The 223,017-nt window shown below is 68.0% G+C and carries 217 protein-coding genes, 4 tRNA genes, 2 other RNA genes and 1 pseudogene (2 of these 224 only partly in view); 145 read left to right on the forward strand and 79 right to left on the reverse strand.

Translation table 11 applies throughout. The features are described from left to right. Positions 1-15 (reverse strand) — tRNA-Ala (locus H9656_RS10345) (it extends 161 nt beyond the left edge of the window). Positions 16-148: 133 nt separating this feature from the next. Beyond that, positions 149-610, reverse strand: coding sequence for a TIGR02300 family protein (locus H9656_RS10350; RefSeq protein WP_191744172.1), 462 nt, complete (start codon positions 608-610; stop codon positions 149-151). A 136-nt stretch (positions 611-746) separates the two neighbouring features. Between H9656_RS10350 and aroA the strand changes: the two genes are divergently transcribed. The 5 genes from aroA (at position 747) to mscL (ending at position 5,601) form a co-directional block, all read left to right on the forward strand. Further along, positions 747-2,087 carry a 3-phosphoshikimate 1-carboxyvinyltransferase gene (gene aroA / locus H9656_RS10355; protein WP_318240629.1) on the forward strand — a complete coding sequence of 447 codons (1,341 nt, stop codon included), beginning with the start codon at positions 747-749 and terminating at the stop codon, positions 2,085-2,087. Then, positions 2,084-2,728, forward strand: coding sequence for a (d)CMP kinase (cmk, locus tag H9656_RS10360; RefSeq protein ID WP_191744173.1), 645 nt, complete (start codon positions 2,084-2,086; stop codon positions 2,726-2,728). Before aroA ends, cmk begins: the two co-directional genes overlap by 4 nt. A gap of 184 nt (positions 2,729-2,912) precedes the next feature. Then, positions 2,913-4,610 (forward strand): 30S ribosomal protein S1, encoded by a 1,698-nt coding sequence (gene rpsA, locus H9656_RS10365; protein ID WP_404821562.1) that lies wholly within the window; start codon positions 2,913-2,915, stop codon positions 4,608-4,610. Positions 4,611-4,874: 264 nt separating this feature from the next. Continuing rightward, on the forward strand, positions 4,875-5,165 hold the full coding sequence (locus H9656_RS10370; RefSeq protein WP_191744175.1) for an integration host factor subunit beta: 291 nt from the start codon (positions 4,875-4,877) through the stop codon (positions 5,163-5,165). 22 nt (positions 5,166-5,187) lie between these two features. Then, positions 5,188-5,601, forward strand: coding sequence for a large-conductance mechanosensitive channel protein MscL (gene mscL, locus H9656_RS10375; RefSeq protein WP_191744176.1), 414 nt, complete (start codon positions 5,188-5,190; stop codon positions 5,599-5,601). A 39-nt stretch (positions 5,602-5,640) separates the two neighbouring features. Here the strand turns inward: mscL and H9656_RS10380 are convergent, their stop codons facing one another. Further along, positions 5,641-6,807 (reverse strand): N-acetyltransferase, encoded by a 1,167-nt coding sequence (locus tag H9656_RS10380; RefSeq protein ID WP_191744177.1) that lies wholly within the window; start codon positions 6,805-6,807, stop codon positions 5,641-5,643. A gap of 350 nt (positions 6,808-7,157) precedes the next feature. Here H9656_RS10380 and H9656_RS10385 point away from each other — a divergent pair, with 350 nt between their 5' ends. Further along, the gene (locus tag H9656_RS10385; protein ID WP_191744178.1) at positions 7,158-9,008 is read left to right on the forward strand and encodes a peptide MFS transporter; all 1,851 of its coding nucleotides are present in this window, start codon (positions 7,158-7,160) and stop codon (positions 9,006-9,008) included. A gap of 115 nt (positions 9,009-9,123) precedes the next feature. Here the strand turns inward: H9656_RS10385 and H9656_RS10390 are convergent, their stop codons facing one another. After that, positions 9,124-11,172, reverse strand: coding sequence for a TonB-dependent receptor plug domain-containing protein (locus tag H9656_RS10390; protein WP_191744179.1), 2,049 nt, complete (start codon positions 11,170-11,172; stop codon positions 9,124-9,126). A 143-nt stretch (positions 11,173-11,315) separates the two neighbouring features. Between H9656_RS10390 and H9656_RS10395 the strand changes: the two genes are divergently transcribed. Then, positions 11,316-12,317 carry a TraB/GumN family protein gene (locus H9656_RS10395; protein WP_191744180.1) on the forward strand — a complete coding sequence of 334 codons (1,002 nt, stop codon included), beginning with the start codon at positions 11,316-11,318 and terminating at the stop codon, positions 12,315-12,317. Here the strand turns inward: H9656_RS10395 and tldD are convergent. From tldD to H9656_RS10415, 4 genes are all read right to left on the reverse strand, one after another. After that, a complete protein-coding gene (gene tldD, locus H9656_RS10400; protein WP_191744181.1) occupies positions 12,314-13,744 on the reverse strand; it encodes a metalloprotease TldD in 1,431 nt (476 codons plus the stop codon). The genes H9656_RS10395 and tldD overlap by 4 nt on opposite strands. Before the next feature lie 106 nt (positions 13,745-13,850). Next, positions 13,851-14,630, reverse strand: coding sequence for a GIN domain-containing protein (locus tag H9656_RS10405; RefSeq protein WP_191744182.1), 780 nt, complete (start codon positions 14,628-14,630; stop codon positions 13,851-13,853). A 22-nt stretch (positions 14,631-14,652) separates the two neighbouring features. Next, entirely contained in the window at positions 14,653-15,219 is a 567-nt protein-coding gene (locus H9656_RS10410; protein ID WP_191744183.1) for a DUF1700 domain-containing protein, read from the reverse strand. Further along, positions 15,216-15,647, reverse strand: a complete 432-nt coding sequence (locus tag H9656_RS10415; protein WP_191744184.1) for a PadR family transcriptional regulator — start codon at positions 15,645-15,647, stop codon at positions 15,216-15,218. Before H9656_RS10415 ends, H9656_RS10410 begins: the two co-directional genes overlap by 4 nt. 276 nt (positions 15,648-15,923) lie before the next feature. Between H9656_RS10415 and coxB the strand changes: the two genes are divergently transcribed. From coxB to H9656_RS10470, 11 genes are all read left to right on the forward strand, one after another. Then, positions 15,924-16,886 (forward strand): cytochrome c oxidase subunit II, encoded by a 963-nt coding sequence (coxB, locus tag H9656_RS10420; protein WP_191744400.1) that lies wholly within the window; start codon positions 15,924-15,926, stop codon positions 16,884-16,886. A gap of 23 nt (positions 16,887-16,909) precedes the next feature. Next, the gene (gene ctaD / locus H9656_RS10425) at positions 16,910-18,556 is read left to right on the forward strand and encodes a cytochrome c oxidase subunit I (RefSeq protein ID WP_191744185.1); all 1,647 of its coding nucleotides are present in this window, start codon (positions 16,910-16,912) and stop codon (positions 18,554-18,556) included. Between the two features lie 63 nt (positions 18,557-18,619). After that, complete coding sequence (gene cyoE, locus H9656_RS10430) at positions 18,620-19,597, forward strand: heme o synthase (RefSeq protein WP_191744186.1); 978 nt, start codon at positions 18,620-18,622, stop codon at positions 19,595-19,597. A 6-nt stretch (positions 19,598-19,603) separates the two neighbouring features. After that, positions 19,604-19,861 carry a hypothetical protein gene (locus H9656_RS10435; RefSeq protein ID WP_191744187.1) on the forward strand — a complete coding sequence of 86 codons (258 nt, stop codon included), beginning with the start codon at positions 19,604-19,606 and terminating at the stop codon, positions 19,859-19,861. Then, positions 19,858-20,421 carry a cytochrome c oxidase assembly protein gene (locus H9656_RS10440; RefSeq protein ID WP_191744188.1) on the forward strand — a complete coding sequence of 188 codons (564 nt, stop codon included), beginning with the start codon at positions 19,858-19,860 and terminating at the stop codon, positions 20,419-20,421. The genes H9656_RS10435 and H9656_RS10440 overlap by 4 nt, the downstream gene beginning before the upstream one ends. A gap of 54 nt (positions 20,422-20,475) precedes the next feature. Continuing rightward, positions 20,476-21,354, forward strand: coding sequence for a cytochrome c oxidase subunit 3 (locus tag H9656_RS10445; RefSeq protein ID WP_191744189.1), 879 nt, complete (start codon positions 20,476-20,478; stop codon positions 21,352-21,354). Further along, complete coding sequence (locus tag H9656_RS10450; RefSeq protein ID WP_225212437.1) at positions 21,351-21,779, forward strand: DUF983 domain-containing protein; 429 nt, start codon at positions 21,351-21,353, stop codon at positions 21,777-21,779. The genes H9656_RS10445 and H9656_RS10450 overlap by 4 nt, the downstream gene beginning before the upstream one ends. After that, on the forward strand, positions 21,776-22,486 hold the full coding sequence (locus H9656_RS10455; RefSeq protein WP_191744190.1) for an SURF1 family protein: 711 nt from the start codon (positions 21,776-21,778) through the stop codon (positions 22,484-22,486). The genes H9656_RS10450 and H9656_RS10455 overlap by 4 nt, the downstream gene beginning before the upstream one ends. Before the next feature lie 64 nt (positions 22,487-22,550). After that, a complete protein-coding gene (locus tag H9656_RS10460) occupies positions 22,551-23,771 on the forward strand; it encodes a M16 family metallopeptidase (protein WP_191744402.1) in 1,221 nt (406 codons plus the stop codon). Between the two features lie 56 nt (positions 23,772-23,827). Further along, entirely contained in the window at positions 23,828-24,430 is a 603-nt protein-coding gene (locus tag H9656_RS10465; protein WP_191744191.1) for a GNAT family N-acetyltransferase, read from the forward strand. A gap of 10 nt (positions 24,431-24,440) precedes the next feature. Next, positions 24,441-26,108 (forward strand): putative bifunctional diguanylate cyclase/phosphodiesterase, encoded by a 1,668-nt coding sequence (locus H9656_RS10470; protein WP_191744192.1) that lies wholly within the window; start codon positions 24,441-24,443, stop codon positions 26,106-26,108. A 32-nt stretch (positions 26,109-26,140) separates the two neighbouring features. Here H9656_RS10470 and H9656_RS10475 read toward each other — a convergent pair whose 3' ends face one another. Further along, the gene (locus H9656_RS10475; protein ID WP_191744403.1) at positions 26,141-26,722 is read right to left on the reverse strand and encodes a YqgE/AlgH family protein; all 582 of its coding nucleotides are present in this window, start codon (positions 26,720-26,722) and stop codon (positions 26,141-26,143) included. Between the two features lie 133 nt (positions 26,723-26,855). Between H9656_RS10475 and H9656_RS10480 the strand changes: the two genes are divergently transcribed. Next, the gene (locus tag H9656_RS10480; protein ID WP_025977911.1) at positions 26,856-27,344 is read left to right on the forward strand and encodes a peroxiredoxin; all 489 of its coding nucleotides are present in this window, start codon (positions 26,856-26,858) and stop codon (positions 27,342-27,344) included. A gap of 66 nt (positions 27,345-27,410) precedes the next feature. Then, positions 27,411-27,830: a very short patch repair endonuclease gene (locus H9656_RS10485; RefSeq protein ID WP_191744193.1), complete on the forward strand. Its 420-nt coding sequence runs from the start codon at positions 27,411-27,413 to the stop codon at positions 27,828-27,830. Here the strand turns inward: H9656_RS10485 and H9656_RS10490 are convergent. From H9656_RS10490 to H9656_RS10510, 5 genes are all read right to left on the reverse strand, one after another. Further along, on the reverse strand, positions 27,827-29,740 hold the full coding sequence (locus tag H9656_RS10490) for an ATP-binding protein (protein WP_191744194.1): 1,914 nt from the start codon (positions 29,738-29,740) through the stop codon (positions 27,827-27,829). The genes H9656_RS10485 and H9656_RS10490 overlap by 4 nt on opposite strands. Positions 29,741-29,804: 64 nt before the next feature. After that, entirely contained in the window at positions 29,805-30,842 is a 1,038-nt protein-coding gene (locus tag H9656_RS10495) for a quinone-dependent dihydroorotate dehydrogenase (RefSeq protein WP_191744195.1), read from the reverse strand. A 14-nt stretch (positions 30,843-30,856) separates the two neighbouring features. Then, on the reverse strand, positions 30,857-31,210 hold the full coding sequence (locus H9656_RS10500; protein WP_191744196.1) for a DUF952 domain-containing protein: 354 nt from the start codon (positions 31,208-31,210) through the stop codon (positions 30,857-30,859). Positions 31,211-31,213: 3 nt separating this feature from the next. After that, positions 31,214-31,705, reverse strand: a complete 492-nt coding sequence (locus tag H9656_RS10505) for a SixA phosphatase family protein (protein WP_191744197.1) — start codon at positions 31,703-31,705, stop codon at positions 31,214-31,216. A gap of 10 nt (positions 31,706-31,715) precedes the next feature. Beyond that, on the reverse strand, positions 31,716-32,486 hold the full coding sequence (locus H9656_RS10510) for a class I SAM-dependent methyltransferase (protein ID WP_191744198.1): 771 nt from the start codon (positions 32,484-32,486) through the stop codon (positions 31,716-31,718). A 75-nt stretch (positions 32,487-32,561) separates the two neighbouring features. Here H9656_RS10510 and gloB point away from each other — a divergent pair, with 75 nt between their 5' ends. Continuing rightward, entirely contained in the window at positions 32,562-33,293 is a 732-nt protein-coding gene (gloB, locus tag H9656_RS10515) for a hydroxyacylglutathione hydrolase (RefSeq protein ID WP_191744199.1), read from the forward strand. 6 nt (positions 33,294-33,299) lie between these two features. On the opposite strand, the gene H9656_RS10520 is transcribed toward gloB, so the two are convergent. Beyond that, positions 33,300-34,742, reverse strand: coding sequence for an aldehyde dehydrogenase family protein (locus H9656_RS10520; RefSeq protein WP_191744404.1), 1,443 nt, complete (start codon positions 34,740-34,742; stop codon positions 33,300-33,302). A gap of 222 nt (positions 34,743-34,964) precedes the next feature. Between H9656_RS10520 and H9656_RS10525 the strand changes: the two genes are divergently transcribed. From H9656_RS10525 to H9656_RS10555, 7 genes are all read left to right on the forward strand, one after another. Further along, complete coding sequence (locus H9656_RS10525; RefSeq protein WP_225212438.1) at positions 34,965-35,840, forward strand: CsgG/HfaB family protein; 876 nt, start codon at positions 34,965-34,967, stop codon at positions 35,838-35,840. Next, positions 35,837-36,145 carry a hypothetical protein gene (locus H9656_RS10530; RefSeq protein ID WP_191744201.1) on the forward strand — a complete coding sequence of 103 codons (309 nt, stop codon included), beginning with the start codon at positions 35,837-35,839 and terminating at the stop codon, positions 36,143-36,145. Before H9656_RS10525 ends, H9656_RS10530 begins: the two co-directional genes overlap by 4 nt. 8 nt (positions 36,146-36,153) lie before the next feature. Next, positions 36,154-36,513 carry a DUF4810 domain-containing protein gene (locus tag H9656_RS10535; protein ID WP_191744202.1) on the forward strand — a complete coding sequence of 120 codons (360 nt, stop codon included), beginning with the start codon at positions 36,154-36,156 and terminating at the stop codon, positions 36,511-36,513. Then, complete coding sequence (locus H9656_RS10540) at positions 36,510-37,190, forward strand: GNA1162 family protein (RefSeq protein ID WP_191744203.1); 681 nt, start codon at positions 36,510-36,512, stop codon at positions 37,188-37,190. The genes H9656_RS10535 and H9656_RS10540 overlap by 4 nt, the downstream gene beginning before the upstream one ends. 128 nt (positions 37,191-37,318) lie before the next feature. Beyond that, the gene (gene cysK, locus H9656_RS10545) at positions 37,319-38,311 is read left to right on the forward strand and encodes a cysteine synthase A (protein ID WP_191744204.1); all 993 of its coding nucleotides are present in this window, start codon (positions 37,319-37,321) and stop codon (positions 38,309-38,311) included. Between the two features lie 34 nt (positions 38,312-38,345). Next, positions 38,346-39,560, forward strand: a complete 1,215-nt coding sequence (locus H9656_RS10550) for a DUF2336 domain-containing protein (protein WP_191744205.1) — start codon at positions 38,346-38,348, stop codon at positions 39,558-39,560. Positions 39,561-39,725: 165 nt separating this feature from the next. Then, on the forward strand, positions 39,726-40,148 hold the full coding sequence (locus H9656_RS10555) for a MucR family transcriptional regulator (protein WP_025977896.1): 423 nt from the start codon (positions 39,726-39,728) through the stop codon (positions 40,146-40,148). A 78-nt stretch (positions 40,149-40,226) separates the two neighbouring features. Here the strand turns inward: H9656_RS10555 and H9656_RS10560 are convergent, their stop codons facing one another. The 4 genes from H9656_RS10560 to H9656_RS10575 all read right to left on the reverse strand — a co-directional run bounded on the left by H9656_RS10560 (position 40,227) and on the right by H9656_RS10575 (position 46,104). After that, a complete protein-coding gene (locus tag H9656_RS10560; RefSeq protein ID WP_191744206.1) occupies positions 40,227-41,345 on the reverse strand; it encodes a DUF2336 domain-containing protein in 1,119 nt (372 codons plus the stop codon). Further along, positions 41,342-42,478, reverse strand: coding sequence for a hypothetical protein (locus tag H9656_RS10565; RefSeq protein WP_191744207.1), 1,137 nt, complete (start codon positions 42,476-42,478; stop codon positions 41,342-41,344). The genes H9656_RS10560 and H9656_RS10565 overlap by 4 nt, the downstream gene beginning before the upstream one ends. Positions 42,479-42,556: 78 nt before the next feature. Then, positions 42,557-43,585, reverse strand: coding sequence for an ABC transporter substrate-binding protein (locus H9656_RS10570; protein WP_225212439.1), 1,029 nt, complete (start codon positions 43,583-43,585; stop codon positions 42,557-42,559). A 701-nt stretch (positions 43,586-44,286) separates the two neighbouring features. Beyond that, positions 44,287-46,104 carry an ABC-F family ATP-binding cassette domain-containing protein gene (locus H9656_RS10575; protein ID WP_191744208.1) on the reverse strand — a complete coding sequence of 606 codons (1,818 nt, stop codon included), beginning with the start codon at positions 46,102-46,104 and terminating at the stop codon, positions 44,287-44,289. 95 nt (positions 46,105-46,199) lie between these two features. Here H9656_RS10575 and H9656_RS10580 point away from each other — a divergent pair, with 95 nt between their 5' ends. From H9656_RS10580 to H9656_RS10625, 10 genes are all read left to right on the forward strand, one after another. After that, positions 46,200-46,793, forward strand: coding sequence for a hypothetical protein (locus tag H9656_RS10580; protein WP_191744209.1), 594 nt, complete (start codon positions 46,200-46,202; stop codon positions 46,791-46,793). A 47-nt stretch (positions 46,794-46,840) separates the two neighbouring features. Beyond that, positions 46,841-47,431, forward strand: coding sequence for a TetR/AcrR family transcriptional regulator (locus tag H9656_RS10585; protein WP_191744210.1), 591 nt, complete (start codon positions 46,841-46,843; stop codon positions 47,429-47,431). After that, positions 47,428-47,766: a DMT family transporter gene (locus H9656_RS10590; protein WP_318240630.1), complete on the forward strand. Its 339-nt coding sequence runs from the start codon at positions 47,428-47,430 to the stop codon at positions 47,764-47,766. Before H9656_RS10585 ends, H9656_RS10590 begins: the two co-directional genes overlap by 4 nt. A gap of 61 nt (positions 47,767-47,827) precedes the next feature. Continuing rightward, on the forward strand, positions 47,828-48,313 hold the full coding sequence (locus H9656_RS10595) for a YcgN family cysteine cluster protein (protein WP_191744211.1): 486 nt from the start codon (positions 47,828-47,830) through the stop codon (positions 48,311-48,313). Between the two features lie 67 nt (positions 48,314-48,380). Beyond that, the gene (locus H9656_RS10600) at positions 48,381-50,798 is read left to right on the forward strand and encodes a hybrid sensor histidine kinase/response regulator (RefSeq protein ID WP_191744212.1); all 2,418 of its coding nucleotides are present in this window, start codon (positions 48,381-48,383) and stop codon (positions 50,796-50,798) included. 109 nt (positions 50,799-50,907) lie between these two features. Beyond that, positions 50,908-51,372 carry a hypothetical protein gene (locus tag H9656_RS10605; RefSeq protein WP_191744213.1) on the forward strand — a complete coding sequence of 155 codons (465 nt, stop codon included), beginning with the start codon at positions 50,908-50,910 and terminating at the stop codon, positions 51,370-51,372. 16 nt (positions 51,373-51,388) lie between these two features. Beyond that, a complete protein-coding gene (locus H9656_RS10610; protein WP_191744407.1) occupies positions 51,389-52,513 on the forward strand; it encodes a DNA-packaging protein in 1,125 nt (374 codons plus the stop codon). A 38-nt stretch (positions 52,514-52,551) separates the two neighbouring features. Further along, positions 52,552-53,730 carry a phage portal protein gene (locus H9656_RS10615; RefSeq protein ID WP_191744214.1) on the forward strand — a complete coding sequence of 393 codons (1,179 nt, stop codon included), beginning with the start codon at positions 52,552-52,554 and terminating at the stop codon, positions 53,728-53,730. Continuing rightward, complete coding sequence (locus tag H9656_RS10620) at positions 53,730-53,954, forward strand: hypothetical protein (protein ID WP_191744408.1); 225 nt, start codon at positions 53,730-53,732, stop codon at positions 53,952-53,954. Before H9656_RS10615 ends, H9656_RS10620 begins: the two co-directional genes overlap by 1 nt. After that, entirely contained in the window at positions 53,951-54,409 is a 459-nt protein-coding gene (locus tag H9656_RS10625) for an HK97 family phage prohead protease (protein ID WP_191744215.1), read from the forward strand. Before H9656_RS10620 ends, H9656_RS10625 begins: the two co-directional genes overlap by 4 nt. Here H9656_RS10625 and H9656_RS10630 read toward each other — a convergent pair. Both H9656_RS10630 and H9656_RS10635 read right to left on the reverse strand, forming a co-directional pair. Next, positions 54,369-55,019 (reverse strand): hypothetical protein, encoded by a 651-nt coding sequence (locus H9656_RS10630; protein ID WP_191744216.1) that lies wholly within the window; start codon positions 55,017-55,019, stop codon positions 54,369-54,371. The genes H9656_RS10625 and H9656_RS10630 overlap by 41 nt on opposite strands. Further along, positions 55,019-55,447, reverse strand: a complete 429-nt coding sequence (locus H9656_RS10635; RefSeq protein WP_191744217.1) for a hypothetical protein — start codon at positions 55,445-55,447, stop codon at positions 55,019-55,021. The genes H9656_RS10630 and H9656_RS10635 overlap by 1 nt, the downstream gene beginning before the upstream one ends. A gap of 135 nt (positions 55,448-55,582) precedes the next feature. Here H9656_RS10635 and H9656_RS10640 point away from each other — a divergent pair, with 135 nt between their 5' ends. The 8 genes from H9656_RS10640 to H9656_RS10675 all read left to right on the forward strand — a co-directional run bounded on the left by H9656_RS10640 (position 55,583) and on the right by H9656_RS10675 (position 59,367). Next, positions 55,583-56,809 (forward strand): phage major capsid protein, encoded by a 1,227-nt coding sequence (locus H9656_RS10640; protein WP_191744218.1) that lies wholly within the window; start codon positions 55,583-55,585, stop codon positions 56,807-56,809. Positions 56,810-56,972: 163 nt separating this feature from the next. Beyond that, a complete protein-coding gene (locus H9656_RS10645) occupies positions 56,973-57,239 on the forward strand; it encodes a head-tail connector protein (RefSeq protein WP_191744219.1) in 267 nt (88 codons plus the stop codon). Next, positions 57,236-57,550, forward strand: a complete 315-nt coding sequence (locus H9656_RS10650; protein ID WP_318240632.1) for a phage head completion protein — start codon at positions 57,236-57,238, stop codon at positions 57,548-57,550. Before H9656_RS10645 ends, H9656_RS10650 begins: the two co-directional genes overlap by 4 nt. Then, positions 57,547-57,954 carry a DUF3168 domain-containing protein gene (locus H9656_RS10655; protein WP_191744220.1) on the forward strand — a complete coding sequence of 136 codons (408 nt, stop codon included), beginning with the start codon at positions 57,547-57,549 and terminating at the stop codon, positions 57,952-57,954. The genes H9656_RS10650 and H9656_RS10655 overlap by 4 nt, the downstream gene beginning before the upstream one ends. Position 57,955: 1 nt before the next feature. Next, on the forward strand, positions 57,956-58,378 hold the full coding sequence (locus H9656_RS10660; protein WP_191744221.1) for a phage major tail protein, TP901-1 family: 423 nt from the start codon (positions 57,956-57,958) through the stop codon (positions 58,376-58,378). Beyond that, positions 58,378-58,668 carry a GTA-gp10 family protein gene (locus H9656_RS10665; protein WP_191744222.1) on the forward strand — a complete coding sequence of 97 codons (291 nt, stop codon included), beginning with the start codon at positions 58,378-58,380 and terminating at the stop codon, positions 58,666-58,668. The genes H9656_RS10660 and H9656_RS10665 overlap by 1 nt, the downstream gene beginning before the upstream one ends. Then, on the forward strand, positions 58,665-58,844 hold the full coding sequence (locus tag H9656_RS10670) for a phage tail assembly chaperone (RefSeq protein ID WP_318240633.1): 180 nt from the start codon (positions 58,665-58,667) through the stop codon (positions 58,842-58,844). Before H9656_RS10665 ends, H9656_RS10670 begins: the two co-directional genes overlap by 4 nt. Next, on the forward strand, positions 58,834-59,367 hold the full coding sequence (locus H9656_RS10675) for a phage tail tape measure protein (RefSeq protein WP_191744223.1): 534 nt from the start codon (positions 58,834-58,836) through the stop codon (positions 59,365-59,367). The genes H9656_RS10670 and H9656_RS10675 overlap by 11 nt, the downstream gene beginning before the upstream one ends. Before the next feature lie 64 nt (positions 59,368-59,431). Here the strand turns inward: H9656_RS10675 and H9656_RS10680 are convergent, their stop codons facing one another. Next, positions 59,432-60,130 carry a DUF805 domain-containing protein gene (locus tag H9656_RS10680; protein ID WP_191744224.1) on the reverse strand — a complete coding sequence of 233 codons (699 nt, stop codon included), beginning with the start codon at positions 60,128-60,130 and terminating at the stop codon, positions 59,432-59,434. Between the two features lie 160 nt (positions 60,131-60,290). Here H9656_RS10680 and H9656_RS10685 point away from each other — a divergent pair, with 160 nt between their 5' ends. The 8 genes from H9656_RS10685 to H9656_RS10720 all read left to right on the forward strand — a co-directional run bounded on the left by H9656_RS10685 (position 60,291) and on the right by H9656_RS10720 (position 70,238). Beyond that, positions 60,291-60,902: a DUF2460 domain-containing protein gene (locus H9656_RS10685; RefSeq protein ID WP_191744225.1), complete on the forward strand. Its 612-nt coding sequence runs from the start codon at positions 60,291-60,293 to the stop codon at positions 60,900-60,902. Positions 60,903-60,905: 3 nt separating this feature from the next. Continuing rightward, on the forward strand, positions 60,906-61,559 hold the full coding sequence (locus H9656_RS10690) for a baseplate hub domain-containing protein (protein ID WP_191744226.1): 654 nt from the start codon (positions 60,906-60,908) through the stop codon (positions 61,557-61,559). Beyond that, positions 61,556-62,005, forward strand: a complete 450-nt coding sequence (locus H9656_RS10695) for an NlpC/P60 family protein (protein WP_191744227.1) — start codon at positions 61,556-61,558, stop codon at positions 62,003-62,005. Before H9656_RS10690 ends, H9656_RS10695 begins: the two co-directional genes overlap by 4 nt. A gap of 11 nt (positions 62,006-62,016) precedes the next feature. Further along, on the forward strand, positions 62,017-65,694 hold the full coding sequence (locus H9656_RS10700; protein ID WP_191744228.1) for a baseplate multidomain protein megatron: 3,678 nt from the start codon (positions 62,017-62,019) through the stop codon (positions 65,692-65,694). A 116-nt stretch (positions 65,695-65,810) separates the two neighbouring features. Next, a complete protein-coding gene (locus H9656_RS10705) occupies positions 65,811-66,746 on the forward strand; it encodes a DnaJ C-terminal domain-containing protein (protein WP_191744229.1) in 936 nt (311 codons plus the stop codon). Between the two features lie 50 nt (positions 66,747-66,796). Beyond that, positions 66,797-67,969: a phosphoserine transaminase gene (locus H9656_RS10710; RefSeq protein ID WP_191744230.1), complete on the forward strand. Its 1,173-nt coding sequence runs from the start codon at positions 66,797-66,799 to the stop codon at positions 67,967-67,969. Positions 67,970-68,060: 91 nt separating this feature from the next. Further along, complete coding sequence (locus H9656_RS10715; RefSeq protein WP_191744231.1) at positions 68,061-69,356, forward strand: adenylosuccinate synthase; 1,296 nt, start codon at positions 68,061-68,063, stop codon at positions 69,354-69,356. Positions 69,357-69,431: 75 nt separating this feature from the next. After that, the gene (locus H9656_RS10720; protein WP_191744232.1) at positions 69,432-70,238 is read left to right on the forward strand and encodes a response regulator; all 807 of its coding nucleotides are present in this window, start codon (positions 69,432-69,434) and stop codon (positions 70,236-70,238) included. 46 nt (positions 70,239-70,284) lie between these two features. Here H9656_RS10720 and rpoH read toward each other — a convergent pair whose 3' ends face one another. The 3 genes from rpoH to fba form a co-directional block, all read right to left on the reverse strand. Then, on the reverse strand, positions 70,285-71,169 hold the full coding sequence (gene rpoH / locus H9656_RS10725) for an RNA polymerase sigma factor RpoH (RefSeq protein WP_025977864.1): 885 nt from the start codon (positions 71,167-71,169) through the stop codon (positions 70,285-70,287). A gap of 196 nt (positions 71,170-71,365) precedes the next feature. Further along, positions 71,366-72,364 (reverse strand): RluA family pseudouridine synthase, encoded by a 999-nt coding sequence (locus tag H9656_RS10730; protein ID WP_191744233.1) that lies wholly within the window; start codon positions 72,362-72,364, stop codon positions 71,366-71,368. Between the two features lie 99 nt (positions 72,365-72,463). Beyond that, positions 72,464-73,528, reverse strand: a complete 1,065-nt coding sequence (gene fba, locus H9656_RS10735) for a class II fructose-bisphosphate aldolase (protein WP_191744234.1) — start codon at positions 73,526-73,528, stop codon at positions 72,464-72,466. Positions 73,529-73,684: 156 nt separating this feature from the next. On the opposite strand from fba, the gene H9656_RS10740 reads away from it, so the two are divergent. Next, positions 73,685-74,086, forward strand: coding sequence for a hypothetical protein (locus H9656_RS10740; protein WP_191744235.1), 402 nt, complete (start codon positions 73,685-73,687; stop codon positions 74,084-74,086). Positions 74,087-74,137: 51 nt separating this feature from the next. Here H9656_RS10740 and H9656_RS10745 read toward each other — a convergent pair whose 3' ends face one another. From H9656_RS10745 to tkt, 8 genes are all read right to left on the reverse strand, one after another. Beyond that, positions 74,138-75,334: a phosphoglycerate kinase gene (locus tag H9656_RS10745; RefSeq protein WP_191744236.1), complete on the reverse strand. Its 1,197-nt coding sequence runs from the start codon at positions 75,332-75,334 to the stop codon at positions 74,138-74,140. Between the two features lie 91 nt (positions 75,335-75,425). Then, on the reverse strand, positions 75,426-75,779 hold the full coding sequence (locus tag H9656_RS10750) for an endonuclease domain-containing protein (protein ID WP_225212440.1): 354 nt from the start codon (positions 75,777-75,779) through the stop codon (positions 75,426-75,428). Positions 75,780-75,871: 92 nt separating this feature from the next. Continuing rightward, complete coding sequence (gap, locus tag H9656_RS10755) at positions 75,872-76,879, reverse strand: type I glyceraldehyde-3-phosphate dehydrogenase (protein ID WP_191744238.1); 1,008 nt, start codon at positions 76,877-76,879, stop codon at positions 75,872-75,874. 140 nt (positions 76,880-77,019) lie between these two features. Next, positions 77,020-77,271 (reverse strand): YbdD/YjiX family protein, encoded by a 252-nt coding sequence (locus H9656_RS10760; RefSeq protein ID WP_318240634.1) that lies wholly within the window; start codon positions 77,269-77,271, stop codon positions 77,020-77,022. Continuing rightward, positions 77,264-79,351, reverse strand: coding sequence for a carbon starvation CstA family protein (locus H9656_RS10765; protein WP_191744239.1), 2,088 nt, complete (start codon positions 79,349-79,351; stop codon positions 77,264-77,266). Before H9656_RS10765 ends, H9656_RS10760 begins: the two co-directional genes overlap by 8 nt. A gap of 127 nt (positions 79,352-79,478) precedes the next feature. Then, complete coding sequence (gene purT, locus H9656_RS10770; RefSeq protein WP_191744240.1) at positions 79,479-80,672, reverse strand: formate-dependent phosphoribosylglycinamide formyltransferase; 1,194 nt, start codon at positions 80,670-80,672, stop codon at positions 79,479-79,481. 23 nt (positions 80,673-80,695) lie between these two features. Further along, positions 80,696-81,556 (reverse strand): alpha/beta hydrolase, encoded by an 861-nt coding sequence (locus H9656_RS10775; protein WP_191744241.1) that lies wholly within the window; start codon positions 81,554-81,556, stop codon positions 80,696-80,698. A gap of 5 nt (positions 81,557-81,561) precedes the next feature. Then, on the reverse strand, positions 81,562-83,511 hold the full coding sequence (gene tkt, locus H9656_RS10780) for a transketolase (protein WP_225212483.1): 1,950 nt from the start codon (positions 83,509-83,511) through the stop codon (positions 81,562-81,564). A gap of 144 nt (positions 83,512-83,655) precedes the next feature. Between tkt and H9656_RS10785 the strand changes: the two genes are divergently transcribed. From H9656_RS10785 to H9656_RS10805, 5 genes are all read left to right on the forward strand, one after another. Further along, on the forward strand, positions 83,656-83,943 hold the full coding sequence (locus H9656_RS10785) for a hypothetical protein (RefSeq protein ID WP_191744243.1): 288 nt from the start codon (positions 83,656-83,658) through the stop codon (positions 83,941-83,943). Continuing rightward, the gene (locus H9656_RS10790) at positions 83,943-84,284 is read left to right on the forward strand and encodes a cell division protein ZapA (protein ID WP_191744244.1); all 342 of its coding nucleotides are present in this window, start codon (positions 83,943-83,945) and stop codon (positions 84,282-84,284) included. The genes H9656_RS10785 and H9656_RS10790 overlap by 1 nt, the downstream gene beginning before the upstream one ends. A 79-nt stretch (positions 84,285-84,363) precedes the next feature. Continuing rightward, positions 84,364-84,524, forward strand: a non-coding RNA gene (gene ssrS, locus H9656_RS10795) — 6S RNA. A gap of 250 nt (positions 84,525-84,774) precedes the next feature. Continuing rightward, on the forward strand, positions 84,775-85,320 hold the full coding sequence (locus H9656_RS10800) for a 5-formyltetrahydrofolate cyclo-ligase (RefSeq protein WP_191744245.1): 546 nt from the start codon (positions 84,775-84,777) through the stop codon (positions 85,318-85,320). Further along, complete coding sequence (locus tag H9656_RS10805; protein ID WP_191744246.1) at positions 85,317-86,138, forward strand: TIGR00282 family metallophosphoesterase; 822 nt, start codon at positions 85,317-85,319, stop codon at positions 86,136-86,138. The genes H9656_RS10800 and H9656_RS10805 overlap by 4 nt, the downstream gene beginning before the upstream one ends. 9 nt (positions 86,139-86,147) lie before the next feature. Here H9656_RS10805 and H9656_RS10810 read toward each other — a convergent pair whose 3' ends face one another. Genes H9656_RS10810 through H9656_RS10825 form a run of 4 tightly spaced genes read right to left on the reverse strand, consistent with a single transcriptional unit; the run spans position 86,148 to position 91,023 of the window. After that, the gene (locus H9656_RS10810; RefSeq protein WP_191744247.1) at positions 86,148-87,545 is read right to left on the reverse strand and encodes a cytochrome P450; all 1,398 of its coding nucleotides are present in this window, start codon (positions 87,543-87,545) and stop codon (positions 86,148-86,150) included. Positions 87,546-87,600: 55 nt separating this feature from the next. Further along, a complete protein-coding gene (locus H9656_RS10815) occupies positions 87,601-87,978 on the reverse strand; it encodes an indole-3-glycerol-phosphate synthase (RefSeq protein WP_191744248.1) in 378 nt (125 codons plus the stop codon). After that, positions 87,978-90,188 (reverse strand): phosphoribosylformylglycinamidine synthase subunit PurL, encoded by a 2,211-nt coding sequence (gene purL, locus H9656_RS10820; RefSeq protein WP_191744249.1) that lies wholly within the window; start codon positions 90,186-90,188, stop codon positions 87,978-87,980. Before purL ends, H9656_RS10815 begins: the two co-directional genes overlap by 1 nt. 40 nt (positions 90,189-90,228) lie before the next feature. Then, positions 90,229-91,023 carry a hypothetical protein gene (locus H9656_RS10825; protein WP_191744250.1) on the reverse strand — a complete coding sequence of 265 codons (795 nt, stop codon included), beginning with the start codon at positions 91,021-91,023 and terminating at the stop codon, positions 90,229-90,231. Positions 91,024-91,142: 119 nt separating this feature from the next. Here H9656_RS10825 and H9656_RS10830 point away from each other — a divergent pair, with 119 nt between their 5' ends. After that, positions 91,143-91,382: a hypothetical protein gene (locus H9656_RS10830; RefSeq protein ID WP_225212441.1), complete on the forward strand. Its 240-nt coding sequence runs from the start codon at positions 91,143-91,145 to the stop codon at positions 91,380-91,382. Here H9656_RS10830 and purQ read toward each other — a convergent pair. The 5 genes from purQ to H9656_RS10855 form a co-directional block, all read right to left on the reverse strand. Continuing rightward, positions 91,379-92,041, reverse strand: a complete 663-nt coding sequence (gene purQ / locus H9656_RS10835) for a phosphoribosylformylglycinamidine synthase subunit PurQ (RefSeq protein WP_191744251.1) — start codon at positions 92,039-92,041, stop codon at positions 91,379-91,381. The genes H9656_RS10830 and purQ overlap by 4 nt on opposite strands. 104 nt (positions 92,042-92,145) lie before the next feature. Beyond that, complete coding sequence (locus tag H9656_RS10840) at positions 92,146-93,189, reverse strand: IPTL-CTERM sorting domain-containing protein (protein WP_191744252.1); 1,044 nt, start codon at positions 93,187-93,189, stop codon at positions 92,146-92,148. Between the two features lie 158 nt (positions 93,190-93,347). Then, a complete protein-coding gene (locus H9656_RS10845) occupies positions 93,348-94,571 on the reverse strand; it encodes an MFS transporter (protein ID WP_225212442.1) in 1,224 nt (407 codons plus the stop codon). A gap of 102 nt (positions 94,572-94,673) precedes the next feature. Next, on the reverse strand, positions 94,674-95,069 hold the full coding sequence (locus H9656_RS10850; protein WP_191744253.1) for a hypothetical protein: 396 nt from the start codon (positions 95,067-95,069) through the stop codon (positions 94,674-94,676). Between the two features lie 7 nt (positions 95,070-95,076). Then, positions 95,077-95,559 carry a YbhB/YbcL family Raf kinase inhibitor-like protein gene (locus H9656_RS10855; RefSeq protein ID WP_191744254.1) on the reverse strand — a complete coding sequence of 161 codons (483 nt, stop codon included), beginning with the start codon at positions 95,557-95,559 and terminating at the stop codon, positions 95,077-95,079. A gap of 124 nt (positions 95,560-95,683) precedes the next feature. Between H9656_RS10855 and H9656_RS10860 the strand changes: the two genes are divergently transcribed. Then, the gene (locus H9656_RS10860; RefSeq protein ID WP_191744255.1) at positions 95,684-96,853 is read left to right on the forward strand and encodes a class I SAM-dependent methyltransferase; all 1,170 of its coding nucleotides are present in this window, start codon (positions 95,684-95,686) and stop codon (positions 96,851-96,853) included. Between the two features lie 184 nt (positions 96,854-97,037). Here the strand turns inward: H9656_RS10860 and purS are convergent, their stop codons facing one another. Together purS and purC are read right to left on the reverse strand one after the other, a co-directional pair. Next, positions 97,038-97,277 carry a phosphoribosylformylglycinamidine synthase subunit PurS gene (gene purS / locus H9656_RS10865; RefSeq protein ID WP_191744256.1) on the reverse strand — a complete coding sequence of 80 codons (240 nt, stop codon included), beginning with the start codon at positions 97,275-97,277 and terminating at the stop codon, positions 97,038-97,040. Further along, positions 97,277-98,035: a phosphoribosylaminoimidazolesuccinocarboxamide synthase gene (purC, locus tag H9656_RS10870; protein ID WP_191744257.1), complete on the reverse strand. Its 759-nt coding sequence runs from the start codon at positions 98,033-98,035 to the stop codon at positions 97,277-97,279. The genes purS and purC overlap by 1 nt, the downstream gene beginning before the upstream one ends. A 260-nt stretch (positions 98,036-98,295) precedes the next feature. Here purC and H9656_RS10875 point away from each other — a divergent pair, with 260 nt between their 5' ends. From H9656_RS10875 to H9656_RS10885, 3 genes are all read left to right on the forward strand, one after another. Then, positions 98,296-98,619: a DUF1476 domain-containing protein gene (locus H9656_RS10875; protein WP_191744258.1), complete on the forward strand. Its 324-nt coding sequence runs from the start codon at positions 98,296-98,298 to the stop codon at positions 98,617-98,619. 27 nt (positions 98,620-98,646) lie between these two features. Continuing rightward, positions 98,647-99,438 (forward strand): sterol desaturase family protein, encoded by a 792-nt coding sequence (locus H9656_RS10880; RefSeq protein WP_191744259.1) that lies wholly within the window; start codon positions 98,647-98,649, stop codon positions 99,436-99,438. Positions 99,439-99,572: 134 nt separating this feature from the next. Beyond that, complete coding sequence (locus tag H9656_RS10885; protein WP_191744260.1) at positions 99,573-100,109, forward strand: hypothetical protein; 537 nt, start codon at positions 99,573-99,575, stop codon at positions 100,107-100,109. A gap of 80 nt (positions 100,110-100,189) precedes the next feature. Here the strand turns inward: H9656_RS10885 and H9656_RS10890 are convergent, their stop codons facing one another. From H9656_RS10890 to purB, 3 genes are all read right to left on the reverse strand, one after another. After that, on the reverse strand, positions 100,190-100,813 hold the full coding sequence (locus tag H9656_RS10890; protein WP_191744261.1) for a fasciclin domain-containing protein: 624 nt from the start codon (positions 100,811-100,813) through the stop codon (positions 100,190-100,192). A gap of 121 nt (positions 100,814-100,934) precedes the next feature. Further along, positions 100,935-101,444 carry a DNA-deoxyinosine glycosylase gene (locus H9656_RS10895; RefSeq protein WP_191744262.1) on the reverse strand — a complete coding sequence of 170 codons (510 nt, stop codon included), beginning with the start codon at positions 101,442-101,444 and terminating at the stop codon, positions 100,935-100,937. Between the two features lie 4 nt (positions 101,445-101,448). Continuing rightward, complete coding sequence (gene purB, locus H9656_RS10900; protein WP_191744263.1) at positions 101,449-102,750, reverse strand: adenylosuccinate lyase; 1,302 nt, start codon at positions 102,748-102,750, stop codon at positions 101,449-101,451. 216 nt (positions 102,751-102,966) lie between these two features. Between purB and H9656_RS10905 the strand changes: the two genes are divergently transcribed. Beyond that, positions 102,967-103,287, forward strand: coding sequence for a DMT family transporter (locus H9656_RS10905; RefSeq protein WP_191744264.1), 321 nt, complete (start codon positions 102,967-102,969; stop codon positions 103,285-103,287). 29 nt (positions 103,288-103,316) lie between these two features. Next, complete coding sequence (locus H9656_RS10910; RefSeq protein ID WP_191744265.1) at positions 103,317-103,973, forward strand: glutathione S-transferase family protein; 657 nt, start codon at positions 103,317-103,319, stop codon at positions 103,971-103,973. Between the two features lie 188 nt (positions 103,974-104,161). On the opposite strand, the gene H9656_RS10915 is transcribed toward H9656_RS10910, so the two are convergent. Next, on the reverse strand, positions 104,162-105,853 hold the full coding sequence (locus H9656_RS10915) for a lytic transglycosylase domain-containing protein (protein ID WP_191744266.1): 1,692 nt from the start codon (positions 105,851-105,853) through the stop codon (positions 104,162-104,164). 95 nt (positions 105,854-105,948) lie between these two features. Continuing rightward, positions 105,949-106,758: a uracil-DNA glycosylase gene (locus H9656_RS10920; RefSeq protein ID WP_191744267.1), complete on the reverse strand. Its 810-nt coding sequence runs from the start codon at positions 106,756-106,758 to the stop codon at positions 105,949-105,951. Positions 106,759-106,947: 189 nt separating this feature from the next. Between H9656_RS10920 and H9656_RS10925 the strand changes: the two genes are divergently transcribed. From H9656_RS10925 to H9656_RS10945, 5 genes are all read left to right on the forward strand, one after another. Then, entirely contained in the window at positions 106,948-108,603 is a 1,656-nt protein-coding gene (locus H9656_RS10925) for an electron transfer flavoprotein-ubiquinone oxidoreductase (protein WP_225212484.1), read from the forward strand. Positions 108,604-108,685: 82 nt separating this feature from the next. Beyond that, the gene (locus H9656_RS10930) at positions 108,686-110,557 is read left to right on the forward strand and encodes a tetratricopeptide repeat protein (protein ID WP_191744269.1); all 1,872 of its coding nucleotides are present in this window, start codon (positions 108,686-108,688) and stop codon (positions 110,555-110,557) included. A 4-nt stretch (positions 110,558-110,561) separates the two neighbouring features. After that, positions 110,562-111,461 (forward strand): 4-(cytidine 5'-diphospho)-2-C-methyl-D-erythritol kinase, encoded by a 900-nt coding sequence (locus tag H9656_RS10935; protein WP_191744270.1) that lies wholly within the window; start codon positions 110,562-110,564, stop codon positions 111,459-111,461. 35 nt (positions 111,462-111,496) lie between these two features. Next, the gene (locus tag H9656_RS10940; RefSeq protein WP_191744271.1) at positions 111,497-112,390 is read left to right on the forward strand and encodes a hypothetical protein; all 894 of its coding nucleotides are present in this window, start codon (positions 111,497-111,499) and stop codon (positions 112,388-112,390) included. A gap of 333 nt (positions 112,391-112,723) precedes the next feature. Next, positions 112,724-116,032, forward strand: a complete 3,309-nt coding sequence (locus tag H9656_RS10945) for an autotransporter domain-containing protein (protein ID WP_191744272.1) — start codon at positions 112,724-112,726, stop codon at positions 116,030-116,032. Positions 116,033-116,123: 91 nt separating this feature from the next. Here the strand turns inward: H9656_RS10945 and H9656_RS10950 are convergent, their stop codons facing one another. Then, positions 116,124-116,876 (reverse strand): polysaccharide deacetylase family protein, encoded by a 753-nt coding sequence (locus H9656_RS10950; RefSeq protein WP_191744273.1) that lies wholly within the window; start codon positions 116,874-116,876, stop codon positions 116,124-116,126. A 111-nt stretch (positions 116,877-116,987) separates the two neighbouring features. On the opposite strand from H9656_RS10950, the gene H9656_RS10955 reads away from it, so the two are divergent. Further along, positions 116,988-117,887 (forward strand): glycine--tRNA ligase subunit alpha, encoded by a 900-nt coding sequence (locus H9656_RS10955; protein WP_225212443.1) that lies wholly within the window; start codon positions 116,988-116,990, stop codon positions 117,885-117,887. Beyond that, positions 117,887-120,094, forward strand: a complete 2,208-nt coding sequence (gene glyS, locus H9656_RS10960; protein WP_191744274.1) for a glycine--tRNA ligase subunit beta — start codon at positions 117,887-117,889, stop codon at positions 120,092-120,094. Before H9656_RS10955 ends, glyS begins: the two co-directional genes overlap by 1 nt. 64 nt (positions 120,095-120,158) lie before the next feature. Here the strand turns inward: glyS and H9656_RS10965 are convergent, their stop codons facing one another. Further along, positions 120,159-120,704: a hypothetical protein gene (locus tag H9656_RS10965; RefSeq protein ID WP_191744275.1), complete on the reverse strand. Its 546-nt coding sequence runs from the start codon at positions 120,702-120,704 to the stop codon at positions 120,159-120,161. Positions 120,705-121,045: 341 nt separating this feature from the next. Here H9656_RS10965 and H9656_RS10970 point away from each other — a divergent pair, with 341 nt between their 5' ends. Beyond that, complete coding sequence (locus H9656_RS10970) at positions 121,046-121,786, forward strand: helix-turn-helix domain-containing protein (RefSeq protein ID WP_191744276.1); 741 nt, start codon at positions 121,046-121,048, stop codon at positions 121,784-121,786. 109 nt (positions 121,787-121,895) lie between these two features. After that, positions 121,896-123,032, forward strand: a complete 1,137-nt coding sequence (locus tag H9656_RS10975; protein ID WP_191744277.1) for a Fic family protein — start codon at positions 121,896-121,898, stop codon at positions 123,030-123,032. A gap of 108 nt (positions 123,033-123,140) precedes the next feature. Here the strand turns inward: H9656_RS10975 and H9656_RS10980 are convergent, their stop codons facing one another. Both H9656_RS10980 and H9656_RS10985 read right to left on the reverse strand, forming a co-directional pair. Beyond that, positions 123,141-124,592 (reverse strand): flavin-containing monooxygenase, encoded by a 1,452-nt coding sequence (locus tag H9656_RS10980; protein WP_191744278.1) that lies wholly within the window; start codon positions 124,590-124,592, stop codon positions 123,141-123,143. Positions 124,593-126,072: 1,480 nt separating this feature from the next. Next, the gene (locus H9656_RS10985; protein ID WP_191744279.1) at positions 126,073-126,564 is read right to left on the reverse strand and encodes a hypothetical protein; all 492 of its coding nucleotides are present in this window, start codon (positions 126,562-126,564) and stop codon (positions 126,073-126,075) included. Between the two features lie 597 nt (positions 126,565-127,161). Between H9656_RS10985 and H9656_RS10990 the strand changes: the two genes are divergently transcribed. The 6 genes from H9656_RS10990 (at position 127,162) to H9656_RS11015 (ending at position 131,513) form a co-directional block, all read left to right on the forward strand. Continuing rightward, a complete protein-coding gene (locus H9656_RS10990; protein WP_191744280.1) occupies positions 127,162-127,374 on the forward strand; it encodes a cold-shock protein in 213 nt (70 codons plus the stop codon). A 513-nt stretch (positions 127,375-127,887) separates the two neighbouring features. Beyond that, positions 127,888-128,289 carry a hypothetical protein gene (locus H9656_RS10995; protein WP_191744281.1) on the forward strand — a complete coding sequence of 134 codons (402 nt, stop codon included), beginning with the start codon at positions 127,888-127,890 and terminating at the stop codon, positions 128,287-128,289. Further along, positions 128,279-129,013, forward strand: coding sequence for an NYN domain-containing protein (locus H9656_RS11000; protein ID WP_191744282.1), 735 nt, complete (start codon positions 128,279-128,281; stop codon positions 129,011-129,013). The genes H9656_RS10995 and H9656_RS11000 overlap by 11 nt, the downstream gene beginning before the upstream one ends. A 923-nt stretch (positions 129,014-129,936) precedes the next feature. Continuing rightward, entirely contained in the window at positions 129,937-130,269 is a 333-nt protein-coding gene (locus H9656_RS14325) for a transposase (RefSeq protein ID WP_191744413.1), read from the forward strand. 233 nt (positions 130,270-130,502) lie between these two features. Then, positions 130,503-130,853 (forward strand): hypothetical protein, encoded by a 351-nt coding sequence (locus tag H9656_RS11010; protein ID WP_191744283.1) that lies wholly within the window; start codon positions 130,503-130,505, stop codon positions 130,851-130,853. Between the two features lie 9 nt (positions 130,854-130,862). After that, entirely contained in the window at positions 130,863-131,513 is a 651-nt protein-coding gene (locus H9656_RS11015; protein ID WP_191744284.1) for a tyrosine-type recombinase/integrase, read from the forward strand. A 93-nt stretch (positions 131,514-131,606) separates the two neighbouring features. Here the strand turns inward: H9656_RS11015 and H9656_RS11020 are convergent. Beyond that, positions 131,607-131,696: transfer RNA gene (locus tag H9656_RS11020), tRNA-Ser, on the reverse strand. Positions 131,697-131,842: 146 nt separating this feature from the next. Here H9656_RS11020 and msrA point away from each other — a divergent pair. Beyond that, positions 131,843-132,493 carry a peptide-methionine (S)-S-oxide reductase MsrA gene (gene msrA, locus H9656_RS11025; protein WP_191744285.1) on the forward strand — a complete coding sequence of 217 codons (651 nt, stop codon included), beginning with the start codon at positions 131,843-131,845 and terminating at the stop codon, positions 132,491-132,493. Between the two features lie 3 nt (positions 132,494-132,496). Beyond that, a complete protein-coding gene (locus H9656_RS11030) occupies positions 132,497-132,838 on the forward strand; it encodes an MmcQ/YjbR family DNA-binding protein (RefSeq protein ID WP_191744286.1) in 342 nt (113 codons plus the stop codon). Between the two features lie 87 nt (positions 132,839-132,925). On the opposite strand, the gene H9656_RS11035 is transcribed toward H9656_RS11030, so the two are convergent. From H9656_RS11035 to flgF, 7 genes are all read right to left on the reverse strand, one after another. Continuing rightward, positions 132,926-133,345, reverse strand: coding sequence for a hypothetical protein (locus H9656_RS11035; protein ID WP_225212444.1), 420 nt, complete (start codon positions 133,343-133,345; stop codon positions 132,926-132,928). Positions 133,346-133,434: 89 nt separating this feature from the next. Continuing rightward, positions 133,435-133,938 (reverse strand): hypothetical protein, encoded by a 504-nt coding sequence (locus H9656_RS11040; RefSeq protein WP_191744288.1) that lies wholly within the window; start codon positions 133,936-133,938, stop codon positions 133,435-133,437. Positions 133,939-133,975: 37 nt separating this feature from the next. After that, complete coding sequence (locus H9656_RS11045) at positions 133,976-134,452, reverse strand: hypothetical protein (protein WP_191744289.1); 477 nt, start codon at positions 134,450-134,452, stop codon at positions 133,976-133,978. A gap of 124 nt (positions 134,453-134,576) precedes the next feature. Next, positions 134,577-135,299, reverse strand: coding sequence for a flagellar basal body L-ring protein FlgH (gene flgH, locus H9656_RS11050; protein WP_191744290.1), 723 nt, complete (start codon positions 135,297-135,299; stop codon positions 134,577-134,579). Between the two features lie 14 nt (positions 135,300-135,313). Continuing rightward, on the reverse strand, positions 135,314-136,099 hold the full coding sequence (flgA, locus tag H9656_RS11055; RefSeq protein WP_191744291.1) for a flagellar basal body P-ring formation chaperone FlgA: 786 nt from the start codon (positions 136,097-136,099) through the stop codon (positions 135,314-135,316). 3 nt (positions 136,100-136,102) lie between these two features. Next, entirely contained in the window at positions 136,103-136,891 is a 789-nt protein-coding gene (gene flgG / locus H9656_RS11060; RefSeq protein WP_191744292.1) for a flagellar basal-body rod protein FlgG, read from the reverse strand. A 17-nt stretch (positions 136,892-136,908) separates the two neighbouring features. Continuing rightward, a complete protein-coding gene (gene flgF / locus H9656_RS11065) occupies positions 136,909-137,643 on the reverse strand; it encodes a flagellar basal-body rod protein FlgF (RefSeq protein WP_191744293.1) in 735 nt (244 codons plus the stop codon). 179 nt (positions 137,644-137,822) lie between these two features. On the opposite strand from flgF, the gene H9656_RS11070 reads away from it, so the two are divergent. From H9656_RS11070 to H9656_RS11125, 13 genes are all read left to right on the forward strand, one after another. Next, positions 137,823-138,482 (forward strand): flagellar basal body-associated FliL family protein, encoded by a 660-nt coding sequence (locus tag H9656_RS11070; RefSeq protein WP_191744294.1) that lies wholly within the window; start codon positions 137,823-137,825, stop codon positions 138,480-138,482. Then, complete coding sequence (gene fliM / locus H9656_RS11075) at positions 138,482-139,552, forward strand: flagellar motor switch protein FliM (RefSeq protein WP_191744295.1); 1,071 nt, start codon at positions 138,482-138,484, stop codon at positions 139,550-139,552. The genes H9656_RS11070 and fliM overlap by 1 nt, the downstream gene beginning before the upstream one ends. Before the next feature lies 1 nt (position 139,553). Further along, positions 139,554-140,162 carry a DUF6468 domain-containing protein gene (locus H9656_RS11080; RefSeq protein WP_191744296.1) on the forward strand — a complete coding sequence of 203 codons (609 nt, stop codon included), beginning with the start codon at positions 139,554-139,556 and terminating at the stop codon, positions 140,160-140,162. 80 nt (positions 140,163-140,242) lie between these two features. Then, entirely contained in the window at positions 140,243-141,133 is an 891-nt protein-coding gene (locus tag H9656_RS11085; RefSeq protein WP_191744297.1) for a MotE family protein, read from the forward strand. Positions 141,134-141,199: 66 nt separating this feature from the next. Beyond that, positions 141,200-141,439 (forward strand): DUF3297 family protein, encoded by a 240-nt coding sequence (locus tag H9656_RS11090; protein ID WP_191744298.1) that lies wholly within the window; start codon positions 141,200-141,202, stop codon positions 141,437-141,439. A 122-nt stretch (positions 141,440-141,561) separates the two neighbouring features. Beyond that, positions 141,562-142,980 (forward strand): M20/M25/M40 family metallo-hydrolase, encoded by a 1,419-nt coding sequence (locus H9656_RS11095; protein WP_191744414.1) that lies wholly within the window; start codon positions 141,562-141,564, stop codon positions 142,978-142,980. A 10-nt stretch (positions 142,981-142,990) separates the two neighbouring features. Further along, a tRNA-Leu gene (locus tag H9656_RS11100) sits at positions 142,991-143,075 on the forward strand. A 564-nt stretch (positions 143,076-143,639) separates the two neighbouring features. After that, positions 143,640-145,340 (forward strand): sodium:solute symporter family protein, encoded by a 1,701-nt coding sequence (locus tag H9656_RS11105; protein WP_191744299.1) that lies wholly within the window; start codon positions 143,640-143,642, stop codon positions 145,338-145,340. A 12-nt stretch (positions 145,341-145,352) separates the two neighbouring features. Next, a complete protein-coding gene (locus H9656_RS14140) occupies positions 145,353-145,484 on the forward strand; it encodes a putative transporter small subunit (protein ID WP_225212445.1) in 132 nt (43 codons plus the stop codon). Positions 145,485-145,587: 103 nt separating this feature from the next. After that, positions 145,588-147,279 carry an alkaline phosphatase family protein gene (locus H9656_RS11110; RefSeq protein ID WP_191744300.1) on the forward strand — a complete coding sequence of 564 codons (1,692 nt, stop codon included), beginning with the start codon at positions 145,588-145,590 and terminating at the stop codon, positions 147,277-147,279. A 139-nt stretch (positions 147,280-147,418) separates the two neighbouring features. Then, a complete protein-coding gene (gene pyk, locus H9656_RS11115) occupies positions 147,419-148,885 on the forward strand; it encodes a pyruvate kinase (RefSeq protein ID WP_191744301.1) in 1,467 nt (488 codons plus the stop codon). A 9-nt stretch (positions 148,886-148,894) separates the two neighbouring features. Beyond that, positions 148,895-149,935, forward strand: a complete 1,041-nt coding sequence (locus tag H9656_RS11120) for a DNA adenine methylase (protein ID WP_191744302.1) — start codon at positions 148,895-148,897, stop codon at positions 149,933-149,935. Between the two features lie 63 nt (positions 149,936-149,998). Then, positions 149,999-150,244: a hypothetical protein gene (locus H9656_RS11125; protein WP_191744303.1), complete on the forward strand. Its 246-nt coding sequence runs from the start codon at positions 149,999-150,001 to the stop codon at positions 150,242-150,244. A gap of 4 nt (positions 150,245-150,248) precedes the next feature. On the opposite strand, the gene H9656_RS11130 is transcribed toward H9656_RS11125, so the two are convergent. Next, the gene (locus tag H9656_RS11130; protein ID WP_191744304.1) at positions 150,249-150,914 is read right to left on the reverse strand and encodes a ribonuclease HII; all 666 of its coding nucleotides are present in this window, start codon (positions 150,912-150,914) and stop codon (positions 150,249-150,251) included. A gap of 80 nt (positions 150,915-150,994) precedes the next feature. Next, positions 150,995-151,070, reverse strand: a tRNA-Ile gene (locus H9656_RS11135). A gap of 188 nt (positions 151,071-151,258) precedes the next feature. Between H9656_RS11135 and H9656_RS11140 the strand changes: the two genes are divergently transcribed. From H9656_RS11140 to H9656_RS11215, 16 genes are all read left to right on the forward strand, one after another. Further along, complete coding sequence (locus H9656_RS11140; RefSeq protein WP_191744305.1) at positions 151,259-152,017, forward strand: SIMPL domain-containing protein; 759 nt, start codon at positions 151,259-151,261, stop codon at positions 152,015-152,017. A 149-nt stretch (positions 152,018-152,166) separates the two neighbouring features. Then, complete coding sequence (gene sppA / locus H9656_RS11145) at positions 152,167-153,966, forward strand: signal peptide peptidase SppA (protein WP_191744306.1); 1,800 nt, start codon at positions 152,167-152,169, stop codon at positions 153,964-153,966. A 121-nt stretch (positions 153,967-154,087) separates the two neighbouring features. Further along, on the forward strand, positions 154,088-154,411 hold the full coding sequence (locus H9656_RS11150; RefSeq protein WP_225212446.1) for a hypothetical protein: 324 nt from the start codon (positions 154,088-154,090) through the stop codon (positions 154,409-154,411). A gap of 22 nt (positions 154,412-154,433) precedes the next feature. Beyond that, entirely contained in the window at positions 154,434-155,195 is a 762-nt protein-coding gene (locus tag H9656_RS11155; protein WP_191744308.1) for an N-acetylmuramoyl-L-alanine amidase, read from the forward strand. Between the two features lie 32 nt (positions 155,196-155,227). Beyond that, an RNA gene (rnpB, locus tag H9656_RS11160) (RNase P RNA component class A) lies at positions 155,228-155,606 on the forward strand. A gap of 447 nt (positions 155,607-156,053) precedes the next feature. Continuing rightward, positions 156,054-156,542 (forward strand): division/cell wall cluster transcriptional repressor MraZ, encoded by a 489-nt coding sequence (locus H9656_RS11165; protein ID WP_191744309.1) that lies wholly within the window; start codon positions 156,054-156,056, stop codon positions 156,540-156,542. Continuing rightward, positions 156,539-157,501 (forward strand): 16S rRNA (cytosine(1402)-N(4))-methyltransferase RsmH, encoded by a 963-nt coding sequence (rsmH, locus tag H9656_RS11170; RefSeq protein WP_191744310.1) that lies wholly within the window; start codon positions 156,539-156,541, stop codon positions 157,499-157,501. Before H9656_RS11165 ends, rsmH begins: the two co-directional genes overlap by 4 nt. Beyond that, on the forward strand, positions 157,498-157,896 hold the full coding sequence (gene ftsL, locus H9656_RS11175; RefSeq protein WP_191744311.1) for a cell division protein FtsL: 399 nt from the start codon (positions 157,498-157,500) through the stop codon (positions 157,894-157,896). Before rsmH ends, ftsL begins: the two co-directional genes overlap by 4 nt. Continuing rightward, positions 157,893-159,671, forward strand: coding sequence for a peptidoglycan D,D-transpeptidase FtsI family protein (locus H9656_RS11180; RefSeq protein WP_191744312.1), 1,779 nt, complete (start codon positions 157,893-157,895; stop codon positions 159,669-159,671). The genes ftsL and H9656_RS11180 overlap by 4 nt, the downstream gene beginning before the upstream one ends. Then, positions 159,668-161,125: a UDP-N-acetylmuramoyl-L-alanyl-D-glutamate--2,6-diaminopimelate ligase gene (locus H9656_RS11185; RefSeq protein WP_191744313.1), complete on the forward strand. Its 1,458-nt coding sequence runs from the start codon at positions 159,668-159,670 to the stop codon at positions 161,123-161,125. The genes H9656_RS11180 and H9656_RS11185 overlap by 4 nt, the downstream gene beginning before the upstream one ends. Beyond that, on the forward strand, positions 161,118-162,560 hold the full coding sequence (locus tag H9656_RS11190; RefSeq protein ID WP_191744314.1) for a UDP-N-acetylmuramoyl-tripeptide--D-alanyl-D-alanine ligase: 1,443 nt from the start codon (positions 161,118-161,120) through the stop codon (positions 162,558-162,560). The genes H9656_RS11185 and H9656_RS11190 overlap by 8 nt, the downstream gene beginning before the upstream one ends. 12 nt (positions 162,561-162,572) lie before the next feature. Next, on the forward strand, positions 162,573-163,682 hold the full coding sequence (mraY, locus tag H9656_RS11195; protein ID WP_191744315.1) for a phospho-N-acetylmuramoyl-pentapeptide-transferase: 1,110 nt from the start codon (positions 162,573-162,575) through the stop codon (positions 163,680-163,682). Positions 163,683-163,686: 4 nt separating this feature from the next. Then, a complete protein-coding gene (locus H9656_RS11200; protein ID WP_191744316.1) occupies positions 163,687-165,216 on the forward strand; it encodes a Mur ligase family protein in 1,530 nt (509 codons plus the stop codon). Next, positions 165,213-166,394, forward strand: a complete 1,182-nt coding sequence (gene ftsW / locus H9656_RS11205; protein WP_191744317.1) for a putative lipid II flippase FtsW — start codon at positions 165,213-165,215, stop codon at positions 166,392-166,394. Before H9656_RS11200 ends, ftsW begins: the two co-directional genes overlap by 4 nt. A gap of 13 nt (positions 166,395-166,407) precedes the next feature. Beyond that, complete coding sequence (murG, locus tag H9656_RS11210; RefSeq protein WP_191744318.1) at positions 166,408-167,493, forward strand: undecaprenyldiphospho-muramoylpentapeptide beta-N-acetylglucosaminyltransferase; 1,086 nt, start codon at positions 166,408-166,410, stop codon at positions 167,491-167,493. A 68-nt stretch (positions 167,494-167,561) separates the two neighbouring features. Then, complete coding sequence (locus H9656_RS11215) at positions 167,562-168,689, forward strand: mechanosensitive ion channel family protein (protein WP_191744319.1); 1,128 nt, start codon at positions 167,562-167,564, stop codon at positions 168,687-168,689. A gap of 31 nt (positions 168,690-168,720) precedes the next feature. Here the strand turns inward: H9656_RS11215 and H9656_RS11220 are convergent, their stop codons facing one another. Beyond that, positions 168,721-169,167, reverse strand: coding sequence for a hypothetical protein (locus tag H9656_RS11220; protein WP_191744320.1), 447 nt, complete (start codon positions 169,165-169,167; stop codon positions 168,721-168,723). A gap of 85 nt (positions 169,168-169,252) precedes the next feature. On the opposite strand from H9656_RS11220, the gene H9656_RS11225 reads away from it, so the two are divergent. After that, positions 169,253-170,113: a WecB/TagA/CpsF family glycosyltransferase gene (locus H9656_RS11225; protein WP_191744321.1), complete on the forward strand. Its 861-nt coding sequence runs from the start codon at positions 169,253-169,255 to the stop codon at positions 170,111-170,113. 144 nt (positions 170,114-170,257) lie between these two features. Here the strand turns inward: H9656_RS11225 and smc are convergent, their stop codons facing one another. From smc to H9656_RS11245, 4 genes are all read right to left on the reverse strand, one after another. After that, positions 170,258-173,698, reverse strand: a complete 3,441-nt coding sequence (gene smc / locus H9656_RS11230; RefSeq protein ID WP_191744322.1) for a chromosome segregation protein SMC — start codon at positions 173,696-173,698, stop codon at positions 170,258-170,260. Between the two features lie 10 nt (positions 173,699-173,708). After that, a complete protein-coding gene (locus H9656_RS11235; RefSeq protein ID WP_191744323.1) occupies positions 173,709-174,356 on the reverse strand; it encodes a DsbA family protein in 648 nt (215 codons plus the stop codon). A gap of 127 nt (positions 174,357-174,483) precedes the next feature. Next, complete coding sequence (locus H9656_RS11240) at positions 174,484-175,122, reverse strand: thioredoxin domain-containing protein (RefSeq protein WP_191744324.1); 639 nt, start codon at positions 175,120-175,122, stop codon at positions 174,484-174,486. Between the two features lie 104 nt (positions 175,123-175,226). Then, positions 175,227-175,784 (reverse strand): DUF721 domain-containing protein, encoded by a 558-nt coding sequence (locus H9656_RS11245; protein ID WP_191744325.1) that lies wholly within the window; start codon positions 175,782-175,784, stop codon positions 175,227-175,229. Between the two features lie 21 nt (positions 175,785-175,805). Here H9656_RS11245 and mutY point away from each other — a divergent pair, with 21 nt between their 5' ends. Next, positions 175,806-176,831, forward strand: coding sequence for an A/G-specific adenine glycosylase (gene mutY / locus H9656_RS11250; RefSeq protein ID WP_191744326.1), 1,026 nt, complete (start codon positions 175,806-175,808; stop codon positions 176,829-176,831). Here mutY and H9656_RS11255 read toward each other — a convergent pair. The 4 genes from H9656_RS11255 to H9656_RS11270 all read right to left on the reverse strand — a co-directional run bounded on the left by H9656_RS11255 (position 176,828) and on the right by H9656_RS11270 (position 183,587). Next, a complete protein-coding gene (locus tag H9656_RS11255) occupies positions 176,828-178,975 on the reverse strand; it encodes an amylo-alpha-1,6-glucosidase (RefSeq protein WP_191744327.1) in 2,148 nt (715 codons plus the stop codon). The two genes, mutY and H9656_RS11255, sit on opposite strands and share 4 nt — an antisense overlap. 102 nt (positions 178,976-179,077) lie before the next feature. Then, positions 179,078-180,169, reverse strand: coding sequence for a glycosyltransferase family 4 protein (locus H9656_RS11260; RefSeq protein ID WP_191744328.1), 1,092 nt, complete (start codon positions 180,167-180,169; stop codon positions 179,078-179,080). Between the two features lie 132 nt (positions 180,170-180,301). After that, the gene (locus tag H9656_RS11265; protein WP_191744329.1) at positions 180,302-181,381 is read right to left on the reverse strand and encodes a site-specific DNA-methyltransferase; all 1,080 of its coding nucleotides are present in this window, start codon (positions 181,379-181,381) and stop codon (positions 180,302-180,304) included. 124 nt (positions 181,382-181,505) lie between these two features. Next, on the reverse strand, positions 181,506-183,587 hold the full coding sequence (locus H9656_RS11270) for a catalase (RefSeq protein ID WP_191744330.1): 2,082 nt from the start codon (positions 183,585-183,587) through the stop codon (positions 181,506-181,508). A gap of 146 nt (positions 183,588-183,733) precedes the next feature. Between H9656_RS11270 and murC the strand changes: the two genes are divergently transcribed. The 8 genes and pseudogenes from murC to lpxC all read left to right on the forward strand — a co-directional run bounded on the left by murC (position 183,734) and on the right by lpxC (position 196,175). Next, a complete protein-coding gene (murC, locus tag H9656_RS11275; RefSeq protein WP_191744331.1) occupies positions 183,734-185,179 on the forward strand; it encodes a UDP-N-acetylmuramate--L-alanine ligase in 1,446 nt (481 codons plus the stop codon). A 150-nt stretch (positions 185,180-185,329) separates the two neighbouring features. After that, positions 185,330-186,238 (forward strand): UDP-N-acetylmuramate dehydrogenase, encoded by a 909-nt coding sequence (murB, locus tag H9656_RS11280; protein WP_191744332.1) that lies wholly within the window; start codon positions 185,330-185,332, stop codon positions 186,236-186,238. Positions 186,239-186,527: 289 nt separating this feature from the next. Then, positions 186,528-187,524: pseudogene (locus tag H9656_RS11285) on the forward strand (D-alanine--D-alanine ligase). Next, positions 187,454-188,293, forward strand: a complete 840-nt coding sequence (locus tag H9656_RS11290) for a cell division protein FtsQ/DivIB (RefSeq protein WP_191744334.1) — start codon at positions 187,454-187,456, stop codon at positions 188,291-188,293. The pseudogene H9656_RS11285 and the gene H9656_RS11290 overlap by 71 nt, the downstream one beginning before the upstream one ends. Positions 188,294-188,319: 26 nt before the next feature. Next, the gene (gene ftsA / locus H9656_RS11295; RefSeq protein ID WP_024354772.1) at positions 188,320-189,645 is read left to right on the forward strand and encodes a cell division protein FtsA; all 1,326 of its coding nucleotides are present in this window, start codon (positions 188,320-188,322) and stop codon (positions 189,643-189,645) included. A gap of 267 nt (positions 189,646-189,912) precedes the next feature. Beyond that, positions 189,913-193,185 (forward strand): TonB-dependent receptor domain-containing protein, encoded by a 3,273-nt coding sequence (locus H9656_RS11300; RefSeq protein ID WP_191744335.1) that lies wholly within the window; start codon positions 189,913-189,915, stop codon positions 193,183-193,185. Between the two features lie 257 nt (positions 193,186-193,442). After that, entirely contained in the window at positions 193,443-195,047 is a 1,605-nt protein-coding gene (ftsZ, locus tag H9656_RS11305; protein ID WP_191744336.1) for a cell division protein FtsZ, read from the forward strand. 228 nt (positions 195,048-195,275) lie between these two features. Then, positions 195,276-196,175, forward strand: coding sequence for a UDP-3-O-acyl-N-acetylglucosamine deacetylase (gene lpxC, locus H9656_RS11310; RefSeq protein ID WP_191744337.1), 900 nt, complete (start codon positions 195,276-195,278; stop codon positions 196,173-196,175). Positions 196,176-196,202: 27 nt separating this feature from the next. Here the strand turns inward: lpxC and pgeF are convergent, their stop codons facing one another. From pgeF to lgt, 3 genes are read right to left on the reverse strand one after another with little or no spacing between them, the layout of a single operon-like run. Then, entirely contained in the window at positions 196,203-196,973 is a 771-nt protein-coding gene (gene pgeF / locus H9656_RS11315; protein WP_191744338.1) for a peptidoglycan editing factor PgeF, read from the reverse strand. Continuing rightward, positions 196,970-198,049, reverse strand: a complete 1,080-nt coding sequence (locus H9656_RS11320; RefSeq protein ID WP_191744339.1) for a class I SAM-dependent methyltransferase — start codon at positions 198,047-198,049, stop codon at positions 196,970-196,972. Before H9656_RS11320 ends, pgeF begins: the two co-directional genes overlap by 4 nt. A 7-nt stretch (positions 198,050-198,056) precedes the next feature. After that, positions 198,057-198,929, reverse strand: coding sequence for a prolipoprotein diacylglyceryl transferase (gene lgt / locus H9656_RS11325; RefSeq protein ID WP_191744340.1), 873 nt, complete (start codon positions 198,927-198,929; stop codon positions 198,057-198,059). Positions 198,930-199,109: 180 nt separating this feature from the next. On the opposite strand from lgt, the gene H9656_RS11330 reads away from it, so the two are divergent. The 3 genes from H9656_RS11330 to H9656_RS11340 all read left to right on the forward strand — a co-directional run bounded on the left by H9656_RS11330 (position 199,110) and on the right by H9656_RS11340 (position 200,774). Then, positions 199,110-199,397 carry an accessory factor UbiK family protein gene (locus H9656_RS11330; RefSeq protein ID WP_191744341.1) on the forward strand — a complete coding sequence of 96 codons (288 nt, stop codon included), beginning with the start codon at positions 199,110-199,112 and terminating at the stop codon, positions 199,395-199,397. A gap of 79 nt (positions 199,398-199,476) precedes the next feature. Next, positions 199,477-199,980 carry a type III secretion system chaperone family protein gene (locus H9656_RS11335; protein ID WP_191744342.1) on the forward strand — a complete coding sequence of 168 codons (504 nt, stop codon included), beginning with the start codon at positions 199,477-199,479 and terminating at the stop codon, positions 199,978-199,980. After that, a complete protein-coding gene (locus tag H9656_RS11340; RefSeq protein ID WP_191744343.1) occupies positions 199,980-200,774 on the forward strand; it encodes a pyrroline-5-carboxylate reductase family protein in 795 nt (264 codons plus the stop codon). Before H9656_RS11335 ends, H9656_RS11340 begins: the two co-directional genes overlap by 1 nt. Before the next feature lie 12 nt (positions 200,775-200,786). Here H9656_RS11340 and H9656_RS11345 read toward each other — a convergent pair whose 3' ends face one another. From H9656_RS11345 to H9656_RS11355, 3 genes are all read right to left on the reverse strand, one after another. Continuing rightward, positions 200,787-201,275, reverse strand: coding sequence for a hypothetical protein (locus H9656_RS11345; RefSeq protein WP_225212447.1), 489 nt, complete (start codon positions 201,273-201,275; stop codon positions 200,787-200,789). A gap of 88 nt (positions 201,276-201,363) precedes the next feature. After that, on the reverse strand, positions 201,364-202,722 hold the full coding sequence (locus tag H9656_RS11350; protein ID WP_191744345.1) for an ATP-binding protein: 1,359 nt from the start codon (positions 202,720-202,722) through the stop codon (positions 201,364-201,366). Positions 202,723-202,732: 10 nt separating this feature from the next. Next, on the reverse strand, positions 202,733-203,464 hold the full coding sequence (locus tag H9656_RS11355; RefSeq protein ID WP_191744415.1) for a response regulator: 732 nt from the start codon (positions 203,462-203,464) through the stop codon (positions 202,733-202,735). A gap of 88 nt (positions 203,465-203,552) precedes the next feature. Between H9656_RS11355 and H9656_RS11360 the strand changes: the two genes are divergently transcribed. The 4 genes from H9656_RS11360 to H9656_RS11375 all read left to right on the forward strand — a co-directional run bounded on the left by H9656_RS11360 (position 203,553) and on the right by H9656_RS11375 (position 207,117). Then, positions 203,553-204,431, forward strand: coding sequence for a branched-chain amino acid aminotransferase (locus tag H9656_RS11360; protein WP_191744346.1), 879 nt, complete (start codon positions 203,553-203,555; stop codon positions 204,429-204,431). Positions 204,432-204,547: 116 nt separating this feature from the next. Continuing rightward, a complete protein-coding gene (locus H9656_RS11365) occupies positions 204,548-205,819 on the forward strand; it encodes a NupC/NupG family nucleoside CNT transporter (protein WP_191744347.1) in 1,272 nt (423 codons plus the stop codon). Between the two features lie 34 nt (positions 205,820-205,853). After that, entirely contained in the window at positions 205,854-206,471 is a 618-nt protein-coding gene (locus H9656_RS11370) for a glutathione S-transferase family protein (protein ID WP_191744348.1), read from the forward strand. 7 nt (positions 206,472-206,478) lie between these two features. Next, entirely contained in the window at positions 206,479-207,117 is a 639-nt protein-coding gene (locus H9656_RS11375; protein WP_191744349.1) for a YoaK family protein, read from the forward strand. Here H9656_RS11375 and H9656_RS11380 read toward each other — a convergent pair. Continuing rightward, complete coding sequence (locus H9656_RS11380; protein ID WP_191744350.1) at positions 207,101-207,538, reverse strand: PaaI family thioesterase; 438 nt, start codon at positions 207,536-207,538, stop codon at positions 207,101-207,103. The two genes, H9656_RS11375 and H9656_RS11380, sit on opposite strands and share 17 nt — an antisense overlap. Positions 207,539-207,584: 46 nt before the next feature. On the opposite strand from H9656_RS11380, the gene H9656_RS11385 reads away from it, so the two are divergent. From H9656_RS11385 to H9656_RS11455, 15 genes are all read left to right on the forward strand, one after another. Next, positions 207,585-207,905 carry a DUF3253 domain-containing protein gene (locus H9656_RS11385; RefSeq protein ID WP_134581427.1) on the forward strand — a complete coding sequence of 107 codons (321 nt, stop codon included), beginning with the start codon at positions 207,585-207,587 and terminating at the stop codon, positions 207,903-207,905. Continuing rightward, positions 207,889-208,506: a uracil-DNA glycosylase family protein gene (locus tag H9656_RS11390; RefSeq protein ID WP_191744351.1), complete on the forward strand. Its 618-nt coding sequence runs from the start codon at positions 207,889-207,891 to the stop codon at positions 208,504-208,506. Before H9656_RS11385 ends, H9656_RS11390 begins: the two co-directional genes overlap by 17 nt. Positions 208,507-208,685: 179 nt before the next feature. Further along, the gene (locus H9656_RS11395) at positions 208,686-209,696 is read left to right on the forward strand and encodes an alpha/beta fold hydrolase (protein ID WP_318240636.1); all 1,011 of its coding nucleotides are present in this window, start codon (positions 208,686-208,688) and stop codon (positions 209,694-209,696) included. A 136-nt stretch (positions 209,697-209,832) separates the two neighbouring features. Then, positions 209,833-210,927, forward strand: coding sequence for a Glu/Leu/Phe/Val family dehydrogenase (locus H9656_RS11400; protein WP_191744352.1), 1,095 nt, complete (start codon positions 209,833-209,835; stop codon positions 210,925-210,927). A 395-nt stretch (positions 210,928-211,322) separates the two neighbouring features. After that, positions 211,323-212,963, forward strand: a complete 1,641-nt coding sequence (fliF, locus tag H9656_RS11405) for a flagellar basal-body MS-ring/collar protein FliF (RefSeq protein WP_191744353.1) — start codon at positions 211,323-211,325, stop codon at positions 212,961-212,963. After that, a complete protein-coding gene (gene fliG / locus H9656_RS11410) occupies positions 212,963-214,000 on the forward strand; it encodes a flagellar motor switch protein FliG (protein ID WP_191744354.1) in 1,038 nt (345 codons plus the stop codon). The genes fliF and fliG overlap by 1 nt, the downstream gene beginning before the upstream one ends. Position 214,001: 1 nt before the next feature. Continuing rightward, a complete protein-coding gene (locus tag H9656_RS11415) occupies positions 214,002-214,676 on the forward strand; it encodes a FliH/SctL family protein (RefSeq protein ID WP_191744355.1) in 675 nt (224 codons plus the stop codon). Then, complete coding sequence (fliN, locus tag H9656_RS11420; protein WP_191744356.1) at positions 214,676-215,008, forward strand: flagellar motor switch protein FliN; 333 nt, start codon at positions 214,676-214,678, stop codon at positions 215,006-215,008. Before H9656_RS11415 ends, fliN begins: the two co-directional genes overlap by 1 nt. A 41-nt stretch (positions 215,009-215,049) precedes the next feature. Further along, the gene (gene flbD / locus H9656_RS11425; protein WP_191744357.1) at positions 215,050-216,459 is read left to right on the forward strand and encodes a sigma-54-dependent transcriptional regulator FlbD; all 1,410 of its coding nucleotides are present in this window, start codon (positions 215,050-215,052) and stop codon (positions 216,457-216,459) included. Positions 216,460-216,463: 4 nt separating this feature from the next. Continuing rightward, positions 216,464-217,348: a class A beta-lactamase gene (gene bla, locus H9656_RS11430; protein ID WP_191744358.1), complete on the forward strand. Its 885-nt coding sequence runs from the start codon at positions 216,464-216,466 to the stop codon at positions 217,346-217,348. A 47-nt stretch (positions 217,349-217,395) separates the two neighbouring features. Beyond that, positions 217,396-219,495, forward strand: coding sequence for a flagellar biosynthesis protein FlhA (gene flhA, locus H9656_RS11435; protein ID WP_191744359.1), 2,100 nt, complete (start codon positions 217,396-217,398; stop codon positions 219,493-219,495). 55 nt (positions 219,496-219,550) lie between these two features. Beyond that, on the forward strand, positions 219,551-221,086 hold the full coding sequence (locus H9656_RS11440; RefSeq protein WP_225212448.1) for a sensor histidine kinase: 1,536 nt from the start codon (positions 219,551-219,553) through the stop codon (positions 221,084-221,086). Continuing rightward, positions 221,083-221,505, forward strand: coding sequence for a response regulator (locus H9656_RS11445; RefSeq protein WP_004370806.1), 423 nt, complete (start codon positions 221,083-221,085; stop codon positions 221,503-221,505). The genes H9656_RS11440 and H9656_RS11445 overlap by 4 nt, the downstream gene beginning before the upstream one ends. Before the next feature lie 3 nt (positions 221,506-221,508). Beyond that, entirely contained in the window at positions 221,509-222,552 is a 1,044-nt protein-coding gene (locus tag H9656_RS14270) for a sensor histidine kinase (RefSeq protein ID WP_191744361.1), read from the forward strand. Positions 222,553-222,604: 52 nt separating this feature from the next. Beyond that, positions 222,605-223,017 carry the 5' portion of an NUDIX domain-containing protein gene (locus H9656_RS11455; protein ID WP_191744362.1) on the forward strand. It continues 64 nt past the right edge of the window, so only the first 413 of its 477 coding nucleotides appear in the window; its start codon is at positions 222,605-222,607; the stop codon falls past the right edge of the window.

The following is a 223,017-nucleotide window of genomic DNA, read 5'->3' on the forward strand; positions in this document are numbered from 1 at the left end:
CTGAGCTAAAGCCCCGAACCTTTCGGTCGGTCCCGCCGGGGAGTGACAATGTCGCCCCCCGGCGAGGCGCGGAAACTAGGTCAGGCCGTTTTGAAGATCAAGCGGGTCTGACACATTTTTTTCCGCTTATTTTTCCGACCTTTGCTGCTTAGTCGTCGTCGCGCGACGGCTTGGTCAGCTCTTCTTCGAGGTCGTCTTCGTCTTCGTCTTCGATGAAGGGCACGGAATCGTCGTCGTCATCGTCGAGAACGTCGTCGTCGTCGTCGCCGTCGGCCGTGCCCATGCCGGCGTCGTCGGCGCCGGGTTCACCGTCGTCGTCGTCCGGCGTCAGGATCGGCTCGTGGCCTTCCTGGTCGATCTCGGGCGTGGAGCCTTCGGCGTCCTCTTCATCCTCTTCGGCGTCGGCGGACTTGTCGGCGACCTGATCTTCGGCCTCCTCGTCAGCGGCGAAGCCTGCGCCGCGACGCGCGCGGCGGCTGCGGACGGCTTCTTCCATCGGGTCGAACTCGGTGTCGCACTTGGGGCAACGGGCCGGGCGACGGTTCAGATCGTAGAATTTGGCCTGGCAGTTCGGGCAGACCTGCTTTTGGCCCAGTTCGGGATTGGCCACGTGATTAGACCTTCGGCGGGTTTAAGGGGAAAAATCGGAAATAGGGCGGCTCCCTTGCCACTGGCGGGGGCCGCTGTCAAAAGCCTTCTTTTCCGCGCGTTTCGCGGCCCTCCTGACAACCGGAGCCTGCATCAGGGTGAGCACTCCCCAGACCTTCACCGCGTCCCCCGTTTCCGGCGTCAATTCAGGGCTCAAGGGCGTGGTCCGCGCGCCCGGCGACAAGTCGATGTCGCACCGCGCCCTGATCTTCGGCGGCATGGCCGAGGGCGTGACCGAGATCGAGGGGCTTCTGGAGGGCGACGACATTCTGGCCACCGGCCGCGCCATGCAGGCGTTGGGCGCCTCGGTCGAGCGCGTCGGCGAGGGGCGCTGGCGGGTCGAGGGGCGCGGGCCGCTGCGCTCGCCTGAAGCTGTCATCGACTGCGGCAACGCCGGGACGGGCGTGCGCCTGCTGATGGGGGCGGTCGCGGGCTATGAGCTGACGGCGACGTTCGACGGCGACTCTTCTTTGCGCAAACGACCGATGAAGCGGGTCACCGGGCCCCTGGCCGACATGGGCGCGCGCTTCGACTGGAACGCGGCCGAGGACCGGGTGCCGCTGACGCTGCACGGCGGCGGGCTCAAGGGCGTGACCTTCGTCCAGAGCGTCGCCTCGGCCCAGATCAAGTCGGCCATCCTGCTGGCCGGGCTGAACGCGGCGGGCGAGACCGTCGTGGTCGAGCCTGAGAAGAGCCGCGACCACACCGAGCGTATGCTGCGCGCCTTCGGCGCCGAGATCGAGGTGACCGAGGAGGGCGAGGGCTGGCGCATCCGCCTGCCGGGCGGCCAGAAACTTAAGGGAACGCACGTCGCCGTGCCGGGCGACCCATCCTCGGCGGCCTTCCCTTTGGCGGCGGCCCTGATCACGCCGGGCTCGCAGGTGACCGTCGAGGCGGTGATGCTGAACCCGCTGCGAACCGGCCTGTTCCAGACCTGGATCGACATGGGCGCTGACCTGACCATCGCCAACCGCCGCATGGCCGGAGGCGAAGAGGTCGGCGACGTCACCGCCCGTCATTCGGCGCTGAAGGGGATCGTGGTCCCCGAGGACCGCGCCGCCTCCATGATCGACGAATATCCCATCCTGGCGGTGACCGCCGCCTTCGCTGAAGGCGCGACCGTCATGCGCGGCATCGGCGAGATGCGCGTCAAGGAAAGCGACCGCATCGCCCTCATGGCGGCGGGCCTGTCGGCCTGCGGGGTGCAGGTAGAAGAAGAGCCTGAGGGCTTCATCGTCACCGGAGGCCCCGTGAAGGGCGCCGCGACCGTCGACACCGCCCACGACCACCGCATCGCCATGAGCCACCTTGTGCTGGGGCTCGCGGCCGAACAGCCGGTCTCGGTCCGCGACCCCGTGATGATCGCCACAAGCTTCCCCGGCTTCGTCGAGATGATGAACGGGCTGGGCGGTAATATTGTCCAAGGAGGCGCGGCATGAACCTCGTCATCGCCGTCGACGGCCCCGCCGCATCCGGCAAGGGCACCATCGCCGCGCGTCTGGCTGCGCATTACGGCCTGCCGTATCTGGACACCGGCCTGCTGTATCGCGCCGTCGGCCTGGCGGTGCTGGATGCGGGCGGGGATCTGGACGACGCCGAGACGGCGGCCAAGGCCGCGCGGGCGTTGGATCTGGCCAGCCTGAGCGATAATGCGCGCCTGACCGATCGCGGCGCGGGCGAGGCGGCCAGCCGCGTGGCCAGCCATCCGGGCGTGCGCGCGGCGCTGCTGAAGCTGCAGCAGGACTTCGCCGCGCAAGCAGGCGGGGCGGTGCTGGACGGGCGCGATATCGGCACGGTGATCGCGCCGGACGCCCCGGCCAAGCTTTATATCGCCGCCAGTCCCGAGGTGCGGGCCGAGCGCCGCTGGAAGCAGTTGACGGCGCGCGGCGAGGTCATCGCCTTCGCCGACATGCTGGAGGATATCCGCCGTCGCGACGCCCGCGACGCGGGCCGCGACGACGCCCCGATGGTCCAGGCTGACGACGCCGTCTTGCTGGACACGACCGATCTGGGTATAGAGGCCGCCTTCGATGCGGCCCGCCGTATCGTCGAGGCGGCGCGAGCCAGGGCCGGGATCTGATCCCGCCGGGCAAATCCAACGCACCGATATCCTCGACGGCCGCGGGCGTTCTGGCTTTCATTTTCGCGCTTTTCAGGCGCGTGCGGCCTCGCCTCGTGACGACCTGACTTCCCCTTTTCAAACCCATTCGCGCATGTCCGCTCGGTCGTGCGCGTTTCGCCTTTCATCAACCTCAAGAGTTTCCATGACCGAAACCCTCAACCCCACTCGCGACGATTTCGCCGCGCTCCTCGACGAACAACTGCAAGGCCGCGACCTTGGCGAAGGCCAGGTCGTTCACGGCCGCGTCGTCGGCATTGAAAAAGACATCGTCATCATCGACGTCGGTCTGAAGACCGAAGGCCGCATCGCCATGCGCGAGTTCGGCCAGGGCGACGGCGCTGTCCTGCCCAAGGTCGGCGACAACGTCGAAGTCTATCTGGAGCGCGTCGAAAACGCCCTGGGTGAAGCGGTCATCAGCCGCGACAAGGCTCGCCGCGAAGAGGCCTGGACCCGTCTGGAAGCCGTGTTCGCCGAAGGCCAGCCGGTCAACGGCGCCATCGTCGGCCGCGTCAAGGGCGGCTTCACGGTCGACCTGGGCGGCGCCTCGGCCTTCCTGCCCGGCTCGCAAGTCGACATCCGCCCGGTGCGCGACGTCGGCCCGCTGATGGGCAAGGAACAGCCCTTCGCCATCCTGAAAATGGATCGTCCGCGCGGCAACATCGTCGTCTCGCGTCGCGCCATCCTGGAAGAAGCCCGCGCTGAACAGCGCACGGAGCTGGTCGGCCAGCTGCAAGAGGGCGAAGTCCGCGAAGGCGTCGTCAAGAACATCACCGACTACGGCGCGTTCGTCGACCTGGGCGGCATCGACGGCCTGCTGCACGTCACCGACATGTCGTGGAAGCGCGTGTCGCACCCGTCGCAGGTCCTGGCCGTCGGCGACACCGTCAAGGTCCAGATCGTCAAGATCAACCCGGACACCCAGCGCATCTCGCTCGGCATGAAGCAGCTGCAGTCGGATCCGTGGGACGGCGTCGAAGCCAAATACCCGGTCAACGCCAAATACACCGGCCGCGTCACCAACATCACCGACTACGGCGCCTTCGTGGAGCTGGAGCCGGGCGTTGAAGGCCTGGTCCACGTGTCGGAAATGTCCTGGACCAAGAAGAACGTCCACCCGGGCAAGATCGTCTCCACCTCGCAGGAAGTGGACGTGGTCGTCCTGGACGTCGACAGCGCCAAGCGTCGTATCTCGCTGGGCCTGAAGCAAGCTCAGAACAACCCGTGGGAGGCCTTCCTGGAGGCTCACCCGGTCGGTTCGACCGTCGAGGGCGAAGTCAAGAACGCCACCGAGTTCGGCCTGTTCGTCGGCCTGGACAACGACATCGACGGCATGGTCCACCTGTCGGATCTGGACTGGAACGTGTCGGGCGAAGAAGCCATCCAGCGCTACCGCAAGGGCGAGACGATCAAGGCCAAGGTCCTGGACGTCGACATCGACAAGGAACGCGTCTCGCTGGGCGTCAAGCAGCTCGGCGGCGACCCGATGGAAGGCGACGTCTACAAGCGCGGCCAGCAGATCACCGTCACCGTGACGGCGATCGAGACCGGCGGCATCGAGGTCAAGTTCGGTGAAGACGACGCGCCGGTCACGGCCTTCGTCCGCAAGTCGGACCTGTCGCGCGACCGCAACGAGCAGCGCACCGAGCGTTTCGCCGTGGGCGACCGCGTCGACGCCATGATCACCGGCGTCGACAAGGCCACGCGCCGCGTCTCCGTCTCGATCAAGGCGCTGGAGATGAAGGACGAACAGGAAGCCATCGAGCAGTTCGGGTCGTCGGACTCGGGCGCCTCGCTGGGCGACATCCTGGGCGCCGCGCTCAAGAACGCAGCCAAGGAATAAGCTTCCTCGGCTCTCGGGAAATGGGGCGGCCGGAGCGATCCGGCCGCCCTTTTTCTTAGGAGCTATTCTGGTCGGAGAGGGAGGGACGACTTGGCGGACGTCGCTTCCCGCCGCGTTTTTTCTTCCTTGGGCGGCCCTTCAGGGGCGAAACCTGCCACGCTGGAATGCAAGAAACCTTCGCGACGATGCGTTTTGCCCTTTCTTCCTGTGGCGACAGGCGGTTAGGGTGTCTTCCCGGACGGTGAAACCATGGCGGGGGCCTGAATGATCAAGTCTGAACTGATCGAGAAGTTGTCGGCTGAGAACCTGCACCTCACCCATGCCGAGGTGGAGCGGGTCGTAAATGTGATCCTCGGCTGCATGACTGACACCCTGTCCGAAGGCGGACGGGTCGAGCTTCGCGGCTTCGGCGCCTTTTCGGTACGCAGCCGACCGGCGCGGACGGGGCGCAACCCCCGCACCGGCGAAACGGTCGAGGTCCCGGCCAAGGCCGTGCCTTTCTTCAAGAGCGGCAAGGAACTGCGAGAGCGGCTGAACGCCTCCGGCGACGCCTGATATCATCTGAAAGACTGATGCAATGAGCCTGCTGACCGAATTTCGGGAATTCGCCGCCCGCGGCAACGTCGTCGACCTGGCGGTCGGGGTGATCATCGGGGCCTCGTTCGGCAAGATCGTCACCAGCCTGGTCGATCAGGTGGTGATGCCGCCGATCGGGCTGCTGCTGGGCCGGGTGGACTTCTCCAAGCTGGAGTGGGTCCTGGTGCCCGAAGATCCGGCGACCGAAGCGATTGAGAAGGTGACCATTCAATACGGCGCCTTCATCAACACCCTGATCCAGTTCCTGATCGTGGCCTTCGTGGTCTTTCTTGTCGTCAAGGCGATCAACAAGATGCGCCGCGAGCAGCCGGCCGAGCCGGAGGCGCCCGCTGCGCCGACGCCGACCGAGGCCCTGCTGGCCGAGATCCGCGACGAGCTGAAGGCGCGGTCCTAGGAGCGCCGCGCGAGGGCCTTGCCAGGCCCTCGTTTGACGCTATGCGCGTGCTTCCATTGCTTGAGTGCGCAGCGGCGCCGGCGCCAGCTGCAGGGCCGCGCTGGCGCGCGCCGGCAAGGGCCGCAGGCAGAAGGAATAGTCGCCGTCATAGGGCGTGGGCCGCCAGCCTGCGTCGGCCATCCCTTTGTCGAAGGCGATGTGGCAATGGCCCCAACCGCCCTCGCGCCAGGCCTTCTGGCCCAGAGGGCCGAGCGCGGCGAGCAGATCGGGCGACACGACCTGCAGCCGCAGTTTGGCGGCGGCGAGCGCGGGCGCCAGTCGGCGCAGGCCCTCGACAAGCGCCTGGATCGCCGGCGCGTCGTTCTCTAGCGCCACCAGATCGATGATTTCGAGGATCGGCGGCTCCAGCGGCGTCTGCTTGTTCAGCATGGCCACGGCGTAGCCCGTCAGCCGGCCGTCTTGGTGATACGCCAGGCTCAGCGGCGGCACGGTCAGGTCGGGATCCGACAAGCGCCATCGCAGCATGTCCGCGCTGCGGTCGGCGGTCAGCCGCCCCTCGGCGCGCAAGGCGAACCAGAACCCCGCATAGTCGGAGCGTTCCGGCAGGTCGGGGCTGAGGCTGACCCCGGCCGGCAGGCGGCTTTCGGCGCGGCGCACCCGGCCTTGCCCGACAAGGCCGGGCAGAGGCGACAGCTGCTCGCCCAGCAGGCGCGCCAGGGCCGGGGCGCGATCCACGATCTCGCGCAGGCCGCGCCCATATATGCAGGCGGCGCGGTTGATCAGCCATGACAGCTTCAATCTGTGGGTTTCAGGCGGCCAGGGGACCATGCCATGCCGCTGGTACAGCGGGCTGGAGCGGGCGTTGGCGTTCAGCGTGTATCGGGCGAAACAGTTAGGCTGGTCGACGAAGGTGTTGATCAGGGCGCGACTGCGGCCGCGCTGCGCCGGAGGCACGACGATCGAATAGCCGGTCGCGGCGTGCAGACGCTGGTCGTTCCGCCAAAAGCGCTGAATGAAGTTGCCGACGAAGGCTTCCGGCCCCGCGCCATCGTCGATGACCCAGCCATGAGGGGCGCCGATCTCCGCCGACGCCGGGTTCGACATCAGCCAGCGCCACCCCGCCGCCGATCGCTCCGGCCACCACACGCTGCGGTGCAGTTGGTTTACGGCCTCGAAGTCGCTCTCGTTGAACGGGCGCAACGACATGGTTTTGGGGTCTCCCAGGGCCGAGCGGCGGCTGGTCAGGAGCGTGCGCGAGATAGGTGTAGAATCATCTAATCGCGCCCAGAACGCGGAATTTGCGACAAGTTCGCGACCGGCAGGAGCCAAGATTTGGTCGTTAACGCTTGTTTGCAATCCGTGACCGTGCTGTTTCTGCACGCTTACACGCCCGTCGGGGGCGTCAAATGATGGAGCTTGCCGTTGAGCACGACGGACGGAGGGGGCGCGCGACTTACGCGCCGGCCCGGCACTCGGAGGGGCGACGCCCAGGCGATGGCCCACACGGTGACTTTGAATGAGACGAAGTCGGTCATGATCTGCGCGGGGGCCCAGGCATGAACATCGTCATCGCCATTGGTCTGATCATCACCCTGGTCACGGGCGTGCCCGTGCTGATGCAGATCCTGAAAAATCACCCGCGCGGGCTGATCATCCTGTTCTTCGCAGAGATGTGGGAGCGCTTCTCCTACTACGGGATGCGCGGCATCCTGATCTTCTTCCTGACCCAGCACTTCCTGTTCAACGACGCCCAGGCCGGGTCGGCCTACGGCTCGTACACCTCGCTGGTGTATCTGCTGCCGCTGCTGGGCGGCATGATGGCCGACCGCTTCATCGGCACGCGCAAGGCCGTGGCCTTCGGCGCCCTGCTGCTGGTCGCCGGTCACGGCATGATGGCCTTCGAGGGCCGTCCGGCCACCGAAACCCTGACCTATCAGGGCGCGACCTATGAAATCTCGGCCGAGGGCCGCGGCGCCGCGCGCGACGTGGGCCTGATGGTCAACGGCCAGAAGTACGCCTTCGCCCCTGTCGAGAACGGCCTGGCGATCCAGAACCTGCCGCAGGACGCGCCGATCCCGGCCGTGTTGCCGACCGGCGACTACAAGATCGACGTGACCCGCGACATGGCGGGCATCAACGTCTTCTACCTGGCGATCGCCCTGATCATCATGGGCGTGGGCTATCTGAAGCCGAACATCTCCACCATCGTGGGGCAGCTGTATCCTGACGGCGATCCGCGCCGGGATTCGGGCTTCACCCTCTACTACTACGGCATCAACCTGGGGGCCTTCTGGGCCGCGGTGCTGTGCGGCTATCTGGGCCAGACGGTCGGCTGGTGGGCGGGCTTCGGCCTGGCCGGCGTCGGCATGGCGCTGGGCTGGGTCGTCTTCGTTGTCGGCAAGCCGCTGCTGCAGGGCAAGGGCGAGCCGCCCGCCGAGGGCAATCTCAAGAAGCCCTTCCTGGGCCCGTTGAACCGCGAGTGGTCGATCTATCTGCTCAGCATTCTGGGCGTGGGCGTGGTGTGGTTCATGGTTCAGCGCAACGCCCTGGTGGGCTGGGTGCTGGGCGCCGCCACCCTCGCCTCGCTGGCCTTCATCGCCTACATCATCGTCAAGGTCTGCGAGAACCGCATCCAGCGCGAGCGCATGATGCTGGCGGTGGTGCTGATCATCGGCTCGGTGGTCTTCTTCACCCTGTTCGAACAGGCCGGCACCTCGTTGAACCTGTTCGCCGACCGTAACGTCGACCTCAGCCTGACGCCGACGGCGGTGCAGTTCCTGGGCGTCACCATCGGCACCCCGGCTCAGCTGGCGGCGGCGGGCATCACCCCGTCGGGCTTCTGGATCGACGCCACGGTGACGGCGGCGCAGACCCAGTCGTTCAACGCCGGCTTCATCCTGATCTTTGCGCCGATCATGGCGGCCCTGTGGGCCTTCCTGGGCAAGCGCAACATGGATCCGAACCCGGTGCTGAAGTTCGGTCTGGGCCTGCTGCAGGTCGGCCTGGGCTTCATGATCGTGGTGTGGGGCGCTGGCATGGCCGACTCGGCCTTCCAGATGCCGATCCTGCTGCTGGGCCTGCTCTACATGTTCCACACCCTGGGCGAGCTGTTCCTGTCGCCGGTGGGCCTGTCGGAGATCACCAAGCTGTCGCTGGCCAAGGTCGTCAGCTTCATGATGGCCGTGTGGTTCCTGGCCTCGTCCATCGCCCAGTACGTCGGCGGCTGGATCGCCGGTCTGGCCGGGACCGAGACGGTCGGCGGCCAGGTACTGGACCCCGGCGCAGCGCTGCGCACCTCGCTGCAAGTGTTCGAGATGCTGGGCCTGTGGGGCATGGGCATCGGCGTCGGCTTCGTCGTCCTCAGCTTCTTCATCAAGGGCTGGTCGCACGAGAAGGCCGCGCACTAAGCGCACGCGGCTTCGCCGGCTCGGGATCTGATCCGGGGCCGGCGAACCATAAAAGGAAAGGGCGGCGTCTCGCAGGAGGCGCCGCCCTTCTCTTTTGTCTTGTCCTAGGGGGCCGTCAGAACGTCTTGCGCAGGCGGATCTGGTAGAAGGTGCGCGGGTCGATGAAGCGGTTCTCGACGAAGGCGATCGGCCGGGTTTCGCGATCGGCGAAATCGATGCGTTCGACGTTGAAGTCATCCCAGATGTTGACCTGGGCCCGGATCGACAGGGTCGGCGTGGGCTTATACTCGCCCCACAGCTCATAGTAGTCGTGGCCGCGCCAGCCCGAGATCTGGTCCGGGCGATAGTTCTTCTGGCCCAGCAGCGGGATCCAGGCCCCGCCCCATTGCAGCTTCCAGCGCGTGATGTCCTGCTGGAAGGTGATGGTGGCCTGGGTGGGCCGGACGCCCGAGATGGGACGGATTTCGCCGGTGGTCGGATCGGTGACCTCGGTGTGGTTCCAGGTGTTCTTGAAGCCGAACTTGCCGCCCGAAACGCCCAGCTTGTCGGTCGGGATGGTGACGTTCAGCACCAGCTGATCCAGCGTGCCGTCGCCGATGTTGCCGACCGCGGCGTACCCGCCGTCCAGAGGGATGACGTCGATGGCGTCGGTGATCTCGTCGTGGCGCAGGCCGATGCTGACGACGCCTTCGCCCCAGAACCGCTTCTCATAGGTCAGCTCGGCGACCCAGCGCGATTCGGGGTGCAGGTTCACGTTGCCGCCGAAGACGTTCTCATCGGCGAACTCGGCCGAGGCGGCGAAGTCGCTGAAGTCCAACTGGCCGACCGTGCGCTCCAGCCGCAGGCGTAGCTGATTGTTCGCGGCCGGGGTCCAGGTGGCCAGCAGGCGCGGCTTGGCGAAGAAGAAGCTCTTCTCCTGCTCGGCGTCGCCGGATTGGCTGATGGTCGAGGATTCCAGCCGCAAGCCGCCCTCAAAGGTCCACTTCGGATTGAGGCGCCAGGTCGCCTTGCCGAACACCTCGCCGCGCGTCTCCTCGACCTTGACAGAGGCCGAGGGCAGGGGCACCGCGACGCCGCCCACCGAATAGGCCTGATCGACCTCCAGCATGTTGTAAGCGACTTCGGCGCCGCCTTCGAGATCGAGCGATGGCGAGCGCTCATAGCGAACCAGACCGCGCAGGATGGTCTCGGATGCATTGCCGTCGGCATTGAACAGCTGCTCGGCCTCTTCGACCCCGTTCTGCCGGTTGCGCGACCTCGACAGCGAATCGAAGTCGCTGAACTCGTGGATGAAGCGCGTCTCCAGCTTCAGTTTTTCCGACAGCGGACGGGTGTATACCACGCCGAACTCGCCGCTGTGGCCGTCTTCGTCATACAGGCTCTCGCGCAGCACGCCGGGCGCCGTTTGGCGGTTGATGTTGTGCCAGTCGTTGATGCCGTAACGCGCCGTCAGGTCGACCTTGCCGCCCATGAAGGGGCTGGAGAAGTTGCCCCGGATCGAGTTTCCGCCGCCGTAGCCGTCGTTGTAGAAGTCTTCTGAGCGCAGCAGTTCGCCATTCGGGCCGACGCGGCGCAGCGGGCCCGCGCCGTTGGAGTCGCTCATGGAGATGCCGTCGCTCAGGGTCACGCCCCAGGTCCGGTCGCCCTTGCGTTCCGTGAACTGATAGGAGCCGCCGAACAGGTCCTGGCCGCCCTCGAACAGATTGGCGTTGAAGGTGGCGATATGCTCGCGGCTGACCGTGTTTTTCAGGATGACGTTGGCGACGACGGCGTAGCCCTGCATCTCGATGCCCGGCGCCCCGCCGCGGATCAGTTCGATACGCTCGACCTGGCTGGCCACGGTGCGGCTCAGCACGTTGGAGCCGGTGTCGTTCTTGGAGGCCGGGCGCGAGCCGTTGATCAGGACGTTGCCGACCGCGCCTTCAAAGCCGCGCGCCCCGTCGCCGTCGTTGACCGAGAAACCGGGCACCCGGTTGACCATGTCCAGCGCCGTGTTGGGGCGGGCGTCGACGAAGAAGTCAGGGGTGAAGATCAGCACGGCCTGATCGCCGGCGACGGCCGTCTGGCGGGCGGGGGCGTCGGCCCGCTCGGCGGCCAGGGCGGCGGCAGGTGCGGCGGCCAGCAGCAGGGCGGTCGTCGCCAGCAGGGCGCTCTTGGTGTTCATCTGTCCTCTCCCTCGGTGTCGGCCGAGGTGTGGACGGGGCGTGTTACGATCTCCAGTTACAAGCGGGACAGGTGGATTAAATCGCGGACAGCATTACGGAATAGTCACGTGCGACGGCGTCGGCAGACCTTAGGATGCCCGTCATGAAAGCTCGCTTAGCGACCCTCGCCCTGTCCGCTTGTCTGGCCCTGTCCGCCGCCCCCGCCTCGGTTCTCGCCGCCCAGGAACAGGCGGAGGCGCCGACCCGTCTGGAGGAGGTGGTGGTGAGCGCGCGGCGGGCGGGCGCGCCGATGTGGACGGTGCGGCGCGACGGCGAGGGCGTGATGATCCTGGTCGGCGCCATCGAGGAGGCGCCGCGCGGGTTCGATTGGCGGCCACAGGCGCTGGAAGAGGCGGCGGGCCGCGCCGATCGCATCCTGTTTCCGCAGCGGGGGCGCGCCTCGCCCGCCGACGTGCTGCGGCTGATCTGGCGCATCCGGACCATCGGCTGGTTGCCGGAGGGGACGACGACGGCCGACTATCTTTCGTCCCAAGATGAGGCGCGGCTCGAAGCCCTGATGGCGGAGGCCAAGGACGATCAGTGGCGGCGCGAAAGCCTGTTGTTGCTCGCCATCGGTCTGATCAAGGACAAGGCGGGCGAGAAGGACGCCCGGCCGGTCGGAGCCGACGAAGCCGTGCGCCGCGCCGCGCGCAAGGCGCGCGTGCCGATCCGCTCGATCGGCGTGGTGCGCGGCGCCGATCTGGTGGAGAGCCTGATTTCCGCCCCGCCCGAGACGCACCGCGAATGCCTGCGCGCCGCTTTGTCGGCGGCCGAGCTGGGGCCGGACGCCATGCGCCTGCGCGCCGAGGCCTGGCGCGATCTGCACGTGGCCGCGGTGCTGGCCTCGCCCATCGACCAGGCGGTCGATCGCTGCTGGCCGTGGGGCGATCCGCAGATCGGGCCGCAGCTACGCGCCGAATGGACCGAGGCGGTCACCCAGGCGCTCGGCCAGCCAGGCCTGACGCTGGCGGTCGCGCCGCTGCGCCGCCTGGCCGAGCCGGGCGGGGTGCTGGACCTGCTGGAGGCGCAGGGCTTTGAGGTCGACGGCCCTGAATGGAAGCCCATCACGCCTGAAAGTGGGGCGCCTGAGACTGCGGCGCCCTAGACCGCCGTGCCGCCGACCGTCAGGCCGCCCATCTTGAGGCTGGGCTGGCCGATGCCGACGGGGACGCCCTGACCGGCCTTGCCGCAGGTGCCGACGCCGGGGTCGAAGGCGAAGTCGTCGCCGATCATCTGGATCTGGGTCAGGGCCGTGGCCCCGTCGCCGATCAGGGTGGCGCCGCGCACCGGGGCGGTGATCCTGCCGTCCTCGATCAGATAGGCCTCGGTGCACTGGAAGACGAACTTGCCGTTGGTGATGTCCACCTGGCCGCCGCCGAAGTTGGCGGCGTAGAGGCCGCGCTTGGTCGAGGCGATCATGTCGGCTTGGCTGTCCTTGCCGCCTTCCATGAAGGTGTTGGTCATGCGCGGCATGGGCGTGTGGGCGAAGGACTGGCGTCGTCCGTTGCCGGTGGCCTGCGCGCCCAGCTGACGCGCCGACAGCCGGTCGTGCATCAGCCCGACCATGATGCCGTCCTCGATCAGCACGGTGCGCGAGGTCGGGGTGCCCTCGTCGTCGAACGACAGGGAGCCGCGACGTCCGGCGATGGAGCCGTCGTCCACGACCGTCACGCCCGGCGCGGCGACCCGCTTGCCCATCATGCCGGTGAAGACCGACGAGCCCTTGCGGTGGAAGTCGCCCTCGAAGCCGTGCCCGACCGCTTCGTGCAGCAGGACGCCGGGCCAGCCGGCGCCGAGCACCACGTCCATCTCGCCCGCCGGGCAGTCGATGGCGTCCAGATTGACCAGGGCCTGACGCAGAGCCTCGTCGACCTGGGCCTGCCAGCGTTCGGGGGCGACCCATTCCTCGAAGCCAGCGCGGCCGCCCGCGCCGGAGGAGGCGCTTTCGCGGCGGCCGTCCTTTTCGACGGTGACGGAGACGTTCAGCCGGACCAGGGGGCGGATATCGGTCAGCAGCCGCCCGTCGCCGCGCAGGATGTCGATGGCGCGGCGCTCGCCGACCAGAGAGGCCGAGACCTGCACCACGCGCGGATCGCGGGCGCGGGCCCAGGCGTCGATCTCGGCCAGCAGGGCGATCTTGTCCGCGAAGGCCGGGGCCAGCAGCGGATCGACCGGCGCATAGAGGCGCTGGTTGGTGGCGCGCGGCGCCTCGGCGGCGGTTCCGTCGTAGCCGCGCTTGGCCAGGGCGGCGCTGTCGGCGGCGCGGCGGATGGCGGCGGCGGAGATTTCGTTGGCGTGGGCGTAGCCGGCGGTCTCGCCCGCCACCACGCGCAGGCCGAAGCCTTCGACCGCGTCGTAGGAGGCGCCCTTCAGCCGCCCGTCGTCGAAGACCAGGGATTCGCTCTCGGTCTTTTCCAGAAACAGCTCCCCGTCGTCGGCGCCCGCCAGGGCGGTCTGCAGGATCGACAGGGCCTCGTCCGGGGCTACGCCCGCGGCGTCGAGAATGGGGGAGGGGGAGGCGACGGTGCTCATGGGCGCTAGATAGGGGCTGCGAGGCCCGGCGTCACGGCCCGCAAAAGCAATCGGCCCCTCTCGTCGTGCGAAAGGGGCCGATCAGGCGGTCAGTCGGTCGGCGGGATCAGTCCTGCGACACCTCGCCGGAGCCGCTGACCGACTGGCGCAGTTCGGCGGGGCGGCGGGTCAGGCGGACGTCGCCGCTGCCCGAGACGTCGACCTCGGCGTTGCCGTTGGGGCCGACGCGGACCTCGCCCGAACCGCTGACGCGGACCTTGGCGTCGTCGACGATCAGCTCGTCCAGGCGAGCGTCGCCGGCGCCGGAGACGTCCACATTGACGGCGCCGGTCCGGCCCTGGACCCGCACGTCGGACGAGCCGGTCAGGGTCAGGTCCAGCGTCGGCTGGTCATAGCCGCGGATCTTCAGCTCGGTCGGCCCCGACAGGTCGAAGGTCTTCACCGAGGGCGCCTTGATGATGATCTTCAGGGCGTCGGTCTCGCTCCAGCCGTGAATGCCGGTGCGGGTCCAGCGGACATAGCTGCGGTCGCCGCGCGGCGCTTCGTCCAGAGTCAGGCGGCCGTTGGAGAGGCGCACCCGCTCGACCACGCTCTGGGCGCCCGAGATGGTGACGCCTGGCGCGTCGGCCTGCTGGTCGTAGACGACGTCGGCGGGCACGTTGATGGCCAGGCGCTCGTCGCCCGTCCATTCGATGGTGCGGGTGATGGCGGGTGACACCTGGCCGCGCTCGACGGTGAAGCCGCTGTCGCCGGCCTCGTCGTCAGTGATGACCCAGGTCCAGTCGTGGCGGGCCAGGTCGCGGCCGCCCACGGCGAAGGCGCCGCCGAAGCCGACGATAGCCAGGATCAGGCCTGCGCCGGAGATGATGAGCAGATTGCGGATCATGACGTGTTCTCCTCTCTGTCGCTTAGGCCTGGGGTTCCAGGGCGGGTTTGATGACGCGGTAGTGCAGGCGGGCGTACCAGACGGTGGCGTCGATCAGCCACTTGGTCAGCAGGGCCATGGTTCCGATCATGAAGATGCCCATACCCATCAGGCCGACGCCCAGCAGCGCGGCGGCCAGCGCCCCGCCCGGCAACCCCACGAAGGCGCCCGCCACCATGACGAAGCCGCCGGCGATGAAGACTCCGACCCCGCCCAGCAGCAGGGACAGCACCGTACCGAAGACGGGCAGGGCGATCGGCAGCAGGATCAGGATGTCGAGGGCGCCCAGACCGAGGATGCCGAACACGGCCCCGGCGGCGGACGAGGCCGACGGCTCCTGACGCCAGCGCTGGGCGCCGGCTTCGGCCTTCAGCTCGCGCGACAGGCGGTCGGGGTCGCCCAGGGCTTCGGCCACCTCGGCCTCGCTGCGACCGGCGGCGGCGCCGTCGGCGAAGTGGGCTTCATAGTCGGCCACGATCTCATTGGCGGTGGCGGCGGGCAGGCCCACCAGTCCGCGACGCAGGCGCGCCAGAAATTCCGCGCGGTTCATTTGTCCTCTCCCCTGTCAGCTTGGGCGGTCGATTCGGGTTGGGCGCTCTGGTCGAGCAGGGCGGGCGTTTCCGCCGGAGCCTGGGCGACGATGACGGATTCGCCCTCATCGCCCGTGATCAGAGCCTCGACGGCGCGGGCGAAGGCTCTCCACTCGCCGGTCTGGCCGTCCAGGGCGCGGCGGCCCGCATCGGTCAGTCGATAATATTTCCGCGACGGGCCGCTGGATGATTCGACCAGATAGGTCTCGACCAGGCCGTCGGTCTGCATCCGCCGCATCAGCGGATAGATGGTGCCTTCGCCCATGCCGATGGCGTCGGACAGGCGGCTGGCGATCTCATAGGCGTAGCTGTCGCGTCGTGCGAGCAGGGCCAGGACGCATAGGCCCAGCACGCCTTTCTTCAGTTGAATGTCGATGGTGTCGCGCATGGCCACCTCTGTAGGCCTCCCTCTTGGGCATCCCTGTCTGGATGACGAAGAGGTATCGCAAGGTATCTTGTCGTGCAAGGTAGCTGTCGAAACATGACAGCGAATTAATCGGCGGCATTCTGTCTACTTGGCGCCCAAGGTGCGCTTGATCGCTTGGCAAGCACGATCCGAGCCGATAAGGACCGGCCCATGACACGCCGAGGTCCTCTGGGCCCGGCGACGCTTGCGAATTGCTCGCAAACGTCTGCTGCTGAACGGTTTATGAGGACTTCTCTAATGGGGATGGGCATGCGAGCCATGGCGCGGTTGGGAGGCGGTATCGCCGCGACCGCCCTTGCCGCCATTTTCGCCGCGCCGGCGATGGCGCAGGATGTGTTGGGTCAGCCGGTTCCGGCGGGCCTGGGCCTGCAGACGGCCGCCGCGCCGCTGGCGCATGAGGCTCACTTCTTCCACAACGTCGTGCTGATGCCGGTGATCACCGCCATCTGCGTGCTGGTGCTGGTGCTGCTGGTGTGGATCGCGATCCGCTACAACAAGCGCTCGAACCCGAACCCGGCCAAGTGGAGCCACAACACCCTGATCGAAGTGATCTGGACCGTGGTGCCCGTGCTGATCCTGGTGGGCATCTCGCTGTTTTCGTTCCGCCTGCTGTTCGCCTACCACGACTATCCGGATGCGGACGTCACGGTGAAGATCACCGGCAACCAGTGGAACTGGGGCTATGAATATCCGGACCAGGGCGTGGCCGAGTACATCTCGAACATGCTGCCGGAAGATCAGGCGCCCAAGCATCTGTATCGCCTGGCCGCTGATGAGCCGATGGTGGTGCCGGTCGGCGAGAACGTCCGCCTGCTGATCACGGCTTCGGACGTGATCCACGCCGTCGCCGTCCCGGCCTTCGCCATCAAGGTCGACGCCGTTCCGGGTCGTATGAACGAGACCTGGTTCCGCGCCGAAAAGGAAGGCGACTACTACGGCCAGTGCTCCGAGCTGTGCGGCGTCGACCACGCCTTCATGCCGATCCACGTCAAGGTGGTCAGCAAGCAGGCCTTCGCCGAATGGGTCGCTTCCAAGGGCGGCTCGATGACCAAGGCGGCTGACGAAGCCGCCGCTGCGGCCGCGCCCGCCGCCGCCGAAGCGCCCGCCGCTCCGGCCGCTGACGCCGCCGCCGCCCCGACCGACGCCGCGCCTGCGGCCCCCGCAACCGCCGCCGCGCCCGCCGCGCCGGCTGCTCAGTAAGAGAGACGCGAGAGCCCAGACCGATGGCCACCGCAGCTATTCACGATCCGCACGACCACAAGCCGGGTTTCTTCACCCGCTGGTTCCTGTCGACCAACCATAAGGACATCGGGCTTCTGTACCTGATGTTCGCCATCTTCACCGGCCTCATCGGCGGCGCCCTGTCGGGCCTGATCCGTTGGGAGCTGGCGGAGCCGGGCATCCAGATCTTCAAGGAAGGCTCCTTCGTCCAGTATCTGGGCCTGGTTGAAGCCTCCAAGCACGGCTACAACGCCACCGTCACGGCGCACGCCCTGATCATGGTGTTCTTCGTCGTCATGCCGGCGACGATGGGCGGGTTCGGCAACTACTTCATCCCGATCATGATCGGGGCGCCGGACATGGCCTTCCCGCGCCTGAACAACATCTCGTTCTGGCTGATCTTCTTCGCCTTCGTGCTGCTGATCCTGTCGATGTTCGTCGACGGCGGTCCGGGGCGCGGCTTCGGCGGGGGCTGGACCTCTTATCCGCCGCTGTCGACCATGGGTCACGCAGGACCGTCGTTCGACCTGGCGATCTTCTCGCTGCACGTCGCCGGCGCCTCTTCGATCCTCGGCGCGATCAACTTCATCACCACCATCTTCAACATGCGCGCGCCGGGCATGACCCTGCACCGCATGCCGCTGTTCGCCTGGGGCGTGCTGATCACCGCCTTCCTGCTGCTGATTTCGCTGCCGGTTCTGGCGGGCGCCATCACCATGCTGCTGTCGGACCGTAACTTCGGCACGTCGTTCTTCGACCCCGCCGGCGGCGGCGACCCGGTGATGTACCAGCACCTGTTCTGGTTCTTCGGCCACCCCGAAGTGTACATCATGATCCTGCCGGGCTTCGGCATGATCTCGCACATCGTCTCGACCTTCTCGAAGAAGCCGATCTTCGGCTACCTCGCGATGGCCTACGCCATGGTCGCCATCGGCTTCATCGGCTTCATCGTGTGGGCGCACCACATGTACACGGTCGGCATGAGCGTGAACCTGCGCGCCTACTTCGTGGCCGCGACCATGATCATCGCCGTGCCTACGGGCGTGAAGATCTTCAGCTGGATCGCCACCATGTGGGGCGGCTCCATCAGCTTCAAGACGCCGATGCTGTGGGCGATGGGCTTCATCTTCCTGTTCACCGTCGGCGGCGTGACCGGCGTGGTCCTGTCGAACGCCGGCATCGACTACAGCCTGCACGACACCTACTACGTCGTGGCGCACTTCCACTACGTGCTGTCGCTAGGCGCCATCTTCTCGATCTTCGCGGCCTTCTACTACTGGTACGAGAAGATGTTCGGGGTGAAGTACAACGAGTTCCTGGGCCAAGCGCACTTCTGGATCATGTTCATCGGCGTGAACCTGATCTTCTTCCCGCAGCACTTCCTGGGCCTGCAGGGCATGCCGCGTCGCTACGTCGACTATCCGGAAGCCTACACCTACTGGAACTACGTCTCCTCGGTGGGCTACGTGATCACCATCGTCGGCGTCGGCGTCTTCCTGGTGATGCTGCTGGAGTCGGCCATCCGTCGCCGCAAGGCCGAGGCCAACCCGTGGGGCGAAGGCGCCACCACCCTGGAGTGGACCCTGTCCTCGCCGCCGCCGCACCACCAGTTCAACGAACTGCCGGTGGTCAAGGCGGACAACCACTGATCCTTATCGGATAGACTCGGAGAGGCCGCCCTTCCGCAACCGGAAGGGCGGCCTTTGCTCTTTATGACCATGATCGATCATCCAGCCCGCGAGACCCCGCTCGTCACCACCGCCCAGCCGGAAGACTTCTTCCAGCTGCTGAAGCCGCGCGTCATGTCGTTGGTGGTGTTCACCGCGGTCACCGGACTGATCGTCGCGCCGGGTCGGCTGGACTGGATCAACGCCGTCGTCGCCATCCTGTGCATCGCCATGGGGGCGGGGGCCGCCGGCGCGCTGAACATGGCGATCGAGGGCGAGACCGACGCCCTGATGCGCCGCACCCGGGGCCGACCCGTCGCCGCCGGCCGGGTGCGCAAGAACGACGCCATGGCCTTCGGAGCCGTGCTGTCGGTCTTCTCGGTCATGCTGCTGGGCATGACGACCAACTGGCTGGCCGGCGGCCTGCTGGCGATGACCATCGTCTACTACGCCTGGCTCTACACCCTCGTGCTGAAGCGCCGCACGCCCCAGAACATCGTCATCGGCGGGGCGGCGGGCGCCTTTCCGCCGGTGATCGGCTGGGCGGCCGTCACTGGCGATGCGCCGTGGCAGGCCTGGCTGCTGTTTCTGATCATCTTCATCTGGACCCCGCCGCACAGCTGGGCCCTGGCCCTTTATTCTGCAGGCGACTACGCCAAGGCGGGCATTCCCATGATGCCGGTGGCGCGCGGGGCCAAGTCCACCCGGCTGCAGATTCTGCTCTACAGCCTTGTGTTCGTGCCCGTGGCCATCGCGCCGGCCCTGACGGGCCTGGGCGGCCCTATCTATCTGGTGGTTTCGATCGTTGGCGGCGTGGCCTTCCTGGCCCTGGCGCTGCGGCTCTACCGCTCGCGCGCCGGCGACCAGCCCGACAAGGCCGAGGCTGTGGGACGAGAGGCCGCATTGTACGACGTCCGGGTCGAGGCCAAACCCGCCCGGAACCTGTTCGCCTTTTCTATCCTGTATCTTATGGCGCTGTTCTCGGCCTTGCTGGTCGAGCACCTGCCTGGCGTCGGAGGCTAAACCCCCATGTCGCAACTCAAATACGTCAAGCTGACCGATGAGCAGGCCCGCGCGCGCAAGCGCCGCAACGTGGCGATCGCCCTGGGTCTGTTGGCCTTCATCGCCCTGGTCTACTTGGTCACCCTGTCGCGCATGAGCGCCAATAACGAGGCGCGCAAGGCGGCCGAGGCTGAGGCCCTGGCGACGCTGGAGCGCGCCGATCCGGCGCTGCCGCCCCCCGTGCAGCCTGACGCGCCCGCGGCTGCGGAGGTGACCCAGCCGTGACCAAGCAGAACAAGGTCGCGCTGATGTGCGCGGCTCTGGTGCTGGCGATGACCGGTGCGGCGTTCGCCGCGGTGCCGCTTTATCGCATCTTCTGTCAGGTGACGGGCTTCGACGGCACGGTGAAGCGGGCCGAAGCGGCCCCGACGCAGGTCCTGGATCAGGAAGTGCTGATTCGGTTCGACACGAACGTGCGCGACCTGCCGATGACCTTCCGCGCCGAGCAACTGAGCCAGAAGGTTCGGATCGGCGAGACCGGCATGGCCTATTTCGAGGTGACCAACACCACGAACCAGACGCTCCACGCGACCGCCGCCTATAATGTCGTGCCGGAACGGGCGGGGCCTTATTTCCAGAAACTGCAGTGTTTCTGCTTCGAAGGTCAGGAAATCGCGCCGGGCGCGACGGTTTCCTTCCCGATCCAGTACTTCGTGGCGCCCGAACTGGCGACCGACCCCGAGGTGAAGGGCGTGCGCCAGATCACGCTGAGCTACACCTTCTTCCCGACCAAGGGCTTCCAGCAGGCGGCTGCGAACGACTCTGCTGTTGGCAAAGCCGGATAGCGAGGGCTATAGCCCTCTTCAAACATTCTCGCCTTGATTACAGAGACCCCAGGAATGGCCGACGCGCACGCGAAACCGCAACACGACTACCACCTGGTCGACCCGAGCCCGTGGCCGCTGGTCGGCTCCTTCTCCGCCTGCGTCATGTTCGTCGGCGCGGTCGTGTGGATGAAGGGGCTGTTCGGCCTCGAAGCCGGCACCAAGTGGCTGTTCTTCGTCGGCCTGGCCGGCGTTCTGTTCACCATGTTCTCGTGGTGGTCGGACGTGGTGAAGGAAAGCCGCAAGGGCGATCACACCCCCGTCGTGGGCATCGGCCTGCGTTACGGCATGGTGCTGTTCATCGCCTCGGAAGTGATGTTCTTCGTGTCCTTCTTCTGGATGTTCTTCGACATGGCGATCTTCAATGAATCGCGGGCGATCATCCCGGAGATCGGCAACTGGATGGACACCGCCGCCGCCTGGAAGACCTGGCCGCCCACGGGCGTCGAGCTGCTTGATCCGTGGACCCTGCCGCTCATGAACACGGTCATCCTGCTGCTGTCGGGCACGACCCTGACGTGGGCGCACCACGCCATCGTGGCTGGCGACCGCAAGGGCGCCAAGCTGGGCCTGCTGATCACCGTCCTGCTGGGCGTGCTGTTCACCGCCGTCCAGGCTTATGAATATTACCACATCCTGCACGCCCACCTGTTCTTCAGCGAAGAAGCGGCCCAGGCCAAGCTGTACGGCTCGATCTTCTTCATGACGACGGGCTTCCACGGCTTCCACGTCCTTATCGGAACCATCTTCCTGGCCGTCTGCCTGATGCGTATGTACGCCGGCCAGATGTCGCCGCAGAAGCACTTCGGGCTCGAAGCCGCCGCCTGGTACTGGCACTTCGTCGACGTGGTGTGGCTGTTCCTGTTCGTCTTCATGTACGTCGTCTTCGGTTGATCGAACACGACGGACAAGTCGAGCTTTCGTCGGCGCGGGGCCCCAGGTCCCGCGCCGATTTGCTTGTCTGGCCTGCCGTGTGGGCCGGCGTGATGGGGCGCTGTCCGGCCTGCGGTCGCGGGCCGCTGTTCGACGGCTTCCTGAAGCGCCGCACGTCTTGCGAGGCCTGCGGCTTTGACCTGGGCGGGGTCGAGACGGGCGACGGCGCCGCCACCTTCATCATGCAGATCGTCGGCTTTCTCGTCGGCTTCTCGGCGCTGGCCGTCGAGATCGCCTTCAGCCCGCCGATCTGGCTTCACCTGATCATCTGGCTGCCGCTGGTCGCCGGTCTGGCCCTGGCCTTGATGCGGCCGGGAAAGGGGTTGATGACGGCGCTTCAGATGCTGCGCCAGCGCGGCGATGATTCACCCCGAGAGACCCGATGACCGAAGCCGCCCGGCCTCGCTTCCCCTATGTCCTGACTGTCGTGGCGGTGCTGGTGCTGGCCCTGCTGCTGACGCTGGGCGTGTGGCAGGCGCAGCGGCTGCAGTGGAAGCTGGACCTGATCGCCCGGTCCGAGGCGGCGGCCCGTCAGGCCCCGGCGCCTCTTGAAGACGTGCTGGCGCTGGAGGACCCCGAGTTCCTTCAGGCGATCGTGACCTGTCGCGGCCTGAACACGGCTCCCTTCGTCGAGTTGCAGAGCATCGAGGGCGGCGACGCCGGCGTGCGGCTGATCTCGGCGTGTCCGATCGAGGGGCAGGGGACCATTCTGGTCGATCGCGGGTTCGTGCCCGCTGAAGTCGCCGACCGTCCCGACACGCGCGCCGAGACGGCCATGCCGGTCGTGATCGCGGGCGTGGTCCGCCGGGCGCCCGAGCCGAACGCCCTGACGCCGCCGCCGTCGGGCTCGCTCTTCTACGGCCGCGACCGGACAGCCATGGCGCAGGCCCTGGGCGTGACCGGGCCCGTGTCGCCCTACACCGTCTATGCGACCACCTCGGCCAATCCCGAGTTGGCCGCGCTGCGGCCCGTGGCGCCGCCCGCCGCCTTCAGCAACAACCACCTGGGCTACGCGCTGACCTGGTTCGGCCTGGCCGTCGTGCTGGTGGGCTTCTATGCGGCGGTGATGATCCGCCGTTACCGCTCTTCCTGAGGACTTCGACCTGACTGCTCGCCTTCACACCCTGTCCAATGGCGTTCGCGTCGTGTGCGACCCCATGCCCGGCCTGCGCACCATCGCCGTGACCGTGGCGGTCAACGGCGGGGCCCGCATGGAGGACGAGGCGCGGTCCGGCTGGTCGCACCTGCTGGAGCATCTGGTGTTCAAGGGCGCGGGCGAGATGGGCGCCCGCGAGATCGTCGAACGTGTGGAGGCCGAGGGCGGCTCGATCAACGCCGCGACCGGCTATGAGCGCACCAGTTTCGACATCCGCGCCTTGAAGGGCAGTCTGCCGCTGGCCATGCAGGTGCTGTCCGATCTGGTGTTCCGCCCGACCCTGGCGCCCGAAGAGATCGAGCGCGAGAAGGACGTGGTGGCCCAGGAAATCGCCGAGGCGTTCGACACTCCGGACGACCATGTGTTCGAAATGGCCCAGACCCGCGCGTTCGTGGGGCAGGCGCTTGGGCGGCCGATCCTGGGCTCAATCGCCAGCCTGGCGCCGGTCGAGCGCGAGATGATCGGCGATTGGCGCCGGCGCCTCTATTCGCCGGACCGCATGGTGGTGGCCGTCTCCGGCGGCGTGGACGAAGACGAGCTTCTGCCCCTGGCCGAGGCCTGGTTCGGCCACCAGACGGCGACGCCGACTGAGGCGCTGGCTCCGGCTGTCTTCGTCGGCGGCGAGGCGCGGCTGGCGCGCAAGATCGAACAGGCCAACCTGGTCTTTCAGCTGCCGACGATCGGCGCGCGCGACGAGCGCCTTCCGGCCCTTCGGTTGTTTACTGAAATCCTCGGCGGAGGCATGGCCTCGCGCCTGTTCCAGAGCGCGCGCGAGGATCGCGGCCTGGCCTACGCCGTCGACGCCTATCACGAAACCTATGACGATCTGGGTCTGCTGGGCGTCTACGCCGGGGCGGCGGCGGAGCGCTCGCTGGAGCTGGCCGAACTGTGCGCGGCCGAAATCCTGGACCTGGCCGAGCGGGGGCCGACGCCCCAGGAGCTGGCGCGCGCCAAGGCGGTGCTGAACGCCAGCCTGTGGATGGCCGACGAAAGCCCGGCCAGCCGTGCGGGCCGCAACGCAGGCCAGACCCTGGTGTTCGGAGCCCCGGTCTCGTCCGAGACGACGGCCGCCCGCATCGAGGCTCAAAGCGCCGACGACCTGCGCGCCGTGGGACGGGAGATGGCCGCGGCCGGCCGTTCGGCCAGCGCCGTGCTGGGGCCGCGCGCGGCGGGCGACGCGGGCGCCGCCTTCCGCGCCGCCATGTCTGCAGCCAGCGGCTGACGTCATCTTTGTTACCGGCGGCTGACGCCGGGGCTGCGACGGGTTATCCTGATCCCATGGCCCTGTTCGATTGGATGGCCGAGGCGACCGGACCGGTCCTGAACGGGCAGGGGGTCGTGCTGCGTCCGCCCCGCCCTTCTGATTATATGGCGTGGGCCTCCCTGCGCGAGGACTCGCGCGCCTATCTGCAGCCTTGGGAGCCGGCCTGGCCCGAGGACGATCTGAGCCGCGCGGCCTTCCGCCGCCGGCTGGGCGTGTATGCGCGCGAGATGGAGCTGGGCACCGCCTGGCCCCTGTTCATTTTCGATGGCGAGGACGAGGCGCTGCTGGGCGCCGTCACCCTGTCCAACATCCGGCGCGGCGTCGCCGAGACCGGCACCTTGGGCTATTGGGTCGGCCAGCCGCACGCGGGGCGCGGGGTCGGCACCACGGCGGTGCGCGCCATACTGGCTTACGCCTTTGGCCCGTTGAAGCTGCACCGGGTCGAGGCGGCGTGCCTTCCGACCAACTACGCCTCGCGCCGGGTGCTGGAAAAGGCGGGCTTCCGACATGAGGGACTGGCGCGGGCTTATTTGAAAATTAACGGCCGCTGGGCAGATCATCTGCTGTTCGGCGTCCTGAACACCGAGTTCGCGCCCACCCTTCCTCAGTCATGTTAGCGGGTACGCTTTGAGTGCAAGATCCAGAGCGTTGACGTGGGACCCCACCACGGCCATCGAAGCCTTGGCTGCGGCGGACGCCGCGTTGTGGATCTGGACGCCCGCCGAGGATCAGATCCGTTTCACCGGGGCCACCCGTCCGCTGGGGCTGGGGCCGCTGGCGCCGCAGTGTTCGGGCGCGGCCTTCACCGCCCTGACCATGCCGCAGGACCGCACCCTGGCCGACCGTCTGTTGAAGCCGCAGGCCGAGGGGACCGAGATCGCCGTGCGCCTGAGGATGCGCGGGTGCGAGACCTGTCTGTGGCGCGGCGTCTGGCTGGAGGATGGCCTGCGCGCGGCGGGGATCGTCGCCCTGGAGACCAAATTCGCCGGGGCGGATCGGGATACGCTGACCGGGCTGCTGGACCGCCGGACTTTCCGGGTTCGCGTCGCCGAGGCCCTGGCGCAGCCCGGCGAGTATGAGCTGGTCGTCGGCGACCTGGACCGGCTGCGCCGTCTGAATGAGGCCCTGGGCCATGAACGGGCGGACCTGGTGCTGTCGGCCCTGGGATCGCGGCTGTCAGCGGCCTTTTCCGAAAGCTGCGCCCCGGCCCGGATCGGCGAGGATGAGTTCGCCATCCTGGTGAAGCGCGGAGGGACGGGCGGCGGCGCGCGGATGCGCGAGGCGCTGGAGCAGCCCTTGCGCATGGCGGGCTTCGACATCTATCCGACGGTCTCCATCGGGGCGGTGACGGCCGAAGGCGGTCCGGACGCCCCGGACCCGGCCGAACTCCTGCGCCGTGCCGAACTGGCGGTGGAGCAGGCCAAGACCGCCGGGCGCGGCGGGGCCGCCGCCTATGGGCGGGCGCTGGAAAGCGACAGCTTGTCCCGCCTGGCGCTGGAGGCGGACCTACGCAACGCCTTCGTGCGCGGCGAGATCGAGCCTTTCTTCCAGCCGATCGTGAACCTGAAGACCGGCGCCGTCGCCGGGTTCGAGGCGCTGGCGCGCTGGCGCCATCCCCGACGCGGTCTGGTCCCGCCGGACGAGTTCCTGACCCTGGCCGATGAAATGGGCCTGATGAACGAACTGGGCCTGCTGATGATGACCCAGGCGGCGCGTCAGCTGGACGAGTGGCTGACCCGCCACCCAAGCGCGGGGCGGCTGTTCTGCAGCGTCAACCTGTCGGTGGGCGAGATCGAGCGGCCTCATCTGGTCGAGGACGTCGCCCGCATCATCAAGGAGACGGGCCTGCCGCGCGGCGCCCTGAAGCTGGAAGTCACCGAAGGCGACATCATGCGCGACACCGCGCGCGCCGCCGAGGTGCTGAAGGCTCTGCGCGAAGCCGGCGCCAGCCTGGCGCTCGACGACTTCGGCACGGGCTTTTCGTCGCTGTCCTATCTGGCCAAGCTGCCCTTCGACACCCTGAAGATCGACCGCTATTTCGTGCTGACGATGGACAAGGACGAAGGCTCGGCCAAGATCGTCAGATCGGTCGTCAACCTTGGCCGGGATCTGGCGCTGGAAGTCGTCGCCGAAGGGGTCGAGAATGCGGGCCTGGCCCATCTTCTTCTGGCCGACGGCTGCCACTACGGCCAGGGTTTCGGCTATGCGCCCGCCCTGCCGGCGCAGGAGGCCGAGGTCTATCTGAACGAGTCCCTCGCCGACGGCGCCGCGCCGATCAAGGGGCGGTCGGCCTAGAAGCACCACCCTTCTCGGCGGAAGGCGGGGTCCTAGGCCCGGCCGCTCTGGCTGGACAGGCGGGCGGCGTCGACGCCGAGGCCCGCCAGGGCGCGGCTCCATTTGGTGTCGTAGTCGGTGTCGAAGATCAGGGCGTCGTCGGCTTCTGCGGTCAGCCAGACGTTTTCGTTCAGCTCTTCCTCCAACTGACCCTCGCCCCAGCCCGCATAGCCCAGCAGCAGGATCGACCGGCGCGGGCCTTCGGCGTCGGCCATGGCGGTGAGGGCGTCGCGGGTGCCGGTCAGGGCCAGCCCCTCGCCGAAGCTGAGGCTGGTCTCGTCGCTGATCCAGTCGTCGGTGTGCAGGACGAAGCCGCGCTCGCGCTCGACCGGGCCGCCGATCAGGACTTGCCGGTCGCGCAGGCGGTCATCGCTGGGCGTATCCAGCGTCTCCAGCACCTCGGCCAGGGAAACGCCGGGCGCGGGCTGGTCCAGGCGCACGCCCAGGGCGTGGTCATCGTCGTGGGCGCAGATCAGGATGACGGCGTGCCGGAAGCGGTCGTCGTCGATGCCGGGCATGGCGACCAGCAGACGTCCGGTCAGGGAGGAGGCCGCCGGGGAGGAGGAGGTCTTCATCCCCCTATCATCGGGGCGCGGGCCGTCGGGCGCAAGACGGCGGGCGCCGGGGCGCTTGGCGTTCGGGCCGGGGATCTCTATCTGAACCTCATCGCGCTCCGGATCGGCCGGGCCGACATCCGGAGATCCCGACATGACCCTTTCGATCGGCGACCGCATTCCCGAGGCGACCCTGACCACCATGACCGCCGAGGGCCCCAAGCCGGTCACGACGGCCGAGCTGTTCGGCGGCAAGACCGTCGCCCTGTTCGCCGTGCCGGGCGCCTTCACCCCGACCTGCTCGGCGCGCCACCTGCCGGGCTATGTCGACCACCGCGCCGACCTGAAGGCCAAGGGCGTGGACACCGTGGCCTGCGTCTCGGTCAACGACGCCTTCGTCATGGGCGCCTGGGCTCAGGCCAACGACCTGAACGGGACCGACGACATCGTCATGCTGGCCGACGGCAACGGCGACTTCACCCGCGCCGTGGGCCTGGCGCTGGACGCCAAGGGCTTCGGCATGGGCGAGCGCTCGCAGCGCTACTCGATGCTGGTCAAGGACGGGGTGATCGACCAGCTGAACATCGAGCAGGGCGGCGAGTTCAAGGTGTCCTCGGCCGAGCACCTTCTGGCCCAGCTGTGATCCCCGGCGTCGCCCGCCCCCTCCGTCTCGGCAGCCGGCCAGCCCGCCACGCGCGAGGCTGAGGCTGTGGCGGGCGACGTCTTCACGCCTGAACAACGCAGCGCCGTGATGCGGCGCGTCAAGGCCCGCGACACAGGCCCCGAAATGAAGGTCCGGCGCGCCTTGCGGGCTGCGGGCGTCGGCTATCGTCTCGGCGGCTGCGGCCTTCCGGGGCGGCCGGACGTGGTGATGAAGGGGCGCAAGAGCGCCGTCTTCGTCCACGGCTGCTTCTGGCACGGCCACGACTGCCCGCGCGGCGCCCGCAAGCCCAAGGGCAACGCTGAGTACTGGACCTCCAAGATCGATCGCAACCGCGCCCGCGACGCCCGCGTGGCGGATGAACTGACAGCGGCGGGCTGGCGCGTCCTGACCCTGTGGGAATGCGATCTTAAACAGCCGGACTGGGAAGGGCGCTTGCTTACGGCGTTGCGATCGGAGCCGTCTTAGGCGGCGGCCTCGGCGTCGGAGTTCGCCTCGCTTTGGGCGGCGGCGTCCAGGGTTTGGGTCAGGGCGTCCAGCAGGGCGGCGGGCGTCAGGGGCTTGGAGACGAAGGCGTTCATGCCCGAAGCGAGGCAGGCGCGCATGTCTTCCGGCTCGGTGTCGGCGGTCACGGCGATGACCGGGACGCGGGCGTTCGGACCGCCGCCCTTGCGCAGCCGCCGCGTCGTCTCGCGACCGTCCAGTTCCGGCATCCGCACGTCCATGAAGATGACATCGAAGGCCTGGCCCTCACAGGCCTCAAGCGCGGCCAGACCATTCTCGGCCATGACGATCTCACAGTCGAAGGCCTGCAGGATCAGCTGGATGGCGCGCCGATTGATGGCGTGGTCATCGACGACCAGGACGCGCAGGGGCCGGCTATCCGCCGCCTCATCCTCATCTTCCGCCGTGACGCCCTCGGGTGCAGGCGCGGGCTGATGCGGGTAAGCGGCGGCCGCTGGAAGGTCGTCCGGGAGAGGGGCCAGCGGGTCCAGGCGTCCGGGAACGGCCAGCGGCGTGATCAGCTCTTCAGGGATGTCGGCGCCCGCCTCGGGCTGGCCCTGGCTCAGGCTGAGAGCGACGGTGAACTGCGAGCCGCCGCCGGGCTCGCTGCGCACTGTCAGCCGCCCGCCCATCAAGATGATCAGATCGCGGCTGATGGCCAGCCCCAGCCCCGAACCGCCAAAGCGGGCGGCGACGCCGTCCTGGGTCTGATCGAAGGGGGTGAACAAACGCTCCAACTGCTCGGCGCTCATGCCGCGCCCCGTATCAGCGACCTCGATCAGCAGGGCGTAGGAGCCTTCGTCGTTGAGCCAACTGCGGACCCTCAGCGTCACCGTCCCGGCGTTGGTGAATTTCATGGCGTTGGAGATCAGATTGTTCAGCACCTGGCGCAGGCGCATGGCGTCGCCGTGCACCCAGCGCGGGGTCTCGCGCGCGCCCTCCAGACGCAGTTGCAACCCCTGGGCGCGGGCGTGTCCCTGCCACAGCCGAGCGGTCTGGGCCAACATCAGCCGCAGGTCGAAGTCGTGGCTCTCCACGTGCATCCGGCCGGCGTTCAAGCGCGAGTGGTCCAGCAGATCGTCGAGCAGAGCCTTCATCATCAGGCCCGCATCCTCGATCAGGGCGACCTGTTGACGGCCGGCGCTGTTCGGCACGGTGGAACGCAGATAATCGGCGCCGGTCAGGATCGCGCTGATGGGAGTGCGCAGGTCGTGACCGATAGCGGCCATGAAGGCGCTGCGTTCGACCATGGCGGTCTCAACCTGTCGGCGTTCTCTTTCGGCTTCGGCCAAGGCGTGGCGCTCGGCCACCATGGCCTTGCGCAAGCGCGACCGGGTATTGAAGCAGAACAGGGCGTAGAAAATGACTCCGATGGAGACCGCCGTGATCAGGGACTTCTCTGCTCCCCAACGCGCCATGAACATCGGGGTCAACGCCAGATAGCCCAGCTGGGGCAGGACGGTGAAACCAAACACCCGGAGATTGCCGGCCGACATGATCACCGAGTTGACCGTGCCCGCCGACAGCAGCACCGCGGCCGCGAAACCGCCCATAGGGCCGCCGACAAGCCAGAGGGGCACCGAGAGCAGGCCGAAAAAGCTCGCGTTGAGCGCGATCACCGCGTCCAGAGCCGGTCCGCGCCAGCCGCGCGGGGTCTCCAGAAGCCCGCGCATCACGGGTTCGGCCAGCCAGGCTTCGAGAGCTTGGATCACGAAGTAGACGGCGAGCCAGCCCAGACAGGCGGGCAGGCCCAACAGCGGGCTGAAGACAAGCGCGGTCGTTCCGCCCATGACAAGGCGCTGCATCGTCGCCTTGCGACGCTGGCGAATGGCGGGCGCCCAACCCAGGTGGGCGTCGGCGATAGGCTCGGACATACGACGTTCCAAACGGGCGCTCAGCCCATTGGTTCATCATCGACCGAGGGTTGCTAATGCTCCGTCAACGCCGCGCAGCGGTCGCCTCGGCCATGCTGGCGAAGCCTTCGGCGCGCAGGCGGGCGGCCAGGTCGCGCTTGATGCGTCCGATCAGGCCCGGACCTTCATAGATCAGAGCCGAATAGACCTGGACCGCCGAGGCGCCGGCGCGGATGCGGGCGAAGGCGTCCTCGCCGCTGGAGATGCCGCCGACCGCGATCAGGGGCAGGCGTCCGTCCGCGGCTTCGGCCGCCGCCTCCAGGGCCTTCAGCGCGAAGGGCTTCAGCGGGGCGCCGGACAGGCCGCCGCTCTCGCCTGCGAAGTTCGAGCGCAGGGAGGCGGGCCGCTCCAACGTGGTGTTGGACACGATCAGGGCGTCGATGCGGTGGGCGATGGAGGCCTCGACGATCATGCCGATCTCTTCGCCGATCAGGTCGGGCGCGATCTTCAGGTAGACCGGGGCGCCGTCGCCGGGGCGGGCCTCGTTGATGCGGCCCAGCAGGTCGTCCAGCGCCTCGCGCCGCTGCAGCGCCCGCAGGCCCGGCGTGTTGGGCGAGGAGATGTTGACGGTGAAATAGTCGGCTAGGCCCGCCAGCCGCTTCAGCCCCGCGACATAGTCGGCGGCCTTGTCCTCGGTGTCCTTGTTGGCGCCCAGGTTGGCGCCGATGGCGGTGCGGGTCGGACGCCGGGCCAGGCGGGCGGCGAACGGCTCCAGCCCGTCGTTATTGAAGCCCATGCGGTTGATGATCGCCCGGTCTTCCGACAGGCGGAACAGGCGCGGCTTGGGGTTGCCGGCTTGCGCGCGCGGGGTGACCGAGCCGCACTCAACCGCGCCGAAGCCTAGACGCGACAGGCCTTCCAGCGCCTCGCCGTTCTTGTCGAGCCCAGCGGCCAAACCGACGGGGTTGGACATCTCCAGACCGGCGATCGTGGTCTTCAGGATCGGATCGTCGGCGCCGGGCGCGGGCAGGGGCGTCAGTTGCAGGGCGCGGATGGCCAGGCGGTGGGCCGTTTCGGGCTCCATCTGGCGCAGCAGGACGGCGCCCAGATCGGTCAGGCTCATGCTCATGTTCTGGCTCAGGCGGTCTCTTCGATGATCATGCGGCCGTCGGCGCTGACCGCCAGGGCGCGCGCGCCGCGCGTCGCCGCGACGGGCAGGGGGCCGTAGATGTGGGGGAACAGGGCGCCGCCGCGCGACGGCTCCCAGATCAGGGCGTCGCCCAAGGCCGTCAGGTCGACTTCGACCAGCATCAGCTCGCTCTGCCCGGCGTAATGCTTGGCTGCGGTGACCTCCAGCTGATCGGCGGCCGACAGGTGGATGTAGCCGTCGGCCCGGTCCACGGCCGAACCGTCATAGCGGCCCTCGGCCAGGGTCGCCCGCCAGTCAGCGCGGCTCAGGATCTTGAAGGCGACGTCAGGACGATCCGTCATGGCCTAGAACGCCTCCGGGGTCAGCCAGCCCTCATAGGAGGGGCGCCCGGCGACATTGACGGTGAAGACAGCCGCCGCCCCGGTGGGAAAGCCGCCGCTCATCTTGTCGAGCACCGACGGGGAGGCGGCGCTCTCGATCAGATATTCGACGGCCAGTTGATGCACGCCGGGGTTATGAGCGATCAGCAGCAGGCAGCCCGCCTCTTCCTCGGACGCCTCGACGGCGCGGCGCAGCACGTCGGCCGAGGCGTTGTAGAGGTTGTCGGACACGCGCACCTCGACGTCGCCGAAATGGTCGCTGGCCTGATCCCAGGTCTGACGGGTGCGCCGGGCGCCCGACACCAGCGCCATGTCCGGCTTCAGTCCGCGCGCCGCCAGGGCGCGGCCCATGGCGGCGGCGTCGCGCAGACCCCGTTCGCTCAGGGCGCGGTCCACGTCGCCGCCGGGCGCCGAGGCTTCGGCCTTGGCGTGCCGCATCAGGATCAGTCTTTGCATGAGGCTGGCTTTAAGGCTGTTTGCGCGCGGCGCCCATAGGGTGCGACGCGGGCGCGTGATCACGGGCGGCGGGCGAGGGGGTCAGGGCGGGCCGTCCGGCCAACACGGTCTGGGCCAGGCCGCTGGGGCGGACGCGGGCGTAGGCCTGGCGCGTGGCCTCCAGCATGATCAGGCCCGCCGCGCCGGGAAACAGTTTCGGCCCGACCTGCTCCAGCCCGTCGGCCAGGCCCAGCAGCGGCCGCCACGGCGGGACGTACAGGGCCTGGGACCAGGCGACGGGCTCCAGACCCACCTCACGCACCAGCCGCTCCAACTGACTGCGGGTGAAGGGGCGGCCGTGGCCGAAGGGAGTGGCCTCGGCGCGGGCCCACAGGCCGCCGCGCGCCGCCGCCGCCAGGATGACGCGGCCCGACGGCGCCAGGGCGCGCACCGCCTCGGTCAGCAGGGCCTTGGGATCATCGGCTTCTTCCAGGGCATGCACCAGCAGGATCCGGTCGAAGGTCCCGGCGGCGAAAGGCAGGCGGCGGTCGTCGATCAGGACGGTGCGGTTGCGCCCGCCCGCCGTCCACTGTTCCGCGCCCTGTCCGCCCGGCATGGCGGCGATGACGCGGCGCGCGCCGATGAAGGCGTCCAGCCAGGGGGTGGCGTAGCCCAGCCCGAGTACGTCGCAGCCGTTCGCCTCGCCCCAGGCGTCGTCCAGACGCCGCGCCAGCATGCGCCGCGCCAGCGCCCCGGTCGGTTCGCCGTAGAAGGTGCGGAGCTCGTCGATGCTGCGGCGCATGGGAGCAGTATGGCGGATTTCGCGCAGTTTGTCGGGCCATTCTGCTAGGCTGGGGTTTCGATCGGAGACCTCCCCATGACCCTGACCGTCCGCCAGTTCCCCTGCCTGTCCGACAACTACGGCTTCCTGATCCGCGATGAGGCGACGGGGCTGGTAGCGGCCATCGACACGCCGGACGCCGAGGCGATCCTGGATGATCTGGAAGCGTCAGGCTGGGGGCGGCTGGACCTGATCCTGAACACCCACTGGCACCCCGACCACACCGGCGGCAACGAACGGCTGCAGGCCGAGACCGGCTGCGAGATCGCCGGGCCGGAGGAGGTGCGCCGCGCGGCGCCGCTGGACCATGTGCTGGTCGATGGCGAGGCGGTGCGGTTGGGCGAGACGGCCTTCGACGTGGTGCTGTCGCGCGGTCATACGCTGGGCCATGTGGTCTATCACGCGGCGGACGACGGCCTGGCCTTCGTCGGGGACGTCATCTTCGCCCTGGGCTGCGGGCGGTTGTTCGAGGGGACGCCTGAGCAGATGTGGGAGAGCCTGAACCGCATCGGGGCCTGGCCCGAGACGACGACGCTGTACTGCGCCCATGAATATACGGCGTCCAACGCCCGCTTCGCCCTGTCGTTGCCGGACGCCGAGGCGGACATGCAGGCGCACGCCGAGGCCATCTTCGCCGCGCGTGAGCGGGGCGAGGCGACCGTGCCGACCACGGTCGGGGTCGAGCGCCGCTTCAACCCCTTCCTGCGCGCCCGCGACGCCGAAGACTTCGCCCAGCGCCGTGCGGCCAAGGACGCGTTCAAGGGGTAGTCAGTCTCAAGAGGCCGAGTAGCTGGTCTTGATCTGGGTGTAGAAGTCGGCGGCGGCGAAGCCCTGTTCGCGGGGGCCGTAGCTGGACTTCTTCGTGCCGCCGAAGGGGACGTGATAGTCGACCCCGGCGGTGGCCAGGTTGACCATGGTCATGCCCGCCCGCGCCCGACGCTGGAACTCGCGCGCGTGTTTCAGCGACTGGGTGACGATGCCCGCCGACAGGCCGAACTCGACGCCGTTGGCGACGGCCAGGGCTTCCTCGAAATCGGCCACGCGGATGGTCGAGGCGACGGGGCCGAACACTTCCTCGTTGTTGATGCGGGCGTCGGCAAGGGTGTCGACGATCAGGGTCGGCTGGACGTACCAGCCCGGCTTGTCGAGGCTGAGGCGCTGGCCGCCCGCCACGACGCGGCCGCCGCCGGACGCGGCGATGTCGATGTAGTCGTAGGAGACGTCGCGCTGGGCCTCGGTCACGGCCGGGCCCATCTGGGTGGACGGGTCCAGGGCGTCGCCGACCCGCAGGGCCTTCACCTTCTCGGCCAGGGCGGCGACGAAGTGATCGTGGATGCCGTCCTGAACGATCAGGCGGCTGGAGGCGGTGCAGCGCTGGCCGGTGGCGAAGAAGCTGCCGTCCAGGGCGATGTTCACGGCGCGCTCCAGATCGGCGTCGTCCATCACGATCAGCGGGTTCTTGCCGCCCATTTCCAGCTGGACGCGGGCCTGGCGCTTCATCGCCCCTTCGGCCACCCCGGCGCCGACCTTCTGCGAGCCGGTGAAGCTGATGCCGTCCACGTCCGGGTGGGCGACGATGGCGCGGCCGACGTCGCCGTCGCCGATGACCATGTTGACCACGCCCTTGGGCAGGCCCGCCTCATGCAGGATGGCGATCAGGGCCTCGGCCGTGGCCGGGGTCGGGCCGGCGGGCTTGATGACGACCGTATTGCCGAAGGCGATGGCGGGCGCGATCTTCCAGGCCGGGATGGCGATGGGGAAGTTCCACGGGGTGATCAGGCCGAACACGCCGACCGGCTGACGATAGGTCTGGATTTCGACGCCGGGCCGGGTCGAGGCCAGGTTCTGGCCGTGCAGGCGCAGGGCCTCGCCCGCGAAGAATTTCAGGATGCGGGCGGCGCGGGCCGTCTCACCGATGCCTTCGGCCAGGGTCTTGCCCTCTTCGCGCGACAGCAGGCGGCCGATGACTTCGCGCCGCTCCATCAGCAGGGTCCCGGCGCGGTCCAGCACATCCGAACGGACCTCGGGCGAGGCATCGGCCCAGGGGCCGAAGGCGGCGCGGGCGGCCTGGACCGCCTGATCGACCTCGGCGGCCCCGCCCTTGGGGGTACGGGCCACGACGTCGCGCGTGTCGGACGGGTTCAGGCTCTCGCCTGTCCGCGTTCCGGCGACCTTCTCGCCGCCGATCCAGTGCGAAAGCTCAAGCGTGTCGGTCATGCGGATCAGTCCCTTGTTTTCAGTACTGGCTTGCCCGAGGCGGCGACCGCCGACAAGGCGTCGGCGCCGGATCTTCGTTCGGAAATCGCCGCGTTTGGCGAAGGTATTGCGCTGGAAGCCCAGGTCGTGCCATGAGTAGCGCCGATAGTCCGGGGGCGGTTTCATATGGTTTTCCAACGCGTTTGCGTCGCTTTGGCGGCGTTGGCCGTCTGCGGGACGGGCTTGCCGGCGACCGCGTTCGCCGCGTCCGGCGCTGTGCAGGCTGAAGCTGCGGCGCGCGCAGGGCTGAAGCGGCGGATCGCCGTCGGCCGCTTCACCAACAGCACGCCCTACGGTCGCCTGCTGCTGTCGCCGGGACAGGCCGATCCTGTGGCGACCCAGGCGGGCGACATGCTGGTCAACGCCCTGGTGGCGTCCGACCACTTCTTCGTCTTCGAGCGGTCGGACCTTACGGCGCTGAACGCCGAGCGGGTGCTGTCCGAGGCGGACGGCCAGGCGCTGAGCGGGGTCGACGCCCTGCTGTTGGGCTCGATCACCCAGTTGGGTCGCCGCAACGAGGGCAAGCAGGGCTTCCTCAACTCCCAGCGGCGCCACGCGGTCAACGCCACGGTTGAGATCCGCCTGGTCGACGTGCGCACGGGCCGCGTGTTCTTCACCGCCTCGGGCGCCGGCGAGGCGACGACCGAGACCGGCGAGGTGGCGGGTTTCGGCAGTCGCGCGGGCTATGACTCGACCCTGAACGATCGGGCCATTTCGGCGGCCATCGCGGACGCCATGACCAATATCGTCAACCAGTTGCAGCAGCGGGCCTGGTTCACCGACATCCTGCGGGTGTCCGGCCCGACCGTCTATGTCAGCGGCGGTCCCAGCCAGGGTCTGCGCGCCGGCGACCGCTTCCACGTGGAGACGCCGGGCGAGACGGTGATCAGCGGCCAGTCGGGCCTGCCGATCACCCTGCCGGGCAGCCGGGTGGCGCAGATCGAGATCACCGGCTTCTTCGGCGACAGCCCCGAAACCGAGGGCGCGACCGCCCGTGTCATCGCGGGCGAGCTGCCCGCAGAGATAGCCGGCCTGCGGGTCACGGAGATCAGAGAATGAAGACGAAAGCGGTCGTGCTGACCGCCCTGTGCGCCGCGCTGGCGGCCGGGGGGTGCGTCCAAAACTATCCCACGCGCGAGGCGGTGCAGGGCGCGCCCGCCGGGGTCCTGAAGCTCAGCAACGCCCCGGCCGACGCCCGCCTGATCGTGGACGGACGGGATATGGGGCCGGTCAGCGCCCTGGCCAGGGGGGCGGCCCTGACGCCGGGCCGTCATGAGATCGCCGTCACCCAGGGCGGCCGGGTTCTTCATGCCCAGACGGTGATGGTCGCCGCCGGGGCCCAGGCTGTGGTGGTGCTGCCTTGAAACGTCTGATGATGCTCGCCGCGCTCGCGGCCCTGGCCGGCGTCGCCGCCTGCGCCCCCGCCACGCGGTTCGAGTGGGGTGCCTATGAGCCGGCGCTTTACGCCTATGCCCAGAACCCCGAGAACCGCGAGGCCTATCGCACCGCGCTGGAGCGGGCCATCGAGGCGGGGCGCAAGCGCGACGCCGTGGCGCCGGGCCTGCTGGCCGAGCTGGGCTACCTGCATCTGCAGGCGGGCGAAACGGCGCAGGCCCTGACCCTGTTTCAGGAAGAGCGCGCGCGCTTCCCGGAATCGGCCGTGTTCATGGATCGGGTGATCGTCGGCATCGGCGGTCAGACGGCGGTCGCCGCCGCAGGAGAGGCGCAATGATCGTCCGTAAATTGCTCGCCGTCGCCGCCCTGGCGGGCGCCGCCCTGCTGGCCGCCTGCGCCACGGGACCGACGCCCAAGAGCTATGCCGCCCTGCGCGCCGAGAATCCGCGCAGCGTCATGGTGGTTCCGGCGCTCAACTCGACGGTCAATGTGGATGCGGCGGACTATTTCGTCTCGACCATTTCCCGGCCCGTGGCCGAGCGCGGCTACTATGTATTTCCCGCTCATATGGTGAAGGGCGTGCTGGAGGACGAAGGCCTGTCGGACGCCGGGCTGGTGCATCAGGCCGACGCCTCGCGGTTCGGTACCCTGTTCGGCTGCGACACGGTGCTGTTCGTCGAGATCCAGAAGTGGGAGTCGCAATACGTCGTCATCTCCACCTCGACCAATGTGGCGTTTGAATACACGCTGAAAAGCTGCCGGACCGGACAGGTGCTGTGGTCGGACCATCAGGAGATGACCTACAGCCCGCAGGCGTCGAGCTCGGGCAATCTGCTGGCCGACCTGCTGGTTCAGGCCGTCGTCTCGGCGCTGGAGAAGGCCAAGCCGAACTATATGCCGTTGACGCAGCAGGCCAATCTGATCGCGACCCACGCGCTGGGCCAGGGCCTGCCGGCCGGTCCCTATCTGCCGGCTCAGCATCAGCAGGACCGCAAGAGCTTTCCGGACGAATAAGGCCCCGTGCGAGGGGGCGGCGAACGCGGCTAAACACCGAGGCAGAAATGCTGGGGAGCGAGGGGCTTGCCTCGCGCGTATAAGCCTTATCTGTTACGCCGCCCCCCGAACGCACGGAGACCTTCGCCATGTCCGATACTGCTCAAACCCAGGCCTATGACGCTAGCCGCCACAAGAAGGCGGGGCGCGGCCGGATCTATGACAGCATCGTCGACACCATCGGCGACACCCCCCTGGTGCGGTTGCCGAACCTGACGGCGGCGCTGAAGCCCCAGGCGACCGTGCTGGCCAAACTGGAGTTTTTCAACCCGATCGCCTCGGTCAAGGACCGCATCGGCGTGGCCATGGTCGAGGCGCTGGAGCAGCTGGGCCAGATCAAGCCCGGCGCCACCCTGATCGAGCCGACCAGCGGCAACACCGGCATCGCCCTGGCCTTCGTGGCGGCGTCGAAGGGCTACAAGCTGATCCTGGTCATGCCCGAGAGCATGTCGATCGAGCGGCGCAAGATGCTGGCCCTGCTGGGCGCCAAGCTGGAACTGACGCCGGCCGAGAAGGGCATGAAGGGCGCCATCGCGCGGGCTGAGGAGCTGCTGAGGGAGATCCCCGGCTCGGTCAGTCCGGCCCAGTTCGAGAACCTGGCCAACCCCGCCATCCACGAGGTCACCACGGCCGAGGAAATCTGGAACGACACGGCGGGCGCCGTGGACGTCGTCGTGTCCGGCGTCGGCACCGGCGGCACCATCACCGGCGTCGGCCATGCGCTGAAGGCGAAGAAGCCCTCGGTGAAGTTGATCGCGGTCGAGCCGGCGGACTCTCCGGTGCTGTCCGGCGGCGCGCCGGGGCCGCACAAGATCCAGGGCATCGGCGCGGGCTTCATCCCCGCCGTGGTGGACCGCGCCGTCATCGACGGGGTGGAGCAGGTCACCAACGACGACGCCTTCGCCATGGCCCGCCGCGTCGCGCGCGAGGACGGCGTCCCGGTCGGCATCAGTTCGGGCGCAGCCCTGACGGCGGCCTTCCGACTGGCGGCGCAGGACGCCTATGCCGGGCAGACGATCGTGGCCATCATCCCCAGCTTCGCCGAGCGTTATCTGTCGACGGCGCTGTTCGAAGGGCTGTGACGGCCGGTTAACGCGTCGGCGCTAGTCTGCGCTCATGAGCGAACCCGGGGTCAGGGCGGAAGAGGGCGAGGCGCGGCCGTTGCGGGCGCGTCGCGCCCTGCTGCGTCGCCTGGCCGACGTGGTCAGCCTGCCCGCCAGCCGCATCAATGTCTTCGAGCGTTCGGTGGTCGGCGATCTGCTGGTCGTTGTGCTGCGCACGGCCTCGGTGGAGGAGCGTCGGCGGGTGGCCCAGCGGCTGGCGCCCCTCGGCGAACTGCCCGATGCATTGAAGCGCCTGCTGCTGCGGGATGACCCGGGGGTGGCGCGGCCTTTGCTGGAGGACTGCGCCGCCCTGTCGGATGCGGACCTGATCGGCTGCGCGCGGGACGCCGGGCCGGAGCACCGCTTGATGATGGCGGCGCGGCGCGGCCTGACCGAGGCCGTAACCGAAACCCTGCTCAGTTGGGGCGAGGAGGCGGTCATCGCCGCTGTCCTGCGCAACGATTCGGCGCGCATGCCGCAATCGGCAATCGAAGGCGTGATCGCCTTGAGCCGGGGCGCGCCGGGCCTGAGCGCCCTGTTGCTGCGCCGGCTGGAGCTGCGGCCGGCGGGCGCCTACGTCATGTTCTGGTGGTGCGCGGCCGAGGAGCGGCGCACCATCCTGCAACGCTTCGCCGTGTCGCGCGAAGTGATGCAGAGCAGCGTCGAGGACGTCTTCGCCCTGGCGGCGGAGGAGGGGTGGAGCGACCCCGTCGCGCGCAAGGCGCTACAGTTCATCGAGCGGCGCCAGCGCAATCGTGCAGCCGTGGCCAAGAGCCCTTACGCCGATCTGGAGGCCGCCGTGGCGGCGGCGGGCGCTGCGGGGCTGACGCGCGACCTGGTCGCCGAGATTGGCTATCTGTCGGGGATCAAGCCTTTGACTTCGGCCAAGATATTGGCCGACGCAGGGGGCGAGCCGCTGGCTATACTGTGCAAGGCGACGGGGCTGACGCGGCGCGACCTGACCGTATTGTGGCGGGCTATGCGGCGGCCCGAGACCGCCGAGGACGGCGCGGAGCATCCGGACTGGCGCCGGGTGCAGATCATCTATGAAATGCTGGCGGTAGACCGGGCCCAGACTGTGCTGCGTTACTGGAACTGGACTCTGTCTTCGGCGCTGACGCCGACGCTTCTGCGCGCGATCCGCGAAGGGGAAGAGGCGCTGATCGACGAATACTCGGCGCCCGAGAGGGCCGCCCTGTTGGCGCTTGCAGAGAACTTTGGTCGCTAAAAAGTCGGCGCCGTCGTAATTACTGATCAGGGCAGTTGAACTCGCTTATCAGGCGATAAAGCGCCCCTGCATTGCTTTCGACTTCGAACATCCGTATGAAACCAATAGACGGCGGGTCTTCTCAGATCAGTCGATTGGAATTGGGGCGTCAGAAGGCTGGTCCAAATGGAAGAAAAACCCGAACTGCTTGAGATGACGGCGGACATCGTTTCGGCCTACGTCAGCAACAACACCGTATCGGCCGACACTGTGCCGACCCTGATCGCGCAGATCCACGCCGCCCTGTCGGGCGTTTCGGAAGCGCCGGTCGAGGCCGAGCCCGAGCCGCAAGAACCGGCCGTGCCGGTGCGCAAGTCGATCACCCCCGACTTCCTGATCTGTCTGGAAGACGGTCGCAAGTTCAAGTCGCTGAAGCGTCACCTGCGCACCAAATACAATCTGAGCCCGGAAGAGTACCGCGCAAAATGGGGTCTGCCGAAAGACTACCCCATGGTCGCCCCGAACTACGCCAAGGCGCGTTCGGAACTGGCCAAGCAGATGGGCCTGGGCCAGGGCGGCCGTAAGCCGGCCCGCGCGACCCGCAAGTAATAGCGGCGCCGCTCTAAAGACAGACGCCCGCCTTTCCAGCGAAAGGCGGGCGTTTTGCTGTCCGGGACAGGGAGGCGGTCAGGCCGCCTGCATCGCCTTGCGCGCGCGCCAGAAGCGGATCGTCCGCAGGGCCGCTTCGCGGGTCAGCTCCTGATACATCCCCGCATAGGCGCGGGCCTTGCCCATGGCGTTGTCGTCGGTGTTCAGAAGGACGACCGCGTAGGTCAGGAACAAGGCGCGGTCCAGGTCGGCCGCCTTGCAGATCACCGCCAGGGCGTCCAGCTCCCGTCGCTCGATGATCTGGCGGGCGGTGTGGAAGTCGACGTCGGCCAGTTGCGACAGGGCGATCAGGAAGGCGGTCTGGCCGCCTGACCGCAGGAAGCGCGCCAGCACCTGGGGCGTCAGCTGGTTGGCGGCGCGCAGTTCTTCGACATAGGCCAGGCTCTCGGCGTAGTCGGGGGGCAGGGCGCCGTCTTCGGCGGCGACGCGCGTGCGGCCGGCGGCCAGGGCGCTTTCCAGCAAGACCGGATCCATCCGCGCGTTCTGTTCCAGAATGCGCTGGCGCAGCCGGGCCTCGACCTCGAAATACAGGTCGTTCAACAGGTCGGGCGGCAGGCTGGAGCGTTCGACCGTCACCGCGTGCAGGGCCGGATTGGCCCGGGCGCGCTCGACCGCGGCCTCGGAAGCGGCGCGCGACAGGCTGGCCCCTTCGTTACCCAGCAGCACGCCCAGGGTCTCGTCGTCGCCGCGCTCGACAATGGCGTCGGACAGGGCCTCTGACACGGCGGCGCGGCGGCTGACGGCGCGCATATGGCCCTGACCGCAGGAGCGGACCACGCCGATCAGGTCCGCCTCGGTGAGAACGGGCGAGGCGCTGAGGACGGGGGCGGCCACGGTCTCGGCTTCATCATTGGCCAGGCGGCGGATCAACTGGTGCGGAGCGTCCGGCGCGTCGGCGAACCGCTCGGCCAGTTCGGCGCGCACGGCCGTCTCCATGGCGTCGGTTAGGTCAGAAAGGACCGCGCCGTAGAGGGCGGTCTCGGACTCGGTGCGCTGGGCCGCGCCGAAGAAGCAGTCGGTCAGCTCGCGCAGCAGGGCGCGTCGTTTGAGGCTGGAGTCCTCCTGCGCCAGGGCGATCAGCTCAGGCAGGCGCGAGCCGGTCTCGGCGGCGGGGGGCAGGTCGGCGCTGTCGCTCATGGCAGGTCGGGGCCGTCAGTCAGGGGGGCGGCGCGCAGGCGGCCCTGGGCGTCGCGCATGACGGCGGGGGCCTCGGGCGGCTGGGCCAGGTCGTCCGAGGCGATGGGCTGATCCAGTTCGACCGGCAGGGCGTCGAGATAGTTGGGCGCGGGCAGGGGCGTGGCGTCTGGCTGGCGGCCGGCCTGGCGGTGGACGGAATAGTAGCGGGCGCCGCTCTGAGTCGGGGCGTCGCCGCGCGCAGGCTGGGGCGCAGCCTGCGGCGGCTGTTGCGGCGTCGGGGTCTCGGGCGCGGCAGGCGCCGAGGCGGCGGGCGGCTGGGGCGTGTTGCGCTGCAGCTGGAAGATCAGCGCGTCGCGACGCGGGGCCAGCGGGTCCACGGCCGGCTCGGTCGGTGTGGTGGCGGGCTCAGGCTGGGGGGGCGGCGGAGGCGGCGCAGGCTGCGGCTCGGCGATCGCGGCCGGCTGCGCCTGTCGAACCGGCTCAGGCATCGGCTCATGCATTGGCTCAGGCATCGGCGCAGATGGAGGGGGAGGCGAGGGCATGTGCTGGACGACAGGCGCGGGTTGCGGCTGAGCCGCCGGCTGGCTGGGCTCGGGCGCGCGCTCAAACGGCGCAGGAGACGCCTGGGGCGCGGCTTGCGGCGCGTAGGGCTGAGGCTGGCTCTGCGTCGGCTGGCGCGTCCACGGCGGCGGTTGATAGGCCGCCTGATAGGGCACCGGCGGCGTGAAGTCGGGCGCAGGCGTTTCGGCCGGAGCGCTCACATAGGGGCGCCAGACGGCGTCCGGGTGGCTGGTCACCGGGCGGAGTTCGGGCGCGGGCGCCGGCTGGGGCTCGCCGTGGGCTGGCGCGGAACGCCAGGGATAGCCGCCGTGCGGGATGATCGGCGGCCGGGCGGCGTAGGTCGGGCTTTGCGCCATGACCGGCTGCGGCGGGGCGAAGCTGTCCGTCGGGGCGCTGGGCCAGGCGGGCTGGCTGGCCGTAGGGGTGGCGGCGCGGCCGGGCCAGGACAACTGGCGCGCCTGGGGCGCGGGCGCATCGCCGGAGCTTGTCGGAGGCGGGCCGTGCTGCGCCCAGGCGGCCGTGGCCGCGCCGAGCGCGGGCAGAAGGGCGGCGATGGTCAGGGTGCGCGGCAACGGCGCCTCGTGAAAACTGCAGAGGTTCGCAGGACATCCTAGGCGGCGCGGCTTAATCCTCGCCTAACGCCGGGCGCTTTAACCGCGGGTGGGCAGATATTGGCCGGTGAAGGCGTCGCGCCATTCGGGCGCAGTCGGATAGGCGCCCTGCGTCTGATCGGCGAAGGCCTGCCAACGCTCGGGCGTCATGGCGCCAAGGCCGTAAAGGGCTGCGTCGCCGCCGTCGACCATGGCCCGGGCGCGCAAGGCGGCGCGGGCGGCGTCCAGTGCGCGCTGGGGCAGGTCGGGGTTGGCGCGCCGGATCAGGGCGTCGCCCTTGGCCCCCTCGCCGTGGACATAGTCGCGCCAGCCCTCGACCGAGGCGGCGATGAAGTTGCGCAGGGCCTGGGCGTTGTCGCGGGCGAAGGCGTTGGGCGCCAGCACCAGGCCGGAATAGGAGGGGTAGCCGTCCTCGGCGGGGAACAGCACCAGCGGTTCGAAGCCGACCGCACGCGCGACAGCCTCGGGACCGCCGTCGGTCAGGCGGGCGATGAGCACGCTGTCGGGGTCTTCGCGGAAGGCCTTCAGATTGTCCTCGGCCGCGCCGGGGCGGGCCTGATCCGGCGTCAGGTCAAAGCGGGCGCGCAGCCAGGCCCAGAAGGCGTCCTGATCCTTCGGCTCCATCAGGATGCTGCGGCCGCGCAGGACGGTCAGGTCCTCCAGCTGCTGGCCGGGGTGGGCCAGCAGCACGACCGGGTCCTTCTGCAGGAAGGCGGCCACCGCCTTGACCGGCGCGCGCTCGGCGATCAGCCGCAGCGGCAGGAAGCTGTCGCGGCCGATGGCCAGTTCGACCGCGCTGGCGGCCAGAAGGGCGGGAATGTCGGCGCCCGAAGGACCGGCCAGAATCTCGACGTTGAGGCCGCGCCGCTCGTAGGCCCCGGCGGCCAGCGCCTGATAGAAACCGCCGTGCAGGGCGTCGGGCGGCCCCCCGGCGGCGACGCGCAAACGCACGCGCCCGGACTCGTCCGTCTGCGCGGGCGTGCGGCCGCACGCCGACAGCACGCCCAACGCCGTCAGGCCGAGCGCGCTGGCCATCAGGCCGCGTCGATGCAGGAGGGGGCGAGTCATCACGCCTAGGGTGTAGGGGGGCGGGCCGCGCTTGGAAAGGCGGCGGGGCGCCGGCGGGCCGATTTCCAACCGGAAACCCGGCGATTCAGCGCCGGAATTGAGCGAGGGGACGTAACCCTTTGAGCCAGACCGTCGCCGGTCGGATCGCGGATCGCGTCCCCTCGCCAAGTCCGGGTTGGACTTGGCCGTTATCGGGTCGAAACTTCGTTTCTGCGTCGGCGGGCGAACCCGTCGTCGTTCGACAACCGTTTCGTCGGCTCCTGGTCTTCGGCGTTCCGCAAGGCGAACCTCGCGCCGTCCGTCGATCCCGGCCCGGTTCTCCGTGATCCCTGCGCCGAAGCGCTAAAGGATCGGGAGCCTTGGCCCTGCGTCGGTGTTTCCGCGTCCTCCGAAGAGGCTAGGAACCCTGGGTCAGAGAGCCGGACCGGTTCGCTTGATCTCAAGGTCGCCCTCGATTTCCGCGCCTCCGTGTCCCTTCGGCCTGTTGACGTTCCCGCGAAATCCGCTATTGGGCAAGCGCCCAAACCGGCGCGTCTGTGTGGAATCGTCCCGGACCCGGTGGGCAACTCTGTGGATATCTGTGGACGGACGAAATTCGCCGAGGCGGATCAGCGCGTTGTGCTGTCCACAGGAAAAGGGGGCAGGGCGCGGCTCCGCCTCATCGGCGCGCGCCCTCCCTGCCTTGGCGGAATGGCAGGCGGTCAGCCCGCCAGCGCGGCCTTCTTCTCTTCCAGCTCCAGCCAGTCGAGTTCAGCGGCTTCGAGGTCGGCGCGGGCCTTTTCGGCGGCCTTCATGGCGCGGTCAAAGGCGGCGGGGTCGCGCGAATAGAGGTCGGGATCGGCCAGGAGGGCGTCCTGTTTGGCGATCTCGGCCGGAAGGGTCTCCATCAGCTTTTCGACCTCCTCCAGACGGCGGGCGTCCTTGTACGACAGCTTTACGGTCTTCTTGGGGGCGCGGTCAGAAGGCTCCGCCTTCTCGACCCGACGCGCCCCTGAGGGCGCGCTGTCGGCGTGGGTCGGGGGCGGGGCGAGGAAGCCGGGATTCTGGCGCAGGAAGTCCTGCCAGCCGCCGGGGGTCTCGACCACCTCGCCGCGACCGTTCAGGGCGATGGTCGAGGTGGCCAGGCGGTCGACGAAATCACGGTCGTGCGACACCAGGATCAGGGTGCCGTCGTAGGCTTCGAGCAGCTCTTCCAGCTTCTCCAGCGTGTCCATGTCGAGGTCGTTGGTCGGCTCGTCGAGGATCAGCAGATTGGCGGGCTGGGCCAGCGCCCGCGCCAGCAGCAGCCGGTTGCGCTCGCCGCCCGACAGGGTGGAGATGGGCTGCTTCAACTGGGCTTCCTGGAACAGGAAGTCCTTGGCGTAGGCGGCGACGTGCATGGAGCGGCCGCGCACCAGGATGGAGTCGCCCCCGCCTGGCGTCAGGGCGTCCCACAGGGTCATGTCCGACTTCAGCCCCTCGCGCGACTGGTCGAGGTAGAGGGGTTCCAGGTTGGCGCCCATGCGGACCGTGCCTTCGTCCGGGGCCAGTTCGCCCAGCAGCACCTTGACCAGGGTGGTCTTGCCCGCGCCGTTGGGGCCGACGATGGCCAGACGGTCGCCGCGGATGATGCGGGTGGTCAGGTTCTTGAAGATGGTCCGGTCGCCGAACGCCTTGCTGACGCCCTTGATGTCGGCGACCAGCTTGCCCGAGGCGCCCCCGGAATCGACGCCCAGGTTCAACTCGCGCGGCAGGTCCTTGACCCGTTCGGCCCGGTCCAGACGCATCTGTTGCAGGGCGCGGGCGCGGCCCTCGTTGCGGGTGCGCTGGGCGGTGATGGAGCGGTAGAAGGTGTAGGTCTCGGCCTCGATGCGCTTGGTCAGGCGGCGCAGGGACTCGGCCTCCTCCTCCATGACCTTGGCGGCCCAGTCGTCGAACTCGACGAAGCCCTTGTTCAGGGTCCGCACCTTGCGGCCTTCCAGCCAGTGGACGGTGTCGGTGACGCGGTTCAGGAAGGCGCGGTCGTGGCTGACGACCAGCAGGGCGAAACGGGCCTGGATCAGCTCATTCTCGAGCAGTTCGATGGCCAGGATGTCGAGGTGGTTGGTCGGCTCGTCCAGCAGCAGAAGGTCGGGCTCTTCGGCGAAGGCCTTGGCCAGGGCGGCGCGGCGGATCTCGCCGCCTGACAGGCCTTGGGTGGACTTGGCCGGGTTGAGGCCGAAGGTCTCCAGCCAGCTTTCGGCGGTCCAGCGTTCAGCCTCGCCCGAGGCGGCATAGTCGGCCAGGGTCTCGCCGGTGATGACGGGTTCCTGCGGAACATAGGCGAAGCGCGTGCCGGCCTGGAACGAGCGGTCGCCCGAGTCCGGCTCGATCAGGCCCATGACGACCTTCATCAGGGTGGACTTGCCCGCCCCGTTGCGGCCGACCAGGGCGGCGCGGCTGCGCGGCTCCATCGCCATGTCGACGCCGTCGAACAGCGGGCGTTGACCGTCCTGGAGACGGACATCTTTGAGAGCGACGAGGGGAGGTCTGGCAGCCATGGGGGCGCATATAGCGACTGACCGGCGCTTCGGCCATCGGCGTTGACGCTTCCCCGGCGGCGGGCTGTAGTCGGGCCATGACGACGGAGGGTGGAATGACTCTGAACCGTGCAGCCGGAGACGATGGCGGCAGAAGGAAGGGGCCGGGGCAGGTCTGGTACGCGGTGGCGGCGCTGCCCTTGCTCTGCGGTTTTGCAGCCATGGGCATGGTGGTGCTCACGCAAGTGTCGAAGCTGGACGACGGGCTGGAGCAGATCGTCGTGCCGGGCGCGCGCGAGTTGAGTCTGGAGCCCGGCCAGCACACGGTCTTTCTGGAATATCGCAGCGTCGTCGATGGCCGGGTCTATGCGGTCGATCAGGTGCCGGGCCTGGCCGTCCATGTCGAAGCGGCGGACGGCGCGCCGGTGGCGGTGAGCGCGCCCAGGGCAAGCACCACCTATACGCTGGGCGGGCGTCAGGGAGCGGCGATCAATGTGTTCCGCATCGAGCAGGCCGGCGCCTACAGGATCTCGGCCGACTATGACGGTCAGGAGGGGCCGCAGACGGTGATCGCCGTGGGCCAGGGGTTCATGGGGCAGTTGTTCGCCACCGTCTTACTGGCGCTGGGCGCGGCCTTCTCGGGCATGATCCTGACTGCGGCGGCGGTGATCGGAATCTATCTGGCGCGGCGGCGGGCGCGCCGGGCGTGAGAGAGTCTTGACTTGACGCATACCGTCCGGTTGGTATGTAAAGCGTCATGGACACGCAGACGCTCCGCCGCACGCCCGAAGACACCCGGCGCCAGATCATCGACATGGCGATCGAGGTGGCCGCCGACCAGGGGGCCACGGCCGTCACGCTGGATGCGGTGGTGGCGCGCCTGCCGTTCAGCAAAGGCGCCCTGCTGCATCACTTTCCGAGCAAGCTGGCTCTGCTGGAAGGCGTGATCGACCATCTGGCGCTGGAGATGACGACGGCGGTGCTGGCCGAGGCGGCGCGCGACCCGAACCCTTATGGGCGCAATGCGCGGGCCTATCTGAGGACGGTGGTCAATGAGCCGGCGACCGAGCGGGACGTGAGCATCGGGCGGGCCGTCCTGGCCGCCTGCGCAATCGAGGCCAGCCTCATCCCGCGTTGGCGTGAGGCGATCCGCAGCCTGACGGTCGGAGACCCGGAGGATCCGATGGGCCGGGACGACTCCCTGATGCTGCGGCTGATCGCCGACGGCCTGTGGATGAGCGACCTGTTCGGCACCCATGAGGTGTCGTTGGAGCAACGCAAGGCCCTGCTGTCGCTGCTGACGCCGGGCGGCATGCTGACGGACGGCCAGGCCGAGGTCGGCGCATGACTCTGACGACCTGGTTGGCCCTGCTGGGCGCGATCGGCTTCGAGGTCATGGGGACCACCCTGCTGCAGCAGTCGCAGCAGTTCACCCGGCCCTGGCCGACGGCGGGGCTGGCGGTCTGTTACGGCATCGCCTTCTATCTGCTGACCCTGGCTCTCAAGCAGATGCCGGTGGGGCTGGCCTATGCGATCTGGAGCGGGTTGGGGGTGGTGCTGATCTCGGTGATCGGCGTCTTTCTGTTCAAGCAGAAGCTGGACGCTCCGGCGGTTCTCGGCCTGGCCATGATCATCGGCGGCGTGGTGGTGATCAACTTGTTCTCCCGCAGCGTGACGCACTGAAGCCGGACGCGAGCGCAGGCGGAAGGCGACATAGAGGCTTTTGAGGCGTATAGGCGCGCCCATGAGTTCCGCGTCCGCCAAGCCCTTCTGGGAAACCAAGACGCTCGCCGAGATGTCGCCGAGCGAGTGGGAAAGCCTGTGCGACGGCTGCGGCCTGTGCTGCGTCATCCGGTTCGAGGACGAGGACACGGGCCGGATCATTCCGACGCGGGTGCACTGCAAGCTGTTCGACACGGACGCCTGTACCTGCACCGACTACGCTGATCGTCAGGCCGAGGTGCCGGACTGCGTGCAATTGACGCCCGGCAACATCCAGCAACTGAAGTGGATGCCGCTGTCGTGCGCCTATCGGCGTCTGCATGAGGGGCGACCGCTGGCCTGGTGGCACCCGCTGGTCTCGGGTGACCGGGAGACGGTGCATACGGCCGGGGTGTCGGTGCGGCGTCAGACCGTGTGCGAGACGGCGCTGAAGGAACCCGAGGACGCCCTGGAATTCGAGGCGCCGGAGTGGATGGCGGAGCGGGGGACCCAAGATCGGTCCAGCTAACCCAGTTTTGCTAACGAAAAATTTTGGGGTTAGGCGCGATAACGATCAGCCGATCGGGGAGCGCAGCGTGTCATTCACCAAGAGTATCGAGGCCTTGGAAGGTCCCGGAGGACCGTTTCAGCGCCTGGTGGATTTCGCCGCGACCCTGTTCAACTGCCGGGCGGCGGTGGTCACTCTGCTGACCGAGCGGGACGCGGCCATCCGTTCCAGCACGGGGCTGTGCGTGCAGCGTATCCCGCTGGAAGACAGCCTGGCGCCCATCCTGACCGCCATGGGGCCGGGCGCCGTCCTGGTGGCCACAGATCCCAAGGCCGACGGGCGCCTGAAGGATCACCCCCTCGTTCGAAAGACGCCGCACCTGAAGTTCGTGGTCGGGATGACGCTGTGCCATCCCGCGGGGAGGCCGGTCGGCGCCTTCACTATCCTGGACGACCGGGAGCGGCCGGAACCGGACGCGGAGCAGATGGAGCAGCTCGCCAGCCTGGTGGGCATGGCCGAGGATATTATCGCCGGACTGGACGCCGCGCGCATTCGCGACGAGCGGCTGGAGACGCTGCGGCTGGTTGAGCAGATGTCCGGCGTCGGCCACTGGCGTCTGGACCGAGCGACCAGCGTGGTCGAATGGTCGGACGAGGTCTATCGCATTCACGGGGTCACGCGCGAGACTTTCGACCCGAACCTGAACGACGCCCTGGCTTTCTATGTCGACGGCGAGCGCGAACGCCTGAGAGCCATGATCGCGGAGGGGCTGGAGGCGGGCGAGCCGTATATGGCCAAGTTGGCCATCATCCGGGCCGACGGCGAGGAGCGGCGGGTGCTGACCCATGCCGAGACGGAACGCGACGAGAACGGGCGCGTCACGGCCATGTTCGGCGTGTTTCAGGACGTGACCGAACAGGACCGGATGCTGGAGCGCGCGCGCCGCGACGAGAGCCGCTATCGCTTGCTGGCCGAGAACGTGGGCGACGTCATCACCCGCGTGAAGATGGACGGGTCCAGCAAGTACATCTCGCCGGCCATCCAGCAACTGCTGGGGTGGACCTATGAGGAGATGAGCGGCCAGTCCACCGACTACGTCCACCCCGAGGACCGCCGCCTGGTCCTGCAGGCGATCGGCGAGGCGGTGAAGACCGGAACGCCGACACGCCTGGAGCACCGTGCGGTGCACCGCGCTGGCCATACGGTCTGGGTGGAATGCACCTTCAAGGCGCTGAAGGACGAACACGGCCAGGTCGACGACGTGGTGGTGGTGATCCGCGACATGACCAAGCGCAAGCTGCTGGAGCACGAGGTCATCGAAGCCAAGGAGCGCGCCGAGGAGGCGACCCAGGCCAAGAGCGAGTTTCTGGCCAATATGAGCCACGAACTGCGCACCCCCCTGACCAGCGTGATCGGCTTTTCGGGCCTGCTGCAGTCGTCCGAGCATTTGCCGGCGGAAGAGCGCGTTTATGTCGAGCGCATCGCCACGGCTTCGGAGGCCCTGCTGGGCGTCATCAACGACATTCTCGACTACTCCAAGCTGGAGGCCGACGCGATCGAGATGGACCCCGAGCCGTTCGACACGCGCGCCCTGGTGGAAGGTGCGGCGGCGATCATTGAAAGCCAGTGCTCGGCCAAGGGGCTGACGCTCAATGTGGTGGTGGCGGCGGAAACGCCCGACCGCCTGACCGGCGACAAGGGACGGTTGCGGCAGGTGATGCTCAACTTCCTGTCCAATGCGGCCAAGTTCACCGCCAAGGGGACGGTGACCCTGAAGGTCGGCGGTCGGCCCGAGGGAGATGGCGGGTGGCGCATGCGGGTGGAGGTGAGCGACACCGGCATCGGCATTCCGCCCGAGAAGATGAACGAACTGTTCCGACGCTTCACCCAGGCCGACGCCTCGACGACGCGGGTCTATGGCGGGACGGGGCTGGGACTGGCGATCTCGCGGCGGCTGATCGAGCTGATGGGCGGCGAGGTTGGGGTGGACAGCACGCCGGGCGTCGGCTCGACCTTCTGGTTCGAGGCGCCGCTGACGGCGGCGGCGGCGGCGGGCCCGGCCGCCAGAGCCGATGATCGCGCCGAGCAGGCGGGGCTGCGCGGGCGGGTGCTGATGGCCGACGACGCCGCGGCCAACCGCGAGCTGGTCAGCGCCATCCTGAGGAATCTCGGGCTCGAGATCGACACGGTCGCCGACGGCGCCGAGGCGGTGCATGCGGCCCATTCCGGCGGCTATGACCTGGTGCTGATGGACGTGCACATGCCGGTCATGGACGGGCTGACGGCGACGCGGGAAATCCGCCGGATGCAGGCCCACAGCGAGCGCCGCATCCCGATCCTGGCGCTGACCGCCAACGTGCAGGCTGACCAGGTGAAGCGCTGTCTGGACGCCGGCATGGACGGGCATCTGGCCAAGCCGATCCAGATTCCGGAGCTGGCGGCGGCCCTGGCCTGGTGGCTGGGCGAGGGCCAAACGCCCAGCGAAGCGACGCGGTCGGGCGCCTGAGCCCGGCGGGCTTTGCGATAGCGCCCGCCAAGGCCGGGAAATTCCTGCGTTTGATGCAAGCTCGGCGCCCTTTGCACGCCTGAGGACGCTGCTCGGCTATGGTTCAGTCATGGCGGGAAAAGCGGATCAGGGCGGGGCGGCGGGGACGACCGCGGCGTGGCTGGGCGAGGTCTTCGCCAGTCTGAGGACTGCGACAGACCAGGCGATCGCCGTGGTGACGGCGGCCGAGCCGCCCGCCGATGTGGCCGAGGCCGAGAAGCGGGCGCGCGCCATCGGCGTTCTGGCCCGCACGGCCAAGGCGGTGGCGGCGCTGGAAGCCGACCTGATCCGCAAGAGCCGCAGCCCTGAAGAGGATGGAATGAGCGACGACGACCGTGACCTCAGCGACGCCGAACTGGCCGGGCTTCAGGCCGAATTCTTCGCCCGTGTCGATCATCTCGTCGCAGCCATCGAGCGCAAGTCGCTGGCTGCGGGACTGGATCGAGAGCCTGCCGCACGAACAGCGGGGGGCGGCGCTGAGGGCGGCGGTCAAGGCGACGCCGAGGCTGAACGACGACCAGATCGCGCCGCGTGAGGACTGGCGCACCTGGGTGCTGCTGGGCGGGCGCGGGTCGGGCAAGACCTTCGCCGGCGGCTTCTGGATGAACGAACTGGCGCGGGGCGCCGACCGGACCTTCGCCCTGGTCGGAACGGCGCTGCACGACGTGCGCGAGGTGATGGTCGAGGGACCGTCGGGGCTGAAGGCTCAGGCGACGGCGGACAACCGGCCGCGCTGGGAGGCGGGGCGGCGCAGGCTGATCTGGCCCTCGGGCGCGGCGGCCTATGCGTTTTCGGCCGAAGACCCGGACAGCTTGCGGGGACCGCAGTTTCACGCGGCCTGGGCGGATGAGTTCTGCGCCTGGAGGAACATCGAGGCCACGCTGTCGAACCTGAGGTTCGGGCTGCGTCTGGGGGCGGACCCGAAGCTGGCGATCACGACGACGCCCCGGCCGATCCCGGCGCTGAGGCGCCTGTTGGCCGAGCCGGGGGTGGTGAAGGCGCGGCTGGCGACCAAGGACAACGCCGGCAATCTGGCGCCGGGGTTCCTGGGCCATCTGCAGAGCCTCTACGCCGGGACGCGGCTGGAGGCGCAGGAGATGGAAGGGCTGGTGGTCGAGGCCGACGGCGCCCTGTTCCGGGCCGAGGATCTGGCGCGGGCGCGGGGCAGCCGACCGGCGAAGTTTGAGCGGGTGGTGGTGGCGGTCGATCCGCCCGCCAGCGCCCACGGCGACGCCTGCGGGATCGTGGTCGCGGGGCGCAAGGACAAGACGGGCTATGTGCTGGCCGACCGGTCGGCGCGCGGCCTGTCGCCCGCCGGATGGGCGCGGCGCGTGGCTGAGACGGCGCGCGAATTCGACGCCGACCTGGTGCTGGCCGAGGCCAATCAGGGCGGGGAGATGGTGCGGACCCTGCTGGGGCAGGCGGATTGCCCGGCGCAGGTGAAGCTGGTGCACGCCAGCCGGTCGAAGAAGGCGCGGGCCGAGCCGGTGGCGGCGCTCTACGAGCAGGGGCGGGTGGTTCACTGCGGGGCGTTTCCGGCGCTGGAAGAGGAGATGATGGCGCTGGGGAGCGAGACGCCGGGGGGCAAGAGCCCAGACCGGGCGGACGCCCTGGTGTGGGGGCTGACGCACCTGCTGCTGGCCGGGAAGACGCAGCCGAGGTTGCGGGCGCTGTGATCTGATCCTTCTCCCGCAAGAGGCGAAGGGAAAATGACATGGAGATTTCAATGGATTGGCGACGACCGTTCGGTCGGCGGCGCGTTGCTGCGCCCGAAATCAAGGACAGCCGCACCGGGCCGCTGATCGCCCTGACGGGGGCGGGCCGCGCGCGATGGACGCCGCGCGATTACGCGCATCTGGCGGACGAGGGGTTCGGCAAGAACGCCGTGGCCTATCGCTGTGTGCGGATGATCGCGGAGGCGGCCGCCTCGACGCCGCTGATAGTGATGGTCGGGGGCGTGCGCAGCGCGGATCACCCGCTGGCGCGGCTGATCGACAAGCCCAACCCGGAGCAGTCGGGCGGTGAGCTGATGGAGGCGCTCTATGGGGCGCTGCAGACGGCGGGCAACGCCTATGTCGAGGCGACCGGCGACGCCGACGGGGACGGCTCGCCCGATGAACTGTGGGCGTTGAGGCCGGATCGGGTGAAGGTGGTCCCCGGAAGGGCGGGCTGGCCGGAAGCCTATGAGTATGCGGTCGGCGGGCGCGCGGTGCGGATCGGGCGGCATGGCGACGGATGGTCGCCGGTCATGCATCTGAAGCTGTTTCATCCGACGGACGATCACTACGGGTTCTCGCCCCTGGAGGCGGCGGCCTTCGCCATCGACGTGCACAATGCGTCGGGGGCCTGGAACAAGGCGCTGCTGGACAATGCGGCGCGGCCCTCAGGGGCGCTGGTCTATGGGGCCAAGGACGGAGAGCGGCTGACGGCGGACCAGTTCGAGGCGCTGAAGGCGGAGCTGGGCGAGGCCCATGCCGGGGCGCGGAACGCCGGGCGGCCGCTGCTGCTGGAAGGCGGGCTGGACTGGAAGCCGATGAGCCTGACGCCGCACGACATGGACTTCATCGCCGGGAAACACGCGGCGGCGCGAGAGATCGCCCTGGCCTTTGGGGTGCCGCCGCAACTGCTGGGGATACCCGGCGATGCGACCTACGCCAACTATCGCGAGGCGAACGCGGCCTTCTGGCGCGGGACGGTGATCCCGCTGGTGAGGAAGGCGGCGGGGGCGATGACGGGCTGGCTGGGGAGCCGCTTCGTCGACTGCCGGATCGAGCCGGATCTGGATGCAGTTCCGGCCCTTCAGGTCGAGCGGGATGCGCTGTGGGCGCGGCTGAACGCAGCGAGCTTCCTGACGCAGGACGAGCGGCGCCGGATGGTGGGGGTGGGCGAGTGATGGAAGCGATGAAGAAGATGCCCGTGGCCCTGATCGCGGCGCTGCTGGTGCAGACCATCGGCGGTCTGGTGTGGGCCGGAGGGGCGGCGGCGCGGATCGCCACCCTGGAGCAGCGCGTGGATGAACAAAGGCTGGTCGCCGAGCGCCTGGCGCGGCTGGAGGCGCAGGGCGAGGCGACGCGCGCGGCGGTAGAGCGGATCGAGCGGCGGCTGGAGGAGACATGATGGCGGCGATAAGCCGAACAAGGGCGGGGCTGGCCATCGCCGGCTACGCCTCCCTGTGGGGCGTGGCGGACCTGAACGGGGACGTGACGGCGCGCGGCGTTTTCGCCGAGAGCCTGGCGAAGACCGGCGCGGGCGGAGTGCGGATGCTGCATCAGCATGAAAGCCGCGCCGTGGTCGGCGTCTGGGAGCGGATGGTCGAGGACGAACGCGGCCTGTGGGTCGAGGGGCGGATCGAGGACTGGTCCGCTGAGGCCCGCTATGCCGCCGCCCTGACGCGCGCCGGGGCGCTGGACGGGCTGTCGATCGGCTTTCGGGCGACGAAGGCGCGACGCGACGGGCGGCTCAGGGTGTTGAGCGCGGTCGAGCTGTGGGAGGTGTCGCTGGTGACGTTTCCGATGCTGCCGGGCGCGCGGTTCAGGCGCGCAAGGCCGGAAAAGGACGACGGCCGGCATTGAGGCCCTCGGCAACATAATGGTCGTGCATGGCGCGCAGCCAATGCCAGGTCACGAGGAGGAAGCCGATCGCAGTGAAGATGGCGTAGGTGCTCCAGTAGCTGAGAGGCCAGGGTCGACCCAGTCCACGCGTCAGTAGAGCGACAGGATCGTCCAGCAGGGCCAGGGCGGCTAGGGCGACGCTGAACACCAGGCAAAACGGAATAACGAATGGCGCCAGCCAGATCGGAGGTTTGGCGCCGAGGCGGGCGACGGCTGCCTGAAGCAGCGGGGGCAGGGTCGCCAGAGGAGGATGGGAGCCGATGGCCAGAACCTCGTGAAGCGGCTCGTATTCCGGCTCGTCGGAAACCTGGGTCCGCTGGAGGGGTGTCAGGCGGCGATGGCGTTTTCTCTGCGCTTGGCTCTGCAGCCGGCCGATCAGGAATGAGGCGGCGGGCGGGACGAGCATGAGCAGAGGCGCAAACCAGATGAACCCGAGTTGACCATCGCCATGCTTGGCTACGGCGCAGAGGGACAGCGGCAACAGAGGCAGCCAGGCCCAGACAAGTTTCAGAATCCAGGACTGCCGGACGGCGTCAAGAACCTGCGAGGTTGGGCTTGAGACGATGGGCATCAGTCGGTCGTCTTCAATCGCGAACGGTTGGCGGCCGGGCCGTGCAGGCCGGGTTCCTGCTGGCGGTAGCCGCGTAGCAGGCGAGCGCAGGATTCGGGCGTCTGTCGGGCGGCGATATCGCGGCCGCGGGCATGGGCTTGGCGCAGGGCCTCCTGTCGGTCCGGGGCGGCGTAGGGGGCGTGGCGCCGCAGATGGGCCTCGAAGGTCTGGTCGCCATCCGGATCAAGGGCTTCGCAGGCGCCGAGGATCTCGAACAGGCGGGCGTCGAGGGAGACGTCGGTGGATAGGCGGGGCGGAGCGGCAGGCGCTGTCTGGGGCGAACCTTGGGACGAATTCTGGGACATGGTCGGACGCTCAGGGGTTGAGCAGGCCATGAGGGCGATGGCCGACAGCGGAGCCGAGAGGGCGACGCCTACGAGTTTCAACATCCATCCTCCATGTCCTCCGGTTCGATAACGGGAGGGTCGCACGCTTTTGAAGCGCGGCAAAGGATGGGACGGTTCCGGGCCTGGCCCGGTTTGACGGCGCGCCGCAGGACGGTCGCGCATTTTTCTGGAGACATCATGAAAGAGACCAAGACCGTCTCGGGCACGCCCGAGGCGCGCGCCGCCATGCATGAGATGATGGCCGCGTTCGAGGCGTTCAAAGGGGCGAACGACGCCCGTCTGGACGAGATCGAGAAGAAGGCTTCGGCCGATGCGCTGCTGGAGGAGAAGGTGGCGCGCATCGATCAGGCCGTGGCGCAGGCCCAGGCGCGCATGGACCGCGCGCTGAGCGAGAGCCGCAGGCCGATGTTGGGCGCCGAGCTGCCCGCGGTAGTCGCGGCGCCGGAGGCCAAGGCGGCGTGGGATGGCTATATGAAGTCGGGCCAAGCGCATGGTCTGGAACTGAAGGCGGGGCTGTCGTCGGCGTCGAACTCGGCCGGCTATGTCGTGCCGCCGGAGACGGAGCGGGCCATCGAGCGGCGCCTGATGGCGGGGTCGCCGATGCGCGAAATCGCCACGGTGCGCACGGTGGGCTCGGGCGTGTTCAGGAAGCCCGTGTCCACGGCAGGGGTGACGGCGGGCTGGGTGGCCGAGACGGCGGCGCGCCCTGAGACGGATCCGGCGACGCTGGCGCTGCTGGAGTTCTCCTCGGCCGATCTCTACGCCTGTCCGGCGGCGACGCAGAGCCTGCTGGACGACGCCCTGATCGACCTGGACGAGTGGCTGGCGGCCGAGGTCGAGGACGCCTTCGCCGCCCAGGAGACAGCGGCCTTCGTCAGCGGCGACGGGGTCAACAAGCCCAAGGGCTTTCTGGCCTACGCCAACGCGGCCGAGGGGACGCAGACCTGGGGCCAGATCGGCACCGTGGCGTCGGGGGCGGCGGGCGGTTTCGCCACCACGAACCCGGCGGACAAGCTGATCGACCTGATCTATGCGCCCAAGGCCCAGTATCGGCCGAACGGGCGTTTCGTGATGAACCGACGCACGGTCTCGACGGTGCGCAAGTTCAAGGATGCGGACGGCAACTACATCTGGTCGCCGGCGACGCGCCCGGGCGAGACGGCCAGCCTGCTGGGCTATCCGGTCACCGAGATCGAGACCATGCCGGATATCGGCGCCAACAGTCTGTCGATCGCGTTCGGGGACTTTGCGCGCGGCTATCTGATCGTGGATCGGGCGGGGGTGCGGGTGCTGCGCGATCCCTATTCGGCCAAGCCCTATGTGCTGTTCTACACGACCAAGCGCGTGGGCGGCGGAGTGCAGAACTTCGACGCGATCAAGCTGATGAAGTTCGCGGCCTCGTAGGACAGCGCACGAGAGCCCTCTCCCCTTGTGGGAGAGGGAGGGGCCCGCCGCGTGAGCGGTGGGAGGGTGAGGGGTTTCGCGGGCGCAAGACCCCTCATCCGTCCGCCTTCGACGGCCACCTTCTCCCACAAGGGGAGAAGGAAAAGGGACATAGGAGATTTGAATGACGGCACCCGTGAGCCTCGCGGAGGCGAAGCTGTTCCTGCGCGTGGAGCATGAGGCGGAGGACGGGCTGATCCAGACGCTGATCGACGCGGCCAGGGCGCGGGTGGAGGGGGAGGTGGGCCTGAGCCTGACCTCGACCTCGCCGGCGCCGCTGCGGCTGGCGGTGATGATGCTGGTGATGCGCGCCTATGAGCGCGGCGATAGCGAGATGTCGGCGGCGCCGGTCGAGGGGTGGATCGCGCCCTATCGCGTGGTGCGGCTGTGAGCGGCGCGATGAAGGTGGTGGCGTCGCTGGTGCGGCCGGTGGCGGCGCAGACGCCCTATGGCGGTCGGGTCGTCAGCTATGAGCCGGTCGGGTCGCTGTGGCTGGCCTTGGGCGCGCGCAGGCGGCGCGAGCGGACAGAGGCGGGCGTGACGCGCGGCGTGGAGACGCTGAGCGCCACGGTGCGGGCCGATCCGCGGCTGGAGGAGGGGCTGGTGGTGCGCTTCGGCGGCGCGGACTGGGCCGTGGTCGCGATCGAGACTGATCCGAAGGCGGCGGGACGGGTGCGGCTGAATCTGGAGCGGGCGCGATGAAGGATCATGAAGGGGCGCTGGTGAAGGCGCTGATCGCGCATCTGGGCGGCGACGGGGCGCTGAAGGCGCTGCTGGGCGATCCCGTGCGGGTGTGGGATGAGGCGCCGCAGGGAGCGGGGTTTCCGCACCTGTTGATCGGGCGGTGTGAGAGTAGGCCGCTGAACGCCGACGGCGGCGGGGTGGAGCAGCGGCTGACGTTGACCTGCGCCAGTCGGTTCAGGGGGCTGGAAGAGGCGCGGGCGGTGGCGGCGGCGGTGCGGGCGCGGGTCGCCGATGCGCCGCTGGAGGCGGACGGGGTGAAGGCGGTCAACGTGGCGGTGACGTTCACGGACCTGTTCCGCAGTCCGGATCTGAAGCGGGCCTGGGCGGTGATGCGGCTGAGAGCCGTGACGGAGGAAATCTGAGATGAGCGCACAACGCGGCAAGGACATCCTGCTGAAGATCGAGGGCGCGCCCGGTTCAGGGGCGGGCGCCTTCACGACGGTGGCGGGGCTGAGGGCGAGGACGATCTCGCTGAACGCCAGGACGGTGGACGCGACCGACAGCGACAGCGCCGGACGGTGGCGCGAACTGCTGGCGGGGGCGGGCGTGAAGTCGGCGGCGGTGTCGGGGCAGGGGATATTCCGCGATGCGGCGTCGGACGCCCTGATCCGCGAGGCCTTCTTTGAGCAGGCGGCGAAGACGTGGCGGCTGATCGTGCCGGATTTCGGCGTGCTGGAAGGGCCGTTCCTGGTCGCGGCGCTGGAATATGCGGGCGAGCATGAGGGCGAGGCCAGTTTTGCTCTGAGCCTGGCCAGTGCGGGCGAGATCAGCTTCGAGGTGCTGTGATGGCGAACGGCGTGCGGGGCGAGGTGGTCGCGAGGCTGGCGGGGGCGGAGCGGACGCTGTGCCTGACGCTGGGCGCCTTGGCCGAGATCGAGACGGGGCTGGGCGTGGCCGGGATGGCGGCGCTGGCCGAGCGGATGCGCTCGCTGTCGGCGCGGGACCTGCTGGTGGTGCTGGCGGCCCTTTTGCGCGGCGGGGGCGAGGGTTCGCTGGCGGACGGGCTGGCGAACGCGCCGGTCGATCCGCGCGAGGCGGCGGAGGCGGTGGCGAAGGCCTTTGCGGCGGCGGCGTGAGCACGCCGTGGGGAGAGATGATGCAGGCGGCGGCGCGGATGGGCGTGGCGCCGGAAGGCTTCTGGCGGCTGTCGCTCAAGGAGTGGCGGATGCTGACGGCGGGGCCGGCGCAGGCGGCGCCCTTGGGGCGCGGCGAACTGGAGCGGATGCAGGAGAGGTGGCCGGATGAGCGATAGTTTCAGGCCGGATGGCATCGACGCCGTGCCGGTCAAGGCGGCCGAGGCGGCGGCGGCGCTGGAGGCGCTGCGCGAGCCGGCGGAGCGGGCGGCGGCCTCGATCGAGGATGCGTTCGGGCGGGCGGGGGCCAGTCTGACCCGATCGCTGGCGCGGGCGGCGGCGGACGGGCAGGTGACGCTGGCCGAGCTGGCGCGGGCGGTGCTGAACGCGGTCAATGCGGCGGCGGGCGTGCGCGGCGGGGGCCTGTCGGGCGCCATAGCGGCGGCGATGGGCGGCTTCGGCGGCGCGCGGGCGGATGGCGGGCCCGTGCTGGGCGGGGGCGCCTATCTGGTCGGCGAACGCGGGCCGGAGGTGTTTCGTCCGGCGGGCGCAGGGACGGTCGAGCCGATGGGCGGTCATTTTGGTTCGGGGCCGGGGGTGACGGTGAACGTCATGGTGGACGGCGGCGCCGAGGGCCTGTTGCGCTCAGAGACGCAGATTGCGCGAATGCTGGCGCGGGCCACGGCCCTGGGCGTGCGCTGAATGTACCGCGCGCCGAGCGGTAGAGACTAACAAGAAAGGGCGCTCCGAAGAGCGCCCCTTGGACTTACTCGCCCTTGGGATTCGGGCCGTATTTGTTGTCGCCGCGCTGGCTGTCGGCGATGCCGATCCAGAGCCAGAAGCCGATAGCGACCAGCCATGTCAGGCTAAGGATGCCCAGCGCCGGGCCGAAGGTGCTGAGGATGACGGCGGGATCTTCGTTCTCGATGGCTTGAGCGTTCATGAAGACCGACACTCCGATCGACATGAAGGCGAAGACCCAGCCGGCGATCATGACGACATAGGGAATGGCGATGAGCCAGCCAGTCTTGCCCATGTCGTGCAGGCGCTTCACGCCGATGGCGAGGTGCGGCCACAGCAGGACGATGCCTAACATGTTCAGGAACGGGATGAAGTTCAAGACAAGGCCGACGCCGAACAAGATCAGCCAGCTGATCCAGAAGTGCTGGCGACGCAGGCGGCCGTCGAAGGAGAACAAGGCGGTGGCGAAGTCATAGGCTCCGGCCGGCGCAGCGCTGGTGGGTGAGCCGGCGGCCTGGCCGAAGGCGGCGGCGGGCGCGGTGGAGGCGAGGATCATGATCTGGGTCGCCTCCATGCCTTCCGGCACGAAGTCGACGCGGCCGCCGACGGCGATGACGCCGCCCGCCTGGATCGCCGACTGGGCGAAGCCATAGCGGATGCTGTCGTCGCCGCTGATCAGGCCCGTGCCCGAACCTTCGTCGTAGCTGAGAATTTCGCCGCGCACGCGGGTCTCCTGTCGTTGAACGGCTTTGCCGTGGTGTGGCGAAAGCATGGCCGACGCTGGCGGCGCGGACAACCCGCAGCGTGACGCTACGCGCGGATTTTCGCGAAACATTCGCAACCGGTCCCGCGAGGGGACCCCATCATGCAATCGGCGAGGACACATGGCCTTTCATGAGGTGCGCCTGCCGGCGCGGCTGGCGTTCGGCTCGACCGGAGGCGTCGAGCGCAGGACGGAGATCACGACGCTGGCGTCGGGGTTCGAACGGCGCTCGACGCCGTGGGCCGAGGGGCGCAGGCGCTACCTGATCGGGGCGGGCTTGCGGTCGCTGGACGACATGGCGGCGCTGACGAGCTTCTTCGAGGCGCGTCGGGGACGGCTGTATGGGTTCCGGTTTCGCGACTTCGCGGACTTCAGGAGCGGGGCGCCGGGGGCGGCCGTGACGCCGCTGGACCAGGCGATCGGGACGGGCGACGGCGAAACGCGCACGTTCCAGCTGTGCAAGGCCTATGGCGATCATCGGCGGCTCATCGCCAAGCCGGTCGAGGGATCGGTGCGGGTGGCTGTGGCGGGCGTGGAGACGGCGGCCTTCAATCTGGAGGCGACGACGGGGCGGGTGACGCTGGCGACGGCGCCGGCGCAGGGCGCGGTCGTGAGCGCGGGCTTCGCCTTCGACGTGCCGGTGCGCTTCGACGCGGACCGCATGGAGGTGACGCTGGAGAGCTTCGGCGCCGGGCGGATGGTCGCCATGCCGCTGATCGAGGTGCGGGTCTGAGCCATGCGCAATGTTCCCGATGAACTGGCCGCCCGCATCGAGAGGGGGGCGGCGACGCTGTGTCATGTCTGGCTGCTGAGGCGGGCGGACGGGCGGGCGATGGGCTTCACCGACCATGACCGCGATCTGGAGGTCGAAGGCGTGACGTGCCGAGCAGCCAGCGGCTGGACCGGCGGGGCGGGCGAGGGCGAGGTCGGGCTGGCGACGGGGTCGCTGTTGGCCTCGGGCGGGCTGGATGACGCGGCGATCACTGAAGAGGACATAGCGGCGGGGCGGTATGACGCGGCAGCGGTGGAGCTGTGGCGCGTGGACTGGATGCGGCCGGACCTGAAGGTGCGGCTGTGGAGGGGGAGGCTGGCGCGGATACGGCGCGAGGACGGACGGTTCATCGCCGACCTGGACGGGCCGATGGCGGCGCTGGAACGGGTGGTGGGGCGGACCTACGGCCGGGGCTGCGACGCGGTGCTGGGCGATGGGCGCTGCGGGCTGGAGGCGGCGGTGATCGCGGGGCGCAGTTGCGACAAGCGGTGGGCGACCTGTGTGGGCGTCTTCGGCAATGGGGTGAACTTTCAGGGGTTTCCCGATGTGCCGGGCGAGGACTTCCTGACCGCGCGGCCGGTAAGCGGGCGCAATGACGGCGGGAGCCGCAGGCGATGAGGGGCGCGCAGATCGTGGCCGCTGCGCGCGGTTGGCTGGGCACGCCGTATCGGCATCAGTGCAGCTTGAAGGGCGAGGGGGCGGACTGCCTGGGCCTGGTGCGCGGGGTCTGGCGGGAGGTGATGGGCGTGGAGCCGGAGGCGCCGCCGCCCTATCGCCCTGACTGGGCCGAGGTCGGGGGAGAGGAGGCGCTGTGGGCGGCGGCGCGGCGCTGGCTGGTGGAGATACCGCCCGGGCGGGCGGGGCTGGGCGACGTGCTGCTGTTCCGCATGGCGGCGGGGGCGCAGGCCAAACACTGCGCCGTGTTAAGCGCGGTGGAGGGGCCCGAGCGGGGGATGATCCACGCCTATTGGGGCCGCTCGGTTGTCGAAAGCTGGATGGGGCCGTGGTGGCGACGGCGGCTGGTCGCGGTGTTTCGCTGGCCTGAACCCTTGGCGGGAATTTGAAGGAGTAGACGATGGCGCAGGTGCTGCTGGGCGGGCTTGGCGGGATGGCGGGCGTCAGCAGCCTGGGCCTGTTGGCCGGGGGCCTGCTGGGGCGGGCGCTGGACGACCGGCTGGTGGCGGGCCTGTCGCCGGCGCGGCAGGTCGGGCCGAGGCTGGAGGGGCTGAAGCTGCAATCCTCCGCCGAGGGGGCGCCGATGGCCTGCGTTCTCGGGCGGGCGCGGGTGACGGGGCAGGTGATCTGGGCCGCGCGGTTTCTGGAGCGCAAGGAGAAGCGCTCGGCCGGCAAGGCGGGAAAGACGGTCGACTACGCCTATTCGCTGAGTTTCGCCGTAGCCCTGTGCGAGGGGCCGATCGACGGGGTGGGGCGCATCTGGGCCGACGGCCAGCCGATGGACATGGCGGGCGTGGCCATGCGCCTGCATCGCGGGACCGAGGGCCAACTGCCCGACCCGCTGATCGAGGCGGTGGAGGGGCGGGCGCCCGCCTATCGCGGGACGGCCTATGTGGTGTTCGAGGACCTGCCGCTGGACGCCTATGGCGACCGGGCGCCGCAGCTGTCGTTTGAGGTGTTCCGCCGACCGCAGGGCGCCGAAGCGCAGATGGAGGACCGGTTGGAGGGCGTCTGCCTGATCCCCGGCGCGGGCGAGTTCTGCCTGGCGACCGAACCGGTGATGCGGCGCGAGGGGCTGACGAAATCGACGCCCGAGAATGTGCATCTGACGGCGGGGCAGACGGATCTGGAGGCGTCGCTGGATCAGTTGACGGCCCAGGCGCCGAGGCTGAAACGGGTCAGCCTGGTGGTCGGCTGGTTCGGCGATGACATCCGCATGAGCCATTGCCGCATCCGGCCGGGGGTGGAGCGGCGTCAGAAGCCGACCGAGCCTATGGTCTGGCGCGTGGCCGGGGTCGAGCGGGCGGACGCGCATCTGATCTCTCAGGTCGAGGAGGGGCCGGCCTATGGCGGCACGCCCTCGGACGACAGCGTGAGGCAGGCGATCCGGACGCTGAAGGCGCGCGGGCTTGAGGTGACGCTGTATCCCTTCGTCTTCATGGACTGCCCCGGCTATCCGTGGCGGGGGCGGATTACGGCGACGGATGGAGCGGGGGCGACGGCCGAGGTCGCGGCCCTGTTCGGGGCGGCGGACGGCTGGGGCCTTCGTCGGCTGGCGCTGCACTATGCGAAGATCGCGGCCGAGGAGGGGGCGGACGACCTGCTGATCGGGTCGGAGATGCGCGGGCTGACCTGGACGCGCGATGCGGGCGGCGGCTTTCCGGCGGTGGCGCAGTTCCGGACGCTGGCGGCTGAGTGCCGGGCTGTGGTCGGGACGCGGGTGAAGCTGAGCTACGCCGCCGACTGGTCCGAATATTTCGGCTGGCAGAGGGAGGGAGAGGTAAGGTTTCACCTCGATCCGCTGTGGGCTGATCCGAACATCGATTACGTCGCCATCGACTGGTACCCGCCGATGGGCGACTGGCGCGGCGGCGCGGGCGGGGTGGATGCGGCGGACTTCACGGGGCCGTCGGACCCGGCTTACCTGGCGGCGCAGGTCGCGGGGCGCGAGGGGTATGACTGGTTCTACGTCTCCGACGCGGACCGGGCGGCGCAGCGGCGCACGGCGATCGAGGACGGCGCCCACGGCGAGCACTGGATCTGGCGCAACAAGGACCTGAAGGGCTGGTGGTCGAACGCGCACCATGAGCGCGTCGGGGGCGCAAGGCAGGCGGCGCCGACGGCCTGGGTTCCGCAGATGAAGCCGATCCGGCTGACCGAGTTCGGCTGTGCGGCGGTGGATCGCGGGGGCAATGCGCCGAACCTGTTCCAGGATCCGAAGAGCAGCGAGAACGCCCTGCCGCCGCACTCGAGCGGAGCGCGCGACGACCGGATGCAGCGGCGGCTGATCGAGGCGGTGCTGACGCACTATGCGCAGCCGGTGAACAACCCGATTTCGGGCGTCTATGGCGGGCCGATGCTGTTGGGGGCGGACGTCTGGTGCTGGGACGCGCGGCCCTATCCGGCGTTTCCGGCGCTGGGCGAAGTGTGGGCGGATGCGGGCGCCTGGCGCACGGGACACTGGCTGAACGGGCGGATGGGCGGCGATGCGCGGGGGCTGATCGAGGCGATCCTGAAGCGCGGCGGGCTGGCGGAGGCGGACTTTACGGTCGGCGCGGTGGACGGCGCGGTGACGGGCTATGTCATCGACCGGCCGATGGCGACGAAGGATGCGCTGTCGCCGCTGGTGCAGGCGCTGGGGGCGACGGCGGCCGAGCGCGACGGTCGGGTGGCTGTGCTAGGCGAGACGGCGCGGGAGATGGCGCTGGATCTGGCGGCGCTGGCCCTGCCCGACAAGGGCGGGAGCGTGGCGGCGGAGCGGCGGCTGACGCCTCGGCCCAGCGCGGCGCGGCTGCGCTTTATCGATGAGGCGGCGGACTATCAGCTGGGCGCTGTGACGGTGCGCGGCGAGGGCGAGGGCGGCGGCGTGGATGCGGCCCTGCCCGCCGTGGTCGGGGCCGGGCTGGCGACGGCGGCGGCGCAGCGGCTGTTGCAGGGCGAGGCGGCCGAGCGGCTGACGCTCAAGCTGGGGCCGCTGGAGGCGATGAGGCTGGAGCCGGGCGATGTGATGGCGGTGGAGGGGCGTGCGGGCGACTGGCGCGTCGAGCGGCTGGACTGGGATGAGACGCCCAGGGCGGTGCTGGCGCCGGTGGTCGAGGCGGTTGTCGTGGATGCGCCCGAGGACTGGCGCGGCGATGGAGGCGGGGCGACGACGGCGGGGGCGCCGTTCCTGATGCTTCTGGATCTGCCGCCGCTGCCGGGCGAGGAGGCGGACGGGCGGCCGGTGGTCGCGGCGGCGGCCGAGCCCTGGACGACGAGGGGGCTGCATGGTGGCGCCTCGGTCGACAGTCTGACGCCAAGGGCGGTGATGGAGGCGCCCGCGACGGTGGGCACGCTGACGGCGCCTCTGCGGCCCGGCGTGGTCGGGCGCTGGGACGAGACGGGCGTGCTGACCGTGCGGATCGAGGGGCAGGCGCCGCAAAGCCGAGCGGCCGAGGCGGTGCTGTCGGGGGCCAATCTGCTGGCGGTGCGCAGTGCGGGCGGGTGGGAGCTGGTGCAGTTCCGCCGGGCCGAACTGGTCGGCGCCGACGTGTGGCGGTTGAGCGGGCTGCTGCGCGGTCAGCAGGGAACGGAAAACGAGGCGGCGCGCGGGGCGGAAGCGGGGGCGCTGGTCGTCGTGCTGGAGCGGGGCATGGCGCGCGCTGAGGTCGATGCGGTCGAGCGGGGGCTGCCTCGAATCTGGCGGGCGGGGCCGGCGGGCGCGCCGCCGGGCGGGGCGGGAACAACGGAAGTCGGCTTCACCTGGATGAACCGGAACGCGGCGCCGTGGCGACCGGCGCGCGTGCGGGCCGCGCCAGAAGAGGGCGGATGGCGGCTGAGCTGGCTGCCCCGCGTGCGTCTGGGCGGCGATGGCTGGGACGCCGAGCCGGTCGAGGTCGATCCGAGGCGGTTCCGGGTGCGGGTGTTGGACGGCGCTGTCGTGCGACGGGTCTGGGAAGTCGAGGGGCTGGAGGCTGTTCACGGCGCGGCCGAGGTCGCGGGGGACTTCCCGGGCGAGCTCGGAACGGGCGCGCAAGTCGCTGTGGCCCAGTGGAGCCAAGGGTATGGCTGGGGGGCTGAGGCGGTGGTGAGGCTGTGAAATATAAGGCCCTCTCCTGTTGGGAGAGGACGCCGGAGGGCTTTCGCCCCTTTCGGCGGGCGGTTGCATGGCTTAACTGACGCTCTGGTTTGTGTTTATCCGGAGTGGAGCGAAAATTGGCTGGCGATCCCTATCAGGAACTGGGCGTTTCCAAGGGCGCGAGCGCGGACGAGATCAAGAAGGCGTTCCGCAAGCTGGCCAAGGAACTGCACCCCGACAAGAACCCCGGCGACAAGGCGGCCGAAGAGCGGTTCAAACGCATTACCGCCGCCTTCGACCTGCTGGGCGACGCCGAGAAGCGCGCGAAGTATGACCGCGGCGAAATCGACGCCGATGGACGCGAGCAGTTCCGCGGCTTCGGCGGCGCTCAAGGCGGGCGGCCGGGCGGCGGCGGATTCAGCGGTTTCGGCGGCTTTGGCGGGCGCGGCGAAGGCGGCCCCGGCGGGCGGGCGAGCTTTGACGATATCGACCTGGAAGAAATCTTCGGCGCCTTCGGAGGCGGCGGACGCAGCGCCGGGCGCGGCTTTGGCGGCGGGCGCGGGCAGGACGTGCGCGCTACCCTCGACATCAGTCTTGAGGACGCCATCGCCGGGACGACGCGGCGCATCCAGTTCTCGGACGGGCGGATGCTCGATGTGGCCATCCCCAAGGGCGCGTCTGACGGCCAGACGATCCGGCTGAAGGGGCAGGGCGCGCCGGGGCGGGGCGGTCAGGCGGGCGACGCGCTGATCGAACTGCGCATCCAGCCGCACCCGGTGTTCAAGCGCGACGGCGCCGACCTGACGATGGATCTGCCGGTGTCGGTCCCGGATGCGGTGCTGGGCGGCAAGATTCAGGTGCCGACGCCCGAGGGCGCGGTGATGATGACCATCCCCAAGGGCTCGAACTCGGGCAAGGTGCTGCGGCTGAAGGGGCGCGGCGCCTATGCGAACGGCAGGCGCGGCGATCTGATGGCCCGGCTGGTGGTGACGCTGCCGGAGGCGCCGGACGACGAGCTGGTCCGGTTTGCGACCGAATGGCGTGAGCGCCGGCCCTATAAGCCTGGCCGTTGATGGCCTAAGGCTGAAGCTTCCTTCTCCTCCCCGAGACTTCAGAGACCGACATGACGCCCAAGCCCGCCGCCAAGCCCGCTCGCCCCTGGTTCTCGGCGGGGCCGACGGCGAAGCGTCCGGGTTGGGAGCTGGCGAACCTGCCGACGAACCTGATGGGGCGGGGGATCCGCGCGCCGGAGGTGGTCCAGCGGTTCGCGCATGGCTTGCAGCTGACGCGCGAGGTGCTGAGCCCGCCGGACGACTATGTCATGCTCTACACGCCCGGTTCGGACACCGGCGCGGTCGAGGCGGCGCTGTGGGGCATGTTGGGCGAGCGCCCGGTGCAGGTTATCGCCTATGAGAATTTCGGCCTGACCTGGCTGGCGGATGTGAAGACGCATCTGGGGCTGGAGCCCGAGGCTCTGACCGCGCCGTGGGGCGAGCTGCCGGACCTGTCGAAGGTCGATCCCAAGAATGACGTGGTGTTTCCGTGGAACGGCACGACCTCGGGCGTGCGCGTGCCGGACGGCGACTGGATAGCCGATGACCGCGAAGGCCTGACCATCTGCGATGCGACCTCGGCCGCCTTTGCGATGGAACTGCCGTGGGACAGACTGGATGTGACGACGTTCAGCTTCCAGAAGGCGCTGGGCGGCGAGGCGGGCATCGGGGTGATGGTGCTGTCGCCGCGGGCCGTGGCGCGGCTGGACAGCTATCTGCCGGAGCGCTCCATCCCCAAGGTGCTGCGCCTCACCGACAAGACGGGGTTCGATCGGACCCTGGCCGAGGGGGTGGTGATCAACACCTATTCGATCCTCACCATCGAGGACTGGATCGACGCCCTGGACTGGGCGAAGGCCGAAGGCGGCCTGCCTGCCCTGATCGCGCGCACCAACGCCAACTATGCGGCCCTGGCGCAATGGGTGGAGCGGACGGACTGGATCGCCTTCCTGCCGGACCGGCCCGACATCCGTTCGACGACCTCGGTCTGCCTGAAGTTCACCGATCCGCGCGTGGCGGCGCTGGATGAGGCGGGACAGAAGGCCTTTGTGAAGCGGTTCAAGGCGCTGCTGGAAGGCGAGGGGGCGGTCTATGACATGGAGCCGCACCGCAACGCCCCGCCGGGCCTGCGCCTGTGGTGCGGCTGTACGGTCGAGACGGCGGACGTCGTGGCGGCGACGCCGTGGCTGGAATGGGCGTTCCAGACGGCGGTCAGCGAACTGGCTCTGTTGGCCGAAGGATAATTCTGTCGCCCATTAGGGGCCCTTGGGGGCGACTCCGGACGATTCAGGGGTTATAGGCTCCCACCGCATTCTGGATTGCGGAGTATAGGTCTTGGCGAACGTCGCAGTGGTCGGCGCCCAGTGGGGCGACGAGGGCAAGGGCAAGATCGTGGACTGGCTGTCCAATCGCGCCGACATGGTGGTGCGGTTCCAGGGCGGCCACAACGCGGGCCACACCCTGGTCGTCGACGGCAAGGTCTATAAACTTGCATTGCTCCCGAGCGGGGTGGTGCAGGGCAAGCCCTCGATCATCGGCAACGGCGTGGTGGTCGATCCCTGGCATCTGGTCGGCGAGATCGAGAAGATCCAGGCTCAAGGCGTGGCGATCACGCCCGACATCCTGACCATCGCCGACAACGCCTGCCTGATCCTGCCAATCCATCCGGCGCTGGACGTGGCGCGCGAGGCCGCCGCCAGCGCGCCGGGCGCCAAGATCGGCACGACCGGCCGCGGCATCGGCCCGGCCTATGAGGACAAGGTCGGCCGCCGCGCCATCCGCGTCTGCGACCTGGCCAATGAAGACGACCTGAAGATCAAGATCGACCGTCTGCGCTCGCACCACGATCCGCTTCGCGCCGGTCTGGGGCTGGAGCCGATCGAGCCGAAGGCGCTGCTGGCGCAACTGCTGGAGATCGCGCCTAAGATCCTGCCCTACGTCAAGCCGGCGTGGCGCGTGCTGGACGAGGCGCAGAAGGCGGGCAAGCGGGTGCTGTTCGAGGGGGCGCAAGGCGCCTTCCTGGACGTGGACCACGGGACCTATCCCTATGTGACCAGCTCCAACACCGTGGCCGGACAGGCGGCGGCCGGGTCGGGCGTCGGCCCGCGCGGCGTCGGCTATGTGCTGGGCATTGTGAAGGCCTATACGACGCGCGTCGGCGAAGGCCCCTTCGCGTGTGAACTGAACGACGAGGTCGGTCAGCATCTGGCGGTGGTGGGCCGTGAGATCGGGGTGAACACGGGCCGGTCGCGTCGTTGCGGCTGGTTCGACGCGGTGCTGGTGCGCCAGTCGGTGGCGATCAACGGCATCGACGGCATCGCCCTGACCAAGCTGGACGTGCTGGACGGGCTGAAGACGCTGAAGATCTGCGTCGGCTATCGCATCAATGGCGAGGTTTTGGACTATCTGCCCAGCAGCCTGAAGGATCAGGCCTCGGCCGAGCCGGTGTTCGAGGAACTGGAAGGCTGGGACGAGAGCACCGCAGGCGTGCGGACCTTCAAGGACCTGAACGCCCATGCGCTGAAATATGTGCGTCGGATCGAGGAGTTGATCGGGGCGCCGGTGGCCCTGCTGTCGACCAGCCCGGAGCGTGACGACACCATTCTGATGCGCGATCCGTTCCAGGGCTGAACTCACGTTTCGGGTCGAGGCAACGACGCCTTAACCGGTGGGGCATAGGGTGGCGCTCTGAAATGGAGCCCGCCTGTGTTCGCCCTAGACGCCAAGACGATGCAGAGGATCGCGCCGGTCGTTCGGCGCGTGATCATCGTTGATCCCAATCCCGCCGCCGCGCGCCTGTTGCAGGACCTGGTGAAGGGGTTCGGCTCGCGCGAGATCGTGGTCGAAGGCGACGAGACGCGGGTGCTGGATCTGGCGCGCGAAATGGAGCCGGCGCTGATCTTCACCGAACGTGCGGGGCCCAGGCTGGACGGCGAGGCCTTAGTGCGGCGCATCCGGCGTTCGAGCCTGGCTTGCCGTCGCGCGCCGATCATCATGGTGACGGCCGAGGCTACCGCCAGCGCGATCAAGGGCGCGCGGGATTCCGGCGTGCATGAGTTCCTGCGGAAGCCCTTCACCAGCGGCGATCTGCAGCGGCGGATCGAGAATCTGGCGACCAAGCCGCGCGACTGGGTCGAGGCGGTCGGCTATATCGGACCAGACCGGCGGCGCTTCAACTCGGACGACTACGCCGGGCCGCAGAAGCGCAAGGCGGACAAGCCGCGCTCGAGCGCGGAAGCGGCTCTGGCCGTCAAGGATCAGGCGATGCGAATCCTGTTGTCGGCCCTGACCCAGTTCGACAGCGATCCAATGCAGGCCGTCCGCGCCATCAAGCAACAGGCCGAGACGCTGAAGGCGCTGGCCATCAAGACGGGCGATGCGCCGCTGGCGATTGCGGCGGCGGGACTGGACACGGTGCTGGCCGCCGGAGCGCCGACCAAGGCCACGCTGACGGCTCCGGTTGAGGTGGTGCTGAAGCTGGCCTCGCCTGAGAGCTTGGCGCGGGCGGGTTAGGGGCCGCCCCCTCTCCCGCGAAGGAGAAGGGGTAACGACTGCGACCTCAGGCGTCGACCAGATTGCGTTCTTCAGCGGCGGCGCGCATGGCCTTCTGCAGCTTCTCGAAGGCGCGGACCTCGATCTGGCGAACGCGCTCGCGGCTGACGCCGTACTGGCCGGCCAGTTCCTCTAGGGTGACCGGATCGTCCTTGAGGCGGCGCTCGGTCAGGATGTGCTTTTCGCGATCCGTCAGCTCTTCCATGGCTTCCTGCAGCAGGCCCATGCGGATCGATTTTTCCTCGCTCTCGGCCAGCTCGGTTTCCTGACTGACGGCGTTGTCGTCCGCCAGCCAGTCCTGCCATTCGCTTTCACCGTCCGAACGCAGGGGCGCGTTCAGCGAGGCGTCGCCGCCGAGGCGGCGGTTCATGTTGGTGACTTCCTCTTCCGACACACCCAGCTTGGTGGCGATGGCGGCGAGGTGCTCGGGGTGCAGGTCCCCTTCCTCGAAGGCCGAGATCTGGCTCTTGGCCTTGCGCAGGTTGAAGAACAGCTTCTTCTGCGCCGCCGTGGTGCCCATCTTCACGAGCGACCAGGAGCGCAGGATGTATTCCTGAATGGACGCACGGATCCACCACATGGCGTAGGTCGCCAGGCGGAAGCCCTTGTCCGGATCGAATTTCTTGACAGCCTGCATCAGGCCGACGTTGCCCTCGGAGATCACCTCGCCGATCGGCAGGCCGTAGCCGCGATAACCCATGGCGATCTTGGCCACGAGGCGCAGGTGAGAGGTCACGAGACGGTGGGCGGCCTCGGTATCCTGGTGTTCGCTCCACCGCTTGGCGAGCATGAACTCCTCGTCCTTGGTGAGCATGGGAAACTTACGGATTTCCGTAAGATAACGGGACAGCCCCTGTTCAGGCGACATCACCGTCAGCGTTTTATTGGCCATATGGTCCCTCCGGCTTCACGAGCTGGCGCTACGGCTCCGACCACATGACGTGCATCATCACCTCGCCCCTCAACTGACAAGATGGGAATCCGTTGCCCGAAACGGAAGGGGCGGATTGTCCCAATTGAACGGCGAAGCTGCGTCGTCGTTCGATTTCTATCTAGCACAGATGTTGTTGCAAATAAAGCCGGCCCGGTCAGAGGGCCGCGAGGAGGGTTTCGAGACGCTGCATGTCTTCGGGCGGAGGGGTCTCAAAGCGCAGAGCCTCGCCCGTGACGGGGTGGACGAAGCCGAGGATGGCGGCGTGGAGAGCCTGGCGTTTCAGGCCGGCCTCGGCGATCGCGGCGCGGACGGGCGCTGCGGGGCTGCCTGAGCCATAGACGGGGTCGCCGAGCAGGGGCGAGCCCTTCGACGCCATATGGACGCGGATCTGATGGGTGCGGCCGGTCTGCAAGGTGCAGGCGACGCGGGCGGCCAGCGGGGCGTTGGAGGCCTTGGCCGGGCGGCCGAACGTCTGCTGGACGACATAGTCAGTGATGGCCTCTCGCCCGCCGGATTTCAGCACCGCCATCTTCTTGCGGTCGCCGCTGGAGCGGCCGATCTGGGTCTGGATGCGGCCCTTCTCGGGCGAGGGCGCGCCGCGCGTTAGGGCGACATAGGTGCGCTCGATGTCGTGGGCGGCGAACAGGGCGGCCAGCCCCGCGTGGGCGCGATCGGACTTGGCGGCGACCATGACGCCGGAGGTGTCCTTGTCCAGGCGGTGGACGATGCCGGGGCGGTCGAGGTCGCCGAGGGTCGACAGGGCGGCGCAGTGGTGCAGCAGGGCGTGGACCAGGGTGCCGGTCTCGCAGCCCGGTGCGGGATGGACGGCCATGCCCGGCGCCTTGTCGATGACGATCAGGTCGTCGTCCTCGAACAGGATGGTCAGGGGGATGGCTTCAGGGCGCAGTTCGACCGGAGCTGCGGGCGGCAAGATGATCTCATAGTCGCCGGGCGCGGGCTTGGCCTTGGCCCCCACCACGACGCCGTTCAGCGATATGGCCCCTGCCTCCAGCAGCGCCTGGATGCGGGCGCGCGACAGTTCGGGCAGGACGTCGGCCAGGGCGCGGTCCAGCCGGGCGGCGCCGGGCGCGATGCGGGCGGTAAGGACCGTCAGGTCGGATTCGTCGTGGGCTGAGGGCAGGATGTCGGTCACACGGCCGTTTAGCACGGCTGGCGGACGCCATGAAAAAAGGGCGGCCCCCGGGACCGCCCTTCAATCGTTTCAACGGGTTCAGGCCCGCTTCTGCGTCGATCAGCCGATGCGCGGGTCCAGGTCGCCGGCGGCGTAGCGCTTGGCCATCTGGGCGGTGGACAGCGGCTGGATCTTGGACGCCATGCCTTCGCAGCCGAACTGCTGATAGCGCTCCATGCACAGCTTGCGCATGGCTTCCTTGGCGGGCTTCAGATAGGCGCGCGGGTCGAACTCGCCCGGCTTCTCGGCCAGCACCTTACGGATGGCGCCGGTCATGGCCATGCGGTTGTCGGTGTCGATGTTGATCTTGCGCACGCCGTGCTTGATGCCGCGCTGGATCTCTTCGACCGGCACGCCCCAGGTCTGGGGCATCTGGCCGCCGTACTGGTTGATGATGTCCTGCAGGTCCTGCGGCACCGACGACGAGCCGTGCATCACCAGGTGGGTGTTGGGCAGGCGTTTGTGGATTTCCTCGATCACGTTCATGGCCAGGACCGCGCCGTCCGGCTTGCGCGTGAACTTATAGGCGCCGTGGCTGGTGCCCATGGCGATGGCCAGGGCGTCGACCTTGGTGGCCTTGACGAAGTCTACGGCCTGATCGGGGTCGGTCAGCAGGGCCGACTGGTCCAGCTTGCCTTCGAAGCCGTGGCCGTCTTCGGCCTCGCCCATGCCGGTCTCAAGGCTGCCCAGCACGCCCAGCTCGCCCTCGACCGAGACTCCGCACGAGTGGGCCATCTCGGTGACGCGGCGGGTGACGTCGACGTTGTATTCGTAGGAGGCCGGGGTCTTGGCGTCTTCTTCCAGCGAGCCGTCCATCATCACCGAGGTGAAGCCGTACTGGATGGCGGTGGCGCAGGTGGCCGGGCCGTTGCCGTGGTCCTGGTGCATGCAGACCGGGATGTGCGGGTACAGTTCGACCAGGGCGTCGATCAGACGGGCCAGAACCACGTCGTTGGCGTAGGAGCGGGCGCCGCGCGAGGCCTGAATGATGACCGGCGCGTTGACGGCGTCGGCGGCCTCCATGATGGCCAGGCCCTGTTCCATGTTGTTGATGTTGTAGGCGGGCAGGCCGTAGTCGTGCTCAGCCGCGTGGTCGAGCAGTTGTCGCAGCGTGATGCGCGCCATGGGTAGTCTCCTGAACCGATAGTGATTTTGCCCGAGGTCTTAGCCGGTCGGGTGCGGGAAGTCACGCCGACGTGACGGCGCTCGGTCTTGGTGGACTTTACGCGCGCAGGCCCTATTGGGTGCCGGCGCTTCAGCAGCGCCGGATCAGGAGCGACCATGAGCCAGAATGATGAGTTTTCGGACGAAGACGGCGGCGGGTTCGACGTCGACGACTGGTCGCGGCTGACGCCCTTCGCCGGGTCGGTGGCGACGCTGGATGACGTCCAGGCGGGCAAGGCCGTCTTCGCCCTGGGCGATACGGAAGAGGCGCGCGTCATCGACATGGAGCTGCCTCAGCCCGTGATCTGGTGGGAAGAAGATGGCGAGCAGGCAGCGGTGATCGTGCAGGCCGAGGCCCACGTCGGACCCGACGGCGATCTGATGGAAGTGCTGGGGCTGATCCTGCCTGACGGCGGCGGGGCGGTGGCTCTGCTGGATGACGTCGATCTGGTGGACGACACCGATCCGACGTGGCGCGATCTGGTCGCGCGCGCCGTCGACATGGACGGCGAAGGCTAACGCTTCGGGCATCAGGGGCGAGGGCTGCGGGCAGCCCTCGCCTTGACGTTTTTAGGCGGCGCGCAGGGCCTCGACACCCGGCAGAACCTTGCCTTCCATCCATTCCAGGAAGGCGCCGCCGGCGGTGGAGACGAAGGTCATGTCGTCGGCCGTGCCCGCGTGGTTCAGGGCCGCGACCGTGTCGCCGCCGCCCGCCACGGCGACCAGCTTGCCGGCCTTGGCCAGTGCGGCGGCGTGTTTGGCGGCCGCGACCGTGGCCTTGTCGAAGGGCGGGACCTCGAACACGCCCAGCGGGCCGTTCCAGATCAGGGTCTTGGACAGGTCCATGGCGCGGTTCAGGCGGGCGACGGTTTCCGGCCCGGCGTCCAGGATCAGGTCGTCGGCGGCGATGCGGTCCAGGGCGCGCACGCCCGACTCGATGCCCGGCTTGACGCCCTTGGCCACCACCACATCGACCGGCAGCAGCAGTTCACAGCCCTGACGGCGGGCTTCCTCGATGATCTCGCGAGCGGTGTCGGCCAGATCCTTCTCGCACAGCGAGCCGCCGACATCGACGCCCTGGGCGAACAGGAAGGTGTTGGCCATGCCGCCGCCGATGGCCAGGTAGTCCAGCTTGGCGACCAGGTTCTTCAGCAGGTCCAGCTTGGTCGAGACCTTGGCGCCGCCGACGATGCCGATGACCGGCTTCTGCGGCGCGCCCAAGGCGGCGTCGAGGGCCTGAAGCTCGCGCTTCATGGCCTCGCCGGCGTAGGCGGGCAGCAGGCGCGCCAGGCCTTCGGTCGAGGCGTGGGCGCGGTGCGCGGCCGAGAAGGCGTCGTTGACGTAGAGGTCGCCGAGCTCCGCCAGCTGGGCGGCGAAGGCCGGGTCGTTCTTTTCCTCGCCCTTGTGGAAGCGGATGTTCTCCAGCAGCAGCACGCCGCCGGCGTCCAGATCGGCCACGGCGGCCTTGGCCTCATCGCCCACGCAGTCGTCGGTGAAACGGACGGGGCCGTGCAGCAGCAGCTCCAGCGGCTCGACCACGGGGCGCAGGCTCATCGACGGCACGCGCTCGCCCTTGGGCCGGTCGAAGTGGGCCAGCAGCACGACCTTGGCGCCCGCCTCGCGCAGGCGGTGGATGGTCGGCAGGGCGGCCTTCAGCCGGGTGTCGTCGGTGACCTTGCCGTCCTCCATCGGCACGTTGAAGTCCACGCGGACCAGGGCGGCCTTGCCCGAAAGGTCGGAAACGTCGTCGAGGGTGCGGAAGGTCATGGTGCAGTTCCCGATATTCCTTCTCCCTGTGGGAGAAGGTGGCCCGCAGGGCCGGATGAGGGTCGAAGGCGTCCGTCGGCGTAAGCCGTGGCTAGGGCGTGATCAAGCGGGCGTGAGCGCGAACGGCTGCGACGACGCTTTCGGGTTCACTCAAGGCCTGGGCGTTGGTGAAGCGCAGGACGGTCCAGCCCAGGGCTTCCAGATCAGTCTGTCTCAGGTGATCGCGGGTCATGACCTCGTCCCGATCATGGACGCCGCCGTCGATCTCGATCACCAGTCGTAGGCGATCACAGGCGAAGTCCGCGATGTATCGACTGATCGGATGCTGGCGACGGAACTTGTGGCCGTCGATCCGTCCGCTGCGCAGCAAGGCCCAGATGCGTTGCTCGGCCAATCCTGCGTCTTGTCGAAGGGAGCGGGCGAAGGCGGTGCGTTTCAATGTCATCGCGCCGACCCTCACCCTTTCGCGCAGCCAATCGCCTTCGGCTCTTGGGCGCTCAAGCCCTCTCCCAGCGGGAGAGGGCCCTTGCGTTTTCCTTACAGGAACTTGGCCATCACCAGAGCGGTGTCGGCCATGCGGGTCGCGAAGCCCCACTCGTTGTCGTACCAGGTCAGGACGCGAGCCAGCTTGCCGTCGACGACCTGCGTCTGCGGCAGGGCGGCGGTCGAGGAGGCGGCGACGTGGTTCAGGTCGATCGAGACCAGCGGATCGGTGGTCGTGGCCAGGACGCCGCTCATCGGGCCGTTTGCGGCGGCCAGCAGGGCGGCGTTGATTTCCTCGGCGGTGACTTCGCGACCGGCGACGACCTTCAGGTCGACGACCGAGACGTTCGGGGTCGGGACGCGGATCGACGAGCCGTCCAGCTTGCCCTTCAGTTCGGGCAGGACCAGGCCCAGGGCCTTGGCGGCGCCGGTCGAGGTCGGGATCATGGACAGGGCGGCGGCGCGGCCGCGGTACAGGTCCTTGTGCATCGTATCCAGCGTCGGCTGGTCGCCGGTGTAGGCGTGGATGGTGGTCATGTAGCCACGCTCGATGCCGAACAGGTCGTGCAGCACCTTGGCCACCGGGGCCAGGGCGTTGGTCGTGCACGAGCCGTTGGAGACGACGATGTCGTCGGCCGTCAGCGTCTCATGGTTGACCTTGAAGACAATGGTCTTGTCGGCGTTGTCGGCCGGGGCCGAGACCAGCACGCGCTTGGCGCCCGCCTTCAGGTGAGCCGAAGCCTTGTCCTTGGAGGTGAAGATGCCCGTGCATTCCAGGGCGATGTCCACCTTCAGCTCGGCGTGCGGCAGGTTGGCGGGGTCGCGCTCGGCCGTGACCTTGATCTTGCCGGTGCCGACGTCGATCCAGTCCTCGCCGGTCGTGACCGTGCCGGGGAAGCGGCCGTGCACCGAGTCATAGCGGAACAGGTGGGCGTTGGTCTCGACCGGGCCCAGGTCGTTGATCGCCACGACCTCGATGTCCTTGCGGCCGTGCTCGACGATCGAGCGAAGGACGAGGCGGCCGATGCGGCCGAAGCCGTTGATGGCGACGCGAACGGTCATGGGGAGCAGTCTCCTAAACTGGGGGCGGTGATGATTGGCGCCTTAGTGGGACGGAGCGCGCGCGGTTGCAACCCCGTCGCCGTAACAAGGCCCGTAACAAGATATGATCGCCTGTAACCGTCCGGATGCGGTCAAGCCGCTCAGCAGCAGCGGAAGCCGCCCCCTTCGCCGAACCGTCGCGCTTCATGCAGGCGGAAGAAGGCGGTGCGGTCCAGCGGCGCCTCATCCGGATGGGTCGCCTTCGCATGGGCGACATAGGCGTCGTAGTCCGGCTGGCCGATCATCAACCCGGCGGTGCGGCGGGCGTCCTTGCCCCACCGCAGCAGCGTGTCCCGGCAGGCGCAGAGCAGGTCCGCGCCGCCAGGGGTCGAGGAAGCGGACGGCCTAAGCACGGGCGATGTCCATGGCTTCGTCCGCCAGGGTCAGTTCATGCGCGGCCGGGGTCTCCACCACGGTCGGTTGCTCGGACTTCAGCGCCTTCAGGCAGGCCCCGACGCCATAGACCACGACCGTCAGCACCACGAACAGGAAGCCCGCCGTCAGCGCCGAGTTGACGTAGTCGTTGACGATGACGCGGTGCATGTCGCCGATGGTCTTGGCCGGGGCCAGGATATCGCCGGCGGCGATCGCGTCCTGATACATGCGCGCGTGGGCCAGGAAGCCGATCTTCACGTCGGGGTGGAACAACTTCTGCAGCCCCGCCGTGACGGTGCAGATAAGCAGCCAGACAGCCGGGACCGCCGTGGTCCAGGCGAACCTCTGACGCTTCATCTTGAACAGGACGACCGTGCCCAGGATCAGGGCGACCGCCGCCAGCATCTGGTTGGCGATGCCGAACAGAGGCCACAGGCTGTTGATCCCGCCCAGCGGATCGACCACGCCGGTGTAGAGGAAATAGCCCCACAGCCCGACCGTCAGGGCCGTGGCCACGACATTGCCGGTCCAGGACTGGGTCTGGCGCATCTTCGGCACGGCCATGCCCAGCAGGTCCTGGATCATAAAGCGGCAGACGCGGGTGCCTGCATCGACCGTGGTCAGGATGAACAGGGCCTCGAACAGGATGGCGAAGTGATACCAGAAGGCCATCATGGCCTGGCCGCCGATGACGCCCGACAGGATGTGGGCCATGCCGACGGCCAGGGTCGGGGCGCCGCCCGCGCGAGACAGGATGGAGTTCTCGCCGACGTCCCTGGCCAGTTGCTCCAGTTCGGCCGGGGTGATGTGGAAGCCCCACTGGGCCACGGCGGCGGCGGCCGAGGCGGCGTTGTCGCCGATGATGCTGACCGGGCTGTTCATGGCGAAGTAGACGGCCGGATCCAGCACCGTGGCGGCGATCAGGGCCATGATCGCCACGAAGCTCTCACACAGCATGGCGCCGTAGCCGATCAGCGGGATCTGGTTCTCGTTCTCCAGCAGCTTGGGCGTGGTGCCGGACGAGATCAGGGCGTGGAAGCCGGACACGGCCCCGCAGGCGATGGTGATGAACAGGAAGGGGAACAGGGCGCCCGAGAAGACCGGGCCGGTGCCGTCGATGAAGGGGGTGATGGCCGGCATCTGGATGTGCGGGCGCACGATCAGGATGCCGATGGCCAGGGCGACAATGGCGCCGATCTTCAGGAAGGTCGACAGGTAGTCGCGCGGGGCCAGCAGCAGCCACACCGGAATGACCGAGGCGATGAAGCCATAGGCCATCATGGCCAGGGCCAGAGTCGTGCCCGATAGCGTGAAGGCCGGGCCCCAGAACGGATCCGCGGCGATATGGCCGCCGCCGATGATGGCCAGGATCAGCAGCACCACGCCGATGACCGAGACCTCGCCCACGCGGCCGGGCCGCAGATAGCGGGTGTACAGGCCCATGAAGACGGCGATGGGGATGGTGGCGGCGACGGTGAAGGTGCCCCACGGGCTCTCGGCCAGGGCCTTGACCACCACCAGCGCCAGAACGGCCAGGATGATGACCATGATCATCAGCACACCGACCTGGGCGATGACGCCGGGGATCGGTCCCATTTCGGTGCGGACCATGTCGCCCAGCGACCGGCCGTCGCGGCGAGTCGACATGAACAGGACGATCATGTCCTGCACGGCCCCGGCCACGACGGCGCCGACCAGAATCCACAGCACGCCGGGCAGATAGCCCATCTGCGCCGCCAGCACCGGCCCGACCAGAGGGCCTGCGCCCGCGATGGCCGCGAAGTGGTGGCCGAAAAGGACGTTACGCGGCGTCGGCACATAGTCGAGGCCGTCGTTGTGTCTGACGGCGGGCGTGGGCCTGCGCGCGTTCAGCCCCAGCACCTTCCCGGCCAGATAGCGGGCGTAGAAACGGTAGGCGATGGCGTAGACGCACAGCGCCGCAACCACGATCCACACGGCGCTGATGCTCTCGCCCTGATGCAGGGCGATGACGCCGAGGGCTACGGCCCCCAGAATGGCGATGGCGCCGAAAATCAGCGCCGTCCTGAACTTGCCCATGGCGAAAGGTCCCTCCGTGGCCGACTGCCTGCGGCCTTCCGCCTTTTTTGAACCTTAATCGCGCCCGGCGCCAATCGACAAAAGTCGAAGAAGCTTGGCCGTTCCTCCTCCCTCAGGCGGAGACGGATTACGGAGCGATCACCCGCACCTTGCCCGCCGCCTCGGATGCACGCGCACGCGCCTCGTCGGTATCCGCGCCGCGCGCCAGAGCCACGCCCATGCGTCGGCGCTCAAAGGCTTCGGGCTTGCCGAACAGGCGCAGGTCGGCGGTCGGAACCGACAGGGCCTCAGCCACGCCCTCGAATACGACGCCTTCGGCTTCCATACCGCCGTAGATGACCGCGCTGGCGCCCGGTTCGCGCAGGGAAACGTCCACCGGCAGTCCGAGGATGGCGCGGGCGTGCAGGGCGAACTCGCTCATGGTCTGAGTGGCCAGCGTCACCAGCCCGGTGTCGTGCGGGCGCGGCGACACCTCCGAGAACCAGACATCGTCGCCCTTCACGAACAGTTCGACGCCGAAGACACCGAGGCCGCCCAGAGCCTCAGTTACCCTGGCCGCGATGGCCTGGGCCGCCTTCAGCGCGGTCTCGCTCATGGCTTGCGGCTGCCAGCTTTCGAGATAGTCGCCCTTCTGCTGGCGGTGGCCGATGGGGGCGCAGAAGTCCGTGCGCACGGCGCCGTCGCGCAAAGACCGCACCGTCAGCAGGGTGATCTCATAGTCAAAGTCGATCCGGCCCTCGACGATGACGACCCCGCCCGCGACCCGGCCTGAGGCTTCGGCATAGGCCCAGGCGTCGGCGACGCCCTCAGGCCCTTCGACATAGGACTGACCCTTGCCCGAGGACGACATCACCGGCTTGACGAAGCAGGGGAAGCCCACGGCCTGCGCGCCCGCCGCCAGTTCCTCGGCCGAGGCGGCGAAGGCGTAGGGGCTGGTCGGCAGGCCCAGCTCTTCGGCGGCCAGACGGCGGATGCCCTCGCGGTTCATGGTCAGCTGCGTCGCCCGCGCAGTCGGGATGACGCGCGCAAAGCCCGCTTCCTCGATGCCCGCCAGCACGTCGGTGGCGATGGCCTCGATCTCGGGCACGATGATGTGCGGCGCCTCAGCCAGGATCACGCCGTTCAGCACCTGGGCGTCGGTCATGGGGATGACGTGGCTGCGGTGCGCCACCTGCATGGCCGGGGCGTTGGCGTAGCGGTCGACGGCGATCACCTCGGCGCCGAGGCGCTGCAGCTCGATCGCGACCTCCTTGCCCAGCTCGCCAGAGCCGAGCAGCATGACGCGGGTGGCGTGGTCGGTGAGGGGTGTGCCGATCTTCATGGCGTCAGGCTCCTAAAAGTCGTTCAGGTTCCGGGCGCGGCCGGGACTGCATAGAGGCGGCGGAAGGCGTCCAGCGCTGCGCCGTGGTAGATGGTGGCGTGGCTTTCGGCGGGACGCGGGGTGAAGTCCCATTTGACGCCGGGCAGAGCGTGATCACGCAGGTTGGCGGTCAGCACGTCCATCGGCGCCTGCATCATCTCGCCTTCGTCGCCGAGCATCAGCATCAGGGTCCGGGAGGCGTTTGAGTGGTCGCGCAGGTGGGCGCCCGACTGCCGCGCCAGCTTGCCGCCGTCCCACCACAGGCTGGGGCTGACGGCGACATAAGCGTCGAACATCTGCGGCTCTTTCAGGAAGGTCTCGACCACGAACAGCCCCGCCAGAGACTCGCCCATCAAAGCCGTCTCGCCGCTGGTGCGCAGGCGGCCTTCGATGAAGGGCTGAACTTCTTCGCCGATGAAGCGGCGGAAGCGCTCGGAATGGCCCTGCGTCGGATAGCGGGCGATCAGTTCGGCGTCGTCCGTCGGCAGGGCCAGTTCGTTGCGGCGATCGACCGAGGCGACGCCGACGACGATCACATCGCGCGTCGTGCCGACGATGGTCCCCAACTGGGCGATGCCCGAGATGTGGTGAAAGTCCTGATCCTGACCGCCGTCCAGCACATAGAGGACCGGATAGGTCTGGCCGCTTTCAGCATAGCCGGGCGGCAGCCAGACGTTGATCTCGCGCGTCTGGCCCAAGATTGTCGAGGGCAGGGCGTAGGACCGGCCGATGACGATGGGCGTCTCGGCAACGGCGGGTGCGTCATCGACCGTGGGTGCGGCGAGCGCGGGAGCGCCGCCCGCCATCGACAAGCCGAGGCTCAAGACGAGGGCGAGGCGGCGCATCAGGCTTACAGCCGCGCCTTGGCCTGTTCCACCACGGCCTCGGCGGTGATGCCGAACTCGCGGTAGAGGACCTCAGCCGGGGCCGAGGCGCCGAAGCCGGTCATGCCGACGAAGCCGCCATCCTCGCCGATGAAGCGCTCCCAGCCCTGCTTGATCGCGGCCTCGACGGCGACGCGGACCGTGCCGCGGCCGATGATCGCGTCCTGATAAGCCTTGGGCTGCTGCTCGAACAGGGCGAAGCAGGGAACCGAGACGACGCGGGTCGGCGTGCCTTCGGCTTCCAGCAGTTCGGCGGCCTTCAGGGCCAGCGCCACTTCGGTGCCGGTGCCGAACAGGGTGACCTTGGCCTCGCCGTTGGCCGCCTTCAGCTCATAGGCGCCCTTGCGGGACAGGTTCTCGCCCGCGTCGGTCACGCGCACGGCCGGGGTCTTCTGACGCGACAGGCACAGGGCGGTCGGCGTGGTCTTGTGCTGCAGGGCGACCTGCCAGCACTCCAGCGCCTCGACCGTATCGGCGGGGCGCATGGTCAGCAGGTTCGGGATGGCGCGCAGGGCCGCCAGATGCTCGACCGGCTGGTGCGTCGGGCCGTCTTCGCCCAGGCCGATGCTGTCGTGCGTCAGGACGTGGATCGCCCGCACGCCCATCAGGGCGCCCAGACGGATCGCCGGACGGCTGTAGTCTGCGAACGCCATGAAGGTGCCGCCGTAGGGGATGACCCCGCCGTGCAGCGCCAGACCGTTCATCGCCGCGGCCATGCCGAACTCGCGGATGCCGTAGTTCAGATAGCGACCGGCGTAGTCCGGCGCGTCCATGATCTGGGTGTTCTTGACGAAAGTGTTGTTCGAGCCGGTCAGGTCGGCCGAGCCGCCGACCATTTCGGGGATGGCGGCGAACACCGTCTCCAGCGCCTCGCCCGAGGACTGGCGGGTGGCCATTGCGGGCTGGTCGGCGACCAGCTGCTTCAGCTTGGCGTCCAGCGCCTCGAAGGCGCCGGTCGGCAGGTCGCCGGCCATGGCGCGGGTGAAGTCGTCGCGGTGGTCGTGGTTCAGCAGACGGGCTTCCCACGCCTTGCGGGCCTTGCCGCCCTGCTTGCCGACCTTGGCCCAGGCCTTCTGGACGCCTTCGGGCAGTTCGAACGGCTCGAACGGCCAGTTCAGCCCCTGACGCGTGGCGGCGATCTCGACAGGGCCCAGAGCGGCGCCGTGGGTCTTGTGGCTGCCTTCCAGCGTGGCGGCGCCCTTGCCGATCTTGGTCTTGCACGCGATCAGCGCCGGCTTGTCCTGCTTGGTCGCCCAGTTCAGCGCCTTCTGGATCTGCTTGTAGTCATGGCCGTCGATGGCCTTGACCGCCCAGCCCGAGGCCTTGAAGCGGGCCAGCTGGTCGGTGGCGTCGGATAGCGACAGCTTGCCGTCGATGGTGATCTCATTGTCGTCCCACAGGACGCACAGCTTGTTCAGCTTCAGGCGGCCGGCCAGGGCGATGGCTTCCTGCGACACGCCTTCCATCAGGCAGCCGTCGCCGGCGATGACCCAGGTGCGGTGATCGACCAGATCCTTGCCGAAGCGTGCGGCCAGATGGCGCTCCGCCAGGGCGAAGCCGACCGAGGTGGCGAGACCCTGGCCGAGCGGGCCGGTGGTCGTCTCGATCCCGGCCATGTGGCCGTACTCCGGGTGGCCGGCGGTCTTGAAGCCCCACTGGCGGAAGTTTTCCAGCTGCTCGCGGGTCGCGTCCTTGTAGCCGGTCAGGTGCAGCAGGCTGTAGATCAGCATGGAGCCGTGGCCGGCCGACAGGATGAAGCGGTCGCGGTCGGCCCAGTCGGGGCGGCTGGCGTCGAACTTCAGGAATTTCGAGTAAAGCACGGTGGCGACGTCGGCCATGCCCATCGGCATGCCGGGGTGGCCGCTCTTGGCTTTTTCGACCGCATCCATGGACAGCACCCGGATGGCGTCGGCCATCTGCTTGGGCGAAGGCTTGGCGAATGCGGCTTGGGCGTCGGTCACGGCGAGACCTTTCCTCAGGAACAGGATAAAGCGGGGGCGGCGCCGCTTTACCCCGGCGCGCCGGCAGGTTCTACACGGAATCTGGAAGAAAGGACCCCCATGGACGCGGTTACGGCTGCAAAGGCGCGGATCGATCGGGCGCTGGCCGATCTGGAACGCAAGGTGTTGGAGCTGAAGGCGAGGCCCGCCTCGGCGCCGCCCATCCCCGACGACGACCTGTTCGCGCCGCGTCCTTCGAACGCGGCCGACGTGGCGCGCATCGCCGTGCTTGAAGACGTCGGCCAGGAAACGGCTCAGGCCCTGGCCCGCGCCGCCGACGCCGTGCGCGAGGTGCTGGCGCAGCAGCAGGCGGCCCCACAGCGGGCGGGACCAGAGGAGACGAACTGATGGCGACGGTGACGGTGGAAGTTCACGGCCGCCCCTATGCGGTGGGCTGCGCCGACGGACAGGAGGCGCGGGTGCGCGACCTTGCGTCCCAGTTCAACGAGCGGGTGCAGGGCGTTTCCGACCAGGTGGGGCAGGTCGGCGACGTGCGGCTGTTCCTGATGGCGGCGCTGATGCTGGCGGACGAGCTTCAGGAGGCGAAGCGCAACGCGGCGGTTCAGAACTCGGGCCGCGCCAAGGCGGCCGCTGCGGCGGCTGCGCCTCCCGCCGCCGCCAGCGAAGGCGTGGCCGAGGCCCTGAACGCGGTCGCCGCCAGGATCGAGAAGATCGTCCAGACGATCTGACGTGGGGGCCTTCCTCTCCACTCCTGGGGAGGAAGGCATTGTTGAAACTGCTCCGAACGCCTATCTTGCTGGACGGCGGGTCCTGCTGCGGCTCACGTCGAAGACAACATATCCTTCTGACCTTAATTCACTCATAGGGATCTGTCCCTGTCCGGGCTCGAGGGCCTGGGCATACGGAGCCCACCTGGCTACCCAGGTCGAGAGGATTTAAACGTTCTTCACGGCTCACGCGGCGCCGCCAACCTCTCTCTTTTTTATGCGCTATCGCTCGGCCCGCGGGGCCTCGCTGCTTGAGCGCGTTTGTGCGCCAACGCTCGCGACGCGGTCGCTCACTGCTTGAGCGCGTTTCCCGACTTTCCATCTGCTTCGTCATCCTCGGGCTTGACCCGAGGATCGGGTTGGGCGACGCGCTCTGCCTGTCGGCGTTCAGCGCGCCGTTGGGCTGGATCCTTGGGTCAAGCCCGAGGATGACGGCAGAAACGAGCGCCCCATGACCCCCAAGCACGAACTGCGCGCCGCGATGCGCGCCTTGCGCAAGCGCCTGGCTGAGGTGGATGCTGAGGCGGCCGAGCGGGCGGCGGGCCATGCTGACGCCCTGCCGCCCGGCGAGACCGTCGCCCTGTATCGCGCCATGGGATCAGAGCTGGACACCGACGTCCTGGCCAATCTCCTGCATCAGTCCGGACGGCGGTTGTGTCTGCCGGTCGTGCTGGAGCGCGACGCGGCGATGATCTTCCGCGCCTGGGCGCCGGGCGAGCCGCTGGAGCTGGACGCCGCCGGCTGTCCCGCCCCCCTGCCGCTGGGCGAGGTCGTCACACCCGATCTGATCCTCACGCCCCTGCTGGCGTTCGACGCGCACGGCGGGCGTCTGGGGCAGGGCGGGGGCTACTATGATCGAACCTTCGCCGTTCTGCCGGAGGCCCGACGCATCGGCTTCGCCTATGCCGGCCAGGCGGTCGAACGGCTCGATCTAGAGCCGCATGACATCCGTTTGCATGGCGTTCTGACCGAGACCGGCTATAGAGCCTTCGCATGAGACTGGCATTTTTCGGTGACGTGGTCGGCAAGTCCGGGCGCGATGGACTTTCGGACCATCTTCCGGGGTTGAGGCGTGACCTCAAACTCGACTTCGTGGTGGTCAACGCCGAGAACGCGGCGGGCGGTTTCGGCATCACCGAGAACACGGCCAACGACATCTTCAACGCCGGGGCGGACGTCCTGACGCTGGGCAACCACAGCTGGGACCAGCGCGAGGCCCTGACCTATATCGTGCGCGAGCCGCGCCTGATCCGCCCGGCCAACTATCCGCGCCTGATGGACGCGCCGGGGCGCGGCGCCGACGTCTTCGTCACGCCGGACGGCCGCCGGGTGCTGGTCATCAACGTGCTGGGCCGCGTCCACATGGACCCGATGGACGACCCGTTCAGCGCCGTCGAGCGCGAGCTTGAGGCTGCGCCTCTGGGCGTCGTCGCCGACGCCGTCATCGTCGACATGCACGCCGAGGCGACCAGCGAGAAGATGGGCATGGGCCACTTCTGCGACGGCCGCGCGAGTCTGGTGGTCGGCACCCACACCCACGTCCCGACCGCCGACGCGCAGATCCTGCCCGGCGGCACTGCCTATCAGACCGATGCTGGCGGCTGCTGCGACTATGACTCCGTCATCGGCAACGACAAGGAAGAGCCGCTGCGCCGTTTCACCACCCGGCTGTCGGGCGGGCGCTACACCCCCGCCAGCGGCCCGGCCACCATCTGCGGCGTGTACGTCGAGACCGACGACCGCACCGGCCTGGCCAAGCGCGTCGAGCCGATCCGCGTCGGCGGCCGCCTCAGCCAGGCGATCCCGCAGGTCTAGGCCCCAGGTCTAGGCCCCAGGGGCCTGATCCCGACGCGCCCTCAGCCGCAGGCGCAGGGTCCGCTGGCTGCGCAGGGTGATCTGGTGAGTGGGGCGGGGCTCGGCCCGGGTGATGGCCTCGACCTCGGCGGCCTTGAGGATTTCCGCCAGGGCGATCACCGCCTCCTGCAGGGCGAAGGCGGCGCCGATGCAGATGCGCGGGCCGCCGCTGAACGGCAGCCAGGCGTAGCGATCGATCGACTTGCGGTTCTGGGGCAGGAAACGTTCGGGGCGGAAGGCGTCGGGGTCTTCCCATAGCTTCTCGTGGCGATGGATGACCCAGGGGGCGATCAGCACGCTCTGACCCGCCTTCACCTGATGGCCGCCGATCTCGTCGTCCGCCAGCGCCTGCCGGATCATGGCGGGAGCGGGCGGGAACAGCCGCATGGCCTCCTCGATCACCGCACGGTGCCAGACCAGGTCGCGCACGCCGTCCGGGCGGCGGTCCCAGCCGTCGGCTTCGGACTTGAGGATGTCGGCCACGCGCCGGTCGCGGCTGATCAGGTGCAGGGCCCAGCCGAGGGTGCGCGCCGTCGTCTCGTGCCCCGCCAGGATGAAGGTCAGGATGTTGGAGGCGACCTCATGGTCCGACAGGCCCGAACCGTCGCCTTCTTCGTCGCGCGCGTTCAGCAGGGCGGTCAGCAGATCGTCAGGGGCGTCGCCGCGTTCCAGTCGGGCGCGGCGCCGGGTCACCAGGGCGGCGACCCGCTCCTCGAAGAAGCGTGCGGCGCCGCCCGAGGCCACGCGGCCTAGACGCGGGATCCAGTCAGGCGCCTTCAGCGCATCCAGCGGACTGATCCGCGCCCCGACCGACAGATACTGATTCAAGGCCTTCTCGAACCCGGCGGCGTCGCCGTCCAGGTCATCGGAGAACAGGGTCGCCGACAGGATGTCGAAGGTCAGGCCGCTCATCTCGCTGTCGATGTTCAGGACGCGCGCGCCATGATGCGGCAGGCGCCAGCTCTCGACCCGGCGTCGGCAGACCCGATCCATGATGTCCGCCGTCCGAGGCGTGTAAGCCGGAGTGAACAGAGGCGCCATGATGCGGCGCTGGCGTCGCCACTGCTCGCCCTCGGTCAGCAGCAGGCCGTCGGCCAGCATGGGCCCCAACACCCGTCTTTGCAGGTCGCCCTTCACATAGTTGGCGGCGTTGTCGGTCAGCACATGACGAACGCCCGCCGGTTCGCTGACCACCAGCGACCGCCCCAGCGGCGACTGGCCGCTGATGTAAAGTTCCTTGAAGTGGGCGTCGCCCCAGATTTGCAGCGGATCGCGCCAGCTCTGCCACAGGAAGGGCAGCAGGCTCATTCGCTGGGTCCGGCGCGGCGGCGTCCAGGGGCGGAAGGTCGAGGCGGCGGCGTCGCTCATGAAGCGCTCCTTCTCGGGGCGCCTAATGTAGGCGTCCGCGCGCCTCGCGGAAGGGCTAGCGCGCCGCCTGCCGGGCCTCCAGCGCGCGCAGGCTGGCTTCTTCGGCCTTCAGGTCTTCAGTCAGTTGGGCCTTCAGCGCCGGGTCGGCGATGGCGGCCAGCGCGGCGCGCGTCTCCTGCACCGCCTGACGACGGGCGGCGATCAGGCGCGACAGTTCGTCCGCCTCATGCAGGGCCGGACCCGAAGCGGTCGCACGACGGATCGCCTGCGCCTCTTCTTCCTCGGTGGTCTTCAGCGCGGCGGCCTGCCGGGCGGCGGCCGCATCGCGCAGGGCGTGCTGGACGGGATCGCCGCCCTCGAACTCGCAGGCCGACAGCAGGGCGGCGCCCGCGACGACGAGGATGAGGGCGCCAATCCCGGCTTTTGCCCGCATCAGCCTTCGATCCAGTTGGGCATCCAGCCTTCGTGGAACTCCCGCACATGGGCGACGGGGATGCGGAACAGCTCGCCCTTCGGCCCCGAGGAGGCGAAGTCCGCGCCCTTGACCTGGCCCACGACCGAGGCGTGCAGCCCGGCGTCCTGGGCCTTGGCGATCAGGGCGTCGGCGTCCGACACGGCGACCAGATAGCGGGCCTGATCCTCGCCGAACAGGAAGGCGTGGGCGTGGGCATGGCTGGAGGCGTTCAGCTCGATGCCGACGTCCGAGGCCAGGGCGATGTCCGCCGCCGCCCCGACCAGGCCGCCGTCCGACAGGTCGTGGACCACGGTCAGTTCGCCCGCCTCGATCAGGCCGCGCACGAAGTCGCCGGTCTTGCGTTCCAGCTTCAGGTCGACCGGCGGCGGGGCGCCGTCCTCGCGGCCCAGAACTTCACGCAGGTAAATGGAGGCGCCCAGTTCGCCGTTGGTTTGGCCGATCAGCACCAGCACGTCGCCCTCGGCCGCGCCGCCGAAGCCGGTGGTCACGTCGTAGTTGCTCAGCAGGCCGACGGCGCCGACGGTGGGCGTCGGCGGAATGGCGACGCCGTTGGTCTCGTTGTAGAGGCTGACGTTGCCGCTCACGACCGGGAAGTCCAGCTCGCGGCAGGCCTCGGCCATGCCGTCGGTGGCGCGCACGATCTGGCCCATGATCTCGGGGCGCTGCGGGTTGCCGAAGTTTAGGTTGTCGGTGATGGCGATCGGACGCGAGCCGACGGCCGTCAGGTTGCGCCAGGCCTCGGCCACAGCCTGCTTGCCGCCTTCATAGGGGTCGGCCTGGACATAGCGCGGGGTGCAGTCGCTGGTGACGGCCAGACCCTTTTCCGTGCCGTGGACGCGGATCACGCCCGCGTCTGCGCCGGTCGAGGAGTCCTGCAGGGTGTCGGCCATGACGTGGCGATCGTACTGCTCCCAGATCCAGCGCTTGGACGCCATGTCGGGGCAGGCGATGACCTTCAGCACCGCGTCGTTCCAGCTTTCCGGCGCAGGGACTTCAGCCGGATCGAGGCGCGGTTGCAGCTCGGGCTGGACCCACGGGCGGTCATACAGCGGCGCGTCGTCGAACAGCGGGGCCAGCGGCACGTCGCAGACGATCTCGCCGTGGTGCTTCAGCACCAGATGGCCGGTGTCGGTGGTCTGGCCGATGACGGCGAAGTCCAGGCCCCACTTCTGGAAGATGCGGTAGCCGACGTCTTCGTAGCCGGGCTTCAGCACGGCCAGCATCCGCTCCTGCGACTCCGACAGCATCATCTCATAGGCGCTCATGCCGGTTTCGCGCTGGGGCACCTTGTCCAGGTCCAGCTCGACGCCGACGCCGCCCTTGCCCGCCATCTCGACGGAGGAGGAGGTCAAGCCTGCCGCGCCCATGTCCTGAATCGCGGCGACCGCGCCCGAGGCCATCAGCTCCAGCGTGGCTTCGATCAGCAGCTTCTCGGCGAAGGGGTCGCCGACCTGCACCGTCGGGCGCTTGGCGTCCGACTCATCGTCGAACTCGGCCGAGGACATGGTGGCGCCGTGGATGCCGTCGCGGCCGGTCTTGGAGCCGAAATAGACCACGTCGTGACCCGCTTCCGGCGCAGCCGAATAGTAGATCTCATCGGCGCGGGCCAGGCCCACGCACATGGCGTTGACCAGGATGTTGCCGTTGTAGCCCTTGTGGAAGTTGGTCTCGCCCGCGACCGTCGGCACGCCGACGCAGTTGCCATAGCCGCCGATGCCGCTGACCACGCCCTTGACCAGGCGCTTGGTCTTCTCGTGGCCCGGCTCGCCGAAGCGCAGGGCGTTCAGCAGGGCCACCGGGCGCGCGCCCATGGTGAAGACGTCACGCATGATGCCGCCCACGCCCGTCGCGGCGCCCTGATAGGGCTCGATGTAGGAGGGGTGGTTGTGGCTCTCCATCTTGAAGATGCAGGCGTCGCCGTCGTCGATATCGATCACGCCGGCGTTCTCGCCCGGCCCGCAGATGACGCGCGGTCCGGTGACCGGGAACTTCATCAGCTGGTTCTTGGACGACTTGTAGGAGCAGTGCTCGGACCACATGACCGAGAACACGCCCAGCTCGACCTGGTTGGGCTCGCGGCCCAGCCGGTCCAGCAGGACCTGATATTCATTGGGGGCGAGGCCGTACTCTTCGGCCAGTTGGGCGATGGTTTTTTGGGGCGCGCTCATGGGCGGGCCTTCTAGCCCTCTCCGAGGCGTCTGTCAGCCCTCACCGGCGTTCGACGCCGCGCCTCAGACCAAAGGTCACGATGACCCCCGCCACCACCAGCACAAAGGCCGCCGCCAGGGCCGTGAAGGCCAGCACCGGCTTGATCTCCTGCTCGGCCACGAAGGCGCCGACCAGACCCCAGGCGATGGGCAGGGGATAGGCCATCGTCCGCAGCGCCCAGGTCACGCCGATCCCGACCAGGGTGGTGGCGACCACGGCCAGCACGGCCCAGCCGGTCGGCGACAGGGCGGCGGGCAGGGCCTCGAACGCCGTCGCCACGGTGATCAGGTTCAGCGGCGACGCGACCGTCAGCCACCCCGCCAGCGCCGCCAGCGGCCAGATCAGGAACCAGCGGTCCCGCTCCGTCGTCCCGGTCGCGCGAATGGCCCGCGCATTGGCCAGCATCGGCAGCAGCAGAGCCAGGAGCGAGGCGAAGATGACCAGAACACTGGCGGCCTTCAGGTTCATCGCCGCCATGATGATCCAGAAGCCGATGCCGAAGAAGGCCACGGCCGAGGGCCAGCCCATGCGGTTGATCAACATGCTCTCGCCCGTCTGCGGCAGGGCCTGGCGACCGGCGTAGATCAGTGTGCCCAGATACAGCAGGCTCCAGATCGAGAAGGCGTAGCCAGCTACTCGCAGGGTCTGGTTGCCGTCGGCGGCGAACTCGGCCTGGCTCAGGCCGAAACCGCCCAAGGCCTGCACAATGGGCACGATAACGGCGAAGACGGCGGCGGCCAGCACCGCCAGCCGACGCGTCCGCTGGGCGGGGGTGGGGCGTTCGATGGCGATCATGCGTCTCTCCGGCTCAGCTTCACCTTAACTACGCGCCGGGGCCAAGAAGGTTCATCGGGCCACGATGGAACCGCCGCCCGCCTTCCCGCCTTGCTTTCAGGTCATTGAAGGAGGTCGTCATGCCTGACCCAAACAAGCCGGAACCCATCGAGCAGACGCTTGAAGAGGAGGTCGAGACCAACCGCGCTCTGGAACAGGGCCTGGGCGTCGGCGCTCGCGAACTGGCCGCCATCCACGAGTCAGGCGCCGAGGGCACCCTCGAGCGCGCGACAGATGAGGACGGCGAACCGGTTGAGGAAGAGGTCGAGGTAGGCGACGCTGGCCGCAGCGCCAGCGTCCTGGATCGCAAGGAGCCTTAAACGGCCGCGTAGATGCTCTGGAACAGGGTGGCGCCGTCGGCGCTGCCCAGTTCGGCTTCGAACGCGCGGTCGGGGTGAGGCATCATGCCCAGCACATTGCCTCGCTCGTTTTGCAGGCCGGCGATGTCGCCGACCGAGCCGTTGGGGTTGTCGACGTAGCGGAACACCACCTGGCCTTCGCCCTCGATGCGCTTCAGCGTTTCTTCGTCGGCGTAATAGTTCCCGTCGGCGTTGCCCTGGGTCATGACGATTTCGCGTTGGCCCTGGTAGCCCGAGGTGAAGCGGGTCTGGGCGTTGGCGACCGTGATGCTGATCGGCTTGCAGATGTATTTCAGGCTGCTGTTGCGCATCAGGGCGCCCGGCAGCATGCCGGCTTCGCACAGGACCTGGAAGCCGTTGCAGATGCCGACCACGGTGACGCCGTCGTCGGCGGCCTTCTTGACCGCCTGCATGATCGGGGCCTGGGCCGCCATCGCGCCGCAGCGCAGATAGTCGCCGTAGGAGAACCCGCCCGGCAACACGATCAGATCGAGGCCCTTGGGCAGTTCGGTCTCGGCGTGCCAGACCATCTGGACCTGCTCGCCAGTGGAACGTTCGACGGCGACCTTGCAGTCGCGATCGCAATTGGAACCGGGGAAAACAATGACGGCTGCGCTCATGGCCGGGCCTCCTAGCACCCTTCGGCGGGAATGTCAGGCGGGGCCGCAAAATGAAAAGGCCGCCCACGGCGGGGCGGCCTTTCCCGTCAGAGCGAACGCCCGGTTCAGGCTGTCTGACGACGGCGCTGCAGCGTCAGGGCCGCAAAGCCCGCCAGCGCCATGGCGAGCATGATCATGGCCCACTCGGTCAGGGTCGGGACGGCGGCGGGGGTCGATGTGGTCGTGGGGCCCACCGCGATGCTGGCGGGATTGACGCCGACGGTGATGGTTTCGGCCACGGTGTTCGTGGCCGTATTGATGACCGAGACCGTCCCGGGGATCACGCCGCCGTGGGCGCCGTAGTTGGCGACATAGAGGCGTGATCCGTCGCCGGAAAAAGCCAGGGCGTGAGGGTTCGATCCTACGTTGGTGGCGGATGCCTGCGCGTGACCCGTCGTGTCATAGCCATAGACAACGCCGCTCGTATTGTAGCTGGCGACATAGACCAGAGCGCCGTTCGGGTGCACGGCGGAGGCGTGTGGGGTGGACCCGACGGCAAAATTGCCGATCACCGTGTGGTCGCTGGTCTGGATTTTCGTCAGGGAACCGCCGTTGCCGTTGGCGACATAGGCGAAGCTTCCATCGTTGGAGAAGGCGACATTGTAGGCGGACGTCTGGGCCGGAACGCTGGCGATGACGGTGTTGTCGCTCGTGCGGATGACCGAGACCGTGCTGCTATTGAAGTTGACCGCATAGACAAAGGCGTTGTCGGGGGAGACGGCTACGCTGATCGGGCCATCATCGACATTCACAATGCCGATGACCGTGTTGGTGCTCGTGTTGATGATCGAAACGGTGTCCGACCCGAAATTGGCGCTGTAGGCGCGGGCGCCGTTGGGCGACACAGCCACGCCATAGGGCGTGCTTCCGACGGGAATGGTGGTCAGCAGGGCGTGGTTGGCGGTGTCGACGACCGAAACCGTATCGGCGCCGGCGTTGGCGGTGTAGGCGCGAGGGCTGTTGGGCGATATGGCTATGCTTTGGGGATTGGCCCCGACGGCGACGTTCTGGATCGAATTCCCCTCATTGGGGCGAATGATCGAAACCGTGTTGGAACCGGCGTTGGCGATATACAGTGTCTGGGCGAATGCTGGCCCGGCCAGGCCCATTGAAAGGGTTGCGCCGAGAAGCGCGCATCGCGCACGCCGAGTGAATGCCATAATGTTCATGATGGCGCCTGTCCCCTCCAGTCAAGAAACGTTGATTTCTTGCTGATGGGTAAAAGCACTCTTCGTTGTTTATGGCAACGCTTGAGGGGCGATCGTGATCACGCCGATCCGCCGCGTCCGGTCAGCCAGGCGACGACCCAGACCGCGAAGCCGCCGAGCGACAGGGCGACGCCGACCCACCCGGTCGAGGTCCAGCCCCAGCCCGCCGCCACAGCCATCCCCGCCAGCAGGGGGCCGATGGCGTTGGCCGTGTTGAAGGCTGAGTGGTTGAGGGCGGCGGCAAGCGTCTGTGCGTCGCCGGCGACGTCCATCAGCCGCGTCTGCAGCACCGAGCCCAACCCGCCGCCGCCGCCGATCAGCAGGACCACGATCATCACCGCCCACAGGTGAGGCGCGGCGAGGGGATAGAGGGCCAGCGCCGCCGCGCTCCACAGCAGCAGGCCGCCCGCCGCGATCATGCCGAAGCGGTCGGCCGCCCAGGCCCCCAGCAGGTTGCCCGCCATCATGCCTACGCCGAACAGGGCGAAGACCCAGGGCAGGACCTCGGGCCCCACGCCTGTCACCGCCTTCAGCGTCGAGGCCAGATAGGCGTAGACCGCGAACATCCCGCCGAAGCCGACGGCGCCGACGCCCAGCGTCAGCCACACCTGTCCGCGCTTCAGGGCGCCCAGTTCGCGCCACGGGCTGGCGTCGGGGTGGGCCGGATCGCGCGGCGCGAACAGGGCGACCAGGGCCATGGTCAACACCGCCAGAACGCTGACGATGGCGAAGGTCCAGCGCCAGCCGAAATGGTGGCTGACGGCGTTGGCGACCGGCACCCCGATCACCGTGGCGACGGTCAGGCCCAGCAGGATGGTCGAGACGGCGCGGGTCCTCAGCCGCAGCGGAACCAGAGACGCCGCGACCAGAGCCGCCACGCCGAAATAGGCGCCGTGCGGGATGCCGCTGAGAAAGCGGAAAGCCAGCATCCACTCATAGGTCGGGGCGATGGCGCTCAGGCCGTTGCCGACGGCGAACAGGGCCATGAAGGCGATCAGCAGCAGCCAGCGCGGCAGGCGCGCGCCCAGCACGGCGAGGATCGGCGCCCCCACCACCACGCCGGCGGCGTAGGCGCTGATGACATGGCCGGCTTTCGGCTCGCTGACGCCCAGCCCTGCGGCGAAGTCAGGAAGCACGCTCATGGCGGCGAACTCGGTGACGCCGATCGCGAATCCGCCCATGGCCAGCGCCAGCAGCACCAAGGCGACCTTGCCCGGTTCGGACACGCGCTCGACCGGCGGGCGGACGGCGTCCGCGTCGAAACAGGCGTCGGCAGGGGGCATAGGTTATCGCGATGCAGCAAGGGGAGAGTGCGCCGCAAAATGGGCGTGTCTGCTGAGACTTCAACCGAAGCCCCCGCCTTTTCACTATCACGCTTTGTGTCGTTAGCCCGCCAGCCCGGCGCGGATGCGCGGGTGCGAGACTGACAGGCCCAGGGCCTGCGCCGCGTAAAGCTCCAGCATCACGCGGTCCTCTTCGTCGTTGAGGCGCAGCCAGCGCGCCGCCATGGGCGGCGGCGCGTGATCGCGGGTCGAGACATCGGGCAGGCCCAGTCCGCCCGTCGAAACCGTCTGGGCCAGACGCACCGACGGGGAAAGGGTGCGTACCTCATCGATGTGCGGCGGGCTGCCGACCAGGATCGGCTCTTCGTCGTGATAGAAGAGATAGAGAGCCTCGCTGTCCGGCAGGCGCGCCTTGGTCAAGGGGCGCAGCGGCTGATCCAGCAGCCGCCGCAACAGGTCGGGCAAGGCCGACAATCGCCCTTCATGCGAGGCCGCCATCCGGCGATCAGCCCCGGTTCTCATAGGTCGCCGTAATCGACGCCTTGGCCAGGGTGTGGAAATGCAGGTTGAAGCCGAAGACCGCGCCCGAGTTGTCCTCGGTCACGTCCAGACGCTCCACGTCGACCGCGAAGACGGTGAAGATGTAGCGGTGCGGGCCGTGGCCGGGCGGCGGGGCGGCGCCGCCGAAGCCGGGCTCGCCATAGTCGGTGCGCCCCTGCACGGCGCCCTTGGGCAGATGCGCGCCGCCCACGGCCCCAGCGCCTGCGGCCAGCGCGCTGACGTCCGCGGGGATGTTGGCGACCGTCCAGTGCCAGAAGCCCGAGCCGGTGGGGGCGTCGGGGTCGTAACAGGTGACGGCGAAGCTCTTGGCGCCTTCCGGCGCGCCGGACCACGACAGCTGCGGCGAGGTGTTTCCGAACGCCTTGACCTGGGCGTCGGGCAGGACGCCTCCGTCGGAAAAATCGGTCGAAGTGACGGTGAAGCTCATGGCGGCGCTCTCCCTTTGGCGGCGGATTCGATCTCTAGGCTAACGGAAGACTCGCCACAGGCGTTGCCGCGCGACATTCTGTCCCCAGTTGAGGTCAAGCTGTCTTGATGAGCGGAGTGACGGGATGCTGCAAGCCCTGTTGGACCGAACCTTTCAGACGCGGGCGATTCGGGTGAGGCTTCCGGACGGCCGAGAACTGACGGCGGGGCCGGGGGAACCGGAACTGACGGCCGTGCTGACGGATATGAAGGCGGCGGTCGCCATCGCCGCCAACCCCGACCTGGCCTTGGGCGAGGCCTTCATGGACGGGACGTTCCGCATAGAGGGCGGCAGCGTCTACGATTTCCTGCAGCTAACGGCTTCGCAGATGGCGTTGCGACCACGCTCGTTGAAGCTCTCCTGGATGCAGCGCATCCGGCGAGGCGCGGAGCAGGCCAACGATCGCCTGCACGCGCGCAGCAACGTCCACCACCACTATGATCTGACGGTCGACTTCTATCGCCTGTTTCTGGACGAGGACCTGCAATATTCCTGCGCCTTCTTCGAGACGCCGGAGGCCACTCTGGAGCAGGCGCAGGTCGCCAAGAAGCGCCGCCTGATCGACAAGCTGATGCTGGAGCCGGGCCACACCGCCCTGGACATCGGCGCCGGTTGGGGCGGGCTGGGCCTGTCGATGGTCGAGCGCGGGGCGCGCGTGACCGGCGTCACCCTGTCCACCGAACAACATCGCACGGCCAATGAGCGGGCGGCGGCTCTGGGCGTCACGGACCGCGCCGACTTCCGACTTCAGGATTACCGCGACCTGGACCAGACCTTCGACCGCATCATCTCGGTCGGGATGTTCGAGCACGTCGGGGCGCCGAACTATCAGGAGTATTTCGACGCCGTCGCCCGCCTGCTGGACGACGACGGGGTGGCGGTGATCCACGCCATCGGCCGCAACTCGCCGCCGAACCGCACCCAGCCGTGGATCCGCAAATACATCTTCCCCGGCGGCTATATTCCGGCGCTGTCGGAGGTGCTGCCCGCCATCGAGCGGGCTGGACTTTGGGTCACCGACATGGAGATCCTTCGGCTGCATTACGCCGAGACGCTGCGGCACTGGCGCGAGCGGTTCCTGGCCCGGCGCGGCGACGCCCTGGCCATGTACGATGAGCGCTTTTGCCGGATGTGGGAGTTCTACCTGGCCTGCAGCGAGGTCGCCTTCCGCGAGCTGGGCCACATGGTGTTCCAGCTGCAGCTGTCCAAGAAGCAGACCTCCGTGCCGCTGAGCCGGGATTATCTGTGCGGGTGAGCAGCTTTCCTCCCCATGCAATGGGGAGGGGGACCGCGTAGCGGTGGAGGGGCTTTACAACAGCGGAACCAAGCGGCCCCTCCGTCACGTCGGCTGCGCCTCCGCGCCACCTCCCCATTGCATGGGGAGGAAATGAAAAAGGCCGCCCTTGCGAGCGGCCTAAATCATCTGATCGATTAGCGCCTCAGGCGACTTCGATCCGGTAGCTTTCGATGACCGTGTTGGCCAGCAGGGTCTCGCACATGCGCTTCACCTCGGCCTCCTTGTCGGCCACGCCATCGTCGAGATCGAACTCGATCAGCTTGCCGACGCGGGCGTTGGCGACGCCGGCCCAGCCCAGACCCTGCAGGGCGCCTTCGACGGCCTTGCCCTGGACATCCAGGACGCCGGGCTTGAGGAAGACGTGAACTTTGACCTTGGCCATTAATGCAGCCCTCCTTGGATCACGGTCGGCATGTCCTTCATGATGCCGAGGCGGCGAGCCACCTCGGTGTAGCTTTCGATGACGTCGCCCATGTCGCGGCGGAAGCGGTCCTTGTCCAGCTTCTCGCCCGTGGTCGAATCCCACAGGCGGCACGAGTCGGGGCTGATTTCGTCGGCCAGGATGACGCGGCTGAAGTCGTTCTCCCACACGCGGCCGAACTCGATCTTGAAGTCCACCAGGGTGATGCCGACGGCGCCGAACATGCCGCACAGATAGTCGTTCACCCGCACCGTCATGGCCAGGATGTCGTCCAGCTCCTGGGTCGAGGCCCAGTTGAACGCCGTGATGTGCTCTTCGGTCACCATCGGGTCGTTCAGCTCATCCTTCTTGTAGTAGAATTCGATGATCGAACGGGGCAGGGGCGTGCCCTCTTCCTGGCCCAGGCGCTGGGCCAGCGAGCCGGCGACGACGTTGCGGCAGACGACTTCCAGCGGAATGATCTCGACTTCGCGGATCAGTTGCTCGCGCAGGTTCAGCCGCTTGATAAAGTGGTTGGTCACGCCGATCGTGTTCAGGCGCGACATGATGAATTCGCTGATGCGGTTGTTGATGACGCCCTTGCCCTCGAGCGTCGCCTTCTTCTGCGCGTTGAAGGCGGTCGCGTCGTCCTTGAAGTACTGGATCAGCGTGCCCGGCTCAGGCCCCTCGTACAGGATCTTGGCCTTGCCCTCGTAGAGCTTCTTGCGCTTGGTGTTCATCATCGGGTCCCGGATGGGAAGGAAACGGACGGCCTCAAAACGAAAAGCGCGCGGCCCGAAGTCGGGGCGGCGCGGTTCCTGAATCGATGGCGGCTGTGACAGAGCCACGCGCCCTTTAGCCGAAGGGCGTCTGTGACACAAATATCCTGAAGCGCCCTTACGTCAGCGTCGCCACGGAAGCCCGGTTGCGTTCGGTCGCTCCGGGGGCCATAGAGCCCATTGCGGACAAGACTTGGTCCGCGACTGGAGTTACGACGCGCATGACGACCTTCGACGATCGGGAACGGGCCTTCGAGTCCAAGTACGCCCTCGATCAGGAACAGGAATTCAAGGCCATCGCGCGTCGCAACAAGATGCTGGGCCTGTGGGCTGCCGAGAAGATGGGCCTGTCGACCGAGAGCGCCGAGCAATACGCCGCCGCCGTGGTCCGCGCTGACTTCGAGCAGCCGGGCGAGGAAGACGTCTTCCGCAAGGTGGCCGGCGACTTCAAGGCCTCGGGCATGACCGTCTCCGAGGGCGAGCTGCGCTCCAAAATGGACGAACTGGCCTCGATCGCGCGCGAACAGATCCGCGCCGGCGAGTAAGCCATTGGATCAGCCCGGGGGGGCTTGATGGCTGAATTCCTGATGGGGTTTCCAAAATGGCAGTGGCTGGCGACAGCTGCTGCCTTTTTGTTGTTCGCCGGGTTTGAGGCGCTGAGGCCGCGCCGTTCCGCGGGGGCGGGGCGCTGGAAAGTCTGGATCGTCAACCTTAGCCTCTATGCCTCTGGCGCCGTCCTGGTCGTGTTGCTTGCGCCGCTGGTGATGCAGGGCGCGACCTGGATACAGGGCGTGCTGGGGTTTCCGCCGCTGGTGGGACTGGGGATGCCCGCATGGCTGCTGGTCGTCGTCAGCTTCCTGTTGATTGACCTGATCGCCTATCTCGAGCACGCGGGTTTTCATGCGGTGCCTGCGCTGTGGAGGATGCACCAAGTGCATCATTCCGATCCCGAGCTGGATGCCTCCACGGGGGTCAGGCACCATCCGCTGGAAAGCCTGATCGGCGCCTTTCTGCAGCTCACCCTGTTCGCCGTTCTCGGGCTGCCGATCCTCGTCATCCTGGCCTATGCGGCGGTGATGACCGTCTGGCAGTTCTTCACCCACTCCAACCTGAGTCTGCCTGAGCCGCTGGATCGTCTGGCGCGGGTGCTGGTGGTGACGCCGGGGATGCATATCGTCCATCACTCGGTGCAGGCGGACGAGGGCAACAGCAATTTCGGCATGGTCCTGTCCGTCTGGGACCGGCTGTTCGGCACCTATCGTCGGCGTCCGGCGCCGGAGCGGCTGACCATGGAGCTGGGCCTGCTCGGGCGTGCTGAGCGCCAGGCCTTTGGCAGGCTGCTGCTTTCGCCGTTGCGGCGATAATGGCGTCCGCAGCAGTGGGTTGGATAATATAAATACCGAAGATATTTCTATTATTTTGTAAAATCGCTGATACTAGAATCGCCGATGGCGGCGTTCGGGGCGGGGTGCCCGCGAGATGCGCCCATGGGGTGATTATGAAAAAAGCGGTTGGTGTCCTTTCAGGGGCTGTCGTGGCGTTTCTGCTGTCTGCGGGGCCCAGCCTAGCAGGCGGCGCGGCCTTGCAGACGACGCTGACAACGTCAAAGGCGACGATCTATCAAAATGAGACGGTGGATCTCAACGCGACCCTTACCGGCATAAATAATAGTAGTGACTGCTCGCCGACAACAGTTCTTGAGTATAAAAAATCCTCTGGTGGTGTTCTATGTTCTGTAAATCTGACAGGAACTCAAGAATCGACTTATAAGTGGTCTTATGTCGCCGGAGTTTGCCGGGTTCGCGGAGATCAGCTTGCTGTTGGCTTGAATACCTTGATGGCTGACGTCAACTCTAGTTACTGCTATTCGCCGGGAGGCCAAGCGGCCAGCCAGGTCCAGGTGACCGTGCTGGCAGGAAACGCCCCTGTTGCGGTGCCCACGACCAGCGAATGGACGCTGTGGGGTCTGACGGGGCTGTTGCTGATCGGCGGCGGCGTGTTCGCTTCGCGCCGGTTCCGGGCGACCGCGGCCTGATCCTCAAAAGGCTGATAAAGACATAAGGCCGCTGCCGTTGATCGGCAGCGGCCTTTTGCTTTTAACGACGCAGGCGCCGGTTACTTCGGCATCAGCACCGTGTCGATGACGTGGACCACGCCGTTGGACTGAGCCACGTCGGCCTGGGTGATCATCGACTTGCCGCCCTTGGCGTCGGTCAGCTCCCACTTGCCGCCGCCCATGTCCTTGGCCATCAGCTTCTCGCCCTGGACAGTGGTCAGGGTCGCCGTTCCGCCATTGGCCTGAGCCTGGGCGGCCAGGTCAGCGGCCGTCAGGCGGCCGGGGACGACGTGATAGGTCAGGATTTTGGTCAGATCGGCCTTCTGCGCCGGCTGCATCAGACCTTCGCGCGTGGCCGCGGGAATCTTCTCAAAGGCGGCGTTGTCGGGGGCGAAGACGGTGAAGGGGCCGGGACCCTGCAGGCGTTCGGTCAGCCCAGCGGTCTGGATCGCGCTGACCAGGGTGGTCAGGTTGGGCGCCTTGGAGGCGTTGGCGACCAGGTTGTCGGACGGGTTCATTGCGACGCCGCCGACCATGGGTTCGGTCGCGGCTGGCGCCATGGTGGGCGCCGGGGTCTCGACCGGGGCCGGCTCCTGACGGGCTTCGTTCTGGCCGCAGGCGGCCAGCGCCAGCAGGGCGAAGCTCGAAACAGCCGCGAGCGCGGCGGTGCGATGGGACGTCATGGCTTCTCTCCTTCGGTGAACGGGCGGCGCCCGCGTCGGAAGGGATTACGGTTCAGGGAAGCAAAAGGATGCGAGCCACATCAAATTTTCCGGCGCGTCCCGTGAACGGACGCGGGCCTGATCATCCGCCGGCGGCAGTCAGATAGGGGCTTAAAGCCGACCATCGCGCCAGTTTTTCCTCGACGGGCCGGGCGTGGGCAGGGCTGGAGGAAGGAAGGTCAAGCAGGGCGGCCGTGGTCACGCCTTGCAGGATCCGGCGCCCCGCGCGCGCCGCAGCGCCGCCATTGAAGGCGACGACGCTCAACGCCGGCAGGCGCCTGGTCAAGGCGACCAGATCGGCCGCCTCCGGGTTGCGGATGGCGGTGTCCAGGCTGCCCTGCCGTTCGGCTGAGGCGATCACGTCCCACAAGCCCACGCCGTGGACCAGCAGCGTTTGCAGACGCTCATCGTAGGGCAGGGCCGTCAACGGAACCCCGAGCACGGCCTCCATCAGCCGCCAGAAGGCGTTGCGCGGATGGGCGTAATACTGGCCCGCGCTCAGCGAGGCGTCGCCGGGCAGGCTGCCGAGGATAAGGACGCGCACGCCCTCATCCACGACGGGTGCAAACCCGACCCGGCGAGCCGCGGCCAAGCGATCAGCCCTCGCCGAACACCCGGGCGAAGATCACGTCGACGTTCTTGGTATGGTAGCCGAGGTCGAACAGGGCCTCCAGCTCATCGTGGGGCAGGGTGACGCGCGGGTCGGCCTTCAGGAAGTCGATGAAGACGCCTTCGCCGCGCCAGACCTTCATGGCGTTCTCCTGAACCGCCGCATAGGCGTCCTCGCGCGACACGCCCGCCTGGGTCAGGGCCAGCATGACCCGCTGCGAGAAGACCAGGCCGCCCAGGCGGTCGAGGTTCTTCTGCATGTTCTCGGGATAGACGTTCAGGCGCTCGATCACGCCCGCCAGACGGTGCAGGGCGAAGTCCAGGTGGATGGTGGCGTCCGGGCCGATGCCGCGCTCGACCGAGGAGTGGCTGATGTCCCGCTCGTGCCACAGGGCGACGTTCTCCATCGCCGGGGTCACGGCCGAGCGGACCAGACGGGCCAGGCCGGTCAGGTTCTCGGTCAGGATCGGGTTGCGCTTGTGCGGCATGGCCGACGAGCCCTTCTGACCCTTGTCGAAGAACTCCTCGGCTTCGAGGACTTCGGTGCGCTGCAGGTGGCGGATCTCCACGGCCAGACGCTCGACCGAGGAAGCGACGACGCCGAGGGCGGCGAAATAGGCGGCGTGACGGTCGCGCGGGATGACCTGGGTCGAGACCGGCTCGACGCTGAGGCCCATCTGGTCGGCGACGTATTGCTCGACCGCCGGATCGACGTTGGCGAAGGTGCCGACGGCGCCCGAGATGGCGCAAGTGGCGATCTCTTCACGGGCGGTGATCAGGCGGCGCTTGGCGCGCTGGAACTCGGCGTGATAGCCGGCCAGCTTCAGGCCGAAGGTGACAGGCTCGGCGTGGATGCCGTGCGAGCGGCCGACGGTCGGGGTGTATTTGTGCTCCTTGGCGCGCTTTTCCAGCGCAGCCAGCACCCGGTCGACGCCGCCCAGCAGCAGGTCGGTCGAGCGCGCCAGCTGCACCGCGAAACAGGTGTCCAGCACGTCCGACGACGTCATGCCCTGGTGCAGGAAACGGGCCTCGTCGCCGACGATCTCGGCCACGTGGGTCAGGAAGGCGATGACGTCGTGCTTGGTGACGCTTTCGATCTCATCGATGCGGTCGGCGTCGAAGGTCGCGTCCTTGCCCTTGGCCCAGATGGCCTGTGCGGCCTCGGTCGGGATGACGCCCAGCTCGGCCATCTTGGTGGCGGCGTGGGCTTCGATCTCGAACCAGATCTTGTACTTGGTCTCTTGCGACCAGATGGCGACGGCGTCGGGGCGGGAATAGCGCGTGATCATGGACGCGTCGTGTCGTTCGCAAGGGGCCGCGAGTCAAGGTTGGCCGGGTCGAAGTGGAGGCTTTTGGGCATCACTTCCGCGCGGATCGGCATTCTGCAGCGTGGAAATCTTGACTGCCGGGCGTCCTGTCCCAGATAGAGCGCGCTCAGAGGACGACCTCTCCCATTTTGGGCATGACGCCGGGACGACCCGGCACGCCATGCAAGGGAGACTGTCATGGCCTGGATTTTCCTTCTGCTCGCCGGTCTGTTCGAGATCGTCTGGGCCTTCCTGATGAAGATGTCGGAAGGCTTCACCAAGCCGTGGGCGACCGTCGGCACCATCGGTTTCATGATCGTCAGCTTCGGCCTGCTATCGCTGGCGATGAAGTCCCTGCCGCTGGGCACCGCCTATGTGATCTGGACCGGCATCGGGGCGGTGGGCGCCTTCGTCGTCGGCATCGCCGTGCTGGGCGAGCCGATCACGCCCCTGCGCGTCCTCGGCGCCGTTCTGATCGTCAGCGGCCTGGTTGTGTTGAAGCTCGCTTCCAGCCACTGATGGCGTCTGGCCTTTAGGGAGCGACGACCATGGAACTGGTGATCGGCGACAAGCTCTATTCCACCTGGTCGTTGCGTCCCTGGCTGGTGCTGAAACGCTGCGGCGCGGACTTCACCGAGACGGTGGTGCGTCTGAACCGGCCCGACACCGCCGAGCAGATCGCGCTCCATTCGCCTGCCGGACGCGTCCCGATTCTGAAGGTCGACGGAGAGACCATCTGGGACAGTCTGGCCATCTCGCTCTGGTGCGCCGAGCGCTATCCGGAGGCGCGGCTGTGGCCCGCTGACGCCCATGCGCGCTGGCAGGCCCGGTCGGTGGTCTGCGAGATGCATTCCGGCTTCATGGCCCTGCGCACCGAATGCGGCATGGCGCCCGACCATTCGATGGTCGGTCCCGACCGCTGTCCGCCGCCGAAAGGCGAGGACACGGCCGCCGACATCCGTCGTCTGGTGCAGATCTTCGGCGAAGCGCGCGCCCGGTTCGGCGTCAGCGGGCCTTATCTGTACGGCGAGTGGTCGATCGCGGACGCCTTCTTCACCCCGGTCGCGGCGCGGTTCCGCCACTTCCAGATCGATCTGACGGCGCACGGCGATACGGACGGCGCGGCCCGGGCCTATGTCGACACCCTGCTGGCCCAGCCCGACTTCATCGCCTGGGGCGAAGACGCGCTGGCTAACGCGGCTTAAGCCTTCGAGAATACCGGCGGTTAACGACTGGCGTTACAATCTGTCCTTGCGGCGGGGGCCGTGGGGGACAGGCGATGCGGACGATCAGTCGCAACACCAACTGGGGCAAGGTCGCGCGCGGCTATATTCTGGCCGGTCTGGCCTTCGCCTTCGTCTGGGCCATGCTGGTTTCGAGCCTGGTCTGACGCCTAGCGCGAGCCGCCGCCCAGCATGGCTTCGGCCACCTGCAACGGCGCGGGCGCGGGGGGCGTGTAGTCCAGGCGGATCGGCACGGCGCGCGCGCCTGAGGCCAGGGCCTCCAGCGTCTTGACCGGCCCGCCCATCATCCGCTGATAGATCCAGTAGGACGCAACGACCTTCTCCACGTAGTCGCGCGCCTGCGGCACGTCGATGGATTCGATCAGCAACAGCGGGTCGGCGTCGGCGCCCAGCTTGCGGATCGCCGCCAGCATCGGACCCGGTCCGGCGTTGTAGGAGGCTACGGCCTTCAGCAGATCGCCCTGGAAGGACTCGATCTGGAACAGGCGGTTCACATAGTCCTGACCCAGCTTCATGTTCACCGCGGGGTCCAGCAGGCGCTGGGGCGTGCGGACGTAGCCCTGGTCCCCGGTCATGTGAGCGGCCGTCGTCGGCATCACCTGCATCAGCCCATAGGCCCCCGCGCCCGAGCGGGCGTTGGCGTTGAAGTCGGTCTCCTTGCGCGCGATGGCGTAGACCAGGGCCTTCTCGATGGTGAAACCGCCCATCGGTTGCAGTTCCGGCATCGGGTAGCGCAGGGCGTCGATGCGGCTGGCTTCGGACTGGGCGGCGCGGCTCGGCGCGACCAGACGATAAAGGCCGGCCCACATCTGGCGCGCAGAGCTGTCGCCACTGGCGGCGCGCAGGCCGTTGCGAGCGGACAGTTCGGCGTCGTTGCGGCGCCCGACTTCGTACAGGGCGACGGTGCGGCGCGCGTCTTCGTCGGACTGGATGAAGGCGTTCAGCGTGCGCGTGTCGACGCCGATCGGCTCGGGCGCCAGGGAGGCGCGCTGCAGCGTCGCCTCATAGGAGCGCGGCCCCAGGTTCTCGATTTCCGGCTCCTCGCCCAACTGGTGCAGGGCGATCTGGCCGTAGAAGGTGGCCGGCCAGCGCGCGGCCTGGCGCAGGTACTCGACCACGCGTTCCTGGCGTCCCGACTGGGCCGCCGCCCGCGCCGCCCAGAAGGCGCCGCCCGAGCGGACCCACGGATCTTCGGTCGGGTCCTGAGCCACATGTTCAAAGGCGCGGAAGGCGTCGGAGTGCTGGTCCATCCGCCAGGCGGCCAGACCAGCCGTCCACCAGTCGCCGATCTGCTGGCCCATGGCGTAGGCGCCCGCCAGGTCGTCGTTGTTCAGGGCCACGCGCGCGGCCTTGGCCGGGTCGTTCACGCCGCCGTCGCCGGGGCCGGTCAGGCTGGCCCAGGTGCGGGTCAGCAGGCCGCCGGGACGCTTCGGCTCGGGCGCGCCATCGGGCAGGCGCTGCATGGCAAGGGTATAGACCCGGTCGGCCATCGGCAGGTCGGAATAGGTCTCCAGCCAGGCCGCCAGTTCGTCATAGGCGGCGACGTGGCTGGGGTGGAACAGACGCTCGAACTCGACCTGACCCAGAAGGACGCGGTCCTTGGCCTGTCGCGCCGAGGCGCGGGCCAGTTCCAGATCGCCGCGCCGCAGCGCGTCGAAGGCGGTGGTGTAGCTGAGGCGGTCCTCGCTGCTCAGCGCCGTGGGCGAGGCCCCGGCCATAGCGGCCGTCGCAACATAGGGGCGGGAGGAGTCCGCTTCGTCGGCCTGGGCGGCGCCCGCAACCAGGGCGCCCAAGGCGAAGGCGAACAGAGACGCGCGACGCGTCCGGCGGAAAGAATACATGACGCGGCGGCCCCCTTCGTCGGCGTCGGCCCCGTCTCGATTCGGGATTCTACGACGCTCTGCGGACTGGTCTCCAAGCGGTCAGGATGCCTGAATCAGGCGCCGGGCTCAACCACTTCGCTTCGCAGACGGACGGACAAATCGAGAATATCCTTCCAAACCAAACCCTTGGCCTGGGGTTGGCGCAACAGGAAGGCGGGGTGGAGGGTGGCGATGGCGGGCGCGGCGATTCCGCCCTCGGACAGCCGCCATTCGCGCCACTGGCCGCGGATCCGCATGATGCCTTCGTCGGTCTTCAGCGCGGCCTTGGCCGCCGACGCCCCGACCAGCAGGACCGCTTTGGGCTTGAGCAGGGCCGCGGCGCGCTCGACGAAGGGAGCGCAGGCGGCCTGTTCCTGGGGCGTCGGGGTGCGGGCGCCTGGCGTCCTCCAGAAGACGGTGTTGGTGATGAAGGCCTCATCCAGCAGGCCCGCCGCCGTCAGGATGCGGTCCAGCAACTGCCCGGCCTGACCGACGAAGGGCTGGCCGCGGGCGTCCTCCTCGGCGCCGGGGCCTTCGCCGATGATCATCAGGGAGCCCTGCGGATTGCCGCGCGCGAAGACGGCCTGACGGGCGCCCATGGCGCGCAGGGGGCAGCCCTCGAATGCGGCGATGGCTTCGGCCAGTTCGTCCAGCGTCGCCGCCTCCGCCGCCAGACGGCGGGCCTCGGCTACGGCTTCATCGACGGACGACGCCGCGCCGGGCGCGCGCAGGGGCGTGATCGTGGCGGGGCCCTTGGCCGCGACCGGGGCGACAAAGATCGTGCGGTCGACCGGCTCGTCCTCGAAGCAGGCGTCGACGCCCGCGTCGCGCCAGAAGGCGAACAGGGCCTCCGCGGCAGCCATGTCGAGGGAGGGGACGTTCATCTAACAAGGCAATAGGCCTTGACCGCCGTCGCGTCACCTCCCGATAAGGCGGATAACCACGACGATAACAAGGATTCAGGAGACATGGCCGAGGAAATGATCGAAGGCGGCGCCAAGAACGCATGGCAGGAAGCCGTCATCGATAACCTGCCCCCGCTGGAGGCCCTGGTCGGCGCCGAGCGGGAGGTCATGGAGTATGACGTCGTCATCGTCGGCGGCGGCCCTGCCGGCCTGTCCGCCGCCATCCGCCTGAAGCAACGCGCCGAGAAGGACGGAAAGGAGATTTCCGTCGCCGTGCTGGAGAAGTCGGCCGAGATCGGCGGTCATGTCCTGTCGGGCGCCGTCATCGATCCCAAGGCGCTGAACGAACTCTTCCCTGACTGGAAGGAGCGCGGCGCGCCGCTGGAGACGCCGGTGACCAAGGACAGGTTCCTGGTCCTGGGGCCGCAGGGGCAGGCGTCGCTGCCGATGTTCGCCATGCCGCCCTTCATGCACAACGATGGCTGCTACATCGCCTCGCTGGGCAATGTCGCGCGCTGGCTGGCCGAGCAGGCGGAAGGCTTGGGCGTCGAAGTCTATCCCGGCATGGCCGCCAGCCATGTGGTCTGGGACGAAGAGACCGGCCGGGTGAAGGGCGTCGTCGCCGGCGTCTTCGGCATCGACCGCGAGGGCAAGCCGACCGGCGACTTCCAGCCGGGCCTCGAACTGCACGGCAAATACGTCTTCATCGCCGAGGGCGTGCGCGGCTCGCTGGCCAAGACCATCATGGCCCGCCACAACCTATGCGACGCCGCCGATCCGCAGAAGTTCGGCATCGGCCTGAAGGAGCTGTGGCAGATCCCGGCCGAAAAGCACCAGCCCGGCCTGGTCCAGCACACGACCGGCTGGCCGCTGGACGACAAGACGGGCGGCGGCTCGTTCCTGTACCACTTCGGCGACCGCTATGTGTCCGTCGGCTTCGTCGTCCACCTGAACTACAAGAACCCCTTCCTGTCTCCGTTCGACGAGTTCCAGCAGTTCAAGCACCACCCGGCCATCGCCGAGCACCTGGAGGGCGGCACGCGCGTCTCCTACGGCGCCCGCGCCATCACCGAGGGCGGCTTCCAGTCGGTGCCCAAGCTGGCGTTCCCCGGCGGCGCCCTGATCGGCTGTTCGGCGGGCTTCGTGAACGTGCCGCGCATCAAGGGCAGTCACAACGCCATGAAGACCGGCATGCTGGCCGCCGACGCCGCCTATGACGCCGTCATGGAAGGCCGTTCGGGCGATGTGCTCGAGGCCTATGAAGCGGCCTACAAGAAGTCCTGGGTTTACAAAGAGCTGAAGGTCGTCCGCAACGCCAAGCCCCTGCTGTCCAAGCTGGGCACCATGATGGGCGGGGCCGTCGGCATGTTCGACATGTGGGTCAATCACCTGACCGGCGGCTTCTCCGTCTTCGGCACCCTGCGCCACGACAAGACCGACGCGGCCTCGACCGAGCCCGCGTCGCAGCACAAGCCGATCGCCTATCCCAAGCCGGACGGAAAGCTGTCGTTCGACAAACTGTCGAGCGTCTTCATCTCCAACACCAACCACGCCGAGGACCAGCCCGCCCACCTGAAGCTGCTTGACCCGTCGGTGCCGATCAACGTCAACCTGCCGAAGTATGGCGAGCCCGCCCGCCTCTACTGCCCGGCCGGGGTGTACGAGGTCGTCTATGCGGATGAGGCGAACCGCGCCGATCCGCGCTTCGTCATCAACGCCCAGAACTGCGTCCACTGCAAAACCTGCGACATCAAGGATCCGTCGCAGAACATCGTCTGGACCACCCCTGAGGGCGGCGGCGGCCCGAACTACCCGAACATGTAAGCTGACAACCCTCTACCGGCGGGAGAGGGATTTGCGCTTTCAAACTCTTGCGGGCGAAAGGGAAAGCGTGAAGGGTCCGGCCATGCGTCTCGTCTCTTCTCGCCCTGTCCTGTTCCTGGCGGCTTCCGCCCTCGCGCTGGCGCTGGCCGCGCCCGCCCTGGCGCAGGAGGCGCCGCCCGAGCCCGCTCCCCAGCCTCAGGACGTAGAGACGCACACGGAGCCGAACGGCGACCCGGTTCCGCACATCATCATCGCCGATGAACCGGAAACGCCCGAAGAACCCAAGGTCACGCCCATTCCCGCCGAATGGTCGCCGATACCGCTGGACGCCAATCGAAACAGCGCCTTCGGTCTTTATCTGGCCGGTCGCAACGCCCTGACCAGCGGCGAAAGCGCGACCGGCGCCGATTACCTGGCCCGCGTCTACGCCCTGACGCCCGAGCAGCCGCGCGTGCGCGAACAGGCCTTCACCGCCGCCCTTCTGGCGGGCGACCTGAACGAGGCGGGGCGCATCGCCCCGACCGATCCCGAGGTCTCGCCGGTCATCGTTCAGGCCGGGCGTCTGGTTCAGGCTGTCCAAACCTATGCCGGGGGCGACGCGCGCCGCGCCAACGCCCTGCTGGCCGCCGCCCCCGTGGGCGAGCCGCACGACCGCGCCGGGTTTTACGTTCCGGCCTGGATCGCCGCCGCAGCCGGGGACTGGGACCGCGCCCTGGCCATGCCGCCGGCCTCATTCGACCCGGTCAGCAATCTGGTCGCGCGGGGCAATCGCGCGCGCCTGCTGGAGCAGCGCCGCCTCTACGCCGAGGCCGACGCCGAGTGGCGCGACCTGACCAGCCACGCCCTGGCCGGCGCCCTGTTCCGCCTGCCCTATGGCGAGTTTCTGGAGCGACGCGGCCGTCGCGACGAGGCCCTGGCTCAGTATGACGCCGCCGTCACCGCCCGGACCGCCGACCGCCGGGTCATGGAGGGCCGCGAGCGCGTGTTGTCCAAAGGCCGCCCGCCGGCCCTGGTGGACTTCCGTGAAGGCGCGGCGCAGGCCCTGCGCACCGCCGCCGACCAGATGGTCGCCCAGCGCGCCTATGAGTTCGGCGCCGTCTATCTGCGCCTGGCCCAGAACCTGTCGCCCAGCGACAACACCCAGCTGCTGATCGGCCAGACGCTGATCCAGGGCGGGATCGAGCCGGCGGGCCGCGCCGCCCTGGCCAAGGTCAGCGAGGCGACGCCGGCGACTTATGCCGCCGCCCGGGTGCAGATGGCCATCAGTCTGGGCAAGGCCGACCGCAACGACGAGGCCCTGGCCGAGCTGCAGCGCGCGGCCTCGGTGCGGCCCGACGAGGCTGCGGTGGCCTATATGCTGGCCAGCCAACTGCTGCAGATGGAGCGCCACGAGGAGGCGCTGAACCTTCTGAACGGCCCGCTGTTGAACACGGCGGATCAGGGCTTCGAGGTCCATTTCCTGCGCGGCGCGGCCTATGAATCGCTGGATCGGGACGCCGAGGCCGAGGCGGAGCTGTGGGCCGCGCTGCAGATGCAGCCCGACAATCCGACCCTCCTGAACTACCTCGGCTACCTGTGGGTCGATACGGGCTCCCGGGTCGAGGAGGGGGCCGCCATGATCGCCCGCGCCCACGCCGCCGACCCCAAGGACGGCAATATCCAGGACTCGCTCGGCTGGGCCCAGTTCCGTCAGGGCCAGTATGAGGCGGCGGTGGTCAATCTGGAGGGCGCGGTCGACAAGGAGCCGGCCAACGCCGAGATCAACGACCACCTGGGCGACGCCTATTGGGCCGTGGGCCGTCAGCGCGAGGCGGGCTTCCAGTGGAACCGCGTCCTGACGCTGGAGGTCGACGACAAGCGCCGCGCCGAGGTCGAGGCCAAGCTGCGCGACCGCCTGGGTCGGGATCCGACGGGGGACAAGGGCCTGGGCCACGCCGGCGGCGCGGCCGACTGACGCCATGTCGACCCATGACGCCCTGAGCGGGCTGGCGCCCGCCAAGATCAATCTGCTGCTGCACGTCGGCCCGGTGCGCCCGGACGGCTATCATCCGCTGGTCAGCCTGGCGGCCTTCGCCGATGTCGGGGACCGGGTGACGGTGCGCCGCGCCGAGGCCCTGTCGCTGGAGGTGGAGGGGCCGTTTGCATCCGGGCTGGGCGCGGACGGCGACAACCTGATCATCAAAGCCCTGCTTGCGCTGGGGGAGGCGGCGGGGATCGGCGCGCCGCCCGTGGCGGTCACGCTGGACAAGCGCCTGCCCATCGCCGCGGGTCTGGGCGGCGGCTCGGCGGATGCAGGGGCGGCGCTGCGGCTGACGGCGCGCCTGCTGGGCCTGGGCCTGTCGGAAGGCGAGCTGGAGAGCATCGCGCTGGCGGCCGGCGCCGACGGCCCCATGTGTCTGCGGGCCCGCCCGGCCTGGGCGTCCGGGATCGGTGATGCATTGGAGGACGAGCCCCGCCTGCCTACCCTGCACGGCGTGCTGCTGAACCCCGGCCTGCCGTCGCCGACGGGCGACGTCTATCGCGCCTATGACGCCGCGCCGGTCAGGGCGGCGGACCGGCCCGCGTCGCCCGCCGACTGGACCCCGGCTTCGGTTATCGACTGGCTGTCGGAGCAGAGGAACGATCTGGAGGCGCCCGCCCTTTCGGTCACGCCGGGTATCGTAGAGGCATTGGCCGCCATGCGCGCGGCGCCAGGCTGTCGTCTGACGCGGATGTCGGGCTCGGGGGCGACGGTGTTCGGCCTTTTCGATGACCGAGGGGCGGCGATCGAGGCGGCCCTTGCTCTGGATCGGCCCGGCTGGTGGTCGCGTCCGGTGGTGCTGGGCGCACCGGATATCGAGCCGCGTCCGGCAATTTAACCGGATTTACAGCCCCTGAGGCCAAGCTGGCCGTCATGAGCCAGCTCTCGCCCGAACAGACCGCCGCCTTTGAACGCGCCCTGTCGCGCCTGTCGCCCGCCGACCGCGCCCGCGTGGATGAACTGACGGAGCGGGCCGCCGCCGCCGCCGCCGCGGTCGCCCCGCATTGGGATTTCGGTCTGCCTGCGCGGACCGTGGACGGCCTTCTGGGCGAGAGCGCGAACGACGACCAGAGGCGCGGCCTGGTCGCCGCCTGGGGGCTGGAGCTGCCGGGCCGCATCGCCGCCGAGCGTCTGCCCCAGCCGGTTCTGGCGGGTTATCCGACCTACATCGACCGTCTGGCCGCCTATCTGGACAGCGGGGCGGAGCCGTATGATCCCGACTTCTGGGCCAAGGACGTGCGGGTGTCGCTGGCGCTCAGCGTGCCGGGCAGCAATACGCAGATGCTGGACCTGTCATCGCCCGTCGGGCCGGGGCTGGTGGTGCGGCACATGCTCGGCGGGCGCGGTCCGGGTCCGTTGATCGGCTGGGTCCAGGCCGGCGGCTGGCGGCCCTGGCTGGAGACCCACACCGAGGCGCGCGACCTGTCGGACTTCAACGAGGCGGGCTGGGAGCGGAACTGGGCCGCCGCCGCCGCCCTGTTGCAGACGCGACCAGACCTGGCCGGCGTCATCGGCTCCAGCTGGTTTTTCGACCCGCCGCTGGAGACCATCAGCCCGCGCCTGACCTATCTGCGGACGACGCCGGTGAGCAACGGCGCCTTCATGATTCACCAAGGCGGCGGCCAGATCCATGACGAGCGCGCCTCCGCGTCCTCGCCCACGCGCCGCGCCAAGATCGAGGCGGGCGAGTACAGCGCGTGCTCCTGGTTGCTGTGCTGGCCGCGCAAACCGCTGATCCGCTGGGCGACGACGCGGGGGCTCATCTAGGCCTCAGTCGCCGACCCCCGTATTTCTACGAAATGCGTCATGTTGGCGCGTCCCGACACGGGGAAATCCGGCTAGGCGGGCGACCAAATCGGCGGCATTTCCCCGCCAGCCTTGAAGAAGGGGCCTTGCGGAGAAAAATTCCAAATTCAGTGCGGTTAAGCGTTGCCGTAACGTAAAATCGTCATTGTGAAGAAGGATCTCCGTTCCGCGATTGACAGTAGCTGGAACTATCCGTCTCAAATGAAGGCGGAGGGAGCGCCGTGAATCGACGGTCAGGGGACCATCGAAGCGGGCGCGGCCTTTTCTGTGCAGTCATTGCTTTTGTGGGGAACCATGATCAACGCGTTCAAGGCCGGCCTTCTTGTTGCAGTCGCCGGATCGGCCCTCGTCTGGGCCAGTGATGTCTCCGCCCAGTCGCAGGCCGCGCCACCCGACGGCGGTTTCTATATGGCGGACGGATCGCGCACCGCCGACTATCAGGCGGCCCTGGCGTCCTGGCGCGAAGATGCGCAGTTCTCGATCGACTATTCCAAGGCCTATCTCGGGCTGGAGCACGCCTATGCGCTGGGCCTGACCGGCAAGGGCCTGACCGTCGGCGTCAACGACGCGGGCGTCTACATGGACCACCCGCTGTTCGGCGGGGCGGGCAAGATCAAGGGTCTGAACACCGTCGTCTCCGACGACTACGGCAACGACGGCCGCATCAATCCGCGTCGGGGCTGGGAAGGCCACGGCAGCCACGTCGCCGGCACCATCGGCGGCGGCCGCATGGAAGGCGAGCTGATGTTCGGCAACGCTTTCGGCGCCAACATCTATTCGGCCACGACCAACTTCGCCGCCGGCGACTTCCTGTGGTTCCGGGACGTCTTCATCAACGGCGATATCGTCAGCACGCCCCAGTCCAACATCATCGACCTGGCCGCCACCGGCGAGGTCCGGATCATCAACAACAGCTGGGGTTCGTCGAACACTCTGCCCTTCGATGCGCCCGAGGCGCTGGTACGCCTGGTGCTGGAGCGCGATTACGGCGATTTCTACAAGCCGATTCTGGACAACGACGTCCTGGTCGTCTTCTCAGCGGGCAACGGCGGCGGCGCGCACGCCGGCGTCGATGCGGCGACGCCGATGTTCGATCCGCGCCTTCGTTCGAACTGGCTGTCCGTCGCCAACTACACCGGCGACCTGACGCCCAGCCCGTCGACCAGCTTCTGCGGCCAGACCGCGACGTGGTGCGTCGCCGGACCGGGTCATCAGATCGTCTCAGCGGTGCCAGGGTTTGATTTCGACTTCAACGCCATCGTGGCCCTGTATCGGCCTGCAGATTACATGTCGCTCTACACGCCGACGACGGTCTCGGCGCTTCAGAGCGCCGCTATCAACCGCTTCCTGGGCACGCTGAACGCCTATCTAAACGCCAAATTTGCCGCAGAAGCCGCCGGCCTGCCGTTCGACGAGGCGGCCGCGCGCCGCCAGGTCGCCGAAGACGCTGTCGCCATCACCCTGGTTACTGGCGGTCGCATGGGCGATCCGGACGGCTTCACCGACGTGCTCGGAAGCCTGCTGACCTCGACGAACAACATGGCCGTCCTGACGCCGGCCTTTTCGTCCGACGTGCTGACCCAGGCCAACGCCCTGCTGATGGAGCGCCTCGAGACGCTGATCACCTACACGGGGCCGGACTATGCGGCCTACACCGGCACCTCCATGGCTGCGCCCAACATCTCGGGCTTCGCGGCCCTGCTGATGGAGCACTTCCCCGAGTATGATACGGCCCTGATCAGCGACATCCTGCTCTCCAGTTCCCTGGACCTGGACGCGCCGGGCGTCGACCTGATGTCGGGCTGGGGGGCGCCGCAGATGGAGGTCGCGCTCAAGGGGCCGACGGCTCTGCGCGACGTCCGCGACGTCGATGTCCGCGTCGGCACGGTGGACGTGTGGAGCAACGACATCGGCGATGCGCGCGACCGGTATTCGGCCGAGGTCCTAGCCTCCTTCCCCGACGACATCGGCGGCATCGTCAAGAAGGGCGGCGGCGAACTGATCCTGACGGGCAATAACGACTACACCGGCGCCACGCGGGTCGAGGGCGGCCTGCTGACCGTCAACGGCAGCCTGATCAACTCGACCTCGACCGTGGCCGAGCTTGGGATGCTGGGCGGCCTGGGCCGTCTGGCCGATGTGGTGGTCGAGAAGGGCGGCGTCCTGTCGCCGGGCGATACCGCCAATCCGTTCGGCACGCTGACCATCGCCAACGACCTGCTGTTCAAGGACGGCTCCTATCTGTGGATCCGCTCCAGCGTGAACGGGGCCCAGCATTCGCGGGTGGCGGTCGAGGGCGCGACCACGCTGGAAGGCGGCGAGGTCATCCTCAAGGCCGACCAGGGCGAATGGAATCTGCGCACCCGCATGAACATCCTGCAGTCGGCGGGCGGCGTGACCGGGACTTTCACCGGCGCCAAGAGCGATCTGGCCTTCCTGGAGCCGATCCTGAGCTATGACGCCAACACGGTGAAGCTGACCCTGGTCCGCAACGATGTGACGATCGCCTCGGCCGGGACCACTCCGAACACGAGGGCGGTCGGCGGGGCCCTGGACGCCATGACAGCGTCGATCATCCCGGATGCACCCGCAGGCCGCAACACGGCCCTTGAAGACGCCATCCTGGACGGCAGCTTCGACAATGTGCGCGGCGCGCTGAACAGCCTTACGGGCGAGGTCCACGCGACCCTGGCCGGCGTGGCGACCGGCGACTCGCGCTTCATCCGCGACGCCATGCTGACGCGCGGCCGCAACGGCGCGACCGAGGCGGTCGACGGTCGCGGCGTCGCCGTCTGGGCCTCGGGCGTCTTCGGCAGCGGGCGTCAGGACAACGGCGAACTGGCCGGCTTCCGCAGCGAAACCTCGGGCTATCTGGCCGGGGTCGAGAAGACGCTGAACGGCCGCGCCCACATCGGCGTCGCGGTTGGTGAAAGCCAGTCGGAAATCCGCGCCAACCGCTTGCTGTCGTCGGGCGAGGTCAAGACCCAGCACATCGGCGTCTACGGCGCCGCCAGCCTGGGCGCTTTCGACTTCCGTCTGGGCGGCGCCTGGATGGACTCGCGCACCCGCACCGACCGGACGGCCTCGCTGAACCGCTTCAACGAGCAGCTGACCGGCCGCTACGACGGCGAAGCCTGGCAGGCCTATGGCGAAGTGTCCTGGCGCAAGCCGGTCATGGGCTCGACCGTTCTGGAGCCGTACCTGAACTACACCCGCGTCGAATATGATGCGGAGGTGGTCGAGCGCGGCGGCGATGCGGCCCTGTCGGGCGACGTCTCCCAGACCTCGGACCTGCTGACGGCCGGTCTGCGCACCGAGACCTATCTGGCGGGCGGCAACGGCCGTCCGGCGTTGTCTGCGGTGGGGCACCTGGCCTGGACCGAAGACCTGAGCGGCGACGGCCCCGTGTTCAACGCGGCCTTCGCGGATGGTCCGGTGTTCCACATCGAAGGCGCCGATCTGAACTCGGGCGCGCTGCAGGCGGGCCTCGGCTTCAACATCGAGGCGAACAAGTCGACCAACATCGAGGTCGGCTACTCGGGCGTCTTCAACGACGACTACAAGGATCATCGCCTGACCGGCCGCGTCAGCTTCCGGTTCTGATCAGTGCGGACGTCGGGGCTTCGGTCCCGGCGATCCTGACGGACAGACGCCGTCGCCCCCAGCGGGCGGCGGCGTTTTCCTTTTGGCGGAGTCAGAGAGCGACGCCGCTCACACGCTCCCACGCCTCGCCGACCGGCAAGATCTCCAGCCCGGCGGCCTTGGCCAGGCGGATCAGGCGGTCCAGATCTTCAGGCGTGCAGCCGTAGGGGGTGGGGTCGCTCTCGACGTCATGGCCATAGGCGATCAGCCAGCCGGGCGCCTCGGCCGCGCGCGCGACCAGGGCCTCCAGGTCGTAGCGGGGGAGGCGGCGCGACTCCAGACCGATAGCCTGAAGGTTGGCCCGGTCGGCGCGCCCGGCGTTGACCCCGTCGCGCACGCCGCGGCCCAGCAGGAACCGCTCGTCGATCACCGCCTTGGCGCCTAAAGCCACGTCGCCGAAGGGCCAGGCGAAGGTGGTCATGACGTGGCCGTCCAGCCGCTCGCCCACCCATGCGGCGTTGCGCGCCAACTGGTCCGTCAGTTCGGCGGGGCTGAGGCGCAGGGCGCTGACGTGGTCGAAGGTGTGGCACCCGACCTCGTGCCCCGCCTCATGCGCGGCCTGCAGGTGTTCGACCTCGAACTGGGCCTTGCCGATGTTCTCGCCGCCGCACAGGCCGCCCGCGACGTAATAGGTCGCCCGGACCCCGTGTTCGGCCAGGATCGGCCCGGCCTCGGTCCAAGCGCTGGCCGGGAAATCATCGAAGCTGAGGCTGAGCATCCCGCGCGCCGGCGCGACCGTCACCGGCCTGACGCCCAGGTAGCGCGCCGCCCGGCGGCGCATCTGATCGATCCGTTGCTGCATCATGGCCGCCTTCTAGCGCATCGGCGCTTGCAGAAGGGTGAAGGTTTCGGTCCGCTCGCCTTGCTGGCGAAGCGTGGCGGCCCTATGGTCCGCGCCTCCCGAAATCGGACCGAAATGTCGACCGTGGCCGCTGCTGAACCTCTTTCGTTTCAGGACCTGATCCTGACCCTGCACCACTATTGGAGCGATCAGGGCTGCGCCATTCTGCAGCCCTATGACATCGAGGTCGGCGCCGGCACCCTGCACCCCGCCACCGTGCTGCGGGCGCTGGGCAAGAAGCCGTGGAAGGCCGCCTATGTGCAGCCGTCGCGCCGCCCCGGCGACGGCCGATACGGCGAAAACCCCAACCGGCTGCAGCACTATTACCAGTATCAGGTCATCCTGAAGCCGAACCCGGACAACCTGCAGGAGCTGTATCTGAACTCCTTGCGCGCCATCGGCATCGACCCCAGCCTGCACGACATCCGCTTCGTCGAGGACGACTGGGAGAACCCCACCGTCGGCGCCTGGGGGCTGGGCTGGGAGGTCTGGTGCGACGGCATGGAGGTGACGCAGTTCACCTATTTCCAGGGCGTCGGCGGCATCGAGGTCGACGTCGTCTCGGGCGAGCTGACCTACGGGCTGGAGCGTCTGGCCATGTATGTTCAGGGCGTCGACAACGTCTATGATCTGAAGTTCAACAAGGAGGGCCTGACCTATGGCGAAGTCTTCCTCGAGAACGAGCGCCAGCAGTCGGAAGCCAACTTCCACGGCTATGACGTCGCCGCGCTGAAGCGCCGCTTCGAGGACATGGAGCGCGAGGCCGCCCACTTCCTGACCATGAAGGGGCCGCAGGGGCAGCCGCTGGTGCTGGCCGCCTATGACCAGGTGCTGAAGGCCTCGCACCTGTTCAACCTGATGGACGCCCGCGGCGCCATCGCCGTCGCCGAACGCCAGAGCTACATCGGCCGCATCCGCGACCTGTGCAAAGCCTGCGCCCTCGCTCAAGTCGAACACGAACGGGCGACCGCCTGATGTCCCAGCTTCTCCTCGAAATCTTCTCCGAAGAAATCCCCGCCCGCATGCAGCCCGGCGCCGCGCGCGACCTGGAGCGCATGGCCTCCGACCGTCTGAAGGCCGCGGGCCTGACCTGGGACGCGCTGACCACCTATGCCGGGCCGCGCCGCCTGACGCTGGTCATCGACGGCCTGCCCGCCGCCACGCCCGACCGCAATGAAGAACTGAAGGGGCCCAAAACCTCGGCCCCCGCACAGGCGCTGGAAGGCTTCCTGCGCAAGACCGGCCTGACGCAGGACCAACTGGTCGAGCGCGACGGCGTCTGGTTCGCGCAGATCAGCAGCAAGGGCCGCGCGACCACCGAAGTCGTGGCCGAGAGCGTCGACGACATCATCCGCCATTTCCCCTGGCCCAAGTCGATGCGCTGGGGCACGGGGACCCTGCGCTGGGTGCGGCCGATCAAGCGCATTCTGGCCCTGTTCGACGGGGCGGTGATTCCGTTCGAGGTCGACGGCATCCCATCGGGCGACGTGACCGAGGGCCACCGCTTCATGGGCGCGGGTCAGCCGTTCGCGGTCAAGGACTTCGCCGACTACCGCACCAAGCTGGAGCGCAACTTCGTCCTGCTGGACGCCGCCGACCGCAAGCTGCGCATCCTCGAGGGCGCCCGCGCCGTGTGCGCGGCCAAGGGGCTGGCCCTGGTCGATGACGACGGCCTGCTGGACGAGGTGTCGGGCCTGGCCGAATGGCCGACGCCGATCCTGGGCGACATGGACCCGCAGTTCCTGGCCCTGCCGCCGGAAGTGGTCCAGCTGTCGATGAAGGTGCACCAGAAGTATTTCGCCGTGCGCGAACCGGGCAAGGACGGGCTGGCTCCGCACTTCGTCGTCGTCGCCAACGTCGAGGCGACCGACGGTGGCGCGGCTCTGGCGGCGGGCAACGCCAAGGTGCTGTCGGCGCGTCTGAGCGACGCCGAGTTCTTCTGGACCGAGGACCAGAAGGTCGGCTTCGACGCCTGGAACGCCAAGCTGAAGGATGTCACCTTCCACGCCAAGCTGGGCACGCTGGCCGAGCGGGTCGACCGCATCGCCGCCCTGGCGCGCGAGATCGCCCCGCTGGTCGGCGCCGATCCGGCTCAGGCCGAACAGGCCGCGCGCCTGTCCAAGGCCGACCTAGCCTCGGGCATGGTCGGCGAGTTCCCGGAACTTCAGGGGATCATGGGCGGCTACTACGCCCGTCTGGCCGGTCAGCCCGACGCCGTGGCCGACGCCATCCGCGACCACTACAAGCCGCAGGGGCCGGGCGACACCGTCCCGACCGCCCCGGTCACCGTCGCCGTCGCCATGGCTGAAAAGCTGGACACCCTGGTCGGCTTCTTCGCCATCGACGAAAAGCCCACGGGCTCGAAGGACCCCTACGCCCTGCGCCGCGCGGCGCTGGGCGTGATCCGGCTGGTGCTGGAGAACGGGGTGCGGATGCCGCTGCAGGGCATGACGTTCGTCGCCGGCGAATACCTGTCAGGCATGCGCAATCTTGAGAAGCTGCCGAACTATGATCGCGCCTCTGTGGTTCGTAAGGCGGTTCTGGGCAAGGAAGAGGTCGAAGCGGATCGCAACCGTATCGCGGCCATGCTTGACGGGGCTGATGGCGCCGATTGGCAACATGGCGCGCTGGATTATCAGGCTGGCCTCACACAGCTTGGCTGGGATGTCCTCGCCTTCTTCGCCGACCGCCTGACCGTCCTCCTGCGCGACAAGGGCCAGCGTCACGACCTCGTGGCGGCCGTCTTCGCGCTGGGCGACGACGATCTGGTGCGGATCGTGCGTCGGGTGGAGGCGCTGGCCGCCTTCCTGGCGACGGACGACGGGGCCAACCTGCTGGCGGGCTACAAGCGCGCCGCCCAACTGCTCAAGGCCGAGGAGAAGAAGGGACCGCTGCCGGAAGGCGCCGTCGCCACCGGCCTGCCGAACCAGCCGGCGGAAGAGACCGCCCTGGCCTTCGCCGCCGCCGCCGCCGCCTCGGCCGTGGACGCCGCGCTGGAAGCCGAGGACTTCGCCGCCGCCATGACGGCGCTGGCGCGCCTTCGCGCTCCGGTGGACGCCTTCTTCACCGCCGTCATGGTCAACTCCGACGTGGCCGAAGAGCGCGAAAACCGCCTGAAGCTGCTGGGCCAGGTGCGCAATGTCATGAACCGCGTCGCCGACTTCGGCCAGATCGCGGGCTAACGCGCTCAAGCAGCCGGAGGCGTTAGCGCATAAAAACCATCCTTCTCCCCTTGTGGGAGAGGGATCAGGCCACCGCATAGCGGGCGGTGATGCCGTCCGGCTGGAAGTCGTGCTGCGCCAGCCTGTCCAGCGACGCCAGAACGCGGGCGAGGAAATCCTTCGGGTCGCCGTCCTCGATCGCCGGGCGCAGCCAGTCGGTGACGACGGCGCGCGCCGGATAGGTCCCGACCGGGCCGCGGACGCTCAAGGCGACCTCTATCCCCTCGGCGATCCAGCCCGCCACGGCGACAAAGAACTCCATCCCCGCCAGGAAGTCGGAGCGGCGCAGGACATAGAGGGTGATCACCCCGTCCTCGACCCCGTCGGGCCGCACGATCACGCCGCTGCGGTCCGGCCGCCAGTCATCCGACAGCTCGACCGCCCGCCACAGGCAGAACCAGACGCGACACGTCTGCGGCCGGATGGCGTGCACCGAACATCCGGCCCCGTCGACGCAATAACCGCACAGCTCGCCCGTCGGCTTGGCCAATTCAGGCAGGTCCAGCGGGATCACGCGGCAGCACTCGACACAGCCGCCGCAGGTCCGGTCGGGAAGGAGGGGAAGGCTCATGCCCGCCCCTTACCCGAAAACCCGGCGAAATGCGCCGGATGTCGATCGCCCCGGGCGAGACTACCGGATCTGGTCATGAGGATTGTGGTGGTGGCGGACAGAGAGGAAGTCATTTTTCCTCGTAAATCCAACACCTTGATGCGTCTAACGGGGTGTAACCCCCATATTGAAATCCTTAGGGATTTTTCCCGTTTGGCTAACTACTCGGGAGGCATCTCGGCCACGAAAAACCCCGCCAGCGTTGCAGCGCTCGGCGGGGTTCGAATGGACTTGGCACAACACTCAAGGCCGCAGGAAAACTACTCCCTGCTCGGTTCGGCCGCAACGCCGGAGGCTCGCCGATGAGCCGCCGTCTCGATCCTGAAAACTTTGTCGCCGAAAAGCTGGCCTGGCATCAGCGGATCGCGAGCGATCCTAAGATCAGCCTCCAAGCCAAGGCCGTCGCCGGCTTCATCATGCACGACCTGAACCCTTGCGAGGGCGGCGCGTGGCGCGGTCAGGAGAGCATGGCGACCAGTCTGGGGGTCAGCCCTCGCCAACTGCGTCGTCACCTCGATGAGCTTCAGTCCGCCGACTATCTGGAGGTCGAGGTCCGTCGAGGGCGCGGTCGCACCAACATCTGCCGAGCGACCTTGCCCGGCGAGGCGGCTGAGACGCCGCAAAAGCGGTCATCCGTGACCGCTCAAGCCAGCGCAAACCGGTCACCGACGACCGCTCAACCGCCAGAAAACCGGACATCAGCGACTCCAAAACCGGTCACCGATGACCGACAATACCTTTATGATCCCATTAAAAGATTTCGCGTCGCGGCAAACCGACGGCCGGACGGCGACGAAGGGACGCCGGCGCGGGCCGCTCCGTTCGTTCAGGCCGACATCCGGCAGGCGGTCGTCCGGATCGCGGGCGAAGGTGCGGCGGTGAGCTATCTGGATCGCGCCAGATGGGAGCCCGACGGCCAGCGCATCGTCTGCACCAGCCCCACTGCTTTCGCTCGGCTGAAAGACCTTGTCGGTCGTCCGCTTGCGGAGAGAGGCGTGTCCATCGCTCTGGCGGCCTGCGAAGCTAGACGCCTTGCGGCTTGATAAGGGCGTTGCGGCGAATGTCTGCGACATTCGCCGCAATCTATGCGTCGATTGAGTCTTGTTCTTGCGGCGAATAACGCCCACATTCACCGCGGAAGGTGCGGCAAATATGACTTACATCCACGAACGGGCTGGCTGGCCCAACCTGACCTGGGATGACGGTGCCCTTGCCCAACCGCTTGCGGCTGTGCGCCATCGCCAAGGTAGGCTGATCGGGCGGATGGAGGCCCTGGGCTTTCCGCTACGCGAGGAGGCCGTCCTGCGTACCCTGACCGAGGATGTGTTGAAATCCAGCGAGATCGAGGGCGAAGTCCTCGATCGCGAACAGGTTCGCTCCTCCATCGCCCGCCGCCTGGGTATGGACGTTGTCGGTGTGGTGCCGGCAGATCGCGATGTCGAGGGCGTCGTCGAGATGATGCTCGACGCCACCCAGAACTACGCTCAGCCGCTTACGACCGACCGCGTGTTCGGGTGGCACGCCGCCCTGTTTCCGACGGGACGCAGCGGCATGAACCGGATCACCGTCGGGGCCTGGCGCTTGCCCGAGGGTGACCCCATGCAGGTTGTGTCTGGTCCGATCGGACGCGAGCGCGTCCACTATGAGGCCCCGGCCGCTGACCGCCTCGACGCCGAAATGACGGCTTTTCTGCACTGGTTCGAGACTGCGACGCCCGACCCGGTACTTAAGGCGGGCGTCGCCCACCTATGGTTCGTCACTAATCACCCCTTCGACGACGGCAACGGCCGCATCGCCCGCGCCATCGCGGACCTCGCCCTGGCCCGCGCTGAAGGCACCGCCCAGCGGTTCTACAGCATGTCCGCCCAAATCCGTGCGGAGCGTAAGGCCTACTACGAGATGCTGGAAGCGACCCAGAAAGGCTACCTGGACATCACCGCTTGGCTGCTCTGGTTCATCGCCTGCCTCGACCGCGCCTTCGACGGCGCTGAGACGATCCTGGCCAGCGTCTTGCGCAAGGCTCGCTTCTGGGAGGCCTTGGTGGATCATCCGCTGAACGAACGCCAGAGGAAGGTGCTGAACCGCCTACTCGACGGCTTTGAGGGCAAACTGACCAACGCCAAATGGGCGGCGCTGGCGAAGACTTCGTCTGACACCGCATTGCGGGACATCAGCGACCTGATGCAACGAGGAATCCTAGAGAGGGACGCCGGGGGCGGGCGGAGTACGAGCTATTGCCTCGCTAGCATCACCCCTCTCGACTTGAGGAGGCCCAAAGACCGCTCGTGACTCAAAGCGGCGCTTGACGGCGTCCGCTTCAGGTAGGTGCTCATCATTCGTCATTCGTCATTCGTCATTCGCCAGTCGCCTATGTCACCGGATGGGCGCTAGTCTAGTTTAGCCGCCTCGGACTAATCGCTTGCTGGTCGTGGAGGCGGCGAGTTTCTTTGTCGGGATCAAGGCACGGGTGGTGCGCTCACGACGCCGCGTGTCGGGTTTGGTCGGTGGGCGCAGATAGGCGTCTTGAGAATCGTCCATCGCCCACAGCCACGGTGTGTGGTGAGGAACCGCCGTCGTCCCTGTCAGGACCGAGGTATAGCATTTGTTGCGATACCCCATGATGTCGGCCTTCTTGTCCTTCTTCCACTGCAGGAAGATCTTGTTCACGGCCTCGATATCAAAGGACGGATAGTCGCTCTGTGCGATCAGGCGGGCGATATAGGCCCCTTGGAATTCATAAGCGTCGGCGTCACACGCAATCTTCAGTTCCTCGTCGCGCCAGTGCTGGTTCAAGGCCTCCATCACGGTCCGATCCGGCAGCGAAATGCGGCCCATGATCATGTCGCGCGTCAGCCAGGCCTGAGCATCAAACAGATTGAAGCTGTACCAGAGGTCCTGCATCCCCAGATAGAAGAGCTGCGGATTGGGGGTATAGGCGACCCCCTCGTACAGATCCTGCGGCCACAGGCGGTTCTGCGTCTTCAGGCGCAGGTCGTCGGTCAGGAAGGGGAAGTCGTGACGATAGCCGGTGCACAGGATGATCGCATCCACGCGCTTGGTGCTGCCGTCCTTGAAGTGGGCGAGGTTGCCCTCGACGCGAACAAGCTGCTGCTTCTCTTCCCAGTTCTCGGGCCAGACATAGCCCATGGGCTTGGTGCGGTAGCAGGTGGTTACGGACTCAGCGCCGTACTTGTAGCACTGCGAGCCGATGTCCTCGGCCGAGTAGCTGGAGCCGACCAGCAGGACGTCCTTGTCCTTGAACTCCATCGCATCGCGGAAGTCGTGGGCGTGCAGAATGCGCCCCGGGAAGCTCGCGAAACCCGGGAACTCCGGCATGTTCGGCGTCGAGAAATGGCCCGTAGCCACGATGACGTGGTCGTATTCCTCTTGCGTCAAGGTGTCGGCGGAATAGTCCATCGCCGTGACCGTGAACTTGCGCGTCGCCTCGTCAAAGGTGACGGCTTTTACGGCATTGTTGAAGCGGATGTACTGGCGCACACCGGCCTTGGCGACCCGCCCCTGGATATAGTCTCTCAGGACTTCGCGCGGCGGATAGGACGAGATCGGGCGCTTGAAATGCTCGTCAAAACTATAGTCGGCGAATTCGAGGCATTCCTTCGGTCCGTTGGACCAGAGGTAGCGGTACATGCTGCCGTGAACCTGCTCGCCGTTCTCGTCCAGGCCCGTGCGCCAAGTGTAGTTCCACATGCCGCCCCAGTCCTTCTGCTTTTCGTAGCAGACGATGTCGGGGATGGCGGCTCCCTTTTCGGCAGCGGCCTGGAAGGCGCGAAGCTGGGCCAGACCTGAAGGGCCGGCGCCGATGATGGCGATACGTTTTTGATGGGGCATGAAACACCTGCAGACGCGTGTAGGAACGCAGCGCGACCTCGGGTCACGGTGCAAGAAGACTGGTTGTGCGGGGGTGTCAGGCGAATGAGGGCGGAATGTGCCGTTGGCGAGCCGTGGCAACACTCAGATTGCTGGCTCCAATAATCTTGATCCGCGACGTCACCGGCGGCTGACAAATAGAGATCATCGCAACAAAACGAATGTAATCCCTGCAAAGGCGGCGTGCAAACTTAACGACCGATGAACTCATTATTCTAATAATATTTTCTAACATCGATGATTATTACATTCATTCTTTCCGTTACATATGCTCATATTCATATATCATACTAATCTGTGCTGCAAATTTGCTACTGTCTTGTGTCCCTGATCTCGACTGAATCGGGGCCGTTTTTCGGCGTGGGACGGGGCGATATCACGCCTCACGAAGTCAAAAATCGCGGACTTAAGAGGACTGGAAACGCAGCGTTCAGTTCGCAGAAGGATGAGGCGCCAGAGTTCCGCTGTAACCCCCACCATAACTGGGCGGAGGGGGGCGCGCCTGAGACATCACCTGGCCCTACAGCCGCCGCGAGAGACGCCTCGTCATCCGCTTGAATGCAAGGGTCGAGGAACGGCGGTCACGATCGACGATCACAAGCCCGTGAGCCTGCCGAGATCAACGGCCGCCAATACGGGGCGACGCCGAGACCCGAAGTCCGTCTTTAACTAGGCGACGATCTTACGGGTATCGACGCCTGCTCGGGCGATGACGACCCGACCGACGACAAGGCCCAGGAGTGCGGCGCATTCGAAGTGGGGGTGGCGTTTCCGGAATGGCCCCTATGCTCAAAAGGAGGTTTGGGGGCTAATAGCTGGACCTGACTCATCGCGGCCTTTGGCGACGTCCGTTTTCGGGCAAGGCGTCGATCAACTGCTGAATGCGCAAGTCTGACTTAACCGGCGTTGGCGACGTCCGTTTTCGTGCATTTATCGACTTGCTAGAAAGAAATCGGAACACGGATCGTAATTTATCAATATGCGACCGAAGGCGTCGCAACAGGGGAGCCGTGACGTCCTGGGCCGCTGCTTTCTTGCAGGGAAGCTTGGACGGAGCCCCTGTGGGGCGGGAATGTTTCTGAGCTTTAGCGAAGGACCCGTGCCGGGCATATCGAAGCGGCTTTTAATCCAGGTCCTGGCGCAACTGTCAGACCACTTTAGTCCAAGCCCCCGTCAGGCTCGATTGCATCCTCAGGCAGGAAGGGTGGGCGCAGGCGTCAGCCGCCAGCCCGGGCGCCGGCCTGCAGCCCACTCAATGAAAACGACATCGCCGAGAAGGCTGATGTCTGTTTGCCTGCCGCTAGCGGCCGGAACATCCAACTCATGATTGTTCGCGAGCCGCACCCTGAGGCCGCCCCGGGAGAGGAGCGCGACAACATGGGCCGCCATGCCGATTGGAGTGTAAGCCCGAGGGGCTTGCCGCGTCGCCGTGATATCCACCTTAGTCATTCGCTTGTCCTTGGGGCTTGGCCGCGGCGCCGATAGGAACCGCCACTCCATCGACGACGAGCGTCGCCTTCACTCCGGCTTGAATGTCTTCAAGTGCGATGGCGAGCGCGGTTTCGAAGGCGGCGCTACGATCCATGTAGTCGCCGATATGCCGTCGCGCGCGGCTGACTTCCCATACTCCGCTACGGGGTTTGACGACGACCGGGATTTCATTCGTGGCGATAGGCGGCTCTGTCCGAGAGATCGTCGTTGCCAACGAGGGAAGGCGCGAGGGTAGGTCGCTCCGCTGTTCGTTGAGCTTCAGAACCTGCCGGACAAAGGCTTCGGCATAATCCTCAGCATCGGTGTGGTCATGCTGATGGGAGTTTCGGCCTTTGGGCCAGAAGGTCTTTGTGAGGCGATCTGCAAGCGAAGGGTCGGCTTGCGCCAACTCCGCCAGGAGAAATTGGAGGATGCGCTCGTGTGCGAGGACTCGACGCTCCAAATCGGTTTCTTGGGGTGGCATTGGAGGATGGGGAGGGGTCAAATCTCCCGCTCGCGGTTCAGCTGCCTGTCTCGAAAAGGCGTGCAGGCGGCGTCACGACAAATAGGAACGCCGCGCACAAAACCAGCGTCACAGCAGAGATTCAATCAGCGTTATCCGGGCCCGCCAAATCATATTCCGCAGATAACGGGTTGCGGCCTCATTTGCCGGGGCTTGCCCTGTTAGGGTTTCCAGGGACACGAGAGGTAAGAGCGATGAAAGAATCCAAGGGAAAGCCGAAGAAGGCCAAACCTAAGACCAATGTATCCAATCCGAGCGTGAAGAACTTGGTCGACAAGGCTTCCGTCTTATCGAAACAGTCGAAATAATTCAGGCCCGCTGGTCAGCAGCGGGCCTGAATTATCAGACTTCCGCGCGATTATTATTTTCTGACCTTGCGCCGACAATGATCAGCTCCCATATCCAGTTTGTCGATCTTCTTGCGTAACGCTGCTGCCCTTTTCTGCACGACGCACAGAGGTTCAAAAGCCGATCCCATCCAGACCCGACAGGCTTCAGAGGTTTTCTCTGCCGCCAACGCTATATGAAGGTCTGAAAATGGCTACCGGCACAGTGAAATGGTACAATTCAACCAAGGGTTACGGCTTTATCGCGCCCGACGACGGAGGCAAGGATGTCTTCGTGCACGCTTCCGCTATAGAAGCCTCCGAGTTTTCTTCTCTTAATGAGGGGCAAAAGCTCAACTTCGAGGTCGAACTGGACGCTCGCAGCGGTAAGGAATCCGCAGCCCGCCTTGCGGTGGCGGCCTAGGGCGACATCGTCTCCTTTCGCGATGACAGGATCTCGTTCGACGGCGTGGTGACTGGCCTGCTTCCTCTGGGAGCACGCCGAGTCAGGTTGGAAAACGGCCATGTCATCACGGTCCTGCCCAGCCTTCATCGACAGCTCAGGACCAGCGCCCTGGGCGACGAGGTCAGGGTTGAGATCGGCTTCAACCAGTTGAAGGGGTGGCGCTTGACGCGTCGCCCCGACTCTCCGGCGGAGGGACGCGCCTGTGTCGCCTCTGGCTGAGAAACTGCCCCTGATGAGTGATGCGGACCTGTCGGCCCTGCGCGTCAATGCGCAGCGGCTGGTTCTGCACGGTCTGCCGCCGCAAATCGCGGCGGCGGCCGAGCTTCTCCCGCTGATCGACGCCGAGGGCGCCAGGCGCGCCGCTCTTCCCAAGGCGCCTGCGATGAAAGCGGCTCGCATGCCCCGGAAAAGGGCGACTTCGCCTGCGTCGGGGCATCAGACGGCCTTGCCGTCGCATTCGAAAGGCTCCCGATGATCGAAGAAAACTTCGTGCGACTGTACGCCTATGATTTTGTCCAGATGGCTGTGCGATCGGGTCTGGGCCAGGACGTCGATGCGGCATTGCAACGGCGACTGGCGGAAGCGCGAACACATGCCGTCGTTATGGATAGCCACAAAAGCAAGGGGCATCTCGCCGCCTTGATCAACCGGGTTCGAGACGAGGCGAGCCGTGTCGACAGCCGCGCGGTGCGCTATGGGGACGACCCAGCGTTGGCGGCCCATCAGCGGTTCCGTTTCCTCTCGGACGTCGCCGAGGCTTTGGACGCGCCTCCCCCAACGCGTTCGCCAGATCGGCTCTCCGCCCGGCGGGCGGCAGACGACGCCAACCCCCGTAACGTCAAGGCGCAGGCCGATACGCAACATGTCGATTGAAGGCCGGGCGCCCCGGCTGGCTGTGCTGATCGACGCCGAGAACGCCTCTCCGAAGATCGCCGAAGCCCTGTTCACCGAGATCGCCGCTTTAGGCGAAGCATCGGCGCGCCGCATCTACGGCGATTTCGCCAGTCCGCAGATTGCCGGCTGGACAAAGGTACTGGCGCGGTTCGCCATTCAGCCCCAGCAGAATTTCGCCAACACCAAGGGCAAGAACTCGGGCGACATCGCGCTGGTCATCGACGCCATGGATCTCCTGCATTCCGGCCGGTTCGACGGCTTTTGCCTGGTCTCGTCGGACGCTGACTTCACCCGCCTTGCATCGCGCATTCGCGAAGAGGGCGTCGATGTCTATGGCTTCGGAGAGCAGAAGACACCCGAGAGTTTCCGCCAGGCCTGTACCCGCTTCATCTATACCGAGAATCTGAGCCTTCCCGGCGAAGGGGATGTCGATCCCTCGAAAATCGTCCGCCGCTCTAGCGACAGCAAGCGGAGACCGGCGGAAGCTGCGCGGCTGATCGCCACTGTGATCGCCGACATGGACGAGGACGGAGACGGGTGGGTCGCCGTGGGCGGTCTCGGCAACCGACTTCGCAACGCCTACCCTGATTTCGACCAGCGGACATACGGATACGCCAAGCTATCCGATCTCATTCGGGCGACAGGGCGCTTCGAGGTACAGACCAACAGCAGCGGCGTCATGCGTATACGCGACTTGGCCTGACAGGAGCGGCGATGCGCAGCGATATGTCTGCGATTGATGTCCGCGTTCCCCAACCGCACGCCGATGCCGCCATCAACGGCCACGCCGAGGCGGCCTTGCAATCGACGCGCGTAGAGCATGGTGGTCTCCAGTTCAGGGGGTGAGGTTGGCCAGAAGCACTGGGCTCAAGCGCCACAGACGAAAACGAGCATTGTTCGATAAGCGCGCCAATTGATGGGGCCGCTGGGTCAGTTCCGTGCAAGGGTCACTGATGGAGCCCTTAGGAAAGAAGATCAGACGCTAGATGCGCTTTGGCGCGGCCTTTATGGCCAACCGCTTCCCGTCACTGGCGCAGCCGAGGCGGCTCTCAAGATCATTCTGGAAACCATGAGGCCGCCATGTCTGCAGAAACCCGCCGCGGGCCCTCCCTCTGGAGGCTGTCGCCCTTTGAGATCACCCTCCTCGTTCTGAGCATGTCATGCTTTGGAGGGGCCGCCTGGACCGTTCACCTATTCTAGCAAGGCGTTAGCTAGCTGCCTGAACGACGCCTCGAGGGCATCCTACGCTAGATGAAAGGCGTTTAGGCTCCCCTCACAGGGGAGTGGGTTTCGTGCATAGGAAGCCGGCGATTGAGAGGGCCCTCGAACTTGCAGAAGGCGGAAACTTTCGCATTCCGAGTGAAGTGCGAAAGGCTCTCATCAGAGAAGGTTACACCCGGTCCGAAATCTATGGACTGGAAGGCAAGGCGACTTGGCGACAGCTACGCGAGAAATGCGCGGAACATTGGCGCCAGACTGTCGATACGGAAAGCGCGTTTGAGGCGGACTTCACGTCCAACACAACGACGTCGTGCTGGAAACGGCGCTTCGGCGCCTGCATTAGTGGACGTGCCTGGAAGCGCTGGGTACATGGCTTTCAATACGTCTCTTGTTGGCTTGGAGCCAATGACCGCTAGCGGCGCGCTGCTGACCTTAGCTGTGGGCAGCGCGTGCTTGGCACCCAAGCTGCATTTGTTGAATGCGGAACCGGTCATTAAAATTGAGCCTTCCGGTGAGCGGCGCCGGGTTTGGAGCGACGCGGAAAAAGCGGCGATCCTGGAGGAGGCGTTTGCGCCGGGGGCGAACACCTCGGAGGTGGGGCGGCGTTACGGGGTCTCGTCGGGCTTGATCTATACGTGGCGCGCCACGGCACTCGCGCGGCTACCACCCGATGGTCGCCCCCGCCGCGTTGGACGACATAGCCGGCGAGCCGGTCGAAGGCTTGTTCATCGGACGTAGCAGCCGAGCCGAGGTGGCGAGAATTAACCACAGTGGTGTCTGTCCATAGGGGGCAGCTTATCTTAGCTCCGATCACGGCGCGCTGTCTTCTGGCCGCCAACCCGCCGTTAGGCTAAGCCCGGTAAACGCATAGACAGCCGCAAGCTTTGGGATCGCGAGGCGCTCGATAGCGCATTCTGGGCCTTGCCAGAGGACGGTCCAGATCCTCAGGACAACCCATGGGATGTAGCGGCGTGAGGAAAAAGCCGCTCCACGTTTCCTACTACCGCGACGTACGGGGGAAGGTGCGGTGGCGCTTTCGCCGTGTTGGTTTCCCGGAATCCCAAACAACCGAAACGTTTGGCTCTGAGGGATGGTGGGCTTGGTATGCGGCTGCTTCGAACGCCCAGCCGGTCAAGATCGGCGCGAGCCGGGTCAAGCCAGGATCCATCCACGCGTTAGGCGTGGCCTACTATGGGTCGGGTGACTTTCTTGGACTCAAGCCGAACACCCAGCGCACCTACAAAGGCATCTTTGATCGATACCGGGACAAGTACGGCGACAACCCCGTAGCCATGCTCGAAGCGCGGCACATTCGCGGGTAAATGGATAAGATGGCTGCCACCCCGGCGGCAGCGAACAACATGCTGAAGGTGCTGCGAGCTGTAATGCGCTTCGCTGTGGACCGCGGATTTGCTCGTACCGACCCCACCGTGGGCGTGCGAATGCTTCGATACAAGAGCGAGGGTTTTCATGCGTGGACCGAGCATGAGATCGAAGCGTTCGAGGCCAAATGGCCAGTCGGAACGAATGAGCGGCTTGGGTTCGACCTCCTCCTTTACACCGCTCAGCGCTCAGGCGACGTGCGGCAGATGACCGTTCATCAAATCCTGGATGGTCGGGTTCTCGTTCGTCAGGAAAAGACCGGGCAACTGGTCGACATCCCGCAGCATCCGAACCTCCAGGCGTCTCTAGCAGCGCGGAAGATCGAGCACCTAGCGCTGCTCACGACACGCCAAGGCAAACCTTTCACTGAGAAGGGTTTTGGAAATTGGGTGAGCAAGGCAGCCGAGCGTGCAGGACTGCCTCATTGCTCTGCTCATGGGCTGCGGAAAGCGGCGGCTCGGAGATTGGCGGAGGCCGGCTGTACGGCCCACGAGATCATGTCGATCACGGGCCACCAAAGTTTGAAGGAGGTGGAGCGCTACACGCGCGAAGTCGCCCGGCGCGGGTTGGCCGATACAGCGATGAACCGCATCGCTTGATGCACGAAACCAGACGCTTCTGTCTAACTCTCAACCTTAGGTTAGACAATTCTTAGGATATCATAATGAATTATAACGATAAATTTCGGCGGGTGGCGGACAGAGAGGGATTCGAACCCTCGATAGAGTTGCCCCTATACACGCGTTCCAGGCGTGCGCCTTCAACCACTCGGCCACCTGTCCATTCCACCTGAGGCCCGGATGCGTCCGGGGCGGAACCGTCGGGAGCGGACCGACGGGAGGGGCTGATTAGAGCATGACGACCCCATGGGCAAGCGCCCTTGAAGCCTCCATATAGGCGAAGACGCTGTTTTCTCGGAGTTCGCCCCATGTTGTTGAAGAAGAATGCTGAACTGCCCACGCAGGAGACGGCTCTGCCGGGCCGGGCCGAGGCGCTGGCGACCGATGAGACCCACTTCGTGCTGGGCCATGCGCTGAAGGGGCCGCATCCGGCGGGGATGCAGACGGCCGTGTTCGGCATGGGCTGTTTCTGGGGCGTGGAGCGGGTGTTCTGGCGACTGCCGGGCGTGTGGGTCACGTCGGCGGGCTATGCGGGCGGGATCTCGCCCAATCCGACCTATGAAGAGGTCTGCTCGGGCCGGACCGGCCACGCCGAGGTGGTGCAGGTGGTGTTCGATCCCGCCCAGATCACCTACGGCGACCTGCTGAAGGCCTTCTGGGAGAACCACGACCCGACGCAGGGCATGCGTCAGGGCAACGATCTGGGCACCCAGTATCGCTCGGCCATCTATACGCTGAATGACGATCAGCAGGCGGAGGCCGAGGCGTCGCGCGACGCCTATCAGGCGGCGCTGAACGCGGCGGGGCGAGGGGCCATTACGACCGAGATCGAACCGGCGGGGCCGTACTACTTCGCCGAGGCTTACCATCAGGGCTATCTGGCCAAGAACCCGGCCGGCTATTGCGGCATCGGCGGGACCGGCGTGGTTTGCCCGATCGGCCTCGGCGTCGGGGCCTGAAGCATGGATCGCGCGGGGGTAGGGGGCGTCTGTCTGGCTTTTCCGGGCGTCACGGTGGATCACCCGTTCGGGGGTGATCACGACGCCTATAAGGTCGGCGGCAAGATGTTCGCCATCACCGGCGCCGAGGGCGGGCTGTCGTTCAAGGTGTCGGACATCGCCTATGAGGTGCTGACGGAAACCGGGCGGGCGGCGCCGGCGCCCTATCTGGCGCGGGCGAAGTGGGTGCATCTGGCCGACCCTGGCGGCTGGCCGGACGACGAGCTGGCCGACCACCTGCAGACGGCCCACGCCTTGATCGCCGCCAAGCTGACGAAGAAGGCGCGGGCCGAACTGGGCTTGTAAGCGTGTCTGGCCTTCTGCTCGCAATCGGATGGCCCATGCGGGCCTCTAGCGCGAGCGGCGCCCTGGCGTGTTTCTGAGCTCAGGGCTTCAGCGGCACTGTTCCAGGAAGCGGGCGGCGCGGCTTTCAGAGCCCGGTTGGGCCGCCATGACCGCGCGCTGGTCGTCGTTCCAGACCGCCAGCCAGCCGAGGCGGTCAAAGCGCTGGAAAACCGGATGCGACGCGGGCGCCGTGGCGACCAGATACAGGCCGTCGTGCATGTCCGAGGGTTCGACCTGGGCGGGGAAGGTCTCGCTGTCGCCCCCCGATTCCACCGTCAGGGAGCGTCGCTGCGGCGCGCGGTCGGTCGCCAGCGACAGGCCGATCTTGCCTGATCCCGGGGCGCACATGAGGCTGAGCGGCACGTCGTCGGACTGAGCCATGCCGTAGGACAGGCGCGGTTCGTCCGGATCATCGTTCAGAAACCAGTCGTAGCCGGCGACCGGCAGGGGCGCAGCGCTGGTCGCCATAGGCGCGACTGTAGGCGCGCAAGCGCTGAGCGCGGCCGCGCTTGCGAAGGCTGCGGCGGTCAGCCGGTTAGCGAGGCGCATATCGATCCCTATCCGGTGCACAGTTCGGCGAACCGGCGCAGTTTGGACAGATTCGCGCGGTCGATTTCCACCGTCTGGGACTGGTCGCCCAGCGTGAGCGTCAGCCGCCCCGAGGCCAGAAATGCGGCGAAGACGGGATGGTCGGCGCGCACCGCCGCCTCCAGCCGGCCGCGTCTCGCGCGGGCTTCGACCTCGGCCGAGGCCGCGCCCGAGCGGATCGTGGCGAACCCGTCGGCGCCGGGCGCGTCATGGAAGGCCAGGCGCACGATGCTGGAGCCTGGCGCGCACTCCAGCGTGGTGCGAAGGCGCGGCGTGTCAGGGATTTCATTGGCCAGGACCAGAGGACCATCGCCGCTGTATAGCGTCCAGGTCCAGCCTTCGGCTGCGCGCGGCGTTCGCGCGGTCGACGCGGCTTGAGGCCGTTCGGCCGGCGGTTGGGCGCCGCTCTGAGGCCCGGTCTGCACGGCCAGGGCGACGAGCATGGCCTGGGACAGGCTGAGCAGTGAGGTCATGTTTCAGCCCCCGCTGAGGAAAACCGGGGGACTGTGATCACGCGTGTCCCGAAGCGCAATAGCTAAGAAAGCCCTGAACCAGGCGCCGCTCAGCGCGGGTGGCGGTGAGCTGACGGTCGCCTGCCTCGGTCTGGACGGTCATGCGGCCGCCGCTCGCCAGACCGGAAAGGGCGCTGTCATTGAGCGGCAGTCGCGTCTCGAACGCCTCGCCGTTGGACAGCGGGTCGATGGGTTGCGGGCCATGAGAGGCCAGGATCAGGCCGGCGCTGCGCGGCTGGACGTCGCCATAGACGACGGCCGAGCGCTCGCCAGGCTCGCACGTGAGCATCAGGGCCAACTGGTCGGAATTCGGCAGTCCATAGGCCAGCTTGGCCATCGGCCCTTCGCGCAGCAGATGCCAGCCGGCGACAGCCTCCTCGCCGCTACGGGGCGTGGACGGGGAGTAGGTCGTGGCATGGGCCGCGACGGCGGCCAGACCCACGGCGGCCAGGATAGGAAGGACAGATTTACGCATGACAAGCTCACTCGCGTTCGACAGAGCAAACGCGGGTCGCTTGTTAAGGGTTCACGGCTCCGCTGGATCGCGCGCGATTCAGTGATGGAGTGCGGCTGAAATCACACGTTTCGGTGAACGCGGATCAGAACGGGCTGAACCGCTCGACCAGGGATTGGGCGGCGGGCGTCGCCTGCATCCGGCTGATGTCGCCGCGCCCGCCGTAGCTGATGCGCGCCTCGGCGATCTGGCTGTGGCGGATGGTGTTGGCGCTGGAGATGTCCTCAGGGCGGACGATGCCGGCCACGGTCAGCTCGCGCACCTCGCGGTTGGTGCGCACTTCTTGCCGACCCTGGATGACCAGGTTGCCGTTGGGCATGACGGCGGTGACGACGGCGGCGACTGTCAGGTTCACCCGCTCCGAACGATTGACGCTGCCCGAACCGTTGGCGTTCACCGCGCCTTCGGTGCCGATCATGTTGGCGGCGTCGAAGCCGCCAGGGAAGGCGCGGCCCAGGCTGTTCTCCAGACCGAAGAAGTTGGTCACCCCGCCCGAGGCGCTGTTGGTGCGGTTGCGCTGGGTGGAGTTCTGGGTCTGGGCGCGGTCGTTGATGTCGATGGCGACGGTCAGGATGTCGCCGACGCGGCGCGCCCGCTGGTCGCCGAAGAAGCTGCGCGAGCCGGTGCGCCACAGGCTGTTGGCGCTGGCCGAGGTCGGCTCGGGCAGATAGGCCTGCTCGATCGGGACCAGGGCCGCCGGATAGCCGATGGGCGCCAGTTCCGGACCCTTCACCGCCTCGATGGCGGTGGAGCAGGCGGCCAGCGAAAGCGCGGACAGGGACAGGGCGATGAGGGGCAGGGTGCGCATGATGTCTCTCTCGCTTAGCGGGCGGCGAACTGTTGGGGGTTGCGGCGGGCCATCTGGGCGGCGGGTCCGGCGACGGCCCGGCCGGGGGCCACGGCCACGGCGTCGATGGTGCGGTTGGACTGCACGTTCAGGATCGGCACGGCCTCGCCTGCCGAGGCGTTGCGTGTCGCCTTGCCGGTGACGGTCAGTTCGACGCCGTCGCTCAGATAGGCGACCTCGACCATGTCGTTGCGGGCGATGACCTGGGGCGAGGCCAGGTCGCGCTGGGCCACGGGCGAGCCGGCGCGCAGGGCGCGCTTGGCCTGAAGGCCGATGACCGCTTCGGCGTCCTGGGGCGCTCCGGCGCTGGCCAGGTGCGACTGGACCGAAGCCCAGATGACGTCCTCGGGCTGGATGACCTCGCCGGCGGCCAGGCTTCGGGCGTAGGTCAGGACCTCGACGCTGGCGCTGGCGCGCGCCGCCACGCTGGCGATGGCGGGACGGGCCGAGGCTTCAGCCGACACGGCGCCGCCTTCGCGCACCACGATGCGGCGCAGGCCGGCGGGGTTGCTCCATTCCAGCCCGGCGCGCCGGGCCGCGATCTGCACCTGGGAGGCTTCCAGCACGGCGGTGGCGCCGGCGCGGCGGCCCACCACGACATCGGCGGCGCCGCCGGCGTTGTCGAACAGGTCGCCCAGGGTGATGCGGCCGTCATCGTCGACCGGATCGGGCAGCAGACTGACCGGCCCGGCCAGCGCCGGGACGGCGAGGGCGGTCAGGGCGGCGGCCAGGACGGGGGCGAGGATCAGGACGCGCTTCATGGCTTAGCTCTTCACCTGGGCGGTGACGGCCAGCATGTCGTCGGCGGTGGTGATGACCTTGGAGTTCATCTCATAGGCGCGCTGGGCCACGATCAGGGCGGTGATTTCGCTGACGGCGTCGACGTTCGAGGCCTCGGTGTAGTGCTGCAGCAAATTGCCGTAGCCGACCTCGCCCGGCACGCCGATCGTGGCGGGGCCCGAGGCCGCCGTCTCCAGCAGCAGGTTGTCGCCGATGGCTTCCAGCCCGGCTTCGTTGAAGAAGGTCGCCAGCTCCAGCTGGCCCACGACCTGCGGTTCGGGCTCGCCCTGGGTGGTGACCTGGACCTGGCCCGACTTGGAGATGGTGACGTCCAGCGCGTCCTGCGGAATGGCGATGGCGGGCTCGACCGCATAGCCGTCGTCGGTCACCAGCTGGCCTTCGCCGTTGATGGTGAAGTTGCCGGCCCGGGTATAGGCCAGCTCGCCCGACGGCATGGTGATCTGGAAATAGCCCTTGCCCTGGATGGCGATGTCGTAGGTGTTGCCGGTGCGGTTGGGGCTGCCCTGTTCGGTGATGCGGTAGACGCTGCCCGCCTTGACGCCCGAGCCGATCTGGATGCCGGTCGGCACCACGGTGCCCTGCGACGAGGACTGGGCCCCCATGCGCTCGACGTTCTGGTACAGCAGGTCCTGGAACTCGGCCCGCTGACGCTTGAAGCCGACCGTGTTCATGTTGGCGATGTTGTTGGAGATGACCTCCACGTTCAGCTGCTGGGCGGCCATGCCGGTGGCGGCGGTGCGAAGCGCGCGCATGTCTCAGCTCTCCCTTACTAAACCCGGCCGAGCCGCTCGACCGAGCGGCGCGACAGGTCGTTGTTGTTCTCGATCATCTTGGTCACGCGCTCATAGGCGCGGTTGATCTCGATGAGATTGGTGATTTCGACCAGGGTGTTGACGTTGGAACCTTCCAGCATCCCCTGACGGATCTGGGCGTCGGTCGCGTCCATCGGCTGGGCGTTGGACGTGTTGCGGTAGAGGCCGTCGCCGGACTTCTGCAGCACCGACAGGGCGTCGAAGCGCACCACGGTCAGGCGGCCGACAGGCTGGCCTTCCTGGCTGACCGTGCCGTCGTGGGCGACGCTGGCTGGGCCGCGCTGCGGGTCCAGCACCAACTCGGCGCCGTCGGCCAGGACGGGCAGGCCCTGCTTGGTCGTCAGTCGGCCTTCCGGATCGGTGACGAAGGCGCCGTTGCGGGTGTAGGCGGGGCCGGTCGGGGTCTGCACCGTGAAGAAGGCGCCCTCGCCTTCGATGGCGAAGTCCAGGTCGCGGCCCGTCTGCTTCAGAGACCCTTGGCCGAAGTCGCGGCCGACGCCCTTGTCCAGCACGAAACTGGCCGAGGGGCGGATGGCGTCGTTGCGGGCGCGCTGGCCGATCTCGGTCCCGACCATCAGCTGTTCGACCTTGAAGCCGGTGGTGTCGGCGTTGGCGACGTTGTTGGCCACGATGTCCAGCTCGCGGCGAAGCGTCATCTGACGTGACAATCCGATATAGGCGGCGTTTTCCACGAGCGGGCTCCTTTCGCCCTTTCCCGTCGCAACGACCGTGCCAACAGGGTTAATGCCCGTGGAGTGGCGGTTTGAGCGGTTCTGCGTCCTGCGGCGCCCGGCAGGATTTGCCGATCGTAAACGCCTCGTTAACCAAAACAGGGCCACACCCGGCAGGTGAGGATCGGGGCGGCTTGGGCATGCTGAAACTGAAGCTGGGCAAGAAGAAGAGCGAGGCGCCGGCCAGCGACGACGCGAACCTGCCCGCCGTAAGCGAGGCCGCGCCGGGCGCCGAAGGCGAAGACGGCGCCGCAGAGGCTCCGGCCAAGAAGAAGATCCCCCTGCTGTTCATCATCATTCCGGCCGCCCTGGTGGTGCTGGGCGGCGGCGGCGCGACCGCCTTCATGCTGATGAAGCCCAAGTCCGCCGAGGCTGCGGGCGATCACGCGGCGCCGGCCAAGGAAGAAAAGAAAAAGGACGGCGGCGGTCACGGCGGCGCCAAGGAAGGCGAGGCGGCCCCGCCCGGCGGCGGCAAGATCGCGGCCGGTCCCGACGGCGTGACCTTCTACACTCTGCCGGACATGATCGTGAACATTCAGTCCACGGGCGGACGTCCGACCTATCTGAAGCTGCGGCTGACGCTGGAGATGAAGGACGCCTCGCTCGCCTCGCACCTTCAGGCCGAGGCGCCGCGCATGCAGGACATGTTCCAGGGCTTCCTGCGCGAGCTGCGGCCCGAAGACCTGGCAGGGTCGGCCGGGTCGTATCAGCTGCGCGCCGAGATCCTGCGCCGGGTCAATCTGATCGCCGCGCCGGGCAAGGTCGACGCCGTGCTGATTGAAGAAATGCTCGTGCAGTAATGAGCGACACCCTGGCGCCCGACACCGAACTGGACCCCTTCGGCGGCGAAGCCGACCTGGGCGCCGACCTGGGCGCGGGTCTGTCCGAGCGCGTGCTGAACCAGGATGAGATCGACAGCCTGCTGGGCTTCGACATGGGCGGCGGCGACGATGACGAGCGCAGCGGCATCCGCGCCATCATCAACTCGGCCCTGGTCTCGTACGAGCGCCTGCCGATGCTCGAAATCGTCTTCGACCGCCTGGTGCGGCTGATGACGACCAGCCTTCGCAACTTCACCTCCGACAACGTCGAGGTCAGCCTCGACACCATCAGCTCGATCCGCTTCGGCGACTATCTGAACTCCATCCCGCTCCCCGCCATCCTGGCGGTGTTCCGGGCCGAGGAGCTGGACAATTACGGCCTGCTGACGGTCGATTCCAACCTCATCTACTCGATCGTCGACGTCCTGCTGGGCGGGCGGCGCGGCACGGCGGCCCTGCGCATCGAGGGGCGGCCCTACACCACGATCGAGCGGGCGCTGGTGCAGCGCATGGTCGAGGTCATCCTCAACGACGCGCGCCAGGCGTTCGAGCCGCTGACCCCCGTCCACTTCAATCTGGACCGGCTGGAGACCAATCCGCGCTTCGCCGCCATCGCGCGTCCGGCCAACGCCGCCATCCTGGTGAAACTGCGCATCGACATGGAAGACCGCGGCGGCCGGGTCGAGCTGCTGCTGCCCTATTCGACGCTGGAGCCCATCCGCAAGATGCTGCTGCAGCAGTTCATGGGCGAGAAATTCGGGCGCGACAACATCTGGGAAGGCCACCTGGCCACCGAGCTCTGGACCACCGAGACCGAGGTGCGCTGCGTGCTGGACGAGCAGCAGATGCCCCTGTCCAGGGTGCTGGACCTGAAGGTCGGCGACACCCTGATGCTGAACGTGAGCCCTGAGTCCGAAGTGTCGGTGCGGGCCGGGTCCATTCCGCTGACCACCGGCAAGATGGGGCGCAGGGGCCAGCACATCGCCGTCCGCGTCGAAGGCCCCATCAGCACCGACGCCGCCGCCCGTATCGCCAGAGGGAACAGCTGACATGACCGGCATCATCCTCGACTCCATCCTCATGCTGCTGCTGGTCGCCGCCATCGGCTACGGCATCAAGCTGGAGAAGAAGCTCAAAACCCTGCGCGAGGGTCAGCTGGCCTTCGCCGCCGCCGTGACCGAGCTGAACAGCGCCGCCGGACGCGCCGAACAGGCTCTGGCCACCCTGCGCGCCTCGGGCCAGGAGACGGACCTGCTGCACGACCGCATCCTCAAGGCCCGCGCCGTGAAGCAGGAACTGGAAGTGCTGATCGCCCGCGCGCCTTCACGTCCCGCCGACAGCCGCATCGAAACGCGCGAGGACGAGCGTCGCGCCGCCGCCCGCGCGCAGGCCGCCATTGAGCCGGCGCTCGAGGCCGAGCCCGTCCGCACCTCGTCGGTCGCGCCCTTGCTGGACGACGAGGCGCGCGCCCGCCGCATGGCCTCGCTGATGGAGCGCATCGAGGGCGCCCGCGCGGTGATGAAGGCGCCGTCGCCCAAGCCCGCGCCTGCGGCGGAACGCGCCTCGCCTGTGATGCAGGCCCTGGCCGCTAACCATGCTGCGCAACAGAGCCTAAACCGCGCCCGCCGTAGTCTGGACGACGACCTTTTCGCTGCTTGATGTTTGCCCCCATGCCTGACGCGCGGCGTCAGGCGACTTGAGGGGCGATGATGTTGCGCCGCCTTTTTCGAGTTTGACCGATGAGCAAGCTGCCCCGCCTTCTGCCCCTGATCGCCGTCGCCATCGGCGGCGTCGTGGCCGTGCGCGCCGCGGGCGTGGCGCCTGAGCTGTTTCAGGGCGCGACCGCCTGGGCTCAGGAAGCCGTCGCCGCAGACGGCGAGGGGGCCAAGCCCGAGCCCAAGCCCGCCCCGGCCGTCTGCGCCCTGACGCCCGAGCAACTGGCCCAGCAGGCGGGCATTTCCCCGGCCGAGCTGCGCATCATCCAGTCGCTGTCCAAGCGCCGCGACGCGCTGGATGCGCGCGACGCCGACTTCGCCACCACCCTGCCGCTGATGGTGGCCGCCGAGCAGAAGCTGGACGCCAAGCTGCAGGCTCTGGAGGCGCTCAAGGGCGAGATCGGCGCCCTGGTGGGCCAGGTCGACGAGAAGGAAAAGGCCGAGGCCGACCGCCTGGTCGCCGTCTACTCCGCCATGCGGCCCAAGGAGGCCGCGGCCGTCTTCGCCACTCTGGATGACAGCGTGCGCCTGCCGGTCGCCTCGGCCATGCGCCCGCGCACCCTGGCCGCCATCATGGCGCAGATGCAGCCCGCCGCCGCGCGCGAGCTGACCGAAAAGCTGGCTAAGCGCTTCCAGGCCCAGCAGTACGCCGCCCGCGCCGCCGCCGCCTCGGCCCCTGCGGAAACGACGCCGGCGCCGATCCCAGCCGCCCAACCGGCGGCCGCGCCCGCGCCCGCGCCCGCTCGCGCCGCGCAGCAAACCGCGCCGCGTCGCGCGCCGACGCCGGCCGCCAACCGCCCCGCCGCCCGCCCGGCGACGCAACCTGCCGCCGCTTCGCCCGCCGAGGCCGGCCCGCGCCCCTATGCGGCGGCCGAAGGCGAGGCCCCGGCGACGCCGCGTCAGTCGGTGCAATAGGCGACGGTTGTCGGCCCGGCCTTGCACGGCTATTCAGCCCGCTTCGATTTTTCGCGAGACCTTCCCATGTCCGACGTCCTGCCTGACCGCCTCTCGGTCGATCCCGACAGCCCCTTCCACGACGCCGACCTGTTGGCGCGCGGCGTGGGCATCCGCTTCAAGGGCGAGGAAAAGACCAACGTCGAGGAATACTGCGTCTCGGAAGGCTGGGTCCGCCTGGCCGTCGGCAACCGCGTGGATCGTCGCGGCAAGGCTCTGACCGTCAAGCTGCAGGGCCCGGTCGAGCCCTTCATCAAGGGCGAGTGATCTAGACGTCCGATTTCAGCCTTGGCGGCGAAGCTGAGACTTTCGGTCGCAGGCTTCGCCCGCTAGGGTCCGCGCCTCATTGTAGAGTTGGGGAGGCGCTTTTGTCGTTCAATGCTCGTCTGATGGCCGCCAGTGTTCTGGCAAGCGCTGTGGCGCTCGGCCTGGTCGTCACGCCGGTCCTGGCCCAGGACGCCAAGACCATCCGCGCCGCCGAACAGGTGCGCGACCAGGCGCTGAAGGGCAACATCGCCCTCGACTACGTCACCCAGATCACCACCCGCTTCGGCCCGCGCCCGGCGGGCTCGCGCGCCGAGCAGGACGCCTCGGCCTGGGCCGCCGACTACATGCGCGCCCACGGCTTCCAGAACGTCCGTATCGAGACCTTCCCCCTGATCGGTTGGGAGCGGGGCGAGGAGAGCGCGGAGATCCTCGGCGCCCGTCCGCAGAAGCTGGTCGCCGCCGCCCTGGGCCACTCCATCGCCACCCCTGCCGAGGGCATCGAGGCAGACATCGTCTTCTTCGACGGCCTGGACGCCCTGATGGCCGCGCCGGCCGGGTCGCTGGCCGGCAAGATCGCCGTGGTCGACGGCGGCCAGATGGTGCGGATGCAGAACGGCTCGGGCTATGGCTCTCTCTCGCGCATTCGCAGCGTCGGCCCGACCGAGGCGGCCAAGCGCGGCGCGGTCGCCTTCGTGATGCGCTCGGCGGGCTCGGACGAGCACCGGATGCCGCACACCGGCACCACCCGCTATGTCGACGGCAAGGTGCCGCTGCCGTCCTTCGCCCTCAGCGCGCCGGACGCCGATCAGGTGGCGCGCCTGGTCGGCATGGGCGAGACGGTGCGTTTGCGCCTGAAGTCCACCGCCCACACCTATGAGACCGTCAGCCAGAACGTCATCGGCGACATCGTCGGCGCCTCGCGTCCGGACGAGATCATCGTCCTGGGCTCGCACATGGACAGCTGGGACCTGGGCACCGGCGCCATCGACGATGCGGCGGGCGGGGCCATCACCCTGGCGGCGGCCAAGCTGATCGCCGAACAGGGCCGGCCAGCCCGCACGATCCGCGTGGTTCTGTACGGCTCCGAAGAGGTCGCCCAGCCGACCGACCACGGCAACGGCGGCGGGGCCTACGTCCGCAACATCGGCGCGGGCGTCGAGAAGCACGTCATCGCCGGAGAGAGCGACTTCGGCGCCGACCGCGTCTACGCCCTGGGCCTGCCGCCGGGCTCGCAGGGCACGGACTTCGCCAAGGTCGCCGAGCGCATTCTGCGTCCGCTAGGCGTCCTGCCGGGCGAGGCGGAGCTGTTTGGCGGGGTCGACATCGGCCCGCTGGCGCGCGCCGGGGTTCCGGTCTTCGGCCTGCGCCAGGACGGCACGCGCTATTTCGACCTGCACCACACGGCCGACGACACCCTCGACAAGATCGACCCGGCGCAGATGACCCAGAACGTCGCCGCCTGGGCCGCCCTGGTGCGCCTGATCGCCGATTCAGATGTGGACTTCCGGGCCGCCCGTGCGGCACAGGAGGCGAAGCGCTGAGGCGCGACCTGCGAGCGTGGCGGAACTGGTAGACGCAAGCGACTTAAAATCGCTCGGCCTCGGTCGTGCGGGTTCGATTCCCGCCGCTCGCACCATTTAAGACCGGTCTGATCCGGCCGGACCGGCGTCCGGGCGACCCGAGGCTTCAGCGCCCGCGTTTTCGAACGCGGGCGCTTTTTCGTTCGGCCATTGGCCGCTGCGCTTCGCGAACGATGAGCAATCTTCAGAATGTATGAGTGCTTGATTTGCAGGCTTATCCTATTGCTTTCTGGGTATTTAATACATGAGTTTTCTGATTTAGATGATCTTGAGTAAGTGATCGCTCTATCGGGCAAGTATGCCTAAAAATATGCTGCCTGTATGACGCGAAGTTCTCAAAGCCGGCCGCGATTGAGCCGCTATTTTGTCAACCCTATCGCAGTGCACAAAAATTTTACCTCAACTTAGCCATTGATGTATTAGGGTCTCTTCTCGTGGTCCCGAGCGTTGGGCCGCGCTGGCGCGCACGGCGCGCCGAACATTGCGCCTGGCTTGCTGTCGGGCGAACGCAACCGTGACATCTCGTCTGCCGGCGCCTTGGGGCGCGGCGGCGTCTTTGCGGCTGCGCGTAAGGGCGGGCCGGGGGCTCGCTGCGGACAGAGACAGGAGCGCAGGCGCGCGTGGACGACGTACAACTTCAACAATTGGGCGGGCCGCTGACGGTCGGCCTGCTGGTGCTTTTCTTCGGCCTGACCATGCTGATTTCGCTGCGGATCAGCCGACGCAAGGAAAACGCCGACGCCTACATGACCGCCGGCAACGGCATCGGTCTGGGCGTCTCTGCCGCCTCGATGACGGCGACGTGGATCTGGGCGGCGTCGATGTACGCCTCGGCCACCTCGGGCTACGTCTACGGCATCTCGGGGCCGATCCACTATGGGCTGTGGGGGGCGCTGATGATCCTGTTCATCTACCCCTATGGCCGGCGCATCCGCGCCGTGGCGCCCAATGCCCACACCCTGGCCGAGGTCATGTACGCCCGCCACGGCCGCTCCAGCCAACTGATGCTGGCGGGCTCCAACGTTCTGGGCAGCCTGATCAGCCTGACCTCCAACTTCATCGCCGGCGGCGCCCTGATCTCCATGCTGTCGCCGTTCAGCTTCAGCCAGGGCATCGTCGTCATCGCCGGCGGGGTGCTGCTTTACACCCTGTGGTCGGGCTTCCGCGCCTCGGTGCTGACTGACTTCATCCAGGTCTGCGCCATGCTGGGCGCCGTCATCGTCGTCATTCCGGCGATCTTCTTCGCGATGGGCGGCCCGGCCGTCTTTGTCGAAGGCGCGTCCAACCTGACGCCCCAGCAGACCAGCTTCTTCTCGTCCGACGCCTTCCTGAACCAGGGGGCGCCCTATATCGCCGCCGTCCTGGCCTACGCCATCGGCAACCAGACCATCGCCCAGCGGCTGTTCGCCGTGCGCGAGGACCTGATCAAGCCGACCTTCATCACCGCCACTATCGGTTATGGGGCGACCATCATCGGCATCGGCATGCTGGGCGTCGTGGCGCTTTACGCCGGGATCGACCCGATGGGGGGCGACCTCAACAACCTGATCCCGCAACTGGCCGGCACCTATTTCGGGCCGGTGCTGCTCAGCGTCTTCTTCATCATGATCATCGGCTCGCTGGCCTCGACGGCGGACTCCGACCTGTCGGCCCTGTCATCGATCATGATGGCCGATGTCTACGGCCGCGCGGGCAAGCGTAGGGCCAACCCGCGTCTGATGCTGACTGTCGGCCGCGTGACGATGATCGTGGCCACCGCCGCCGCCCTGTATTTCGCGGGGGCGCGCATGAACATCCTGGACCTGCTGGTGCTGGTCGGCGCCATCTGGGGTGCGCTGGTCTTCCCCGTCATCGCCAGCTTCTATTGGGAGAAGGTGACCAACAAGGCCTTCACCGTCTCGGTGCTGGCGGCGCTGGCGATCTTCTTCCCGGTGCGCTTCGGCTGGATCCCGATGGACGGCGCCGTCGGCTATGTCTTCGACGTCGTCGCCGTGGTGGGCGTCGGCGTGGTCGCCGGGCTGATGACGTTCGGCTTTTTCGGCGCCCGGCCCGCGCGCATCGTGGGCGTGATCGCCGCCCTCGCCGTGGCCCCTTTCGCCATCGGCTTCCTGCATGACTACGCCGTGCTGAGCGGCTCGCTGATCGCCTATGCCGTCAGCACCGTGATCTGCACCCTGATGTCCCTGTCCAACCGGGCCGGCTTCGACTTCTCGCGCATCGCCAGGATGACCGGAAACTTCGACGTCGAGGACACGGACCCCGTCCCCGCCTCAGCGCCGGCCTCGGCGCGGACCGGCCCGCAAATCCCTCAAACCCGCTAACAGGAGATCGCTATGACCCCTTTCTGGCTGACGACCTATGTCCTGATCTGGCCCGTCATCGTTGCAGGCGTGCTGGCCTTCATCGCCCGCGCCTTCTTCAAGGAATGGCTCGACGCCCATCGACGCGGCGAACCGATGATCTGATGTCGAAGGGGGCCTCGGCCCCCTTTTTCATGCCCGGACGGTTGGACCCGTCATTGCGGAGGGCTAGGGGAGGGGTGACGTTCCGCTTCGCTTGGAGTTCCTGATGATCCGCAGTCGCCTTCTCGCCTCCGCCCTGGGCTTGACCCTCGGGCTTGTCGCCATGAGCGAAGTTGCACATGCGGCCGAGGCGACGACGACCCCGGCGGCGGCCTCCGCGAGCGAGCGAGCCTCGCCCTCGCTGATCGTGACGCTGGTTGTGGACCAACTCAGCGCCAATCTGTTCAACCAGTATCGCAGCCAGTTCACGGGCGGGCTCAAGACCCTGGCCGATCAGGGCCTGGTCTCGATCAATGGTTATCAGACGCACGGCGTGACGGTGACCTGCGCGGGCCACTCGACAGTGCTGACCGGCGTCCACCCGGCGCGCAGCGGCATCCCGGCCAACGACTGGGTCGACACGACCACGGGCGAGACGACCTATTGCCTGTCCGCGCCGCAGAACACGCTGGCCCACGGCAAGAACACCGACAACGGCCCCGTCGGCCCCGACAACCTCAGCGCCTCGACTCTGGGCGACTGGCTGAAGGCGGTCAGCCCTGAAAGCCGCGTCTATGGCGTCTCGGGCAAGGATCGCGGCGCCATCACCCTGGCCGGCCACAACGGCGACGGCGCCTTCTGGCTGACCGACAACTTCGGTTTCACCACCTACGTCGAGCCGGGCCAGTCCGCCGAGGCGCGGCTGGCGCCGGTGGCCGGCGTCAACGCGCGCATGATCGACCGCTTCACGCGCGAGGCGCCGCGCTGGACCTATTCCAACGCGGGCTGCCGCCGCCTGGAGGGTCAGTGGACCATTTCGGGCCAGACGTTCGACGCCAAGGTCCCGCCCGTTGGCTTCCGCCTCGACAACTCGCCCATCCTGGACGAGCTGACCATCGAAGGCGCGATCGAGCTGATGGACGGCCAGCAACTGGGCCGTCGCGGCGTGACGGACATGCTGGGCGTCAGCCTGTCGGCCACCGACCGCATCGGCCACGGCTACGGCACCCAGGGGCCTGAGATGTGCGAGCAGATGCTGCGTCTGGACGCCGCCCTGGGCGTGTTCCTGGACAAGCTGTCCACTGTCCCCGGCGGCGCCATCGTGGTGCTGACGGCCGATCACGGCGGCTCGGACTTCCCTGAACGGTCGTCAGTGGAGGGCTATTCCCACGCCGGCCGGGTCGACCGCGCCCTGCAGCCGCGCGTCAACGCAGCGCTGAAGGCTCGTTTCGGCCTGGACGCCGATCCTCTGGTGTCGTCGGCAGGCGGCTTCGTCATCGTCGACAAGGACCGCAAGTCGCTGGCCGAACCGCTGCGTTCGCAGGTGCTGGCGGCCGCTGTCGAACTGCTGAACGGCGAGCCGCAGGTGGCCCTGGCGGTCGCCCGCGACGAGCTGCTGGCCGAGGCTGCGCCGAACTCGATCCACCCCGAAGACCTCAGCGTGCGCGAGCGCCTTCGCCTGTCGGCCGTGGCGGGCCGCTCGCCCGACATCCTGCGCGCCTGGCAGCCGGGCCTGACCGGCCAGGGCCGGATCGGCGGCGCCATCTCCAGCCACGGCTCGCCGTGGGATTACGACCGCCGCGTGCCGATCGTCTTCTGGTGGCCGGGAGCGGAGGGCCAGGAGCGCTTCCTGCCCATGCGCACCATCGACATCGCCCCGACCCTGGCCAATCTGATCGGCGTCGAGCCGGGCGCCGCGATCGACGGGCGCTGCATGGACCTGCCTCAGTTCGCCAAGGGCCGCTGCGCGGCGGAATAGCTCGCGCCGAATGTCATAAACTCGTGTTTCCATTGCGGGAGGCGCTCTTACGCCTCTCGCGTTTCATTGGCACAAAGGCTTGAGAAACGCTTCTGAGGGGAGGCGTCTGGCCGTTAGAGCCGCAAGAGGAAATCCGTTCATGCAAAGAGCCCGCCGCGCGCGCATCGTCGCGACACTCGGACCCGCCAGCCGCGCGCCGGGAACCGTCAAGGCGCTGGCCCAGGCCGGGGTGGACGTCTTTCGCCTGAACTTCAGCCACGGCTCGCACGACGATCACGCCGCCGCCTTCAAGGCGGTGCGCGGCGCCGAAATGGCGCTGAAGCGGCCGCTGGGCGTGCTGGCCGATCTGCAGGGCCCCAAGCTGCGGCTGGGCCGCTTCGCCGATGTCGAGATCGACGTGAAGCCCGGCCACAAGATGCGCTTCGACCTGGACCCGGCTCTGGGCGACGAGACCCGGGTGCAGATGCCGCATCCGGAGATTTTCCGCGCCCTGCGCACGGGCATGCTGCTGCTGATCGACGACGGTCGCGTGCGCCTGCGCGTGGGCGAGCGCACCGACGAATGGTGCGACGTCACGGTCGAGAGCGGCTCCAAACTGTCGGACCGCAAGGGGGTCGCCGTGCCCGAGGCGGTGGTGCCGGTCTCGGCCCTGACGCCCAAGGACCGCGAGGACCTGGCCTTTGCGCTACGTCTCGGCGTCGACTGGGTGGCCCTCAGCTTCGTGCAGAAGGCCGAGGACATGGCCGAGCTGAAGCAGATCGTCGACGGTCAGGCCGCCTGCCTGGCCAAGATCGAGAAGCCTCAGGCCCTGAACGACCTTGAGAGCATCCTCGACTACTGCGACGGCGTCATGGTCGCGCGCGGCGATCTGGGCGTCGAGATGGAGCCGGAAGAGGTGCCGGTCGCCCAGAAGAAGATCCTGCGCGCCGCCCGCCAGCGCGGGGTCCCCGCCATCGTCGCCACCCAGATGCTGGAATCGATGACCAGTTCGCCCGCCCCGACGCGGGCGGAGGCGTCCGACGTCGCCAACGCCGTCTATGAGGGCGCAGACGCCCTGATGCTGTCGGCCGAGACGGCCGCCGGCGACTATCCGCTGGAAGCGGTGGCCATCATGAACCGCATCATGGAGCGGGTGGAGCGCGACCCCCTGTGGCCAGGCCTGATGGACGCCGAACACGCCGGGATGGACATAGACGATGTCGACGCCCTGGTCGCGGCGGCGAGGAAGGCGGCCGAGGCTTCCTCGACCGCCTGTATGGTGGTGTTCACCACCCTGGGCGGCACGGCCCGGCGCATGTCGCGCGAGCGGCCGCTGCAGCCCGTCCTGGCCCTGACGCCCAAGCCCGAGACGGCGCGCCGGCTGGCCCTGGTCTGGGGGCTTGAGCCGCGCCTTGGAGATCAACCGGTTTCACTGGAAGGTCTGACGGACGATGCGGTCCAGGCGGCCATGCTTTACGGCCTCGCCGAGCCCGGCCAGCGCATCCTCATCCTGGCCGGAACGCCCTTTGGCGCGCCGGGCGCGGCGAATCTGTTGCGTCTGGCCCATGCTCCGGCCCATGCTGCGCCCCGCGGCGGACAAGGGGCGAGGCGCGCCCGCGGAACCTGACGGGACGGAATGATCAAATACATCGGCTCAAAGCGGGCGCTTCTGGGCCATGTGGCGGGAGCGGTGCGGGCGGCCCTGCCTGATGGAGGCATGGTCTGCGACCTGTTTTCCGGCACGGCGCGCGTCGGCCACCGGCTGAAGCGCGACGGCTTCCGGGTCTGGTCCAACGATCACAACGCCTATGCCCACGCCCTGGCCACGACCTATGTGCAGGCCGACCGCGAGGTCTGGGCCGAGCGCGCCGAGGCCGTGCTGGCCGAACTGCGGACCGTGAAGCCCGAGGCCGGCTGGTTTACCCGCACCTTCTGCGAAGAGGCCCGCTTCTTCCACCCCGACAACGGCGCCCGCATCGACGCCATGCGCGAACGCATCGAGGCGATGGGGCTGGAGCCGGACCTGAAGGCCGTCGTCCTGGTCGCCCTGATGGAGGCGGCCGACCGCGTGGATTCCACGGCGGGCCTGCAGATGGCCTATATGAAGCAGTGGGCGCCGCGCGCGCTGAAGCCGCTTGAACTGCGCCTGCCCGACCTGCTGCCCGGCGTGCCTTCGGGACCCTGCGTGGCGACGCGCGGCGACGCCGTAGAGGTCGCGGCCGAGGTCGAGGCCGATCTGGTCTACCTGGACCCGCCCTATAATCAGCACTCCTATCTGGCCAACTACCATTGCTGGGAAAGCCTGGTGCTGTGGGACAAGCCGGAGACCTATGGCGTGGCCCGCAAGCGGGTCGACGTGAAGACCCGCAAGAGCGCCTTCAACAGCCGCCCCGGCATCGGCCCGGCCATGCAGGCCGTGATCGAGCGGCTGAAGGCGCCGAACCTGATCGTCAGCTTCAACGACGAGGGCTATCTGAGCCGCGAGGATCTGGTGGCCATGTTGGCGTCGCGCGGTCACGTCCAGGTGCTCGATATCCCCTATCCCCGCTATGTCGGCGCCCGGATCGGCATCCATAATCTCAAGGGGGAGAAGGTCGGCGCTGTGGGGCGGCTGCGCAACGTCGAACACCTGTTCGTCGTCACCGACCGGCCGGTGGTCCTGCCGGTCGCGGCGTGATCTGACGGACGCGCTAGGGCGAACACCGAAGGAACGAAGGCGGCAGACTGTCGTTTTGCAGTCATGCGTTCGTATGCCTCCCCCCGCTCCCATAGTGATTTCGACGCCGCGCGCCGCGCGGCGGGCGATCAGGCCGGGGCCTCCCGGTTCGGGCGGAGACTGCCGATCGAGACGTCTTCCGCCAGCGTCAAACGCCCAGCGCACCGCGACAGCGTGGCTCGCGGGCTGGACGGGTGGACGATCTTCCTGCTTGGCGCCCTCGTGGCTGGCATCATGGGCATGATGCTGGGCGGCGTGCTGTCGGTTTGAACCGTTAAGCGGCTTCCAGCAAAGCCCTGATCGGCGCCCAGCTGCGCCGATGCTCCGGGCAGGGACCCAGCGTCTGCAGCGCCTTCTGGTGAAGGGGCGCGTTGTAACCCTTGTGGCTGGCGAAGCCGTAACCGGGGTAGGTCGCATCCATCTCGATCATCAGCCGATCCCGCGCCGTCTTGGCCAGGATCGACGCGGCGGCGATCGACAGGGAGCGGCTGTCGCCCTTGACCACGGGCGTCACAGCGCAGGGCAGGGGAAAGCGGTAGTTGCCGTCCACCAGGGCGTGGACCGGCGGATGGGCCAGGGCCTCGACCGCGCGGCGCATGGCGAGGCCCGTGGCGTGAAGGATGTTCAGCTGGTCGATCTCCTCCACCGAGGCGAAGCCGACCCCCCAGGCCAGGGCGCGGGCTTTGATGTCGATCTCCAGCACCGCGCGGCGCTTTTCCGTCAGGGCCTTGGAATCATCGATCCCCTTCGGCAGGTCGTCCGGGTTCAGGATCACTGCCGCCGCCGACACCGGCCCGGCCCACGGTCCGCGACCCGCTTCATCAACCCCGCAGACATGACCGTCCCAGGTCGCCCGCGCCTCCAGCTCCAGCAACAGGGTGGGGAAGGGGCGATCAGGCTTGCCGGAAGCTTTTGAGGCAGGGGCTTTAGGCGACGTCATCACGCCCCACTGCCACGAACCCCGGCCGGACGGAAGGGCTGTGAAACAGAGGGCCGGTCGCGGCGGCGCCTCATGGAGAATGGTGGGCGTGGAGGGACTCGAACCCCCAACCAGACCGTTATGAGCGGTCGGCTCTAACCATTGAGCTACACGCCCCCGAAACGCGCGCAAGCCGTGCCTAGCAGGCGGCGCGTCGGCTGCAAAGCCGCCTTGGACCTGTCACGCTTTTCACGCCGATGAATGGAACCTGCACAGGGGCCTTTTGCGTTCGTTCAGCTTGAAACGGTCAAGTTAGGCCGTGGCTGGCGAACACGTCCGCCTGAACGATTTCGACGGAGACCTCCATGACCCGCACCGCACGCGCCCTGATGATGGGCACGGCCCTGATGACTTTGGCGGCGCCGGCCGTCGCGACAGCCCAGTCCCAGCCCGGCGGCGCTTCTCCGATCCAGGTGCACGCCATGGCGCAACAACCCGCCCTGAACCTGTCGGCCTACGGCGAGGTCAAGGTCGCGCCGGATCAGGCGACGATCAACTTCGGCGTGGTGACCGAGGCCCCGACGGCCCAGGAGGCCATGGCCCAGAACGCCCAGCAGATGACCCGCGTTATCGCCGCCCTGCGCCGCGCCGGCATCGCCGAGCGCGACATCCAGACCTCGGGCCTCAACCTGTCGGCTCAGTACGACTACCAGCAGAACGAACCGCCCAAGCTGCGCGGCTACCAGGCCTCGAACCGCGTCACCGTCGTCATCCATGATCTGACCAAGGTCGGCACGACCGCAGACGCCGTCGTCAGCGCGGGCGTCAATCAGATCGACGGCATCAGCTTCGGCCTGAAGGATCCCAAGGCCGCCGAGGATCAGGCCCGCGTGCTGGCCGTACGCGCGCTCCAGGATAAGGCGCGCCTGTACGCCCAGGCTCTGGGCGTCGACCTGGGGCCGGTGCGCTCCTTGACCGAGGGCGGCGGCTATGTGCCCGAGGTTCGTCCGCAGGCCATGTACGCCCGCGCCGCCATGGACGCTGGCGGCGCCTCGACCCCGGTCTCGGCTGGCGAGCTGTCGGTCCGCATCGACATCAGCGGCACCTACGATATCGGCCGCTGATCCCGTCCGCATGAATGAAGAGGGCTCGCTGGCGACGGCGAGCCCTTTTTTCATGGGTTTATTACCGTCCATTCATTTGACGGAGCGGACGCGGCCACTATCCTCACGCTTGGCCGCCTCTGGCCGCGATCCTGGACGTCCGCCTTCCCATGAAGCAGTTCTTCCTCACCATGCTGGGCGTTTTCGCCGGGCTTGTGGCCTTTTTCGTCGTCCTGCCCGTCGTGGCGCTGATCTTCTTCGCCATGGCCGCCGGCGCTTCGAAGCCGTCGACGCCCGCCCATACGGTGTTGGAGCTCGACCTGCGCAGCGGTCTTACGGACCAGACGCCGACCAATCCCTTCGCGGCGTTCAGCGGCCCCAGCATGTCGGTGGTTCAGGTCGTGGACGTCCTGGCCCAGGCGACGGCGGACGACAACGTCAAGGTCCTGCTGGTGCGTGCGCCCGAAGCCGGCATGACGCCCGCCTCGGCCGATGAGGTGCGTCAGGCGATCGCCCGCTTCCGCGCCGCGGGCAAGACGGTCATCGCCCACAGCCAGGGTTTCATGCCGGTGGGCGCGGTGATGTCCAGCTATATGGTCGCCTCCAGCGCTGACCAGCTGTGGCTGCAGAACACCGCCGGCTTCCAGGCCGTGGGTCTGGCGGCGGACAGCGTCTTCCTGGGCCGCGCCTTCCAGAAGTACGGCGTCAAGGCCGACTTCGAGCAGCGCTACGAGTACAAGAACGCCGTCAACGAGTTCACCCAGAGCGACTTCACCGCTCCGCACCGCGAAGCCATGCTGGCCTGGATGGGCTCCATCCACGATAACGCCATCGCCAACATCGCCCGCGACCGCAAGACGACGCCGGACGCTCTGAAGGCTGTCATCGAGGCGGGCCCCTACACCGCCGATCAGGCCCTGTCGCTGAGGCTGGTCGACAAGATCGGTCAGGTCGAAGAGGCCGAAGCCGCGGCCAAGACCAAGGCGGGCAAGAACGCCAAGATCGTCAAGTTCGGCGAGTACGCCTCGCTGAAGGGCACGCGTACGACCTCGGGCTCGGGCTCGGCCAAGTCGGCCATCGCCATCGTCGGCGGCGAGGGCGCCATCATGACCGGTCGCGGCTCCAACGATTCGCCCTTCGGCGGCGGCTCCAGCATTCGTTCGGATGACACCGCCAAAGCCATCTATGACGCGATCGAGGACAAGGACGTGAAGGCCATCGTCTTCCGCGTCTCTTCGCCGGGCGGCTCGCCCGAAGCTTCGGAGCAGGTGCTGGCCGCCGTGCGCGCGGCCAAGGCGGCGGGCAAGCCGGTCGTGGTGTCAATGGGCGCCTACGCCGCCTCGGGCGGCTACTGGATCAGCTCGGAAGCCGACTGGATCGTGGCCCAGCCCTCGACCCTGACCGGCTCGATCGGCGTCTTTGGCGGCAAGTTCGTGCTGGCCGATGCGCTGGGCCGTTTCGGCGTCGACATGCGCGGCCTGTCGGTCGGCGGCGACTACGCCGACGCCTTCTCGCCGACGCAGACCTTTGACCAGGGTCAGCGCGCCGCCTTCGCCGCCTCGATGGATCGCATCTACGAAGAGTTCGTCGCGCGCGTCGCCAAGGGCCGCAAGATGCCGGTCGAACAGGTTCGCGAGATCGCCAAGGGGCGCGTCTGGACCGGCGCGCAGGCGCACGGCCTTGGTCTGGTCGATCAACTGGGCGGTCTGAGCGAGGCTGTGGCCAAGGCCCGTGAACTGGCCAAGATCCCGGCTGACGAGAACGTCCGCTTCAAGCGCTTCCCGCAACCGCAGTCGCCGTGGGAGGCGCTCGCCACCGCCTTCGGCGCCTCTGGCCAGGCGGCCGAGGCCCTGGTCCAGGTTGGCCAGGTGATGGGCGATCCCGCCGCCCAGGCCGTTCTAAACCGGGTCGAAGTTGACCGGATGCGCAGCCGCGGCGCCGTGGTTCTGGCCGATCAGCCGGCCTTCTGAGCCGGGGCCGAGACCGCAAAAGTGACTGGTGCGTGATGTCGCAGTCCATTGACCGTTCAGGTCGATGGTCCGACATTGCGCTTCAGGCGTTCATCCGGACGCTGAGAGAGGTTTTGAGTTCATGATCAACTCCGACCCGATGGGCCCGCTGGGTTTCAATGCGCGCCGTCGGCCGGGTTCCGGTCTGCTGGCGCCCTTTGTTTGGGTGGCGGGTCTGATCGCCACCGCCCTGGCTGTCACCGTGGGCGCGCTGTTGGCGGTGTTCACCGCCGCCGCCGTGGCTCTGATCGCCGTGGTGGGCGGAGTTCTGGTCTTCGTCGCGGGTTTCGCCCTGCGCGCACGACGCGCCATGACCGCCCGTCGTCGTCGGGATGAGGGCGTGATCGACGCCAAAAAGGTCGGCGACACCTGGGTGACGTACGGCTGGGAAAAGGAAGGGCGCTGATCGGCCCCATGATCTTCCGGCCATGATCTCCTTCACCGACGCGCCGTCCCCGAACTTCGACGCCCGACGCGGCCCGCCGGACATTCTGGTGCTGCACTATACCGGCATGGAGACGGCCGAGGCGGCGATCGCCCGCCTGCGCGACCCGGAGGTCAAGGTCTCGGCGCACTATGTCGTCGACGAGGACGGCTCCATCCTGCGGCTGGTCGCCGAGGAGCGCCGGGCCTGGCACGCCGGGCGCGGCGTCTGGCAGGGCGAGACCGACGTTAACGCCGCCTCTGTCGGGATCGAGATCGTCAATCCGGGCCATGAGTTCGGTTACCGCGCCTTCCCGGAGGCGCAGATCGAGGCGGTGATCGCCCTGACGGCGGACATCCGCACCCGCTGGTCTATCCCCGACGCCCGCATCATCGCCCATTCCGACATGGCGCCTGAGCGCAAGCAGGACCCCGGCGAACTGTTCCCGTGGAGGCGTTTGGCCGAGGCCGGGCACGGCCTGTGGTTCGAACCCGCGCCCGAACGCATCGCCGCCCTGGGCGCGCCTCTATCGCCGGGGGATGAAGGGCTGGGCGTCATCGTCCTGCGCTCGGGCCTGCACCGACTGGGCTACGGCCTTCAGCCCGGCGGCGCCTACGACGAAGAGACCCGTCTGACGGTCGAGGCCTTCCAGCGCCACTGGCGGCCCGATCGCGTCGACGGCGTGGCCGACGGCGAGACGCGGGCGCGTCTGGTCGGCCTGCTGCAACTGGCCTCTGTCGGAAGCGTCACGGGCGTTCTGGATTGACGCGGCGCCCTATCGCGCGCATCTAGCGCTCGCCAGACGGCCGGGCGGTCGCGGCGGGGGCTTGCTCCTGTCGAGGAAAGTCCGGGCTCCACGGTGAAAAGGCGGCGGGTAACGCCCGCCCGGGGCGACCCGAGGGACAGCGCCACAGAAAGCAAACCGCCTGGGCTTCGGCTCAGGGAAGGGTGAAAGGGTGGGGTAAGAGCCCACCGCGTCGGCGGCAACGTCGACGGCATGGCAAGCCCCGCCTGGAGCAAGACCAAATAGGGACATCGCGCGGGGCTCGCTCCGCAGGGTTCACCGCCCCAGATGTCCGGGTAGGTCGCGAGAGTCGTCCAGCAATGGGCGGCCCAGAGGAATGATCGTCGCCGCTTTCGGGCGGAACAGAACCCGGCTTACAGGCCGTCTGGCGTTTTCTTTTAGAGGCCCTAACGGCCATCCTTACTCTTTGACGCCGTCATCCTCGGGCTTGACCCGAGGATCCAGCTGTCCGTCTGCGCGTCGGTGGATGGTGGGAGTGCGCGGTTCACTCGATCCTCGGGTCAAGCCCGAGGATCACGGCGTGAAGACAGGCGCGGGTCGGCATTATCGGCTTGGCCGTTAACCATTCCGTTGAAATCAAGGCCTTAGAACCTGTCCACAGGCTGTGAATACTCATTCTGTTCCGGGTATGTTCCGATTTTACAGTCTTTGCAGTGCTGAGCGAACCGCAAATTAGGTTAAAGGGTGTCAACTAATCCCATTGAGACCCATTCTGTCCCATGCTATCCCAATCTCTCATGAGTAGGGGCCGAACGCCCGACGCGTGGGCTTTCTTCAACGGATTTCAGGGACGGGCCGCAGGGTTCGATAGGGCAGGGCGTGTTTCTCTCGACCTACGAGAAGCAGCTGGACGGCAAGCGCCGTCTCCTGATCCCTCAGGAATTCCGCACGGCTGAGAACGGCGCTGAGCACGGCGTCTTCTGCTTCCCCTCCATCGAAGCCGATTGCCTGGAAGCGGGCGGCGACAAGCTGTTCGCCGAATATCGCACGGTGATCGAAAGCCTGCCGTTCGGCGACCCCTACCGCTCGGCGCTGGAGGCCTCGATCTTCGGCGAGCAGAAGCCGCTGGCCTATGACTCGGGCGGGCGCATCACCCTGCCCGAACATCTGTGCGCCGAGGTTGATCTGTCCGACACGGTCGTCATCTACGGCGTCGGCGAGCGCTTCCAGATCTGGAACAAGGACAAGTGGGCCGCGCACCGCGCCGAGCAGCGCCGCATGGCGCGCGAGGGCTTGAAGCAGTTCGGCGAGATGCGTCGTCAAGCCCAAGGTCAGGCGATGGCGACCAAGCCGGGAGGGGCGGCATGACCTCTCCGCACGCCCCCGTCCTGCTGGCCGAGGTGATCGAGGCGCTCGCTCCCAAGCCGGGCGACGTCATCATCGACGCCACCTTCGGAGCCGGCGGCTACACCCGCGCCATCCTCGAGCGCGGCGCCGAGGTCGTGGCTCTGGATCGCGACCCGACGGTGCAGCCTTTCGCCGAGGCGGTGGCGCGCGACTTCCCCGATCGCTTTCAACTGATCCGCACGCCCTTCTCCGGTCTGGCCGAGGCGTTTGAGGAAAGCGGCAAGGCAAAGCTGGACGGCGCGGTCTTCGATATCGGCGTCTCGTCCATGCAACTGGATCAGGCCGAGCGCGGCTTCTCCTTCATGCGCGACGGGCCGCTGGACATGCGGATGTCGGATGAAGGCGAGACCGCCGCCGACATCGTCAATACCTGGGACCACGGGCCGCTGGCTCACATCTTTAAGCTGTACGGCGACGAGCGCCAGTCGGGTCGGGTGGCGACGGCCATCCTGCGCCGCCGGGTCGAGCAGCCGTTCACCCGCACCCTCGATCTGGCTGAGGTGGTGGAGAAGGCTCTGGGCGGGCGTCGCGGCGCCGCCATCCATCCGGCGACGCGCGTGTTTCAGGCCCTGCGCATCGCCGTCAACGACGAGCTGGGCGAGCTGGAGCGCGGGCTGGAGGCGGCCGAGGCGACGCTGGCGCCCGGCGGGCGGCTGGTCGTCGTCACCTTCCACTCGCTGGAAGACCGCATGGTCAAGGCCTTCCTGACCGAGCGCACCGGCAATGCGCCGGGCGGCTCGCGCCATGCGCCGGTCGCCGTCGAGACGCGCAAGCCCAGCTTCGATCTGCTGTTCAAGGGCGCGCGCGAGGCGGGCGAGGCCGAACTGGCCGCCAATCCTCGCGCTCGCTCGGCCAAGATCCGCGCCGCTGTGCGGACGCTCGCGCCGGCCTGGGGCCCGATGAAGGGGAGGGCCGCATGATCGCCGTCCCCGCCCCCATCAAGCGTCTGTTCGAGTGGAAGGTGCGCGGCGTGCGCTGCGTCGAGATCATCGGCGTGGCCTGCGTGCTGGCCCTGGTCTTCTCGGTCTATATCGCCAAGGCGGCCGCCGCCCGCGAAAGCGCCGAAATCAGCCGTATCGAACGCGACATCCGCGAAAACCGCGAGCGGGTCCGCCTGCTACGCGCCGAGGTCACGCGTCTGGAGCAGCCTGCGCGGCTGGAGGCTCTGTCGCGCGAGATCGGCCTGGGCCCGGTCGATGTGAAGAAACAGGCGGGCGAGTCTGTCCTGCCTGAGATCGCCCCGCCGCCGGCTGAGAAGCCGGTCGAAAAGGCGCCGGCAGCGCCAGCAACCCCCGCTGCGGAGGCCGTGCAATGAGCGTGCATGACCATCACGGCATGGGCTATCGCGGCCGCCCGCAGGCGACCTTCGGCGGCGCCGTCGCGGCCTGGGGGCGCTGGGTCGCCTCCCTGGTGTGGAACCTGGAGCATTCGTTCGAGCGCGCCCGCGCCGACGCCCGCCCCGAAGAAGACACCCGCGTCCGCATCTTCCTGATCATGGCGGCCTTCTGCGCCGTCTTCGCCTGCCTGGCCCTGGGCGCGGCGCACGCCGCCTTGCTGGCGCCGGCGCGCGGGACGGGGGCGGGCTTCCATCCGGGGGCGCTGACCCGCGCCGACCTGGTGGACCGCAACGGCCAGCTGCTGGCGACCAACATCACCCACTACGGCCTTTATATCGACCCGCGCGAGGTCTGGGACATTCCGGCGGCCAAGGCGCAGCTGCGCCGCGCCATCCCGCGCATCTCGGCCAAGCGTCTGGACAAGGTGATGAGCGGCGAGCGCCGCCTGATCGCGCTGAACGGCCTGACCCCTTCGGAGCGCCGCGCCGTTCATGCGCTGGCGCTGGGCGGCGTGACGTTCGAGCCGGAAGACCGCCGCGTCTACCCGCTGGGGACCTCGGCGGTCCATCTGATCGGTCGCTCCGACACGGGCGGCGAGGGCGTGGCGGGCGCCGAGCTGGCCTTCGACAAGGAAATCCGTGCGGCGGGCGCCGCCGGCGAAGACTTCCAGCTGTCCATCGACCTGCGGGTGCAGGGCGTCGTCGAGAACGAGCTCGCCATCGCCGCCGAGGAGCACCAGGCCAAGGGCGCCATCGCCGTGGTCGCCGACGTCCACACGGGCGAGATTCTGGCGATGGCCTCCTGGCCGACCTACGACGCGAACCGTCGCAACGCCGCGCCGGAAGAGGCGCTGCTGAATCGCGTCACCTCGGCCCACTATGAGATGGGCTCGGTGTTCAAAAGCTTCACCGTCGCGGCCGGCATCGACACCGGCCGGGCCGACATGAACACCCTGTTCGACGCTTCTCAGGCGTTGCAGATCGGCAACCGCCGGATCACCGACTATCACGCCACCAACAAGGTGCTGACGCTCGAAGAAGTCTACCTCCACTCGTCCAACATCGGCACCTCGCGCCTGGCGGTCGAGATGGGCGGCGATGTGATGCGCGACTACTTCCGTCGCCTGGGCCTGCTGGACGCCGCGCCGATCGAGCTGAAGGAGTCCGCCAGCCCGCCCAAGGTGCGCAAGTGGGACGACAGCACCCTGGCCTCGCTGTCCTTCGGCTACGGCATCATGGTCACGCCGATCCAGTACGTTTCGGCCTATGGCGCGCTGGTGAACGGCGGGCGCTACGTGCCGCCGACGCTGCGCAAGGGCGGCCGTCCGAACGCCCAGGCACGTCCGGTCGTCTCGGCCGAGACTTCGGCGACCATGATCGAGCTGATGCGCCGCAACGTGGCGCGCGGTTCGGGGCGTTTCGCCGACGCGCCGGGCCTGCGCATGGGCGGCAAGACCGGCTCGGCCAACAAGCTGGTCAATGGCCGCTACGACCCGCGCACCGCTGTGGGCACCTTCGCCGGGGTCTTCCCCGCCGACGGGCCGGTCGACGCCAAGCGCTACACCGTCTTCGTCCTGATGGACGAGCCGGGCGTCTATCCGCGCACGGGCGGCTACGTCGCCGCCCCCGCCGTGGGCCGCATCGCCAACCGGATCGCCGGCTTCCTGGGCGTCGAGCGCAAGGCCGACCGCTGGTCCACCGCGCTGGGCGAGAAGATCCCCGAGTTCCAGGACGTGGAGGGCGACGGCCGATGAGCCAGCTGCGCCTCTCCGAACTGCTGCGCCGCGACGTGGCCTCGGACCCCGAGATCACCGCCGTCACCGCCGACAGCCGCCAGGTCGTGCCCGGCGCCCTGTTCGTCGCCCTGCCGGGGACCCAGGCCGATGGCCGCGCCTTCATCCCGCAAGCGCTGGCCAAGGGCGCCGCCGCCGTGCTGGCCCCCTCGGACACGCCGGCGGGCGCGGCTCCGGTTCTGGTCGGATCGGGCGATGTGCACCGGGCCTACGCCATCGCCGCGCGCGCCTTCTACGGCGCCCAGCCGCGCACCTGCGTCGCCGTGACCGGGACCAACGGCAAGACCTCGGTCGCCAACTTCTGTCGCCAGATCTGGGCCGGCATGGGTCTGAAGTCGGCCAGCATGGGCACCCTCGGCGTCGTCGGCCAGAAGGGCGAGCAGACCTACGCCCTGACCGGCCCCGGCCTGACCAGCCCCGACGCCGCCGAGGCCGCGCGCCTGCTGGCCGAGCTGGCCCGCAAGGAGGTCACCCACCTGGCGCTGGAGGCTTCGTCCCACGGCATCGACCAGCGGCGTCTAGACGGAGTGGCGATCAAGGCGGCGGGCTTCACCAATCTGACCCAGGACCACCTCGACTATCACGGCACGATGGACGAGTACCGCGCCGCCAAGCTGCGCTTGTTCGAGGCCCTGCTGCCGCGCGGGCGCACCGCCGTCCTGAACGCCGATTCCGACGCCTATTCCGCCTTCGCCTCGGCCTCGATCATGGCGGGACTGGGCGTGATGGGCGTGGGCGAACGCGGGCGTGACCTGACCCTGCTGGCGCGCCGAGCGACGCCGGAAGGCCAGCGCCTGAGCATCGACGCGCGCGGCCGGGTGCATGACATTCTGCTGCCGCTGGCGGGCGCCTTCCAGGCGTCCAACGCCCTGGTGGCGGCGGGCCTGTGCATCGCGGGCGGCGAAGACCCCGACCAGGTGATCCCGGCGCTGGAGCTGATCCAGGGCGCGCAAGGCCGCCTGCAACGCATCCCCGGCGGCGCGCGCGGGGGCGAGGTCTATGTCGACTACGCCCACACGCCCGACGGGCTGGAGACGGTGCTGAACGCCCTGCGTCCGCACGCGACGGGACGCCTCATCGTCGTTTTCGGCGCCGGCGGCGACCGCGACCGGGCCAAACGGCCGCTGATGGGCGAGATCGCCGGGCGTCTGGCCGACGTGGCCATCGTCACCGACGACAATCCGCGCTCGGAGGCTCCCGCCGCCATCCGCGCCCAGGTGCGTGCGGGCTGCCCCGACGCGCTGGAGATCGGCGACCGCCGCGAGGCCATCCGCCACGCCGTATCCCTGATGCGCGAAGGAGATGTGGTCGTGATCGCCGGAAAAGGGCATGAACAGGGTCAGATCGTCGGCGGGGTGGTGCATCCCTTCGACGACGCCGCCGAAGCGACCGAAGCCCTGAAAGATCATGCCTGACGCTCACACGCCGCTCTGGACCGCCGAAGCGATCGCCTCGGCGACCGGCGGCCAGCTCCACGGACCCGACGCATCAGTCTCGGGCCTGACCTACAACAGCCGCGAGATCGCGCCGGGCGACCTGTTCCTGGCCCTGCACGGCGCGCGCGACGGGCATGAGTTCGCCGCCGCCGCCTTCGCTGCGGGCGCAACGGTCGCTCTGGTCGACCGGCCGGTCGAGGGCGGGCCGTATGTGCTGGTTCCCGACACCCTGAAGGGGCTGGAGGCGCTGGGTGTCGCCGCGCGCGAGCGCGCCCGTCTGCGCGGCGCCGTCACCGGCAGCGTCGGCAAGACCAGCGTGACCCAGGCGATCAAGGCGGGCCTTGATCTGGCGGGATCAAGCCACGCCTCGATCAAGAGCTATAACAACCACATCGGCGTGCCGCTGACGCTGGCGCGTATGCCCCAGGGCACGGATCGCGCCGTGTTCGAGATCGGCATGAACCATCCGGGCGAGATCGGGCCGCTGTCGGCCTTTGTGCGCCCGCACGCCGCCTGCGTCACCACGGTCGGGCCAGTGCACATCGAGGCCTTCGCCGACGGCGAGGCGGGGGTGGCGCGCGAAAAGGCCGCCATCTTCGAGGGGCTGGCGCCGGGCGGGATCGCCGTGGTCAACGCCGCTGACGCCCATGCCGACATCGTGCGTCAGGGGGCTGAGAAGGCCGGGGCCGTCGTCCGCACCTTCGGCCATGATGCGGGCTGCGACGCGCGCCTGCTGGACTTCGTCGCCGACAGCGAGGGCGCGACCGTCACGGCCGAGCTGGACGGCCAGCGTATCGAATACCGCCTTGCCCAGTCCGGCGTGCACTGGGGTCTGAACAGCCTGTGCGTCATCCTGATGCTGCAGGCGCTGGAGGTGTCGCTGGAGACGGCCTTGCAGGCGCTGGCGGGCTTCCAGCCGCTGGCCGGTCGCGGGCAGATGAAGACGATCGCCATGCCGGGCGGCGCTTTCACCCTGATCGACGAGAGCTACAACGCCAATTCGCTGTCGATGAAGGCGGGCTTCGTCAGCCTGGGCGCCAAGTCGGTCGGGCCGGGCGGGCGGCGCGTCGTCGTGCTGAGCGACATGCTGGAGCTGGGCGAGCACAGCCGCGCCCTGCACGAAGGCCTCGCCCCCGCCATCGCCGCGGCTGGGCTGGACCTGGTGCATACGGCCGGGCCGCAGATGCGCCTGCTGCATGAGGCGCTGCCGCCGTCGTTGCGCGGGCAATGGCGCGAGACTGCTGCCGAGCTGGCCGCCGAAGCCGCCAGCCTGGTCCGGCCGGGCGACGTCGTCATGGTCAAGGGCTCGAACGGATCAAAGGCCTCCCTGGTCGCGGCCGCGCTTGCAAATCTCGGCGTGGCGGAACAAGGCAACAACCCCTCAGGCAGCGGCGCGCCGCGCGCGACGCGATAGGGTCACTCAAGAATGTTCTACCTGCTCTATCTCTATTACGCGGACATCGCCCAGGAATATCCGCTGCTGCACCTGATCCAGTATCAGACCGTGCGCGTGGCCCTGGCCATGGCCACGGCCATGATCGTGGCGGTCGCCATGGGCAGCCGCTTCATCAACTGGATCCGCGCCAAGCAGGGCCGGGGCCAGCCGATCCGCGACGATGGCCCTGTGTCGCACCTGTCCAAGGTCGGCACCCCGACGATGGGCGGGCTGATGATCCTGGCGGGCATCGGCGTGGCGGTCTTCCTGTGGGGCGACCTGACCAATCCATACATCTGGATTGTCTCGGGCGTGACGGCGGCGTTCGGGGTGCTGGGCTTCATCGACGACTACGCCAAGGTGACGAAACAGACGTCGGCCGGGCTGACGTCCAAGCAGAAGCTGGCGGCTCAGACGGTCGTGGCGGTGATCGCGGGCGTGCTGACCGTGCTGTGGATGACCCAGTCGCCGACCTCGCCGGGGCTTGAGACGTCGATCGCCTTTCCGTTCCTGAAGGCGGTGCTGCTGAACATCGGCTGGTTCTATGTGGCGTTTGCGGCCTTCACCATCATCGGCTTCTCCAATGCGGTGAACCTGACGGACGGGCTGGACGGCCTGGCCATCGTGCCGGTGATGATGGCGGCGGGCGCCTTCGGCATCATCGCCTATCTGGTCGGCAACTTCGTCTTCGCCGAATACCTGCAGGTCCATCACGTGCCCGGCTCGGGCGAGCTGGCCATCTTCTGCGCCGCGATCATCGGCGGCGGCATGGGCTTTCTCTGGTACAACGCGCCGCCAGCCAAGATCTTCATGGGCGACACCGGCTCGCTGGCGCTGGGCGGGGCCCTGGGCTCCATGGCCGTAGCGACCAAGCACGAGCTGGTGCTGGGCATCGTCGGCGGTCTGTTCGTGGTCGAGGCGGCCTCGGTCATGATCCAGGTCGGCTACTTCAAGCTGACGGGCAAGCGCATCTTCCTGATGGCGCCGATCCACCACCATTTCGAGAAGATGGGCTGGCCGGAATCGACTGTAGTGATCCGCTTCTGGATCGTCGCCGCCATGCTGGCCCTGGCCGGTCTGGCCACGCTGAAGCTGCGTTGATCCGATGATCCCCGTTCCCGGCTTCGAGGGGCGTCGCGTTGCGGTCTTCGGCCTGGGGCGGTCGGGGATCACGGCGGCGCGCGCGCTTCAGGCCGGGGGCGCGATCCCCGTGCTGTGGGACGACGGCGTCTCGGGCCGGATGCAGGCCGAGGCCGAAGGCTTCCTGGTCGAGGACCTGACCCGCGCCGACTGGGCGGGGTTCGCCGCCCTGGTGCTGTCGCCCGGCGCGCCGCTGACCCATCCCAAGCCGCACTGGAGCGTCGAACGCGCCCATGAGGCGAGCGTGCCGGTCATCGGCGATGTGGAACTGTTCGCGCGGGCGCTGGCCGCCTTGCCGCAGGGGCAGAGGCCGCGCGTGGTCGCCATCACCGGCACCAACGGCAAGTCCACGACCACGGCCCTGATCGGCTGGGTGCTGAAGCAGGCGGGCCTCACCGTCCACATCGGCGGCAATATCGGCATCGGCGTCCTGGCCCTGCCCGAGCCGACGGCGGACGCGGTCTATGTGATCGAGGTGTCGTCCTATCAACTGGACCTGACGACGGGCTTCGCGCCGGACGTGGCGATCCTGACCAATGTGTCGCCGGACCATCTGGACCGCCACGGCGGGATGGAAGGCTACGTCGCCGCCAAACGCCGCATCTTCCAGGCGCAGGATGGAGAGGCGCTGGCGCTGGTCGGCGTGGACGAAGAGTGGGGCCGGAAGTCTGCGGCGGACCTGCGGGCGCAGGGACGGCGGGTTGAGACGGTCGTGTCCCTTCCTTCTCCCCTCGGGGGAGAAGGTGGCTTGCAGAGCAAGACGGATGAGGGGGGCGTGTCCCCTGTCGCGTCCCATGCCGAGGAGGCGCAGTCGTATCTGGCGTCCCCCTCATCCGAGCCGCTGCGCGGCCCACCTTCTCCCCCGAGGGGAGAAGGGTATGCGGTGGCGGCGGGCGTGTTGATGGCGGGCGGCGAAGTGCTGGCCGATTTGACCGCCGCCCGCTCGCTCCCCGGCCGCCACAACGCCCAGAACGCGGCCTTCGCCTACGCCACGGCGCGGGCGCTGGGCGTGCCGCACGAAGCGGCGGTCGAGGGCCTGTTGAGCTTCCCCGGCCTGTCGCACCGGATGGAGGCCGTGGGCCGTCTCGGCGCCGTGCGTTTCATCAACGACTCCAAGGCCACCAACGCCGACGCCGCGCGTCAGGCGCTGGCCTCCTACCCTGCGGTCTTGTGGATCGCGGGCGGCAAGGCCAAGGACGGGGGCATCGAAGCTTTGCGCGACCTCTTCGCCCGCGTGACGAAGGCCTATCTGATCGGGGAGGCGGCGGACGCCTTTGCCGTGACCTTGGCGGACACCCCGCACGTGGTCGCCCACACCATGGAGCGCGCGGTCGAACTGGCCGCCGCCGACGCGGCCAAGGCCGGAGGCGAGCAGGTGGTCCTGCTGTCGCCCGCCTGCGCCAGCTTTGATCAGTTTCCCGATTTCGAGGTCCGGGGCGAGGCGTTCCGCGCCGCCGTCCTGGGACTGGGCGCACGGCCGGAGCCCGCCGCATGACCCACAACAGCTACAGCCATCCCTTTTCGCGCAACGACCAGAGCATGGTGGCGCGTTGGTTCTGGACCGTCGATCGCGGCCTGCTGGGCGCGGCGCTGACGCTGATGGCGCTGGGGGTGGCGTTGAGCTTCGCCTCAAGCCCGGCGGCGATCGGGGCGGACGAGTCGATCACCGATCCCTTCCACTACTCCTGGCGAATGATGGTCTTCTCGACCATGGGGCTGTGCGTGATGCTGGGCGCATCCTTGTTGTCGCCGCGCGGCGTGCGGCGGATCGCGGTGCTGGCCCTGATCTGCTCCATCCTGGTCATGGCCGCCCTGCCCATCATCGGTGACACGGTGAAGGGCGCGGCGCGCTGGATCAATCTGGGGCCGTTCAGCCTCCAGCCGTCCGAGTTCGCCAAGCCCGGCCTGATCGTTTTCGCCGCCTGGATGTTCGCCGAGGCCCAGAAGGGCGAGGGCGTCCCCGGCGTCAGCATCGCCTTCGCCCTGTGGGCCCTGACGGTCGGCCTGCTGCTGATCCAGCCGGACATCGGCCAGACGCTGCTGGTCACCACCACCTTCATGGCCGTCTTCTTCATGGCCGGGGTGCCGTTGAAGTGGGTCGCCGCCCTGGCGGCTGTCGGCGCGGGCGGGGTGGTGTCGCTCTATTTCATGTTCGGCCACATGCGCGACCGTCTCAGCCGCTTCCTGTCGCCCGAGACGACCGACACCCACCAGATCGACCGCGCCTCCGAGGCCATCCGCAACGGGGGTCTGATCGGGCGCGGCATCGGCGAGGGGGTGATGAAGCGCCACGTCCCCGACCTGCACACCGACTTCATCTATTCGGTCGGCGCCGAAGAGTTCGGCCTGGTGCTGTCGCTGATCATGATCGGCCTATACGCCTTCATCGTCATCCGCGGGATGCGCAAGGCGATGAAGCTGAACGACTCCTTCGAACAGACGGCGGCGGCGGGGCTGTTCATGCTGATCGGGCTGCAGGCCTGCATCAATATCGCGGTGAACCTGAACCTGATCCCGACCAAGGGGATGACGTTGCCCTTCATCAGCTACGGGGGGTCGTCCATGATGGCCATGGGGCTGACGATGGGCTTCGCCCTGGCTCTGACCCGACGCCGTCCTGGCGCCTATGAACTGGGCTCGAACGTGGCCCCGCGCCGCCGCCTGCTGCCGTAAGAGAGTATCGCTCATGACCAAGGTCTGCGTCGTCGCCGCCGGGGGCACCGGCGGCCATATGTTCCCCGCTGAGGCTCTGGCCCGTGAAATGGCGACGCGCGGCTGGCGCGTGATTCTGGCCACCGACAAGCGCGGCGAGCAGTACGCCCACGCCTTCCCGGCCGAAGAGCGGCTGGCCCTGGACGCAGCGACCGGCTCCGGCCCCATCGGCCTGTTGAAGGCGGGCCTGGCGATCATGAAGGGCGTCGGCCAGGCCAAGGCCGCGTTCCAGCGCACCGGGGCGGACGTGGTGGTGGGCTTCGGCGGCTATCCGTCAGCGCCGGCCCTGCTGGCGGCGGTGATGGCTCGTCGTCCCACCGTGATCCACGAGCAGAACGCGGTGCTGGGCCGCACCAACCGCTATCTGGCGCCCAGCGTGGGCGTGATCGCGGCGGCCTTTCCGACCCTGGGCCGGGCGCCGGACAAGGTGAAGAGCCGCGTCCAGCTGGTCGGCAACCCGGTGCGGCCGGACATCCGCGCCCTGTTCGACCGCGCCTACGCCGCGCCGGTCGAGGGCGGCCCGATCCATGTGCTGGTGACCGGCGGCAGCCAGGGCGCCCGCATCCTGTCCGAGACCACGCCGCGCGCCCTGGCGGCCCTGCCCGAAGCCATCCGCCGCCGGCTGAAGGTGCAGCAGCAGTCGCGGCCCGAGACGCTGGAGGCCGCGCGCCAGATCTACCTCGACGCCGGGATCGAGGCCGAGGTCGCCCCCTTCTTCCGCGACATGGCCGACCGGCTGTCGAAGGCGCATCTGGTGATCGGGCGGGCGGGCGCCTCGACCTGTTCGGAGCTGGCGGTTGCGGCCCTGCCGTCGGTGCTGATCCCGCTGAAGATCGCCATGGACGACCACCAGACGCTGAATGCGCGGGCGTTGGCCGAGGCGGGCGCGGCGAAGGTGATCGCCGAGGACGACCTGACCGTCGAGACGCTGACGACCGCCCTGACCGCCATCCTGTCCGATCCGGCGGCGCTGGCGGCCATGTCGGCGGCGGCCCGCTCGGTCGCCATCCCCGACGCAGCGCAAAGGCTGGCCGATCTGGTGGAGCAGGCGGCCCGATAAGACCCTTCATCCGTCTCGCTGCGCGAGCCACCTTCTCCCCCGGCGGGGAGAAGGGCTATGGTTGAGGCATGCCCCAGTTCGTCATCGACCTGACCAATCACGTTTTCGCCCTGTGGCGCCAGTTTCACTGGCTGCCGGAATGGGCGGTGATCTCGATCATCACCGTGGTCTTCGTCTTCATCGGCTGGGCGGCCAACCAAGTCGTGTTCGCCCTGCTGAAGCTGGCGGTGCGCAACCGCGACGACTTCTGGAAGGGGATGCTGAAGCGGGCGCGGCTCAAGGTGCGCATAGCTGTGATGATCATCGCCCTGGCGCTGGCGGTGACGGTGTCGCCGCTGGACCCCGATCCGTCGCTGTTCATCCGCCGCACCCTTCTGTTCGGCTTCATCCTGGTTTCGGGCTGGATGCTGGCCGGCGCCGTGGACATGGGCGCCATCGTCCATCTCAAGAAGTTCAACATGGAGGCGGAGGACAACCTCTACGCCCGCAAGCACGTCACCCAGACCCGCATCCTGCAGCGGGTCGCCGCCATCCTGATCGGCCTGATCACCTTGGGTCTGGCGCTGCTGACCATTCCAGGCGTCAAGCAGTGGGGGCTGTCGCTGCTGGCCTCGGCGGGCGTGGTCGGCATCGTGGCCGGTCTGGCGCTGCAACCCTTCCTGACCAATCTGATCGCGGGCATCCAGATCGCCACCGCCCAGCCGATCCGCCTGGACGACGCCGTCATTGTCGAGGGCGAATGGGGGCGGGTCGAGGAAATCACCTCGACCTATGTGGTGGTCAAGCTGTGGGACTGGCGGCGCATGGTGCTGCCGCTGACCTATTTCATCCAGAGGCCGTTCCAGAACTGGACGCGCGAGGATTCGCGCCTGATCGGCGTGGTCTTCCTCTACGTCGACTATGAGGCGCCGATCGACCGCCTGCGCGTCAAGCTGGAGCAGATCGCCCACGCCTCGCCGCATTGGGACGGCGACGTCGTGGCCCTTCAGGTCACCGACATCACCGAACGCACGGCCCAGGTCCGCTGCCTGACCAGCGCGCGCAACGCCTCGGTCGCCTTCGACCTGCGGGCCGAGGTGCGTGAGAAGATGCTGGCCTTCATGCGCGACGAATGCCGCGAGGCCCTGCCGCGCGACCGCGTCGATCTGGATCGCGAGGAACGCGACTCCCTGCGCCTGAAGCCGGAAACGGCCTGACGATCAGGGGGCGGTCTTAGGGGGCCAGTCTTTAGGGAGCCAGCCGGGCGCGGCCGATCCACACCGCCGCCGCCGTGGAGGTCGCCTCCACCGCGGGAACAGCCTTTCCGCACGCCGCCTCGGCCAGCGCCGCAGCGTCCTTGCCCGCCGTGATGGGGGCGGGCGGCGCGTTCTCGGGCGTCACCGGCCCTTCCGTTCCGTCGGCGCGCAGGGAGGCGAAGTCCAGGCGGTCGGCCGTCCAGGCGGCGCAGTCGAACCGCCACCATGACCAGCCGCCGACATAGGCGACGCTCCCGATCAGCATGTCCTCCTGGCTGATCTGCAGCGACCGCATCCGGACCACGTCCGCGCCCTCGGCGGGCTCCGGGCTGATCGACGCCAGATCGGCGAAGACGGCGAACCGGTTGCTGCTGGCGAAGGCCAGCTGCGGCGGCGGTGCGGCCTCGACGGCGGGGGGCGGCATGGGGATGATCAGCATGGTCGCTCCGAGGTGCGCCGGTTATCGATTCGGATTAACCCTGTCCGCATACCCGATGTTGAAACGGCCAGGCTAGGGAGCCGTCATGTATTACGCGCCGCCCGGCTTCGATCCCTCCGGCCCTCCGCCTGACCGTCGCAGACGGATGCGTGCGCCGTTCCGCCAGACACGACGGGCTGACGAGCGCATCACCCTGTTGGGCGAGCAGGTCGATCTGATCCGCCCCGAGGAGGTGCTGCTGCATCTCGAGCGCAGCGTGGACGCGGGCGTGCAGACCATCGTCGCCAATCACAACCTGCACAGCCTCTATCTGATCCGGCGCACGCCGGGGATGCGGCGCCTGTACGAGGCGGCCGATCTGATCGAGCTGGACTCCACGCCGCTGATCCATTTCGCTCGTCTGCTGGGCCATCCGGCGCGGCCGCAGCATCGCTGCACCTATCTGGACTGGCGCGATCATTTCTGGAGCGTGGCTGACCGCAAGGGCTGGCGCGTCCTCTACGTCGGCGGCGCCGACGGCGTGGCGGAAGAGGCGGCGCGGCGTCTGACGGCCCGCCATCCGGGCGTCATGGTGAAGGGGCTCAGCGGCTATTTCGACGCGACGCCGGGGTCGTTGGGCAATACGGCGGTTCTTGCGGCGATCAAGGACTTCGCCCCGCACGTGCTGTTCGTCGGCATGGGGATGCCGCGACAGGAGTTGTGGATCGCGGACAATCTGGCCTCCCTGCCGGCGGTCCCGATCTTGTCGGTCGGCGCCGCCTTCGACTACGAGGCGGGGGTTCAGAAAGCCGCGCCGCGCTGGATGGGGCGGCTGGGCGTCGAGTGGCTGTTCCGACTATTCGCCGATCCGAAGCGGCTGTTCACCCGCTACTGCATCGAGCCGTGGTTCCTGATCGGGCCCGCCCTGAGCGACGTGCGCGCGGCCATGCGGCGCAGGAAACGCTGAACTTTTCCTCCCCATGAAATGGGGGGGGGGACCGCGAAGCGGTGGAGGGGCTTTGCGACAGCGGAGCCAAGCTGCCCGTCCGTCTCGTCGGCTGCGCCGCCGATCCACCTCCCCATGTCATGGGGAGGAGAGGCCCGCCTCAGATCACGCCGTGACGATCTCTTCGGCCTGCTGCAGGTCGACGCTGACCAGTTGGCTCATGCCGCGCTCGGGCATGGTGACGCCATACAGCCGGTCCATCCGGCTCATGGTCACCGGGTTATGGGTGATGACGATGAAGCGGGTGTCGGTGCGGCTGCGCATCTCGTGCAGCATCCGGCAGAAGCGGTCGACGTTGGCGTCGTCCAGCGGGGCGTCGACCTCGTCCAGCACGCAGACCGGCGCCGGATTGGCCAGGAAGACGCCGAAGATTAGCGCAGCCGCCGTCAGCGCCTGCTCGCCGCCGCTCATCAGGCTCATGACCGACAGCCGCTTGCCGGGTGGGCAGGCGTAGATCTCCAGACCCGCCTCCAGCGGGTCGTCGCTCTCGACCAGCTTCAGTTCGGCCTGACCGCCGCCGAACAGGGCCTCGAACAGGGTCTTGAAGTTGGTGTTGATGACCTCGAAGGCGGCGATCAGCCGCTCGCGCCCCTCGGCGTTCAGTTCATCGATGCCGTCGCGCAGCTTGGCGATCGCCTGCGTCAGGTCGATGCGCTCGGTCTTCATGGCGCTGAGCCGGTCGCCGTACTCGGCCGCCTCTTCCTCGGCGCGCAGGTTGACGGCGCCCAGGGCCTCGCGCTCGCGCTCAAGGCCATACAGCAGGCTCTCGGCCCCCGCCGCATCGGGCGGGCGGGCGATGGCGTCGTCGGTCAGTTTCTTGCCCAGTTCCTCGGGCGACATCTGCGCCGTCTCGCGGATGTTGGCGGCGCTTTCAGCCAGCTTCTCGGCGGCGGCTTCGGCGCGGGCATGAAGACCCGCCCGGCTTTCGCGGGCCTGAGACGCAGCCGTTTCGGCAGCGCGCGCGGCGCGGTCGGCCTCCTGAGCGCCCGCCTCGGCGACGGCCACGGCGTCGGTGGCCGCCTGCTTGCGCGTTTCGGCCTCGGCCAGAGAGTCCATCAGGGCGTTGCGCTGCTCGGTGAAACCGGCGGGGGCGGCCTCGGCTTTCGTCAGTGCGGTTTGCGCCTTCTCGGCATCGCGCTCCAGCGTCTTGAGGCGGGCGGCGCTGTCGCCGGATCGCGCGACCCAGCCCTCGCGGGCGCGGGTCAGACTGCCCAGGCGTTGTTCGCGCATGGCGCGGTCGCGGGCCTCCTCGTCGCGGGTCGAGCGGGCGGCCTGCGCCGCCAGCCGGGCGCGCTCGGCCCCGCCGCGCGCCTCGGTCAGCTCCTGACGCAGGCCGACGACCACATCGGAAGACGACTCCACCGAACTGGCCTCGGCGAAGGCGGCCTCGGCCTCCTGCACCTCGCCGTCCAGCCGGGCGACCGTCTCGTCCAGCGACTGGGCGCGGGCCTCCTTGCGGGCCTGATCGCGCATCAGGGATTCCAGGCGGTCGCGGGCCGAGACGACCTGCTTGTCCAGGGTGAAGGGGCGCAGGCGCGCGGCCTTCACCGCTTCCTCGGCGGCGCGGAAGGCTTCGCCCGCCGCCTTCAGCGCGCCTTGCGCCGCCTCCAGCGCGGGCTTGCCGAGGTCGATCTCGGCTTCCAGTTCCGACAGGCGGGTGCGCTGGGCCAGACGCACGGCGGCGGGACGCGGCGCCTCGGCGCGGCTGACGAAGCCGTCCCAGCGATAGAGGTCGCCCTCGACCGTGGTCAGGCGCGCGCCGCGCGGCAGGGCGCGGGCCCGTTCGGCGATCCGCTCACGCGGGGCCACGCCGCAGAAGGCCAGACGCGCCGCCAGCTGATCCGGCGCCGCCACATGGGCTGACAGGGGCTCGACCCCTTGCGGCCACTCGGGCGGGGCGGCGTCGGCGCCCGCCCAGTGCGCCGGCGCGCGGGCGTCGAGCGCGGCGTCTAGGTCATCGCCCAGCGCCGCGGCCAGCGCCGCCTCATACCCCTTGGCCGCCGAGACCTGGTCCAGCGCCGGGGGGTGCTCGCGCTTGCCCGTGACCAGCAGTTGCGCCATCCCGCGCGCCTCGGTCTGCAAACGGCCCAGCCGGTCCTCGGCGGCGCGGGCGGCGGTGCGCGCCTCCTGCTCGGCGCGGGCGATGTCGCTGCGTTTGGCCTCGGCGGCCTCGACGGCTTCGCGCGCGGCGGCGAGGTCGGCCTGCGCCGTCTCCAGCGCCGCCTTGGCCGTCTCGATCTCGGGCGTTTCCAGCGGGCCGAGGGCCTCGCGTTCGCGGCGGGCCTGTTCGTCCTGGCCCTTCACGCGCGCCAGACGGGCCTCGGCGTCACGCTTGCGGGCGCTTTCGGCGTTGGCGCGGGCCTCGACGGCGGCCAGCGTCCCGGCCAGCCGCTCGACCTCGGCGTCGGCGGCCTTGCGCGCGTCTTCGGCCTCCAAGAGGGCGCGTTCCAGCTCCGGCCCGCGTTCGGGGGCGGCGTCGATCTCGGCCTTCAGCTTCTCCAGTTCGCGGTCCAGCCGTTCCAGTTCGCGCCCGGCGTCGGCGGCCATGCCGTCCTCGCGCGCGCGGTCGGCCTCGATGCGGGCGACCTCGGCCTTCAGGCGATCGACCTCGGCGCGGGCGGCCTGTTCGGCCATGTCCAGCCGGTCGCGCTCGATGATGGCGCGGTTCAGCAGGGCGGTGGCGACCGCGTCTTCCTCGCGCGCGGGCTTCAGCCCTTCCTGAGCGTTCAGCGCCGCCGTCTGGGCCGCCGCCGCAGCCGTGGTCGTCTCGGCGACCAGCCGGTCGGCGTCGCGCAGTTCGGCCGCCGCCGTCTCGGCCGCCGTCTTCGCGTCAGTCCAGCGGACGTAGAGCAACGCAGCTTGAAGCGCGCGGATTTCGGCCGAAATCTTCTTGTACTTTTCGGCTTGGCGCGCTTCGCGCTTAAGCCGGTTCAGCGTCGACTCCAGCTCCTTGCCGATGTCGTCCAGCCGGTCGAGGTTGGTCTCGGCCGCCCGCAGCCGCAGCTCCGCCTCATGGCGCCGGGTGTGCAGGCCCGCCACGCCCCCGGCTTCTTCAAGGATGCGGCGGCGGTTCTGCGGCTTGGCGGCGATCAGTTCCGAAATTTGGCCCTGACGCACCAGCGCCGGGCTGTTGGCCCCGGTCGAGGCGTCGGCGAACAGCAGCTGCACGTCGCGCGCCCGCACCTCCTTGCCGTTGATGCGATAGGTCGAGCCGCGCCCGCGCTCGATCCGGCGCGACACCTCCAGCATGGGGCTGTCGGTAAAGGGTTGGGGCGCGCGCTTCTGGGCGTTGTCGATGGTCAGCTGGACTTCGGCGTGGTTGCGCGGCGGACGGCCTGCGGCGCCGGCGAAGATCACGTCCTCCATGCCCTGGCCGCGCATGGCCTTGGCCGAGTTGGCCCCCATGACCCAGCGCAGGCTTTCCAGAACGTTCGACTTGCCGCAGCCGTTCGGCCCGACGATGCCGGTCAGCCCGGCCTCGATGTGCACCTCGGCCGGGTCGACGAAGGATTTGAAGCCGACGAGCCGGAGGCGCTGGAACTGCATCGCGTCGTGGTCAGCGCGCCCGGATCAGCGGGTCGATGGCCGCTGAAAGGGCCTCCAGCGAGTGGTCTGCGACCCGCTTGCCGTTGACGAAGAAGGAGGGGGTCCCGGACACCCCTGCGGCCACCGCGCCCTCGACCTCGGCCTGCAAGGCCTGGCTGGTGGCGGGAGCTTTCAGACAGGTCTCGATCTGCTCCTGCGTGCGGCCGCTGGCGGCGATGGCGTTCATGAACCAGTCCCGCGCGTCGCCCTTCTCAAAGGCGGCGGCCTGGCCGCCCATCAGGGAATGCGCCACGTCGAAAAAGCGTTCAGGCGCCGCACACCGGGCGATGCCGGCCGCTGTCGAGGCGATCTGAGCCGGGGCCGTCGGCATGTCGCGGAACACCAGCCGCACCTTGCCGGTGTCGATGTAACGGGCCTTGAACTGCGGCAGGATCTCATTGGTCCAGTCGGCGCAGTGGCTGCAGGTGAAGGACGCGTATTCGATCACCGTCACCGGAGCGTCGGCGCGGCCCATGATCCGGTCCGCTGGCGTCACGGCCGGAACCGCCGCCACGGACGTAGAGACCGACTTGCGGACGGGGTCCAGCGCCACAGCGGGAGCGGAGCTCAGGCCCACAAGGGCCAGCGCCGAGAAGAGGGTCAGGATGCGACGGGTCATAAGGCGCTCTATAGCAAGGGTTCGATGTGAGCCGACAGGCCCGACAGTGACTGACGGCTCCCGATTTTGCCTGTCGCCAAGAGGGCACCGGCGGGCAGACCGTTCGTCGTCCACCGGCGCACTGTCACTATTTCGCCAGTTCGGCGTCGATAGCCTCGGACAGGCCCGACAGAGAGGTGTCGGCCACCTTGGCGCCGTTGACGGTGAAGTAGGGCGTGCCGGTCACGCCGGCGCTGATGCCGGCCTGGATGCGCTTCTCCATCGCCTCGATGGCGGCCTTGTCGCGGATGCACTCGTTGATCTGCTGCTCGCTGAGGCCAGCGGCCTGGCCGGCGCGGAACAGGGTGGTGCGCGGCGCCACGCCCGCCAGCCATTCCTTCTGGCTGGCCATGATGTCGTGCACGACGTCGAAATACTTGTCCGGACCGGCGCAGCGCGCGATCAGGAAGCCGGCGACGGCGATGTCCTGCGGCGGCGTCGGGAATTCGCGGAAGACGAAGCGGACCTTGTTGTTGTCGACGTACTTCGTCTTGAACTCGGGCCAGACCTCCTCATTCCACAGCGCGCAGTGGCCGCAGGTGACGGAGGCGTATTCCACGACCGTGACCTTGGCGCCCTCGGCCGCGCCCTTGGCCATGTCGCCGGCGACCTCGCCCGTCCCGGCGCCGCCGCCCGAGCAACCCGCCAGCACGGCCATCGAGGCCAGGGCGGCGGCGGACAGGGCGGCGCGGCGGCTCATGGCGGCGTATTTGAAGGTCGGGGCCATTGGAGGTCCTTGTCAGAAATGAGATGCGGAACCGTCGCGCGATTCTCGCGCGCGAGCGAAAACGTCTGAATGTCGAGAACGCCGGTGGCGAAGATTTGTCAACGTCACTCTTTGCGCGGGGGCTGCGACAGCACGGCGCGGCCCAGCTTTCCCAGCGCCGCCTTCAGCCCGTCGGGGGCCCCCTCGACCGAGGCGTTCAGTTCAGCTTCCGTCGCGGCGGGGAGGGGCGGCAGGACGGCGCGGCCGCGCGGTCGGGGCTTGGCGCCGGAGGCCGGCAGGGGTTTCACCGGGCCTTGCGCAATGCGCAGTTTCTCGACCGAGCCCGCCCCCAGAAACAGGTTCACCCGTTGGATAATGTCGGCCGACTGGTGCTGGACCAGCAGGGCGGCGGGACCGGCGACGCGCAGCTCCAGCGTTCCGCCGGCGTTGCCGCGGCCCTTGGTCAGCTTCTGCGGGCGGGTGACGCGGGCCAGCCGCTCGCCCACGATCTCGACCCAGCGCGGCTCCAGCGCCGAGGCGCCGCGCCCGAACTGGGCGTCCAGCTTCTTGATCAGCGGCGCCAGCGACCGCCCCGCCGGGGGCGGCGGGCGCAACGGCGGGCGCGTCCGGCGGCGGGCCAGGATTTCGCGCGCTTCGCTTTCGGTGGGCAGGGGACGACGCATTCGTCCTATATAGCCTGACCGATGACCGACGTCCCCTCTCTCCGCGCCGCCCTGCTCGATTGGTACGACGCCCATGCGCGCAGCCTGCCGTGGCGCGCGCCGCCGGGGGCGACGACGAAGACCGCCCCCTATCGCGTCTGGCTGTCCGAGGTGATGCTGCAGCAGACGACGGTGCCGCACGCTGCGCCCTATTTCGAGCGCTTCACCACGCGCTGGCCGACGGTGGCCGACCTGGCGGCGGTCGAGGATGCCGAACTGATGGCCGCCTGGGCGGGGCTTGGCTACTACGCCCGGGCGCGAAACCTGCTGGCCTGCGCCCGCGCCGTGACGGCCGAATACGGCGGCGTCTTTCCGCAGACCGAAACGGAGTTGCTGGCTCTGCCGGGGGTGGGCGCCTATACCGCCGCCGCCGTGGCCGCCATCGCCTTCGACCAGCCCGCCAATGTCGTCGACGGCAATGTCGAGCGGGTGATGAGCCGCCTGTTCGCGCTTGAGACTCCGTTGCCCGCCGCGCGGCCCGAGCTGCGGCGGCTGGCGGCCCTGTTTGTCTATGATGACAGGCCGGGCGACTGGGCGCAGGCGCTGATGGACCTGGGCTCCGGCGTCTGTCGGCCCCGGTCTCCGTTGTGCGATCAGTGCCCATTGGCCTTCGGCTGCGAGGGGCTGAAGACGGGGACGCCGGAACGCTATCCGTTGAAGACGAAGAAGGCCGAGCGGCCTCATCGGAGGGGCCACGCCTATGTGCTGACGGATGGGTCGGGCCGCGTGGCGCTGGTTCGGCGGCCCGACAAGGGCTTGCTGGGGGGGATGGCCGGCCTGCCGACCTCGGACTGGAGCGCGGCGCCGGAGTTCACGCCGCCGGTCGATGCGGGATGGAGCGCGGCCGGGTCGGTCGAGCACGTCTTCACCCACTTCAGCCTGACGCTGGAGGTGCATGTGGCCGAAGGCGGAGGCGACGACTTTCTTTGGACGCCCGCTGAAGAGGCGGCCAAGGCGCTGCCGACCGTCTTCAGGAAGGCGTTGGAGCGTGGGCTGGCGGCGGCCTAACCCGTCGCTCTCAGGTTCACCGTCCCGCTGCGTTCGCGCGGCATGACCACCACATGGCCGTTCAGGCGCTGGAAGTGCAGGTCGATCACGCCGTCGCCGACCTTCAGCCGGGTAATCGACAGTCGATCCAGCCCGGCGGGCAAGGTGGGATTATTGACTTCGACCAGGCCCTCGGCGGCGTCGATGTTCAGGCCCAGCACCGCCTGCATCATCAGAAAGACCGACCCGGCCGCCCAGGCCTGCGGCAGGCAGGCGACCGGATAGGCGATCGGCGGCTCGCCCGTTTCGCGCACGAAGCCGCAGAACAGTTCGGGCAGTCGCATCTGGAAATGGGCGGCCGAGCCGTAGATCTCGCCCAGCAGCATGGCCACCGCATGCCGCTCGCCGTATCGGGCCATGCCGGCCGCCGCCAGCGCCGTATCGTGCGGCCAGACCGAGCCGTTGTGATAGCTCATCGGGTTGAAGCGGGCCTGTCCTTTGGCCAGGGTCCGCAGGCCCCAGCCTGAGCGGAACTCGGCCGTCAGCATCCGCCGCGTCACCCGCCGCGCCCGCTCGTGCGAAGGCAGGCCGGTGAACAGCAGGTGGCCGGCGTTGGAGCCGATGGCGCGGCACTGCTCGCCGTCGCCATCCAGGGCGATGGCGTAGAAGCCCTCGTCCTCCATCCAGTAGCGCTCTTCGACCAGGGCGCGCAGCGTCTCGGCCCGGTTCGCCCATTCGGCCACGCGTCCGTCCCCCAGGACGGCGCCCATCTCGGCCAGCGCTTTCCAGGCGGCGAAGGCGTAACCCTGAACCTCCAGGAGGGCGATCGGACCCTTCGGAAAGCGGCCGTCGGCATGGAAGATGGAGTCTTCGGAATCCTTCCAGCCCTGGTTCGACAGGCCGGTGTCGGCCGCGCGGGCGTAGTCGATCAGACCGTCGCCGTTGCTGTCGCCATAGTCGCTCATCCAGCCGGCCGCCGCGATCAGGTTGGGCCACAGGGCGCGGATCGTCTCATAATCGCTCGTGCGCTTGGCGTAGGCCCCGGCCAGGGCGATGAACAGGCAGGTGGTGTCGACGCCGCCGTAGTAGAGGGCGAAGGGCACTTCGCCGAGCACGCTCATCTCGCCGCCGCGCGTTTCGTGCATGATCTTGCCGGGCGCGGAGTCCATGAAGGCGTTGGTCTCGGTCGCCTGGCGCGAGGCCAGATAACTCAGCACGCCCTTGGCCAGGCCAGGGTCGACCCACAGCATCTGCCAGGCCGTGATGATGCCGTCGCGCCCGAACGGGGTCGAGAACCAGGGCGTGCCGGCGTAGGGATAGGGGCCGGTGGGCAGGTCGGTCACCAGAAGGGCGATATCGGCGCGCGACTGCCGCAGCCAGTCGTTGAAGCCTTGATTGCGCCCGCCCTCGACGATGGCGCCGCGCCGCAGCCTCCGCCGCATGGCCAGTCGCGCCAGGATGGAGTGCCAGCGCCAGCGCTCCTGGTCGGGCTGCTCGCAGGCGTCGAGCCCGCATTCGACGAACAGGTCCAGACTGCGCCCGCGCGGCAGGCTGAACATGAACTCGGCGCGCGTGGCGCTGAGGCGGGCGGGCGGCTCGGAAAAGGCCAGGCAACTGGTGCGCTTCACCTCGTCCAGCCCGGTATAGCTGAAGGTGACGCGCCGTCCGTCGATCACCGGCGGGTGGATTTCCCCGCGCCGCGCGCGAGGCGAGCCCCTCACCTGGAAGATGTCGGCGAAGTCCGCGTCGAACTCGAACGTCAAAGGAAGCAGAATATCCTCGACGCCGTGGTTGACCATCCGCACCCGCTCGAACAGCCGCCGGTCCCAGATGAAGCGCCGCCGTTCCAGATGCAGCACGCCCGCCGGGGCCGATCGTCCGCCCATCGGCGGCAAAGGGCGGTTGGTGGAGTGGCAGGTGAAGAAGACATTGTCCTTGGTCACGCCCGAGCTGAGGCGCGACGGCCGCGCCCGTCCGACGGTCAGGACAAAGCGCGACAGCAGCCGGGTATCCTTGTCGAACAGGCCGTCAGCGCCCGCCTTCACATCTCCCCAGTGATCGGCGACCAGGAAGGTGTCGCAGTCCTTGAGGGCCATCAGGGTCTCAAGGCCGTCCTGATCGTTGGTGTCGGCGGCCGTGACCTGGGTCGAATAGGCGTCGTCCATCAGCGTCTCCGCTTGCGGCTTGTCCCCTGCGCAGCTGATAGGCGAACGGTCGGGGGTGCGGTTCAGTTCAGATGAAAACGGCGTTCGCCCTCGGTCTCGCCGCTAGACTAGGGCAGCGAAGCTGCGCTCTTCTTCGATGGTCCGCATGGGCGCTGCAAATGGACGCCGCGCCAGCAGATCGGCGTAGACGTCCAGATACCGCCGCGCCATGGCGGTGGACGAAAAACGCAGGTCGAAGCGAGCCCGGATCGCCTCCCTGTCCAGCCGATGCGCGTGAGCGGCGGCGGTGACCGCCTCTTCCATGGTCGAAACCAGGAAGCCGGTGGCTCCGTTCTCGATAACCTCCGGCGTGGACCCGCAGGCGAAGGCCACGACCGGCGTGCCGCAGGCCATGGCCTCGATCATCACCAGGCCGAACGGTTCGGGCCAATCGATGGGGAACAACAGGGCTTCGGCGCCGCCCAGGAAGGCGGACTTCTCCGCATCGCCGATCTCGCCGACGAACTCGACCAGAGGATTATCTCGGACCAGCGGCTCGATGACCGTATCCCAATATACGCGGTCTGCGACGTCCACCTTGGCGGCGATCTTGAGCGGTTTATTCAGCCGGGTCGCGATTTCGATGGCGCGGTCCGGCCGCTTCTCCGGCGAGATACGGCCCAGGAAGGCCAGATAGCCCTGCGACTGAGCGGAAAACCGGTAGAGGTCGCCCGGCATGCCGTGATGCACGGTGGCGCGCCAGCTCGCATGGGGCAGGGGGCGTCGCTGATCGTCCGAGATCGAAACCAGGCCGAACTCGGGCCAGCGCTCATAGACGGGCGCCAGATCCTTCACATCAAGCCGGCCGTGAAGCGTGGTTACCGTCTTGTCTGCCCACCCCTGGAAAAATGGGAAGTGGATCATGTCGGTGTGGAAATGAATGATGTCGAAGCGGTCGGCTCGGTCCAGCACCTCGGCCAGTTGGCCCATATGGGCCGCGAGGTCGGACTTGAGCGGCGCGGGATCCAGGCGGATGGCCTGGTCGCGGACCGGCACCAGCCGCGCGCGGGTGCGGGCGTCGGCGCTGGCGAACAGGGTGACGTCGTGGCCGAGATCGACAAGGGCGTCGGTCAGATGCGCGACCACGCGCTCCGTGCCGCCGTAAAGTCGGGGCGGCACGGCCTCATACAAAGGCGTGACTTGAGCAATTTTCATGACAGGCTCCTGCGCCCGCGCGATACGCGGCGCCGAAACCTCAATCCGCCCCGGTTGCCCGAGGTTCCAGCGTTGCTGGAACGATATTCTTCAATCTCGCCTGTGAGTTAGGCGAGAGGCGGATATTCAGACCTACTGCATCCCGGCGCGGATCTCGGCGCGCAGGGCGTCGATGGGGCGCAGGCCCGTGTCTGTCTTGAAGCGCCAGTAGGTCCAGCCGTTGCACGCCGGGGCGTTTTCCAACAGGGCGCCGAGCTTGTGGATCGAACCCGTCAGGGCGCCGGACACCAGCGAACCGTCCGCCCGCACCCGCGCCTCGCGCTCGCCCTTGGGGCAATACAGCTTGTCGCCCGGCGCCAGCAGCCCGGCCTCGACCAGGGCGCCGAAGGGCACCTTGGGTTCAGCCTTCTTGGATCCGGTGACGACCAGGTCTTCCGGCGCGGCCGGGATAACGGCCTTGATGCGCTTCTCGGCCAGTTTGGCGTAGGTCTCGTCGCGCTCGATGCCGATGAAGTGACGGCCCAGGCGCTTGGCCGCTGCGCCCGTCGTGCCGGTGCCGAAGAAGGGATCCAGCACCACGTCGCCGACGCGGCTGGCCGACAGCAGCACGCGGTGCAGCAGGGCCTCGGGCTTCTGGGTCGGGTGGGCCTTGTTGCCGTCGTCGTCCTTCAGCCGCTCGTGGCCGGTGCACAGGGCCAGGGTCCAGTCCGAGCGCATCTGGGTGTCTTCGTTGAAGGCTTTCAGCGCGTCGTAGTTGAAGGTGTAGCGCTTCTGGTCGCGCGACTTGGCGGCCCAGATCAGGGTCTCATGGGCGTTGGTGAAGCGCGTGCCCTTGAAGTTCGGCATCGGGTTCGACTTGCGCCAGATGATGTCGTTCAGCACCCAGAAACCCAGGTCCTGCATCGCCGAGCCCAGTCGGAAGATGTTGTGATAGCTGCCGATGACCCAGAGCGAGCCCTCGTCCTTCAGCACACGGCGGCACTCGGCCAACCAGGCGCGGGTGAAGGCGTCATAGGCGGCGAAGCTGTCGAACTTGTCCCAGTCGTCGTCGACCGCGTCGACCTTGGAGTTGTCGGGACGCAGCAGGTCGCCGCCCAGCTGCAGATTATAGGGCGGGTCGGCGAAGACCATATCCACCGACTTGTCCGGCAGGCCCTTCAGCACCTCGATGCAGTCGCCACGCAGGATGACGTCGGTCTTCAACTCGGACATGGAAAAGCGGCCCCGGACAGATGAGACGCTTATGGTGAATCCTTACGGTTAAGGCAGAGTAACCAAGATTCAGAAGGGGCGAAGGAAATGGGGCGGCGCGCGGCGGCCGCCCCACTCCATGGCGTCAGGCCAGGGTGCGGACCTTGGGCTCGCGGTCCCACTGGCGAGTGGCGGCGGGCTTGATGAAGGCGTCGGCGCCTTGCGACAGGTCGATCACGCCGGCGTCCGCCTCGACGCCCGCCTTGTCGAGCAAGGGTTGGGCTTCGGGCGTATGACCGATGGCCTTCAGGTGCCCGAAGGCGTCCTTGGCGAAGTCGATGGCCGCGCCTTCGGTCAGCAACTGCTGGCAGCCGTCGGCCGACAGCACCAGGGCCACCGCGTCGAACAGGACCGAGGGCGCGCCCGCCAATTGATGATCCGCCGTCAGGGTAGAGCCGTCCTTCAGCTTGGCCCCTCCGCGCTTGGGCGCGATGATCTCGACCGCCGCGCCGGCCGCCTTGGCCGCGTCCTGCACGGCCTTGACCACGGCGCCGTCGGCCCCGTCGGTGACCAGGACGCCCACCTTCCGTCCCTTGAGGGTGTCGGGGTATTTACCGATCAGACGCACAGCGGGCGACGGCTTCAGGTCGATCGGCTCGGCGGCCGCCGGGGTCTTTTTGGGCAGGGCCACGCCCAGGCCGTCGGCGACACGTTTGGCGAGGACTTCATCGACGTTGCGCAGGTTGCCCATCACGCGGTTCCGCACGTGCTCAAGCGAGACCTTCGACAGTTCAAACACAATGGCCGAGGCCAGGTGCGCCTGTTCCGGCGCCGCCAGGCTGGCGAAGAACAGCCGGGGCTGGCTGTAGTGGTCGGCGAAGGTCTCGGAGCGCAGCCGCACCTTCTCCTTCTCCACCGGCTCGCGGAAGCTGGTGAAGCCGCCCTTGGCGTCGGCGCGGGGCCCGCCGTCCTCTCCGGCCTGAGCCAGGCTGTTGGGCTCATAATTGGCGCGGCCGGTCGGGACCTGCGTCTGCATATGGCCGTCGCGCTGGAAATTCTGGAAGGGGCAGCCCTTGGCCCGGTTGATTGGGATCTGGTGGAAGTTCACCGTGCCCAGCCGCGACAGCTGGGTGTCCTGATAGGAGAACAACCGCCCCTGCAGCAGCGGGTCGTCCGAGAAGTCGATGCCCGGGACGATGTTGGTCGGCAGGAAGGCGGCCTGCTCCGTCTCGGCGAAGAAGTTGTCGGGGTTCCGGTTCAACGTCATGCGCCCGATGACCTTAAGCGGATGGATTTCCTCCGGGATGATCTTGGTCGCATCCAGGATGTCGAAGGGCAGGGCGTCGGCTTCGGCCTGGGTCAGCACCTGCACGGCGAAGTCCCACTGCGGGAAGTCGCCCTGATCGATAGCGTCGAACAGGTCGCGGCGGTGGAAGTCGGGATCCGCCCCGGCGATCTTCACCGCCTCGTCCCAGCAGGTCGCCTGCGTCCCCAGCTTGGGCCGCCAGTGGAATTTGACGAAGTGCGACTCGCCCTTGGCGTTGACCAGGCGGAAGGTGTTGACGCCGAACCCCTCCATCATGCGCAAGGAGCGCGGGATGGCCCTATCCGACATGGCCCACATCACCGTGTGGGTGGTCTCGGGCATCAGGCCGACGAAGTCCCAGAAGGTGTCGTGGGCGGACGCCGCCTGTGGATAACCGCGATCAGCCTCCATCTTCACGGCGTGGATCAGGTCGGGGAACTTGATCGCGTCCTGGATGAAGAAGACCGGGATGTTGTTGCCCACCAGGTCCCAGTTCCCCTCCTTGGTGTAGAACTTCACCGCAAAGCCGCGCACGTCGCGGGGCGTGTCGATCGAACCGGCGCCGCCGGCCACGGTCGAGAAGCGGGCGAACAGTTCGGTCTTCTCGCCAACCTCCGTCAGGATCTTGGCCGTGGTGTACTGTTCAAGGCTTTCCGTCAGCTCGAACACGCCGTGCGCGGCCGAGCCGCGCGCGTGGACGATGCGCTCGGGAATGCGCTCGTGGTCGAAATGCTGGATCTTCTCGCGCAGGATGAAGTCTTCAAGCAGCGTGGGTCCGCGCGGCCCTGCCTTCAGCGAGTTCTGATTGTCGCTGATCGGCGTCCCGTGGTTCGTGGTCAGCCGCGTCTCGGGGGTCGAGGCCTGCTGATGCAGTTCCCCGCCTTGGCCGATGATGTCCTGGTTTGTCGATTTCTCGGGCACCGCGTCGCTCCTCCTGGCCGTCAGTGGCGAGCAACGAACGTTCGGTCTGCGCAATTGGGTGCCGGGTTCGGCGGATTTTACATATAATGCCGCGCAGGCGGCTTGGGCGTCTTCGCAGTCGGCGATGGTGCGGCTATGAGGCGTGCATGATCCGTCGTCTTCGCCCCGTTCCGTTCGCCCTTGGGCCTGTCCACTTCGTCGGCATCGGCGGCATCGGCATGAGCGGCATCGCCGAGATCATGCTGAAGATCGGCTATCAGGTGCAGGGCTCGGACGCCAAGGCCAGCGCCAACACCGAGCGGCTGGAGAAGCTGGGCGCGCGCATCTACATCGGCCACGACGCCGCCCATGTGACCGAGGGCGTCTCGGCGGTGGTCTATTCCACGGCGGTCAAGGCGGCGAACCCCGAACTGGTCGTGGCGCGCGAACGCCGCATTCCTCTGGTCCGCCGGGCCGAGATGCTGGCCGAGTTGATGCGGCTGCAGTTCTCGATCGGCGTCGGCGGCACCCACGGCAAGACGACGACGACCTCCATGGTGGCGGCCCTGCTGGACGCGGGTTCGCTGGACCCGACGGTGGTCAACGGCGGCATCATCAACGCCTATGGCACCAACGCCAAGGTCGGGGACGGCGACTGGATGGTGGTCGAGGCGGACGAGAGCGACGGCTCCTTCCTGCGCCTGAAATGCACGGTCGCGATCATCACCAACATCGACCCGGAGCACCTGGACCACTACGGCGACTTCGATGCGGTGAAGAAAGCCTTCTGCGACTTCATCGAGGATATTCCCTTCTACGGCTTCGGCGTGGTCTGCCTCGATCACCCCGAGGTGCAGAAGCTGGCGGCCCAGATCGACAACCGCCGTCTGGTCACCTACGGCCTGAACCCCCAGGCCATGGTCCGCGCCGACAATGTGCGGATGGACCCGGACGGCTCGCGTTTCGACGTGATGATCCAGGGGCAGGGCATGGCGGCTCTGGACGAACCGGCGCGGATCGAGAATCTGCACCTGCCGATGGCGGGCTGGCACAACGTCTCCAACGCCCTGGCGGCCATCGCCGTGGCGCGCGAGATCGGGGTGGACGAGGATTCCATCCGCGCAGGCCTCGCCGGCTTCGGCGGGGTGAAGCGCCGCTTCACCACCACGGGCGTGGCCCACGGGGTACGGGTCATCGACGACTACGGCCACCACCCGGTCGAAATCGCCGCCGTGCTGAAGGCCGCCCGTCAGGTGGTCCACAACGCCGACAACCCCGGCCGCGTCATCGCCGTGGTCCAGCCGCATCGCTACACCCGCCTGCGCGACCTGATGCAGGACTTCTCCACCTGTTTCTCGGACGCTGACAGCGTGCTGGTCGCCGACGTCTATCCGGCGGGCGAACAGCCGATCGAGGGCGTCGACAAGCACGCCCTGGTCGAGGGCGTCCGCCGCTACGGCCACCGCCACGTCGCTGCGCTGGAGAACGCCGCCGCCCTGCCGCGCGTCATCCGCGAAGAGGCGAAGCCGGGCGATCTGGTCGTGCTGCTGGGCGCGGGCGACATCACCAGCTGGGCCTACGCCCTGCCGGCGCAGCTGGAGGCGCTGGGCTGAATCTCACGCTCCCGCTCATCCCGGCGGACGCCGGGATCCAGTGAGAGCTTCACGACGAAGCCTTGCCGCCCTACATCGGATCAACGTCAAACGGCTGGATGCAGCCAAAGCACTGGATCCCGGCGTCCGCCGGGATGAGCGGATTACTGGATGGCCTGGACTGACAACCTCCCCGCCGTGCGCGGCAAGCTGCTGCTGAACGAGCCGCTGGGGCCCTACACCTGGTTCCGCGTGGGCGGGGCGGCGGACGCCTTGTTCATTCCGGCGGACGCCGATGATCTGGCCGACTTTCTGAAGGCCCTGCCCGAGAGCGTGCCCGTCACGGCGATCGGCGTCGGCTCGAACCTGATCGTGCGCGACGGCGGGGTCGAGGGCGTGGTGATCCGTCTGGCGGGCCGCGCCTGGGGCCAGGTGACGGCTGACGGCGACACCGTCACGGCGGGCGCAGGCGCGCTGGACAGCATGGTGGCGCGCGCCTCGGCCAAGGCGGGCATCGCCGGGCTGGAGTTCTACGCGGGCATCCCCGGCTCCATCGGCGGCGCCCTGACCATGAACGCGGGCTGCTACGGCTCGGAAACCAAGGACGTGCTGGTGTCCGCCTGGGGGCTGAACCGCAGAGGCGAACGGGTCGAACTGGCCCTGGTCGACTTCGGCTACACCTACCGTCACTCGAACGCCCCGGCCGACATCATCTGGATCGAGGCGACCTATCGCGGCACGCCCGACGCGCCCGAGGCCGTCGCCGCCCGTATTCAGGAAATCACCGAGCGCCGCGAGAAGACCCAGCCGATCCGCGAGAAGACCGGCGGCTCGACCTTCAAGAACCCCGACGGCCATTCCTCGTGGAAGCTGGTCGACGACGCGGGCTGGCGCGGCAAGCTGCACGCCGTTACCGGCGGCGGCGCCAAGTTCAGCGAGCTGCACTCCAACTTCATGATCAACCCCGGCGAGGCCACGGCCGCCGACATCGAGGGCCTGGGTGAGGCGGTTCGCGCTGATGTGCTGGCGAAGACGGGCGTGCAGTTGAACTGGGAAATCCGTCGGATCGGGCGCAAATAACCCTCTCCCGGCGGGAGAGGGCTTGAGCGCACGAGAGCCGAAGGCGATCGTTCTTGCGCGAAAGGGTGAGGGGTTTGTCCCGTCAGTCGGCGTAAGCCGCCGCGTTTCTTTCTGTCGCCGCGAACCCTCACCCTTTCGCCTTTTCCAATCGCTGCGCTCTTGGAGGCTCAAGCCCTCTCCCATAGGGAGAGGGTGGAAATCTTGCGAATTTCCTTCCACGACCCCGTATCGTTTCCAACCGGTTAACCGTATTCAGGGCATAGGGGCGGGCTAGTCTTCGGATGTTGCCATGCGTGCGCCCCTGAACACCCTCCATGTCGCTGTCCTGATGGGCGGCCTGTCGTCGGAACGCGAGGTGTCGCTGTCCTCGGGTCGCGGCTGCGCGGACGCCCTGGAAGGGCAGGCGGCCAAGGTCACGCGCGTCGACGCCGGGCGCGATCTGGCCCAGGTGCTGACAGCGCTCAAGCCCGACGTCGTCTTCAACGCCCTGCACGGCAAATGGGGCGAGGACGGTTGCGTCCAGGGCATCCTTGAGACGCTGAAGATCCCCTACACCCACTCCGGCGTCCTGGCCTCGGCCCTGGCGATGGACAAGGACAAGTCCAAGGCCGTGCTGCGCGCGGCGGGCGTCATCGTGCCCGGCGGCGGCCTGTTCGACCGGCATGAGGTGGCCAGCCGCCACGTCATCGACCCGCCTTATGTGGTCAAGCCGAACGCAGAGGGCTCCTCGGTCGGGGTGTTCCTGGTGCGCGAGGGCGCCAACCGTCCGGTGGCCGAGGTCGGCGCCGACGACTGGGCCTATGGCGATCAGGTCATGGTCGAGCCCTTCATCGCCGGCAAGGAGCTGGCGGTCACCGTCCTGGGCGAGGCGGCCGGTCCGCGCGCCCTGACCATCACCGACATCACCCCGACCAAGGGCTTCTACGACTACGAAGCCAAATACGCCGAGGGCGGCTCGACGCACGTCCTGCCCGCCGAGCTGCCGCCGCACGTCTTTGACAAGGCTTTACGCCAGGCCGAGCTGGCTCACGCGGCCATGGGTTGCCGAGGGGTTTCCCGAGCCGACTTCCGTTATGACGATGTTAACGACGTTCTCGTTCTGTTGGAGATCAACACCCAGCCCGGCATGACCTCGACCTCGCTCGCTCCCGAGCAGGCGGCCTATGTCGGGATGGATTATCGCGAACTGGTTCGTTGGATGGTGGAGGACGCCTTATGCCCGCGGTAGTGCGCGGCGGTCGGCGACAGTCTTCGGGCAAGGGCGGCGCGCGCGGCGCTCCCCCTAGCCGCGCGGCCGCGATCGGCCGGCTGGACATGTCGCCTCGCGTCGTGGCGGCGACCCTGGTGGTGGGCGTCGGCATCGTCGCGGCCGTGCTGGCCACCGGCGCGCGCGCCGAGCGCATCTCGACGGCCGCCACCGAGCGCTTTGACGCCGTCACGACCGGCATGGGTCTGAAGGTGCGCCAGGTTCACGTCACCGGGGCCTCGCCCGAGGCCGCCGCCGCCGTGCGCGCTGCCGTCGGCGTCCATGCCGATCAGCCTATCGTCAGCCTGGACCTGGCCGCCGTGCGCGACCGGGTGCAGACCGTCGGCTGGGTCAAGGAGGCGCGCGTGGTGCGCCTGTTGCCCGACACCCTGATCGTGGACGTCAAGGAACACGACCGTCTCGCCGTCTGGCAGGTCGGCGGCAAGGCTCACGTCATCGATGCGCAGGGCCTAGTCATCGAGGGCGCCGATGCGGGCCGTTATCCGCGCCTGCCCCTGGTGGTGGGCAAGGGCGCCGACCAGGCCGCCTCCGACGTCCTGCCCCTGCTGGCCCAGCGCCCGCGCCTGATGGCCAAGGTCGACGCCCTGGTCCGTGTGGACGAGCGTCGCTGGGACCTGCGCCTCAAGGACGGCTCCCTGATCCAGTTGCCCGCCGTGGATCAGGAATCCGCCCTCATCCGCCTCGACGCCCTGGACCAGCGCGAACGCCTGCTGGACCTGGGTTTCGCCCGCATCGACCTTCGCACGCCCGAAGAAGTGGCCGTCCGCCCTTCCGAAGGCGCTGTTTGACCCTCTGACCTCTTAGGACACGACCCATGGTTGGACGCAGCCGAGACATGAAGCCGGAACAGGGCAGGGGCGCGCCGCGCGCGCCGGTCGTGGCCGCGCTCGATCTCGGCCAGTCCAAGGTCGCCTGCTTCATCATGAAGCCGGACGGCGTGCGCCACGCCGACCGCACCATTCGCGTCGCCGGCGCCGGCCACGTTCAGTCGCGGGGCGTCAAGGGCGGGGCCATCGTCAACATGGACGAGACGGCCCAGGCCATCGGCCACGCCGTCGAGCGCGCCGAGCGCGCGGCGGGCGCCCCCGTATCCGGCGTCGTCGTCACCACGGCCATCGGCCAGATGGCCAGCCACCGGGTGCAGGCGCGCGTCTCGCTGGGCTCCCACCCGATCAGCGACGCCGACCTGGCCCGCGCCATCGGCATGGCCCTGGCCCAGATCCGCCTGCCGAACCGGCGCCCGATCCACGTCCTGCCCATCGCCTGGTCGGTGGACGGCGCGCGCGGCGTCCACGACCCGCGCTCGATGCGCGGCGGCTCGCTGGGCCTCGACCTGCTGGTCGTCTCCATGTCCGAGGGATCGTTCAACGCCCTCAGCCACTGCCTCGAACTGGCCCATCTCGACCTTCAGGGCGTGGCCGCCGCGCCGGTCGTCTCGTCGCTCGCCGCGCTGGAAGAGGACGAGATGGAGCTGGGCGCCCTGTGCATCGACATGGGCGGCGGCTCGACTTCAGCGGCCGTCTGGGGCGGTCGCTCCCTGCTGCATATCGAAAGCCTGAATGTCGGCGGCGACCATGTGACCGCCGACATCGCGCGCGGCCTGTCGACCTCGCGCGTCGGCGCCGAGCGGCTGAAGACCCTGCACGGCTCGGCCATGGCGTCGGCTAACGAAGACCGCGAAATGCTGGAAGCTCCGCCGCGCGGCGAAGACGCCTCGGCCGGTCCGGTCATCGTCCCGCGCGCCATGCTGAAGACCGTCATCGCGCCGCGCGTGGAAGAGACCCTGGAGCTGCTGCGCGACCGCCTGAAACACGCCGGCATGGGCCTAGAACCCGGCGCGGGCCTCGTCCTGACCGGCGGCGCCAGTCAGTTGAACGGCGTGCGCGAACTGGCCGTGCGCGTCTTTGACCGCCCGGTGCGCCTGGGCCGCCCGCAACGCGCGCCCCACCTGGCCGACGCCGCCGCTGGCCCGGCCTTCTGCTCGGCCGCCGGCGTCCTGCTTCGCGCCGCCTACGGCCCGCGCGAGGCGGTCTCCGCCCGCAAGCTGATGTCCCGCCAGATCACCGCCGCCGACGCGCCCAAGGTGCATCGCGGCGGCATGGTCGCCCGTGCGGCGGGCTGGCTGCGCGATAACCTATAGGCCCTGTCGCCCCTCTGATGGCGACCTCGACCCGCCGCGTCCCGGCATGGGCGCGCGCGCCAAGGCGCGAGCGGCGTCTTTAATGATCTTTGGTCGCTGGAAGTGCGGCGCTGTTGTGGCTGGATTGTTACACGACTGACGTTTCTCGGCCCAAATCGCGACACAAAGCTTGCTTGCTCCCCGCTAACAGCTAGACCCACGCTATCGAGGGTCCTGCAAATTTTCGGACGCTTTGGGTCTAATCAGGTTGGGGCATATCCAATGTATATGAATCGCAGATATCTTTTCGGGACGACGGTCCTTGCCGGGGTCGTGGCGCTGTCCGCGCCGGCGATGGCGCAAACGACGCAGCCTGAAGAGCAGGTGTCCCAGGTCGAGGAGATCGTCGTCACGGGTTCGCGTATTCGCCGCGATCCGGTGACTGCGCCCACGCCGCTGATCCAGGTGACGCGCGAGACCTTGCTGACCACGGGCCAGAACACAGTTATCGACCACCTGGCCACCATTCCGGCGCTGATGAACTCGCAAGTGCCTTCGGACACTACGGCAGGCGTGCTCAACGCTGGCGGCTTGTCGCTCCCCAACCTGCGTTCTTTGGGTTCCGGTCGGACTCTGACGCTGGTGGACGGTCGACGTCACGTCGGTTCTCAACAGGGGACTTTGGCGGTCGACGTCGACACCATCCCGCGGCTGTTGATCGAGAGCATCGAAATCGTCACGGGCGGGGCGTCATCGGTTTACGGCGCCGACGCCGTGTCCGGTGTGTTGAACTTTAAACTGCGCAAGGATTTCGACGGGCTCGAGATCGATACGCGCTGGGCGCAGCTGAATGATGGCGGTCAGACGTCGGAACGCGTGTCGGTCCTGGCCGGCAAGAACTTCTTCGATGATCGCCTCAATGTCTACGGCTTCGCTGAATACGAGCGCCTCGACGAGGTTCTGGCCAGTGATATTGACTGGCTGGGTGACGCGTGGGGTCTGGTTACGCGCGATACGGACACTGCTGCCCAACCTTACGACGGCATCACTGACACGAAACTGTATCGTGATCGTCGGAGCCTCCAGTTGATGAAGTGGGGTCAGGTTACGCTGGCCAATAACTATCAACCCAGCGCATTGAACAACCCGTATGTCATTCCGACAGGGCAGTGTACCGCAACGTCGATCACGTCGGCTTCTTGCTTTGGTGTCGCTCCAGGCCGGACCTATGTCTTCGACGGCCCGAACGCGCGCTTGGCTGACTTTGGCAACTGGGTTCAGGTCAACGGCACCAATCGCGTGACGAACGTCGGCGGTGACGGAGAAAATCCGAACACCACCTTCAATGTCGACTCGACACTGCCTCAGTCAGAGAACGCTCGTTTCCAGGTTGGCCTGAACTTCAAGATCACGCCGAACATCAATCTGTACGCGGAAGCGAAGTACGTTGATGAGACGACCAACCTCGCTACGGGATATTCGTTCGGCGATATCTATATTTCGGACGCGCTGAACCCGAACAACTCGATGCAGATTCTGGCTACGTCGGCTTACACGACGCGGACGGACAACGCGTTCCTGCCGGCCAATTTGGCAGCGGCCATCCGTAATAACCGGACGCCCGTTTATGGTTCGGCGACCAGCTCAGCTCCTGGCGAAGTTGTCGGCGATACTGAGGCGCCTTTCGCTCGTTACAGCGCTTGGCTGCTTGATCGACCGCAGACGAACGAGAAGCAACTCCAGCGGTACGTCGTTGGCCTGAATGGGCACGCTGGCGATTTCGGATTCGTCAAGAATATCGATTGGGATCTGGGCTACACTTTTGGCCGCCTCGATAACCTCAACATCGAGCGTGGTTTGGATATTGAGCGTTTCTCGTACGCTATGGACGCCGTCCGTGACGCGTCGGGCAATATTGTCTGTCGTGTGCAGATGCTGACGGCGGGTGTGGATCCCGTCACCGGGCTGCCGCGGACGGTGACAAACCGCAACCCCAATGTTGGCGGTACGCTGACCGCACAGTCTAGCGTTGTGCAGCAGTGTAAGCCTCTGAACGTCTTCGGTGCCGGAAACCAAAGCGCTGAGGCTCTGGAATACGTTCGCGCGCAGCTTCAGATCGAGCAGGTCAACGAGCAACATGACGCTCTGGGGTCTGTGTCTGGTCAGCTGTGGGACTTCTGGGGCGCGGGTCGCATTGGCGTTGCTTTGGGCGCGGAATATCGTAAGGAGTACACTGAAGGGTTGGGGCGCAGCCGTTCGCTGGGAACCACTTATGCTCAGTTGAACACTGGCGGTGACTTCCTTCCTGCTGAGTATGAAACGAAAGAGGTCTTCGCTGAGATCTCGATCCCGCTGATGCGAGATTCGTTCCTGGGTGAGTATGCTGAACTGAGCGGCAGCTATCGTTACAGCGACTTCTCGACCTTCGGCAGCAGCGACGTGTACGGCGTGAACTTCGTTTACCGCCCGATCCGCGACATCGCCTTCAAGACGAGCTTCAACACCTCTGTGAGAGCTCCGACGCTTGGCGAAACGAATGCGCCGTTCACGCAAACCTTCCTGCTGTTCACCGATCCTTGCGCCACGTTGAACATTCAGAACATGGCCGACCGCGAAAAGGCGGCGAACCGCGTCGTCAACTGTGCGGCATTGGCTTCGCAGCAAGGTCTGACCTTTAACTTCACCGATCCGACGGCCTCCAACGCCTATCGTCCTGACTACGGCTCGAGCGTCCCGGGTCGGGCCGGCGGGAACCCGTTCCTGCAGCCGGAAGAGTCGGAATCCTTCACCTTCTCGACGGTGCTGCAGCCGCGCTTTATCCCGAACTTCTCGGTGGTGCTCGACTACTACGAAATCACCATCGACAAGGTCATTGCCGCCGTTACTGCACAAGTCGCGGCTGAGAACTGCGTCAACGGCCCGTCTCTGAATGCCAGCGCCTGCGCCACCCTGTTCCGCACGGGCACCGACGATCCGGCGACCCCCCGGGACGACCGCTTCCTGCTGGTCGATTTCATTCAGAGCTCGATCAACTATGCCAAGCGTAACGTCCGTGGCATGGACTTCACGACGAACTACTCGTTCGACACGGAAGAAATGCTGGGCCGTAACTGGGGCCGCTTCACGCACAGCCTGAACGGTTCGTGGCTGATCGAGCAGAAGAACTTCAACAACATTGAAGACCCGGCCGACTTCACCGAGGTGTCGAGCAACCTGTATTATCCCCGCGTTCGCTTCTCCTCGACCCTGGCGTGGCGCACCCCGATCGAGGGCCTGCGCCTCAGCTGGATCGCCGACTGGCAAACCGCGCAGGACATCGTGCGGGAACGCGATTTTGTCCAGAACGCTGATCAGCGCGAGATCCGGTACATGGATACCGGGAACTTCGTCCGTCACGATTTCTCGGTACGCTATGAAGTGCGTGACGATGTGTCGGTCACGGCAACGGTCCAGAACGCCTTCGACGCCGAGCAGGCGCGTTGGCTGGGCGGCACGCTGTACTCGAACTTCGACCCCTACGGTCGTCGCTTCTCGATCAACGTGAACTACCGTCCCTGGTAAGACTAGGCTGAGCAACCAAGACGAGGGGCGGCTTTTCGGAGCCGCCCTTTTTCTTGGCCTGCATGTCGGTGAGCGATTCGTAGAATTATTTGCGGCCAAGCTAGGTCGCAGGGCTCCCTGTCGCGACGACTCACGCTATCGAGGTAACTCTTCGTTAACGCAGACAGGGTTTTCCTTAACGCGCTCATAACCAATGCGATTCGGCGGGGATCTCGCGTTGGGGACGAAGGGCAGGGTCCTTAGGTCGGAATTACATAATGTCTCTCTCGCTGGTCAGGCCGGAAGCCACGGAATTGAAGCCCCGGATCGTCGTGTTCGGCGTAGGCGGAGCAGGCGGCAACGCCGTCAACAACATGATCGACTCTGGCCTTGAGGGGGTGGAGTTCGTCGTCGCTAACACAGACGCCCAACACTTGAGCTTCGCCAAGACCGACCGCCGCATCCAGCTTGGCGAGACGATCACGCAAGGCCTGGGCGCGGGCGCCCACCCCGAAGTCGGCATGAACGCCGCCGAGGAAAGCGCCGACGAGATCCATGCGCACCTGGAAGGCGCGCACATGATCTTCATCACCTGCGGCATGGGCGGAGGCACCGGCACCGGCGCCGCGCCGGTCATCGCCAAATGCGCGCGCGATCGCGGCATCCTGACCGTAGGCGTGGTGACCAAGCCCTTCACCTTCGAGGGCCGTCACCGGATGCGCCTGGCCGACGCGGGCGTCGCCGAGCTGCAGCGTTACGTCGACACCCTGATCGTCATTCCGAACCAGAACCTGTTCCGCGTCGCCAACGAGCGCACCACCTTCTCCGACGCCTTCGGCATGGCCGACCAGGTGCTGCACTCGGGCGTGCGTTCGATCACCGACCTGATGATCCTGCCGGGCCTGATCAACCTCGACTTCGCCGACGTCCGCGCCGTGATGAGCGAGATGGGCAAGGCCATGATGGGCACGGGCGAGGCGACGGGCGACGACCGCGCCCTGCTGGCGGCCCAGAACGCCATCGCCAACCCGCTGCTGGACGAGACCAGCCTGAAGGGCGCCAAGGCCGTGCTGGTGAACATCACCGGCGGCATGGACATGACCCTGCTGGAAGTCGACGAGGCCGCCAACGCCATCGCCGGCGAAGTGGACGGCGACGCCAACATCATCTTCGGCGCCGCCTTCGATCCGGCCCTGGACGGCAAGATCCGCGTCTCGGTCGTGGCGACCGGCATGGACGAGGCCGTCATCCAGCAGATCGAGCCGCAAGGCCAGACGTTCAGCCGCACCGGCGCTCCGTCGGCTGCTGCGCCGCGTCAGCCGGAAGTCCGCATCGATCCGGTGCGCGAGGCCGCGCCGCAGCCGGCCCCGGCTCCGATCTATGATGCGCCGGCCGCGCGCGCGCCCGAGCCGAAGTTCGAAGCCAAGCCGGAACCGGTGATCCACGACGCGCCCCGCAACCTGGAGCCGATCGTCGATCCGTGGGTCGAGGAGTACGAACAAGGCGGCGGCCGCGGTCAGACCGCAGCGTCTTCGGAGCAGGGCGACCTCTACTTCGACCGCGCCCCGCAGCGTCAGCAACCTGCGGCGCAGCAACCGGCCCAGCACTCGACCCAGCGTCCGGCCGCCCGCCACGAAGAGCCTGCCGAAGAGCCCTTCTATGACGAGCGCGATCACCGCCGCAGCGGCTGGAGCCTGTTCGGTCGCAAGCGTCAGCAGCCGCAGCAACAGCCCTCCTACGCGCCGCCGCCGTCGTCGAACCGCACGACCCAGCAACTGCGTCAGACCCAGTCGGTCCAGCCCCAGCATCAGGACCCGCAGGTGGGCCAAAGCGAAGACGACGACCTGGAGATCCCCTCCTTTCTCCGCCGCCTCGCAAACTGACCGCCCCAAGCGGCCCTAAGGTATAGAAGCGCCCCGGAGCTGGTCTCCGGGGCGTTTTGCTTGAGCGACCGGCCCCGCAGCGGGCGCTCCGGCCGGTCCCTCGATCGTAACCAAAGCGAAACAATCCGAAACTCGACTTTCATTTCGGGCTTGAGCCCCGAGGCGTAAACGACGGGTGAGGCGAAGACCGTCCTGATTGGGGCGGGTCGCGCAACAGAGAGTAACCGAGTGACGGTCCGCAACGACCAGTACGAACAGACCATCGTCGCCCCGGCCATCTGCGCCGGCGTCGGCGTGCACACCGGCCGCCGCGTGCGTCTGGTCGTGCGCCCGGCCGCGCCCGGCCAAGGCATCGTCTTCGTGCGCACCGATGTGACCGACCGCGACAACCGCATTCCCGTGTCGGGCGAAGCCGTCGTGGACGCGCGCCTGAACACCATGATCGAGAACGCGGCGGGCGTGCGCCTGTCGACGATCGAGCACCTGATGGCCGCCCTGGCCGCGCTGGGCGTCTCCAACGCCGTGATCGAGGTGGACGGGCCCGAACTGCCGATCCTGGACGGTTCGGCCCTGCCGTTCGTTCAACTGCTGGACCGGGCCGGCTTCCGCCGTCAGGAAGCGCCCCAGACCTATATCGAGATCCTGAAAGCCATCCGGGTGGAGGAGGGGGACAAGTCCGCCGTCCTTCTGCCGTGCGACCGCTATGAGATGCGTTTCGAGATCGACTTCCCCACGCCGGTCATCGGCCATCAGGTGGTGGATTTCGTGGTGGACGAGGCGACCTTCCGCTCGGACATCATGGCCGCCCGCACCTTCGGCTTCGCCCATGAGGTCGAGGCCCTGCGTCAGGCCGGTCTGGCCCGTGGCGGCTCGCTGGAGAACGCCGTGGTCATCGACGGCGACCAGATCCTGAACCCCGGCGGTCTGCGCATGGAGCGCGAGTTCGTGCGCCACAAGGCGCTGGACGCGATCGGCGACCTGTATGTGCTCGGCGCGCCTTTGCTAGGCCGCTACGAAGGCGTCAAGGCGGGCCACGCCCTGAACAACAAGCTGGTCCGCGCCCTGCTGGCCCAGCCGGACGCCTGGCGCGAGACGACGCGCGTTCCCGACATGGCGATGGCGGGCTGAGGCCTTCTTATCCCGCCAGGGTGAAGCTCATCCCAGCGTGATCGCTGACATCAACCGCCCGAAATCCGGTTCGGCCGCCAGGTAGGCGCGGCGGTTGGAGTAGAAGCGCCCGTCGTCCGCGCGGGTGTCGTCGCCGGTCCAGGCGGCCTCGCCGACGCCGGCCTGTTCCAGTCGCCAAAGGACGAAGCCAGGCAAATCGAACTGGCGTTTGTCGGGCGCCGCGCCGGGGGCGAAGAAGCGCTCGCTGCCCGGGTCGTGGTGGGCGAAGCGCTCCTGATAGTCGGCGCCGACCTCGTAGGAGGCTTGGGCGATGCAGGGGCCGACCACGGCGACCATGCGCGCCGGATCGGCGCCCAGGGCCGTCATGGCCTTGACGGTCGATTGGACGATCCCGCCCAGGGCGCCCTTCCAGCCCGCATGGGCCGCGCCGACCACGCCCGCCTCGGCGTCGGCGAACAACACGGGGGCGCAATCGGCGGTCAGCACGGTCAGGACCGGACCTTTGACGCCGGCCACCACGGCGTCGCCTTCGGGCCGCTCTCCGGCCCAGCCGCTGTCGGCCACGCGGGCGACGGCGGAGTGGACCTGATAGCAGCCGCACAGGTCATCGGCGGCGCCGCCCATCCATTCGGCCACGCGGCGGCGGTTCTCGGCGACGCGAGCCGGGTCGTCCTTGGACCCCACCCCGGTGTTCAGCCCGGCGTAAATCCCCTCGGACACGCCGCCCTCGCGGGTGAAGAAGCCATGACGTACGCCGGCCTTATCGAGCAGCGGATGGGTGATAGGGACCAAACTCATACTTCAAATCCCGGCAGGATCAGCGCACGCGGCGAGAAGATCGCCGCCGCCTTGAACAGTTCGCCCATCTGATCCGGCGCGGTCAGCCGATCCAACTGGCGCTGGATGACCGGGGCGGCCTCGGGGCGTCCCTGCATCAACCGTTGGGCGCGGGCTTCGATCCCCAGCGCCTTGAGGAAGGCGCCCTGGGCGACGCAGCCGGTCACATCGGCGCCGCCGCGAACGGCGGCCTCCAGCACCAGGGGAAAGTCGGCCCACTGCGTCAGATCGGCCTCGCCCGGGGCCGATAGGGGATCGACCTTCTGATGCCGTCGCAGGGCCTGCAGCGTGTCGCCCGCCTCGGGCTTGCTGCGGCCGTAGTCGATCAGCAGGGCCGCGCCCGAGGCGGCGCGGATCATCGTCGCCAGGTCGCGGCCGAAGGCGGCTTGCTGCTCGGAAATCTCGACGATCTGGCCCGGTTCGACCTCAAAACCCGGCGCCTCGAAGCCGTCGGCGATGGCGGTCAGGCCGAAGGTCAGCTCATTGTCGTCGGTCACGCCGATGCGGCGCTCGGCCCAGCCGCCTTCGGTCTTGATGAACTGGCGTGCGGGCAGGCAGTCCAGCACCTCATTGGCGATCAGGATGACGGGGGCGTCGGTCTCGACCTGGTGCAGGGCGCTGAGCCAGCGTGGATGGACGTCGCTCTCGGCCAGTCGGCGCGCCTGTTCGGCGCGCAGGGGGGCGCTGGGCTCGATCAGGATCAGGTCCAGCGCCTGCAGGAAGGCTGGAACCAGCCGCGCCGCGCGCAGCACGTCCGACATCAGCGTGCCGTCGCCAGGTCCGACCTCGACCAGCCGTACCCGTTCGGGCGCGCCGAGGCGGCTCCAGGTTTCGATGGCCCACAGGCCGATCAGTTCGCCGAACATCTGGCTGACGAGCGGGGCGGTGATGAAGTCGCCGCCTTCGCCCAGCGCTGGCCGGGTGGCGTAGTAGCCGCCCCTGGGGTCGTGCAGGCAGCGGGTGACGTAGTCCGCCACCGTCATCGGCCCGGTCAGCACGATCTCGCGGACCAACCGGTCCTTGAGCGTCTCCGCCATAGTGGTCTTACGCCTCCGCGACTTCCGGCTTCTTCAGCGCCCGCCAGATCAGCCAGGCGCCGGCCAGCATCATCGGGATCGACAGGATCATGCCCATGGTCAGGCCCAGCGGCAGGTTCTCCATGCCGACGTCGGGCTGGCGCACGTTCTCCAGCGCGGCGCGGCTGACGCCGTAGCCCAGCAGGAACAGGCCGGTGACGAAGCCCGGACGCTTGAGCATCCGCCACTTCCAGATCGCCAGCGACAGGATGATGAACAGCAGCAGGCCTTCCAGCCCGGCCTCATACAGTTGGCTGGGGTGGCGCGGCTCGTTGCCGGCGGGACAGAAGCCGTACATCTGCTGGATGCGCTCGTTGCAGAAGCGGATGGCCCAGGGAACCGTCGTCTCGCGGCCCCACAGCTCGCCGTTGATGAAGTTGGCGATGCGCCCGAAGAACAGGCCCAGCGGCGCGACCGGGGCGATCAGGTCGCCCAGGCTGAGCGGGTTCACCTTCTGGCGATTGGCGTAAAGCATCAGCGCGACGGCGACGCCCAGGAAGCCGCCGTGGAAGCTCATGCCCCCCGTCCACAGCTGCAGCAGCTCAAGCCGCTCGCCCCAGCTGTCGCCGGTGAACAACTGGGCGAACATCGACGGCTTGTAGAAGAGCGCATAGCCGAAGCGGCCGCCCAGGATGACGCCCAGGGTGATCCACAGCACCAGATCGTCGAGCTGCGGCCCGGTCACCGGCGGCTTGCCGGGCGCCCACAGCCGCTCGGTCTTGGCCAGCCGCGAGGCGTACCACCAGCCCAGGACGATCCCGGCCACATAGGCCAGGGCGTACCAGCGAATAGGCAGGGGGCCGAGATGGATCAGGACAGGGTCGAATTCGGGAAAGGGCACGGGGCCTCCGTCTGCGCCGTCAGGAGTTGTCGATGGTCTAGCAAGCGGGACTGCATTCGTCGCGCGCTTTTCCCGCGAAGCAGTCTATACGCGGCTGGCGGGTAAGGTTTGGTTTACCCAAATCAATGCACCGTTAACCATCTTCGGGCCTGCAAGTCCGAGAGTTCTCAAGAGGCCGCCATGCAGACGCGCAATCCCCTCCTTGATGAGTTCGCCAAGCTGACCACCGGCGCCATGGGCCTGGCCCAGGCCGCGGGCGAGGAGGCCAAGGCCGCCCGGCGCGCCCAGGCCGACCGCTTCGTCGCTGAAATGGACCTGGTGCGCCGCGACGAGTTCGACGTGCTGAAGGACGAAATCGCCGCCCTGCGGGCGGAGATCGCCGCGCTGAAGGCTGCCGCGTCGGCCCCGACGAAGGCCGCCAAGGGATCGTCCACAGACGCCGCCTCGACCCCGGATTCAGCCGGTTGAGCCGAATCTCCGAACACGCCTACCGTCCTCGAAAGCGCTCATCTGAGTCGCTGTCGCTGCTGAAGAAGTTGAACGCCTGATGGATGCTGTGAGGCCCGAAGAGGTCGATCTGCCCTTTGATCCGCTGGATGTGGTCGAACACGTCCTGACGGCGGAAAACCTGCCGTTCGACCGCACGGACGAGGGCGACCTGGCCTTCGCCCTGGCCGGCGACTGGAAAGACTATGAGCTGTGGTTCGCCTGGCGGCCCGAGGGCGACTGCCTGCAACTGTGCCTGGCCTTGGACCTGCGCGTGGTCAAGACGCGCCGCGCCGCGGCCTATGAGCTGGTCTCCATGATCAACCAGCGCACCTGGCTGGGCCATTTCGAGATCTGGCCGGACGAGGGCGAGATCGTCTTCCGCCACGCCCTGGCCCTGCCGCACACCGAGCGGCCCACGCTGGCCCAGGCCGCGTCCATGATCGACGCGGCGGTCGAGGCCGCGGACCGCTATTATCCCGCCTTCGACTTCATGGTGCGCGGCTCCAAGAAGCCGAAGGAGGCGATCGACGCCTGCCTGTTCGAGACCGTGGGCAACGCCTGATGGGACGGCCGGTCGTGCTTCAGGGGGTCGGCCGGCTGGGCTCGGCCATTCTCGAGGGGTGGCTGGCGACGGGCGCCGTTGATCCGGCCGATCTGATCATCCTGACGCCGTCCGAAAAGCCAATCGCCGAAGCGGCGCGAGCCAAGGGCGCAAGGATCAATCCGCCGCTGGAAGCGCTGGCGAACGCCCGCGCCTTCGTTATCGGCGTGAAGCCCGCCAAATGGCTGGAGGCTGCGCAGGCCGTCTTGCCGCATCTGGCGGCGGACGCCGTGATCGTGTCGGTCATGGCCGGGGTGCGCGGAGAGACGATCTCTGACGGTTATAGCGGCCGCCCGGTCGTGCGCGTCATGCCGACGACCGGCGTGGCTCAGGCGCGGGGCGTGGCGACGCTGTGGTCGTCTGACGCGGAGGCCCTGAAGGTCGGCCAGACGCTGTTCGAGCCGATCGCCGAGACCGTCCTGCTGGACGACGAGGGGTTGATGCACGCCGCGACGGCGGTGTCCGGCTGCGGTCCCGCCTATTTCTTCGCCTTCACGCGGGCCCTCGCCGAGGCGGGAGAGGCCGAAGGCCTGTCGCCTGAGGCGGCGGCCCGTCTGGCGCGCGCCACCTTGCGTTCGGCGGCGGCGGGCGTGGAGGGCGACGAGGCCCTGAACGCCCTGATCGACCGTGTGGCCTCGCCCGGCGGCGTGACCGAGGCCGGTCTCATCGCCCTCAACGAAAACGGCGCCCTCGACCGTTCGGTCGAAAGCGCCGTGAAGGCGGCGGTCGCCAAGTCCACTGAACTCAGCGGCTGACCGTCATAAGCTTTAACGCGTGACGAAGCGCCCTTCGGCCAGGTTGCGGGCCAGGCGGTCATAGGCGCGTTGGGCGTCGGTCCAGGTGGTGGATCCCTGCGCGTCGGCCAGAGTGGTCGTGTAGTAGTCGAACTTGACCGGCTGAACGTCGCCGGACGCCGTCGTCACCGTGCCTTCAATCGCGGCGCCGCCGATGGACAGGCTGCGCATGGCGTCCAGGCCCGGCCTGTCGGACAACTGCTGCATGGTCGGACGGTTGGGTTTCAGATCGGTGATGACCAGTTCAAGCCGGGCGCCGTCCAGGGCGTGACGATCCCCCAGCACGCGCTCAAGCGTACGGGTCAGGTCGGTGACCTGCTGTTCCACGTCGCGCTCGCCCAGTCCGGCGGCGGTCTTGGCGAAGTCGGGGCTGACCGTCACGACGACGGCTGAAGGCTGAGCCGCAGCGGCGCCGGATACGGCGAGGGCGGCGGCGAGCGGCGCAAGAAAAGCAATACGCATAGTCGGGCTCCTGAATTCCAGGCCCCCCTGGAACACCGGACAAGATGGCGACGATTTTACGCTTCTGCTAGGGGCGCCGTTCAAAGACCTAGGGGGCGCGGCGATCCGCCGGCAGTCGAATCGCAGCTTTCAGGCCGCCCAGTTCGCTGCGGCCCAGGGTGATGTCGCCGCCGTGACTGCGCGCCACGTCCCGCGCCACCGCCAGGCCCAGGCCCACGCCCTTGCGGTTCTGATTGCGCGAGGCGTCCAGCCGCGAGAAGGGCCGGAAGGCTTCTTCGTGCATGTCTTCAGGAATGCCGGGGCCGTCATCTTCGACGGTGATCTCCAGCCCGCCGGAGGGCAGGGGGCGCGCCGACAGCCGCACATGCTCGCCATGCGAAGCGGCGTTGCCGACCAGGTTGTTGATGGCCCGGCGGAAGGCTAGCGGCCGGGCCAGCATGTTCAGGTCGTCGGGCGTCTCGACCTGCGCGGCGGCCCCGGCGCGGCGGGCGTCCTCGGCGGCGCGGCGCAGCATTTCAGGCACGGAGATGGTCTGGGCGGCTTCCCCGGCTTCGCCGCGCGCGAAGGCCAGGTATTCGTCGATCATATGCTCCATCTCGTCCAGATCGCCCTTCATCGCCTCGGCGCGCTTGAAGGGCGGCGCCAGGGCCAGTTCGAGGCGCAGACGGGTCAGGGGCGTGCGCAGGTCATGGCTGACCGAGGCCAGCAGGGCCGTGCGCTGGTCGATGTGGCGCTGGATGCGCGAGCGCATGTCCAGGAAGGCGCTGGCGGCGGCCCGCACCTCGCGCGCGCCGTGGGGCTTGAAGCGCGGCACGCTCTCGCCCCGGCCGAAGGCCTCGGCCGCATGGGCCAGACGCTCGATGGCGCGCACCTGATTACGAATGAACAGCACCGCCACGGCCAGCAGCAGCACGGTGGCGATCATCAGCCACAGGACGAAGATGTGGGCCTGGGTCGCCACGGCCCGCTCGCGCGGGGCGATGACGCGCAGGACGCCGTCCGCCTCCTGCACGCGGATGTCGACATAGGCGGGGTAGCGGGTGGTGTCGAACCAGAAGGGCTGGTCCAGGCGCGAGGCCAGCGACTTCTCCAGCGTCCGGTCGACCAGTCCCAGGGCGCCGCGACGCTCCTCGACGGGCAAGGAGGCTTCGGGCTGGAAGGCGATGGACAACTGCATCGACCGCTCGGCGCGCTCCGAGATCAAAGCCAGATTTCGGGCCGAGGGGTCGTCGCGATAGCTCTCGGCGGCCCAGGCCACGTCGCCCGCCAGACCTTCGGACAGGCGCGCAGTCACCGCCTGCCAGTGGGCGTCGAAGAAGGCCCAGGTCACCGCCGCCTGCATGATCAGGACGGGCAGGACGATGATCAGCAGCGAGCGGCCCCACAGGGAGGTCGGCACCCGGCGCTTGATCCAGCGCGTCCAGACGTTGAACGGCATCAGCCGCATCGGCGTCGCCTCAGTCCGGGGCCAGCATGTAGCCGATGCCGCGCACGGTCTGCAGGTAGCGCGGGTTCTTGGGGTCCGCCTCCAGCTTGCGGCGCAGGCGCGTGACCTGCACGTCGACGGCGCGCCCCGTCACATCAGCGGTGTCCGGCGACAGGGTCATGCGCTCGACCGGCGAATGGGCGTGGATGGCCAGGGTCTTGAGCAGTTGCGCCTCGGCCTCGGTCAGGCGCTGCAGGGCGCCGTCGCGCGTCAGTTCCAGACGCTCCATGTCGAAGACGGCGGGGCCCATGTGGATCTCCTTGGGCGTCATCAGCTTGCCGCCGGTGCGGCGCAGGATGGCCTCGATCCGCAGCGCCAGCTCGCGCGGATCGAAGGGCTTGGACATATAGTCGTCGGCCCCGCGCGACAGGCCCTCGATGCGGTCGTCCGGGTCGCCCTTGGCCGTCAGCAGCAGCACCGGCGTCTTGGACAGGGCCGCCTGGCTGCGAATCCACGTCGTCAGGTCGAACCCGCTCTCGCCCGGCATCATCACATCCAGCACGATCAGGTCGAACTCGATCAGTTCGACCATGCGCCGCGCCGCGCCTGCGTGGGCCGCGCCCGTGACGCGATAGCCCTCGCGGCTCAGGAACTCCTTGAGCAGTTCGCGGATGCGGTCGTCGTCATCGACGACCAGGATGTGTCGCCCGCTGCCGGCGGGGGCGATTGGGCCTGAGCGGCCGTTGGCGCGCGGCTCGATCATGGTCATTGCGAAACTCCTCGCGAGGCGCCGTTGACGCTGGCGCGCGACAGGCGTCTAACCGAGATCGTTGCGCGGGAGACGTACTTCAATGGCCTTCGTTCCTTTCGACGATCGTGACGGCTGGATCTGGTTTGACGGCGAGTTCGTCCCCTGGCGGGAAGCGAAGACGCACGTTCTGACCCATGGCCTTCACTACGGCTCGTCGGTGTTCGAGGGTGAGCGTATGTATGGCGGTGAAATCTTCAAGCTCACAGCCCACAGCCAGCGCCTGAAGCGCTCCGCCGAACTGCTCGACTTCGAGATTCCCTATAGCGTGGCCGAGATCGACGCCGCCTGCAAGGAAACCTGCGCACGCAACGGCCTGACCGACTGCTATATCCGCCCTGTCGCCTATCTGGGCGCCGAGCAGCTGAGCGTGTCGTCGCTGAACAGCAAGGTTCACCTGGCCATCGCCGCCTGGGAATGGCCCAGCTATTTCGACCCAGAGGTCAAGAAGAAGGGCATCGCCCTGGAGTGGGCCAAATGGCGCCGGCCCGACCCCGCCACGGCGCCGTCCACGGCCAAGGCGGCGGGCCTGTACATGATCTGCACCATGTCCAAGACGGCGGCCGAGAAGCGCGGCTTCAACGACGCCCTGATGCTGGACTGGCGCGGCTATGTCGCCGAGGCGACCGGCGCCAACGTCTTCTTCGTCAGGGACGAGGTGCTGCACACGCCGCGCGTCGATCACATCCTGGACGGCATTACCCGCCAGACCGTCATTGAGATGGCCAAGGCCCGCGGGGTCGAAGTCGTTGTGCGCGACATCCTGCCAGAAGAACTGGGCGATTTTTCCGAATGCTTCCTCACCGGTTCGGCCGCCGAGGTGACGCCGGTGGGTCAGGTCGGCGACTATCGCTTCACGCCCGGCGAACTGTCGCTCAGCCTGATGGACGACTACGGCAAGCTGGTGCGCGGACAGCTGTAAGGCTTCCCCATCGCCAGCAGGATTTCCATTGCCCTCTTGCCAGCGGCCGCCGGCTGGCGTTGATGCGCATTTGAGAAGCCGGCTCCCATAGCGCCGGTCGCGGAGCCGCTTGTTTCATGTTCAGTCTTCTGAACCTCCAGAGCCTGTTGGGGCTGGTCGTCATCGTCGCCGCCTGCTGGGCGATCTCCGAGAACCGCCGCGCCTTTCCGTGGCGGTTGGCGATCGGGGCGGTGCTGGTGCAGGCCGCGCTCGTGCTGGCGACCTTCGCCATCCCGGGCTCTCAGGTGGTGCTGGACGGCATCAACAATGCGGTGCGGGGCCTGGAGCTGGCGACCGAAGAGGGCACCAAGTTCGTCTTCGGCTTCCTGGCCGGCGGGGATCAGCCCTACGCCGTCGCCAATGAGGGCGCCCTGTTTACCTTCGCCTTCAAGGTGCTGCCGCTGATCCTGGTGATCTCGGCCCTGTCGGCCCTGTTGTGGCACTGGAAGATCCTGAAGTGGATCACCCTGGGCTTCGGCTTCCTGTTCCAGCGGACGATGGGGCTGGGCGGCGCCTCGGCCCTGGCCGTGGCGGCCAACGTCTTCCTGGGCATGATCGAGAGCCCCATCGTCATCCGCGCCTATCTGGACAAGCTGACCCGGTCGGAAGTCTTTCTGATGATGGTGGTGGGTCTGGCCACCGTCGCCGGTTCGACCATGGTGGCCTATGCGACCATCCTGTCGCCGGTGCTCAGCAATGCGGCGGGCCACGTCCTGGTCGCGTCCATCGTCTCGGCTCCGGCCGGGGTCATGCTGGCGCGCGTCATCATCCCGGAAAAGCCCGGCGAGGGCGGGGCGGTGGCCGACTACAACTCGGCGCTGAAGTACGACAGCGCCGTCGACGCCATCGTCAAGGGCACGTCCGACGGCCTGATGGTGGTGCTGAACATCTCGGCCGTGCTGATCGTCTTCGTGGCCCTGGTGGCCCTGGCCAACGTCATTCTGGGCGGCTTCGTCATCGCCGGCGACCCGTTGACGGTCGAGCGCATCCTGGGCTGGCTGTTCGCTCCGGTGGCCTGGCTGACCGGCGTGGAATGGGCCGACGCCCAGAAGGCGGGCTGGCTGCTCGGGGTCAAGCTGACCCTGACCGAGTTCGTCGCCTTCATCGAGCTGGGCAAGGTGCCCGCCGCCGAGATGAGCGAGCGCACCCGGATGCTGATGACCTATGCCTTGTGCGGGTTCGCCAACATCGGCTCGGTCGGGATCACGGTCACCGGCCTGTCGGTGCTGATGCCCGAACGTCGCGAAGAGGTGCTGGGTCTGGTGTGGAAGGCGCTGTTCGCCGGCTTCCTGGCGACCCTGATGACCGCCTGCATCGTCGGGGCCTTGCCCGCCGCCGTCTTCGCCTAGTAGCGTTTCCGAGGGCAGCCGAAGGGACCCTCTGATGAAGCTCTATGAAAGCCGCCGCGCGCCCAATCCGCGCCGTGTCCGCTGGGTCATGGCCGAGAAGGGCGTGACCGATGTCGAACTCGTCGAGATCGAGCTTCTGGCGGGCGAGCACCGCACCCCGGCCTATCGCGCCAAGTTCGGCGTGCCGCACGTCCCGGCGCTGGAGCTGGACGACGGGACCTGCCTGACCGAATCCATCGCCATCTGCCGCTATCTGGAGGCGCTGCACCCCGAGCCGAACCTGTTCGGCCGCGACGCCAAGGAACAGGCCATCATCGAAATGTGGATGCGCCGGTGCGAGATGTATCTGGCCAATCCGATGATGCTGAACGTGCGCTTCACCCATCCGGCCCTGGCCGCGCTGGAGGCGCCCCAGCCCCAGGTCGCCGAATACAACCGCCTGGGCGCCGAACGCTTCATGAAGACGTTGGACCGGCATCTGGCGGATCATGAGTTCATCGCCGCCGGCCGCTTCACCATCGCCGACATCGTCGGGGTCGTGGGTCTGGATTTCGCTCGCCTGGTCAAATACCGCCCGCCCGAGGAATTCACGCACTTGGCGCGATGGCTGGCGACGTGCCGGGCTCGTCCGGCGGCCTCGGCGGGGATGTGATCCGGCCGTGCGCAGTCTGACCGCGCCGGACCGCTGGCTGGCCCTGCTGCTGGCCGCCCTGGCGGGCTATGTCGACAGCCTGGGCTTCCTGCATCTGGGCGGGGTGTTCGTCTCCTTTATGAGCGGCAACAGCACGCGCCTGGCCGTCAGTCTGGCCGAGGGACGCTGGCAGGCGGCCGGCGCGGTGGCCGGCGTGCTGGCGCTGTTCGTGCTGGGCGCCATGCTCGGCGCCCTGGTCGCGCGCGGCGAGGGCGCGCGGTCGCGCAGTCGGGTCTTGGCGGTCGAGGCGGCCTTGCTGGCCGGCGCCGCCGTCGCCGCAGGGGCGGGGATCGCGCCCCTGGCGGTCGGGTTGATGGTCCTGGCCATGGCGGTCGAGAACTCGGTCTTCCTGCGCGACGGCGAAGTCGGCGTCAGCCTGACCTATATGACCGGAACCCTGGTCAAGACCGGCCACGCCCTGGCGGCGGCGCTGCGCGGGGGCGATCCTTGGGCGTTCCGGCCCTATATGGCGCTATGGGCCGGACTGGCCGGGGGCGCTCTGCTCGGCGCCGTGGTCTATGGCCGGCTGGGGCTGGACGCCTTGTGGCCGGCGGCGGCTGTCGCCCTGGCCCTGGCGTTGGGCGTGAGGTTCAATCGCGCGGCGTGAACTTTCGGATGACGCCAGAGAAGGTCATCAGCAACCGGTCGCCGGTGACGATCTCGCCGCGCACGAAGACCAGGCTCTTGCCCGCCTTGGTCACCTGGCCGGTCGCCTCCAGCAGTTCGCCGACATAGGCCCCGTCGATGAAGGTCGAATCCAGTTGCACCGTCACGCCCGAGCCGCCCTCCATCTCCTGATAGGCGATCTGGAACATGGCGATGTCGGCGAAGGTCATCAGGCAGCCGCCGTGCATCCGCCCGCCGAAATTCATGTGCTTCTGCTCAGCCCGGAAGGCGCAGCGCATCGAGCCGTCAGGGTCGGGCCGGCGATAGAAGGGGCCGACGGTCGAATCAAAGGTGCTGTGCGTCACCTCATAGGTTTCCCAGCCGGCGAATTCGCCTTCGGTGATGGTGATCCTGCCGACCATGCGATTACGCCTTCTTTCTGAACTCGGGCTGCCGCATATAGCGCCTATGAGCGATCCAATCGAAGCAGCCATTTTTGAAAAACTGGCCAAGGCCGATCCGAAGAACGTCGGCGGCAAGAGCATTGAACCGGCCGATGTGGCCAAGGAGCTGCAGCCCGAGCAGTGGCAGCGGATGCTGCCCAAGGTGAAGGCGACGGCGCTGGGCCTGATGCGTCAGGGCAAGCTGACCATCACCAAGAAGGGCAAGGTCGTCGATCCCAACAACTTCCGCGGCGTGATCCGTCTGCGCCTGCCGACCGAGGCCGAGACGGCCGCCGCCCTTGCGGCATTGCCGCCGGTCGAAGCATCGGATGACGACTTCGACTGATCCGGACAGCGGCCCAGGATCCGGCCTCGACGAAGTCCTGGCCGAAATCCGCGCCTGCCGGGCGTGTCTGGGCCTGTTGCCGCATACGCCGCGCCCGGTGGTCATGGTCACGCCCGAGACGCGCCTGCTGATCTGCGGCCAGGCGCCGGGGCGACGGGTGCACGAGAGCGGCCTGCCGTTCACCGACCCGTCCGGCGTTCGCCTGCGCGACTGGATGGGCGTGGACGAGACGACCTTCTACGGCGACCCGCGCCTCGGCGTGGCGGCTCAGGCCTTCTGCTTTCCCGGCACCGATCCGAAAGGCGGCGACTATCCGCCGCCGCGCCGCTGCGCCGAGCTGTGGCGGCCGCGCCTTCTGGCCGAATTGCCCAAGGTCGAGCTGACCCTGCTGGTCGGCGGCTACGCGCAGGTGTGGGCTCTGGGCGACCGGGCCAAGGCCAATATGACCGAGACGGTCCGCGTCTGGCGCGATTATGCGCCCGATATCCTGCCTCTGCCGCACCCGTCGTGGCGCAATACGGCGTGGCTGAAGAAGAACCCCTGGTTCGAGGCGGAGGTTCTGCCCTACCTTCGCCAGCGGACAGCGGAGATATTGGCGTGACACATCGGTCTTTCCTTCTCCCCTCGGGGGAGAAGGTGGCTCGCGGAGCGAGACGGATGAAGGGGCGGCCTGCTTCGCCCTCATCATTCGCGGCCGCGTCTGGTGACACAGCCCCCTCGTCCGAGCGCCTCCGGCGCCCACCGTCTCCCCCGAGGGGAGAAGTACGATGGATCGCCGCCGTGCTTCTCTCCCTCGCCCTGTCCGCCTGCGCCACCCCCTACGTACAGCCGCCCCTGACGCCGCCCGCAGGCTTCACCGGCCCTCGCGTCGAGGCAGGAACCCTGGGTCGCGGCGCCTTCGTGGTGCAGGACGGGGCGCGGCTGCCCTATCTGCGCTGGAGCCCCGCCGGCGAACAGCAACCCTGGGCCGTCATCATCGCCCTGCACGGGTTCAACGACCACTACGCCTCCTTTCGTTTCGCCGGCCCGTGGTGGGCGACGCGAGGCATCGAGACCTGGGCCTATGACCAGCGCGGCTTCGGCCTGGCGCCCGGACGGGGCGAGTTTGCGGCTGAGAGCCTGACCAGCGCCGACCTGCGCACCATCGTCGCCCTTGTCCGCGCGCAAAGGCCGGGCGCCCTGATCGTGGTGGCCGGCGAAAGCATGGGCGGCTCCTCGACCATCGCCGCCTTCGGCTCCGACGCGCCCCCCGACGCCGACCGCGTGGTCCTGCTGGCTCCGGGAGTCTGGGGCTGGTCCAGCCAGAGCGCCTTCAACCGCGCGGGGCTCTGGGCCGCCGCCCGCCTGATGGGGGCCAAGCGAGTTGAGCCGCCAGCGTTCGCTGTTCGCGACATCCGCGCTTCGGACAATACGCTGGAGCTGTTCCGCAACGGCCGCGACCCGCTGTCGATCCTGTCGACGCGGTTCGATTCTCTCTATGGCCTGGTCGATCTGATGGAGACGGCGACCCTGCGTCTTGGTCGCGTCGAGAAGCCGACGCTGCTGCTGTACGGCGCCCACGACCAGATCATCACCAAACGGCCGATGCGCCGCGCCCTGGAGCAGGCGGGCGAGCGTTCCAGCCTGACCACCGCCTACTATGCGGACGGCTGGCACATCCTCAACCGGGATCTTCAGGCCGAGGTCGTGTTCGCGGACATCGAGGCCTGGCTGCGGGACCCGGCTCAGCCGCTGCCGTCCGGGGCGCCGCCGGTCCTCCCGGCGCTGCGGGCCGATCCCAAGGCGCGCTGAACGCAAAGTCTGCGGAAAATCAGACCCTAAGCCGTATCGCGGCCAGAACTAATCCGGCGATCACGGTGATGCTTGCCGTTTGGTCAGGGGGCGCGTATGTCCATGCGCACAAAAAATACCCCAGGAAAGGCCTGTCATGGGCAAGACGCTGTTTGAATCTCCTTCTTTCGCGAACCATGAAGGCGTCCACGCCTTCTACGACGAGAAAACCGGCCTGAAGGCTATTGTTGCGGTGCACTCCACCGCGCGCGGCCCGGCTGTCGGCGGCACCCGCATGTGGAACTACGCCTCGTCAGCCGAAGCGCTGGAAGACGTGCTGCGCCTTTCCAAGGGCATGAGCTACAAGAACGCCGTGGCGGACCTGGAGATGGGCGGCGGCAAGTCGGTCATCATCGGCGACAGCCGCACCCAGAAGACCCCCGAGCTGTTCCACGCCTTCGGCCGTTACCTGAATGGCCTGGGCGGCCACTACTACGCCGCCGAAGACGTCGGCACCTCGGTCGAGGACATCGCCGAAGCCCGCAAGGTCACCGAGTTCGTTCTGGGCCTGAAGGATGGCCCGGAAGCCTCGGGCGACCCCAGCCCGGTCACCGCCGAGGGCGTATTCCGCTCGAACCTGGTCGTCGCGCGCCGCCTGTTCAACCAGAACGACATGACGGGTCTGACCGTCGCCATCCAGGGCGTGGGCCACGTCGGCGCCTATCTGGCCGAGAAGCTGCACAAGGCCGGCGCCAAGCTGATCATCACCGACGTCAACCAGGCCAACCTGGAAGCGGTCGCCGCCAAGACCGGCGCCGAGATCGTCGCCCCGGACGCCATCTATGACGTCGCCGCCGACATCTACGCCCCGTGCGCCCTGGGCGCCACGCTGAACCCGCAGACGCTGGACCGTCTGAAGGTCAAGGCCGTCTGCGGCGCCGCCAACAACCAGCTGGCCACCGCCGATATCGGCGACGAGCTGTTCAAGCGCGGCATCCTGTATTCGCCCGACTACGTCATCAATGGCGGCGGCATCATCAACGTCGCCTCGGAAATGAACGCTCGCCAGACCGGCGGCGCCTATGACCCGTCGTGGGTCGAGGGCAAGCTGTCGCGCCTGATGGAGACCTTCGAGGAAATCCTCGAACGCTCGGTCGCCGAGAACAAGCCGACCCACCTGATCGCCGACGCCATCGCCGAGGCCCGCATCAAGGCCGCCGCGGACAAGAAGGCCGAGGCCCAGAAGGTCTAAGAGGCTTTCGACCAGATAGCCTGCTTCCGTTTAGGAAGCGGGTGGGCGCCGGGGGGCGCCGAAGGGGGTGCGGGGCGTGATGGTCCCGCAGCCCCTTTTTCTTTTGCGCTCTGGCCCTCCCTCTCCCAGCGGGAGAGGGCTTGAGCCTCCAGGAGCCGAAGGCGATTGGCTAAGGCGAAAGGGCGAGGGGCTTGTCCCTTCAGTCGGCGTCAGCCGTCGCACGAGTTCATCAGCCGCGAACCCTCACCCTTTCGCGCAAGAACGATCGCTGCGCTCTCGTGCGCTCAAGCCGGATTCCCATCTCTTTAACGCCTCTTAACGCCGCATTTACCATCCAGGCGGCAGTTTCTGCCTAGCGGGTTCGGTTCGTCCCGCGTGTGCAGGGGCGGTTGCGCGTGGGCGGCTTCACGGAAGCTTTGAAGAAGTTCGGCATCGGACGCATGGCCGCCATCCTGGGCGTGGCCGCGGGCGTGGCCGCCGTGCTGGTCGCCGTCATGCTGCGCGTGGGGCAGGCGCCGGACGCCTTGCTCTATTCCAACCTCGACCTGCGCGAAGCCTCCGAGATCAGCGCCGCCCTGAGCCAGGCGGGCATCAAATACTCGTCCAAGGGCGACGGCTCAACCCTGTTCGTCAGCCGCGACGAGGTCGGCACGGCGCGCCTGATGCTGGCGGGCAAGGGGCTCGTGACCTCGGGCAGCGTCGGCTACGAAATCTTCGACAACCAGTCGGTGCTGGGTCAGACCGAGTTCCAGCAGAACCTGAACGAACAGCGCGCGCTGCAGGGCGAACTGGCCCGCACCATCATGTCGATGCGCGGCATCTCCTCGGCCCGCGTGCACATCACCATGCCTCGTCGCGAGATGTTCCAGGCCGCCGCCATCGATCCGACCGCCGCCGTGGTCGTGGGCCTGTCGGGCCGTGACCTGACGTCCGATCAGGTTCGCGCCATCCGCAACGTCGTCGCTTCATCCGTCCCGAACCTGAAGCCGGACAAGGTCACTGTGACGGACCAGGCCAACCGCACCCTGGCCGCAGGGTCCGAGGAAACCGGCTTCACATCGGCCACCGCCGACGCAGCCAAGGCCTCGACCGAGGCGCAGATGCAGGCTCGCATCAAAGACATCGTCGAAGGCGTCGTCGGAGCGGGGGCCGCGCGCGTGCAGGTCACCGCCGACATCGACCACAGCCGCTCGACCACTCAGGAGCAGCGGTTCGACCCGGACGGCCAGGTCGTCCGCTCGACCTCGACCAACGGCTCCCAGTCGCAGGACACGACCGGCCAGCAGGAAGGCGCGACCGCCACCGCCAATATTCCGGGCGGCGAGGCTCCGGCCGGCGCCCCGATCGGCTCGACCCGCGCCGAGAACACCGAGACGACCAACTACGAGATCTCCAACACCACCACGACGACGGTGAAGGAGCCGGGCGAGGTCAAGAAGCTGTCCGTCTCGGTCGCGGTCGACGGCAAATACACCCCTGCCGCTGACGGCAAGGGCGAGCCGACCTACGCCGCCCGCACCGCCGAGGAAGTGCAGCAGATCAAGGCCCTTGTCGCCGCCGCTGTCGGCATCGACGAGGCGCGCGGCGACAAGCTGGAAGTCGTCAACGTCCGCTTCAACCGCGAACCTTCAGCCGCGCCGGGCGAAGAAAAGGGGTCGTCGCTGTTCGCCTTCGACAAGAACGACATCATGCGCGGGGTCGAACTGCTGGTCCTGCTGGTCACGGGCCTGCTGCTGATCTTCTTCGTCCTGCGCCCGCTTCTGAAGACCGCCTCGGGACAGGGGCGCGCAGGCGTCCCCGCTCTGGTCGGGGCTAACGGAATCCCCGTCACAGCGCTGGAAACCCAGCTCGTCGGCGGCGCCCTGCCGGGCGGCGCGCCCATGCTGGCCGGCCCCAGCGACATGGAGCAGCGCATCGACATCGCGCGCATCGAGGGCCAGGTGAAGGCCTCCTCCATCAAGAAGGTCGCCGATTTCGTCGACAGCCACCCCGAGGAGTCCACGGCGATCCTGCGCGCCTGGATGCATGAAACCTGATGGCGGCGCGGTTGGTGTCAAAAGGCGCGGCGGTCGACGACGCCAAGAAGCTGACGGGGCCTGAGAAGGCGGCCGTCGTCCTTCTGTCTCTGGGCGAAGAGCACACGGCCCTGTGGCAACAGCTCGACGACGAAGAGATCAAGGAAGTCTCTCAGGCCATGGCCGGCCTGGGCACCGTCACCGCCGCCGTGGTCGAGGAGGTGCTGGTCGAGTTCGTCTCCGGCATCGGCGGCTCGGGCTCGCTGATGGGCTCCTACGAGCAGACCCAGCGTCTGCTCGCCTCCTTCATGCCCGGCGATCGGGTCGAAGCCCTGATGGAGGAAATCCGCGGCCCCGCCGGGCGCACCATGTGGGACAAGCTCGGCAATGTGAACGAGGCCGTGCTCGCCAACTATCTGAAGAACGAATACCCGCAGACGGTCGCGGTGGTCCTGTCCAAGATCAAGCCGGACCACGCTTCGCGGGTGCTGACGGCTCTGCCCGAGGACTTCGCCCTGGAGTGCGTCCAGCGGATGCTGCGCATGGAGCCGGTGCAGCGCGACATCCTCGACAAGATCGAACAGACCCTGCGCAGCGAGTTCATGTCCAACCTGGCGCGCACGTCCAAGCGCGACAGCCATGAACTGATGGCCGACATCTTCAACAGCTTCGACCGCCAGACCGAGGCCCGCTTCATCGGCGCGCTGGAGGAGCGCAACCGCGACGCGGCCGAGCGCATCCGCGCCCTGATGTTCGTGTTCGAGGACCTCTCGCGCCTCGATCCGGGCGGGGTGCAGACGCTGCTGCGCGCGGTCGAGAAGGACCAGTTGGGCCTGGCGCTGAAGGGCGCCTCGGATTCCTTACGCGAAATGTTCTTCTCCAACATGTCCGAGCGCGCCTCGAAGATCATGCGCGAGGATATGGAATCCATGGGGCCTGTCCGCCTCAAGGACGTCGACAACGCCCAGATGGCGATGGTCCAGGTGGCCAAGGATCTGGCGGCGCGCGGCGACATCATGCTGGCCGGCCAGGGCGGCGACGACGAGTTGATCTACTGACATGAGCGCCCTTCCTTCCAACGCCGTTCCCTTCGCCTTCGACACCGAGTTCGGGGCCGACGGCGCCGTGCTGCGCGCCTCGACCTGGCAGCCGACCAAGCGCGCCTTCGCCCCGGCCGAGGTCGAGGCCCTGGTCGCCCAGGCGCGGCTTGAGGCCCGCCAGCAGGCGCTGAACGAGGTCGAGGCCCTGCGCGCCGACGCCCTGTCGATGGTGGCGCAAACCGTGTCCCAGGCGGCGACCGCCCTGCGCGGCGTGGCCGAGACGCACCGACGCGAGTCCGCCGAACTGGCCCTCGCCGCCGCGCGGGTGATCGGTTCGGCCGCGTTCGAGCGCTTCCCGCGCCGTCCGCTGGAAGCCGCCATCGAGGCCCTGGGGCAGGAGATGGACGCCACGCCGCGCCTAGTCGTCCGCGCCTCGGGTCTGGACGAGGACGGACGCGCCCAGATCGAGGCCCTGTGCGCCCAGGCGGGCTTTTCCGGGCTGGTGGTGTTCCGCGACGAACCGCATCTGCCAGCCGCCGCGTTCGCCCTGGAATGGGCCGACGGGCGCGCCGAGTTCGATCCGGCCGAGGCCGAGGCGCGCGTCGTCGCCGCCCTTAACGCCGCATTGGCCGCTGAAGCCGGCCACGCTGAGCCGCCCCTCGAAGGCGGCGTCCATGACAGGAGGGGCTTCTGATGGCCACCGACGATCTCTCGCTTGAGGAATTCGGCGATTCCACCGCTGTGACTCTGGCCGATGACGGCGGCGAGAAGTCTGCCGTCGACCTGGCCCCCGTCTTCGACGTGCCGGTCAACATTTCGGCCGTGCTGGGCAAGGCGCACATGTCGGTCGCCCAACTGCTGAAGCTGAACAAGGGCTCGGTGCTGGAGCTGGACCGCAAGGTCGGCGAGGCCATCGACATCTTCGTCAACAACCGCCTGGTGGCGCGCGGCGAGGTCGTCGTCGTCGAGGACCGCCTGGGCGTGACCATGACGGAAATCATCAAGACCGAGGACAAGGGCGCCTGATCGGCCGCCCCGTCACGGACAGGATTTGAAGGAGTAGGGCGATGCGTCTTCTGGTGGTGGGTCGTTTAAGCGGCCAACTGGCGACGGCGGTGAAGATGGCCATGGCGCACGGCGCCAAGGTCCAGCACGTCGAGCGCGCCGATCAGGCGACCGAGCAGCTGCGCCGGGGGCAGGGCGCCGACCTGCTGATGGTCGATTACCGCATCGACATCGCCGCCCTGATCGCCGCCAACGACGCCGAGCGCATCCATGTCCCTGTGGTCGCCTGCGGCGTCGACGCCGATGCGCGCGAGGCGGCCGACGCCATCCGCGCCGGGGCCAAGGAGTTCATCCCCCTGCCGCCCGATGCGGAGCTGATCGCGGCGGTGCTGTCGGCCGTGGCCGACGATGAGCGGCCGATGATCTCGGCCGATCCAGCGATGAAGTCGGTGATCCAGCTGGCCGATCAGGTGGCGCGCTCAGAGGCCTCCATCCTGATCACCGGCGAAAGCGGCGTGGGTAAGGAGGTGATGGCCCGCTATCTGCACACGAACTCGCGTCGTGCGGACAAGGCCTTCATCAGCGTCAACTGCGCCGCCATCCCCGACAACCTGCTGGAATCCGAGCTGTTCGGCCACGAGAAGGGCGCCTTCACCGGCGCCGTGGCCCGCCGCATCGGCAAGTTCGAGGAGGCCGACGGCGGCACCCTGCTGCTGGACGAAATCAGTGAGATGGACGCCCGCCTTCAGGCCAAGCTGCTGCGCGCCATCCAGGAGCGGGTCATCGACCGCGTCGGCGGCTCCAAGCCCGTGCCGGTCAACATCCGCATCATCGCCACGTCCAACCGCGACCTGGCCAAGGCCGTGGCCGAGGGGACGTTCCGCGAGGACCTGCTGTATCGGCTGAACGTGGTGAACCTGCGCCTGCCCAGCTTGCGCGAACGCCCCGGCGATATCGCCGTCCTGGCCGACCACTTCGTCAAGAAGTACGCCGCCGCGAACGGCGTGCCGCCCCGCGCCATCGGCCCCGAGGCCCGGCGCGCCCTGGTCGGCCATCGCTGGCCGGGCAACGTGCGCGAGCTGGAAAACGCCATGCACCGCGCGGTGTTGCTGGCGTCCGGGTCCGAGATCGACGTCGAGGCCATTCGCCTGCCGGACGGCCGCCCGCTGCTGGGCGGGGGCGGAACCTCGACGCCTGCCGCCTCGACCTATGACGCCGGGGTCGCCGGCCAGGCGGCCCAGGCCGCCGACGCCGTGACCCGCAGCTTCGTCGGTCAGACCGTGGCCGAGATGGAAAAGACGCTGATCCTGGACACGCTGAGCCATTGCCTGGGCAACCGCACCCATGCGGCGACGATCCTGGGCATCTCTATCCGCACCCTGCGCAACAAGCTGAACGAATACGCCGACCAGGGTACGCCGATCCCGGCGCCCCAGTCGGGCGTGGCGGCCGCTTACGGCGCGGCGGGCTGATCCGGTGCGCGCCGACCGTCGCACCCTGCTGATCGGCGCGGGCGCCCTCGCACTGGGCGGCTGTGCGCGAGCGACGGAGCCTGCGGCCGTCGAACCGGTCGCGCTCGATCTCGACCTGTCGGCGCTGGAGGCCCGTCATGGCGGCCGCCTCGGCGTCTCGGTCGCGAGCGAGGGCAAGCGCGCCGCCTGGCGTGGCGACGAACGCTTTGTCTACTGCTCGACCTTCAAGATGTATCTGGCCGCCGCCACCCTGCTGCGCGTTCAGGCGGGACAGGAACGGCTGGACCGGGCGATCCCGGTGACGCAGGCGGACATGATCAGCCATGCTCCGGTGACGGAGCCGGCCGTCGGTTCGACCCTGACCATCGAGCAACTGATGAAGGGCACGGTCGAGGTCAGCGATAACCCCGCCGCCAACATCCTGATCCGCGAGATGGGCGGCGTGGACGCTCTTCGCGCCTTCTACCGGGGCATCGGCGACGACAGCACGCGCGTCGATCGTCTCGAGCCGGAACTGAATGTCGCGGACGACGACAAGGACACCATCACCCCCCACCAGTCGGTGCAGAACATCCAGCGCCTGCTGGTTGACGCCAACACGCCTTTGAACCCGGAATCCAAGGCCCTGTTGATGCGCTGGCTGGTCGACAGCCCGTCGGGAGCCGGGCGGATAAAGGCTGGCGCGCCCGCTGGCTGGACCGTGGCGCACAAGACCGGCACCGGCGGCTATGGCCCGGTCAACGACATCGGCCTGATCCTGCCGCCGGACGGCGAGCCCATCGCCATCGCTGTCTATTTCCACGCCACGAAGGATTCGACCGACGCTCAGCGCGAGGCGGTCATCGCCGACGCGACCCGGCTGGCGCTCAAGGCGCTGGGGCATGGCTGAGGGCCGCCGAATCCTGTCATCAGGCGGCATGACCTGCGCTCTTCGCCATGGCTGACGCGCCGATCCTGATGAAGGACGGCCTGGCGCGCCCCACCGGGCGCGACGCGCTCGGCTGGCTGCTGCGCGGCGAAGTCGGCATGGCCGTCGGCGTCATCGCCGTCATCATGCTGCTGATCGTGCCGATCCCGAAGATGCTTCTGGATCTGCTGCTGGCGATCTCGCTTGTCTCCAGCGTGCTGATCCTGATGACGGCCGTGATGATGAAGCGGCCGCTGGACTTCGCCATCTTCCCCACGGTGCTGCTGGTCTCGACCCTGTATCGGCTGGGGCTGAACCTGGCCTCGACGCGGCTGATCCTCAGCAATGGCCAGGAAGGCCACGACAGCGCCGGCAAGATCATTCAGGCCTTCGGCGAGCTGATGATGGGGGGCAACTTCATCATCGGGGTGATCATCTTCGCCATCCTGCTGGTGGTGAACTTCGTCGTCATCACCAAGGGCGCGACCCGCATCGCCGAGGTCTCGGCCCGCTTCACCCTGGACTCCATGCCGGGCAAGCAGATGGCGATCGACGCCGACCTGTCGTCCGGCCTGATCGACGAGGCCCAGGCCAAGCTGCGCCGCAAGGAGCTGGAGCAGGAATCGACCTTCTTCGGGGCCATGGACGGCGCCTCGAAGTTCGTGCGCGGCGATGCCGTCGCGGGCCTGATCATCACCTTCATCAACGTCATCGGCGGCCTGCTCATTGGGGTGCTGCAGCACGGCATGCCGGCCATGGAGGCGGCCAATACCTATGTGCAGCTGACCGTCGGCGACGGCCTGGTGACGCAGATCCCGGCCATCATCGTCTCGGTCGCCGCCGGCTTCCTGGTGACCAAGGCCGGGGTCGAGGGCTCGGCGGACAAGGCCTTCGCCGCGCAACTGGCGACGAACCCCGTATCGCTGGGCGTGGTGTCCGGTACGTCGGGCCTGATCGGCCTGATCCCGGGGATGCCGCTGCTGCCGTTCGCGGCGCTGGCGCTCGGCACCGGCTTCATGGCGTGGAAGCTGGGCCGCGACCGTCTCAAGCCGCCGCCCGCCGAGCCGGTCGATCTCAAGCCCAGGGAGGAGGTGGAAGAGCCGATCGCCACCGCCCTGACCATCGACGAGGTCAAGATCGAGCTGGGCTACGCGCTTCTGGCCCTGATCAACGACCTTGAGGGCCGGCGCCTGACGGACCAGATCCGCGCCCTGCGCCGGTCGCTGGCCCAGGAGTACGGCTTCGTCATGCCCAGCGTGCGCATCCTCGACAACATGCGCCTGCCCAATCAGGGCTACGCCATCCGCATCAAGGAGATGGACGCCGGCTCGGGCGAGGTGCGCCTGGCGTCGCTAATGGCCATGGACCCGGCCGGGCGTCAGGTCGAACTGCCCGGCGAGCACACCCGCGAGCCCGCCTTCGGCCTGCCCGCCACCTGGATCGACGAGTCCCTGCGCGAGGAGGCGACCTTCCGCGGCTACACCATCGTCGACCCCTCGACGGTGCTGACCACCCACCTGACCGAGATCCTCAAGGAGAACATGGCCGAGCTGCTCTCCTACGCCGAGGTGCAGAAGCTGCTGAAGGAGCTGAAGGGCGAGGAGCAGAAGCTGGTCGAGGAGCTGATCCCCTCGGTCGTCACCGTGACGACGCTTCAGCGCGTGCTGCAGAGCCTGCTGCGCGAGAAGGTGTCGATCCGCGACCTGCCCGCCATTCTGGAGGGCCTGGCCGAAGCGGCGCCGCACACCACCAGCGTCGCCACCCTGGTCGAGCACGTCCGCGGCCGCCTGGCGCGTCAGCTGTGCTGGCAACACAGGGCCGACGACGGGGCCCTGCCGATCGTCACCCTTTCGCCGGAATGGGAACAGGCCTTCGCCGACAGCCTGGTCGGTCCGGGCGAGGATAAGCAGCTGGCCATGGCCCCCAGCAAGCTTCAGGATTTCATCCGCGCCGTCCGCGACGTGTTCGAGCGCGCCGCCATGACGGGCGAGAACCCGGTCCTGCTGACCGGACCGCAGGTGCGCCCCTACGTCCGCTCCATCATCGAACGCTTCCGGGGACAGACGGTGGTGATGAGCCAGAACGAGATTCATCCCAAGGCCCGGCTGCGCACGGTCGGCTCGGTCTAGCCGACTTCACGGTTAATCGCTGGACACCGCGCAGGCGGCGAATATGGTTTCGGCCATGAAACGCATTCGGCCGGTCCTGCGCACCTTCGGAACTTTTCTGCGCACCCCGACCCTCAGTCGCTCCATCATCGCGCTTCTGGCCCTGGCCATCCTGCTGTTGATGGCGGTGAACGCCGCGACCTTCGTCATGATCCAGCGGACGGCGGCCTATAACGACACCGTCGATCACAGCCAGCAGGTCCGTCTGGCGGCCAAGGACATGCTGATGCTGCTGACCGACGCGGAGACGGGCCAGCGTGGCTTCATGCTGACGGCGCGAACGGAGTATCTGGGTCTGTACGAGAACGCCGTGGCCAAGCTCCCGGGCGTGATCGAGCGGATGGAGCAACTGGCCGTCGACGACGACGGTCAGGGCCAGCGCGTGGCGGCGGTGAAAGGGCTCTATCGGGAGCGGCTGGACCTGATGGCCGAAACCATCGAGCTGACGCGCACCGGGCGGATCGGCGAAGCGGTGTCGCTGATCCGGAACGGCCGCGGCAAGGCCCTGATGGACCAGATCCGCGCCGAGCTGTCTGCGGTGGATGCGGAGGAAGCCCAGCGCCTGTCGGAAAGGACGCGCCAGTCCGAGCGGGCGCAGACCGTGACGGTCGCCGTCAACGCCCTGGCCGCGATCCTGGTCCTGATCCTGGCGGGCATCAGCGTCTGGATGGTGCGGCGCTATGTGGCCGAGATCGAAGAGGCGCATTTCGAGCTGGACCGGGTCAACGCCGGGCTCGAAAACGAGGTTCGCGACCGCACCGCAGAACTGACCCGCGCCAATGAAGAGATCCAGCGGTTCGCCTATATCGTCAGCCACGACCTGCGGGCGCCTCTGGTCAACGTCATGGGCTACACCTCCGAGCTGGAGCAGGTCAGCAAGGCCCTGGAGCAACAGCTGACGACGCTGGAGACGACCCACCCGGAACTGGTCGATGCAGAGGCGCTGCGCTCTGTACGGGAGGACGCGCCCGAGGCCGTGGGCTTCATTCGCGCCTCGACAGCCAAGATGGACCGACTGATCAACGCCATCCTGCGTCTCTCGCGCGAAGGGCGGCGCGCCTTGCTGCCGGAGTCGCTGGACATGACGGCCATGGTCCGGGCCGTCGCCGACACCGTCAGCCATCAGGTGACCGAAACGGGAGGCGAGATCGTGATCAGCGATCTGCCCATGATGGAGAACGACCGCCTGTCGATCGAGCAGATCTTCAGCAATCTGATCGACAACGCCGTCAAATACCGCCAGGCGGGCCGCCCGATCCATATCGAGGTCAGCGGCCAGCAGGAGCCGGACGGCTGGGTCTCCTATGCGGTGAGGGACAACGGCCGAGGCGTCTCGCCCAGGGATCACGAGCGGATCTTCGAGCTGTTCCGGCGCTCGGGCAAACAGGATACGCCGGGCGAGGGGCTGGGCCTGGCGTTCGTGAGAAACATCGTTCGGCGCATGGGCGGCACGATCGAGGTTGAGTCTGAACTGGGGGAAGGCTCGACTTTTTACCTGAAATTTCCGAAGCGTCTCGTTATGCTGGGTGACCATCAAGGAGATCGCCTGTGAGCCACTCGGTGAAGATCGTCATGGTTGAGGACGACCACGGCCACGCCAAGCTCATTGAGAAGAACATTCGCCGGGCGAATATCGCCAACGATATCGTTCACTTCGACCATGGCGATGCGGCGCTGGACTACCTGTTCCAAGAAGAGGTCCGGCGCAGCGGTCCGCTGTTGATCCTGCTGGACCTCAATCTGCCGGACATGTCGGGCACGGACATCCTGGAGCGGGTCAAGGCGGACGAGCGCCTGCGCCGCGCCCCGGTGGTGGTGCTGACGACGACGGATGACAAGGGCGAGATCCAGCGCTGCTACGACCTGGGCTGCAACGTCTACATCACCAAGCCGGTCGACTATGAGGCTTTCGCGGGCGCGATCCGCCAGCTGGGCCTGTTCCTTTCCGTCATGCAGGCCCCAGAGATCTGACGCGTGGACCAGGTCAACGCCCCTATCCGGCTTCTATACATCGACGACGACCGCGGCCTGTCGCGTCTGGTGCAGAAGGAACTGGAGCGCCACGGGTATCAGGTGGTCTGCGCGCCCGACGCCGACGCCGGCTATGAGGCGCTGAAGGCGGACGCCTTCGATGTCTGCGCCCTGGATCACTACATGCCCGGCCGCGACGGCCTGGACGTTTTGCCGGACATCCTGGCGCTGCCGAAGCCGCCCCCTGTGGTGTATGTCACCGGCGCTCAGGAAGGCCGCATCGCCGTGGCGGCCCTGCGCGCCGGCGCGGCCGACTATGTCATCAAGGACGTGTCCGAGGACTTCACCGCCCTGCTGCGCTCGGCGATCGAGGACGCTCTGCTGCGACGCCGCCTGGAGCATGAGAACCAGCGGGCGCAAGACGAGGTTCGTCAGGAGCGCGACCGGGCCGAAGCCCTGCTGCGCGAGGTGAACCACCGGGTCGGCAACTCGCTGCAACTGGTCTCCAGCTTCATCTCCCTTCAGTTGCGCCAGCTCGCCGACGAGGGCGCGCGCGCCGCCCTGCGCGAGGCGCAGGTCCGCATCGAGGCTGTCGCCCATGTCCACCGCCGCCTCTACACCTCGGCGGACGTCGAACGCGTCCAGATGGACGAGTATCTGGCCGGCCTCGTTGAGGAGCTGAGCAAGTCGATCGGGCCGGATGGCGACGGATCGCGGCTCATCCTGAGCGCCGAACCCCTGCAGGTGACGACCGATCAGGCCGTGTCCCTGGGGGTGATCGTGACCGAGCTGGTCACGAACGCCGTCAAATACGCCTACAATCCGGGCGCGGCGGGTGAAATCCGCATCATCCTGGAACAGGCGGAGGACGGCGCGCGGGCCTTGCTGACGGTCGAGGACGACGGGCCGGGCCTCGGCGAGGGGGCGCCCAAGGGGACAGGGCTGGGCTCCAAGATCATTTCGGCCATGGCCAGCGGCCTGCGCTCCGCGGTCGAGGTCGACCCGGCCCACCGCGGCGTGCGCGCTCGACTGGCGTTCGATCTCTGAGCGGGTTTTTGGGACTTTCGCCCCGCGGCCCGGCGGGGTTAAGCTCGGTGAAATGAAGCTTCAGTTCGGCACGTCCCGCCCCGGTCTCGACTACATCCACCGCCCTGCGGTTTTCGGCATCGCCGAGCGCGACGGCCGCCTGGCCTGTGTCCGCGTGGATCGCGGCGAGGGCGGCGCCTATTACGACCTGCCCGGCGGCGCCCTGGACGGCGACGAAACCGAACAGCAGGCCCTCACGCGCGAGTTCGCCGAAGAGACCGGCCTGATCATCCAGCCGGTCGATCGCCTGACCGAGGCGGGGCAGTATTTCCTCAAGTCAGACGGCACGCCCGTGAACAACGTCGGCGGCGTCTGGGTGGTCAGCGTGACCGGGGCTGATCCATCCACGAAACAGGAAGCCGACCACGAGCTGGTCTGGATGGAGCCGATGCGCGCCTTGTTCAGCCTCCGCCATGAGGCCCATAG

This window comes from Brevundimonas guildfordensis, assembly GCF_014836405.1.
In the GTDB taxonomy this organism is placed as follows: domain Bacteria; phylum Pseudomonadota; class Alphaproteobacteria; order Caulobacterales; family Caulobacteraceae; genus Brevundimonas; species Brevundimonas guildfordensis.

Excerpts from the sequence above, each read along its gene's own strand:
- cmk (WP_191744173.1), top strand. The coding sequence starts at position 2,084 with ATGAACCTCGTCATCGCCGTCGACGGCCCCGCCGCATCCGGCAAGGGC.
- rpsA (WP_404821562.1), top strand. The coding sequence starts at position 2,913 with ATGACCGAAACCCTCAACCCCACTCGCGACGATTTCGCCGCGCTCCTC.
- H9656_RS10370 (WP_191744175.1), top strand. The coding sequence starts at position 4,875 with ATGATCAAGTCTGAACTGATCGAGAAGTTGTCGGCTGAGAACCTGCAC.
- mscL (WP_191744176.1), top strand. The coding sequence starts at position 5,188 with ATGAGCCTGCTGACCGAATTTCGGGAATTCGCCGCCCGCGGCAACGTC.
- H9656_RS10380 (WP_191744177.1), bottom strand. The coding sequence starts at position 6,807 with ATGTCGTTGCGCCCGTTCAACGAGAGCGACTTCGAGGCCGTAAACCAA.
- H9656_RS10385 (WP_191744178.1), top strand. The coding sequence starts at position 7,158 with ATGAACATCGTCATCGCCATTGGTCTGATCATCACCCTGGTCACGGGC.
- H9656_RS10390 (WP_191744179.1), bottom strand. The coding sequence starts at position 11,172 with ATGAACACCAAGAGCGCCCTGCTGGCGACGACCGCCCTGCTGCTGGCC.
- H9656_RS10395 (WP_191744180.1), top strand. The coding sequence starts at position 11,316 with ATGAAAGCTCGCTTAGCGACCCTCGCCCTGTCCGCTTGTCTGGCCCTG.
- tldD (WP_191744181.1), bottom strand. The coding sequence starts at position 13,744 with ATGAGCACCGTCGCCTCCCCCTCCCCCATTCTCGACGCCGCGGGCGTA.
- H9656_RS10405 (WP_191744182.1), bottom strand. The coding sequence starts at position 14,630 with ATGATCCGCAATCTGCTCATCATCTCCGGCGCAGGCCTGATCCTGGCT.
- H9656_RS10410 (WP_191744183.1), bottom strand. The coding sequence starts at position 15,219 with ATGAACCGCGCGGAATTTCTGGCGCGCCTGCGTCGCGGACTGGTGGGC.
- H9656_RS10415 (WP_191744184.1), bottom strand. The coding sequence starts at position 15,647 with ATGCGCGACACCATCGACATTCAACTGAAGAAAGGCGTGCTGGGCCTA.
- coxB (WP_191744400.1), top strand. The coding sequence starts at position 15,924 with ATGGGGATGGGCATGCGAGCCATGGCGCGGTTGGGAGGCGGTATCGCC.
- ctaD (WP_191744185.1), top strand. The coding sequence starts at position 16,910 with ATGGCCACCGCAGCTATTCACGATCCGCACGACCACAAGCCGGGTTTC.
- cyoE (WP_191744186.1), top strand. The coding sequence starts at position 18,620 with ATGACCATGATCGATCATCCAGCCCGCGAGACCCCGCTCGTCACCACC.
- H9656_RS10435 (WP_191744187.1), top strand. The coding sequence starts at position 19,604 with ATGTCGCAACTCAAATACGTCAAGCTGACCGATGAGCAGGCCCGCGCG.
- H9656_RS10445 (WP_191744189.1), top strand. The coding sequence starts at position 20,476 with ATGGCCGACGCGCACGCGAAACCGCAACACGACTACCACCTGGTCGAC.
- H9656_RS10455 (WP_191744190.1), top strand. The coding sequence starts at position 21,776 with ATGACCGAAGCCGCCCGGCCTCGCTTCCCCTATGTCCTGACTGTCGTG.
- H9656_RS10460 (WP_191744402.1), top strand. The coding sequence starts at position 22,551 with ATGCCCGGCCTGCGCACCATCGCCGTGACCGTGGCGGTCAACGGCGGG.
- H9656_RS10465 (WP_191744191.1), top strand. The coding sequence starts at position 23,828 with ATGGCCCTGTTCGATTGGATGGCCGAGGCGACCGGACCGGTCCTGAAC.
- H9656_RS10475 (WP_191744403.1), bottom strand. The coding sequence starts at position 26,722 with ATGAAGACCTCCTCCTCCCCGGCGGCCTCCTCCCTGACCGGACGTCTG.
- H9656_RS10480 (WP_025977911.1), top strand. The coding sequence starts at position 26,856 with ATGACCCTTTCGATCGGCGACCGCATTCCCGAGGCGACCCTGACCACC.
- H9656_RS10490 (WP_191744194.1), bottom strand. The coding sequence starts at position 29,740 with ATGTCCGAGCCTATCGCCGACGCCCACCTGGGTTGGGCGCCCGCCATT.
- H9656_RS10495 (WP_191744195.1), bottom strand. The coding sequence starts at position 30,842 with ATGAGCCTGACCGATCTGGGCGCCGTCCTGCTGCGCCAGATGGAGCCC.
- H9656_RS10500 (WP_191744196.1), bottom strand. The coding sequence starts at position 31,210 with ATGACGGATCGTCCTGACGTCGCCTTCAAGATCCTGAGCCGCGCTGAC.
- H9656_RS10505 (WP_191744197.1), bottom strand. The coding sequence starts at position 31,705 with ATGCAAAGACTGATCCTGATGCGGCACGCCAAGGCCGAAGCCTCGGCG.
- H9656_RS10510 (WP_191744198.1), bottom strand. The coding sequence starts at position 32,486 with ATGCGCCGCAGCATCGACGAGCTCCGCACCTTCTACGGCGAACCGACC.
- gloB (WP_191744199.1), top strand. The coding sequence starts at position 32,562 with ATGACCCTGACCGTCCGCCAGTTCCCCTGCCTGTCCGACAACTACGGC.
- H9656_RS10520 (WP_191744404.1), bottom strand. The coding sequence starts at position 34,742 with ATGACCGACACGCTTGAGCTTTCGCACTGGATCGGCGGCGAGAAGGTC.
- H9656_RS10530 (WP_191744201.1), top strand. The coding sequence starts at position 35,837 with ATGAAGACGAAAGCGGTCGTGCTGACCGCCCTGTGCGCCGCGCTGGCG.
- H9656_RS10535 (WP_191744202.1), top strand. The coding sequence starts at position 36,154 with ATGATGCTCGCCGCGCTCGCGGCCCTGGCCGGCGTCGCCGCCTGCGCC.
- H9656_RS10540 (WP_191744203.1), top strand. The coding sequence starts at position 36,510 with ATGATCGTCCGTAAATTGCTCGCCGTCGCCGCCCTGGCGGGCGCCGCC.
- cysK (WP_191744204.1), top strand. The coding sequence starts at position 37,319 with ATGTCCGATACTGCTCAAACCCAGGCCTATGACGCTAGCCGCCACAAG.
- H9656_RS10550 (WP_191744205.1), top strand. The coding sequence starts at position 38,346 with ATGAGCGAACCCGGGGTCAGGGCGGAAGAGGGCGAGGCGCGGCCGTTG.
- H9656_RS10555 (WP_025977896.1), top strand. The coding sequence starts at position 39,726 with ATGGAAGAAAAACCCGAACTGCTTGAGATGACGGCGGACATCGTTTCG.
- H9656_RS10560 (WP_191744206.1), bottom strand. The coding sequence starts at position 41,345 with ATGAGCGACAGCGCCGACCTGCCCCCCGCCGCCGAGACCGGCTCGCGC.
- H9656_RS10570 (WP_225212439.1), bottom strand. The coding sequence starts at position 43,585 with ATGACTCGCCCCCTCCTGCATCGACGCGGCCTGATGGCCAGCGCGCTC.
- H9656_RS10575 (WP_191744208.1), bottom strand. The coding sequence starts at position 46,104 with ATGGCTGCCAGACCTCCCCTCGTCGCTCTCAAAGATGTCCGTCTCCAG.
- H9656_RS10580 (WP_191744209.1), top strand. The coding sequence starts at position 46,200 with ATGACTCTGAACCGTGCAGCCGGAGACGATGGCGGCAGAAGGAAGGGG.
- H9656_RS10585 (WP_191744210.1), top strand. The coding sequence starts at position 46,841 with ATGGACACGCAGACGCTCCGCCGCACGCCCGAAGACACCCGGCGCCAG.
- H9656_RS10590 (WP_318240630.1), top strand. The coding sequence starts at position 47,428 with ATGACTCTGACGACCTGGTTGGCCCTGCTGGGCGCGATCGGCTTCGAG.
- H9656_RS10595 (WP_191744211.1), top strand. The coding sequence starts at position 47,828 with ATGAGTTCCGCGTCCGCCAAGCCCTTCTGGGAAACCAAGACGCTCGCC.
- H9656_RS10605 (WP_191744213.1), top strand. The coding sequence starts at position 50,908 with ATGGCGGGAAAAGCGGATCAGGGCGGGGCGGCGGGGACGACCGCGGCG.
- H9656_RS10615 (WP_191744214.1), top strand. The coding sequence starts at position 52,552 with ATGGAGATTTCAATGGATTGGCGACGACCGTTCGGTCGGCGGCGCGTT.
- H9656_RS10620 (WP_191744408.1), top strand. The coding sequence starts at position 53,730 with ATGGAAGCGATGAAGAAGATGCCCGTGGCCCTGATCGCGGCGCTGCTG.
- H9656_RS10625 (WP_191744215.1), top strand. The coding sequence starts at position 53,951 with ATGATGGCGGCGATAAGCCGAACAAGGGCGGGGCTGGCCATCGCCGGC.
- H9656_RS10630 (WP_191744216.1), bottom strand. The coding sequence starts at position 55,019 with ATGCCCATCGTCTCAAGCCCAACCTCGCAGGTTCTTGACGCCGTCCGG.
- H9656_RS10635 (WP_191744217.1), bottom strand. The coding sequence starts at position 55,447 with ATGTTGAAACTCGTAGGCGTCGCCCTCTCGGCTCCGCTGTCGGCCATC.
- H9656_RS10640 (WP_191744218.1), top strand. The coding sequence starts at position 55,583 with ATGAAAGAGACCAAGACCGTCTCGGGCACGCCCGAGGCGCGCGCCGCC.
- H9656_RS10645 (WP_191744219.1), top strand. The coding sequence starts at position 56,973 with ATGACGGCACCCGTGAGCCTCGCGGAGGCGAAGCTGTTCCTGCGCGTG.
- H9656_RS10655 (WP_191744220.1), top strand. The coding sequence starts at position 57,547 with ATGAAGGATCATGAAGGGGCGCTGGTGAAGGCGCTGATCGCGCATCTG.
- H9656_RS10660 (WP_191744221.1), top strand. The coding sequence starts at position 57,956 with ATGAGCGCACAACGCGGCAAGGACATCCTGCTGAAGATCGAGGGCGCG.
- H9656_RS10665 (WP_191744222.1), top strand. The coding sequence starts at position 58,378 with ATGGCGAACGGCGTGCGGGGCGAGGTGGTCGCGAGGCTGGCGGGGGCG.
- H9656_RS10675 (WP_191744223.1), top strand. The coding sequence starts at position 58,834 with ATGAGCGATAGTTTCAGGCCGGATGGCATCGACGCCGTGCCGGTCAAG.
- H9656_RS10685 (WP_191744225.1), top strand. The coding sequence starts at position 60,291 with ATGGCCTTTCATGAGGTGCGCCTGCCGGCGCGGCTGGCGTTCGGCTCG.
- H9656_RS10690 (WP_191744226.1), top strand. The coding sequence starts at position 60,906 with ATGCGCAATGTTCCCGATGAACTGGCCGCCCGCATCGAGAGGGGGGCG.
- H9656_RS10695 (WP_191744227.1), top strand. The coding sequence starts at position 61,556 with ATGAGGGGCGCGCAGATCGTGGCCGCTGCGCGCGGTTGGCTGGGCACG.
- H9656_RS10700 (WP_191744228.1), top strand. The coding sequence starts at position 62,017 with ATGGCGCAGGTGCTGCTGGGCGGGCTTGGCGGGATGGCGGGCGTCAGC.
- H9656_RS10710 (WP_191744230.1), top strand. The coding sequence starts at position 66,797 with ATGACGCCCAAGCCCGCCGCCAAGCCCGCTCGCCCCTGGTTCTCGGCG.
- rpoH (WP_025977864.1), bottom strand. The coding sequence starts at position 71,169 with ATGGCCAATAAAACGCTGACGGTGATGTCGCCTGAACAGGGGCTGTCC.
- fba (WP_191744234.1), bottom strand. The coding sequence starts at position 73,528 with ATGGCGCGCATCACGCTGCGACAACTGCTCGACCACGCGGCTGAGCAC.
- H9656_RS10740 (WP_191744235.1), top strand. The coding sequence starts at position 73,685 with ATGAGCCAGAATGATGAGTTTTCGGACGAAGACGGCGGCGGGTTCGAC.
- H9656_RS10745 (WP_191744236.1), bottom strand. The coding sequence starts at position 75,334 with ATGACCTTCCGCACCCTCGACGACGTTTCCGACCTTTCGGGCAAGGCC.
- H9656_RS10750 (WP_225212440.1), bottom strand. The coding sequence starts at position 75,779 with ATGACATTGAAACGCACCGCCTTCGCCCGCTCCCTTCGACAAGACGCA.
- gap (WP_191744238.1), bottom strand. The coding sequence starts at position 76,879 with ATGACCGTTCGCGTCGCCATCAACGGCTTCGGCCGCATCGGCCGCCTC.
- H9656_RS10765 (WP_191744239.1), bottom strand. The coding sequence starts at position 79,351 with ATGGGCAAGTTCAGGACGGCGCTGATTTTCGGCGCCATCGCCATTCTG.
- purT (WP_191744240.1), bottom strand. The coding sequence starts at position 80,672 with ATGAAGATCGGCACACCCCTCACCGACCACGCCACCCGCGTCATGCTG.
- H9656_RS10775 (WP_191744241.1), bottom strand. The coding sequence starts at position 81,556 with ATGCGCCGCCTCGCCCTCGTCTTGAGCCTCGGCTTGTCGATGGCGGGC.
- tkt (WP_225212483.1), bottom strand. The coding sequence starts at position 83,511 with ATGGCCGACGCCATCCGGGTGCTGTCCATGGATGCGGTCGAAAAAGCC.
- H9656_RS10785 (WP_191744243.1), top strand. The coding sequence starts at position 83,656 with ATGGACGCGGTTACGGCTGCAAAGGCGCGGATCGATCGGGCGCTGGCC.
- H9656_RS10790 (WP_191744244.1), top strand. The coding sequence starts at position 83,943 with ATGGCGACGGTGACGGTGGAAGTTCACGGCCGCCCCTATGCGGTGGGC.
- H9656_RS10800 (WP_191744245.1), top strand. The coding sequence starts at position 84,775 with ATGACCCCCAAGCACGAACTGCGCGCCGCGATGCGCGCCTTGCGCAAG.
- H9656_RS10805 (WP_191744246.1), top strand. The coding sequence starts at position 85,317 with ATGAGACTGGCATTTTTCGGTGACGTGGTCGGCAAGTCCGGGCGCGAT.
- H9656_RS10810 (WP_191744247.1), bottom strand. The coding sequence starts at position 87,545 with ATGAGCGACGCCGCCGCCTCGACCTTCCGCCCCTGGACGCCGCCGCGC.
- H9656_RS10815 (WP_191744248.1), bottom strand. The coding sequence starts at position 87,978 with ATGCGGGCAAAAGCCGGGATTGGCGCCCTCATCCTCGTCGTCGCGGGC.
- purL (WP_191744249.1), bottom strand. The coding sequence starts at position 90,188 with ATGAGCGCGCCCCAAAAAACCATCGCCCAACTGGCCGAAGAGTACGGC.
- H9656_RS10825 (WP_191744250.1), bottom strand. The coding sequence starts at position 91,023 with ATGATCGCCATCGAACGCCCCACCCCCGCCCAGCGGACGCGTCGGCTG.
- H9656_RS10830 (WP_225212441.1), top strand. The coding sequence starts at position 91,143 with ATGCCTGACCCAAACAAGCCGGAACCCATCGAGCAGACGCTTGAAGAG.
- purQ (WP_191744251.1), bottom strand. The coding sequence starts at position 92,041 with ATGAGCGCAGCCGTCATTGTTTTCCCCGGTTCCAATTGCGATCGCGAC.
- H9656_RS10840 (WP_191744252.1), bottom strand. The coding sequence starts at position 93,189 with ATGGGCCTGGCCGGGCCAGCATTCGCCCAGACACTGTATATCGCCAAC.
- H9656_RS10845 (WP_225212442.1), bottom strand. The coding sequence starts at position 94,571 with ATGCCCCCTGCCGACGCCTGTTTCGACGCGGACGCCGTCCGCCCGCCG.
- H9656_RS10850 (WP_191744253.1), bottom strand. The coding sequence starts at position 95,069 with ATGGCGGCCTCGCATGAAGGGCGATTGTCGGCCTTGCCCGACCTGTTG.
- H9656_RS10855 (WP_191744254.1), bottom strand. The coding sequence starts at position 95,559 with ATGAGCTTCACCGTCACTTCGACCGATTTTTCCGACGGAGGCGTCCTG.
- H9656_RS10860 (WP_191744255.1), top strand. The coding sequence starts at position 95,684 with ATGCTGCAAGCCCTGTTGGACCGAACCTTTCAGACGCGGGCGATTCGG.
- purS (WP_191744256.1), bottom strand. The coding sequence starts at position 97,277 with ATGGCCAAGGTCAAAGTTCACGTCTTCCTCAAGCCCGGCGTCCTGGAT.
- purC (WP_191744257.1), bottom strand. The coding sequence starts at position 98,035 with ATGAACACCAAGCGCAAGAAGCTCTACGAGGGCAAGGCCAAGATCCTG.
- H9656_RS10875 (WP_191744258.1), top strand. The coding sequence starts at position 98,296 with ATGACGACCTTCGACGATCGGGAACGGGCCTTCGAGTCCAAGTACGCC.
- H9656_RS10880 (WP_191744259.1), top strand. The coding sequence starts at position 98,647 with ATGGCTGAATTCCTGATGGGGTTTCCAAAATGGCAGTGGCTGGCGACA.
- H9656_RS10885 (WP_191744260.1), top strand. The coding sequence starts at position 99,573 with ATGAAAAAAGCGGTTGGTGTCCTTTCAGGGGCTGTCGTGGCGTTTCTG.
- H9656_RS10890 (WP_191744261.1), bottom strand. The coding sequence starts at position 100,813 with ATGACGTCCCATCGCACCGCCGCGCTCGCGGCTGTTTCGAGCTTCGCC.
- purB (WP_191744263.1), bottom strand. The coding sequence starts at position 102,750 with ATGATCACGCGCTATTCCCGCCCCGACGCCGTCGCCATCTGGTCGCAA.
- H9656_RS10905 (WP_191744264.1), top strand. The coding sequence starts at position 102,967 with ATGGCCTGGATTTTCCTTCTGCTCGCCGGTCTGTTCGAGATCGTCTGG.
- H9656_RS10910 (WP_191744265.1), top strand. The coding sequence starts at position 103,317 with ATGGAACTGGTGATCGGCGACAAGCTCTATTCCACCTGGTCGTTGCGT.
- H9656_RS10915 (WP_191744266.1), bottom strand. The coding sequence starts at position 105,853 with ATGTATTCTTTCCGCCGGACGCGTCGCGCGTCTCTGTTCGCCTTCGCC.
- H9656_RS10920 (WP_191744267.1), bottom strand. The coding sequence starts at position 106,758 with ATGAACGTCCCCTCCCTCGACATGGCTGCCGCGGAGGCCCTGTTCGCC.
- H9656_RS10925 (WP_225212484.1), top strand. The coding sequence starts at position 106,948 with ATGGAGTATGACGTCGTCATCGTCGGCGGCGGCCCTGCCGGCCTGTCC.
- H9656_RS10930 (WP_191744269.1), top strand. The coding sequence starts at position 108,686 with ATGCGTCTCGTCTCTTCTCGCCCTGTCCTGTTCCTGGCGGCTTCCGCC.
- H9656_RS10935 (WP_191744270.1), top strand. The coding sequence starts at position 110,562 with ATGTCGACCCATGACGCCCTGAGCGGGCTGGCGCCCGCCAAGATCAAT.
- H9656_RS10940 (WP_191744271.1), top strand. The coding sequence starts at position 111,497 with ATGAGCCAGCTCTCGCCCGAACAGACCGCCGCCTTTGAACGCGCCCTG.
- H9656_RS10945 (WP_191744272.1), top strand. The coding sequence starts at position 112,724 with ATGATCAACGCGTTCAAGGCCGGCCTTCTTGTTGCAGTCGCCGGATCG.
- H9656_RS10950 (WP_191744273.1), bottom strand. The coding sequence starts at position 116,876 with ATGATGCAGCAACGGATCGATCAGATGCGCCGCCGGGCGGCGCGCTAC.
- H9656_RS10955 (WP_225212443.1), top strand. The coding sequence starts at position 116,988 with ATGTCGACCGTGGCCGCTGCTGAACCTCTTTCGTTTCAGGACCTGATC.
- glyS (WP_191744274.1), top strand. The coding sequence starts at position 117,887 with ATGTCCCAGCTTCTCCTCGAAATCTTCTCCGAAGAAATCCCCGCCCGC.
- H9656_RS10965 (WP_191744275.1), bottom strand. The coding sequence starts at position 120,704 with ATGAGCCTTCCCCTCCTTCCCGACCGGACCTGCGGCGGCTGTGTCGAG.
- H9656_RS10970 (WP_191744276.1), top strand. The coding sequence starts at position 121,046 with ATGAGCCGCCGTCTCGATCCTGAAAACTTTGTCGCCGAAAAGCTGGCC.
- H9656_RS10975 (WP_191744277.1), top strand. The coding sequence starts at position 121,896 with ATGACTTACATCCACGAACGGGCTGGCTGGCCCAACCTGACCTGGGAT.
- H9656_RS10980 (WP_191744278.1), bottom strand. The coding sequence starts at position 124,592 with ATGCCCCATCAAAAACGTATCGCCATCATCGGCGCCGGCCCTTCAGGT.
- H9656_RS10990 (WP_191744280.1), top strand. The coding sequence starts at position 127,162 with ATGGCTACCGGCACAGTGAAATGGTACAATTCAACCAAGGGTTACGGC.
- H9656_RS10995 (WP_191744281.1), top strand. The coding sequence starts at position 127,888 with ATGATCGAAGAAAACTTCGTGCGACTGTACGCCTATGATTTTGTCCAG.
- H9656_RS11000 (WP_191744282.1), top strand. The coding sequence starts at position 128,279 with ATGTCGATTGAAGGCCGGGCGCCCCGGCTGGCTGTGCTGATCGACGCC.
- H9656_RS14325 (WP_191744413.1), top strand. The coding sequence starts at position 129,937 with ATGACCGCTAGCGGCGCGCTGCTGACCTTAGCTGTGGGCAGCGCGTGC.
- H9656_RS11015 (WP_191744284.1), top strand. The coding sequence starts at position 130,863 with ATGGCTGCCACCCCGGCGGCAGCGAACAACATGCTGAAGGTGCTGCGA.
- msrA (WP_191744285.1), top strand. The coding sequence starts at position 131,843 with ATGTTGTTGAAGAAGAATGCTGAACTGCCCACGCAGGAGACGGCTCTG.
- H9656_RS11030 (WP_191744286.1), top strand. The coding sequence starts at position 132,497 with ATGGATCGCGCGGGGGTAGGGGGCGTCTGTCTGGCTTTTCCGGGCGTC.
- H9656_RS11035 (WP_225212444.1), bottom strand. The coding sequence starts at position 133,345 with ATGGCGACCAGCGCTGCGCCCCTGCCGGTCGCCGGCTACGACTGGTTT.
- H9656_RS11040 (WP_191744288.1), bottom strand. The coding sequence starts at position 133,938 with ATGACCTCACTGCTCAGCCTGTCCCAGGCCATGCTCGTCGCCCTGGCC.
- H9656_RS11045 (WP_191744289.1), bottom strand. The coding sequence starts at position 134,452 with ATGCGTAAATCTGTCCTTCCTATCCTGGCCGCCGTGGGTCTGGCCGCC.
- flgH (WP_191744290.1), bottom strand. The coding sequence starts at position 135,299 with ATGCGCACCCTGCCCCTCATCGCCCTGTCCCTGTCCGCGCTTTCGCTG.
- flgA (WP_191744291.1), bottom strand. The coding sequence starts at position 136,099 with ATGAAGCGCGTCCTGATCCTCGCCCCCGTCCTGGCCGCCGCCCTGACC.
- flgG (WP_191744292.1), bottom strand. The coding sequence starts at position 136,891 with ATGCGCGCGCTTCGCACCGCCGCCACCGGCATGGCCGCCCAGCAGCTG.
- H9656_RS11070 (WP_191744294.1), top strand. The coding sequence starts at position 137,823 with ATGCTGAAACTGAAGCTGGGCAAGAAGAAGAGCGAGGCGCCGGCCAGC.
- fliM (WP_191744295.1), top strand. The coding sequence starts at position 138,482 with ATGAGCGACACCCTGGCGCCCGACACCGAACTGGACCCCTTCGGCGGC.
- H9656_RS11080 (WP_191744296.1), top strand. The coding sequence starts at position 139,554 with ATGACCGGCATCATCCTCGACTCCATCCTCATGCTGCTGCTGGTCGCC.
- H9656_RS11085 (WP_191744297.1), top strand. The coding sequence starts at position 140,243 with ATGAGCAAGCTGCCCCGCCTTCTGCCCCTGATCGCCGTCGCCATCGGC.
- H9656_RS11090 (WP_191744298.1), top strand. The coding sequence starts at position 141,200 with ATGTCCGACGTCCTGCCTGACCGCCTCTCGGTCGATCCCGACAGCCCC.
- H9656_RS11095 (WP_191744414.1), top strand. The coding sequence starts at position 141,562 with ATGGCCGCCAGTGTTCTGGCAAGCGCTGTGGCGCTCGGCCTGGTCGTC.
- H9656_RS14140 (WP_225212445.1), top strand. The coding sequence starts at position 145,353 with ATGACCCCTTTCTGGCTGACGACCTATGTCCTGATCTGGCCCGTCATC.
- H9656_RS11110 (WP_191744300.1), top strand. The coding sequence starts at position 145,588 with ATGATCCGCAGTCGCCTTCTCGCCTCCGCCCTGGGCTTGACCCTCGGG.
- pyk (WP_191744301.1), top strand. The coding sequence starts at position 147,419 with ATGCAAAGAGCCCGCCGCGCGCGCATCGTCGCGACACTCGGACCCGCC.
- H9656_RS11120 (WP_191744302.1), top strand. The coding sequence starts at position 148,895 with ATGATCAAATACATCGGCTCAAAGCGGGCGCTTCTGGGCCATGTGGCG.
- H9656_RS11125 (WP_191744303.1), top strand. The coding sequence starts at position 149,999 with ATGCGTTCGTATGCCTCCCCCCGCTCCCATAGTGATTTCGACGCCGCG.
- H9656_RS11130 (WP_191744304.1), bottom strand. The coding sequence starts at position 150,914 with ATGACGTCGCCTAAAGCCCCTGCCTCAAAAGCTTCCGGCAAGCCTGAT.
- H9656_RS11140 (WP_191744305.1), top strand. The coding sequence starts at position 151,259 with ATGACCCGCACCGCACGCGCCCTGATGATGGGCACGGCCCTGATGACT.
- sppA (WP_191744306.1), top strand. The coding sequence starts at position 152,167 with ATGAAGCAGTTCTTCCTCACCATGCTGGGCGTTTTCGCCGGGCTTGTG.
- H9656_RS11150 (WP_225212446.1), top strand. The coding sequence starts at position 154,088 with ATGATCAACTCCGACCCGATGGGCCCGCTGGGTTTCAATGCGCGCCGT.
- H9656_RS11155 (WP_191744308.1), top strand. The coding sequence starts at position 154,434 with ATGATCTCCTTCACCGACGCGCCGTCCCCGAACTTCGACGCCCGACGC.
- rsmH (WP_191744310.1), top strand. The coding sequence starts at position 156,539 with ATGACCTCTCCGCACGCCCCCGTCCTGCTGGCCGAGGTGATCGAGGCG.
- ftsL (WP_191744311.1), top strand. The coding sequence starts at position 157,498 with ATGATCGCCGTCCCCGCCCCCATCAAGCGTCTGTTCGAGTGGAAGGTG.
- H9656_RS11180 (WP_191744312.1), top strand. The coding sequence starts at position 157,893 with ATGAGCGTGCATGACCATCACGGCATGGGCTATCGCGGCCGCCCGCAG.
- H9656_RS11185 (WP_191744313.1), top strand. The coding sequence starts at position 159,668 with ATGAGCCAGCTGCGCCTCTCCGAACTGCTGCGCCGCGACGTGGCCTCG.
- H9656_RS11190 (WP_191744314.1), top strand. The coding sequence starts at position 161,118 with ATGCCTGACGCTCACACGCCGCTCTGGACCGCCGAAGCGATCGCCTCG.
- mraY (WP_191744315.1), top strand. The coding sequence starts at position 162,573 with ATGTTCTACCTGCTCTATCTCTATTACGCGGACATCGCCCAGGAATAT.
- H9656_RS11200 (WP_191744316.1), top strand. The coding sequence starts at position 163,687 with ATGATCCCCGTTCCCGGCTTCGAGGGGCGTCGCGTTGCGGTCTTCGGC.
- ftsW (WP_191744317.1), top strand. The coding sequence starts at position 165,213 with ATGACCCACAACAGCTACAGCCATCCCTTTTCGCGCAACGACCAGAGC.
- murG (WP_191744318.1), top strand. The coding sequence starts at position 166,408 with ATGACCAAGGTCTGCGTCGTCGCCGCCGGGGGCACCGGCGGCCATATG.
- H9656_RS11215 (WP_191744319.1), top strand. The coding sequence starts at position 167,562 with ATGCCCCAGTTCGTCATCGACCTGACCAATCACGTTTTCGCCCTGTGG.
- H9656_RS11220 (WP_191744320.1), bottom strand. The coding sequence starts at position 169,167 with ATGCTGATCATCCCCATGCCGCCCCCCGCCGTCGAGGCCGCACCGCCG.
- H9656_RS11225 (WP_191744321.1), top strand. The coding sequence starts at position 169,253 with ATGTATTACGCGCCGCCCGGCTTCGATCCCTCCGGCCCTCCGCCTGAC.
- smc (WP_191744322.1), bottom strand. The coding sequence starts at position 173,698 with ATGCAGTTCCAGCGCCTCCGGCTCGTCGGCTTCAAATCCTTCGTCGAC.
- H9656_RS11235 (WP_191744323.1), bottom strand. The coding sequence starts at position 174,356 with ATGACCCGTCGCATCCTGACCCTCTTCTCGGCGCTGGCCCTTGTGGGC.
- H9656_RS11240 (WP_191744324.1), bottom strand. The coding sequence starts at position 175,122 with ATGGCCCCGACCTTCAAATACGCCGCCATGAGCCGCCGCGCCGCCCTG.
- H9656_RS11245 (WP_191744325.1), bottom strand. The coding sequence starts at position 175,784 with ATGCGTCGTCCCCTGCCCACCGAAAGCGAAGCGCGCGAAATCCTGGCC.
- mutY (WP_191744326.1), top strand. The coding sequence starts at position 175,806 with ATGACCGACGTCCCCTCTCTCCGCGCCGCCCTGCTCGATTGGTACGAC.
- H9656_RS11255 (WP_191744327.1), bottom strand. The coding sequence starts at position 178,975 with ATGGACGACGCCTATTCGACCCAGGTCACGGCCGCCGACACCAACGAT.
- H9656_RS11260 (WP_191744328.1), bottom strand. The coding sequence starts at position 180,169 with ATGAAAATTGCTCAAGTCACGCCTTTGTATGAGGCCGTGCCGCCCCGA.
- H9656_RS11265 (WP_191744329.1), bottom strand. The coding sequence starts at position 181,381 with ATGTCCGAGTTGAAGACCGACGTCATCCTGCGTGGCGACTGCATCGAG.
- murC (WP_191744331.1), top strand. The coding sequence starts at position 183,734 with ATGATCCGTCGTCTTCGCCCCGTTCCGTTCGCCCTTGGGCCTGTCCAC.
- murB (WP_191744332.1), top strand. The coding sequence starts at position 185,330 with ATGGCCTGGACTGACAACCTCCCCGCCGTGCGCGGCAAGCTGCTGCTG.
- H9656_RS11290 (WP_191744334.1), top strand. The coding sequence starts at position 187,454 with ATGCCCGCGGTAGTGCGCGGCGGTCGGCGACAGTCTTCGGGCAAGGGC.
- ftsA (WP_024354772.1), top strand. The coding sequence starts at position 188,320 with ATGGTTGGACGCAGCCGAGACATGAAGCCGGAACAGGGCAGGGGCGCG.
- H9656_RS11300 (WP_191744335.1), top strand. The coding sequence starts at position 189,913 with ATGAATCGCAGATATCTTTTCGGGACGACGGTCCTTGCCGGGGTCGTG.
- ftsZ (WP_191744336.1), top strand. The coding sequence starts at position 193,443 with ATGTCTCTCTCGCTGGTCAGGCCGGAAGCCACGGAATTGAAGCCCCGG.
- pgeF (WP_191744338.1), bottom strand. The coding sequence starts at position 196,973 with ATGAGTTTGGTCCCTATCACCCATCCGCTGCTCGATAAGGCCGGCGTA.
- H9656_RS11320 (WP_191744339.1), bottom strand. The coding sequence starts at position 198,049 with ATGGCGGAGACGCTCAAGGACCGGTTGGTCCGCGAGATCGTGCTGACC.
- H9656_RS11330 (WP_191744341.1), top strand. The coding sequence starts at position 199,110 with ATGCAGACGCGCAATCCCCTCCTTGATGAGTTCGCCAAGCTGACCACC.
- H9656_RS11335 (WP_191744342.1), top strand. The coding sequence starts at position 199,477 with ATGGATGCTGTGAGGCCCGAAGAGGTCGATCTGCCCTTTGATCCGCTG.
- H9656_RS11340 (WP_191744343.1), top strand. The coding sequence starts at position 199,980 with ATGGGACGGCCGGTCGTGCTTCAGGGGGTCGGCCGGCTGGGCTCGGCC.
- H9656_RS11345 (WP_225212447.1), bottom strand. The coding sequence starts at position 201,275 with ATGCGTATTGCTTTTCTTGCGCCGCTCGCCGCCGCCCTCGCCGTATCC.
- H9656_RS11350 (WP_191744345.1), bottom strand. The coding sequence starts at position 202,722 with ATGCGGCTGATGCCGTTCAACGTCTGGACGCGCTGGATCAAGCGCCGG.
- H9656_RS11355 (WP_191744415.1), bottom strand. The coding sequence starts at position 203,464 with ATGATCGAGCCGCGCGCCAACGGCCGCTCAGGCCCAATCGCCCCCGCC.
- H9656_RS11360 (WP_191744346.1), top strand. The coding sequence starts at position 203,553 with ATGGCCTTCGTTCCTTTCGACGATCGTGACGGCTGGATCTGGTTTGAC.
- H9656_RS11365 (WP_191744347.1), top strand. The coding sequence starts at position 204,548 with ATGTTCAGTCTTCTGAACCTCCAGAGCCTGTTGGGGCTGGTCGTCATC.
- H9656_RS11370 (WP_191744348.1), top strand. The coding sequence starts at position 205,854 with ATGAAGCTCTATGAAAGCCGCCGCGCGCCCAATCCGCGCCGTGTCCGC.
- H9656_RS11380 (WP_191744350.1), bottom strand. The coding sequence starts at position 207,538 with ATGGTCGGCAGGATCACCATCACCGAAGGCGAATTCGCCGGCTGGGAA.
- H9656_RS11385 (WP_134581427.1), top strand. The coding sequence starts at position 207,585 with ATGAGCGATCCAATCGAAGCAGCCATTTTTGAAAAACTGGCCAAGGCC.
- H9656_RS11390 (WP_191744351.1), top strand. The coding sequence starts at position 207,889 with ATGACGACTTCGACTGATCCGGACAGCGGCCCAGGATCCGGCCTCGAC.
- H9656_RS11400 (WP_191744352.1), top strand. The coding sequence starts at position 209,833 with ATGGGCAAGACGCTGTTTGAATCTCCTTCTTTCGCGAACCATGAAGGC.
- fliG (WP_191744354.1), top strand. The coding sequence starts at position 212,963 with ATGGCGGCGCGGTTGGTGTCAAAAGGCGCGGCGGTCGACGACGCCAAG.
- H9656_RS11415 (WP_191744355.1), top strand. The coding sequence starts at position 214,002 with ATGAGCGCCCTTCCTTCCAACGCCGTTCCCTTCGCCTTCGACACCGAG.
- fliN (WP_191744356.1), top strand. The coding sequence starts at position 214,676 with ATGGCCACCGACGATCTCTCGCTTGAGGAATTCGGCGATTCCACCGCT.
- flbD (WP_191744357.1), top strand. The coding sequence starts at position 215,050 with ATGCGTCTTCTGGTGGTGGGTCGTTTAAGCGGCCAACTGGCGACGGCG.
- flhA (WP_191744359.1), top strand. The coding sequence starts at position 217,396 with ATGGCTGACGCGCCGATCCTGATGAAGGACGGCCTGGCGCGCCCCACC.
- H9656_RS11440 (WP_225212448.1), top strand. The coding sequence starts at position 219,551 with ATGAAACGCATTCGGCCGGTCCTGCGCACCTTCGGAACTTTTCTGCGC.